The 230686-nt window shown below is 43.7% G+C and carries 147 protein-coding genes and 4 pseudogenes (2 of these 151 running past the window's edge); 75 read left to right on the top strand and 76 right to left on the bottom strand.

The window, feature by feature from the left end:
* The 8 genes and pseudogenes from AAC855_RS04820 to AAC855_RS04785 all read left to right on the top strand — a co-directional run.
* A pseudogene (locus tag AAC855_RS04820) lies at window positions 1-276 on the top strand (IS1 family transposase) (it extends 419 nt beyond the left edge of the window).
* A gap of 570 nt (window positions 277-846) precedes the next feature.
* A complete protein-coding gene (locus AAC855_RS04815; protein ID WP_340608490.1) occupies window positions 847-5295 on the top strand; it encodes a C-type lectin-like domain-containing protein in 4449 nt (1482 codons plus the stop codon).
* A complete protein-coding gene (locus AAC855_RS04810; RefSeq protein WP_340608489.1) occupies window positions 5288-6550 on the top strand; it encodes a hypothetical protein in 1263 nt (420 codons plus the stop codon). Before AAC855_RS04815 ends, AAC855_RS04810 begins: the two co-directional genes overlap by 8 nt.
* A gap of 15 nt (window positions 6551-6565) precedes the next feature.
* Complete coding sequence (locus AAC855_RS04805; RefSeq protein WP_340608488.1) at window positions 6566-7222, top strand: hypothetical protein; 657 nt, start codon at window positions 6566-6568, stop codon at window positions 7220-7222.
* Window positions 7223-7226: 4 nt separating this feature from the next.
* Window positions 7227-9701: a pentapeptide repeat-containing protein gene (locus AAC855_RS04800; RefSeq protein ID WP_340608487.1), complete on the top strand. Its 2475-nt coding sequence runs from the start codon at window positions 7227-7229 to the stop codon at window positions 9699-9701.
* A 64-nt stretch (window positions 9702-9765) separates the two neighbouring features.
* Window positions 9766-14892 carry an SDR family NAD(P)-dependent oxidoreductase gene (locus tag AAC855_RS04795; protein ID WP_340608486.1) on the top strand — a complete coding sequence of 1709 codons (5127 nt, stop codon included), beginning with the start codon at window positions 9766-9768 and terminating at the stop codon, window positions 14890-14892.
* 146 nt (window positions 14893-15038) lie between these two features.
* Window positions 15039-15249: pseudogene (locus AAC855_RS04790) on the top strand (IS1 family transposase); the annotation flags it as partial.
* 328 nt (window positions 15250-15577) lie between these two features.
* Window positions 15578-16495: a tyrosine-type recombinase/integrase gene (locus AAC855_RS04785; RefSeq protein ID WP_340608540.1), complete on the top strand. Its 918-nt coding sequence runs from the start codon at window positions 15578-15580 to the stop codon at window positions 16493-16495.
* Between the two features lie 65 nt (window positions 16496-16560).
* Here the strand turns inward: AAC855_RS04785 and uspE are convergent, their stop codons facing one another.
* Window positions 16561-17505, bottom strand: coding sequence for a universal stress protein UspE (gene uspE / locus AAC855_RS04780; RefSeq protein ID WP_340608485.1), 945 nt, complete (start codon window positions 17503-17505; stop codon window positions 16561-16563).
* Between the two features lie 126 nt (window positions 17506-17631).
* On the bottom strand, window positions 17632-18387 hold the full coding sequence (locus AAC855_RS04775; protein ID WP_099111633.1) for an FNR family transcription factor: 756 nt from the start codon (window positions 18385-18387) through the stop codon (window positions 17632-17634).
* Between the two features lie 365 nt (window positions 18388-18752).
* On the opposite strand from AAC855_RS04775, the gene AAC855_RS04770 reads away from it, so the two are divergent.
* From AAC855_RS04770 to AAC855_RS04755, 4 genes are all read left to right on the top strand, one after another.
* Complete coding sequence (locus AAC855_RS04770; protein ID WP_340608484.1) at window positions 18753-19649, top strand: dimethyl sulfoxide reductase anchor subunit family protein; 897 nt, start codon at window positions 18753-18755, stop codon at window positions 19647-19649.
* 294 nt (window positions 19650-19943) lie between these two features.
* Window positions 19944-21908: a pyridoxal phosphate-dependent decarboxylase family protein gene (locus AAC855_RS04765; protein ID WP_340608483.1), complete on the top strand. Its 1965-nt coding sequence runs from the start codon at window positions 19944-19946 to the stop codon at window positions 21906-21908.
* 999 nt (window positions 21909-22907) lie between these two features.
* The gene (locus tag AAC855_RS04760; protein ID WP_340608482.1) at window positions 22908-23765 is read left to right on the top strand and encodes a TauD/TfdA dioxygenase family protein; all 858 of its coding nucleotides are present in this window, start codon (window positions 22908-22910) and stop codon (window positions 23763-23765) included.
* Complete coding sequence (locus AAC855_RS04755; RefSeq protein WP_340608481.1) at window positions 23755-24753, top strand: hypothetical protein; 999 nt, start codon at window positions 23755-23757, stop codon at window positions 24751-24753. Before AAC855_RS04760 ends, AAC855_RS04755 begins: the two co-directional genes overlap by 11 nt.
* Window positions 24754-24855: 102 nt before the next feature.
* Here AAC855_RS04755 and AAC855_RS04750 read toward each other — a convergent pair whose 3' ends face one another.
* The 7 genes from AAC855_RS04750 to AAC855_RS04720 form a co-directional block, all read right to left on the bottom strand.
* Window positions 24856-25635 carry a class I SAM-dependent methyltransferase gene (locus AAC855_RS04750; RefSeq protein ID WP_340608480.1) on the bottom strand — a complete coding sequence of 260 codons (780 nt, stop codon included), beginning with the start codon at window positions 25633-25635 and terminating at the stop codon, window positions 24856-24858.
* Window positions 25636-25685: 50 nt separating this feature from the next.
* Window positions 25686-26891, bottom strand: a complete 1206-nt coding sequence (locus AAC855_RS04745) for an MFS transporter (RefSeq protein ID WP_340608479.1) — start codon at window positions 26889-26891, stop codon at window positions 25686-25688.
* Window positions 26892-27084: 193 nt separating this feature from the next.
* Window positions 27085-28566: a trypsin-like serine peptidase gene (locus AAC855_RS04740; protein ID WP_340608478.1), complete on the bottom strand. Its 1482-nt coding sequence runs from the start codon at window positions 28564-28566 to the stop codon at window positions 27085-27087.
* 193 nt (window positions 28567-28759) lie between these two features.
* On the bottom strand, window positions 28760-31768 hold the full coding sequence (locus tag AAC855_RS04735; RefSeq protein WP_340608477.1) for an autotransporter domain-containing protein: 3009 nt from the start codon (window positions 31766-31768) through the stop codon (window positions 28760-28762).
* A 703-nt stretch (window positions 31769-32471) separates the two neighbouring features.
* Window positions 32472-35552 (bottom strand): autotransporter domain-containing protein, encoded by a 3081-nt coding sequence (locus AAC855_RS04730; protein WP_340608476.1) that lies wholly within the window; start codon window positions 35550-35552, stop codon window positions 32472-32474.
* A gap of 86 nt (window positions 35553-35638) precedes the next feature.
* Window positions 35639-38710 (bottom strand): autotransporter domain-containing protein, encoded by a 3072-nt coding sequence (locus tag AAC855_RS04725; protein WP_340608472.1) that lies wholly within the window; start codon window positions 38708-38710, stop codon window positions 35639-35641.
* A gap of 86 nt (window positions 38711-38796) precedes the next feature.
* Window positions 38797-41880 (bottom strand): autotransporter domain-containing protein, encoded by a 3084-nt coding sequence (locus AAC855_RS04720; protein WP_340608471.1) that lies wholly within the window; start codon window positions 41878-41880, stop codon window positions 38797-38799.
* Window positions 41881-42759: 879 nt separating this feature from the next.
* Between AAC855_RS04720 and AAC855_RS04715 the strand changes: the two genes are divergently transcribed.
* Both AAC855_RS04715 and AAC855_RS04710 read left to right on the top strand, forming a co-directional pair.
* Window positions 42760-43185 carry an N-acetyltransferase gene (locus AAC855_RS04715; RefSeq protein ID WP_340608470.1) on the top strand — a complete coding sequence of 142 codons (426 nt, stop codon included), beginning with the start codon at window positions 42760-42762 and terminating at the stop codon, window positions 43183-43185.
* 58 nt (window positions 43186-43243) lie between these two features.
* Window positions 43244-43858: a pyridoxamine 5'-phosphate oxidase family protein gene (locus AAC855_RS04710; protein WP_255712116.1), complete on the top strand. Its 615-nt coding sequence runs from the start codon at window positions 43244-43246 to the stop codon at window positions 43856-43858.
* 54 nt (window positions 43859-43912) lie between these two features.
* On the opposite strand, the gene AAC855_RS04705 is transcribed toward AAC855_RS04710, so the two are convergent.
* Both AAC855_RS04705 and AAC855_RS04700 read right to left on the bottom strand, forming a co-directional pair.
* Window positions 43913-44350 carry a DUF3574 domain-containing protein gene (locus AAC855_RS04705; protein WP_340608469.1) on the bottom strand — a complete coding sequence of 146 codons (438 nt, stop codon included), beginning with the start codon at window positions 44348-44350 and terminating at the stop codon, window positions 43913-43915.
* A gap of 98 nt (window positions 44351-44448) precedes the next feature.
* Complete coding sequence (locus AAC855_RS04700; protein WP_340608468.1) at window positions 44449-45243, bottom strand: helix-turn-helix transcriptional regulator; 795 nt, start codon at window positions 45241-45243, stop codon at window positions 44449-44451.
* A 107-nt stretch (window positions 45244-45350) separates the two neighbouring features.
* Here AAC855_RS04700 and AAC855_RS04695 point away from each other — a divergent pair, with 107 nt between their 5' ends.
* Window positions 45351-46748 carry an MFS transporter gene (locus AAC855_RS04695; RefSeq protein WP_340608467.1) on the top strand — a complete coding sequence of 466 codons (1398 nt, stop codon included), beginning with the start codon at window positions 45351-45353 and terminating at the stop codon, window positions 46746-46748.
* Window positions 46749-46867: 119 nt separating this feature from the next.
* Here the strand turns inward: AAC855_RS04695 and AAC855_RS04690 are convergent, their stop codons facing one another.
* The 4 genes from AAC855_RS04690 to AAC855_RS04675 form a co-directional block, all read right to left on the bottom strand.
* Window positions 46868-48520 carry a bifunctional aspartate transaminase/aspartate 4-decarboxylase gene (locus AAC855_RS04690; RefSeq protein WP_340608466.1) on the bottom strand — a complete coding sequence of 551 codons (1653 nt, stop codon included), beginning with the start codon at window positions 48518-48520 and terminating at the stop codon, window positions 46868-46870.
* Between the two features lie 33 nt (window positions 48521-48553).
* Window positions 48554-50245, bottom strand: a complete 1692-nt coding sequence (gene aspT / locus AAC855_RS04685; protein WP_340608465.1) for an aspartate-alanine antiporter — start codon at window positions 50243-50245, stop codon at window positions 48554-48556.
* Window positions 50246-50540: 295 nt separating this feature from the next.
* Complete coding sequence (locus tag AAC855_RS04680; protein ID WP_340608464.1) at window positions 50541-51137, bottom strand: NADPH-dependent FMN reductase; 597 nt, start codon at window positions 51135-51137, stop codon at window positions 50541-50543.
* Between the two features lie 21 nt (window positions 51138-51158).
* Entirely contained in the window at window positions 51159-52052 is an 894-nt protein-coding gene (locus tag AAC855_RS04675) for an EamA family transporter (RefSeq protein WP_340608463.1), read from the bottom strand.
* Between the two features lie 222 nt (window positions 52053-52274).
* Here AAC855_RS04675 and AAC855_RS04670 point away from each other — a divergent pair, with 222 nt between their 5' ends.
* Window positions 52275-52766, top strand: a complete 492-nt coding sequence (locus AAC855_RS04670) for a MarR family winged helix-turn-helix transcriptional regulator (protein ID WP_340608461.1) — start codon at window positions 52275-52277, stop codon at window positions 52764-52766.
* 156 nt (window positions 52767-52922) lie between these two features.
* Here AAC855_RS04670 and AAC855_RS04665 read toward each other — a convergent pair whose 3' ends face one another.
* From AAC855_RS04665 to AAC855_RS04650, 4 genes are all read right to left on the bottom strand, one after another.
* Entirely contained in the window at window positions 52923-55079 is a 2157-nt protein-coding gene (locus AAC855_RS04665; protein WP_340608459.1) for a TonB-dependent receptor domain-containing protein, read from the bottom strand.
* Between the two features lie 125 nt (window positions 55080-55204).
* Window positions 55205-55618 carry a DUF2946 domain-containing protein gene (locus AAC855_RS04660; protein ID WP_340608458.1) on the bottom strand — a complete coding sequence of 138 codons (414 nt, stop codon included), beginning with the start codon at window positions 55616-55618 and terminating at the stop codon, window positions 55205-55207.
* Between the two features lie 82 nt (window positions 55619-55700).
* The gene (locus AAC855_RS04655) at window positions 55701-56357 is read right to left on the bottom strand and encodes an ankyrin repeat domain-containing protein (protein WP_340608457.1); all 657 of its coding nucleotides are present in this window, start codon (window positions 56355-56357) and stop codon (window positions 55701-55703) included.
* A 209-nt stretch (window positions 56358-56566) separates the two neighbouring features.
* Window positions 56567-57469 (bottom strand): LysR family transcriptional regulator, encoded by a 903-nt coding sequence (locus tag AAC855_RS04650; protein ID WP_340608456.1) that lies wholly within the window; start codon window positions 57467-57469, stop codon window positions 56567-56569.
* A gap of 117 nt (window positions 57470-57586) precedes the next feature.
* On the opposite strand from AAC855_RS04650, the gene aptA reads away from it, so the two are divergent.
* The 10 genes from aptA to AAC855_RS04600 all read left to right on the top strand — a co-directional run bounded on the left by aptA (window position 57587) and on the right by AAC855_RS04600 (window position 67887).
* A complete protein-coding gene (aptA, locus tag AAC855_RS04645) occupies window positions 57587-58948 on the top strand; it encodes an omega-aminotransferase AptA (protein ID WP_422824350.1) in 1362 nt (453 codons plus the stop codon).
* Window positions 58949-59052: 104 nt separating this feature from the next.
* Entirely contained in the window at window positions 59053-59415 is a 363-nt protein-coding gene (locus AAC855_RS04640) for a nuclear transport factor 2 family protein (protein ID WP_340608455.1), read from the top strand.
* Between the two features lie 413 nt (window positions 59416-59828).
* Window positions 59829-61262 (top strand): carotenoid oxygenase family protein, encoded by a 1434-nt coding sequence (locus tag AAC855_RS04635; protein ID WP_340608454.1) that lies wholly within the window; start codon window positions 59829-59831, stop codon window positions 61260-61262.
* Between the two features lie 44 nt (window positions 61263-61306).
* On the top strand, window positions 61307-62191 hold the full coding sequence (locus AAC855_RS04630; protein ID WP_340608453.1) for a polyprenyl synthetase family protein: 885 nt from the start codon (window positions 61307-61309) through the stop codon (window positions 62189-62191).
* 35 nt (window positions 62192-62226) lie between these two features.
* On the top strand, window positions 62227-63402 hold the full coding sequence (gene crtY / locus AAC855_RS04625) for a lycopene beta-cyclase CrtY (RefSeq protein WP_340608452.1): 1176 nt from the start codon (window positions 62227-62229) through the stop codon (window positions 63400-63402).
* Window positions 63395-64873: a phytoene desaturase gene (locus AAC855_RS04620; RefSeq protein ID WP_340608451.1), complete on the top strand. Its 1479-nt coding sequence runs from the start codon at window positions 63395-63397 to the stop codon at window positions 64871-64873. The genes crtY and AAC855_RS04620 overlap by 8 nt, the downstream gene beginning before the upstream one ends.
* Complete coding sequence (locus AAC855_RS04615; RefSeq protein ID WP_340608450.1) at window positions 64873-65805, top strand: phytoene/squalene synthase family protein; 933 nt, start codon at window positions 64873-64875, stop codon at window positions 65803-65805. Before AAC855_RS04620 ends, AAC855_RS04615 begins: the two co-directional genes overlap by 1 nt.
* Before the next feature lie 19 nt (window positions 65806-65824).
* Complete coding sequence (locus AAC855_RS04610) at window positions 65825-66010, top strand: hypothetical protein (RefSeq protein ID WP_340608449.1); 186 nt, start codon at window positions 65825-65827, stop codon at window positions 66008-66010.
* Between the two features lie 464 nt (window positions 66011-66474).
* On the top strand, window positions 66475-66882 hold the full coding sequence (locus tag AAC855_RS04605; protein WP_340608448.1) for an ASCH domain-containing protein: 408 nt from the start codon (window positions 66475-66477) through the stop codon (window positions 66880-66882).
* A gap of 198 nt (window positions 66883-67080) precedes the next feature.
* Window positions 67081-67887 (top strand): hypothetical protein, encoded by an 807-nt coding sequence (locus AAC855_RS04600; RefSeq protein ID WP_340608447.1) that lies wholly within the window; start codon window positions 67081-67083, stop codon window positions 67885-67887.
* Window positions 67888-67972: 85 nt separating this feature from the next.
* Here the strand turns inward: AAC855_RS04600 and AAC855_RS04595 are convergent, their stop codons facing one another.
* The 4 genes from AAC855_RS04595 to AAC855_RS04580 form a co-directional block, all read right to left on the bottom strand.
* Complete coding sequence (locus AAC855_RS04595; protein WP_340608446.1) at window positions 67973-69673, bottom strand: cyclic peptide export ABC transporter; 1701 nt, start codon at window positions 69671-69673, stop codon at window positions 67973-67975.
* Window positions 69622-103752, bottom strand: a complete 34131-nt coding sequence (locus AAC855_RS04590) for a non-ribosomal peptide synthase/polyketide synthase (RefSeq protein WP_340608445.1) — start codon at window positions 103750-103752, stop codon at window positions 69622-69624. Before AAC855_RS04590 ends, AAC855_RS04595 begins: the two co-directional genes overlap by 52 nt.
* Window positions 103749-116789, bottom strand: a complete 13041-nt coding sequence (locus tag AAC855_RS04585) for an amino acid adenylation domain-containing protein (protein ID WP_340608444.1) — start codon at window positions 116787-116789, stop codon at window positions 103749-103751. Before AAC855_RS04585 ends, AAC855_RS04590 begins: the two co-directional genes overlap by 4 nt.
* A gap of 531 nt (window positions 116790-117320) precedes the next feature.
* Window positions 117321-118202 (bottom strand): DMT family transporter, encoded by an 882-nt coding sequence (locus AAC855_RS04580; protein WP_340608443.1) that lies wholly within the window; start codon window positions 118200-118202, stop codon window positions 117321-117323.
* A 306-nt stretch (window positions 118203-118508) separates the two neighbouring features.
* Here AAC855_RS04580 and AAC855_RS04575 point away from each other — a divergent pair, with 306 nt between their 5' ends.
* From AAC855_RS04575 to AAC855_RS04555, 5 genes are all read left to right on the top strand, one after another.
* Window positions 118509-119846 (top strand): aminotransferase-like domain-containing protein, encoded by a 1338-nt coding sequence (locus AAC855_RS04575; protein ID WP_340608442.1) that lies wholly within the window; start codon window positions 118509-118511, stop codon window positions 119844-119846.
* A 192-nt stretch (window positions 119847-120038) separates the two neighbouring features.
* Window positions 120039-120788 carry an SDR family NAD(P)-dependent oxidoreductase gene (locus AAC855_RS04570; RefSeq protein WP_340608441.1) on the top strand — a complete coding sequence of 250 codons (750 nt, stop codon included), beginning with the start codon at window positions 120039-120041 and terminating at the stop codon, window positions 120786-120788.
* A gap of 92 nt (window positions 120789-120880) precedes the next feature.
* Complete coding sequence (locus AAC855_RS04565; RefSeq protein ID WP_340608440.1) at window positions 120881-121351, top strand: MarR family winged helix-turn-helix transcriptional regulator; 471 nt, start codon at window positions 120881-120883, stop codon at window positions 121349-121351.
* Window positions 121352-121617: 266 nt separating this feature from the next.
* Complete coding sequence (locus AAC855_RS04560) at window positions 121618-122202, top strand: TetR/AcrR family transcriptional regulator (protein ID WP_340608438.1); 585 nt, start codon at window positions 121618-121620, stop codon at window positions 122200-122202.
* Between the two features lie 57 nt (window positions 122203-122259).
* A complete protein-coding gene (locus tag AAC855_RS04555) occupies window positions 122260-123375 on the top strand; it encodes an alkene reductase (protein WP_340608437.1) in 1116 nt (371 codons plus the stop codon).
* 71 nt (window positions 123376-123446) lie between these two features.
* Here the strand turns inward: AAC855_RS04555 and AAC855_RS04550 are convergent, their stop codons facing one another.
* Entirely contained in the window at window positions 123447-124868 is a 1422-nt protein-coding gene (locus AAC855_RS04550) for a Na+/H+ antiporter NhaC family protein (RefSeq protein ID WP_340608436.1), read from the bottom strand.
* 235 nt (window positions 124869-125103) lie between these two features.
* Between AAC855_RS04550 and AAC855_RS04545 the strand changes: the two genes are divergently transcribed.
* The 4 genes from AAC855_RS04545 to AAC855_RS04530 all read left to right on the top strand — a co-directional run bounded on the left by AAC855_RS04545 (window position 125104) and on the right by AAC855_RS04530 (window position 129204).
* Window positions 125104-125976, top strand: a complete 873-nt coding sequence (locus tag AAC855_RS04545; protein ID WP_340608435.1) for a hypothetical protein — start codon at window positions 125104-125106, stop codon at window positions 125974-125976.
* A gap of 200 nt (window positions 125977-126176) precedes the next feature.
* Window positions 126177-127358, top strand: a complete 1182-nt coding sequence (locus AAC855_RS04540; protein WP_340608434.1) for a DmpA family aminopeptidase — start codon at window positions 126177-126179, stop codon at window positions 127356-127358.
* A 58-nt stretch (window positions 127359-127416) separates the two neighbouring features.
* Window positions 127417-128268: an SMP-30/gluconolactonase/LRE family protein gene (locus AAC855_RS04535; protein WP_340608433.1), complete on the top strand. Its 852-nt coding sequence runs from the start codon at window positions 127417-127419 to the stop codon at window positions 128266-128268.
* A gap of 57 nt (window positions 128269-128325) precedes the next feature.
* Entirely contained in the window at window positions 128326-129204 is an 879-nt protein-coding gene (locus AAC855_RS04530; protein WP_340608432.1) for an alpha/beta fold hydrolase, read from the top strand.
* Window positions 129205-129249: 45 nt separating this feature from the next.
* On the opposite strand, the gene AAC855_RS04525 is transcribed toward AAC855_RS04530, so the two are convergent.
* Entirely contained in the window at window positions 129250-130191 is a 942-nt protein-coding gene (locus tag AAC855_RS04525) for an alpha/beta hydrolase family protein (protein WP_340608431.1), read from the bottom strand.
* A 77-nt stretch (window positions 130192-130268) separates the two neighbouring features.
* Here AAC855_RS04525 and AAC855_RS04520 point away from each other — a divergent pair, with 77 nt between their 5' ends.
* The 3 genes from AAC855_RS04520 (at window position 130269) to AAC855_RS04510 (ending at window position 131665) form a co-directional block, all read left to right on the top strand.
* Entirely contained in the window at window positions 130269-130673 is a 405-nt protein-coding gene (locus tag AAC855_RS04520; protein ID WP_340608430.1) for a DUF1801 domain-containing protein, read from the top strand.
* A gap of 17 nt (window positions 130674-130690) precedes the next feature.
* Entirely contained in the window at window positions 130691-131056 is a 366-nt protein-coding gene (locus AAC855_RS04515) for a DUF7079 family protein (RefSeq protein WP_340608429.1), read from the top strand.
* 72 nt (window positions 131057-131128) lie between these two features.
* Window positions 131129-131665 (top strand): metallophosphoesterase, encoded by a 537-nt coding sequence (locus AAC855_RS04510; RefSeq protein WP_340608428.1) that lies wholly within the window; start codon window positions 131129-131131, stop codon window positions 131663-131665.
* Window positions 131666-131762: 97 nt separating this feature from the next.
* On the opposite strand, the gene AAC855_RS04505 is transcribed toward AAC855_RS04510, so the two are convergent.
* Entirely contained in the window at window positions 131763-132662 is a 900-nt protein-coding gene (locus tag AAC855_RS04505; protein WP_340608427.1) for a LysR substrate-binding domain-containing protein, read from the bottom strand.
* A gap of 130 nt (window positions 132663-132792) precedes the next feature.
* On the opposite strand from AAC855_RS04505, the gene AAC855_RS04500 reads away from it, so the two are divergent.
* Entirely contained in the window at window positions 132793-133971 is a 1179-nt protein-coding gene (locus tag AAC855_RS04500; protein WP_340608426.1) for an MFS transporter, read from the top strand.
* Window positions 133972-134052: 81 nt separating this feature from the next.
* On the opposite strand, the gene AAC855_RS04495 is transcribed toward AAC855_RS04500, so the two are convergent.
* Window positions 134053-134505: a carboxymuconolactone decarboxylase family protein gene (locus AAC855_RS04495; protein ID WP_340608425.1), complete on the bottom strand. Its 453-nt coding sequence runs from the start codon at window positions 134503-134505 to the stop codon at window positions 134053-134055.
* Between the two features lie 130 nt (window positions 134506-134635).
* Window positions 134636-135469 carry a PhzF family phenazine biosynthesis protein gene (locus AAC855_RS04490; RefSeq protein ID WP_340608423.1) on the bottom strand — a complete coding sequence of 278 codons (834 nt, stop codon included), beginning with the start codon at window positions 135467-135469 and terminating at the stop codon, window positions 134636-134638.
* Between the two features lie 194 nt (window positions 135470-135663).
* On the opposite strand from AAC855_RS04490, the gene AAC855_RS04485 reads away from it, so the two are divergent.
* The 6 genes and pseudogenes from AAC855_RS04485 (at window position 135664) to AAC855_RS04465 (ending at window position 139869) form a co-directional block, all read left to right on the top strand.
* On the top strand, window positions 135664-136632 hold the full coding sequence (locus tag AAC855_RS04485) for a methyltransferase (protein WP_340608422.1): 969 nt from the start codon (window positions 135664-135666) through the stop codon (window positions 136630-136632).
* Between the two features lie 59 nt (window positions 136633-136691).
* A pseudogene (locus AAC855_RS21580) lies at window positions 136692-136751 on the top strand (YSIRK-type signal peptide-containing protein); the annotation flags it as partial.
* A gap of 116 nt (window positions 136752-136867) precedes the next feature.
* Window positions 136868-137509 (top strand): type A chloramphenicol O-acetyltransferase, encoded by a 642-nt coding sequence (gene catA / locus AAC855_RS04480; RefSeq protein ID WP_340608421.1) that lies wholly within the window; start codon window positions 136868-136870, stop codon window positions 137507-137509.
* A 230-nt stretch (window positions 137510-137739) separates the two neighbouring features.
* Window positions 137740-138177 (top strand): GNAT family N-acetyltransferase, encoded by a 438-nt coding sequence (locus AAC855_RS04475; RefSeq protein WP_340608419.1) that lies wholly within the window; start codon window positions 137740-137742, stop codon window positions 138175-138177.
* 56 nt (window positions 138178-138233) lie between these two features.
* Complete coding sequence (locus tag AAC855_RS04470) at window positions 138234-138491, top strand: hypothetical protein (protein ID WP_340608418.1); 258 nt, start codon at window positions 138234-138236, stop codon at window positions 138489-138491.
* 427 nt (window positions 138492-138918) lie between these two features.
* Window positions 138919-139869 (top strand): helix-turn-helix transcriptional regulator, encoded by a 951-nt coding sequence (locus AAC855_RS04465; protein ID WP_340608417.1) that lies wholly within the window; start codon window positions 138919-138921, stop codon window positions 139867-139869.
* A 79-nt stretch (window positions 139870-139948) separates the two neighbouring features.
* Here the strand turns inward: AAC855_RS04465 and AAC855_RS04460 are convergent, their stop codons facing one another.
* The 4 genes from AAC855_RS04460 to AAC855_RS04445 form a co-directional block, all read right to left on the bottom strand.
* Entirely contained in the window at window positions 139949-140245 is a 297-nt protein-coding gene (locus AAC855_RS04460; RefSeq protein ID WP_340608416.1) for an LCI family antimicrobial peptide, read from the bottom strand.
* Between the two features lie 292 nt (window positions 140246-140537).
* Window positions 140538-140825 carry an LCI family antimicrobial peptide gene (locus AAC855_RS04455; RefSeq protein WP_340608415.1) on the bottom strand — a complete coding sequence of 96 codons (288 nt, stop codon included), beginning with the start codon at window positions 140823-140825 and terminating at the stop codon, window positions 140538-140540.
* A gap of 250 nt (window positions 140826-141075) precedes the next feature.
* Window positions 141076-141369, bottom strand: a complete 294-nt coding sequence (locus AAC855_RS04450) for a hypothetical protein (RefSeq protein WP_340608414.1) — start codon at window positions 141367-141369, stop codon at window positions 141076-141078.
* A 283-nt stretch (window positions 141370-141652) separates the two neighbouring features.
* A complete protein-coding gene (locus AAC855_RS04445) occupies window positions 141653-141922 on the bottom strand; it encodes an LCI fold-containing protein (RefSeq protein ID WP_340608413.1) in 270 nt (89 codons plus the stop codon).
* A gap of 411 nt (window positions 141923-142333) precedes the next feature.
* On the opposite strand from AAC855_RS04445, the gene AAC855_RS04440 reads away from it, so the two are divergent.
* Genes AAC855_RS04440 through AAC855_RS04425 form a run of 4 tightly spaced genes read left to right on the top strand, consistent with a single transcriptional unit; the run spans window position 142334 to window position 146917 of the window.
* On the top strand, window positions 142334-143017 hold the full coding sequence (locus tag AAC855_RS04440; protein ID WP_340608412.1) for an ABC transporter ATP-binding protein: 684 nt from the start codon (window positions 142334-142336) through the stop codon (window positions 143015-143017).
* Window positions 143010-144218 carry an ABC transporter permease gene (locus tag AAC855_RS04435; RefSeq protein WP_340608411.1) on the top strand — a complete coding sequence of 403 codons (1209 nt, stop codon included), beginning with the start codon at window positions 143010-143012 and terminating at the stop codon, window positions 144216-144218. Before AAC855_RS04440 ends, AAC855_RS04435 begins: the two co-directional genes overlap by 8 nt.
* A complete protein-coding gene (locus tag AAC855_RS04430) occupies window positions 144211-145644 on the top strand; it encodes a TolC family protein (RefSeq protein WP_340608410.1) in 1434 nt (477 codons plus the stop codon). The genes AAC855_RS04435 and AAC855_RS04430 overlap by 8 nt, the downstream gene beginning before the upstream one ends.
* Window positions 145637-146917 (top strand): HlyD family secretion protein, encoded by a 1281-nt coding sequence (locus tag AAC855_RS04425; RefSeq protein ID WP_340608409.1) that lies wholly within the window; start codon window positions 145637-145639, stop codon window positions 146915-146917. The genes AAC855_RS04430 and AAC855_RS04425 overlap by 8 nt, the downstream gene beginning before the upstream one ends.
* A 76-nt stretch (window positions 146918-146993) precedes the next feature.
* Here the strand turns inward: AAC855_RS04425 and dkgB are convergent, their stop codons facing one another.
* The gene (gene dkgB, locus AAC855_RS04420) at window positions 146994-147800 is read right to left on the bottom strand and encodes a 2,5-didehydrogluconate reductase DkgB (RefSeq protein ID WP_340608408.1); all 807 of its coding nucleotides are present in this window, start codon (window positions 147798-147800) and stop codon (window positions 146994-146996) included.
* A gap of 280 nt (window positions 147801-148080) precedes the next feature.
* On the opposite strand from dkgB, the gene AAC855_RS04415 reads away from it, so the two are divergent.
* Window positions 148081-151086 carry a non-ribosomal peptide synthetase gene (locus AAC855_RS04415; protein ID WP_340608407.1) on the top strand — a complete coding sequence of 1002 codons (3006 nt, stop codon included), beginning with the start codon at window positions 148081-148083 and terminating at the stop codon, window positions 151084-151086.
* A 123-nt stretch (window positions 151087-151209) separates the two neighbouring features.
* Here AAC855_RS04415 and AAC855_RS04410 read toward each other — a convergent pair whose 3' ends face one another.
* Complete coding sequence (locus AAC855_RS04410) at window positions 151210-152997, bottom strand: ABC transporter ATP-binding protein (RefSeq protein WP_340608406.1); 1788 nt, start codon at window positions 152995-152997, stop codon at window positions 151210-151212.
* 146 nt (window positions 152998-153143) lie between these two features.
* Window positions 153144-154346, bottom strand: a complete 1203-nt coding sequence (locus AAC855_RS04405) for an MFS transporter (protein ID WP_340608405.1) — start codon at window positions 154344-154346, stop codon at window positions 153144-153146.
* A gap of 122 nt (window positions 154347-154468) precedes the next feature.
* Between AAC855_RS04405 and AAC855_RS04400 the strand changes: the two genes are divergently transcribed.
* Entirely contained in the window at window positions 154469-155389 is a 921-nt protein-coding gene (locus AAC855_RS04400; RefSeq protein WP_340608404.1) for a LysR family transcriptional regulator, read from the top strand.
* A gap of 74 nt (window positions 155390-155463) precedes the next feature.
* On the opposite strand, the gene AAC855_RS04395 is transcribed toward AAC855_RS04400, so the two are convergent.
* Entirely contained in the window at window positions 155464-156573 is a 1110-nt protein-coding gene (locus tag AAC855_RS04395) for an NAD(P)/FAD-dependent oxidoreductase (protein ID WP_340608403.1), read from the bottom strand.
* 34 nt (window positions 156574-156607) lie between these two features.
* Window positions 156608-157804 carry an efflux MFS transporter YdeE gene (gene ydeE / locus AAC855_RS04390; RefSeq protein WP_340608402.1) on the bottom strand — a complete coding sequence of 399 codons (1197 nt, stop codon included), beginning with the start codon at window positions 157802-157804 and terminating at the stop codon, window positions 156608-156610.
* 493 nt (window positions 157805-158297) lie between these two features.
* On the opposite strand from ydeE, the gene AAC855_RS04385 reads away from it, so the two are divergent.
* Window positions 158298-158654, top strand: a complete 357-nt coding sequence (locus AAC855_RS04385; protein WP_340608401.1) for a cupin domain-containing protein — start codon at window positions 158298-158300, stop codon at window positions 158652-158654.
* Between the two features lie 82 nt (window positions 158655-158736).
* Here the strand turns inward: AAC855_RS04385 and AAC855_RS04380 are convergent, their stop codons facing one another.
* Entirely contained in the window at window positions 158737-160365 is a 1629-nt protein-coding gene (locus AAC855_RS04380; RefSeq protein ID WP_340608400.1) for an FGGY-family carbohydrate kinase, read from the bottom strand.
* 19 nt (window positions 160366-160384) lie between these two features.
* Window positions 160385-161113: an SDR family oxidoreductase gene (locus AAC855_RS04375; protein ID WP_340608399.1), complete on the bottom strand. Its 729-nt coding sequence runs from the start codon at window positions 161111-161113 to the stop codon at window positions 160385-160387.
* Window positions 161114-161560: 447 nt separating this feature from the next.
* Here AAC855_RS04375 and AAC855_RS04370 point away from each other — a divergent pair, with 447 nt between their 5' ends.
* From AAC855_RS04370 to AAC855_RS04360, 3 genes are all read left to right on the top strand, one after another.
* The gene (locus tag AAC855_RS04370) at window positions 161561-162304 is read left to right on the top strand and encodes a DUF4184 family protein (RefSeq protein ID WP_340608398.1); all 744 of its coding nucleotides are present in this window, start codon (window positions 161561-161563) and stop codon (window positions 162302-162304) included.
* Between the two features lie 371 nt (window positions 162305-162675).
* A complete protein-coding gene (locus AAC855_RS04365; RefSeq protein ID WP_340608397.1) occupies window positions 162676-163182 on the top strand; it encodes a YaiI/YqxD family protein in 507 nt (168 codons plus the stop codon).
* A gap of 389 nt (window positions 163183-163571) precedes the next feature.
* Window positions 163572-165290 (top strand): thiamine pyrophosphate-dependent enzyme, encoded by a 1719-nt coding sequence (locus AAC855_RS04360; RefSeq protein ID WP_340608396.1) that lies wholly within the window; start codon window positions 163572-163574, stop codon window positions 165288-165290.
* A gap of 72 nt (window positions 165291-165362) precedes the next feature.
* Here AAC855_RS04360 and AAC855_RS04355 read toward each other — a convergent pair whose 3' ends face one another.
* Window positions 165363-166286: an arginase family protein gene (locus AAC855_RS04355; protein WP_340608395.1), complete on the bottom strand. Its 924-nt coding sequence runs from the start codon at window positions 166284-166286 to the stop codon at window positions 165363-165365.
* A 309-nt stretch (window positions 166287-166595) separates the two neighbouring features.
* Between AAC855_RS04355 and AAC855_RS21575 the strand changes: the two genes are divergently transcribed.
* Window positions 166596-167165, top strand: coding sequence for a DUF7000 family protein (locus tag AAC855_RS21575; RefSeq protein WP_422824349.1), 570 nt, complete (start codon window positions 166596-166598; stop codon window positions 167163-167165).
* A gap of 103 nt (window positions 167166-167268) precedes the next feature.
* Here the strand turns inward: AAC855_RS21575 and AAC855_RS04345 are convergent, their stop codons facing one another.
* Window positions 167269-167811, bottom strand: a complete 543-nt coding sequence (locus tag AAC855_RS04345; RefSeq protein ID WP_340608392.1) for a TetR/AcrR family transcriptional regulator — start codon at window positions 167809-167811, stop codon at window positions 167269-167271.
* Between the two features lie 358 nt (window positions 167812-168169).
* Between AAC855_RS04345 and AAC855_RS04340 the strand changes: the two genes are divergently transcribed.
* The 3 genes from AAC855_RS04340 to AAC855_RS04330 all read left to right on the top strand — a co-directional run bounded on the left by AAC855_RS04340 (window position 168170) and on the right by AAC855_RS04330 (window position 174039).
* Complete coding sequence (locus tag AAC855_RS04340) at window positions 168170-169780, top strand: ABC-F family ATP-binding cassette domain-containing protein (RefSeq protein ID WP_340608391.1); 1611 nt, start codon at window positions 168170-168172, stop codon at window positions 169778-169780.
* Between the two features lie 373 nt (window positions 169781-170153).
* Complete coding sequence (locus AAC855_RS04335) at window positions 170154-171554, top strand: ISNCY family transposase (RefSeq protein ID WP_340608389.1); 1401 nt, start codon at window positions 170154-170156, stop codon at window positions 171552-171554.
* A gap of 346 nt (window positions 171555-171900) precedes the next feature.
* Window positions 171901-174039, top strand: a complete 2139-nt coding sequence (locus AAC855_RS04330; protein ID WP_340608388.1) for a hypothetical protein — start codon at window positions 171901-171903, stop codon at window positions 174037-174039.
* A gap of 622 nt (window positions 174040-174661) precedes the next feature.
* On the opposite strand, the gene AAC855_RS04325 is transcribed toward AAC855_RS04330, so the two are convergent.
* Together AAC855_RS04325 and AAC855_RS04320 are read right to left on the bottom strand one after the other, a co-directional pair.
* Entirely contained in the window at window positions 174662-175519 is an 858-nt protein-coding gene (locus AAC855_RS04325; RefSeq protein WP_340608387.1) for an HNH endonuclease, read from the bottom strand.
* A gap of 2 nt (window positions 175520-175521) precedes the next feature.
* Window positions 175522-177051 (bottom strand): AAA family ATPase, encoded by a 1530-nt coding sequence (locus AAC855_RS04320; protein WP_340608386.1) that lies wholly within the window; start codon window positions 177049-177051, stop codon window positions 175522-175524.
* Between the two features lie 478 nt (window positions 177052-177529).
* Here AAC855_RS04320 and AAC855_RS04315 point away from each other — a divergent pair.
* Window positions 177530-178607 (top strand): annotated as a pseudogene (locus tag AAC855_RS04315) (ISNCY family transposase).
* Here AAC855_RS04315 and AAC855_RS04310 read toward each other — a convergent pair.
* The 3 genes from AAC855_RS04310 to AAC855_RS04300 form a co-directional block, all read right to left on the bottom strand.
* Window positions 178604-180583 (bottom strand): UvrD-helicase domain-containing protein, encoded by a 1980-nt coding sequence (locus tag AAC855_RS04310; RefSeq protein ID WP_340608385.1) that lies wholly within the window; start codon window positions 180581-180583, stop codon window positions 178604-178606. The pseudogene AAC855_RS04315 and the gene AAC855_RS04310 sit on opposite strands and share 4 nt — an antisense overlap.
* Window positions 180584-180586: 3 nt before the next feature.
* Window positions 180587-182779 (bottom strand): ATP-dependent nuclease, encoded by a 2193-nt coding sequence (locus tag AAC855_RS04305; RefSeq protein WP_340608384.1) that lies wholly within the window; start codon window positions 182777-182779, stop codon window positions 180587-180589.
* Between the two features lie 564 nt (window positions 182780-183343).
* On the bottom strand, window positions 183344-183811 hold the full coding sequence (locus AAC855_RS04300) for an NUDIX hydrolase (RefSeq protein ID WP_340608383.1): 468 nt from the start codon (window positions 183809-183811) through the stop codon (window positions 183344-183346).
* A 540-nt stretch (window positions 183812-184351) separates the two neighbouring features.
* Here AAC855_RS04300 and AAC855_RS04295 point away from each other — a divergent pair.
* Complete coding sequence (locus tag AAC855_RS04295; protein WP_099110242.1) at window positions 184352-184522, top strand: YhfL family protein; 171 nt, start codon at window positions 184352-184354, stop codon at window positions 184520-184522.
* Between the two features lie 387 nt (window positions 184523-184909).
* Window positions 184910-185140 carry a hypothetical protein gene (locus AAC855_RS04290; protein ID WP_340608382.1) on the top strand — a complete coding sequence of 77 codons (231 nt, stop codon included), beginning with the start codon at window positions 184910-184912 and terminating at the stop codon, window positions 185138-185140.
* Between the two features lie 137 nt (window positions 185141-185277).
* Here the strand turns inward: AAC855_RS04290 and AAC855_RS04285 are convergent, their stop codons facing one another.
* Both AAC855_RS04285 and AAC855_RS04280 read right to left on the bottom strand, forming a co-directional pair.
* On the bottom strand, window positions 185278-186183 hold the full coding sequence (locus AAC855_RS04285) for a Kdo hydroxylase KdoO (protein ID WP_422824352.1): 906 nt from the start codon (window positions 186181-186183) through the stop codon (window positions 185278-185280).
* Window positions 186184-186310: 127 nt separating this feature from the next.
* Window positions 186311-186703 (bottom strand): amino acid-binding protein, encoded by a 393-nt coding sequence (locus AAC855_RS04280; RefSeq protein WP_340608380.1) that lies wholly within the window; start codon window positions 186701-186703, stop codon window positions 186311-186313.
* A 320-nt stretch (window positions 186704-187023) separates the two neighbouring features.
* On the opposite strand from AAC855_RS04280, the gene AAC855_RS04275 reads away from it, so the two are divergent.
* The gene (locus AAC855_RS04275; protein ID WP_340608379.1) at window positions 187024-187425 is read left to right on the top strand and encodes a pyrimidine dimer DNA glycosylase/endonuclease V; all 402 of its coding nucleotides are present in this window, start codon (window positions 187024-187026) and stop codon (window positions 187423-187425) included.
* A gap of 209 nt (window positions 187426-187634) precedes the next feature.
* Here the strand turns inward: AAC855_RS04275 and AAC855_RS04270 are convergent, their stop codons facing one another.
* Both AAC855_RS04270 and AAC855_RS04265 read right to left on the bottom strand, forming a co-directional pair.
* Window positions 187635-187961, bottom strand: coding sequence for a 2-phosphosulfolactate phosphatase (locus tag AAC855_RS04270; RefSeq protein ID WP_340608378.1), 327 nt, complete (start codon window positions 187959-187961; stop codon window positions 187635-187637).
* Window positions 187903-188841 (bottom strand): LysR family transcriptional regulator, encoded by a 939-nt coding sequence (locus AAC855_RS04265; protein ID WP_340608377.1) that lies wholly within the window; start codon window positions 188839-188841, stop codon window positions 187903-187905. The genes AAC855_RS04270 and AAC855_RS04265 overlap by 59 nt, the downstream gene beginning before the upstream one ends.
* 117 nt (window positions 188842-188958) lie before the next feature.
* On the opposite strand from AAC855_RS04265, the gene AAC855_RS04260 reads away from it, so the two are divergent.
* Window positions 188959-189639 carry a nitroreductase gene (locus AAC855_RS04260; RefSeq protein WP_340608376.1) on the top strand — a complete coding sequence of 227 codons (681 nt, stop codon included), beginning with the start codon at window positions 188959-188961 and terminating at the stop codon, window positions 189637-189639.
* A 74-nt stretch (window positions 189640-189713) separates the two neighbouring features.
* Here the strand turns inward: AAC855_RS04260 and AAC855_RS04255 are convergent, their stop codons facing one another.
* On the bottom strand, window positions 189714-190214 hold the full coding sequence (locus tag AAC855_RS04255) for a cupin domain-containing protein (RefSeq protein WP_340608375.1): 501 nt from the start codon (window positions 190212-190214) through the stop codon (window positions 189714-189716).
* Window positions 190215-190473: 259 nt separating this feature from the next.
* On the opposite strand from AAC855_RS04255, the gene AAC855_RS04250 reads away from it, so the two are divergent.
* The 3 genes from AAC855_RS04250 (at window position 190474) to AAC855_RS04240 (ending at window position 193677) form a co-directional block, all read left to right on the top strand.
* Window positions 190474-191604: an alpha/beta fold hydrolase gene (locus AAC855_RS04250; protein WP_340608374.1), complete on the top strand. Its 1131-nt coding sequence runs from the start codon at window positions 190474-190476 to the stop codon at window positions 191602-191604.
* A gap of 34 nt (window positions 191605-191638) precedes the next feature.
* Window positions 191639-192277: a Vat family streptogramin A O-acetyltransferase gene (locus AAC855_RS04245; RefSeq protein ID WP_340608373.1), complete on the top strand. Its 639-nt coding sequence runs from the start codon at window positions 191639-191641 to the stop codon at window positions 192275-192277.
* A 179-nt stretch (window positions 192278-192456) separates the two neighbouring features.
* Window positions 192457-193677, top strand: a complete 1221-nt coding sequence (locus AAC855_RS04240; protein WP_340608372.1) for a lipase family protein — start codon at window positions 192457-192459, stop codon at window positions 193675-193677.
* A 143-nt stretch (window positions 193678-193820) separates the two neighbouring features.
* Here AAC855_RS04240 and AAC855_RS04235 read toward each other — a convergent pair whose 3' ends face one another.
* Complete coding sequence (locus AAC855_RS04235; protein WP_340608371.1) at window positions 193821-195020, bottom strand: MFS transporter; 1200 nt, start codon at window positions 195018-195020, stop codon at window positions 193821-193823.
* A 118-nt stretch (window positions 195021-195138) separates the two neighbouring features.
* Here AAC855_RS04235 and AAC855_RS04230 point away from each other — a divergent pair, with 118 nt between their 5' ends.
* Window positions 195139-195750: a TetR/AcrR family transcriptional regulator gene (locus AAC855_RS04230; RefSeq protein ID WP_340608370.1), complete on the top strand. Its 612-nt coding sequence runs from the start codon at window positions 195139-195141 to the stop codon at window positions 195748-195750.
* A gap of 91 nt (window positions 195751-195841) precedes the next feature.
* Here the strand turns inward: AAC855_RS04230 and AAC855_RS04225 are convergent, their stop codons facing one another.
* Together AAC855_RS04225 and AAC855_RS04220 are read right to left on the bottom strand one after the other, a co-directional pair.
* Window positions 195842-197020, bottom strand: coding sequence for an FAD-dependent monooxygenase (locus AAC855_RS04225; RefSeq protein WP_340608369.1), 1179 nt, complete (start codon window positions 197018-197020; stop codon window positions 195842-195844).
* A complete protein-coding gene (locus tag AAC855_RS04220; RefSeq protein WP_340608368.1) occupies window positions 197005-204231 on the bottom strand; it encodes an amino acid adenylation domain-containing protein in 7227 nt (2408 codons plus the stop codon). The genes AAC855_RS04225 and AAC855_RS04220 overlap by 16 nt, the downstream gene beginning before the upstream one ends.
* Window positions 204232-204544: 313 nt before the next feature.
* Between AAC855_RS04220 and AAC855_RS04215 the strand changes: the two genes are divergently transcribed.
* The 3 genes from AAC855_RS04215 (at window position 204545) to AAC855_RS04205 (ending at window position 207051) form a co-directional block, all read left to right on the top strand.
* Window positions 204545-205519 carry a methyltransferase gene (locus AAC855_RS04215; RefSeq protein ID WP_340608367.1) on the top strand — a complete coding sequence of 325 codons (975 nt, stop codon included), beginning with the start codon at window positions 204545-204547 and terminating at the stop codon, window positions 205517-205519.
* A gap of 90 nt (window positions 205520-205609) precedes the next feature.
* Window positions 205610-206080, top strand: coding sequence for a cyanase (gene cynS / locus AAC855_RS04210; protein WP_340608366.1), 471 nt, complete (start codon window positions 205610-205612; stop codon window positions 206078-206080).
* Between the two features lie 191 nt (window positions 206081-206271).
* On the top strand, window positions 206272-207051 hold the full coding sequence (locus tag AAC855_RS04205; RefSeq protein ID WP_340608365.1) for a class I SAM-dependent methyltransferase: 780 nt from the start codon (window positions 206272-206274) through the stop codon (window positions 207049-207051).
* A gap of 51 nt (window positions 207052-207102) precedes the next feature.
* On the opposite strand, the gene AAC855_RS04200 is transcribed toward AAC855_RS04205, so the two are convergent.
* The 16 genes from AAC855_RS04200 to AAC855_RS04125 are packed head-to-tail and all read right to left on the bottom strand — an operon-like array spanning window position 207103 to window position 219980.
* Window positions 207103-207912, bottom strand: coding sequence for an ATP-binding cassette domain-containing protein (locus AAC855_RS04200; RefSeq protein ID WP_340608364.1), 810 nt, complete (start codon window positions 207910-207912; stop codon window positions 207103-207105).
* A gap of 20 nt (window positions 207913-207932) precedes the next feature.
* Entirely contained in the window at window positions 207933-208610 is a 678-nt protein-coding gene (locus AAC855_RS04195; RefSeq protein ID WP_340608363.1) for an energy-coupling factor ABC transporter transmembrane protein, read from the bottom strand.
* Window positions 208594-208878, bottom strand: coding sequence for an energy-coupling factor ABC transporter substrate-binding protein (locus AAC855_RS04190; protein ID WP_340608362.1), 285 nt, complete (start codon window positions 208876-208878; stop codon window positions 208594-208596). Before AAC855_RS04190 ends, AAC855_RS04195 begins: the two co-directional genes overlap by 17 nt.
* Window positions 208879-208890: 12 nt before the next feature.
* Entirely contained in the window at window positions 208891-209622 is a 732-nt protein-coding gene (locus tag AAC855_RS04185; protein WP_340608361.1) for an energy-coupling factor ABC transporter permease, read from the bottom strand.
* 3 nt (window positions 209623-209625) lie between these two features.
* The gene (locus AAC855_RS04180) at window positions 209626-210411 is read right to left on the bottom strand and encodes a cobalt-factor II C(20)-methyltransferase (RefSeq protein ID WP_340608360.1); all 786 of its coding nucleotides are present in this window, start codon (window positions 210409-210411) and stop codon (window positions 209626-209628) included.
* On the bottom strand, window positions 210411-211199 hold the full coding sequence (gene cbiK, locus AAC855_RS04175) for a sirohydrochlorin cobaltochelatase (protein ID WP_340608359.1): 789 nt from the start codon (window positions 211197-211199) through the stop codon (window positions 210411-210413). The genes AAC855_RS04180 and cbiK overlap by 1 nt, the downstream gene beginning before the upstream one ends.
* A 24-nt stretch (window positions 211200-211223) precedes the next feature.
* A complete protein-coding gene (locus AAC855_RS04170) occupies window positions 211224-212000 on the bottom strand; it encodes a cobalt-precorrin-6A reductase (protein ID WP_340608358.1) in 777 nt (258 codons plus the stop codon).
* Entirely contained in the window at window positions 211997-212722 is a 726-nt protein-coding gene (locus tag AAC855_RS04165; RefSeq protein ID WP_340608357.1) for a precorrin-3B C(17)-methyltransferase, read from the bottom strand. Before AAC855_RS04165 ends, AAC855_RS04170 begins: the two co-directional genes overlap by 4 nt.
* Window positions 212716-213828 carry a cobalt-precorrin 5A hydrolase gene (cbiG, locus tag AAC855_RS04160; RefSeq protein WP_340608356.1) on the bottom strand — a complete coding sequence of 371 codons (1113 nt, stop codon included), beginning with the start codon at window positions 213826-213828 and terminating at the stop codon, window positions 212716-212718. The genes AAC855_RS04165 and cbiG overlap by 7 nt, the downstream gene beginning before the upstream one ends.
* Window positions 213809-214585 (bottom strand): cobalt-precorrin-4 methyltransferase, encoded by a 777-nt coding sequence (locus AAC855_RS04155; protein WP_340608355.1) that lies wholly within the window; start codon window positions 214583-214585, stop codon window positions 213809-213811. The genes cbiG and AAC855_RS04155 overlap by 20 nt, the downstream gene beginning before the upstream one ends.
* Window positions 214578-215159 (bottom strand): decarboxylating cobalt-precorrin-6B (C(15))-methyltransferase, encoded by a 582-nt coding sequence (locus AAC855_RS04150; RefSeq protein WP_340608354.1) that lies wholly within the window; start codon window positions 215157-215159, stop codon window positions 214578-214580. Before AAC855_RS04150 ends, AAC855_RS04155 begins: the two co-directional genes overlap by 8 nt.
* Window positions 215149-215823, bottom strand: coding sequence for a precorrin-6y C5,15-methyltransferase (decarboxylating) subunit CbiE (gene cbiE / locus AAC855_RS04145; RefSeq protein WP_340608353.1), 675 nt, complete (start codon window positions 215821-215823; stop codon window positions 215149-215151). Before cbiE ends, AAC855_RS04150 begins: the two co-directional genes overlap by 11 nt.
* Entirely contained in the window at window positions 215820-216968 is a 1149-nt protein-coding gene (gene cbiD / locus AAC855_RS04140) for a cobalt-precorrin-5B (C(1))-methyltransferase CbiD (protein ID WP_340608352.1), read from the bottom strand. Before cbiD ends, cbiE begins: the two co-directional genes overlap by 4 nt.
* A complete protein-coding gene (locus tag AAC855_RS04135) occupies window positions 216961-217602 on the bottom strand; it encodes a cobalt-precorrin-8 methylmutase (protein WP_340608351.1) in 642 nt (213 codons plus the stop codon). The genes cbiD and AAC855_RS04135 overlap by 8 nt, the downstream gene beginning before the upstream one ends.
* A 12-nt stretch (window positions 217603-217614) precedes the next feature.
* On the bottom strand, window positions 217615-218589 hold the full coding sequence (gene cbiB, locus AAC855_RS04130; RefSeq protein WP_340608350.1) for an adenosylcobinamide-phosphate synthase CbiB: 975 nt from the start codon (window positions 218587-218589) through the stop codon (window positions 217615-217617).
* Window positions 218586-219980 carry a cobyrinic acid a,c-diamide synthase CobB gene (locus AAC855_RS04125; protein WP_340608349.1) on the bottom strand — a complete coding sequence of 465 codons (1395 nt, stop codon included), beginning with the start codon at window positions 219978-219980 and terminating at the stop codon, window positions 218586-218588. Before AAC855_RS04125 ends, cbiB begins: the two co-directional genes overlap by 4 nt.
* Before the next feature lie 544 nt (window positions 219981-220524).
* Between AAC855_RS04125 and cobA the strand changes: the two genes are divergently transcribed.
* Both cobA and cobD read left to right on the top strand, forming a co-directional pair.
* A complete protein-coding gene (gene cobA, locus AAC855_RS04120; RefSeq protein ID WP_340608348.1) occupies window positions 220525-221310 on the top strand; it encodes a uroporphyrinogen-III C-methyltransferase in 786 nt (261 codons plus the stop codon).
* 4 nt (window positions 221311-221314) lie between these two features.
* Complete coding sequence (gene cobD / locus AAC855_RS04115; RefSeq protein WP_340608347.1) at window positions 221315-222388, top strand: threonine-phosphate decarboxylase CobD; 1074 nt, start codon at window positions 221315-221317, stop codon at window positions 222386-222388.
* Here the strand turns inward: cobD and AAC855_RS04110 are convergent.
* Window positions 222385-222894, bottom strand: coding sequence for a GrpB family protein (locus AAC855_RS04110; RefSeq protein WP_340608346.1), 510 nt, complete (start codon window positions 222892-222894; stop codon window positions 222385-222387). The two genes, cobD and AAC855_RS04110, sit on opposite strands and share 4 nt — an antisense overlap.
* Window positions 222895-222940: 46 nt before the next feature.
* A complete protein-coding gene (locus tag AAC855_RS04105) occupies window positions 222941-223300 on the bottom strand; it encodes a VOC family protein (RefSeq protein ID WP_340608345.1) in 360 nt (119 codons plus the stop codon).
* 174 nt (window positions 223301-223474) lie between these two features.
* Between AAC855_RS04105 and AAC855_RS04100 the strand changes: the two genes are divergently transcribed.
* Both AAC855_RS04100 and AAC855_RS04095 read left to right on the top strand, forming a co-directional pair.
* On the top strand, window positions 223475-224044 hold the full coding sequence (locus tag AAC855_RS04100) for a hypothetical protein (RefSeq protein ID WP_340608344.1): 570 nt from the start codon (window positions 223475-223477) through the stop codon (window positions 224042-224044).
* A 653-nt stretch (window positions 224045-224697) separates the two neighbouring features.
* Complete coding sequence (locus AAC855_RS04095; protein WP_340608343.1) at window positions 224698-225504, top strand: phage tail protein; 807 nt, start codon at window positions 224698-224700, stop codon at window positions 225502-225504.
* 47 nt (window positions 225505-225551) lie between these two features.
* On the opposite strand, the gene AAC855_RS04090 is transcribed toward AAC855_RS04095, so the two are convergent.
* The 4 genes in view from AAC855_RS04090 to AAC855_RS04075 are tightly spaced (at most 34 nt apart) and all read right to left on the bottom strand, a layout consistent with a single transcriptional unit that may run on beyond the window.
* Window positions 225552-226814 (bottom strand): phage tail fiber protein, encoded by a 1263-nt coding sequence (locus AAC855_RS04090; RefSeq protein ID WP_340608342.1) that lies wholly within the window; start codon window positions 226812-226814, stop codon window positions 225552-225554.
* 34 nt (window positions 226815-226848) lie between these two features.
* The gene (locus AAC855_RS04085; RefSeq protein WP_340608341.1) at window positions 226849-227469 is read right to left on the bottom strand and encodes a hypothetical protein; all 621 of its coding nucleotides are present in this window, start codon (window positions 227467-227469) and stop codon (window positions 226849-226851) included.
* A gap of 1 nt (window position 227470) precedes the next feature.
* Entirely contained in the window at window positions 227471-227836 is a 366-nt protein-coding gene (locus tag AAC855_RS04080) for a hypothetical protein (protein ID WP_241537903.1), read from the bottom strand.
* A protein-coding gene (locus tag AAC855_RS04075; protein ID WP_340608340.1) for a TipJ family phage tail tip protein crosses the window boundary here: on the bottom strand, window positions 227836-230686 show its 3' portion. The gene runs 419 nt beyond the window's last position; the window shows 2851 of its 3270 coding nt (coding positions 420-3270); its start codon lies off the right edge, out of view — the gene reads right to left on this strand; it ends in the stop codon at window positions 227836-227838. Before AAC855_RS04075 ends, AAC855_RS04080 begins: the two co-directional genes overlap by 1 nt.

Genomic DNA, 230686 nt, shown 5'->3' with positions numbered 1-230686 from the left:
GGAGCGAGAAGCAAAAAAACACTCAAGAAACTGCTCAACAAGCTCGCATCGTTCAATGTTATTTTCTGATGTACAGATAATTTCAAGGTTTACAATCTATTACTAAAAAGCCAGCATCTTGTTGGAAAAACTTTCACTCAACGTATTGAGCGGGAGAATTTGACATTGCGCAACTGACTTAAGCGGCTCAATCGTAAAACGGTGGGTTATTCTAAGTCGCCGGAAATACATGATAAAATCATCGGCACTTTCATTAAAAGTGAATACTATATTTAATACAAATCAACAGATTAAATATATGATCTTTGAAGGGCGTTTGGATAATGTGAGAACGTTGTAACCGCTAAATTAACGTGACACAGAATTCTGAACGCCCTCTTAATTTATGAGATTAATTTATTTAAACACACTCTTAATTTATGAAATTAGTTTATTTAAACGTTTGTTTTATTATTGAACATAGGTTTTATAATTTTAGATGATTATTTTTTTCTTAATTTAACTCATACTAATAACATCCTAAGGTAAATATTTAAAATTGGATCCATTAATTAGTTAAGATTGAAAGCTAGATATGCGTCACATAAATATATTCTTTAATTATTTAAATCTCATTAATGTTATTAATTGCGTGATTTAAATGTCACATGCAATTAATTTCTGTAAAGTGAATTAATATTTTTATATTTATTTTCAGTTGCTTATATTTCAATAAATAAGTTTATAGGAGGGTGCATTCATTCTCATGGGGGGTTGTTTTTCTGGGATTTTCCGTCGGGTTATTTATACGGTTACTGAGTGTTTATTATGATAACGAAAATAGTCATTTAGAGAGATGAAATCCAAATGAAAACACATATTCTACATTTTGATTTAGCTCAAAGCCATTTACGTACCCAATCCAGTCAATTAAATCTTTGGGTTGGTGAATATAATATACCGTTGCAAGAACATGATGAATCAAGTTTAGCCAGAGCAGCTGGAGAAAATCCTGCAATAGATATGGTTCTGCGTTACGGTTCACACAATATCAGCCATTTCGCGGAGGTACCTGAACACTATTTTTTACCTCATCACGTTACGCTGATTAAAGTGGTTGGTGATAAATCCGGGCCTTATCGTTCTTCATTACCGGTTCTTTATCATCTTTCTTATCATATTCCCAATGCTCATTTACATCATTATGCCAAACGTAACAGAGAAAAACTGGCAGTAAATAATATAGAGATGGCTTTGCCGGGTAAACTTAGTGCTCTCGGTGTTAATAGCCAACATTTAGCGCGAAATTCTATTCATTACGCTGATTTGTGGGTTGCGACTAATGAAATCAAAACACCGTGGGATATTGCTTGCTCTATTGTGTTTTCCCATCCGGAATTGTCTAACAGTCAGGCTTATGCAGCATCAATTGTCATTCATTCACATATTGCCCCACCACAGGCAATAGACCCACTGCAATATAACCGAGTTTATGAACTGGCTATATCAATATCGAGTCAGGGACCCGCGACAGAGACAGGCGGTTTTGCCACTTATGGCCAATTGGTTGCCCCTGATGGCAGCGCAATGTTTTACGAATTTGACTGGGTAGGTCAAGACGGACAGGTGATTTTCGCCGAAGGTGATCCGGTGATGCAATATAACCTATCGGATGATACGGAGAATTATTCTGGCTCGCCAGCATCTAATGCGCTGAAAACTTCGCATAATGATGGTCGTCTGCAAAATCATAACTGGAGTGTCAGCCAAAGTGCGTCTCTGGACGTTGCCGAATTCAAAGATCAGGCAGCAGCATTGACTATTAAGCGGGGCACCAACCAAATTTGGACTGCCACCAACCGTACTCCTAATCACGGTATGGATGTGTATGCCGACAGCATCCGTTACGATAGCAGCCAAAGTCATTTTTCCATTGATTTTAAGAACAAATACTTACGTCAGCTAGGTGTCTATATTCAGTTCTTTAAAGACACTAAGATGGAACAGCCGATCGATAATCCAAAGGTTGACGGTGTTTGGCCGTTTTATTTCCCTCAAGAGCTGGCTGAGTTATTCGAAACGCCATCACAAAAGGCCCTTGGTGTGTTGGCTAATGTCAATACGATCATGGGGATTCCGATGCCCACTGATCCCACTAACTTTGGCTTGCCCTGGCCAGCTGAAGCTCAGGCGGCTAAATTCTTGTTTGGTGGTTTGGGAACCTCCCGCTGGGAAGACCCGATTATCTGGCCGGGTGTGATTTTAACTGGCATGTTCCAGTACGGTATTCCGGCCCTGATGATGCTGGCTGGTGCCGCAGTGACTAACACTCAGTGGTATAAAGATTTTATTTCCGATAAGGATAGTGTTGCTGCATTAGCCGCTGTTGCCTTCCCGTTGATTGGTGGTGGGGCAGCTGTCGGAGCAGCGTTATTCAATACCAAGAAAGTGCTCACCAGTTTAGCCAGCATTGCCATTGGTATTTTGGCCAAAAAAGGGATGGAAGCATTAGCCACTTATGTTACCGCCCAGATAGCAGCCAGTGCAGCCGCTCAGGCGGTTCCGGTGGTGGGTTGGGCGTTTCGGCTCGCTTCAATTGCGCTAGATTTTGCGCAGATTGCAGTGACGACGGGGGAGTTGCTTTCCACACCAGCTACTCTGGAAGTGGACATCAAGCGCCAGATGACTTTGGCTTTTACTCTGCATCCTGATCCTGCTCATGGTGAAGCGGGCCGACCGGAAACCGCAATCTGGCCGCCGGTGGCAGTGCAGTGCCAGGTGACCGTTGAATATACCAACGGCACCTACTATACCCAGACTATTCCATTACCCGCGACAGGTTCCAATTCACCACTATCTTTTAATTTCAATTCGGTTGGCTGGGGTGGAACACTCAAAATCAAGGCTAATGTCTATTCAGCCACTGGCTGGTTAGCGGGGAGCTATACCAGTGATCTGTTGAATGCGCAGCCAGACGATCCTAATGAAGGCATCATGCGCGTCAGCGGTAATATAAAAGAGATGTTGGTGCCACTGACTCAGGTGACTCAATACGAATATTGGGAACAGTTGTCTTACGATAGCGGTAAAAAAGAGTACCAGTGGATTGAAGGCAGTGTGCCGTTGGAAACCCAGTCTTCAACCAATTGTAGCAATGTAGGCAATAACATCTGCAAGCTGGTCAATATGACAATCCTGAATTCAGATTATCAGGTTGGTTATTGCTATCAGGCTTCTGGGCAGGATATTCCACTGGAAGATCCATTAAGTCCCCCCAATAGCGGCCAGATGTACGTGTTGCAAAACATTTCCACTTTGAGCAACGACTCGTTGAATGAGCGTCTGAAATTATCTGCGGTAGGTTTCAAAGTACAACCACTGATCAGTTATAACAGTTTTGGCGAAGGACCGGACGAAAAAACCATCACGCCTTATAACTTTATTATTGATTCACGGTTTGGTGAATATCACTTACGTCGGGTGGACCTGCGTGATGGCAGCCATAATTTTGGTTTGACGGATAATCCGCTTTCGTGGGGGACTTTCACCATTCCGCATCTTGATGCGATGGTGGTTCACCCGAGCGGCTATGTCATTGCTGTCAGTTGGCAATATAGCAAGATGCAGATCCTGGCGTTGGGTGATCAGGGCTATCCGGATGATCAGGCTCCAGCGGCACAGATTGTCTCTGGAGAAGGGATTCGACAAGGGCTAACTCATGGGCCAATTGCCCTGACCGTAACGCCAGATGGCCGCATACTATTATTGGAGACAATCAATACCCGTATTCAGGCGTTTGATACTAAAGGGAACCCATTCCCGAGTTTTGCGGGTGTAACACTGTTTCAACTTGCTACCGCTGATTATCAGGCAACACTGGATGCTCAGGAGTTTTCTCCGGCATTACAACAAGCATTTCGTGAGCAGGGGTTGACATTCTTGTTCAGTAACAGTGATCCAAACTTTATACGTTTGCTGAATGCTGGAGTACTGGACGAGCAGATTATTAAAACCTTTGCACATGATGGGATTTATCTAAGTTATAACCAGACCGCAGACGGTCATATTGATCCCGTTGGCAGCACAACGGTTGACGTGATACAGCAAGGGCAGAGCTGGTTGGTATATGACCCGCAGAAACCCGCGACTTACACGCTGACTGCTCAGGGACAAACGGTATCTGTATATAACGATTTGAGTAATGTACGGGTTATCGCTATCGGTCAAGGTGTCAAATGGCAAATTGATGATCTTAGCAGCGCTCGATCCTGGCTGTTAACCCTTAATGCAACGAATCCTGCTCAGATTACGGTAGCGGATTATCTGTCCTATATGCCACTAAATAAGCCAGCCGGGATTAAGTATCTGGATGTTGCGGTTGAGGCGAAGGGATATATTTATGTCTTGTCATACCGTAACGAAGGGCGTGATCCAACGGATTATATCCTTGATATTTATAATCCTGACGGTACTTTTCTGGTAACTGTCCCTGATTCGACCTTAGTGCCTGATCCCGCTAAACGCCAGCATATTGTTGCCGGACATCTGGCGATAGATTCGTTCCGTACTCTGGTGGCGATGAATTACGGCAAATTCTTGGGTGAAAATCAACGTACCCAACCACAGATCAGCCAGTGGAAGCCAACTACACCAATATTCGATCTGGGTATCGAACAATTACCGATATTCCAGCAACACGATATGGATAAAATCCGCGCAGTTTTTGCTAACAACAAACACCCTCTTAGTAACAAAGCAACGATCGAAACTATCAATGAAAATGGTTATTTCATCATTACTGATGTTAGTACCCGTTACCCAGTTATTTGCACCGTGGATGGCGATAATCAGCAGATTATTTCTGTTTACAGTTTCTCGGAGAGAACTATGCCATTAAAAAATTATAATTCAGGATTTAAAGAGGCTTTGCAATTATTAGATATCCCAGAGAGCGATGTAACGGAGAAAGTCGTTGTTGCATCTTCGTCGCAAGGCTCTTTACGGCCTGACGACCCACAGTCACTGGCTCCTTCTTATACGGCAGAAGTGTCATCAGCATCGGAGCTATTGACCCTTTCTGGTATCCCCCCTGTTGAAGCGCCGATATCCTTTCCGGCAACCGTTGATGTTTTTGCGATTGCTGAACTGGAGATTGCTGATGACGGGGTTCTGAACATTAGCAATCCGACTTCAAGACCGATAGTGGTGGTGGTTGACACTTTGACGCTTAAGCAAGGTGGGCAACTGATATGTGACGCCTCTGTGGTTCTAAACGTACAAACTTATACCCAAACTCAGGAGAACTCCCATGAATAAAATGAAAACGGTTAACGAAACTTTGGCTGAATTGCGTGAGCATTATCATTTGACCGATACCGAGCGGCAGCCAAAGCAATTGAACACTTCGGACTTTGACGGGCCGGTGATATTTTCTAACGACCCGAAAATTGCCACTGTGCCACCCGCGTTTTTTACCGTACAAACTATACAAGAATTGAAGGAACTTGGGGGGGTACCTGACAGTGAGTATGGACCAGGCGGAATGGAACCCCATCATCCGCTACCTGAACCCTATTCTGCTGAACGGTTGGCAAATGTCACCGGTAATCATGCTGATATATGTACAGCTTTCCGCGCTTATATCTATGGTTATTCTCCTTTGGTCAAAGATTATGAAGATATTCTGAACGCTAAACGTTTCCCGATGAAAGTCGCGTTATACAGCGGTGAAGATATCGTTGTTACTGCCAGTAATCCATTGATTGTTGGAAGTAAAGAGAGTCACGGAGAACCTGTTAACTTAAGTTTTAATAAGATAACGATTCAACCTGGCGGTAAAGTTATTTATCTCACCAATGGCACGGTTCAGGCGAACGAAGTGATCATAATTAGTACCTTAGGAGGTACAGATAATGATGGCCCGAGCATTGAAAATATTGGAGGGAACGGAGGCAATGGCGGGAGCGGAAACAGTGGCTCCAATGGGAAAGACGGCAGTAATGGTAACCCCGGTAAAGATAATAAAAACTCCTGTGCAACGCAGGCTACGTCAGGTACTGCGGGTGGCAATGGTACTGATGGCGCCAGAGGAAGTGACGGCGAGAAAGGAGGGGATGCAGTGGATGTCAATTTTAAAACCGGTACCATCACAGGCTTTGTGAATATGCTGACACAAGGCGGTAATGGTGGTAATGGCGGTAATGGTGGTAACGGTGGTAATGGCGGGAGAGGAGGGAATGGCGGTGGCTCTACCAGCGAATGTAGGGCCGGAAACGGCGGTAAAGGCGGTAGTGGTGGCAATGGTGGTGCCAGCGGTAATGGTGGTAACGCGGGTAACGGCGGTAACATCTATTTTACTTATGACGAAGGGGGGAGCGCATCCTTTAAGGCCAGGGCAATTGCCGGCAATGGTGGTTCTGGTGGCAATGGTGGTTCTGGTGGTGTCGGCGGCAGCGGCGGTACTGGTTATTCCAGTGGTAGCTCAGGTGAAAATGGTATATCTGGGAACTCAGGAATTGCCGGAAAAGCAGGTACCGTAGGCTCAGTTTATGTCAACGGCAAAAAACAATAACGGCAAGGAGGAGTCATGGTCGCAGATATTCAAATTTTGGGTACTAATGGCGTGAAAGGTGCCGATGGAGCCAATGGCGCTGATGGTCTACGGGGGGTTGATGGTCAGAATGCTGCTCGTCGTAAGCCAGCCACTGCCGGTAGCAATGGTGGAAATGGTGGAAATGGTCAGAGTGGTCAGGATGGTCAATCAGGTTCTGGCTGGTGGTTTGCCCTGCGTTGTACCCGTTTTGACGTACAGGGTGTAGTGCGTATTAGCAATAATGGCGGTAACGGTGGTGATGGTGGCATAGCGGGTTACGGTGGTAATGGGGGGGATGGCGGCAATGGTGGCCGTGGCAATTCATCATCGTCAGGGAAACTCGGTGGTGTGGGTGGTAACGGTGGCAATGGAGGTAATGGCGGCAATGGGGGAAATGGCGGCAATGGAGGTAATGTTTGGGTCAGATATATCCAGACTAGCTTACCAAAACCGGTAGCTGCCACCTCTGATGGCGGGAGTGGAGGGTTCGGGCAACCCGGAGGTGCTGGGGGGATTGCTGGGCGCGGTGGGGTAAATGGTGACGGTTCACATGCAGCCGATGGAAAATATGGTATTGGAGGGATTAGCGCCAGCGGTGGTCAGGCTGGGAGAGCTGGGAAGGTTTCTGTAAATCACTTGCTGCAAGGATAATGACATGAGCGAATCTAGATCTTTTGCTGGCAAATGGCAATTTGCTGCGGCTTCTGGCCAACTGATTACTGTTCAGGACGATGGTACGCTTCGCCTGTCAGCCAAGCAATCAGGGGCGATAAATCAAATGATTAATGCTTATGGCATGACTAGCTTTTGGTTACAGGCTGGCAATGGTCAATACCTGGCCGCGAGCGGCAATACTCCTCAAGCTAATCAACCGCGCACTGGTACGGTTGCTGAGATCCGGTTGGAAGAGGTTGGAGGATCTGGATTTCGCCTGCGTCGTATCAGTAGCAGTGGTGACAGTTATTTGGTGGCACAACAATCTGGGCTGATTTGGCAGGCAGTCACTGGCAGTCCGCCTCTGTCAGCCCAATTTACTCGTACTATCGTGACAAAGGACCTGGAATTCCTCAAAGAATGGGGGGCAATGGGAGCCGATCTGCGTTTTGCTTATCTCGCTAAAGAGAATTTGAATGAAATGGTGATGATGACCGTCGATTTGTCCAGTGCTGACCTGCATGGTTCGACATTGCTTGACGCTGATTTAACTAATATCAAAGTTGATGATTGTAATTTTAGTGGTTGTGACTTAAGTAAGACGGATCTAACGCATATTCATGGTAAAAATGCGCTTTTTGAAAAGTGTATCGTCGGTAGTGATACCAATATGCCTGACGCTGAGCTACCGAACGCCATTTTCCGTGGCTGTAAGAGCAGTGGTGGTCAGCCGATATTGAATCGTCTAAAAGCGCCCGGTGCGGATTTCTCTGGAGCGTTGTTACCTTCTGTAATAATGGAGAATGCTGATTTATCTCAGGCGAATCTGGTTAATGTTGATCTCAGCGGAGCCAGTCTGGCTTCCTGCAATTTTACCGCGGCGATCATGACGTTGGTGAATTTGCAGAATACCACTTTGCAGACCTCGAATTTTAGTCAAGCCACGTTAGTGGGGACGGATTTTACCGGGGCGAATATCAATCATGTTAATTTCAGTGGCGCAAATCTGACCAACGCACGGTTATCGTTAACCACCGGTTATAGCCAGCTTAACCTCAGCGACAGTACCTTATTAGCGACGGTGCTGACAAAGATGAACTTGGTTGATGCCACGATTACCGCTAAAACAGATTTTACTCAGGCGCAGATGGATGGCGTTAATCTGAGCCGCCAGAAGCTGGATCAAGTCATATTCCTGATGGCGTCGATGAAAAAGGCAAATCTGGATTTTACGTCACTGAATGGCGCAGTTCTGGTCGGTGCTAATCTGGCCGGTGCCACTGTTCTGGGGAATGTCTCTTTAGTTGGCGCGAATTTATCTAATGCGAGTCTGGAGAATGTTAATTTAACTGGTGCTCAATTTGGTGCTTTATCCACAGTGACACATTTGGATAAAGCTGATGCTCAGACACTGGATAATCAGCAACTGCCTGAACGGTTACGTCAAATGTTGTATCAGGGAAAGATATTGGTTAATGGTCAGGCAGAGGTGTTAGTTCGTCAGCCGGGCCAGAACTGGTTGGTGGAACATGATGGTAAACCGTTATTTATTCACTATCAGGATGGGCAATTAAACGTTGCGCAAGATAATGGCGGTAATGCGGCAATTCTTGCCAACACATTTATGCCTAATGCTATCCTGACTGGCGCTAATCTGTACGCGGTTGATATGTCTGGCGCTCATTGGTACGGCAGTAACGCCAGAGCCGATAACGCCAATTTGGAACAGGTCAATTTGTCGAATGCTAACTTAGCGACAATGAATTTCACTCAGGCTCGATTGTTTGGTGCGAATTTGTCCTATGCTAGTCTGGTGAATACTGATTTCAGCAAAGCAATGTTAGAACCCACCGAAGGTCTTAAACCTGCATCTCTGGCCTTTGCTTCAATTCAAGGCACTATCTTTACGGAAGCTAAATTGACCGGCGCTAATCTGACCAATGGCGCGGTGGCTTTACCGTTTGAGGAAACAGGCAATAAGTTAACAGGTGTACCTTTATTCAGTGCGGCGCTTGAGCTGATGAGTTCATTAAATAGTGGCACAGTCTCAAAAGAGTTGCGTCAGGTATTCACTGATAACGGCTACAGTCTGTTATCTAATGCCAAAATCATTGAAAAGCAAAATAATCAATATTGGATTATCTCCAACCAGCCGCCAGACACCGATCTGAATTATCGGGGATATTGCAACTTCATGGTAATTCGGGTGAGTGAGGTCGGTAATAACCATCTGCAAGTTTGTGGTGGATCGCCATTACGTATCATCCGTACTGCGGCTGACAATACATTGCAACCGGTTAATGTCGCTTTTGGGGTGACAATTGATATCACTCAGGCAATGGATGGAGCCACCACCTGCCCAAGTGGTTTGCGTTATCAGTTACTCAATACGGGTATCAGCTATCAGTCATTAATGACGCCGGGATTACCACCTCATCCGCCAAAATGTATTCCCAGTCCGACGACTTGGTGTTGATAAGCAAGCCCGATGATCTGGCAAACAACTAATCGGAGTAAAGAATACCACTATGGATATTAATATGATGAGAAGTGATAATATGCCGATTGCCATTATCGGTATGAGTTGCCGTTTCCCGGGAGGTGTCAGCTCTCCAGAGGAATTCTGGCAGCTGTTGTGTAGTTCAAGTGACGCAATTACTCCAGTCCCCCCTGAACGCTGGTCAACTCAGGCTTATAGTTCCCGAGATCGCAATTTGCCAGGGAAAATGGTGGCGCGAGAAGGCGGATTTATCACTGATGTTACCGGTTTCGATGCGGCGGTGTTTGATATCAGTAATACAGAAGCGCCTTTTATCGATCCACAGCATCGTTTGATGTTGCAGGTGACATGGGAAACGCTGGAACGGGCGAGAATAGCGCCAAAATCGTTGGCGGGTCAGGCGGTTGGTGTCTATATCGGTGCTTTCACTCATGATTATATGCACCTGCAATTTACTGATTTGCGTCAGGCTACCGGTTATACCTCAACCGGTGCAATGGGAACCATGTTGTCAAACCGGATATCCCATGCGTTTGATTTTCAAGGACCATCCTTGACTATTGATAGCGCCTGTTCATCGTCCCTGTTAGCGGTCCATTTGGCTTGTGAAAGTTTGCGTCGTGGAGAATCACAACTGGCGCTAGCGGGTGGTAGCCAGTTAATGTTGATGCCTGATTTTTCGATAGTAGAAAGTCGTACTGGTTTTCTATCATTAACCAACCGCTGTCATAGCTTTTCAGCTAACGCTGATGGTTATGTGCGTAGTGAAGGAGTCGGTGCTGTTTTGCTGAAACCGTTGAATGCGGCTTTACAGGATGGCGATCCCGTTTTGGCGGTGATCCACGGTTCAGCTGCCAATCAAGATGGCCGCACTCCCACAATTACTCAGCCAAGTAGCACCGCACAACAACGAGTGATTCGGATGGCCTGTGCTCAGGCGGGGATTTCCCCGGAAGAGATTGATTATATTGAGGCCCATGGTACTGGAACTGGGGTAGGTGATCCGATAGAAGCAGAAGCACTGGGGCTGGTCTGTCGGCCCGAACCGACAGACCGCCCATTGTTGATTGGTGCGTGTAAATCCGTAATTGGTCATACGGAAGCTGCGGCGGGCATTGCTGGATTAATTAAAGCGGTATTGTGTTTACAACGAGGACAGGTACCGGGCAATTTACATGCCGAGCCGCCTAACCGCTACATTCGTTTTACTGAGTTGGGATTGCAAGTTCCACAGCAATTAACTCCATTGTCTGAAGGAAAAGTAATAGCAGGGGTGAATTCCTTTGGGTTTGGCGGAACGAATGTCCATGTGGTGTTAAGTAATAATGCCGAATCTTCCGTACAACTTCGGACGACGCAAGGGCAAGCTTTCATGCTGCCATTGTCTGCGCAGTCTGAGTTTTCTCTGAAGCAACAAGCGCAGAGCATTGCTGATTTACTGCAACAGGAGCCAGACATTGCCCTTGATGATTTGTGCTATAGCTTGGCAACGACTCGTCACCGCTTTCCGTTACGTAAGGGGATTGCATTCAGTAACCGGGAACAGTTGCGACAACGGTTGACTAATCTGAATGTATCGTCGGAGCATAACAATAAAAAAGTTGATCGTCTGGCTTGGATATTTGCGGGTATTGGCAGTGAAGATTGGCAAGACTCTATCGCTTGGTTTCAGCAATTTCCCGAATTTACAGAACAATTCGAGCGTTGTGAGGCAATTTGGACGGGATTTTCTGCACCTTCTTTATATGCGGCATTGATCTCTGCCGATGAACTGATAGAGCCGCCAATGCAGTTTGCGGTACAAATCTCAATGGCTGCGCAGTTGCAGAAGTGGGGGTTCAAACCAGCGGCGTTACTTGGTCATAGTTCCGGTGAAATGGCGGCTTGTTATCTGGCGGGAATTTATGATCTGACGCAGGCACTGACACTGTTACATCAGCGTTATCATCATCTGGGACGTGTGTTGAATAAAGGCGGCGGATTATTAATCGTGGCGGCGACAGTTGAGCAGATATTGCCTCATTTGTCTGCCCCCGGTGCCGAGCCTGCCGTGGTGATAGCAGGGCGTAATAGTATCAATCGTTGCTTACTGTCTGGGCCTATAAGTGAATTAACCGCTGTTGCTGAGCGCTTAAAGCAGCAGCGTATCGCCAGTAGTTGGCTTAATTATAGAATTGCTTCTCATTCCCATTATATAGAGTCAATCAGGGCTGGGTTGACTGCGGATGCGGCAACCGTTCCCGCGGCAGAACCTTCGTTGCCAGTGTTTTCATCAGTCACCGGGGAGTTGATTAATGGAAAGTTGAATCCCGAGCATTGGGCTGACAATGTCGTCTCGTCACTCCGTTTTGACGATGCGGTAGAAAACATGCTCAAAGCGGGTTTCCACCATTTTCTGGAAGTTTCACCTAAATCCCTACTGAGTGCAGGATTAAAGGATTGGAGCCAGCCTTATCGAGGACAGGTGTTTGCTTGTCGCTCAGGGCAGAACTGGCCACAACTGTTAGGACAGCTGTTTGAAGCTGGGGTTGAACCGGACTGGCGGACTCTGATGCCTACCGCTTGCCCAATTGATCTACCCACTTACTCCTGGCATCAGCAATCCTATTGGCACGAACCAGAGATTAGCCGTCGCCGCCGATTACGTATATTGAGCGGTGTATTATTGGGCGAAGCTCAGCCGGGCAGCGAGAGTTGGCAAGCTGAGTTGACTATAGAACAAGTGCCTTGGTTACTCGATCATGTTGTCATGGGAAATGCAATGTTTCCGGCTGCGGGCTATATTGAAATCATGTTGGCGGCGGCTCGTATCTGTTTTCCTGACGTTGGATTAGCGCTTGATAATATTGTGTTGCAATCGGCTTTACTGCTAGAGCCAGGCATAGAATTCAGGTTAAAGACACAGCTAGATCGCCAGCGAATGGGAGTGCAAGTACACATTACCCGTAATCTGGATGAGAGTGTACATTACCAACTTGCAGCCAGTGCACAGGTGAACATCGTTGTACCGGGTGCTACTCCTTGTGCTATTCCTCCATTAGCGGTAAATGATCGCTATCCCTGCATGCGGAACCAAGAGATGTTGTATCAGGCATTTCAACATCTACATTTCAATTATAGTGGTGTTTTTTGTACTCTGCGCCATGCGTTTGTTGGTAAAGAAGAAACAATCTGTGAGATTGAATTACCACCTGCACCGGAGGGAATGAATTTTCACCCAGCGGCTTTGGATGGCATCTTCCAATCATTGTTGGCGATTCAGTCTGCTGATGTTCACGCGCCAATTCCTGTCAACGAGTTCCGTATCCCGGTCAGTATTCAGCATTTGCGTATCAATGGTAAATTGTCAGGTCGGGTTCATGCCCATGCCCGAAAGACTAAGCAGACGCAACAACAATGGATTGGTGATATTGACGTCTATACTGATAGCGGTATGTTGCTTTGTCAGATCAGCGGGTTTTGCGTTCAGCTTGTTGGTAATAGAAAAAACAGCTTGTCTGCCAAACTGCACAATCTGGTTGTCGGCCAACCACAGTGGCGTAAACTGCCCGTTCAGCCATCAACAGAGTCTGTGACGCAATGGGCTATCCTTGGGGGTGAAAACGCTCTGGCAGAAGAGTTAGTTGATGAGTTGCAACGCCGTGGTGGGTGTGCCTCGTTGTATTCTGGTCTACCTGACAGTTATCAGAAAATTCAAGAATTAGTTGATACTCTTCCTGTTGAAACCGAAAGGATCCTGATCCTCTGGCCGTTGCAGGCTCCGCAGATGGCTTATCATTCGTTGATACATTTGTGTGCGGTGCTGGCCGAACGGTCGATAAAACCACGTTTGTGGATAGTGACTCAATGTGCTCATCAAATCACTGAGCAGGATCAGCCCGAACCATTTGCCGCCGCATTATGGGGAATGATGCGCGTTATTGGTCAACAAGAAGCAACTGCATTATGGGGTGGATTACTGGATATTGACAGTATCACGGCTCCAGCCAAATGGTGGGACGCGCTATTGACAGGTGATGGCGAGGATCAATTAGCTTTGCGCCATGATCAGCGTTATGTGCTACGCCTTGTACCATTACCTGAAATACCCGCTCTGCCACCAGTGCGTTTTCGTCCGGATGGCTGTTATCTGCTGACTGGTGCTTTTGGTGATATTGGCCGTCAATTGATCCCTTGGATGGTACAACATGGTGCTCGACATTTGTTATTGATTGGGCGTCGTCTTATCCTTGATGCGGCTGATCAAAAGTTATTAGAAATGCTACATCAACAAGGGGTCGAGGCTAATTATCTGCCGGTTGATCTCGGTAATGTGGAAAGAACCCACATTTGTTTGGCTGAGTATCGACAACAAGCCAGCCAGCCGCTGCGTGGTGTAATTCATTGCGCTGCACATGTTGAAGATCAGGGATATCGTGAACTCAGCCCCGAGGCATTTGATAGAGTATTTGCCACTAAAGCATTAGCTGCCTGGACATTGCATCAAGCGTTGGCTGATGCACCTTTAGAGCATTTTGTGATGTTTTCCTCGTTGGGGGCATTATTGGCTTTACCGGGTATGGCATCTTACGCAGCGGCTAACGCTATGTTGGATAGTCTGGCCTGTTTACGGCGTCAGCAAGGTTTACCTGCGTTAAGCCTTAATTGGGGGCCATGGGAAGCGGGGATCGCTTTGCGGGATAGTCGAACGCTGCCAATATTGGAAAATAGTGGCTTACAGCCATTTGGTTCAGAGGAGGGATTAGCTGTTTTAGAGCGCTTGTTTGCTCGGATTGAGCCGCAACTGGTGCCATTCTTGACGAATTGGTCAAATTTGCTGTCCAGCCAGATGCGTCACTTACCGCTATTGCGTGATATTCAGCAAGAAAATGTGGTTCAGACTTTACCCATAGAAGCGGCGCTTGCAGTGAGTGATCTGGACGATGTCGTTAGCTTGCTACAGACCTTTTGTGGTGAGATAGTTGGGACTTCAACAGAAGTATTCCATCCCGATCTACCTTTGACTAACAACGGTATTGATTCATTGAACGGTTTAATGTTGGTACAAAAAATCAACAAACAATTACGTTTGGATATTCCGCTGGAATTGTTGTTAAGTGATAAGCCGCTGGCTGAACTTGCATCATTGATTACATATCGATTGCAAGTTAAGGCAATTACGAAGTAGGAGCAAACTTCGAATTGTTTAAGAATAGCTAATTCAGAGACACGTAGTTGCAATTTGGTTTCAATAGGAAACTTATCGGACTACGTGCCTCTAATGTTCTACTTGGGCTCATGACCCCCTGTCTCATTTTACTATCCGGTTTGTTTTACTGTACAGATGATTATGCCGTTTACGATTGCCTGCCTAAAAAAACACCTTACGGGAAAGAAAGTTACCCAACGTATCGAGAGAACGAATCTTACACTTCGTATCCGGATAAAGAGACCGAATAGAAAGACAATAGGTTATTCCAAATCCGAAGAGATGCACGACAAAGTGGTAGGGACGTTCATTGAGCGTGAATACCATATTTCATAACAGAGCTAACTATTGGGAGCATGACCTGTATATAAGCAGGTAAAGTTGCGCAGTGACACATGAAAAATTTTTATTGTTATTTATCAACATATTACATCATCATCGATTTCTTAATTGCTTCTACTTATTAAAATATACATTTGAAAAAGTAAGGTTTAAGCAATAAAATGGTGTGGGTCATTAGCCTCATTTTTTACGTAGAGCAATCAATAAATATTGGGTTCAGGGAGCAGTTATGCACGATGAAGATGAAAAAAATACAGGGAAACAATCATTGATTGTGCTTTCCAGTGAGCAAAAAAATCACCTTGATCACCACACGCAGGGAATGGTCATGTCAATATCTGGTAATCAGGTATATGACAATCCGGCTATTGCCTATCTTGTCAGTTTGGGATCAAAACGAAGCCGACAGACAATGAAATCATTCCTTAATATTGTGGCAAAAATGTTGGGATATCAGAATGTGCGGGATTGTTCATGGAGTGATTTGCGGCGACATCATATACAGGCTGTAATGGAAATGCTCTCTGATTCCGGAAAAGCTCCAGCAACAATTAATACTTATCTTTCAGCTCTGAAAGGTGTTGCTTTAGAAGCATGGACGATGAAACAACTTGATACCGATAGTTTTCAGCATATCAAACAAGTACGGTCTGTCAGGGGAAATCGTTTACCGAAAGGGCGGGCACTGGAGCGACATGAAATTAAAAATTTATTTTATGCTTGTGAAGATGATATCAGTACAAAAGGTTTACGTGATGCAGCCATTATTGGCATTTTGGTGGGGTGCGGTCTGCGCCGATCCGAAATTGTTTCATTAGATATGAAAAGTATTATTTATCGCGAGCAGGCATTAAGGGTAATGGGAAAAGGTAATAAAGAACGCTTATCTTATATGCCGGAAGGCACATGGAGACGGTTAAATCGTTGGATAGATGAAGTTCGCGGTGATCATGCCGGCCCATTATTTACTCGTATCCGGCGTCATGATGATGTGACAGATAGTCGTCTTTCAGATCAGGCTATTTATCATATATTAGAAAATCGCAGAGTTGAAAGCGGGATAGAAAAATTTGCTCCGCATGATCTACGCAGAACTTTTGCTTCAGCCATGCTGGATAATGGCGAAGATATTGTCACGGTCAAAGATGCGATGGGGCACTCAAGTATCACAACAACTCAAAAATATGATCGACGTGGAGATGAACGTTTGAGAAATGCAGCCAGAAATTTGAATTTCTGACGGGTGATAAAAAATACTAAACAAGGCCACCGGGATTAATTTCCCGCCGCAAGCGGCGGGGTTATCTATTCTTCATCCACATTAATCGGGCAAACAAAACCATCAGGTTTAATGGCCAACAAATCACATTTCAATCGGTCAATCACATGTTCGGCAGTATTACCAAGAAATGCGGCAGATAAACCGGTACGGCCAAGAATACCTAAAACGACTACACCTGCATTGAGTTCATCACAAATTTCGGGAATAACGTTTTCCGGTAAACCTTCCTGAACGTGAGTCTGTTCTTCACGAATACAAAATTTTTGTCTGAGTTCCTTCATTGCAACCAAATGCTGACCACGTAATGCTCGATTATATACATTGGGATCAAAGTCGGGGAGTTCTGTTGCAATGTTTAAAGGAGCCGCAGGGTAGGCGCTGACCAGATGAATCAAAGGTTCTTTCACAATTTTGTTGGCAAGATCCTGTGTTTCATGAACTAATTTCAGATTGAGCTCATTATGATAGGATTCTTCATTTGATAAGTTGACAGCCACAACAGCAGAACCTTTCTCTGGCCATATCTGATCTTTTACCATCCAGACAGGGCAAGGGCATTTACGCAACAAATGCCAGTCAAGTGGCGTAAATATTATTGATTCTAGCAGAGAATGTTGATGTGCCATCTTCAATAATAAATCATGCTTCCCGGAGATAACTTCCTGAATAATCGCTTCATAGAAACGATTATGCCAGACTACCTTGATTTCAATGTCAATCCCTGATTCAAGATAGTAGTGTGCCTGCTGTTTTATCCAAGCAATCCGTTGACCAATAACACCTTTACGCATGGCGTTTCTTTCTTCAGGAGAAAGTAACGTGGTCATATCGTATGAAAGATCATAAATGGGTAAGAAAGCTTTAATCCGGCCACCATTACGTTGCACGATATATACCGCGCGTCTTAACGCTGGCTGATCATCCTGATTCGGATCAATTGCAACTAAGAGGTTTTGATAGTTTGCCATATTAATCCCTCGCAGAGGCTGGATGTGATTTTTGTTCAGAAGATAAATTACATAGACAACTATAACAGGGGATAGGGGAGCCAGATCAGTAAAATATAGTGATCTGGCTTAAATTTTGACACAACACTACGTTACATTTGTATGGGCTTTGCCTGCCAGTTCAGTCAATTTTTCCATATTTTCGACAGCGATATATTTACCTTTAACGCTTAAAATTCCATTTTTCTGGAATCGTCCAAGCAGACGGCTGATTGTTTCAACAGTCAAACCGAGATAATTACCGATATCACCGCGGGTCATAGTGAGACGGAATTCACGGGGAGAAAAGCCACGTTGGGCAAAACGGCGGGACAAATTATAAACAAATGCGGCCAGTCTTTCTTCTGCGTTCTTTTTGGATAGCAACAGGATCATTTCCTGATCACCTTTAATTTCACCACTCATCAATCGCATCATTTGTTGGCGAAGATTCGGCATTTTCCCGGAAAGATCATCCAATGTCTCAAACGGGATTTCACAAACCATTGACGTTTCCAGAGCCTGCGCAAAGCTGGGGTGCTCTGTATTTATAATGGCGTCGAACCCGACTAAATCACCAGCAAGATGAAAGCCTGTGATCTGCTCATCACCTTCTTCGGTGATAGTGTAGCTTTTAATAGTCCCAGAACGGATAGCGTAAAGCGATTTTAGTGCATCACCAGCTTTAAAAAGCGTTTGCCCTTTTTGAATTGGTTTTTTACGCTCAATAATATTATCAAGCTGATCGAGTTCATGTTCGTTTAAAGTGAAAGGAATGCATAGTTGGTTAATGCTGCAATCCTGACAGTGGATTGCACAACCACCTGATTGAATTCGCCTGATAATACGTTTTTCCGGGACCATAGGAAGCGCTCGTTAGAAATTATTGATGCCTGTCAATTTAACATATTTCAGCTGCTCTGATAAGAGCTTGCTTTTTTTGTTAATCACCTTTGGTTATTATCGAAGACGAAAAAAATGAATTTTTGCTGCGATTCATGCATAACTTGCGTAAAATCTTGCATACTCGATATAACATTTCAATTAAACTTAAATTACATTAATAATATATACCCTTAGTCTTTCAAGTTGCCTTTTTGTTGGCTGAGCTTAGTCACATTGCTGACCATGCTCTCGGAATACTCTTTTTAGCCGCGATGCATCTTGAAATCTGTTGGGTATAATACGTTGTAATAGCGGTGGTTTTACAAATAAATGGATGGATTAGCATGAGTGAATGGCTGTTGATTGCATTTACAATGATAGTGCAAAGTTCTATTGGTCTGGTATTTATGAGTGCACTTTATACTCATTTTTTTAATTGGAAAGCAGGATCAGGTCAGAAAACAGAGGCTACATCTGTTCGCAGAATTTTAGTCATCAGTAGCATTCTGGCCGGCATTGGATTGCTTTCTTCTTTGGATATCATAGGGTACCCATTCAGTGTATATCGGTTATTACAATTACATAACACGATGCGGGAATGGATAAATACAGAAACAGCGCTGGCGGCTATCTATTTTATTACTCTGAGTTTATATACACTCTTTGTCCTGTTAACTAAGCAGAGCCACGCATATATTATGACGGGAATTAGCGCTATTGGATTAGTTGACATTCACTATATGGTCAATATTTACTCGAATAGTGACATAATTACTTGGACAAATATTAATACTTATTTTCTGTTTTATGGTGCAGTTTTTACTCTGGGGCCAGCACTGGCATTATCACTTATTGGTCAGCCTGATAGGCAGTTCATGCGGGAAAAAATTCCGACTAAATTGCTCATGGCAGCACTGATCATTGTCTTTATCAGTGTGACGACGCGCTTAATTGAACAGCCGGCATACATGGGGTGGTTAGTGGAAGCAGTAACAGAGGGTGAAACAGAGAATATCATTTTTCCCCACCAACCCGAAATTAATCTGAAAAGCGCATTTGGTTTCAGAATGATAACTTGGTGTTTATATATTCTTGCTATGACGATATGGGCCTATACATTATGGAAAGGCAGAAATAAAACACGCATTCGAACAGGTTATCCCATCTTATCAGGAACAATAATCATGTTGGTGGCTGAAATAATTAATCAGTATATCTTCTTTGTTATGAGTGATGTCTAATTATCACTCAATTCATGAGTGCATATCCTCCATTTATTCCGTTCTGCACAATAAAAAATGTAACTCCAACACTTATTTTTATGTGCAGAAAAACACCTTCATATAAGTAGATAATATCTGTCACTGATCTCTTTTTTCATTCATTTCTTTGTTCCCGCGCACAAATTCAAAGTATTTGTTAATTTCTTATTAAAGTTTCTGGTCATATGTTTTATATCTGTACCCATAGCTTGATTCATATAATGAATGGTTAATAAATAACAAAAAATAATAATCAGTGAGGATATTGTAATTATGCCTAAGCGATTTACCCCTAACTTAAATATTGATGCTCTGTTTTTAGGTCCAAAGTCAGAGAATGCTGTGTTCTTCAAAGAAATGGTAGATTATGCAGTCAGTGAGCACATGCACTGGCGTTCGGGGTTTCATCCTGAAGATGCGGCATTAGTGACATCTGTTGATCGCTATGAACATAACTACAGAGAAACACTGTACCGGACTGAAGGGATACTCAATCAGTTATCAGCAAAACTAAAAAACTCCTCCATTCCTCTCTTTTCTCCCCGTTATCTTGGTCATATCAACTCTGATACTTTGATGGTTTCTAACCTCGCTTATGTCATGGCGATGATGTACAACCCGAATAATTGTTCTTATGAAGTATCACCAACAACGACAGAACTTGAGATTGAATCAGGTTTAGATCTCTGTCGTATGTTTGGCTACGATCCACAACGAGCCTGGGGGCACATTACTTCAGGTGGTACAGTAGCAAACTACGAAGGCCTTTGGGTTGCCAGAAATTTGAAAACACTGCCTTTTGCCATTTCCCAACACCCTGCAACTAAAAACTTGCTCAGTCACAAATCGCAAAAACAGTTAATCAATATGCCCACGACAGAAGTGATTGATTTAATCAGTGAATTAAAAGAGCAGGGGATATTTGATGAAATCCGTGATCTGACGTGTCGTGGTTCAGGTGTTAAACCAGAAGTCCTAGGTAAACTACTTGTTCCACAATCTAAACATTATTCTTGGGTCAAAGCTGCAGATATCTTCGGTATTGGTCAGGAGAATATCATTCCTCTACCTGTGAATGCAGAGTATCAGACTGATGTTGCCAAAATGCGCGAAATCACACTTTCCCTGATTGAGAAAGGAGAAGCCATTTTAGCTATGATTGCAGTGGTAGGAACAACAGAAGTCGGAGCTATTGATTGTATTGATGAAGTCATTGCGTTAAGGAAAGAGTGCGAAGAACATTATGGCGCATCATTTTATATTCACGTTGATGCTGCCTATGCTGGGTATGCCTGCTCTTTGCTGTTGGATGAGCAGGGGAACTTCATGGAATATGATGAGTTGGTTAAGAAACATCAGGAACTTGGTTTGACTCCTGAAAATATTATTTGGCCTAAACCGGCAGTCTACCGGAGTTTCAAGGCATTGAAACATGTTGATTCGATTACAGTTGATCCTCATAAAATGGGTTTCATTCAATACTCTGCCGGTGCTATCTGCATGAAGGATAAGCGAATTCTTGATTTGATTTCTTCTCGTGCAGCTTATGTTTTTCAGGATAGTTCCCCTCAAGGTGACTCACCAATCAATAAATTATCAAACAGTAATAGGAATATATTAGGTTCTTCTATTATGGAAGGCTCGAAATCAGGGGCGACGGCCGCCGCATTATGGGCAGCTCATAGGCTATTGCCTCTGAATATTAGTGGGTATGGCAAAGTAATAGCCGCAGGGATCGTCACAGCAAATTGGTTATTAAATAACATAAAAAATATTCAGCCTATAAAGGTCGGAAAATACCAATTTGAAATGCACATCATGCCATCTCCTGATTTTCACATGATAAACTTTTCTTTCAAGGAAATCGGAAATAACAGCCTGCTCAATCATAATGCTCTCAATAAACGGCTCTATGAACTCTGCTCATATTCTACCGAACGTGCTTATACCAACGATTTCATCACATCATCGACAATGTTAGGTTATAAAGAGTACGGAAATACTCCTCAGTATTATGCTGAACAATGTGGTTTTAGCCAGAGTGAATGGGACAAAGTACATCATATATATGTATTACGGGCAGCGGTAATGACACATTGTTTACGTGATGAAGAATACTTCGAAGAATATTGGGAGCAATTAAAATCTATATTTTTGAAAAAATTAACTCAGCTTGTTGATGAGCAAGAAAAATCATTACATCAAAAATTAGATCTCAATATTTCATTTCTTAATTGATACAGAAGGAGAATATACCCAATAAAAATTCAGGCTGTATCGCAGAAGTGTGAGTACGGCAAACCCAGTTGACCCGACCAAAATCGGGTCTTCAATGACTGGACGTGTGAGCAGAACCAACAACGAGGCAACCTGAGTGCGAAGAGCACATATCCTTTGTCAATTAGGGATAGGTCGATAGATTTTTTATGTCGCTGAAATATGCGGTTATCTCACCATTAATGCCTTACTTTATCATAATTTAATGCATTGATTTTTAATGGTTATAATAAAAAAAACACCAATATTGGGTCTTTAGATCAATACAAGGCCTGATTCTGGTGTTTTTTCATTGCACTCAATTATTGTGATCCAGATAGATATTCTGGTTAAATAGTTTTTAACACGATATCGGTAGGGGAATAGTGATTATTACTTTATGGTCGTAATGTTTTATATATTTATAATATAAATATATAAAGTTATGAATCAATCAATTATAACTAATTGATGTATATTAATTAAATTTAATCACTTAATTTTACTATGATTTATTTTGGAAATTAATTTTTACTTTATTTAACAAAGCATTAACACGGTGGTTTGTATTTTTAAGAAAAAAACAAAATTGAGCAAAATAATAATAATAATTTAAAATCAATAAGTTAACATTGTAAATTAAAACATAAAGATTAAAAAACCCTAAAACTTATCGCGTTGAGTAAAGTTCCATAAAAAAATTAATATTTAATATTTTCATTCGATTATGTAATCATTTGTTTTCATTGAAAATTATTTTTCCATTTTTGTGATGAGGATCATAAAAATAAATTGTTTTTATTGAACGTTAAATTTGAAGGTTTAAATTAAAAGCACGTCATCTTAATTATTATAATGGGGGTTATTGCCATAAAGTATGGTTAAAGTAGATTAAAGTGGGTTATAGTTATTTAATCTGGATTGTTTTTAATTAATGTGGTTATCTGACTTCAGTTCACTAATACAGTATGAGACTATTATATGACTTTAGAATTAAAGCTTATTAAAAAGCATTATGGTGCGTATATTAATTGTGATGACATCTCTAAATTATCTCCCGAAGATTATATAAAAATAAAAGAATACCTTTCTGTTTTTGGTTTGCTGATTTTTAATAATCAAAGAATGAATGATGAGTCACTTGTTAATTTGGCTCACCAAATAGGAAATGGGAAATTAGAAGAGCCAGCCAGAAAAGTTTCCTTATCTGATCATAGGAAGCATGTTGCTTATTTAACAAACCTGAATGATCACAGTGGAAGTCCATTAGGTTTTTCGGGAAGCGATACTGATTACTGGCATTCTGATCAAGAGTTCCGGGTTAATCCTGCTTCTGTCAGTATTCTTTATGGTGTTGTAACACAATGTAATGGCGGCAATACTTCTTTTGCGTCAACTTCTATTGATTATCTGGATTTTTCTACTGATGAAACGTCTGTATTAAAGAAACTCTGGTCAACCAGACAACCGGCAGCTTCTCATGATAACGCTCCTCATATTACAGTAGCGCATCCCGTAATTATTAAAAATGAAAACACGGAAAAGGAATATATATATGTAAGTGAAAATACCATTGAATTTATTGAGAAAAGTGTTCCATTACCTCAATCAGAAAAAATAAAACAAACCGTTCTGGATAGAGTATTATCAACAGAAAATATTTATTCACATACCTGGTCAGATGGAGACCTTATTTTATATGACAATAGCCAGCTATTACATCGACGTGAATGTTTTAATGGTGACAGGTTTATTAAAGCATTAAAAATTTATCCCGATGATTGCTATCAGCCCAAAATACCTGGTAGAGAAATCGAGGAATATAGTTATGTATATTAAGAAAGAAAATGAAAGCTTCATTAAGCAGTTAGTTAAAGACAGCAACAGAGGGTACACTCAAAATGCTGTGCTTAAGCCTGCAAAAGCAATGATGATTAGGGCTGGTATTACAGGAGGTTTGCCGTTCGATAGTTTAACTTCTGATGTTGTAACGGGTTGTTTACCAGAAAGTATGGCTTGCTATGGAATGTGTTTTGCGGCTATCTCCAGTTGGAGAGATGGTATTGATTTTGGCAAGAGGGTAGATAATTATTTAGACGAAGATATTTTTAATTCTGATTTGCGTTCGCTTCCTGACTCACAGAAATATATCCGCTGTGGATGGAATAGCGATCCTTCGTGGAACTGGTTACTCTCAACCCGCATTGCTGAACTGGCCAGAAATGCTAATTTACTGATGATTTTTATTACTAAGGCTTTCAGGAATATTCAGGATAATATTATGAAGCGCTTAGTTGCTGTCAGAGCAGAAATGAGAGTTTCAGTGAGTGCACTGGATACAAATGAGCAATTAAAGAAACGGCTTGAGTTTATTGAGCAGTATCGTAATGCTGGAGGTATTACAATTCCTATTGTGCTGACTGGTTTTTTTAAAGATATTACTTTAATGGAACGTCAGGAAAATATTGTTAACTGGATGGTGAAAAATGATTACCCAGCGGCCGAAAATAGCCTGAGATTTCCATATGATGCAAAGATTTCCGAGTTAATAGATCAGAGAATGACGAGGCCTTTAGAAAAAGGCGATGAATTTTGGAGTGGTCGTTTATACCCTGAAAGACTTATTTTTCCCACAACAACAACAATCCCACAAAATTACCAAGGGATTAATGACAGCTACCTATCTAATTTAGAACTGGATGATATTAATAAATTATTTATCGATCCGGTTAAAACCAATCAAGAAGTCATTTCTTCATCCTCACCTTTAGCCAGTCCCAAAATGTGTGGTGTATCTGATACACGCCGCTGTGCCAACAATACTTAATTAACAAAACTCATCTCAGTCTCGCTTTGTCATTTTGATTAGTGACGCAATCGTTTAACTGACAAGGACGGGACTGAGTTTTTAGTAACATATGTATATTATTTATTTAATGCCTGTCCAAATAGTCCAATAATCATTTTCAACAATATTGGTTAAAGAGGGAAGGGAGCTCTCTATATGATCAACAAGGTAAGCTATTTCTTTATCACTTAGTTCATGCAAAATAGAACGTCCTTTTCGCAATCGAAAATCATTCGCTAATTGTGAAAAATCGTTATACGTGGTGCGTTTTTCTAAAAGAGAAAATGTTTGTACATGCTTAAATCCGGCCTCCTTAAACCCATTAATCACATTATGAGTATCAGGTCTTCGCTGGCTTTCAAAGTCACGTAAATGCGGGTAGACGTCAAAAATATAACCACGAATATGTTCAGGTGAGCCGGGCAGATTAATATCCTGAACTGTCCGATCCTGTAAAATATATATCCCCCCTGATCGCAATAAACGATGAGCCTCACCAAAACAGAGTACTCTATCTTCTTCGTTGATATGATGAATAAGTGCCCGTTCGAATATAATATCCTGACTGTTTGCGGGAAGCCCCGTATTGAGGGCATTTCCTTTTTTGAGGATAATATTTTTCAACTCCTGAGTATTCTCAGCCGCATCAGCCAGCATTTGATCTGAGAAATCAACGCAAGTGACGCTCTTTGCTCCCAGATTAGCCCATGCCCGAGAGTAAATCCCACCTCCACAGCCAATATCTGCGATATCTTTACCTTTAGCATCAGTCAAACTATGGATAATATCGTACCATTCCTGTTGTGCATCGCGTCCAAGATAAGTATGCCTGTTCTCTTTTGCATTAAAATCAATTGCCATTTGAGTTTCCTTCATTATTGGGTTGACTAAATGAATTTCAAATATCGGCCTCAATTAAGTGACGGTGTCACCAAAAAATCTTTCAATGTCAGTCCAATTCCCGCAATCAGACAGCTTCCTAAAGTGAACACCGTAGCGATAATACTATGTTGAGTTAACTGCGCAGTCGCAATAGGGAGTAAGAATAAAATTGTCAGATTATTGAAACTTTCTGATACTGCTAATATCTGGCCCTTATTTTGTTTAGCCCGATTCGCCAGAATAGAGGTGCTGACAGGGGCTGCAATTCCTTGTGCATAACCCCATAACATTAGGCAACTCAGGCTGAAAAACAGGGAAAATGGCATTAGCATAAATACCATGCAAGCCACGAAAATTAAGGTTATTGCAAACAGTAGTATGTATTCATCCCGAATACCTCTACGCTTCACAAAAGTTATGGATAAATTGCCAATGCCAAGCCCGATACCAAATACGGATACAGATATACCAATAGTGTCCGTTGCTAAATCATAATAACGCCGCAATACTTCCCCAGATAAGATAAAAGCAGATACTGCCGTGCCATTCCAAAGTCCTTTTGCAATAAGAGGGCGGATTAAATAGCCCTGAGATATCCATTGAAACGTTACCGACTGGAGTTTTATTTTTTCTTTTTCTGAAGTTTGAGGAGCATTGTACTTTAGGTGTAATACGTGTTTTTGGCTTAAAATGCAGAGCAAAAAACACCCTGCTGCACTGATCAAGAATGGCATCTGCCAATTAAATATCTCAGTTAAAACACCTGCAAAGACAGGGCCAGTAACAATTCCTATCGTCATGCCGAGCATAACAATCCCCATTGCTGAAGCCTGTCTGTGAAGGGGAAAAGTCTCTGCAATCAAAGCAAAAACTGTTGGAATCAATGCAGCCGCTGCGATACCTCCAAAGATACGCAGTCCAATAGCAACGCCTAAATTGGGCGCTATAGTTAATAGCAGCCCATCCAGTGAAAGAAATAATAAAGATGCCAGCAACAATTTAGGCCGGTTTATCCTATCTGATAACCAACCAAAAACGGGTGCCATAAGCGAATAAGAGAAAGCATAACCCGATACCAACCAGGCTGTTTTATCTGTTGTTGTGTCAAACGCCTCAGCCAATGGCAGGAGTATAGGAGCTAACATAAATTCTGTCGTACCGATGAAAAATACAGCACATGAAAATACCAGCAAAATAAATGGTGAAACGACAGGCGATACCATACGTGGTGACATATTAAAGTCTCCTTAGTAAAAAATAGATTGTGTAGGGAAAGGTGAACGAGTGATGAATTTTTAAGCTAATGTGTTTCGTATGGAAAAATAGATACGGATGGATAGGGGGAGAGTTTGGGTAACGCAGATATTCAGATGAGTTAATTCGGATTCACTGCCAGCGATTGCCGGCAGTGAGGTTGGTTATTATTACTTATTTAGCAGAGGCTGCTTCAAGATCAAGTACGCTAATCGGACTTTCATTTTTTGCTACATCGTGACTGAATGCACAAACACGCCAAGGGGCTTCAGATTTAGCCAGATTGACTGGTCTCCATAAAGGACCATAACCTGATTTATCTTCACAATCCGTTGTTGCTTTAGGGCCGTATTTCACTTGTGCCATCCCTGAAAGTTCATATGGCTGAGCTTCAATCGTTACAAACCAATTATCAGTTCCGTGGTCGTCATAACGAATAGTGGGTTTAGTGGATGGTGGGGTATTATCAATTTCCCGCAACATCACAGATGCATCTTTTGCGTTCTGCCACTTACCAGCGCTATTCTGATGAATAGCACAGAGTTTATAGATACCTTCGCCTTCAGGTACCAGCAGGTTTTCCAGTGGTTTCTGGCTGGCAGAAATTGGAGCGCCATATCCGGTTGCATCTTTACAGTCAGTTTCACTGATTAATCCGACTTTATAGCGGATATTTTTGACATCAGCACCTTCTTTAATAACCACATCCCATTTCGCTTTCTCACCATCAACAACACTTTGAGTAATCCAAGGTGACCAAAACTGGCTTCTTTCTAAGAAGTTACCGCTATTATTTTCAAGTTTAGACAGATCCAGTTTATTATCTTTGGTGATTGCATTAGCAATAGAATCGACAGGAATAAAATAGCTTGCGCCTTCTGCCGAAACACCTTTATTGTCTTCAATCGTACAAGGTCTGCCACTTCCACAACCATTCATGCCTGGTTCGGTAGTCGTGTTTAGAATACCGATAACATCTGTTTTCCCTTTTTCAAAAACAGGGGAGCCAGACGTTCCGCCAACGACACCCGCACAGTTAACAGAGAAAACGGGAGACCACAGCCATGGAATTGAGCTTTCATAGAGTACAGGTGCTTTTCCGGTAATATCACATTCTGATTTCCTGATATAAGCGGAATCATAGTCAACATTATTAACAGGGATGTGAGTTAATACGATAGGCTGATGTTCCATTGCAAGATTTTTCTTCAACTTCATTGGATGATAGCCTTTTTGAGCCAAATCACCATAAGTTGTTTTCAATTGTAAGACAGCGATATCTTCATATTTCATGGTGGAATATAAAATACGGTCAACCTTTATTGGTGAGAGACTGTCTTTTTTATCAATGAAATAATCTGGTGTAAATTCCCAGTATTCAGATGCAGGTTGATCAACAATGACATCATTTGTATTGTCGCTATTTTCAACACAGTGACCTGCTGTTACGATTAGCGCTGGTGTATCTTTATCCGGTGTATTTTCGCCGGCAATCAGAGTGGCGGTACAATGCGAACCTCCCATAAATTTACCGACGGTTTTGAATTTATCAGCACCGGGATCAGTGGATTTCATTAATGGTGCCTCATTAGCCAAAGCATTTGAGCACGCTGCAATAGAAATTAAACTAGCTAATAGAGCTTTACGATAAGTCATAATTTTCCTCCTTTAGGTTATGTCGATGACTCGGAGGCTATTATCAGGATTAACATTAATAAGTTCTATTTAAGTGTTTTGTGCCCTTGTGTATACAAATCCGGTAAGTGAGAAATGAATAAGAAATAAAAGAAAAACTCACCGCCAGCTGGCGCTAACAGTGAGTTTGTTGATTTTTAATGATTTTTAATGACTAGAATTTCCAGTTGGCATTTAAGAACATACCATTGTCCTTATGACTACTTGATAAGACGCCGTTATACCCAAGAGATAATTGAGTATTTTCATTAATGCTCAGGGAAGTGCCGGCTTTAATGACTGCTGCATCACGCGCAGCGGAGACGCTGTTAACGGTAAACGACACATCGCTGTTGCTGAAACTCAGTTTACTGTCGCGTGCGACATTACCGAACTGATGTTGCCAGCCTAATTCACCATACATGCCGACAGTCAGTTGATCCTGCGTCTGCCAGTTCTGGTTTACACGTAAACCTAATGTCGAGAGTGTGGCATTTTTCGATTGTTTTTTACCGGTCAGGGCAGCGGCACCCCCTTTTTCATTGATGCCATCATTGCGGAAATTAACATGGGACAGGTTGGCGAAAGGTTCCAGATTCAGCCAATCTGAATTAACCCCGTAAGCGGCTTCCGCAAATAACTGACCGGTTTGCGCACCGTATTTGGCTTTCAGGTTGTCCGATTGATGACTAAAGGTCACTGAGCGCTCGGTATCAAACCGATGCCAGCTATAGGCTACACCGGTACGTAAGGCTAAAGCATCCAGTTGTTTGCTGCCATAAAAGGCCAGATGGACGTTATCACTGCCTGCGGAAGTGTTATCACCGCCACGCAGGGAAGAGCGGGTGAAACCGGTGGCCATACCGAGACGCAGATCATTGGTTAATTCCCGGTCTGCGCCCAGAAATACGCCGTAGTTAGACATACGATAACCATTGGCTTCACCGCTGTTATCAGCACGTTGCCAGTTACTGGTGATCTGTGCCCAGACTCCGTTTTGGTCAGCCTTGATATCCTGACTTGTTAATCCGCTGTCAGCCTGACGTAAACGGGTATTCAGAGTATCACGAAGATAACGACTGCCATTGATTTGTGCAGATGCGATATCGGCATGGATCTGACCGGAAGACAGTTGTTGAAATGCTTTGCCCGCTTGTTCCGAAGTATCCGACATCAGGATACTTTCATAAACCGGATGACCCAGATGCAATTTATCCGCTGCGTTGGCGATGGCGCGCTCATTGGCGGTTTTTGTCACACTGGCGAATGGGGTAGCGTTACGGTTGATATTCAGCATAACGCGATTAGGCTGGTAGCTCAGTTTCAGTTGTTTATCAATAAACAAATAATTTGGAGCCATTGTTACAGTTGCGAATTTACCAGTGATTTCACCGCTTGTTTGTAGGATGTTATGTGGATTAAGTAGACTACTAACTTCTTTCTCTGCGAGTAGGTTACTATTATTTTCTAGCCAGACGTGTACCGAACCGCCTCTTAATTCCGCTGATCCGTGGCTTGAAATTCGATCAATTAACACTTGAGTATTTCTGGCAATATTAACCAGATAGTGTGAATTTTCCTCGAACGTCAGTGAACCAGTAGTACCGTTTCCGCTTAGTGAGGCCCCATTCTGTACTGTCACATCAGAAGTGATACCACCACTGATCTTTAACTGGCCTTGCTCTACTATTGTCGGGCCTTTATAGGTGCTGTTTTTACCCGTCAGTTCCAGTGTACCTTTTCCGGTTTTGGTTAACCCGCCGTGACCAGAAATATCATTACTCCAGTAGTCATAGGCACATTCGATACTGTCACATGTGCGTTCTACCGTTGTACCTTTTTCTACTACGCCGCCAATACCGACAATATTTGCGACAAACTGTGTATCTTCATAGGAATCACGAATATAAAACTCAGCAGGAATATCGTCCTTCGTGATAAACATTTTCGGGCCATTAATGGCATCTTTCAGGTTCAATAATCCCCAGCCATAGCGTGCGTCGATCCCTTTTTCACCCAAATCTGTCGCTGTGGTTTTTAGAACATCAGAAATTTGTCCCGCGGTCATATAAGGGAAGCGTTGCATCAGGACGGCAGCGGCTCCGGCGACATGCGGTGCTGCCATTGATGTACCATCATAGCTATCATAGGAAGGGGCGATTTCAACTTTAAGCTCGCCTTTATTTAGAGCATCTTTATGTATTTCATCAACGAACTTACCTGTGCTACTGTAAATGCCTGTGCCCGGTGCGGATAAACAATAACTGGCAGTATATCCACAAATAGTTGATGATAGCCTCAGAACATTTTCCTGAGTCAGATTGGTGACATTAAGATAATTTTTTAATACGTCAGGGAAGAAGTATGGCATACCCGCATCTAACCAAGTGACGTTATAGTTATTGGTATTTCCCGCAGCAAAAACAACTAATTTTCCATGACGTGCAGCACGTAATAAACCTGCTGTAGCGGGTATATTAGCAGTTATATCGTCGAATGTTTCTGGGCGTGTTTCTGGGATTGGTGAACGGCTTGACTGTTCCAATTTCTCTCTAATGAAGTCTCCGTATTCCCTGACTCCGTCCAGCGTAACTTGAACATAATCCCACGTACCATCTGGGCGTATTATCGGTTTACCGTCAGCATCCAGATTAATCCAAATAGGAGCACTCCAGCTATTATTGATAATCCGAGCATTACTTTGGATCATCGCTTCTGTACGGTTATATTGACTATCTAAAAATTTTGCAGTAATCAAGCCAGCATCAAATGCGACCCCATGCATATGTTTACCGTCTCGGTTTGCCGCAATAATACCTGAGACATGATTTCCATGAGCGCCGAAAGTGATATTGCCAGAATTTTTGTCTACATCATAGTTCAAGGTATCTTCAGGGCTTAATATTTCAACTTTGTCTGCAAATTCTGGATGAGGAGTTACAGCTTCATCCAGAACGCCCACATTAATCCCTTTACCCGTATAACCACGAGCATAAGCATAATGCGCCCCAATAGCCGTTAATCCCCACTGGTGTTTAAACTCATTCGATAACCAACTATCTGGTGCATTTAGCTGACCCTGTTCCTGATATCTGTTATCAGCCATTGATGCGGTAGTAGGTAAAAGTCCACATAAAAATGATATCCACAAAACAATAGGTTTTACGGAATTGTTTTTTTTCATAGCAATAAGCCTGTTTCTCATATAGTGAATTATTTTGAATGACAGATTAATAAATCACCAATCAAAAATATTTATAATAAAATCTGATTTAAAACTATATGTTGCTGGCAGCATCAGTTTGTCATCGGAATGAACAATCATTTCGGGAGTAGTTCTGATAATGGTGATTAATACTTTGGGGAATAATATTAATTTCCTGCCAGTGGTCTATTATAAAATAATAAGTAGAGACTAAAAGCAAGGAGTAATTTAACTTAAAGCTTATGATTTTAATGGTTTTTCCATTTTGAGTGCGTATGATTAGCTTAATTTAATCAATGTGTTATATCGTTATTTGAGATTCTTCCTTGAAATAAAAAAATACTTCAAACTGATTTGATTTCTATTTTTTTTGTTTATACAGTTAATGTTTCCATAAGTTATCAAATGAAAATAAGTTTCACAAATAAAGATGGATAAAACTTTATCTGATATTTTATCCATCCTATTTATATTAGACATGAAATTGATAAGGACGGTTTATTTTTCAGGGATTGAGAATATTCTTATGCCAACGAAATTCTCAAACATAGTAAAAATTTATCGTGTGATTTTTTCTTAACTGCATGTACTGCTGTGAAAGAAGATAATGAAAGAGAAAATAACAAACTCACTGCCAGCCATCACCAGCAGTGAGTTTGTTGATTTAAATAATTTTTATTGGCTAGAATTTCCAGTTGGCATTTAAGAAAACGCCGTTATCTTTGTGACCACGTGATAAGACACCGTTGTAGCCCACTGATAACTGGGTATTTTCATTAATACTCAGGGAAGTGCCGGCTTTGATGACCGCCGCATCACGCGCAGCGGAGACGCTGTTAACGGTAAATGACACATCGCTGTTGCTGAAACTCAATTTACTATCGCGTGCGACATTACCGAACTGATGTTGCCAGCCTAATTCACCATACATGCCGACCGTCAGTTGATCCTGCGTCTGCCAGTTCTGGTTTACACGTAAACCTAATGTCGAGAGGGTGGCATTCTGCGACTGTTTTTTACCGGTCAGGGCAGCAGCACCACCGTGTTCATTGATACCATCATTGCGGAAATTAACATGGGACAGGTTGGCGAAAGGCTCCAGATTCAGCCAGTCCGGATTGATACCGTAAGCCGCTTCCGCAAATAACTGCCCGGTTTGCGCACCGTATTTGGCTTTCAGGTTGTCCGATTGACGACCGAAAGCCACTGAGCGCTCGGTATCAAACCGGTGCCAGCTATAAGCAACGCCGGTACGCAAGGCCAGTGCATCCAACTGTTTGCTGCCATAAAAAGCCAGATGGAAATTGTCACTGCCCGCGGAAGTATTATCACCGCCACGCAGGGAAGAGCGGGTGAAACCGGTGGCCATACCGAGACGCAGGTCATTAGCTACTTCCCGATCGGCGCCCAGAAATACGCCGTAGTTAGACATGCGATAACCGTTGGCGTCACTGTTGTTGTTAGTCCGTTGCCAGTTACTGGTGATCTGCGCCCAGACCCCGTTTTGGTCAGCCTTGATATCCTGACTGGCTAATCCGCTGTCTGCCTGACGCAGACGGGTATTCAAAGTATCACGCAGGTAACGGCTGCCATTGATTTGTGCAGACGCGATATCGGCATGGATCTGGCCGGAAGATAATTGCTGGAAGGCTTTGCCCGCCTGTGCCGCCGTATCTGACATCAGGATACTTTCATAAACCGAGTGACCCAGATGCAATTTCTCCGCCGCATTGGCGATGGCGCGCTCATTGGCGGTTTTTGTCACACTGGCAAATGGGGTGGCATTACGGTTGATATCCAGCAGAACGCGATTAGGCTGGTAGTTCAGTTGAGTGCCAATGAACAGGTAATCAGGTGAAGCGGCAGTAAACTGACCATTAATACCTTTGTTTGCCTGTAGGATAGTGTATTGCTGACCCAGCAAGCTGCGGACTTCGGGTTTAGAGAGCAGGTTGCTGCTGTTTTCTAACCTAACGTCAACCTTGCCACCGTTTAATGTGGCTAAACCGTCAGCATAAATACGGTCACTCGACCCAGCGGTATTTCTGGCGACTTCCACAAGGTAATTTGAACCTGCGTCAAAAGTCACATCGTTGTTAACTTTCAGTGTCCCAATTAAATCAGTATTCATGGGGCCCACATTACCGGGGGCAATGTAAGAGCCGGTTTTAGCGATAAGTGAACCGACAGCCCCGTTTCCGCTGAAGGTAGCACCCTTATGTACCGTTACCTCAGAAACGATGCCGCCACTGACCTGTAACTGGCCCTGTTCAACTAGGGTAGGACCTTGATAGGTGCTATTTTTACCGGTCAGTTCCAGCATGCCTTTACCGGTTTTGGTTAACCCACCGTGACCGGAAATATCATTACGCCAGTAGTCATAGGTACATTCGATGCTGTTGCAGACTCGTTCTACCGTTGTGCCTGCTTCTACTTTTTCCCCCATGCCGACGATATTGGCGACAAATTGCGTATCGGTATAGGAATCCTCAATATAAAATTCAGCGGGAATATCGTCCTTCGTGATAAACATTTTCGGGCCATCAATGGCATCTTTCAGGTTAAGCATGCCCCAGCCGGAAAATTCATGGATCCTTTTGCCTTCTTTATTAATGATGGTTGCGGTAGTTTTAAGAACATCAGAAATTTGTCCCGCCGTCATATAAGGGAAGCGTTGCATCAGGACAGCCGCAGCTCCGACGACATGAGGCGCAGCCATAGATGTTCCCGTCTTGAGACCATAGGAAGAGTCAATTTCAAGCTCCCCTCTATTCAGCGCACCTTCGTTTATTGCACCACCTGATTTTGGAACGAATTCACCGGTGCTACTGTAAACTAGGGTGCCCGGTGCAGATAAGCAATAGCTGGCGGTATATCCACAACGGGTTGATGACAGAGCCAGCTCCTTGTCCTGTGTTATGTTGGCGACACTGAGATAGTTTTTCAAAACGTCAGGGAAGAAGAATGGTATGCCTGCATCTATCCAGGTAACGTTATAGTTGTTGGCATTTCCGGCAGAACGAACAACTAATTTATGATGGCGTGCTGCACGTAATAAACCCGCTGTACCGGAGAGCTCGTCGTATATCTCAGGGATTGGTGAATGGCTTAAATGATCCAATATTCCTTTAATCGGTTCCATTTCGTTAATAACATGAGCTAATGTCACCTGCTTATATTTTACTGTCCCATTCGGCCAGCGTCTGGGGTTACCCCGTTCATCTACTTCATAACCAGGCCTAACGCCCCAACTATTATTGATGACCCGAACATTACTTTGGATCATCGCTTCTGTGCGATTATGATAATTACCCAAAAATTTTGCAGTAACCAAGTCGGCATCAAATGCGACTCCATGCATCTCCTTGCCGTCCCGGTTTGCGACAATAGTGCCGGCGACATGGTTACCATGATTGCCGAAAGAGATATTGCCAGATTTATCGTCATCATATTTATAACTCACAATATCTGCCGGGCTTAATATTTTAAGCTTGTTTGCGAACTCAGCATGAGGTGTTACGGCCTGATCAAGCACCCCGACAGTGATCCCTTTCCCGGTATAACCGCGGGCATAGGCGTAATGCGCACCAATAGCTGTTAATCCCCACTGGCGTTTAAATTCTTCTGATAACCAGCTATCCGGCGAATTTAACTGCCCCTGTTCTTGATACCCGCTATCAGCGATGGCGACGGTAGCAGGTGAAAGCCCACACAATAATGTTATCCACAAAACAAGAGGTTTTACTGAGTTGTTTTTTTTCATAGTGATAAGCCTGTTTTTCATATAATCGATTTATACACAAAGAAAAACTCACTGCCTGCCAGCAGTGAGTGGGATTTTTTTACTGACTAGAATTTCCAGTTGGCATTTAAGAAAACGCCGTTATCTTTGTGACCACGTGATAAGACACCGTTGTAGCCCACTGATAATTTGGTATTTTCATTAATACTCAGGGAAGTTCCGGCTTTGATGATTGCTGCATCACGCGCAGCGGAGACGCTGTTAACGGTAAATGACACATCGCTGTTGCTGAAACTCAGTTTACTGTCGCGTGCGACATTACCGAACTGATGTTGCCAGCCTAATTCACCATACATGCCGACCGTCAGTTGATCCTGCGTCTGCCAGTTCTGGTTCACACGCAAACCTAATGTCGAGAGGGTGGCATTCTGCGATTGTTTTTTCCCGGTCAGGGCAGCGGCACCACCGTGTTCATTGATGCCATCATTGCGGAAATTAACCTGGGACAGGTTGGCGAAAGGCTCCAGATTCAGCCAGTCCGGATTGATACCGTAAGCCGCTTCCGCAAATAACTGACCAGTTTGCGCACCGTATTTGGCTTTCAGGTTGTCCGATTGACGACCGAAGGCCACTGAGCGCTCGGTATCAAACCGGTGCCAGCTATAAGCAATGCCGGTACGCAAGGCCAGCGCATCCAGCTGTTTGCTGCCATAAAAGGCCAGATGGAAGTTGTCACTGCCTGCGGAAGTATTATCACCACCACGCAGGGAAGAGCGGGTGAAACCGGTGGCCATACCGAGACGCAGGTCATTGGCTACTTCCCGATCTGCGCCCAGAAATACGCCGTAGTTAGACATGCGATAACCGTTGGCTTCACTATTGTTGTTGGTGCGTTGCCAGTTACTGCTGATCTGTGCCCAGACCCCGTTTTGGTCAGCCTTGATATCCTGACTGGCTAATCCGCTGCCTGCCTGACGCAGACGGGTATTCAAAGTATCACGAAGGTAACGGCTGCCATTAATTTGTGCTGACGCGATATCGGCATGGATCTGGCCGGAAGATAATTGCTGGAAGGCTTTGCCCGCCTGTGCCGCCGTATCTGACATCAGGATACTTTCATAAACCGAGTGACCCAGATGCAATTTCTCCGCCGCATTGGCAATGGCGCGCTCATTGGCGGTTTTGGTCACACTGGCAAATAGAGTGGCATTACGATTGATATCTAACATGACGCGATCAGGCTGGTAGCGCAGTTGAGTGCCAATGAACAGGTAATCAGGTGAAACGGCAGTAAACTGACCATTAATGCCTTTGTTTGCCTGTAGGATAGTGTATTGCTGACCCAGCAGGCTGCGGACTTCGGGTTTAGAGAGCAGGTTGCTGCTGTTTTCTAACCTAACGTCAACCTTACCACCGTTTAACTTGGCTAAACCGTCAGCATAAATGCGGTCACTCAACCCTGTGGTATTTCTGGCGACTTCAACAAGGTAATTTGAGCCTGCGTCAAAAGTCACACCGTTGTTAACTTTCAGTGTGCCGATTAAATCAGTATTCATGGGGCCCACATTACCGGGAGCAATGTAAGAGCTGGTTTTAGCGATGAGTGAACCAATCGTACCATTTCCGCTCAGTGTGGCACCTTCATGTACCGTCACCTCAGAAGTGATGCCGCCACTGACCTGCAACTGGCCCTGTTCAACGAGTGTCGGGCCTTGATAGGTGCTGTGTTTACCAGTCAGTTCCAGCATGCCTTTACCGGTTTTGGTTAACCCGCCATGACCGGAAATATCATTACGCCAGTAGTCATAGGTACATTCGATGCTGTCGCAGATGCGTTCTACCGTTGTGCCTGCTTCTACTTTTTCCCCCATGCCGACGATATTGGCGACAAATTGCGTATCGGTATAGGAATCCTCAATATAAAATTCAGTGGGAATATCGTCCCTTGTGATAAACATTTTTGGGCCATCAATAGCATCTTTCAGGTTGAGCATGCCCCAGCCATAGAGCTTGTCGATGCCTTTTTCACCCAAGTCTGTTGCCGTAGTTTTGAGAACATCAGAAATTTGTCCCGCCGTCATATAAGGGAAGCGTTGCATCAGGACAGCCGCAGCTCCGGCAACGTGCGGTGCTGCCATAGATGTACCCGTCTTGAAACCATAGGAAGAGTCAATCTCAAAATTCCCTTCATTCAGGTCATTTTTATTTATGTGAGTGCCTGTTTTTGAAATAAACTTACCGGTACTACTGTAAATATCTGTACCGGGAGCAGATAAGCAATAGCTGGCGGTATATCCACAACTGGTTGATGACAGAGCCAGCCCCTTTTCCTGAGTCAGGTTGGCGACACTGAGATAGTTTTTCAGGACCTCAGGAAAGAAGTACGGCATACCCGCATCAATCCAGGTAATGTTATAGTTATTGGAATTTCCGGCCGCAAAAACCACGAGTTTTCCATGGCGCGCTGCACGTAATAAACCTGCTGTCGCGGAGTTATCGTCGAATGCTTCAGGAATTGGTGAACGGCTTAACTGATCCAATTCATTTCGAATTGACTCTCCATGTTTCCTGATCTGTTCCATAGTAAATTGAACATAATCCCACGTACCATCGGGTCGCCTTATTGGCTTACCGTTCGAATCTTGTTTACGTTCAGGGGGAACTCCCCAACTGTTGTTAATAATCCGGGCGTTACTCTGGATCATCGCTTCTGTGCGATTCTGATAACTACCCAAAAATTTTGCAGTAACCAAATCGGCATCAAATGCGACTCCATGCATCTCTTTGCCGTCCCGGTTTGCCGCAATAGTGCCGGCGACATGGTTACCATGATTGCCGAACAGAATTAAATACCCATAAAAAGGATCGTCAAAATTGACCTGATCTTCCGGGCTTAATCTTCTCAGTTTGTTTGCGAATTCAGCATGAGGCGTTACGGCTTGATCAAGTATCCCGACAGTGATCCCTTTTCCGGTATAACCACGGGCATAGGCATAATGCGCACCAATGGCCGATAATCCCCATTGGCGTTTAAACTCTTCTGATAACCAGCTATTCGGCGAATTTAACTGCCCCTGTTCTTGATACCCGTTATCAGCGATGGCAGCAGTAGCAGGTAAAAGTCCACACAATAATGTCACCCACAAAACAAGAGGTTTTACGGAATTGTTTTTTTTCATAGCGGTAAGTCCGTTTTTCATATAATGGATTTATACATAAAGAAAAACTCACTGCCTGCCAGCAGTGAGTTGGGATTGTTTACTGACTAAAATTTCCAGTTGGCATTTAAGAAAACGCCGTTATCTTTGTGACCACGTGATAAGACACCGTTGTAGCCCACTGATAATTGGGTGTTTTCATTAATACTCAGAGAAGTCCCGGCTTTGATGACCGCCGCATCACGCGCAGCGGAGACGCTGTTGACGGTAAATGACACATCGCTGTTGCTGAAACTCAATTGACTGTCACGTGCTATATTACCGAACTGATGTTGCCAGCCTAATTCGCCATACATGCCGACAGTCAGTTGATCCTGCGGCTGCCAGTTCTGGTTCACACGCAAACCTAATGTCGAGAGGGTGGCATTTTTCGATTGTTTTTTACCGGTCAGGGCAGCAGCACCACCGTGTTCATTGATGCCATCATTGCGGAAATTAACATGGGACAGGTTGGCGAAAGGCTCCAGATTCAGCCAGTCCGGATTGATACCGTAAGCCGCTTCCGCAAATAACTGACCAGTTTGCGCACCGTATTTGGCTTTCAGGTTGTCCGATTGACGACCGAAGGCCACTGAACGCTCGGTATCAAACCGGTGCCAGCTATAAGCAACGCCGGTACGTAAGGCTAAAGCATCCAGTTGCTTGCTGCCATAAAAGGCCAGATGGAAGTTGTCACTGCCCGCGGAAGTATTATCACCACCACGCAGGGAAGAGCGGGTGAAACCGGTGGCCATACCGAGACGCAGGTCATTGGCTACTTCCCGATCGGCGCCCAGAAATACGCCGTAGTTAGACATGCGATAACCGTTGGCTTCACTGTTGTTGTTGGTGCGTTGCCAGTTACTGCTGATCTGCGCCCAAACCCCGTTTTGGTCAGCCTTGATATCCTGACTGGCTAATCCGCTGTCTGCCTGACGCAGACGGGTATTCAAAGTATCACGAAGGTAACGGCTGCCATTGATTTGGGCAGACGCGATATCGGCATGGATCTGGCCGGAAGATAATTGCTGGAAGGCTTTGCCCGCCTGTGCCGCCGTATCTGACATCAGGATACTTTCATAAACCGAGTGACCCAGATGCAATTTCTCCGCCGCATTGGCAATGGCGCGCTCATTGGCGGTTTTGGTCACACTGGCAAATGGGGTGGCATTACGGTTGATATCCAGCAGAACGCGATTAGGCTGGTAGTTCAGTTGAGTGCCAATGAACAGGTAATCAGGTGAAGCGGCAGTAAACTGACCATTAATACCTTTGTTTGCCTGTAGGATAGTGTATTGCTGACCCAGCAGGCTGCGGACTTCGGGTTTAGAGAGCAGGTTGCTGCTGTTTTCTAACCTAACGTCAACCTTGCCACCGTTTAATGTGGCTAAACCGTCAGCATAAATACGGTCACTCGACCCAGCGGTATTTCTGGCGACTTCAACAAGGTAATTTGAGCCTGCGTCAAAAGTCACACCGTTGTTAACTTTCAGTGTGCCGATTAAATCAGTATTCATGGGGCCCACATTACCGGGAGCAATGTAAGAGCCGGTTTTAGCGATGAGTGAACCAATCGTACCATTTCCGCTCAGTGTGGCACCTTCATGTACCGTCACCTCAGAAGTGATGCCGCCACTGACCTGCAACTGGCCCTGTTCAACGAGTGTCGGGCCTTGATAGGTGCTGTGTTTACCCGTCAGTTCCAGCATGCCTTTACCGGTTTTGGTTAACCCGCCATGACCGGAAATATCATTACGCCAGTAGTCATAGGTACATTCGATGCTGTCGCAGATGCGTTCTACCGTTGTGCCTGCTTCTACTTTTTCCCCCATGCCGACGATATTGGCGACAAATTGCGTATCGGTATAGGAATCCTCAATATAAAATTCAGCGGGAATATCGTCCCTTGTGATAAACATTTTCGGGCCATCAATGGCATCTTTCAGGTTGAGCATGCCCCAGCCGGAAAGTTCATGGATCCTTTTGCCTTCTTTATTAATAATGGTCGCTGTAGTTTTGAGGACATCAGAAATTTGTCCCGCGGTCATATAAGGGAAGCGTTGCATCAGGACAGCCGCAGCTCCAACGACATGTGGTGCCGCCATGGATGTGCCAGTGTAGGTATCATAGGAAGAGTCAATCTCAAGCTCTCCTCGATTCAGGGCACCTTCGTCTATTTTCTCTCCTGTTTTTGAAACAAACTTACCGGTACTACTGTAAATTCGGGTGCCCGGTGCAGATAAGCAATAGCTGGCGGTATATCCACAACTGGTTGATGACAGAGCCAGCTCCTTATCCTGCGTTATGTTGGCGACACTGAGGTAGTTTTTCAGGACGTCAGGAAAGAAATACGGCATACCCGCATGCAACCAGGTAGAGTTATAGTTGTTGGCATTTCCTGCCGCAAAAACAACTAATTTGTCATGTCGCGCAGCACGTAATAAGCCCGCTGTTCTGGTTGTATAATCATCTAATTCAGGAATTTCTGCTCGGCTTAAACGATCCAATTTCTCTCTAAGATTATTATCCCTAACATATTTACGGACATCCTCCAGAGTGATTTTAACATAATCCCAAGTACCATCTGGACGCCTTATCGGATTGCCGTATGCATCTCGCCTAATCTGAGGGCGAACCCCCCAACTGTTATTGATAACCCGGGCATTACTTTGGATCATCGCTTCAGTTCGGTTGTAGTCATTCTGTAAATATTTACCGGTAATCAAGCCAGCATCAAATGCAACTCCATGCATCCCTGTACCGTCCCGGTTTGCCGCAATAGTGCCGGCGACATGGTTACCATGAGCGCCGAACTCAATGATATCTGTCCAAATATCTTCGTCAAAGTTGACCGGATCTTCTGGGCTTAATCTTCTCAGTTTATTTGCAAATTCAGCATGAGGGGTTACTGCTTCATCCAGCACTCCGACATTGATCCCTTTCCCGGTATATCCACGGGCATAGGCATAATGTGCGCCAATAGTCGTCAGCCCCCACTGGCGTTTAAACTCTTCTGATAACCAGCTATCCGGTGAATTTAACTGCCCCTTTTCTTGATACCCGCTATCAGCGATGGCAGCAGTAGCAGGTAAAAGTCCACACAATAATGTCACCCACAAAACAATAGGTTTTACGGAATTGTTTTTTTTCATAGAAATAGGCCTATTTTCCATATAGTGGGGCGTTCCGATTTATTTTTAATAAATAATCAGAAGCCTCTTATAATAAAAAGTTGTTTTTTTACTTATATAACTGGCAACAAAACCCCATCCCACAATAAATGATTATTGTAGAAATAATTCTGATATTAGAAATTAATATACAAGGATTTAATATCAGCAGAATGCCAGCGAGTTTCTATGAAATAATATTTTCATCGCAAAGGCAAGGCTTAAATTAATCTAAATTAAACATTTTATTTACATATTATTAATTTTATTTTTCATTTAAAATCAACGATATGATTTTAATTTTCTTTATTTTACATTTATATACAAATAAATTTTATTACCTTTATAATAAAAAAAATACTTCAAGCTGATTTAATTTGTTTGTTTTTTATTTGTCTGGTTTATTTTTTAAATCCCATTGTTAATTTAATTTTATTATCTGTAATTATAATGAGATTTTATTTTTATAACTAAACTCATTTTCATTAATACACAGAAAAGTGGCTATTTAAAAACGTGATGATAGTTAATTAATCTGGATTCAGGTTTAACTCATAGTTTTATAAAACTAACAAGATGTTGATATGTGAAAAAATAGGCTGAAAAAGAGTTATCTGATTTTTCTTCACAATACGGTTTCAATATTGAAATAAAATATGGCTTCACAACTATCTGTCACTTTTTTAAATAACATAATTCTATAAAAATTTGAGGGGATCTGGGGTTTACTTCTGAAAGGAATGTCGTACGCAGTAGGGGGGATTTTTTACTCTACTAAAAAATAACTCCTTATACTCCAAATTTCATTAAACCTTCATTTATCATATCTGTATTCAAAAAAGAGGAAACATTGGAATAATAATGATCAGAAAATTTTTAAGCGAAGATATGGACACGGTTCTGATAATCTGGCTGGAGGCATCCATTAAAGCGCATCATTTCGTTGCGGCTGATTTTTGGCAATCCCAGATAGAAAACATGAGGAATATCTATATTCCGGCATCTGAAGTATATGTTTATACTCAAAACCAAAAGGTCATCGGTTTTTATGCGTTACATAATGATATATTAGCTGCAATTTTTGTATCACCTGATAGTCAGGGGCAGGGTGTGGGTAAGGAATTGATCATGGATGCTAAAAATCGCAGAACTGAACTTACCCTGTCCGTCTATCAGGAAAATAAAAGCAGTTATAATTTTTACCTGTCACAAGGTTTTTACGTAGCGGAAGAGGGTAAAGATGAGGCAACAGGGCATTCTGAATATGTGATGCATTTTCGCAATTAAATACGCCTACCCTATAAAACAGAGCCGATTACGGGTTGATATGAGGATAGATTCCATAATGGATAAAATAGTCACTGATATTACTGAACTTGAGCAAATTTACGGAAAACCAGTAGGAGCTTCTGTATTTAAAGAAACTGACCATATTCATCCGGCTTATCGGCCATTTATTGAAGCAGCACCATTTGCCATGTTGGCGACTGCGGGTGAAGACGGGCTGGATGCTTCACCACGGGGAGATCAGCCGGGATTTATTCATATCGAGGATAAAAAGACGCTGATTTTGCCTGATCGAAGGGGAAATAATCGTATTGATAGCCTGCGTAATATTCTGCATGATAATCGGGTTGCATTGTTACTGTTAATTCCGGGTATTGGCGAAACACTGCGTATTAATGGTCGGGCAGAAATTCTGGTTACGCCGTCAATATTAGAACGTTTTGCCCATCGTAATATTTTACCGCAATCTGTATTGCGGATTACGGTTGATGCAGTTTTCTTCCAATGCAGCCGCGCCATTATGCGTTCAGGTTTATGGGATGCGTCAACTCAGATTGATCGTAGTGCCTTACCCAGCCCGGGCTATGTTCTCAAGGCATTGAGCAAAAGTGAGTTTGATGATGTTGAATACGATACTCACTTAGATCAGCGACTGAAAGACAATTTGTACTAATTTATTCAGGCTTCGCTAAGAATCCTTTATCCCGGTCCATAGCCGGGATATTTCTCAGAACGCTACACATACCGGCGCATCTACCCGCATTACTGAATCTTGCGCAAATTGCTGTTTATAGCTGCTGCGTAGCGCCTCGATATTTGTTTCGCTTTCCTTGCCTGAGGAATGGATTAACAATAACGCTTTGCTGTTTTCACGTGCCAGTTTGCCGTCGTGACCTAACCACTGTCCGTTAGCGTCAAACACTGACAATCCATCTTTAAAACGCGGGGTGACCTGTTGGTCAATAAATGTTTGCCACTCGGTGGCGGTAATTACCGGCCCTGACGGACGGTTCAGGCCAAAGTAGAGCGTCGTCTGGATCATGGCTTCGCCAGTACGACAAATCGGCGAGGGCGTTGGTGAAATAGTATTACGATTTGATGCTGCACAGCTGCTTAACAACATGGCGGTGACTACGGTGGCAACCAGTATTGGAATCTTTTTCATGTACTGTTTTTGTTCCTCAAATATTGAATTTATTAAATGCTGGGTCGTACGCAAAAACGTCATACGCAAAAACAATGTCAGTGACATTAATGATGACGCTACGGGGAGGGTATTTGTTTCGCATAAACAATTAAACGTAGATATTTTTCTAAATCAATGGTCATTGAGGTGTATTCAAAAGGAATAACTTGCTGATTAATACTTAATGACCGCACTCCATTACAGGGTTCATAGATTTCATGACGATGCCACATTTCATAAAAATCAGGGGAAATTTTAAGTAATTTACTGACCAGATCCTGAACATAACTATCTTTTGAGGCTATTGCATAATCGCGTCTGAAACTGGCTAACATCTTATAAGCATCCTGCTGCCAATTCGGTAATAATTCACGGTAATGATTATTGGTAAATAACAACCATAATAAATTACGCTGCTCATCTTTTATCTGGCTGAAATGAAAATACTCATCGGCTTGCTGGTTAAATTCCAGTACATCCCAATATAGATTCAATACATACGTTAAATGAGGAGATAAATCCTCCATCAATCGTTTGATCAGGGGAGAAATAAAGCTTCGAGTCTGGCTGGTGGTAATAGGTTCACGCATATGAGCCAGTAAATACAGATGTCGCCGCTCTGCGGAATTGAGTTTAAAAACGCTGGCAATATTATCCAAAAAAGTTGCCGATACGCCAATTTCCCGACCTTGCTCTAACCATGTGTACCATGTCAGGCCGACTCCAGCCAAAGCCGCGACTTCTTCACGTCTTAATCCCGATGTTCTCCGCCGGCCAATGTGCGGTAGCCCGACAGATTCAGGGCTGATACTTTCTCTTTTAGTACGCAAAAAATTGGCTAATTCAGTACGAGTTCTTTTTAACTTTGACATTTCGCTCAATCCCATTACTTTTAGTAATAGTATAATTGGTTAAATTGTAACAGGATAATATGAGAACTAAAATCCTCTTAATTTCAAATAGCGAGAGGGTTTTGATTATGACTAAAAGGGATTATTTAGCCCTGTCCGTATTATTACTGGCTGGATTTGTGACTATTTTTGATTTGTTTGTTGTCAATATTGCCGTTACCAATATCCAGACTCACTTACAGGCAAGTATATTTCAGGTTACGCTGGTCATTGTGACCTATGAAATTGGATTCGGTTTATTACTGATTACCGGTGGTCGTTTAGGCGATTTGTTTGGCAGACGGCGGTTATTTCAGTTTGGTATTCTTACCTTTACATTAACATCATTACTCTGTGGCTTAGCACCAACTGCAAATACTTTAATTATCGCTCGTTTTTTACAGGGCCTTGCCGCGGCACTCGTATTTCCACAGGTATACGCCTGTATTCGTGTTAATTTCGAGGGGGACAACGCACGCAAGGCTTTTGGATTATTGGGGATGACTTTAGGGTTTGCTGCCATCGCAGGACAAACCTTAGGTGGATGGATGATATCGGCCAATCTCTGGGATTTACAGTGGCGATCTATTTTCCTCGTTAACATCCCTGTCGGGATACTGGCTCTGATTTTTTCTGGTTATATTCCTGAAAGCAAGGCGAAGGAAAAAACAGAGTTGGACTGGGGAGGCGTCGCGCTTTCCGGTATGGGTATTTTTGCTTTATTGTCGCCACTTTTAGTCGGCCCTGTATTGGGATGGCCAGCATCGTGTTGGCTACTACTCTTGCTATCGCTGGTGACGCTGTCACAATTTGTAAAGCATGAAAGGCGTTATGTCTATCATGGAAAAACGCCATTATTCAATTTCGATTTACTGAAAAACAAACAGTTCCGTTTAGGTTGCTTATTAGTTTTGTGTATCTATTCCACATCCAGTTCATTCTTTCTTATTTTTGCCTTATTTTTACAAAGTGGTCTGGGTCTTGCTGCCATTGATGCCGGATTAATTTTTGCACCCGCCAGTATAGGATTTGTTTTATCTTCACTCACCGCGCCTTACTGGGTTAAACGATTCGGGAATCGGGCTATTGTGGCGGGAGCGCTGCTATATTTTGCCTCATTTATTGTTTTGACTATTGCTATCGCTCAATTACAGGTTAATTCTAACTTACTGTTAATCATTCCTATTGTTACCATTTTGGGGTACGGGCAGGGTTTTGTGATGACACCATTACTTAACATTGTGCTGGCTTTTGTTCAGACCAAATTTGCCGGAATGGCTTCGGGTGTTGTTTCTACGCTACAGCAAGTTGGTGCTGCTTTTGGAGTCGCTATTGTCAGTATTCTGGTTCAATGGAAATTAGATATTGCAGGTGTTTCTGCTTTTATGGGGTATAAAAATGCATTAGTCAGCGGTATGTTTTATAACATCGCCGCCGCTTTTGTGGCATTTTGTCTGTTGAGAGCGTTGAATCGAACTGCTCCATGATGACCAAGTTCATTGAACGATAGAGTGCAAAATTCTGCACTCTATCGTTGTTAGCTGGCGAGTGGCGTACCAACAGTCGTCTTGTGATAGTCATTGAACTTAATAGCTACCTATTAAATTTAATAACTATCTATCTTAGAACGATCTTTTTTATTCACTTTACTCGAAGAGGTATTTGATTTGTGTTTTCCCTCTTTTGTGAAAACAACAAAATATTCCTCAAGCAATTTTTTTAACGCCTTACCGATAGTGGCATATTCATACTCATTGAGGTTGGCAAGCGATATTCTGCCGGCAGGTTTCAGGGTACCGAAACCAGATCCTGGCAACATCACAATGCCGGTGTCTTCAGCGATTTTAAACAGGAACTGAGTTGAATCAACCGTACTCTTCACCCATGTTGCGAACGCGTGACCATAAATGCGGCGAGATATCTCCTCCAGATCAAGCAATGTATAGTAATCAACAGATTCTTCATTGTCGGGCTGTACAATCCCAAGTTCGCGATATAGCACCGCCTGACGCCGACGGATAATCTGGGTAACGGAGGATTTATAGCCATTATCGCTATCCATCAGGGAAAACAGAGCAAACAGCACCATCTGAATCTGCTGTGGGGTGGATAATCCGGCAGTATGATTCAGTGCTACGCTGCGGCTGTCTGCAACAACACGGTCTAAAAAGCGCAGGGCACTGACATCAGGGGTGAGGGATTCATAACGCTTATTCAGCCGTTTTTTCTCACTGGCAGGTAAGGCAGCCAGTTTCTGCTCGAGAATGTTATTACGGTGTAACGCAATTACACCAAGACGCCAACCGGTTGCGCCAAAATATTTGGAGAATGAGTAAACCAGAATTGTGTTCCGTGGGCAGGTCGCGAAAAGAGATTTAAAATCATTAGCGAAGGTGCCATAAACATCATCGGTAAGAATAATCAAATCAGGGCGTTGCCGGATAATATCTGCCAGTTTTTCCAAACCATGCTCATCTATTTTCACTGAAGCCGGGTTACTGGGGTTAACGCAGAAAAAGATTTTTACCGAAGGATCTAACAACTTCTCCAGTTCGCTGTCGGGATACTGCCAGCGGTTTTTGGGTGATGCCTGCACCATCACTGTTTTAAGCTGAAAATCTTCAAGCTGAGGGATCTCAATATAAGGCGTAAAGATGGGGGAGCCTATTGCCACTTTATCGCCGACTTTTACCAGACCATTATTGCGTAAGCTATTGAACAGATAAGTCATTGCTGCGGTGCCGCCTTCAACAGCAAAAAGTTCCACATCTTGTGCTGAAACCAGACCGCCTACCATTTCTTTGACAATGTACTCCCGGGTAATCTGCTCACTAATCCGCTGCATACGCGGAGGTTCCGGATAGTTGGCGCCAAGAATTCCCTCAACCATTTCATGCAGAAACTGAGAAGCTGATAAACCCAGTTGATCTCGGACGTAGCTGACGGCTCTGGCGAGAAAAGAAATACCGGGTTGGTCATGGTTGGCTGACAGAAACTCATCAAAGCGCGCTTCAATACCTTCAATCCGGGGTAATCCACCGATATCATGGGGCAAATAAGAATAGGAAAGCTCGGCTTCTGAAGTGGCAAATAGGCCTAAACGCCAAAACGCCCGGCGCGGTAAGGTTGCCAGAAAGTTCGGGTTTCCCCGGCCCGCATTGAGCATCGTGCGCCCAGATTTGCTTGACGCCAGCTGGATCAATGCATCTTTAAGTTCAAAAGGGCTGAGAGCAGCATACTTATCCTGTTGTTTAGACATGTAGTTTACTCCACTGGTAAAAGTTACATTGCCTTACGCAATAGCAATGATGAGTGGGCCTAATAACGTCAGGAACACGTTGGCTAAACCATACGTCACAGCAAAAGGGGCTGTTGGTATGGCATTGCCGGCTTTATTGAGAACTTCACCAAAAGCGGGATTGGCGCTTCGGGTTCCCGACAAGGCTCCGGCAAAAATGGCGGCGTTGTCGTAGCGTAGGAGATAACGCCCGATCAGCAGCGTAATCATCAACGGCACAACGGTGACCACCACACCAATAAGAAAAATCGAGATACCACTTGAGCGAATGGTTTCAACCGCTTGCAGGCCTGATTGCAGCCCTACTACAGCCACAAAACCGGCCAGCCCCAAATCACGAAGAATTGAAGAGGCACCGCTGGGTATATTACCGCTCAGCGGCTTACGCGACTGATACCAGCCAAAAAGCAGACCGGATAGAAGTGCACCACCGCCACTTCCCAGCGTAAGAGGTACTGAGCCAATACGTACTATCAGCAGGCCAATCAATAGACCAACAGCAATCCCGAGACAGTGAAAAAGCAAATCTGTTTTGATGCTTTTCACCAGAGAAGCGCCGACCAGTGATATCGCACGCTGAATATCCTGTTCGCTGCCGTACAGCGTTATCACGTCGTTGTGCTTGATGACCGTATCATCAGAAAGGGTCAGCATATTTTCGCCACGTTTTATACTGATGACATAGATACCATGACGTACATCGGAGGCTACCTGAGTACGGAGTTCTTCAAGCCGCTTATTAATAAAAGCCGGGTTTACCACCAACGCCTGACTGGTTGTCATGACCATCGATGGCCCGTGCTCGGTCAGCACTTCCTTACCCAGATGCTTAGCCAGAGCGACAATACCTTGTCGGCGTCCGACCAGAAGTAAAACATCATTCTCCATAAGATGAAGATCCGGCGTAACATGAATTTCTTCTCCTCCGCGCTTGAGTCTTTCCAGCGTAACGGGGAACTGTGGAGAAGCTAACGCTTCCAGTTCTGAGACACGCATATTTTTTGCCGGCCCGGCCTCATAGAGACGGCCCACAATACCCGGTAGAGCGGGCGTCTGGTCTGCGGCTAATAAAGGTGCTCCTTTGAGTAAATCCAGTTCGGCTTTCATCGCATCTTCCCGAATGGATCGCCTCATTATTTTGGGCAGGATATTAACGCAGATAATGATGGTACCCAGAGAACCGAAGATGTAAGTCACTGCGTAACCGACGGCAACGTTGCCTTGCAACTGCTGTATCTGTGCCGGAGCCAGATCAAGTTTAGCAATGGCTGCACCAGCGGTGCCGATGATCGCGGATTGTGTTAATGCACCTGCGGCGATGCCCGCAGCGGTACCTTGATCAAGGGAGAAAAGTTTTGCCATGACGACGAGTGTCAACAATCCGCTTACTGCCAGTACCAAAGAAAGTGCAACTTCACGTAACGTTTGACGACCCAGTGAGGAAAAGAATTTAGGGCCGCTATCAAAACCGACAGCATAAATAAATAGGGCAAATAGGACATTTTTAATTCCGTCGCCAATCGTGACACCAACCTGACTAATTAACACGGCTACAACGAGTGCGCCGGCTACACCACCCAGTTGGAATGCCCCTAGTTTGAACCTCCCCAACCATGTGCCACCAGCCAAAGCGAGAAAAAGTGCAATTTCAGGAGAAAGGCTAAAAAGTTCATGTAACCAGGCCATTAAATTAGCTCCTTTGTTTTCTTAAATAGAAATTAGCAATGGATGACAGAATGACTGGCTTTTAATGTGATAAGCGAAATAATCTAAGCCGCTCCATTAAATTTAGCACATTTGATTCAGTATGAATTTGAATCGCCCGATACGACAAATTCGGGAATAAAATAAGAAGTGGAGAGCTGGAACTTCATTCCTGATAATGTAGATATATAAAAAAGTACTTGGTGTGAATAATTGCAGCCAATAAGGCTGCAACCTGAAGGACAAAAAGTCTATGTTAAAAACGTGGAATATATTCTTACATACCGTACGGATATTGTTTCATGTCATCACCAACAGCATCGCGTACATGCTTCAACGCTTCGGCATAAGATTTAAGTAGCTTCAATGTATAATGAACCCGATTTTCAAATGCTGTATCACAGCAAACCAATTCAGGAGAAATTAAATTACCAGCCTGACGGAAAATTAAATGATCAGGCAGGAAACAGACATGGTTATTTTTAAAACCAGATATACGTAATTCGGATAGAGGATAAACCCCATTTGGGCCGCTAGAAACACTGGTTAATAGTGCAGGCTTATGTCCTAATTCGGTCACAGAGCAATATAACAATAAGTTTTTCAGTGCTGGTGGCACCATCCCATGCCATTCAGGAGAGACAAAAATAAAGGCATCACTGTCTCTTAAATAATGAGCAATGGCCTGCCACGGGTGGGATTCCGCTGAGATATCGGTTGTATAGCCATCATGAAGAGGGAGTTCGACATTACATAATTCAAGGAATGTGGTATCGGTAAATCCATATTCACTACTTAACTTCTGTAAATAACGGGCTATACGCTGGCTGTTCGAATCCTGACGCTGGCTACCAGAGATTAAGGTTAACTTCATACGGTAATATTCCTTTTATTTTTAATTTGCATTTTTAAAGTTGTAGGGTTGTGGAACTGTTTGGATCCTATTTCTGGGTCTGGGTATAGAAAGCCAAACCGCGATGATAATGATGCAGGCTCCTATAAATTGGAAGAAAGAAAACGTTTGTTTTAAAAAAACAAAGCCAAGTATGCACGCTGATAATGCACTCATAAAACCTAAAAAAGAGATTGTAACAACCGGTAGCTTTTCGATCCCCCTAAACCAAATAATGTAAGAGAAGACAGCGCCAATAAGGCATAAGTAGCCATAACCGAAGATATTAACTAAGGTAATCTGATGCGGTATTCCCTCAGTCAAAATAGCCACGGGTAATAACATCAACCCACCTAACATTAATTGCCAACCGGTGAAACTCAGTAACGATAAATTAGCAGGGCGGTTCCAATATTTGGTTAAAACAACACCCAATGCCATACAACCACAACCCGCAAAGCCAGCAATAATTCCCTGCCAGTTTAAACGTGTACTTGCATTTGTGACGAGGAGTGCAATACCTATAATCCCAAGAATTGCTGAAGCGATATGCATTTTAGTCAGCGGGGTTTTGAGTAGAAAGGTACTTAGCAGGATAACAAAAATAGGCTGGCATGACATAATCAAAGCGGCTGTTCCGCCGGGAAGGTACCATGCCGCCATAAAAAGGAAATAAAAAAAGGCGCCGATGTTTAATAACCCGAGAATAGCCAGACGGAACCACCATATTCCCTTTGGAAATGTGCGGCAAATTAACAGTAATAAAATTCCGGCAGGGAGTGCTCTGAGAGTTGCGGCAAGTAAGGGCGTGTTCGGTGGTAACATTTCAGTCGTAATAACATAAGTGCTTCCCCATACAATGGGAGCTAATGCAGTAAGCATAAGATTACGGAGCATTGTAGTTTCCTGTGTTATTTTTCCTTTGTTTACAGTCTCATCTATCGTTTTTCAGGCTGTAGCTTTGTTAGCTTCACCTTGAAATCCATTGTGTATAGATGCTAAAAATCAACCGTAAACTGCATTTTAAAAAGTATCTTTATATAAAGATAAATTAAAATAATAGCCTATACAAATTTTATCAAGTATCTTTTCACAAAAATAAATGGATAGGGAAAAAATATGAAGTACGATCACGTTGACCGTGTACTCATACAGTGGGAGCAACAACGTCCAGATCTTGACCCATCACCGATGGGTGTTATCGGGCGTTTATGCCGGGCGAATAAAATTATTGAACAGCGATTACAGGCTACATTCAAAACCTTTGACCTGAGCGCTATTGAGTTTGATATTCTTGCGACACTACGCCGTCATAATTCTCCAATCACACCAACCGAGATGTATCAGTCAGTGATGTTAACCTCAGGCGCAATGAGTACCCGTATTGAACATATGGTGCAGCGTGGGTTGGTTGAACGTGCGGCTAATGACAAAGATCGACGCAGTTGCAAAGTCTCTTTAACTTCAGAGGGAAGGGCGCTGATCGATAAAGCGGTTGAAAGTCATTTAGAAAACTCAAGAGAGATTCTTGGTGCATTATCGAATGAACAACAAGAGCAATTGGCTATGCTTTTGCGCCATTGGTTGCTAACGAATGAATCAGATATTTAGGATTAGTCCGATAATTTGATTTTTTTGAGAGAATCTTTTTTGAAAGATATTTCTTAATGTGATGTAAAAATAACTTTAGTAAAAAAGTTCATTAAGAAATGAAAAAAACTTTGCCCCGATTTAACTCAGGGCAAAGTCCGGGAGGTCAATCAGAGATTAGAATTTCACGTTAAATCTGGCCCAATAAGTGCGGCCCGCTTCGTTAACAGGCGTATTGGCTGAATAACCAAAGCCATCATTTCCTGCACGATTAAGATGTTCGCTATAGGTTTTATTAAAAATATTGTCAATGCCAACACTTATCTGCATGTTTTTATTCACCTTATAGGCCGTATTAGCAGAAAGAACGGCAAAGCCGGCGCTGCGTTCAAAATCTCTTCCAGCCACACCACCTTCATTCATCGCAATCTGATTTTGTTTGCTGACTAAACGCAATAAACCGTTGCTCGTCCAGTCGCCATACTCCCAGCTCAGGCCAAAGCGGGCTTCCAATGGCGGAGTTTGTGGTAATGGACGATGGTCGGAATCATTTCTCGCCCAGGAATAAGCAAGACTTGCATTTGTTTTCCAATTTTCATTCAGATGATAGCCAACGCCCATTTCTCCACCCAGTATGGTGGCATCAACGTTACGAACGTTATCGGCTTTTTGACCGGCATAATGGAACAGAATAAAGTCATCGATTTTACCTGCATAAGCTGAAACCCAGCCTTGCAAATGATGATCGTTATAATGTGCCCCGATATCTAACTGCGTTGTTTTCTCTGTTTTCAGGTGATTGAAAACACGGCCTTGTAACGCGAACAATTCCCAAAAATCAGGGAAGCGCTCAGTATAACCAACACCGGCATACAACATCACCGGAGCTTCTGTCAGATTATGTTCATATCGGACAAAACCGGCGGGTAAAGTATCGGTTCGCTCTGTTCGCTTTTCCTCGACTTTTTTAGGGTATTTATCGACCAGAACACGATCTAAACGAGCACCGCCGATTACCTTACTTTTTTCGTCAGCATCCCAGCTCAGCTCGCCAAAAACACCATAATCACGGAAACGGGCATTTTTTTGTGATGGGTTACGATGCGTATTTGTCTGCATATCCACACCACTTTGTAATGTGAAATCTTCCCAAACCCATGTGCCCATCATGCGTCCGCCCAGAGTTCTGCGCTCTACCTGATGAGCCATTTTCATGCCATTACCATGCCCACCGTGACTGCCATGACCGCCTTGTTCTCCATGACTACCATGACCCATGTGATGTTCACCCTGTTTCATCTGGCTACTTTTCATATGACCATTTCCGTGCCCCATATGGCTGTCACCATGCCCCATTTTCATTGCTGTAAGGGAAGGGCGGGATAAATTATCCATGACATGAGTAGTGGCGTTGTAATAAAAATTAGTCTCGAACTTATCAAGTACATCACCGATATTGGATTTTTCAAAACGCATCCCCAAACTTTCGCGTTTGAATTTCGAACCATCCATTGCTCTGCCAGCATAGCGGGCCTTTCCATCTCCCTGTCCGGCATTTAACTCAAGCAGGGTATTATCATCCGGTGTCCAACCCAATGCCACATCGGTATTCCATTTGTTCCACTGGGAAGGAACGCGATATCCATCACCGTCTTTGTAGTCATTAGAGCGGGATTTATTACCAATAAGGCGCATATAACCATACTGATTGCCGAAGCTCAGGTCTGCATTACCGTCCCAGCGTCCATTAGAGCCAGCGACTGTGCTGATATTACCTTTAGCACCCGGTTCTGAAAATTGTGGGCGGGAGCGTTCAAAACGAATAGTTCCCGCTGAATTACCCGGCCCCCAAAGAACAGTTTGCGGCCCTTTAACCAAACTTAATACATCATAACTTTCTGGTGAGATATAAGAACTTGGTGCATCCATCCGGGAAGGGCAGGCTCCCATAACTTCGCCATCATCAATCATCATACGCAAGCGCGAGCCAAACATCCCACGAAATACCGGATCGCCATTAGTTCCGCCACTACGAACCTGAGAAAATCCCGGGATAGTCTTCAGATAATCTGAACCATCACTGGCGGGGATAGGCTGACGGGGCGTTTTAAGCGAGGAAAAAACATTCAGGGGTGAAACAGCCGGAGCGGTTACGGTAATTACTGATTCGTTTTCATAGGCGGCATTTTCACGAAGGGTATTTTTACGACCTGAATGTAAATCTTTTGTTTCTTCAGCATGTTCTGCCGTGGCAGCCAGACCATTCGGAATAAAGAGTGCAATAGCTAAAGCGGTAGCCAAAGGCGATGCGCGAAACAATTGTGTAGCAGACATGAAAAATATTCCTTAATTAATCACAAATCCTGTTTTTTTGAATTTGTTTAAAACAATACCGACTTGCCCTGTAAAAATGATTTCAGGCAAGGAAAATAGATGATTTTTTTATTCAGATAAGCAAATTAATTAAGGGGTGGTGCGCGTGGTTGTGACTCACCATAAAACAACCGGATAGCCGGGCCAGAAAAGCGGGGTGCTGGTGGCGCGCGGGAAATCGTCAGCGTCAACAAGATGAAAGGAATAAATGAACCTGACAATAACGGCAGGTTAATCAATAGCTGGCAATAACCACAGGCAATATCATCCAACAACCCCGTATGAACATGATCAACGCCATGATGATTCATGCTGTCTGATTGATGGTGACTATTTTGCATATCAGGCATTGGCATACCATGACATGCTTCATTTTTCATACCACCGCGATGATGTTCCAGTGTTTTTGATACCACCGGAGCAATGAACAGCATCAGAATTGCCAATAAAGCAATCCAGGCAGGTGTTCGGCGCTGTGATAGATGAAAAAGTGATAACAAACTATTGATCCGGATCAATACTAACGATTGGGCGCCAATCTTACTGTATTTTTACTGATTTTGTTAAAGAATTTTTCTCTGATTATTTGGCGTTAGCACTTTCCAATAGTTTAATGATGTCTTTATATCCACGTTGACGAGCATGAGTAAGCGCAGTAACCCCGTTTTTATCCGGTATGTTAACATCAGCCCGGCTCTTGATGAGCCGATCAATAATGTCGACATAAACCGAAGAACCATTACCTAATAGGACAGCTTCCATTAACGCCGTCCATCCTAATTTGTTAATGTGATTAGGATTGACACCTGCATCCAGCAGGATCTGTACAGTTTCAGGATGCCCTTTTTCGGCGGCGGGGATAAGCGCAGTTCCTCCATAGCGGTTGGTATCTTTCAGATTCGCGCCATGACGTAAAGTTGCAATGAGTATTTTATTGTAACCCCGTGCTCCGGCAAGCAAATAAGGCGTATCGAGCTGTCTATCTTTAGCATTAACATCTGCACCGCTTTGGATAAGGAAAATAGCAATCGCAGCATAATTATGCTGTGTAGCCAGCATGAGAGGAGTGCGTTGTTGCCCGTCACGCTCATCAAGTAAAGTTTGATCATCATTCAATAGGGATTTGACTTTTTCTATATCGTTCTCATTGACAGCATCATGCAAAGGGGTTGCATACACGTTGACATTTAACAAACAAAAAAGAAAAGTGAAATAAATTGGAATATAACTAAATTTCATTTCGATATACCTAATTAATGTGAATATGTAGGATTCAGAATTCGAAAATTATCATTTATACACAATGGATTTCAAAATGCGTCGTGACGGCAAGGGAATAAATTCCCTGAAGCATAGATAAGATATTTTACATCAACATAACGCTATCATATTTACATGATATTTTTGATATGCATTTTTAGACCAGCAATATCAATTTTATTAAGTACCTAATATCCTAATTCCTCCAAAAACAGCCCAAGAATTGCATTAGTTCGTTTGCCTTTGCGTGTCACGATTGAGATTTCAGAATCATAATAAATTTGCTCAGGTAACAGCGCCTTCATAAGACCTTTTTCTACCCAGATACGAGCATAGTGATCCGGAAGAAATCCAACGAATTTACCGGTAAGAATTAAAAATGCGATACCTTCGCGATCAGATGCTGTTGCCGCACTGTTCAGCAATTTATGGTGATTCATTGCTTCAGTGCTTATACGGTAACTGGGAATAACCGCATCCAATTGATTTAATTGCTCAGTATCAAAATTGTCTGCAAGCCGGAATGTTTCATGTTTATCACTACAATAAAGATATGACCGTTCATTGTAGAGTGGTGAGTAATTTAATCCTGATAACGGAGTGATCAAAGGTAGGGCGCCCACTTGTAATCTTCCATCCAATATACCTCGCTCAATTTCTGTCGGAGTGCTCATACTAATATTGATCAGAATGTTGTCACTTGCTGAACGCAGGCGCGCCAGTGCGTGAGTAATCCGCATCATTGGTTGTGTTACAAGGTTATTAATAATGCCAATATTAAATTCTCCCCGTAACTGCTTATGTATTTGATTGACATGCTGGCGGAATTCTTCAATTGACGCCATCATGGTTTCACTGGCCCGCAGAATTTCCCGCCCCTCATCCGTCAGAGAAAAACCAGCGCGCCCACGTTGGCATAAGCGCATGCCCAAACGCTTTTCCAAATCCCCCATATGAAGGCTGATTGCTGAACGAGTGATACCGAGCAGGCTTTCGGCAGCTGAAAAACTGCCACATTCTGCAACGACCTTAAATATACGTAATAATTTCAAATCAAAATCAGTTACTTGCCTAAAATTTGCCGATTTCATTTACGTGAGTAAACTCATAACTAATGATTCAATAAATAAGATTTAACTTGAATATCGTTTTATTGCAAACTCACTGTGATGACTTTTTGTTACATTTTCGTGCGAGGAGTTAAAAAAATGTCAGATAGCAATATCGCTCAAACCCGTTCCTTCCATGTTAATCCATCTCAAGGCCTGAATTTAAAATCACACTGGATGCCGTTTAGTGCCAACCGTCATTTTCAGCAAGACCCACGCATCATTGTCTCTGCGGATGGTCACTGGCTGACGGATGATAAAGGTCGTCGCATTTACGACAGTTTGTCTGGTTTATGGACTTGCGGCGCAGGGCACTCACGCTCAGAAATTCGTCAGGCCGTTTCCGAACAATTAGGTACATTAGATTATTCACCCGGTTTTCAACATGCTCATCCACTGTCATTTCGGTTAGCAGATAAAATCGCTAGCCTGATGCCCGGCGATTTGAACCATGTATTTTTTACCAATTCAGGTTCGGAATCTGTTGATACAGCGGTAAAAATAGCCCGTGCATACTGGCGGATAAAAGGGCAGCCGACTAAAACCAGAATGATTGGCAGAATGCGCGCTTATCACGGTGTGAATATCGGAGGAACAAGTCTTGGTGGTATTGGCGGAAATCGCAAGATGTTCGGTCAGTTGATGGAAGTTGACCATCTGTCACACACCTTACAAAGCAATATGGCATTTACGAAAGGCGTTCCGGCAACTGGCGGCGTTGAATTGGCTGATGAGCTACTGAAGCTGATAGAACTTCATGATGCCAGCAATATCGCCGCTGTTATCGTCGAACCTATTGCCGGATCTGCCGGGGCGATTGTTCCGCCACAGGGTTATCTGCAACGTTTAAGGGAAATCTGTACCCAACATAATATCCTGCTGATTTTTGACGAAGTCATTACCGGATTAGGCCGTTTAGGGCGCTGGACAGGAGCTGAATATTTTGGTGTCACGCCGGATATTCTTACTTTTGCGAAGCAGGTCACAAATGGTGCAATTCCTCTGGGGGGGGCTGTCGTTTCCAGTGAGATCTATAACACATTCATGTCACAACCTCTTCCTGAGCATATGATTGAATTCAGTCATGGTTATACTTATTCTGCTCATCCTGTTGCCTGTGCTGCCGGTCTGGCGACGTTAAGATTGCTTGAAACGGAAAATCTGATCCAACAATCTGCTGAATTAGCGCCTCATTTTGAAAAACATCTGCACGAACTCAGGCATTGCCCTAATGTTGTTGATATTCGTAACTGTGGGTTGATTGGTACCATCCAAATTGCACCACGAAATGGCGATGGCGTGATCCGTCCTTTTGAAGCCGGTATTGCATTGTGGAAAGCCGGTTTTTATGTTCGTTTTGGTGGCGATGGGTTGCAATTCGGTCCGATGTTTAATGCTAAACCCGAAGACCTTGACCGGATGTTCAATGCCGTTGGTGATGCTTTGCATCAGGTTAAATAAAGGGAAAGGGTCCGATCCGACTTTATCTATAGAGTTTGTAGATTTATTTCAATATACAACTATCAAAAAATTAGCAGGCGAAGGACAACGGAGAGATAAAATACATGAGTGATAACGCAAAGCGTAGTAAATGGGTATACGAATTTTTTGAATTCATTGATAACAGAGAGTTTAATAAAATTTTAAACCTTGTCACCAAAGATGTTGTATATGAACGACCCGGCTATTCTACAATTCAAGGTAAGGAGTCTTTATTTAATTTTTATTCGAAAGAAAGAGTTGTGCTAGAGGGTAAACATACAATAACAAATATAATCACCGAAGGAAGTTCCTCTGTATTTATCGGTGTTTTCTCTGGCACATTAAAAAATAAGGAGCATATTGAACTTTCGTTTTGTGATTTTTGTCAGTTTGACAATCATTTGTTAAATAAAAGGAAAACCTTTTTCTACTCTCCTCTGATTTAGTTTTTCGGAAATGTCCCACCAATACCCACTTTATAGAACAAGGTTTTATAACTTGGTGAGGTGGCTTCCATCTCGTTTCTGACTAATATAAATTTGATGCTAAGCAAAGACCCTGTAACCTATTTGGGCTTTGTTTGGCTTTGTCTCCGGATTCTAGTGAACTAAATCACGCTCTTCTATTGCCTTACCAAGGTATCCGAATTTATTAAAGTGCAATACTTTTTGTTTTTGAATGTTTTTATATATCAATGTAGATTTCCCTTAACCAGTTAGAACTATCTAATTTATCCACTTATCTAAACGACAAGTATTCCTGTAGGTGAGGGCATACTGCGCTCCTATGCCGATAGTGTTGGCTGAGGTTCTTTCTACTCTGCAATATGGTTTTTTTGGGTGAGGAAAAGGAGTTAGTGTTGAGAGATTTTATTTTATCAAAAGATGTAAAAAACTCATTCTGGTCACAATTAGATGAAGTGGATAGTTATTTGTTCCCAGTAGAAGGATGTGTCCCAAAAGGTCTTGTTGGTACTTTTTACCGGATAGGTCCAGGACGTTTAAATCGTGGTGAGCAATGGTATAACCATCCGTTTGATGGTGATGGAATGATTTGCAAAGTTACATTCAGCAAGAATGGCGTGCATTATCTAAATAGACATATTTTGACAGAACAATATTTAGCAGAAGAGAAAAAAGGGAAATTTTTGTACCGTTCTATTGGTACGGTTCCTGATGGGATAACTTTTAAAAATAGGTTTTTTAGCATCAAGAATCCGGCGAATACTAATGTCGTATATCATGGCGGTCATCTTCTGGCTCTATGGGAAGGAGGTTTTCCTCATAAAATCAATCCTAAAACACTTGAGACAATATCTAAATTTGATTTTTCTTATTCGATAAAATGGTGGGAACGCGCACACCTTAGGTTAAATATAAAAGAGCTTCCTTTTTCCGCACACCCTAAAAAACTATGTGGCGATGATAATTTATATAGTTTTGGCGTTAACTATGGAATTCAGACGGCACTGTTAATATATATGGTTGATAGCGAGTTAAATTTAACCATAAAAAATAAAATAAAACTCAAGCGTAGGTATTTAGTTCATGATTTTTTTGTCACAAAAAATTACTATGCTTTCTTTTTAAGCTCTGTACATGTTAAATTGAATTTAAGGAATATATTTGGAAAAACAAGTTTGATAAGTGATATATCCTCAAGTAAAGGAGTTGAGAGTGAAGTACTTCTGGTTGCCCGAGATGGATCGTCAGCATCATTCTATGATGCGCCACCAGGATTAATATTCCATTTTGCAAATGGATTTGAAGACTCTGATGGGATGATTATTTTTGATGCACCGATTTGGGATAAGTTTCCAACATTTAACGAGGATATGTTTTCGGATAATATAGCATATCTGTTTAGATTTATATTAAACCCTTCTTCAAAGTGTGTAATGAAAGAGCCATTATTTAATGGTTCAGTAGACTATCCAATAGTTAATCCTGATTATTATGGCGAAAAAAACAGGTATATTTGGTTTGTATGTTTTGGCGAAGGAAAAAATGCATTCTCAAAAAAATCCATTGTGAAATTAGATTTATATGAGATGAAAACGATATATTATGATTTTAAAGACTCTGTGCCTGAAGAGCCTGTTTTTGTTTCTAAAAAAAATTCAGTTAACGAAGATGATGGTTGGCTAATATTGAAGGTATACAGGGCTGATATTCATAAAACAGAAATAGTGATATTAGATGCTGAGACGCTCATGCTTGTTTGTAAGTTAAGGCTGCCACACCATATACCAATGGGGCTTCATCACTATTGGATTGACGAAGTAATGCTGTGATGTATTTTGAAATATAAAAAAATGTATTTAGTTAGAGGGTTAATATGGAACTAGACTTCGACAATACTCACTCTGAGTTAACGAAAAAATTACAGGCGCATTTGGAGTCAGTCATCCCATATGATGAAAGTTCTGGTGAAATTAGTAAGGCAATGCGTGATGCATTAATATATTCCGGGAAACGGTTTCGCCCTATATTATTTCTCTTTCTCGTGAAAGATAGTGGCAGAGATTATCTAAATATAAATTATTTACAGTTAGCCTCCGCCATTGAAACTATACATGCGGCGTCACTCATTTTAGATGATCTTCCATGTATGGATAATGCAAAAATCAGACGTAATCGACCAACTACTCATCGACAATATGGAGAAAGTGTAGCCATATTATCGGCAGTTGGCCTATTAAGTCTTGCTTTTAAATTAATTACTGAAACAGTATTTCCTGATGATATAAAATCTAATGCAGTCTCAATATTAGCTAAGGCTACAGGTTTGGGAGGGTTAGTTCAAGGGCAGTATTATGATCTAAACCAAAATAAGTTAGCATTATATGAATATGAGAAAATATCAGAAATAAATCAGTTGAAGACAGGTACATTGTTTGAGGTTGTTTTTTCTTTGTCATCACTAACAGATTATAATCAGAATAATAACTATGATCAGCTTATGCTTACCTCTAAGGAATTGGGGCAATCATTTCAAATTATAGATGATTTAAGGGATGGGTTTAAGGACTCAGGAAAGGATATAAATCAAGATTCAAATAAATATACATTAACTTCTCTGTTAGGCAGTGAGGGAGTAATGAATAAATTACACAGCCATATAGATATGGTTGATAATCAATTAAGTCAGCTTTATGGTGAAAAATGTTTATCGAGACAGTTTATTATAAAATGGTTTAATAGTTCTTTGAAGTCGGATTAGATTTTCATTGTTTATTTTTATAGGTGGTCGCAGGAATGGATATTTCGTGGGATCTGATACTTGTTGGAGGAGGGTTAGCTAATGGCCTCATTGCTATGCGCCTTAAACAATGTCAGCCAAATTTGCGTGTTCTGTTAATTGAAGAATCCAGTGATATTGGCGGAAATCATACTTGGTCATTTCATCAAGACGATTTAACAAAAGCTGAGCTTGAATGGATATCATCATTAATAGCACATCGCTGGTCAGGATATGATGTGGTATTTCCTTCATATAAACGCACATTATTACATCCATATTTTAGTATTACGTCAGAAAAGTTCTCATATACATTGAGCTCATTACTTAAAGGTTGTATCAGAACTAATGAACATGTAAAAAATATAACTCCAAATAACGTCACGCTAAATAATGGTATAATATTGACCGCAAATGCAGTGATTGACGGGCGTGGATGGAGTGACAATTTAAATATTGTCTATGGAAAGCAAGCTTTTCTTGGGCAAGAATGGGAGTTGGATTCTCCTCATGGGTTAATTCAGCCAATTCTAATGGATGCAACAGTTAAACAAAATGGAGGATATCATTTTGTTTATGTTTTGCCATTTTCTCCTACCCGTTTATTAATAGAAAATACGTATTACGTTGATGATAAGTTACGTGATAAATCGATGTTAACGTCGGAAATTGCTGAATATGCAAATCAGCAGGGTTGGAGATTACTTTCTTTAGTTCGAGAGGAATGTGGATGTTTACCTATTACATTGATGGGGGATAATCTGAAATTCTGGCAAAGTTTGGAAGGTCAGCCTGTAAGTGGTATGAGAGCTATATTATCACATCCGACTACAGGCTATACATTACAGCATGCTGTCAAATTAGCGGATAGAATTGCTAATTTACCGGAATTTGATCATATAAATTTGTTTTTAGCTTTAAAAGAATATTCAAATGCTCAATGGAATAAACAACGTTTTTTTCGTATGCTAAATCGGATGTTTTTCTTAGCTGGCGAACAAAATAATCGATGGGTAATAATGCAGCGATTTTATAAATTATCGCCAGAATTAATTAGCCGATTTTACTCAGGGAAAACAACGCTTATTGACAAAATACGTATCTTGTTAGGAAAACCACCTATTCCGTTGGTAAATGCTATTAGCGCCATTATTAAACGACATCCAAAACTTAAAAATTATCATCATGAATAGAATTCCGGTTATTGGTTCAGGATTTGGCGGTATCGCCTTAGCGATAAGATTACAAGCAGCTAATATACCCACATTGCTTCTAGATAAAAGGGATAAGCCTGGCGGGAGGGCATACGTTTATCAGGATAAAGGGTTTACATTTGATGCGGGACCAACAGTAATTACTGATCCTTCTGCTATTGAAGAATTATTTTTACTCGCTGGCAAGAAAATGTCTGACTATATAGAATTATTACCAATTAGTCCTTTTTATCGCTTGCAGTGGCAGTCGGGAGAGATATTTGATTATGGTGGCGATCAAGATAAATTAGAGAAACAAATAGCTCGGTTTAATCCAGGTGATGTGCAGGGATATCGTGAATTTATTCGTTATTCTAAGGCTGTTTTTAAAACGGGTTATTTAAAATATGGCACGTCTCCTTTCTTGTCTTTCAGGAGTATGGTTTGTGCAATGCCTTCGTTGGTACGGTTATCTGCATGGAAGAGTGTTTATGGTATTGTTTCGAAACATATAAAAAACGAGCATCTGCGGCAAGCTTTTTCATTTCATTCTCTTCTTATTGGTGGGAATCCTTTTACAACATCATCTATCTACACGCTGATTCATACTTTGGAAAGAGAAGGCGGTGTTTGGTTTCCTCGTGGTGGAACAGGAGCATTAGTTAACGCATTAATTAAATTATTCATTGATATAGGCGGGGTATGTAAATTGAATACCCAAGTCGATAGTTTTATCACAAATGATAATAGGATAACTGCTATAAAATTAAATGATCAGCGTGAAATATATTGTAAAGCAGCGGCTTCAAATGCGGATGTTATCCATACTTATGAAAAGTTATTAGGCAAACATCGTGTAGGTAAGAAACGTTCCGACTTATTGAAAGAAAAAAAGATGAGTAATTCTTTATTCGTTATTTATTTTGGTTTGAATAAGTTACACAGCCAATTAGCTCATCACACCATTTGCTTTGGTAATAGATATAAAGAATTACTGGATGATATTTTTAAAGGGAATAGCATTCCTGGTGATTTTTCTCTTTATCTCCATTCACCTTCTGTCACAGACCCGACTTTAGCACCACCTGGGTGTGCAAGTTATTATGTTCTGGCTCCTGTTCCTCATCTGGGAAATGCTCAAATTAATTGGCTTGAAGAAGCTCCTCGTTTACGTGATCGTATATTCTCTTATCTGGAAAAATATTATATTCCGGGGTTACGTGACCAATTAGTTACTCATAAGATTTTTACTCCATTTGATTTTCAGGACGAGCTTAATGCTTATCATGGTTCTGCTTTCTCCATAGCGCCATTATTACTACAAAGTGCTTGGTTTCGCCCTCATAATCGCGATAGTGATATTGAAAATTTATATCTTGTTGGTGCAGGAACTCACCCCGGAGCAGGTATTCCGGGAGTTCTTGCCTCTGCTAAAATCACTGCGAATTTAATGATAGAGGATTTATCTTAATGAATTTTGAGCTATTTTCTCATGCTGAACATTGTATGTCATCTGGCTCAAAGAGTTTTGATGCTGCTTCTCGTCTATTTAATAAGGATACGCGTAGAAGTACGTTAATGTTATATACCTGGTGCAGGTATTGTGATGATGTTATTGATAGTCAGGATCTTGGGGGGAAATGTTTAATTAATCCACTGGAAAATAAAATTAATAAACTTAATTTTTTAAAGAAAATGACTAATGACGTTTATCTGGGTATTCCGATAGAAGTACCTGCATTTTCTGCACTCCAAGAAGTTGTCATTAAACACCAAATTCCGTTATCTCAGGCTCTTGAACATCTAGAGGGGTTTGCTATGGATGTTCGGGGAGTAAAGTATAAAAATCTTAATGATACTTTAGATTATTGCTACCATGTGGCAGGTGTTGTTGGATTGATGATGGCCAGAATTATGGGAGTTAAAGAGTCTTTAGTATTAGATAGAGCCTGTGATCTCGGAATTGCGTTCCAATTAACAAATATAGCTCGTGATGTAATCGACGATGCGAAAATAGGTCGTTGTTATCTTCCCCTTGATTGGCTTGAACAAGAAGATTTAGAACCGACAATAGCTTCACTGACAGCAAGGGAAAACCGTATAGCGTTATCCCATGTTGCAAATCGAATTCTTACTGTGGCGGAATCATATTATGCTTCCGCATTAATGGGACTACGTTATTTACCAATTCGCTCTGCGTGGGCAATAGCCAGCGCATATAAGTGTTACCATAAAATTGGAGTAAAAGTGCAGCGGGCAGGAGAAGAGGCGTGGGATCATCGCCAACATACTTCTCATTTAGAAAAGCTGTCTTTACTTTTTTCTGGGGGCATTTTGGCTTTAAGTTTACGTAACACAAATATAATTCCTAGATCTTCTTCCTTATGGCAAAGACCTAAGTGAAAAATGGGAGGATTACCGTGTGAGCGACAATAATATGGCCTTTGAAATTGGTCGTACACTGTCTGGCGGTCTATTGGGAATGAAAGGTGTGATCCGCTCGGCTAATTTAGTATACGATGTGTCTCTCGGTACACCTTTTTTCAAACTGAACGGATTTAAAACTGACCCAACATATGTGGCATTTAGCCTGAACTGGCAGTACTGAGAAAGCGATGTTGAGACCGTTCTCTGCAAAAGGAGGGCGGGAATGTTACCGCCCTCCTTCATTTTATTCGAGTGGGCAAATTAGAACCCCCATGGGCAAACTATCTGCAACGTACTGGGATCAAAATGGCAAAGACCGCCAGCTGTGTCGGCATAAGTTTGCATTGATGCAAAAAAAACAGTACTTGCCAACAGACAAAGAAGAAGACATTTTTTCATTTTTAACTCCACAATTAACTAACTATATTACGACTACAAAGACAGGTGAACCTGTCTTCATCTCATAATAAGCGAACAATACACAACAATTAATTAACAGATAAAACTACATCCAATACTTTTTTACCTATTATGACGAAGGATATAGTTCCTGGATTTTCTTTCTTATGGTAAAGAGTCAGGTAAAATATTCAGCGAATAGTATTGATCACATAAGTAGTTGTAACGATGGAATATCATAAAATAATGAATATGGTCAAAAACAAATATCCGGCAGCAGAGCATTGGAAGTTTGGTGATTCTACTGAACTACAGGATGCTCTTGCTGAGTTAGTCTCCCAAAAAATGAAAACGGCTACCAGCTGCTCTTTTTCCTCTTATAAACAGAGTGGAAGCAGTATTTTAATAGGTAATGAATACATTGTTCTGAACAGTAAAGATACGCCAACCTGTGTTGTTAGGGTAATGGCTTTGCATCTCATAAAGTTCTCAGAAATGACGGTCGAACTCGCGTGGAAGGAAGGCGAGGGTGATCGTTCAGTGAGGCACTGGCAACAGGAACATCAACATTTTTTTGAACGTGAAGGCTCTTTTTCACCTGACATGGAAGTTGTGGTCATTGAGTTTCAAGTGATAGATACACTAGAAGAATAAAAACCAAGATAAAAATGATCATTAAAAGACGGAAGGATTTCTTTCCATTCCGTCATTGAGATCACATCCAAAAACGAAATAGCTGTGTATTTTATTAGGTAATAAGAAGAAAGAAGGTATTCATCACTAAAAATTAATGATTCATTTTATGAAAATTTAATAAGTTAATCTTATTAAAGATCGTTAGGAGTAATAATTATGTTTAAACGGAGATACTCTTTAAATCTCAACATGCCTAAAAAAGACGATATTTTACAATCTAATAATCTAACCCGTTTAAGCTCATTCAGAACAAGAACATCTCCTTCAGAAGAATCACTAAGTCCAGAAACTGTCTATAATAATCCAAAACTAATTAATGGTTATATTCCTATTGTCAGAGAAGTGAGTAAAGATGAAGCAATAATCGCACTCCAAAAAATGCAGACTTCTTTGAAAACAGAAGGATGGCTCTGCCAATCTCCAAAAAAAGAACGCTGGAAAAGTGCAGAACAGAAGAAAGCTTGGCATGAAGATCTAATAGCTCAGGCATCATGGAAAAAACGCTCACGCAGAGCATTAGCAATGGTGTCTTCAATCAAAGAAACCTTAAAAAAATCTCCTTATATTATAAAAAAATCAGAAGATTACGCTTTTTTTATCCTTTATATTGGAATAGTACCCATTGGTGCTATGGTGTTAGTCTATCATTATTATGATGATGAAGAATCATTTGAATACAATACTCCAGTTTATCCTGAAGTCTCTTTATTAGTATCTCATCCGGGGATCAGAAATTGTGCTTATTTATTAATAGAGAAAGCCGTTAATAAATCTTATCAAGTAGGGTGTTTAGGTAATTTAAAACTTAGCGTGAAAGATGGAAATGAAATACTGTCGCAAAATGTTTATAGCAAAATGGGTTTTATCAAATTAACCGGAGCTGATATGTCTTTAAATCCTTCTACAAGTTCTTTATGGCAGTTATCAGCTAGTGAAGGGTATCGGTTCATTGGGCTATGCTGAAAATTATTATCAATAAAACAAAAGGATTTAAATAAGCATTGCCGACCTGATAATAGGTTCGGCAATAGCATCAGCAAGAAAAATTTTAGGGGTTATTGATAAGCTGACCATTTTCCAGCTTGATGCAATGGTCAGCTAAATGGAAAAAGCGATCATCGTGAGTAATAGCCAGTACTGCTTTACCCCGTGCTGCCAATTCCGGCAATAGTTCCTGATAGAATACTCTCTTAAATAGAGGGTCCTGATCAGCGGCCCATTCATCGAACAGATAGAATGGCCGATCTTCCAGATAAGCCACCACTAAGGCGAGGCGTTTCCGTTGCCCTTGTGACAGCTCACAAGTTGAAAAACAACCATCCTGAATTTTAACTTTATGCTCCAAATGTAATTTAGCGAGCAGGGCGTTAGCGCGTTCATCCAATACTGAATCAGTATCAGTCAAGCCTATCAGTGTTTCGAAGAGATGAAAGTCCGAGAAAATGGCGGAGAACAGCTGACGATAATTAGCTCTGTTACTATCAGTAATCAAATTTCCGTCAACAGTCATTGTGCCACTTTCTGGTGTATACAGCCCGCTTAACAGTTTTGCCAGTGTCGTTTTTCCACTGCCGTTACCGCCAATCAGAAAAGTAATTTCTCCGCGTTTAAGCGTCATATCGATTGGACCAAGCTGAAACATATCGTCTTCTTTCTCACGATAATAACTGTGTGTAATGCCCGACAGTTGCAGTAAATTAGCTTCACCAAATTCACGGGCAGAAACTTGTTCGTCCAAGTGATCCTGTTCCGTCAGTTCAGAGAGCACATAACCGATGCGGTTCAGCGATACGCGGGCCGCATTCAGTGATGGAATACTGTTCAGCAGACTATCCAGTGGCATCAATATAAACAGGAAGACAATCACGTAACCTGCAATTGCTGTGATTTTCAATCCCGGTATTACCGCCGGAGCGAAGATAACCAATCCGAGAAATATATAAAACAGAAGGTACATCCAGCCGGCACCAAAGGCATAAACACTGAAAGCACGGATACGATGCTGTCTGACTGCACCAATTTCGCGGCCAAGTAAATGGGAGAAGAAAGCCTGAGCGCGTGAAAAATGTAACTTCAACTCTTTCGCTCCGGTAAATAAGGCATTGAAGTGATTGAACAGGCGATCTTGTGACTTACCGGCTGCTTTTAGTGATGCGAGCGCGCTGGTTCCACCGATAGCATAGCCGAGTGAGCCAATCACTATCACCGTTAACACCAGAAAAAATACTGACCATGACAGATATGCCAGATAGCTCAGACAGCCCAGCACAATGGAACTCTGCGTCACGATATTAGGTAGGGTGAAAAACAGCAGTGAAACATTGGTTGTATCATCGGTGATGACGGACTGGGCACGGGAAGAGCCGAGTATTTCTATCTGGCGAAAAGTCGCCCGGGTAATACGCTCAGAGATAAACTCACGCATCCTTGCGATGGTATTCTGGCTGAGTCTGGCGAAAATCAACCCGCTCATTATATGACAGACAATTGCCAACACCGCCAGAATACAGAAATATCCGGCGAGTAAGTGATAACTATGACCAGACGTGGTGACTATTCTGTTAACCAATGTGATAAGAAAAACGTTGGAAATGCCATTAACGATACTGGCTAAAATGGCAATGAGCAGGATCCAACGTGAACGATTTAAAAGTGTGAACAAAATCCGGTAAGCCGATTGTTGAATGGTTGGCGTCATCATTTCTGCTCCGGTATCTCGGCCATTAATTTTTCCCGCAGAATTTTCCACAGCAAAGTCGCCAGCTGTCTAACCTGAGGATTGGATAGCATAGTCATGTGATTACCGGGCACGATCTCAGTATTTAACTGAGTCACATACTGACGCCAGATATTTTCTCGAGTAGCTATTTCATCAATATTCTCCCCCTGAGCATGAATCAAATAAACGGGGCCGTTATAGCAGTTTTGGGGTGTATAGTTTGCGTTCAGGTTGGCCTGCATAACCTGAACGATACCCTGTAACAGCGATTTTTCTGTATTTTCAGGGAATAGCCCTACATTGACTAAAGCCTGAAGCAAAAGAGGGATCTGTTCGCCTTCAGTCAGATTCTCAAAATCCTGCCTTGTTAGCGTTAATGGCTGAGTCAGCATCATGTTGTAGATATCAATCAGACTCATTAACGTTTCAATCCGGTCGATAACCTTAGGAGGGCTGTTTTTTGAAGTGCTCTCCTGTGGTTCAGGCCCATCGGAATCAATCAGAGTAAGAGCCGCAATCTCTTCCCCTTGCTTTTGTAATTGTAATGCGATTTCAAAAGCCAGCCAGCCGCCGTAAGAGTGCCCGAGCAGATAATAGGGTCCATGAGGCTGTGCCTGACGAATTGCCTTAATGTAAGCGCGGGCTGTACCTTCCACACTCATATAAGGCGGAAGGTCTGTATTTATCAGGCCACGAGCCTGCAAAGCGTGGACAGGCAACTGTGGGGGAAGGGCTAATGCCAGCTCAATAAAGCTGGAAACACTGGCACCTGCGCCGGGAATACAGAAAAGTGGTGAAACAGAATCATCCCCATGTTGAATAATAATATGTGGTGAGTAGGCAACCGGTAATAAATGCTCAGTCATTGAATCGATCAGTTGGCCTATCCAGGGCGGCTGCATGATAGTGTAATGTTCTCCGCCAATAGGATGGCGTTCAGAACGTTCACCAACAATGTCGTGCCAGCCATGCCAACTGTCGAATCCGGCCGCTAAATCATCGCAGGTATAGAGATGTATGGGTAACGAGGAAGCAGAAGTAATATATTTTTTACTCAGTTGCAGGATCAGTTTCTGTGTATTCAAACGGAAGAGAATATCCTCTTTTTTAACGTCCACAGGCAACCATTTCAGCGCTCCACAATCGCGTAAATCATAAAGATTATCCGAATCGTCTCTATCAGATTGCTCTCTATAATTATTCAAAGATTGGATAAACTGATTGATATTTTTCTGCTTGTCTGTTTCGTGACCACTGAAATTGTAAGAATCGATCATGCCAAGGTAATCGACTTTTTCGCCATTGCTAACCAATTGCAGAGCTATCTCGTAAGCGATGGTTCCTCCGATGGACCAACCTGCCAAACGATAAGGGCCATGCGGCTGAACCCGGCGAATAGCATCAATATGGTAAGTGGCAAGCTCCTCTATGGAAGCTGGTGGATTCTCTACTGTGTGCAGACCCATCGCCTGCAATGTATAAACGGGCAGTTCGGCTGGCAGTAAAGTTGCCAGTCGCGAATACACCAGCGGATCACCCGTGGTTTCGTGTATCAGGAATAATGGCGGTAAATGACCTTCAGGCCTTAAAGGCACCGGATTGGCATCAAGGGGGGAGCTTGGTTTAGCTGACTGACTATTAATCGCCTGAGCCAGATTAGATAATATCGGGTAAGAGAATAATGTTGCCAGTGATACCGCCATACCTTGCTTGCTCATACAGTTCAGTAACCGCACCGCGATAAGCGAATGTCCTCCCAACTCAAAGAAATGGTCGTGACGGCCGACCCGTTCCAGCCCCAGTAATTCCTGCCAGATTTGTGCCAGCGCAATTTCTACATCACCTATCGGCGCTTCATAATCCCGGGTGATCACCGCTGACGCATCCGGCGCAGGCAGCGCTTTGCGATCGAGCTTACCGTTGGGCGTCAGCGGGAAGGTATCCAGTACCACAAAGGCGTTGGGGATCATGTATTCCGTCAAACGATGAGTTAATTGCTGGCGCAATTCAGCTGGCACCAGTTCAATACCGGAATGTGGACGGAGATAAGCCACCAACAAGTCTTCACGCACTATTACCACAGCTTCATTTACACCGGAACACTGGACAAGTTGAGCTTCGATCTCACCCGGTTCAATCCGGAAACCGCGCAGTTTGATCTGAAAATCGTTACGCCCCAGATAGTCGATATTGCCATCTGATAGCCAGCGTCCTAAATCACCGGTTTTATACATTCTGGCATCAGGCTGCGGGCTGAAAGGATCGGTCACAAACCGCTCTGCTGTCAGTTCAGGCCGGTTCAGGTATCCCCGGGCGACACCCGCCCCTCCGATATAAATCTCGCCAGTGACGCCAAGGGGCACAGGCTGCCCATAATCATCGAGAAGATAAATTCGGGTATTGGTTATCGGATGACCGATGCTGGGAGACGGCAGGGAATGATCTATCACACAAAAAGTCGTATCAACGGTACATTCTGTTGGGCCGTAGACATTGATAAAACGGGACGTTTTTATTTGTTGCAAGCGCGACCATAAAACAGGAGAAATAGCCTCTCCGCCGATTAGAACCCGTTGAGGCTGATAATCTGTATCGGTTCCCAGCCCCGCATTCAGCAACCATTGCAGCTGCACGGGGGTGCAGTCAAACATATCTACCGCGTGATGCGCCAGATAATGCCAGAGCTGCGTCCCACTAGCCCGGATAGCCTCCGGAATGATGACCAGTGTATGACCTGCCAGCAATTGCAGCCAACTCTGTACCGAAGCGTCAAACACAATGCTGGCATTCAGGGCGGTGCGACACGGTGGTGCGATATCGATCATCGATTGCAGCCCGGTATACAGATTGATGACATTGCGGTGAGTCACCATAATTCCTTTGGGCTTTCCGGTGGAGCCGGAGGTATAAATGACATAGGCCAGACGGCATGAATTCAGCCCCAACGATGTTGCATCCGGGTTATGGTCAGGCTGGATATCCAAAAACGATGTTTGGCTATCAAACAGCACCATGGGGATCAGATGGCTGAATAAGCCCGCCAGCTTTGTCTGAGTCAGCAAGGCCACGGGCGCCGCATCTTCCAGCATATAGGCCAGCCGTTCAGCAGGATAAGCCGGATCAAGAGGCATATACGCGCCACCGGCCTTCAGGATAGCCAATATCCCCACGATCATATCTAAACTGCGTTCGACACAAATCGCCACCCGAACATCGGGTTTTACCCCCAACTCAATCAGATAATGGGCCAGTTGGTTGGCCCGGCGATTCAGTGCCTCATAGCTCAGCGTGTGTTCTTCGAAGAGTACGGCAATCGCCTCTGGCGTCAGCGCGACCTGTTGCTCAAACAGTTCGTGGATCAAGGCCGCTTGTGGGAAATCAGTCTGAGTAGCATTGAAATCCACCAGTAACTGCTGGCGTTCTGCTGCCGGCAGGATGGATAAACTGAGCACCGATTGCTGAGCGTCAGTGGTCAGCGCATCTGCCAGTTCACTGAGGGCTGTACGCAGATAATGCACTATTCTATCAGGATCAATTCCATTCACGGTCTGAGCAGCCAGCGTGAAACCGTCTCCGTGATCATCCACCGAGAGAGTAATGGGATAGTTCGTCCGTTCCTCAGAGGCCAACACGTGCATGCCCTCCCAACCAGAATTATCATCCGTTTCTGACGGGCTGTGCCGGTAATTGAACAGGACACTGAACAACGGCAGCGGCGACATAACGCTACTGCACCGCTGCGCCAGCGCTAGTGGGGCCTGTTCATGTTCCAGCAAGGCAGCCAAATCCCGCGACGTGGTCAGCACGGTTTCCCGTACATTCTGAGTGCTCAGGGATATCCGGATCGGCAGGGTATTGATAAACATCCCCATGACCTGATCGGCCCCCGTTGTGCCTTGCAGCCGTCCCGACAACACCGTGCCGAATACCACATCATCACGGCCACTGGTGTGGGCCAACACCTGTGCCCAAGCGACATGGAACAGCACACTCGGGCTTATCCCCAGTTGGCGGGCCAGTGCACGGAGGGTTTGCGCCAACGTGATATCCAGACACAATCGGGCGTCCGTCACCTCTGCACCATCCCCCTGTACATTAAGTAAACCGAAAGGGGCTGTGGGTTCATCGATATCCATCAGCCGCTGACGAAAATAATCTTCATGCACTGAAGCCGGTACACTCAGCGTCTGGGCAATAAAATTGCGGTACGGCAATGGCACAGGCAGGGCACCCTCTCGTCCCTGTAATACGTGTTGGACTTCATCCATAATTAATTCCAGTGTGACATGGTCGCTGACCAGATGGTGGAAATTCAACGTTAACAGCCATTCGTTAGTGTCTGGATCATGGACAGTACTGGCAGCGAACAAGGGTGCCTGACTGATATCCAGCCGAGAGGGAATGTTTGCCTGTAGTTGTGTCAGAATACGTTGTGCCGGGATATCCTCTGTTGATGTGGGAATGAATGGCATTACAAGTAACTTCGCCTGTCGCCAGACTACCTGAACAGCTTGGCTCAAACCTTGCCAGTAAAAAGCCGTCCGCAGAATATCATGACGATCGATGACCTGTTGCAGAGCCGCAAGAAAAGCATCCAAACGCGAGCGGGTATCAAAAGCCAGTACGCTGTACGACAGGTAAGCATCTCGATTTTCTTGTAACTGGTGATGGAACAGAATGCCTTCCTGTAAAGGGGATAAAGGATAGATATCCTGTACGTTGGCGGCTCCATCGGGCACAGTTGCGACAATAATGTCAATTTCTTTTTGTGACAGTGTCACTAGCGGTAATAGATCAGGAGTAATAACGGTACAATCGGCAGGAATGCGGTTAGGTGGAACTACAGAATCAGGTATGTTTTGCCGGATCGGTATAGTCTGCGCCATATCTGTAAGTCGTGGTGCTGAAAAGACGCTACGGACATCCAGCGCGTATCCCCGACGGCGTAGCTGTTCAATCAGGCTCACGGCAATCAGGGAATGCCCGCCCAGTTCAAAGAAATGGTCGTGACGGCCAACCCGTTCCAGCCCCAGTAATTCCTGCCAGATTTCTGCCAGCACTGTTTCTACATCACCCACTGGTGCTTCATAATATCGGGTGATGACCGCTGACTGTTCGTAAGCGGGGAGAGCCTGCCGATCAAGTTTGCCGTTCGGCGTCAATGGGAAAGCATCTAAGATAACAAAGGCTCTGGGGATCATAAATTCCGCCAGATGCTGCATCAATTGCCGCCGCAATTCAGCTGGGATCAGTTCAACATTGGGCTGAGGTAAGATATAGGCTATCAGCCGCTTCTGTGCGCCGGCATTTTCTCCTTCTTCTTTTCCTTCACGTGCCAGTACTACTGCTTCGCGTACACCGGGACATTGCAATAACTGGCTCTCGATTTCTCCCAGTTCAATACGGAATCCTCTTAGTTTGACCTGAAAATCATTACGGCCTAAGTATTCAATATTACCATTCGGTAACCAGCTACCCAGATCGCCTGTTTTGTACAGGCGGGCTTCTGGCTCAATGGAGAATGGATCAGGCAGAAAACGTTCGGCAGTCAGTTCAGGACGGTTCAGATACCCTCGGGCTACACCGATGCCTCCAATATAAATTTCACCGACCACGCCAATAGGGACAGGTTGACCAGAGGGATCGAGAATATAAATTCGGGTATTGGCTATCGGGCTGCCGATAGGCGGTGCTATATCGTCCTGACTATTACACTGATAAGTCGTTGCACAAACGGTAATTTCAGTCGGTCCATAGCCATTGATCATGTTCCGTCCATCAGACCAACGTCTGACTTGCGAAAGCGAGCAGGCTTCGCCAGCTGTGATCAGCGTTTTTAATGTGGTAGGGAGAGTATCCATGGCCGCTAATGCCGTTGGTGACAGCGTCACATGCGTAATGGCATCAGTTTCTAAAGTTCTTAACAGAGCAGCACCGGGCAGGATATCTTCGCGCTCAGCAAGATAGAGACTGGCACCACTCAGCAAAGCCATAAAACATTCTGAAATACAGGCATCAAAGCTGTGTGAAGCAAATTGCAGGATACGGTCGGTTGGTTCTACTACCAAGAGATCCAGATGATACAAGGCTAAATTGCAAAGACTGCGATGTTCAATCATAACGCCCTTCGGTTGACCGGTTGAACCGGAGGTGTAAATCACATAGGCCAGATGGCGTGAGTTAAGCCCACATGCCCGCCGTTCAGGGTTTGTATCTGGCATATCATCAAGGGCATATAAAACAGGTTCATCAAGCAGGATAGTGGGGAATTGACTCTCCAGTTTTTCCGTCAGGGCGGATTGAGTAAGAAGCACAACAGGAGCAGCATCATTAAGCATATAACTCAGGCGCTCCTGCGGATAGGCCGGATCGAGGGGAACGTAGGCACCACCTGCCTTCAGAATAGCCAATAATCCTACAACCATGTCCGGACTACGCTCAACACAAACGGCAACGCGATCATCCGGTTTTACGCCCAGTTTAATTAAATAATGGGCGAGTTGGTTGGCCCGGCGATTGAGTACGTCATAGCTCAGGTTCTGCTCTTTGAATACGATAGCGGTGGCTATTGGAGTTTGTATCACCTGCTGCTCAAACAGTTCATGGATCAGAGTGGCTTGTGGGAAATCGGTCTGCGTGTCATTGAATCCGACCAATAACTGCTGACGCTCAGGCTCCGGTAAAACAGGTAGTTCCTGCACGAACTGACTAGGGTCAGTAACCAGCGCGTTAATTAACTCGTTGATCGCAGTCTGCAAGTAATTGACTACTCTCTCAGCATCTATCCCGGTTACAGACTGGGCGACCAAATCGAAATCCTCCCCTGAATCGTCCACCGCAAGGGCTAGTGGATAATTTGTCCTCTCCTCTGATACCAGCAGACGTACGTCTCCCCAAACAGAATTTTCGATAGCATCTGAGGCGTTGTGACGATAGTTAAACAAAACATTAAACAGAGGTATCGGCGGGATGACGTTACTGCAACGCTGGGCCAAAGCTAATGGAGCCTGTTCATGAGTTAACAAAATCGCCAGATCTCTTGCAGTCGCCTGTACTACATCCTGCACACTGCAATTTTTCAGGGATATCCTGACCGGCAGGGTATTGATAAACATCCCCATCACCTGAGCAACGTCAGTTGTGCCTTGCATCCTCCCCAGTAGTACGGTGCCGAACACCACGTCATCACGGCCACTGGTATGAGCCAGCACCTGTGCACAGGCCACATGGAACAGCACGCTCGGACTGACACCTAAACGACGTGCCTGCATCCTCAGGGTATGAGCCAGTGTCTTATCCAGCGATAAACGGGCTTCTGTCACGTCAGCACCATTTCCCTGAACATTGAGCAGGCCAAACGGAGCCGTGGGTTCATCAATCCCGGCCAGCCGTTCCCGGAAGTAATCTTCATGCACCGAAGTGGGTACGCTCAGGGTCTGAGCAATAAAGTTGCGGTACGGCAATGGTGGGGGCAGTGCGTCCGTCTGTTTCTGTACCATTTGTTTCTGTAATAGCTGTTGAATTTCCGCCACTATCAGCGCCAGCGTCATATGGTCGCTGACCAGATGGTGGTAACTCAGAGCCAGCAACCATTCACCACTATCAGCATCATAAGCCGTACTGACAGCGAACAACGGGGCCTGACTGATATCCATCCAGGGAGCGATATTGGCCCGCAGTTGCGTCGGAAGTGGTTGTGTCGGAATAGGTTGTGTCGAAATAGGTTGCGCGGAAATATTGTCTGCCAAAGTAGGAATAAAAGGCGTCACAGACAGCTTCGCCTGCCGCCAGACCACTTGTACCGGCTGACTCAGTCCCTGCCAGTAAAACGCCGTGCGCAGAATATCATGGCGGTCGATGACTTGTTGCAGGGCATCAAGGAAAGCCACCTGACTTTCGCGGGTTTTAAAAGCCAGCACACTGTTTAGCAGGTAGGCATCTTCGTGTTCCTGTAACTGATGATGGAACAGGATACCCGCCTGTAACGGGGCCAGCGGGTAGAGATCCTGCACATTGGCATGACCACCGGTCACGGAAGCCGCAATGGTGTCAATGTCAGTCTGTGTGAGCGTCACCAGTGGCAGCATGTCGGGGGTGATACGTGTACAGTTATCGGGGATACGGTTCGGTGGAACAACCATATCCGGCGTCTCTTGCCGGGTCTGTATCGCCTGCGCCATCTCCATGAGCAACGGAGTGGCAAAAATACTACGTACCTCCAATGAGTATCCCCGCTGGCGCAGTTGTTCAATCAGATTGAACGCAATCAGCGAATGCCCGCCCAGTTCAAAGAAATGGTCGTAACGACCGACTCGCTCCACTCCTAACAGAGATTGCCAGATTGCCGCCAATGCAATTTCTATATCACCTGTCGGTTCAGCATATTCTCGGGTGATCACGGCGGATAAATCCGGCACGGGCAGCGCCTTGCTATCTAGCTTACCGTTGGGAGTCAGCGGGAAGGATTCCATTACCACAAAGGCACTGGGGAGCATATATTCCGCCAGACGGGTACGTAGCTGCTCACGCAGACTGGCTGCGTCCAGCGTGATATCCGGTTGTGGCACTAAGTAAGCGACCAGCCGTTTTTCGCCGTTATTCTCCTCACGGGCTATCACGACGGCCTCCTGTACGCCCGGGCACTGCATCAGGCCTGCTTCTATTTCCCCTAATTCAATGCGGAAACCGCGCAGTTTCACCTGAAAATCATTCCGACCGAGGTATTCGAGATTGCCATCCGGCAGCCACCGGCCCAGATCGCCGGTTTTGTACATGCGCATCCCGGGTTTATCGGAGAACACGTCAGGCAGAAAACGCGCTGAGGTCAGTTCCGGTCGGTTCAGATAACCCCGGGCCACGCCTGCACCGGCAACATAGAGTTCGCCCGCTACGCCCAGAGGGGCAGGCTGACCATAGGCATCAAGGATATAAATACGTAAATCGTCAAGGGGCTGACCAATCAAACTGCCTCGCTCTGAATAAATATCCGCTTCGGTTAGTTCCCGATAAGTGGCATGTACGGTAATTTCCGTGATGCCATACATATTCACCAGACGCGTCTGCGTGGTGGGATTGCGCTCAACCCACGGTGCCAGAGTGTGCAGCTCTAACGCTTCACCACCAAAGATAATGCAACGCAGGGTGTGTGGCGCATCCGGCATTGTATTCTGCGCGACAATCAGTTGACGGAAGGCGCTGGGCGTCTGGTTCAGAATCGTCACTTGTTCACGGCACAGCAGTGCATAGAACTGATGTGGCGAGCGGGCACATTCAGCCGGAATAACGACCAGCCGCCCCCCGTAAGCCAACGCGCCCCATAATTCCCAGACGGAGAAATCGAAGGCAAAAGAGTGGAACAGCGTCCAGATATCGTTGTGATCAAACCGGAACCGCGCCTGTGTTGCTGCCAGCAGGCGGGTGATATTGCTATGTTCGACCATCACGCCTTTTGGTTGCCCCGTGGAGCCGGAGGTATAAATCACATACGCCAGATGGCGTGAAGTGAGTCCCTGCACTGTGGCAACAGGATTGGTTTCCGGCAGATTCGCCAGCGTAGAGAAGGGCAGATCATCAAGTCTGACAGTGGGTAATGCTGAGTTGCCAGTGATTTCGCCCAGTGCGGTTTGCGTCAGCAACACCACCGGTGCCGCATCTTCCAGCATATAAACCAGCCGTTCAGGCGGATAAGCCGGATCAAGGGGCACATACGCCCCACCGGCCTTCAGGATAGCCAATATTCCCACGATCATATCTAAGCTGCGTTCAACACAGATAGCCACCCGATCATCCGGTTTTACGCCCAATTTAATCAGATAATGGGCCAGTTGGTTAGCCAGACGATTCAGTTCGCCATAACTGAGCGTTTTGGCCTCCCACACCACGGCAATCGCTTCTGGTGTTCGGGCAACCTGTTGTTCAAACAGTTCATGGATAAGAGCATGCTGCGGAAAATCGACCTGTGGAGTGTTGAAATCCACCAGTAACTGCCGGCGTTCTGCTGCCGGCAAAATAGATAAGCTGAGCACCGGTTGCTGAGTGTCCGTGGTCAGCGCATCCGCCAGCTCACTGAGGGTGGTGTACAGATAATGCGCTACTCTATCCGGATCAATCCCGTTCACAGTCTGAGCGATCAGCGTGAAATCCTCACCGTGATCATCCACAGTGAGGGTGATGGGGTAGTTCGTTCGCTCCTCAGACAGCAATACCCGCATACCTGCCCAAGCGGGATTGTCACCCGCGTCTGACGGGCTGTGCCGGTAATTGAACAGAGCACTGAACAATGGTAGAGGCGGGAGCACTCCGCTGCACCGCTGGGCCAGTGCCAGTGGGGCCTGTTCATGCTCCAATAAGGCCGCCAGATCCCGCGCCGTCACCTGCACGGTTTCCCGTACACTGCGATTTTTCAGCGATATTCTGACCGGCAGGGTATTGATGAACATCCCCATCACCTGATCGGCGCCTGTAGTGCCTTGCAGCCGTCCCGACAACACCGTGCCGAACACCACGTCATCACGGCCGCTGGTGTGGGCCAGTACCTGCGCACAGGCCACATGGAACAGCACACCGGGACTGATACCCAGCTGGCGGGCCTGCGCACGCAGGGTATCAGCCAGTGCGCTGTCCAGTGGCAAGCGGGCTTCGGTAATCGTCTGCCCGTCGCCCTGCACATTCAGTAGGCCGAACGGGGCGGTGGGTTCATCAATATCGGCCAGTTGCAGACGAAAATAATCTTCATGCACCGAAGTCGGTACACTCAGGGTCTGAGCAATAAAGTTGCGGTACGGCAGTGGCACAGGCAGGGCTCCCTCTCGTCCCTGTAATAGCTGCTGGATTTCATCCATGATTAATTCCAGTGTGACATGGTCGCAGACCAGATGATGGAAGTTCAGTGTTAACAGCCATTCCCCGCTATCGGCATCATAAGCCGTACCGGCGGCAAACAACGGGGCCTGACTGATATCCAGCCGGTGGGCGAGATGTGCCTGTAATTGCGCGGGGATATTTTCCGGCGAGGCAGGAATAAATTGATTCACGATCAGGGAAGCCTGCCGCCAGACCACCTGTACCGGCTGGCTTAATCCCTGCCAGCAGACCGCCGTGCGCAGAATATCGTGGCGGTCGATGACTTGTTGCAGGGCATCAAGAAAAGCCTCCCGAAGTTCTTGGGTATCAAACGCCAGCAGGCTGTTTAACAGGTAGGCATCCCGATCCGCCTGTAACTGGTAATGGAACAGAATTCCGGCCTGTAACGGCGACAGCGGGTAGATATCCCGCACATTGGCATGACCGTTGGTTACGGAAGCCGCAATGGTGTCAATGTCAGTCTGTGACAGTGTCACCAGTGACAGCATCTCCGGCGTGATGTGTGTGCAACCATCCGGAATGCCGTTGGGCGGCACTACATCATCCGGCATCTCTTGCTGGGCTTCTATCGTCTGTGCCATCTCCGCCAGTATTGGCATTGCGAAAATACTACGTACTTCCAGTACGTATCCCCGACGGCGCAGTTGTTCAATCAGATTAACGGCAATCAGGGAATGCCCCCCCAGTTCAAAGAAATGATCGTAACGACCAACCTGTTCCAGCCCCAGTAATGTCTGCCAGATATCCGCTAATGCGGTTTCCACGTCGCCGATCGGCGCTGCATAGCCGTGTGTTATCACAGCCGACTGATCGGGTTCAGGCAGGGCCTTGCGATCAAGTTTGCCATTCGGGGTCAACGGGAAAACGTCTAACATGACAAAGGCAGTGGGGATCATAAATGCCGCCAGACGGGTACGTAACTGCTCACGCAGACTGGCAGCGTCCAGCGTGATATCCGGTTGTGGCACTAAGTAAGCGATCAGCCGTTTTTCTCCGTTACTCTCCTCACGAGCGATCACCACAGCATCCCTGACTCCGTCACAGACCAGCAGTTGCGCTTCAATTTCTCCCGGTTCAATGCGGAACCCTCTAATTTTGACCTGAAAATCCGCGCGGCCCCGATATTCGAGGTTGCCCTCCGGCAACCAGCGGCCTAAATCACCGGTTTTATACAAGCGGGCATCCGGTTGCGCACTGAACGGGTCGGCAACAAAGCGCTCTGCCGTCAGGTCAGAACGATTCAGGTAACCCCGGGCAACGCCCGCGCCGCCGATGTAAATTTCACCGGTGACACCCAGTGGGACCGGTTGCCCGGCGGGATCAAGCAGATAGATTTGAGTATTAGCAATCGGGCGGCCGATATGGGGAACAAAACCGTTGGCTCTGTCCATCCGTGTCCAACTGGAATAGGTGGTGGTTTCTGAAGGGCCGTATAAATTACACACCGACCGGACAGCCGATTGAGCAAACAACTGTTCCACCAGAGACGCTTTCAGGGCTTCTCCGGCGACATTCAAGGTGTGTAGGGACGGAGGTAAAGCATCCGAATTCATCAACGGCGTGAGGGCGGACGGGACAGTATTGATCAGACTTATCGTCGTATCTGACGGGGCATGGATCAGTGACAGGATATCGGTCACAAGATGTACCGTGCCGCCGGAAATCAGCGGCGCAAAACATTCATACACCGCCAAATCAAAATTCAGCGACGTAGCAAACAGGGTATGTGCCAACTCTTCGGCGCTGAACGTCTGTTTTGCCCAACTGAGGAAGTTCACGGTATTCCGGTGCGTAATGGCGACCCCTTTGGGTTGGCCGGTGGAGCCGGAAGTGTAAATCACATACGCCAGATGTTGTGAGGTCAGCCCCAGCCTGTTCCTCTCCGGATTATGATCCGGCAGCGCAGCAAACAGGGCGGTCTGAGCGTCAAGCCGCACGGTGGGGATTGAGTTGGCCCATGCCTCTGCCAATCCGGTTTGCGTCAGCAACGCAACAGGCGCTGCATCTTCCAGCATATAGGCCAACCGTTCGGCGGGATAAGCTGGATCGAGGGGCACATACGCGCCACCGGCTTTCAGGATAGCCAATATGCCCACGATCATATCGGGGTTACGCTCTGTGCAAATCGCCACCCGATCATCGGGTTTGACCCCCAATTCAATCAGGTAATGGGCCAGTTGGTTGGCCCGATGATTCAGTGCGTTATAGCTCAGCGAGTGTGCTTCACCCACCACGGCAAGGGCTTCTGGTGTCAGCGCGACCTGTTGCTCAACCAATTCGTGAATAAGAGCATGCTGCGGAAAATCAGCCTGCGTGGCGTTGAAATCCACCAGTAACTGCTGACGTTCTGCTGCCGGCAGAATAGATAGGCTGAGCACCGGTTGCTGAGCGTCGGTTATCAGGGCATGAATTAATCGGTCAAGGGCCGTGTACAGGTAATGCACTATTCTGTCAGGATCAATACCCGTCACGCTCTGGACTCCCAGAATGAAGCCATCTCCGGAATCATCCACGGAGAGTGTGATGGGGTAGTTCGTCCTCTCCTCCGATGTCAACACGCGCATTCCCTTCCAGCCAGCATTTTCCGCTGAGACTGACAGATTGTGACGATAGTTAAACAGCACACTGAATAGCGGTAGAGGTGGGAGTACTCCACTGCACCGCTGAGCCAGTGCCAGTGGGGTCTGTTCATGCTCCAGTAAGGCAGCCAGATCCCGTGCCGTCGCCTGCACGGCTTCCCGTACACTGAGATTTTTCAGCAATATTCTGACCGGCAGGGTATTGATAAACATGCCCATTACCTGACTCACGTCGGTCGTGCCTTGCATTCTTCCCAGCAGTACGGTGCCGAACACCACGTCATCACGGCCGCTGGTGTGAGCCAGTACCTGCGCACAGGCCACATGGAACAGCACACTCGCACTGATGCCCAATTGTCGGGCCTGCGTACGCAGGGTATGAGCCAGTGCGCTGTCCAGAGGCAAGCGGACTTCAGTAATCTCCTGCTCATCGCCCTGTACATGCAATAAGCCAAACGGGGCGGTAGGTTCATCAATGTCGGCCAACTGTTGGTGGAAATAATCCTCATGTACCGAAACCGGTACGCTCAGGGTCTGGGCAATAAAGTTGCGGTACGGCAAGGGGGAAGGCAGCGTTTCGGCTTGACCCTGTAATAACTGCTGAATTTCCGCCACTATCAGCGCCAGTGTCATATTGTCACTGACCAGATGGTGGAAGCTCAGAGCCAGCAGCCATTCACCGTTATCGGCATCATAAGCCGTATTGACGACGAACAACGGGGCCTGACTGATATCCAGCCGGTGGGCGAGATGTGCCTGTAATTGCGCGGCGATATTTTCCGGCGAGGCGGGAATAAATTCGCTCACGGTCAGGGAGGCCTGCCGCCAGACCACCTGTACCGGCTGGCCCAGTCCCTGCCAGTAAAATGCCGTGCGCAGGATATCATGACGGTCGATGACCTGTTGCAGGGCGTGCAGAAAGTCATCCAAATAAACACGGGAGTCGAAGGCCAGTACACTATTTAACAGGTAGGCATCTCGATCCGCCTGCAACTGGTAATGGAACAGAATACCGGTCTGTAAAGGCGACAGCGGGTAGATATCCTGCACATTGGCATGACCGCCGGTTACGGAGGCCGCAATGGTGTCAATGTCAGTCTGTGACAGCGTCATCAATGGCAGCATCTCCGGCGTGATGTGTGTACAACCGTCCGGAATGCGGTTGGGTGGCACCCCATCACTCGGTGTACCCTGTCGGATTATCGTCTGGGCCATCTCCATAAGCCGTGGCGCGGAGAAAACGCTGCGCACTGCCAGCGAATAACCCCGGTGACGCAGTTGTTCAATCAGACTGACGGCAATCAGGGAATGGCCCCCCAGTTCAAAGAAATGATCGCGACGGCCGACTTGCTCTACGCCCAACAGCGATTGCCAGATTTCTGCCAGTTCGGTTTCCACCTCACCGATCGGTGCTGCGTAGCCGTGTGTTATCACCGCCGACTGATCGGGTTCAGGCAGGGCCTTGCGATCAAGTTTGCCATTCGGGGTCAGCGGAAAAGCGTCTAACATGACAAAGGCAGTGGGGATCATAAATTCCGCCAGACGGGTACGTAACTGCTCACGCAGACGGCCCGCGTCCAGTGTGATATCCGGTTGTGGTACCACGTAGGCCACCAACCGTTTTTCGCCGTTACTCTCCTCACGGGCGAGCACCACGGCATCCCTGACCCCGTCACAGGCCAGCAGTTGCGCTTCAATTTCCCCCGGTTCAATGCGGAATCCCCGGATCTTGACCTGAAAATCCGCGCGGCCCCGATATTCAAGGTTACCCTCCGGCAACCAGCGGCCTAAATCACCGGTTTTATACAGGCGGGCATCCGGTTGAGTACTGAATGGGTCGGCAACAAAGCGCTCTGCCGTCAGGTCAGAACGATTCAGGTAACCCCGTGCGACACCCGCACCGCCGATGTAAATTTCACCGGTAACACCCAGCGGGACCGGTTGCCCGGCGGGATCAAGCAGATAGATTTGGGTATTGGCAATCGGGCGGCCAATATGGGGGGCAAAGCCATCAGCTCTGTCCATCCGTGTCCAACTGGAATAGGTGGTGGTTTCTGAGGGGCCGTATAAATTACACACCGACCGGACAGTGGATTGAGTAAATAACCGTTCCACCAGAGACGCTTTAAGGGCTTCTCCGGCGACATTCACGGTGTGTAGGGACGGAGGTAAAGCATCCGAATTCATCAACGGCGTGAGGGCGGACGGGACGGTATTGATCAGACTTATCGCTGGATTGGAAGTGTCTGACGGGGTATGAATCAATGACAAGATATCGTCCACAAGATGCACCGTGCCGCCGGAAATCAGCGGGGCAAAGCATTCATACACCGCCAAATCAAAATTCAGCGACGTGGCAAACAGGGTATGTGCCAACTCTTCGGCGCTGAACGTCTGTTTCGCCCAACTGAGGAAGTTCACGGCATTCCGGTGCGTAATGGCAACCCCTTTGGGTTGGCCGGTGGAGCCGGAAGTGTAAATCACATACGCCAGATGCTGTGAAGTCAGCCCCAGCCTGTTCCTCTCTGGATTATGATCCGGTAGGACAGCAAACAGGGTGGTCTGAGCGTCAAGCCGCACGGTGGGGATTGAGTTGGCCCATGCCTCTGCCAATCCGGTTTGCGTCAGCAACGCAACAGGCGCTGCATCTTCCAGCATATAGGCCAACCGTTCGGCGGGATAAGCTGGATCGAGGGGCACATACGCGCCACCAGCCTTCAGGATAGCCAATATTCCCACGATCATATCGGGGTTACGCTCAGCACAAATCGCCACCCGATCATCGGGTTTTACGCCTAATTCAATCAGATAATGGGCCAGTTGGTTGGCCTGACGATTGAGAGCTTCATAACTCAGCGCTTGCTCTTCAAAGAGTACGGCAATCGCCTCTGGTGTCAGCGCAACCTGTTGTTCAAACAGCCCATGGATAAGCGCATATTGCGGAAAATCAACCTGTGTTGCGTTGAAATCCACCAGTAACTGTTGGCGTTCTGTTGCCGGCAAAATAGATAAGCTGAGCACCGGTTGCTGAGCATCCGTGGTCAGCGCATCCGCCAGCTCACTGAGGGTGGTGTACAGATAATGTGCTACTCTGTCAGGATCAATCCCGTCCACGGTCTGAGCAGCCAGCGTGAAACCGTCCCCGTGATCATCCACCGAGAGGGTAATGGGATAATTCGTCCGCTCCTCAGACAGTAATACACGCATACCTGCCCAAGCGGGATTGTCACCCGCGTCTGACGGGCTGTGCCGGTAATTGAACAGGGCACTGAACAGCGGCAGGGGCGGAAGCACTCCGCTGCACCGCTGGGCCAGTGCCAGTGGGGCCTGTTCATGCTCCAGTAAGGCCGCCAGATCCCGCGCCGTCGCCTGCACGGCTTCCCGTACACTGCGATTTTTCAGCGATATTCTGACCGGCAGGGTATTGATAAACATCCCCATGACCTGATCGGCGCCTGTGGTGCCTTGCAGCCGTCCCGACAACACCGTGCCGAACACCACCTCATCACGGCCGCTGGTGTGAGCCAGTACCTGCGCACAGGCCACATGGAACAGCACGCCGGGACTGATACCCAGCTGGCGAGCCTGTGCACGCAGGGTATCCGCCAGCGCGCTGTCCAGTGGTAAGCGGGCTTCGGTAACGGACTGTCCATCGCCCTGTACGTTCAGTAAACCAAACGGGGCGGTGGGTTCATCAATATCGGCCAGTTGCTGACGAAAATAATCTTCATGTACCGAAGCCGGTACACTCAGCGTCTGGGCAATAAAGTTACGGTACGGCAGTGGCACAGGCAGGGATCCCTCTCGTCCCTGTAATAGCTGCTGGATTTCATCCATGATTAATTCCAGTGTGACATGGTCGCAGACCAGATGATGGAAGTTCAGTGTTAACAGCCATTCCCCGCTATCGGCATCATAAGCCGTACCGGCGGCGAACAACGGGGCCTGACTGATATCCAGCCGGTGGGCGAGATGTGCCTGTAATTGCGCGGCGATATTTTCCGGGGAAACGGGAATAAATTTATTCACGGTCAGGGAAGCCTGCCGCCAGACCACCTGTACCGGCTGGCTCAGTCCCTGCCAGCAGACCGCCGTGCGCAGAATATCATGGCGGTCTATCACTTGTTGCAGGGCATCAAGAAAAGCCTCCCGATGTGCTTGGGTATCAAACGCCAACAGGCTGTTTAACAGGTAGGCATCCCGATCCGTCTGTAACTGGTAATGGAACAGAATACCGGCCTGTAAAGGCGACAGCGGGTAGATATCCTGCACATTGGCATGACCGTTGGTTACGGAGGCCGCAATGGTGTCAATGTCCGTCTGTGACAGCACCACCAATGGCAGCATCTCCGGCGTGATGTGTGTGCAACCGTCAGGAATAAGGTTGGGCGGCACCCCATCATCCGGCGTCTCTTGCTGGGCTTCTATCGTCTGTGCCATCTCCGCCAGTATTGGCATTGAGAAAACGCTACGTACTTCCAGTACGTATCCCCGACGGCGCAGTTGTTCAATCAGATTAACGGCAATCAGGGAGTGTCCCCCCAGTTCAAAGAAATTATCGTAACGGCCAACCTGTTCCAGTCCCAGTAATGTCTGCCAAATGTCCGCTAATGCGGTTTCCACGTTACCGATCGGCGCTGCATAGCCGTGTGTTATCACGGCTGACTGATCCGGTGTGGGCAGGGCCTGACGGTCAAGCTTACCGTTGGGCGTCAGCGGTAATGTTTCAAGGATAATAAAAGCACCGGGCAGCATATAGTCAGCAAGGTGCTGAGCCAGTTGCTGACGTAGTTCAGCCGGAACCAGTTCAGTACCTTCTTCCGGTTTCAGGTAGGCAACCAGCCGTTTCTGATCTGGTTCGTCTTCCCGAATCAGAGCCACGGCTTCGCGTACACCATGACACTGTACCAGTCTGGCTTCAATTTCCCCCAGTTCGATACGAAAACCGCGTAGTTTGACCTGAAAATCATTGCGGCCAAGGTATTCGATATTGCCGTCAACACGCCAGCGACCCAAATCCCCGGTTTTGTACATACGTGCATTTGGCTCTAAAGAGAATGGATCGATCAGGAAACGCTCGGCTGTCAGCTCAGGTCGGTTCAGATAACCACGGGCAACACCGGCACCAGCGATATAAATCTCTCCGGTGATCCCCACAGGAACAGGCTGAGCATTGGCATCAAGAATATAAACCTGTGTATTGGCAATGGGGCGACCAATAGGCAGCAGTGTGCTTGCCTGACTATCACACGGATAAAGTGTTGCACAGACGGTAATCTCTGTCGGCCCGTAGGCATTGAGCATCTGCCGTCCCGCTGACCAGCGTTTGACTAAACCCGGTGTGCAGGCTTCACCGCCGACCAGTAATGTCTGGAGGGTATCGGGCAGGGAATCCATTGCTGCCAGCGCGGTAGGCGACAGGAGCACATGGCTGATGGCATGGGTTTCCAGATAGTTGGATAGAATCACACCGGGCAGAAGATCGGCTCGTTTTGCCAGATAGAGGCGGGCTCCCGTCAGCAACGCCATAGCGCATTCCCAGACAGAGGCATCGAAACTGCCGGAAGCAAATTGGAGAACCCGGCTCTCAGGCGTGAGGGCGAGTGTATTTCGTTGGGTGATTATCAGATTACACAGGCTATGATGCTCAATCATCACGCCTTTCGGCTGACCCGTTGAACCGGAGGTATAAATAACGTAAGCCAGATGACGGGATGTCAGCCCTAATACCTGAGCATCCGGATTATCGATTCGTTGTGAAGTCAGAAGCGGTTCAGGGTCATCGAGTAAAATAGTCGGTAATGTGCAGGCGAGCTGGTCTGCCAATTCAGTGGTGGTTAACAAAACAACCGGAGAGGCATCTTCCAGCATAAAGTTAAGCCGCTCCGCCGGATAAGCCGGATCAAGGGGCACATACGCGCCACCGGCCTTCAGGATAGCCAATATGCCCACAATCATATCGGGGTCACGCTCTGCGCAAATCGCCACCCGATCATCGGGTTTAACACCCAATCCAATCAGATAATGGGCCAGTTGGTTGGCTTGACGATTGAGAACTTCATAACTCAGCGTGTGTGCTTCTCCCACCACGGCAATGGCCTCTGGCGTCAGCACAACCTGTTGTTCAAACAGTTCGTGAATAAGAGCATGCTGCGGAAAATCAGTTTGTGTGGCGTTGAAATCCACCAGTAACTGCTGACGTTCTGCTGCCGGCAGAATAGATAAGCTGAGCACCGGTTGCTGAGCGTCGGTCATCAGGGCATGAATTAATCGGTCAAGGGCGGTGTACAGGTAATGCACTATTCTGTCAGGATCAATCCCGTCCACGGTCTGAGCGACCAGCGTGAAGTTATTCCCGTGATCGTCCACGGAGAGGGTGATGGGGTAGTTTGTCCTCTCCTCTGATGCCAGCACGCGCATCCCCTTCCAGCCAGTATTTTCCGCTGAGTCTGACAGGTTATGACGATAGTTAAGCAGCACACTGAATAGCGGTAGAGGTGGGAGTACTCCACTGCACCGCTGAGCCAGTGCCAACGGAGCCTGTTCATGCTCCAGTAAAGAAGCCAGATCCTGCGCCGTCACCTGCACGGTGTCCCGTACACTGCGATTTTTCAGCGATATTCTGACCGGCAGGGTATTGATAAACATCCCCATCACCTGATCAGCACCTGTGGTGCCTTGCAGCCGTCCCGACAACACCGTGCCGAACACCACGTCATCACGGCCGCTGGTGTGGGCCAGTACCTGCGCACAGGCCACATGGAACAGCACACCGGGGCTGATACCCAACTGGCGGGCCTGTGCACGCAGGGTATGTGCCAGTGCGTTGTTCAGCAGCAAGCGAGCTTCAGTAATCGCCTGTCCGTCACCCTGCACATTCAGTAAACCAAACGGTGCGGTAGGCTCATCGATACCGGCCAGTCGTTCCCGGAAGTAATCTTCATGTACCGAAGCCGGTACACTCAGGGTCTGCGCAATAAAATTGCGGTATGGCAAGGGGGGAGGCAGCGTTTCGGCTTGCCCCTGTAATAGCTGTTGAATTTCCGCCACTATCAGCGCCAGTGTCATATTGTCACTGACCAGATGGTGGAAGCTCAGGGTCAGCAGCCATTCATTATTATCGGCATCATAAACCGTACTGACAGCGAATAACGGGGCCTGACTGATATCCAGCCGGTGGGCGAGGTGTGCCTGTAATTGCGCGGCGATATTTTCCGGCGAGGCGGGAATAAATTCGCTCACGATCAGGGAGGCCTGCCGCCAGACCACCTGTACAGGCTGGCTTAGTCCCTGCCAGCAAAACGCCGTGCGCAGAATATCATGGCGGTCTATCACTTGTTGCAGGGCATCAAGAAAAGCCTCCAGAAGTTCTCGGGTATCAAACGCCAGCAGACTGTTTAACAGGTAGGCATCCCGTTTTTCCTGCAACTGGTAGTGGAACAGGATACCGGCCTGTAACGGCGACAGCGGGTAGATATCCTGCACATTGGCATGACCGCCGGTTACGGAGGCCGCAATGGTGTCAATGTCAGTCTGTGACAACGTCACCAGTGGCAGCATCTCTGACGTGATGTGTGTGCAACCATCCGGAATAAGGTTGGGCGGCACCACACAATCCGGCGTATCCTGTCGGACCTGTATCGCCTGTGCCATCTCCGCAAGCTGTGGGGCGGAAAAAACGCTGCGCACCGCCAGTGAATACCCACGGCTGCGCAGTTGTTCAATCAGGCTGACCGCAATCAGGGAATGCCCCCCCAGTTCAAAGAAATTATCGTAACGGCCAACCTGTTCCAGTCCCAGTAATGTCTGCCAGATGTCCCTTAGTTCGGTTTCCACCTCACCGATCGGCGCTGCGTAGCCGTGTGTTATCACAGCCGACTGATCGGGTTCAGGTAAGGCCTTGCGATCAAGTTTGCCATTCGGGGTCAACGGGAAAGCGTCTAACATGACAAAGGCGCTGGGAACCATAAATTCCGCCAGACGGGTACGTAGTTGCTCACGCAGACTGGCAGCATCCAGCACGACATCCGGTTGTGGCACTAAGTAAGCGATCAGCCGTTTCTCTCCGTTACTCTCCTCACGGGCGAGCACCACGGCATCTCTGACCCCGTCACAGGCCAGCAGTTGCGCTTCAACTTCCCCCGGTTCAATGCGGAACCCTCTAATTTTGACCTGAAAATCTGCGCGGCCCCGATATTCGAGGTTGCCCTCCGGCAACCAGCGGCCTAAATCACCGGTTTTATACAGACGAGCATCCGGTTGCGCACTGAACGGGTCGGCAACAAAGCGCTCTGCCGTCAGGTCAGAACGATTCAGGTAACCCCGGGCGACACCCGCACCCCCGATGTAGATTTCACCGGTAACCCCCAGCGGGACCGGCTGTCCGGCGGGGTCAAGCAGATAGATTTGGGTATTGGCAATCGGGCGGCCGATATGGGGAACAAAACCGTCGGCTCTGTCCATCCGTGTCCAACTGGAATAGGTGGTGGTTTCTGAAGGGCCGTATAAATTACACACCGACCGGACAGCGGATTGAGCAAATAACCGTGCCACCAGAGACGCTTTAAGGGCTTCTCCGGCGACATTCACGGTGTGTAGGGACGGAGGTAAAGCATCCGAATTCATCAACGGCGTGAGGGCGGACGGGACGGTATTGATCAGACTTATCGCTGGATTGGAAGTGTCTGACGGGGTATGAATCAATGACAGGATATCGGTCACAAGATGCACCGTGCCGCCGGAAATCAGCGGGGCAAAGCATTCATACACCGCCAAATCAAAATTCAGCGACGTGGCAAACAGGGTATGTGCCAACTCTTCGGCGCTGAACGTCTGTTTTGCCCAACTGAGGAAGTTCACGGTATTCCGGTGCGTAATGGCAACCCCTTTGGGTTGGCCGGTGGAGCCGGAGGTATAAATCACATACGCCAGATGCTGTGAAGTCAGCCCCAGCCTGTTCCTCTCCGGATTATGATCCGGCAAAGCGTCAAACAAGGTAGACTGAGGTTCAATCAACACAGTGGGAACAGCACAGGCCCATTTTTCTGCCAGTCCGGTTTGCGTCAGCAACGCCACCGGTGCCGCATCTTCCAGCATATAGGCCAACCGTTCGGCGGGATAAGCCGGATCAAGGGGCACATACGCACCACCGGCCTTCAGGATAGCCAATATGCCCACGATCATATCCGGGTTACGCTCTGCGCAAATCGCCACCCGATCATCGGGTTTGACCCCCAATTCAATCAGGTAATGGGCCAGTTGGTTGGCTTGACGATTCAGTTTGCTATAGCTGAGCGTTTTCGCTTCCCATACCACGGCAATCGCTTCTGGTGTCAGTGCAACCTGCTGTTCAAACAGTTCATGGATCAGGGCATGTTGCGGAAAATCAGCTTGTGTGGCGTTGAAATCCACCAATAACTGTTGCCGTTCTGCTGCCGGCAGAATGGGCAAATCCAGAATCGGTTGTAAAGGTTCTGTTTGCAGCGCTTCTGTCAGGCTCTGAAGTGCCGTATACAGGTAATGCATCATGCGATCAGGATCAATACCCGCCACGCTTTGGACTCCCAGAATGAAGCTATCTCCGGAATCATCCACGGAGAAGGTGATGGGATAGTTGGTCTGCTCTTCCGATACCAACACGCGCATTCCGTTCCAGCGGGCATTTTCTGCTGAGTCTGACAGATTATGGCGATAGTTAAGCAGCACACTGAACAGCGGCAGCGGCGGCATAACCCCGCTGCACCGCTGAGCCAATGCCAACGGAGCCTGCTCATGCTCCAGTAAGGCCGCCAGACCCCGCGCTGTCGCCTGCACGGTTTCCCGTACATTCTGCGTGCTCAGGACTATCCGGATCGGCAGGGTATTGATAAACATCCCCATCACCTGATCGGCGCCTGTGGTGCCTTGCAACCGTCCTGACAACACCGTGCCGAACACCACATCATCGCGGCTACTGGTGTGAGCCAGTACCTGCGCACAGGCCACATGGAACAGTACACCGGGACTGATACCCAACTGACGCGCCTGCGCACGCAGGGTATGTGCCAGCGCGCTGTCCAGTGGTAAGCGGACTTCTGTCACATCTGCGCCACTTCCCTGTACATTGAGCTGACCAAACGGGGCGGTGGGTTCATCAATGTCGGCCAACTGTTGGCGGAAATAATCTTCATGTACCGAAGCGGGTACGCTCAGGGTTTGGGCAATAAAATTGCGGTACGGCAAGGGGGGAGGCAGCGTTTCGGCTTGCCCCTGTAATAGCTGTTGAATTTCCGCCACTATCAGCGCCAGTGTCATATTGTCACTGACCAGATGGTGGAAGCTCAGGGCCAGCAGCCATTCACCGTTATCGGCATCATAAACCGTACTGACAGCGAATAACGGGGCCTGACTGATATCCAGTCGGGAGGCGAGATGTGCCTGTAATTGTGCGGCGATATTTTCCGGTGCGACGGGAATAAATTCGCTCACGGGCAGGGAGGCCTGTCGCCAGACCACCTGTACCGGCTGGCTCAGTCCCTGCCAGCAAAACGCCGTGCGCAAAATATCATGGCGGTTTATCACCTGTTGCAGGGCGTTCAGAAAGTCATCCCGATAAGTGAGGGAGTCGAAAGCCAATACACTGTTTAGCAGGTAGGCGTCCCGATCCGCCTGTAGCTGGTGATGGAACAGAATACCGGTCTGCAAAGGCGACAGCGGGTAGATATCCTGCACATTGGCATGACCGCCGGTCACGGAAGCCGCAATGGTGTCAATGTCCGTCTGTGACAGCATCACCAGTGGCAGCATGTCGGGGGTGATACGTGTACAGTTATCGGGAATACGGTTGGGTGGCACCACACAATCCGGTGTATTCTGTCGGGTTATCGCCTGTGCCATCTCCATAAGCCGTGGTGTGGTAAAAACGCTGCGTACTTCCAGTACATATCCCCGACGGCGCAGTTGTTCAATCAGACTGATCGCAATCAGGGAATGGCCCCCCAGTTCAAAGAAATGATCGTGACGACCGACCCGTTCTAAGCCCAACAGAGACTGCCAAATTTCTACCAGCACAATTTCTACATCATCTGTCGGTGCTTCATAATCCTGACTGATCACAGCGGATAAGTCCGGCGCAGGCAGGGCTTTGCGGTCGAGCTTGCCGTTGGGTGTCAGCGGGAAGGCATCCAATATGACAAAGGCATTGGGGATCATATATTCCGCCAGACGCTGTGCCAGTTGCTGGCGTAGGTCAGCCGGCTCTGGCTTCATACCCGATTCCGGACAGAGATAAGCCACCAACAGATCTTCACGCGCTATCACCACTGCCTCATCCACACCGGAACAGCACACAAGCTGAGCTTCGATCTCACCCGGTTCAATCCGGAAACCGCGCAGTTTGATCTGAAAATCATTCCGGCCGAGGTATTCGATATTGCCATCCGGTCGCCAGCGGCCTAAATCACCGGTTTTGTACATGCTGGCATCAGGCTGTGGACTGAAAGGATCAACCACAAACCGTTCTTTCGTCAATTCAGGCCGGTTCAGGTATCCCCGGGCAACCCCTGCGCCTCCGATATAAATCTCGCCCGGGACGCCGAGGGGAACAGGCTGGCCCCCATCATCAAGCAGATAGATGCGGGCATTGGCTATCGGATGACCGATGCTGGGAGACGGCAGGGAATGATCTATCACACAAAAAGTCGAATCAACGGTACATTCTGTGGGACCGTAGACATTGATAAAACAGGTCGTTTTTATTTGTTGCAAGCGCGACCATAAGACAGAGGAAATGGCCTCGCCGCCGATTAACGTCAGTTTGGGCTGATAATCCGTATCGGTACCCAGCCCCGCATTCAGCAGCCATTGCAGCTGTACGGGGGTACAGTCAAACAGATCCACCGCATGATGTGCCAGATAACGCCAGAGTTGCGCCCCATTAGCACGAATAGCCTCCGGGATGATGACCAGTGTATGACCCGCCAGCAATTGCAGCCAACTCTGTACCGAGGCGTCAAACACGATACTGGCATTCAGGGCAGTGCGACACGGTGCCGTGAAGTTAATCACTGATTGCAGGCCGGTATACAGATTGATGACATTGTGGTGAGTCACCCCGATCCCCTTGGGCTGTCCGGTCGAACCGGAGGTATAAATCACATAGGCCAGATGGTGTGAACTCAGCCCCAATGAGATTGTATCGGGGTTATGGTCAGGCTGAATATCAAAAAGCGATGTTTGGTTATCGGATGTTTGGCTGTCAAGTTGCACCGTGAGGATCGGATAAACCAATTGACCCGCCAACCCGGTTTGCGTCAGCAACGCCACCGGTGCCGCATCTTCCAGCATATAGGCCAACCGTTCGGCGGGATAAGCCGGATCAAGGGGCACATACGCGCCACCAGCCTTCAGGATAGCCAATAATCCCACGATCATATCCGGGCTACGTTCAGCGCAAATCGCCACTCGATCATCCGGCTGTATACCCAATCCAATCAGATAATGGGCCAGTTGGTTGGCCCGGCGATTCAGTGCATCATAACTCAGCGAGTGTGCTTCACCTACCACGGCAAGGGCCTCTGGCGTCAGCACAACCTGTTGTTCAAACAGTTCGTGAATAAGAGCATGCTGCGGAAAATCAGCTTGTGTGGCGTTGAAATCCACCAGTAACTGCTGACGTTCAGACTCAGGCAGGATGGGCAAATCCAGAATCGGCTGTAAAGGTTCCTTATGCAGAGCTTCTGTCAGGTTCTGAAGTGCCGTGTACAGGTAATGAACCATTCGGTCAGGATCGATACCCGTCACGCTCTGGACTCCCAGAATGAAACTATCCCCAAAATCATCCACGGAGAGAGTCAGCGGATAATTTGTTTGTTCTTTGGCATCCAACAGACGCATTCCTTCCAGTATGGGATGCTTTTCGGGAGATGATGAATTGTGACGATAGTTAAGCAGCACACTAAACAGAGGTAAGGGCGGGATCACTCCGCTGCACCGCTGGGCCAGCGCCAGTGGGGCCTGTTCATTCTCCAGTAAGGTGGCTAAATTCCGGGCCGTATTCTCCACGGTTTCCCGCACACTGAGATGACCAAGAGAAATTCGGATCGGCAGGGTATTGATAAACATCCCCATAATCTGATCAGCTGCGATGCTGCCTTGCAATCTCCCCAGTAATACCGTACCGAAGACGACATCATCACGGCCACTGGTATGAGCCAGCACCTGAGCACAGGCCACATGGAACAATACGCTCGGACTGATACCTAAACAACGGGCCTGCTCGCGCAAGGTATCCGCCAGCGCGCTGTCCAGTGGCAAATGAGCTTCTGCTATATCAGTGCCATCTTCCTGTACATTGAGCAAGCCAAAGGGTGCAGTAGGCTCATCAATATCAGCCAGTTGTTCACGGAAATACGCCTCATGCACTGAGGCGGGTATATTTAAAGTCCGGGCAATAAAGTTGCGGTACGGCAAAGGAGTAGGCAGCGCGTCTGCCTGTCCCTGCAATAATTGTTGAATTTCCCCCAATATCAGTTCAAGCGTCATATGGTCGCTGACCAGATGATGGAAATTTAGTATTAACAGCCATTCATCACTGACGGGATCGTAAGTGGTACTGGCGGTGAACAAGGGAGCCTGACTGATATCCAGCCGGGTGGCGATATGCGCTTGTAATTGCGCAGGGATATTGTCTGTCGAAGTGGGAATAAAGGGCGTCACAGGTAGTTTCGCCTGCCGCCAAACCACTTGTACTGGCTGACTCAGCCCCTGCCAATAAAATGCTGTCCGCAGGGTGTCGTGGCGATCGATGACCTGTTGCAGAGCATCAAGAAAAGCGTCCCGACGTGCTCGGGTATCAAAGGCGAGCAGACTGTTTAACAGGTAAGTATCCCCTGTCTCCTGTAGCTGGTGATGGAAGAGGATACCGGTCTGTAAAGGCGACAGCGGGTAGATATCCTGCACATTGGCATGACTACCGGTTACGGAGGCCGCAATGGTGTCAATGTCAGTCTGTGACAGCGTCACCAGTGGCAACATGTCGGGGGTAATTGCTGTGCAACCATTAGGAATGCGGTTGGGCGGTACCCCATCATCCGGCGTCTCTTGCCGGGTTATCGCCTGTGCCATATCCGCCAGTATTGGCGTTGTGAAAACACTACGCACCGCCAGTGAGTATCCCCGACGGCGCAGTTGTTCAATCAAGCTGACCGTAATCAGGGAATGGCCGCCCAGCTCAAAGAAATGGTCGTGACGCCCGACCCGTTCCAATCCGAGTAAATCCTGCCAGATTTGTGTCAGTGCAATTTCCACATCACCGATCGGCGCTTCATAATCCCGTGTGATCACTGCCGACAAGTCAGGCGTTGGCAGGGCCTTGCGGTCGAGCTTGCCGTTGGGGGTCAGCGGCAAGGTATCTAACATGACAAAGGCATTGGGCAACATATAATCCGCCAGACAACTTTTCAGCTGCTCGCGCAGATCGGCGGCTTCCAGCTTAACGTCAGGTTGCGGCACAAAATAAGCCACCAGACGTTGTTCACCCTTATCAGTTTTATGGGCGATAACCACCGCTTCCCTGACCCCTTCACAGGCCACTAATTGCGCCGCAATTTCCCCCGGCTCGATGCGGAAACCGCGGATCTTGACCTGAAAGTCATTACGACCAAGGTATTCGATATTTCCATCCGGTAGCCAGCGCCCCAGATCGCCGGTTTTATACATCCTGGCATTCGGTTGGGAACTGAAAGGATCAGCAACAAAGCGTTCAGCAGTCAGGTCAGAATGATTCAGGTAACCCCGTGCTACGCCCGCACCACCGATATAGATTTCACCCGTTACGCCCAGAGGAACAGGTTGTTGTGCTTTATCAAGTATATAAATCCGACAATTGGCTATCGGGCGGCCAATGGATAACGTTTCAGCAGCATTTAGTAAAGCACCACCATTGAGTGACAGAGAAGTGACAATGACAGTCGCTTCTGTTGGGCCGTAGGTGTCTGTCCAACGACAGTGTTGTGTTTCAGGCAGGGATTGCCAGTCGGCAAGCGAGTGAAGGTGAGTTTTTTCCCCGCCGACAGTGATTGAACGCAGGGTTGAGCAGAACCCACTGCGACCGGCTTTTATTTCCTGTCCCCACTGATGCCAGAAAGCGGTCGGTAGATCGACAACGCTAATAGCTTGTTCTTGCAGGAAGTGACTGAAGGCGGCATCCGGTATCTGAAGGTGAGAGGGCCGTAGAATTAAAGTGGCCCCTGTTGCCAGAGTCGGGAAAATCTCTGCCACGGAAGCATCAAAGGCTATCGTGGCAAATTGCAGAACGCGATCTGCCGCATTAAGCGCCGTTATCTGACATTGGGCATGAATAAAGTTCACTGCATTACAGTGCTCAATCATCACACCTTTAGGTTGCCCCGTCGAACCCGAGGTATAGATCACATAAGCCAGATGATGGCTCTGTAATCCCAGTGGTTCCGGTTCAGGATTAGCGATAGAGTATTGGGCTACCCGTTCCAGATAATCAGCCTCATCTAAGAACCAGACAGGGATATCATGGTTCAGAGCCTGTGACTGTAAATGCTGTTGGGTGAGCAGTAATTTAGGCGCGCTGTCAGACAGTATGTAAGCCCGTCGCTTATCTGGGTGGCTCGGATCTAGCGGTACATACGCCGCTCCGGCTTTTAAGATACCCAGTATGGCAATAATCATATCCGGGCAGCGTTCAACACATAGAGCAATCCGATCATCCGGCTGGATACCCGTTTCAATCAGAACATTAGCTAGCTGGTTAGCTCGCCGGTTCAGCTCATCATAACTCAGCGAGCCATACTCAGTTATAATGGCGATGGCATCCGGAGCCTGCTGTGTCCGTTGCTCAAACAGCGTATGAATAAGTGCCTCTGACGGGAGGAAGTCAGTTTGTGTGGCATTGAAAACCTCCAGTAATTGTTGGCGTTCTGTTACCGGCAGAATGGACAGCGCCAACACAGACTGACTGGGATGGTTTTGCAGTGCGTCAGCCAGCCCACAAAGAGCGGTATACAGATAATTCACCACCCGATTGGGATCAATGCTGTTCACTGCCTGAGCGACCATTGCAAAACCGTCTCCAAAATCATCCACCGACAGATCAAGCGGATAGTTTGACCACTCTTCAGAAGGCAACGAACGAACACCTTTCCAGCCGGGTTTATCCGTGGAATTTGATGGGGAATGGCGATAGTTAAACAGGGCACTGAACAAAGGTTGGGGAGATATAACACTGCTGAAACGCTGGGCGAGAACGAGTGGGAATTGCTCATGTTTCAGTAGGTCAGCCAGATCTTTTGCCGTTGCCCGAACCACTTCAAGTACAGTGTGATTTTTCAGGGATATTCTGACCGGCAGGGTGTTGATAAACATTCCCATCACCTGATCGGCCCCTGTGGTGCCTTGCAGCCGTCCCGACAGTACCGTGCCGAATACCACGTCATCACGTCCGCTGGTGTGGGCAAGCACCTGTGCCCAAGCAACATGGAATAGCACACTCGGACTGATCCCCAGTTGACGAGCCAGTGCGCGGAGGGTTTGTGCCAACGTTATATCCAGACACAATCGGGCTTCCGTCATCTCTGTCCCATCCCCCTGTACATTAAGTAAACCGAAAGGTGCTGTGGGTTCATCAATATCCCCAAGTCGCTGACGAAAATAGTCCTCATGCTCCGAAGCCGGTACACTCAACATTTGGGCAATAAAGTTTCGGTACGGCAGTGGCACAGGTAGAGACTCAATTTCTCCTTGTAATAATTGCTGAATCTCACCCATGATCAACTCTAGTGTGACATGGTCACTCACCAGATGATGAAAACTCAGTCCCAGTAACCATTCGTGACTGTCTGGATCGTAGACGGTACTGGCAGCGAACAAGGGCGCCTGACTGATATTTATGGGGACGACAATATGCGCCTGTAATTGCGCAGAGATATTCTCTGGTGATGTCGGGATAAAAGGGGTCACAGGTAAGGTCGTTTGACGCCAGACCACTTGTACTGGCTGACTCAGCCCCTGCCAACAAAAGGCGGTACGCAGGATATCATGGCGGTCGATGACCTGTTGCAGAGCCGCAAGGAAAGCCTCCAGACGCGCTTGGGTATCAAAAGCCAGCAGGGCATTTAATAAGTAAGCATCGCTATTTTCCTGTAACTGGTTGTGGAATAAAATACCTTCCTGCAAGGGTGATAGCGGATAGATATCCTGTACATTAGCAGCCCCGCCGGTTACCGTCGCAATGATGGTGTCAATTTCAGTTTGTGACAGCGTCACCAGTGGCAGCATCTCAGGCGTAATAGCTGTGCATCCATCGGGAATGCGGTTGGGTGGGATCAGAATAGGTGAAGTATCCATCCCTGTCTGTATCGCCTGCGCCATCTCTGCCAGTAGCGGTGTGGCAAAAACGCTACGCACTTCCAGTAAATATCCACGGCTGCGTAATTGTTCAATCAGGCTGACGGCAATCAGCGAATGCCCGCCCAGTTCAAAGAAATGGTCATGACGACCAACACGTTCCAGCCCCAGTAAATTCTGCCAGATTTCCGATAATGTGATTTCAATATCGCCCACGGGTTCAGCATAATCACGTGTTATCACCGCAGACAGATCCGGCGCAGGTAGTGCATTGCGGTCAAGTTTACCGTTGGGCGTCAGCGGGAAAGTATCTAAAATGACAAATGCACTGGGCAGCATATAGTCTGCCAGATACTGAGTGAGATACTGCCGAAGTTGGGTTGGTATCAGGTCAACATTCGGCTGGGTTTGCACGTAAGCGACCAAACGCTTTTCCCCGGGAATATCTTCGCGCATGATAACAATGGATTCATTGATTTCCGGATATTGATTCAGACGCGCCTCGATTTCATCCAATTCAATGCGGAAACCGCGTAATTTAACCTGAAAATCAGAGCGGCCCAGATATTCGATATTGCCATCCGGCAACCAGCGACCGAGGTCGCCGGTTTTATACAGCCGGGCATCCGATTCGGCAGAGAATCGATCCGGCAGGAAACGCTCCCGCGTAAGTTCAGGCCGGTTCAGATAACCCCGGGCCACACCGGCACCACCAATATAGATTTCTCCCATCACCCCAAGCGGGGCGGGTTGGCCAGAAGGATCAAGAATATAGATTTGTGTGTTGGCAATAGGGCGTCCGATTGGAATGGTATATGCAGCATTAGCAGCCAGTGTTATCGCATAAGTGGTGGCTATTGTGGTGGATTCTGTCGGACCATAAGCATTAATCAGATGGGTTGGCCGGGATTCAGAGAATTGTACCTGTTGTATTTTTCTCGGGTTGAGAGCTTCACCTCCGACAAGCAGATAGCGCAATTGCCTGAACAGGGGAGAGAGTATTTCCAGATAAGCATTGAACAGTCCTACCGTTAACAACATTGCTGTGACTTCGCCGTTAATTAATTCCTCACGGAAACGTTCAGGGTTAAGTAATACGGCTTGTGGGATCACATGCAGGCGTCCGCCATTTAACAGGGCTGACCAGATTTCCCATGTTGAGGCATCAAACGCAATATTGGAACAATGGGCTACGCAGTCATTCGGCCCGATATCCGCATAACTCCCATTGATAGCCAACCGATTAACATTGCGGTGCTCAACCATCACGCCTTTAGGTTGCCCCGTTGAACCGGAGGTGTATATCACATAAGCCAGATGGCGCGATGTCAGTCCCAATGCTTGTATATCGGGGTTATGGCTCGGTTGTGTGACTAATGACAGAGCTTCTGATGATCGGGTTTCTAATGAGGTGTCCTGAGCATCAAGTACGCGCACGGGTACGATATCCGGTAACTTATCGCGCTGGGCGACCTGAGTCAGTAAGATCACCGGGGCGGCATTTTTCAGCATATAGGTCAACCGTTCAGCGGGGTAGGTTGGATCGAGGGGAACATAAGCACCCCCCGCTTTCAGGATACCCAGCAGGCAGACGATCAACGTCGGACTGCGCTCGACACAAATAGCTATCCGGTCGTCCGGTTGTACCCCCAATCCAATCAGATAATGGGCCAGTTGGTTGGCCTGACGGTTAAGTTGTTCATAACTCAATGTTTGCCCTTCACACACGACAGCAATTGCTTCCGGCGTTTGAGCCACTTGCTGTTCAAACAGCTCATGGATAAGGGCATCCTGCGGAAAGTCGGCTTGTGTGGCATTAAAATCCACTAATAATTGGTGTTGTTCCATTGCAGATAACATAGGCAGCGATGAAATCGTCTGAGTCACATCAGTGATCATTGCGGTTATCACGTTTTGAAAATAACCCGCAATACGAACCACGGTGTCCCGATCGAACAAATCAGTTGCGTATATTAGTGTTCCGGTTAAGCCTGAATTTCCGGCTGTTTCAGTTAACGACAGCGTTAAATCACATTGAGCACTGTATTGCGGTTGTTCAATAATAGAAAGTTCAAGGTCGGGCAGTTTCAATTCCTGAGCCGGAGTATTGTCCAATGCCAACATCACCTGAAAGATGGGGCTGTGACTCAGGCTACGTTCGGGCTGTAACACTTCCACTACCTGCTCAAAAGGCAGATCCTGATGAGCATAAGCCGCCAGTGTCTGTTTACGAACATGGGCCAGCAATTCCGCTATGGTATGACATTGGCCTGATTCAATACGTAAGGCGAGCGTGTTGACGAAAAAACCAATCAGATTATCCAGTTCGGTGCGGGTACGATTGGCGATGGGAAGGCCGATCACAATATCGTTTTGACCGCTCAGACGGGAGAGAACGATCGCCCACGCCGTGAGGAGAGTCATAAATAATGTGGCTCCCTGATTTTGTCCGAATGTTTTCAGGGCAGTGAGTAATTCCCCATCGAGGTGTACAGGTATCTGACTGCCACTATAGCTCTGCACAGAGGGACGAGGGCGATCCGTAGGCAGTTCCAGCAGTGATGGCGCGCCATTAAGCTGGTGATACCAAAAATCTCGCTGTGTGGTCAGTTCATCGCTATGTAATGTACTGCGTTGCCAGGCTGCATAGTCGGCGTACTGGATAGGCAGAGGAGGCAAATCAGCATCGCGTCCGGTCAGGGCAGCCTGATAAAATGCCGCCAGTTCGCGGATTAAAATACCACTGGACCAGCCATCAGAAATGATGTGGTGCTGAGTTAATAACAGGACATGTTCTTCATTATCCAACTGCAATAGCTGCCCCCGGATTAACGGGCCCTGAGTAAGATCAAAAGGCGTCCGGGCTTCAGATTCAGCCAGTTCGTCAACACGGGCCGAACGTTCGTCTTCACTGAGAGAGCGTAAATCCAGATAACTCATTGAAAAACCAGTATCCGGAGGGGCTATTTTCTGACAAGGTTGATCATCCACCAATGTAAAGTGGGTGCGCAAACTTTCCTGACGGGCCACAAGGTTATCAAGAGCGGAGATGAGTGCCTGATGTTCAAGTTTCCCCGTAAGACGCAATGCGACAGGGATATGATAGGCCCGGCTCGCGGCTGAATCGAATTGTCCGATAAACCATAATCGTTGTTGAGCAAAGGATAATACTAAAGGCGCATGGCGATCTGTCTTCGTTATTGGCATGTGCAATGAACGCGTATCATTAGCGCATTGTTTCATTTTTTCTTTAATTTTTTTCTCTAAAACAGATCGTTTTAACAGGTCGATATTGATATTAGCTTTGCTCATTCTTCAGTATCTCCATCTAAAATTGCGAGTAATTCTTCTGCGGACATTGAATCGAGGTTTTTTTTGATTAACTCGGTGTCATCTCCCCATGCTGAATTCATTTGAGCAGAGAGAATCAGTTCAGACAGTTCTGATAATCGGGATGATTGGAAAATTGAAACGATAGGTATCTGGACTAAAAATTCAGTTTGTATACGGGCTATCAATCTTGTGGCTAAAAGTGAGTGTCCGCCGATTTCAAAAAAGCTGTCATGCCGCCCGACCCGTTCCAGACTCAGTAATTCCTGCCAGATTTGTGCCAGTCTGTTTTCTACGTCACCCACAGGTTTGACATAGTCACAGGTTATTACCGCCGACAAATCAGGAGCGGGTAGCGCTTTACGGTCGAGCTTACCGTTGGGAGTCAACGGGAAGGTATCCAGCATTACAAAAGCGCTGGGTAGCATATAACTGGGCAAACAGAGTTTCAGTTCTTCGCGGAGGTTGGTAGTTTCCAACGTAACGTCTGGTTGTGCCACCAAGTAAGCTATCAGGCGTTTCTCGCCGATATCTGTCTCATGGGCAATAACCATCGCTTCTTTAACGTCATCACAGGCCAGCAGTTGTGCCTCAATTTCTCCTAGTTCAATCCGAAATCCACGGATCTTGACCTGAAAATCATTACGGCCCAGATATTCGATATTGCCACCCGGTAGCCAGCGCCCCAAATCACCGGTTTTGTACATTCTGGCTTCTGGTTCGGGGCTGAATGGATCGACAACAAAGCGCTCGGCGGTGAGATCAGGGCGATTGAGATACCCCCGCGCGACACCGACACCACCGATATAGATTTCACCGCTGACACCAAGGGGAACGGGTTGCTTTTGTTTATCAAGAATATAAATACGGGCATTAGCTATCGGGCGCCCGATCGACAGTTTTTCAGTGGCATCCGGCCAGATACTTCCGTTAAGCCTCATGGATGTGGCAATCACCGTCGTTTCCGTCGGTCCATACGTGTCTATCAAGCGGCAGTGTTCAGTTTCGGGCAGGGATAGCCAGTCGCTCAGATAGTGACGGTCTGCTTTTTCTCCTCCGATAGTGATTGAACGCAGAGTTGGGCTGAATTCACTATGTCCGGCCTTTATCTCTTGCCCCCACTGATGCCAGAAAGCGGTTGGCAGGTCAGCTATGCTGACGGCTTGTTCTTGCAGGAAGTGGCTGAAAGCGGCATCGGGTATCTGAAGATGAGGAGGACGCAGGATCAAGGTTGCGCCTGTCGCGAGTGTCGGGAAAATTTCGCCCACGGAGGCATCAAAGGCTATCGTAGAAAATTGCAGGACACGATCTGCCGCGTTGAGGCCACTTATCTGACACTGGGCGTGGATAAAGTTCACCACATTACGATGCTCAACCATCACGCCTTTGGGTAGCCCTGTCGAACCAGAGGTATAGACAACATAGGCCAGATGGTGGCTCTGTAATCCCAGTTGCTCTGGTTCAGGGTTAATTACAGGATACTGGGCTACCCGTTCCAGATACTCAGCCTCATCTAATAACCAGACAGGGATATCGCTATTGGATACGTACTCCTGTAAATGTTGCCGGGTAAGCAGTAATCTGGGGGCACAGTCAGATAATACATAAGCCCGTCGCTTATCAGGATGGCTTGGATCAAGTGGCACATATCCCGCCCCGGCTTTCAAGATACCCAGTATGCCAATAATCATATCCGGGCTGCGTTCTACGCACAGGGCGATTCTATCATCCGGCCGGATACCCACTGCAATCAGGGCATAGGCCAGTTGATTGGCCCGCTGGTTCAGCTCACCATAACTGAGTGAACTATTTTCGGTGATCACAGCAATAGCATTTGGTTTATATTGTGCCTGTTGTTCAAATAACGTATGGATAAAGGCTGTTGATGGAAAATCTGTTTGTGTGGTATTGAAGTCTTCCAGAAGCTGCCGGCGTTCAGCGTCCGACAGAATGGGTAATTCCCGTACAAGCCTCTGAGAGTTGGTTTGCAGTGCTTCCGTCAGGCCAAGGAGTGCGGTGTGCAGGTAATTGACTATCCGCTCTGGATCAACCGTGTTCGCTGTCTGAGCGATCAGTGTGAAGCCATCTCCTGAATCATCTACAGACAGATCCAGAGGGTAGTTTGTCCGTTCCTCAGCAGCCAACAAGCGAACACCTCCCCAGCCTGACTTTTCTTCGGGAACTGACGAGCTATAACGATAGTTAAACAGGGCACTGAACAACGGTAAGGGAGGGATAACACGACTGCAACGTTGGGCCAGAGCCAACGGAGCCTGCTCATGCTCAAGTAGTTCGGCCAGATTTGCGGCTGTCGCCTGCACGATCTCGCACACATTGAGATTGTTCAGGGATATCCTGATCGGCAAGGTATTGATAAACATCCCCATAACCCGATCTGCCCCGGCTGAACCGTGCAGCCGTCCCAGCAGTACGGTACCGAACACGACTTCTTCACGATCACTGATATGAGCCAACATCTGGGCAAAAGCGATATGAAACAACACACTAGGGCTGACTCCCAGACGGCGCGACTGTGCGCGAAGAGTCTGAGCCAGCGTATCATTTAGAAGCAAACGGGCTTCCACCAAGTTTGCACCACTTCCCTGAATATTCAGCAGGCCAAAAGGTGCTGTGGGTTCATCAATATCGGCAAACCGCTCACGGAAGTAACTTTCATGTACTGAATTCGGTATTTTCAGAATCTGGGCGATAAAGTTACGATAAGGCAGTGGTGCAGGTAGAGATTCTTCCTGACCGTCTAATAACAGAAAAATCTCCTTCATAATAAATTCCAGTGTCATATGATCACTGACCAGATGGTGAAAATTCAGCGTCAGAAGCCATTCGTTACTGTCCGAGTCGAGGGAAATACTGGCGGCAAACAACGGAGCCTGAGTCATATCCAGTCGGGAGATACTCTGCGGCGGCTGTTGTTGCGCTAGAACAAACGATGTCACAGGCAATTTTGCTTGCCGCCAAACCACCTGTACCGGCTGGCTCAGTCCATGCCAACAAAACGCCGTGCGCAGAATATCATGGCGGTCTATTACTTGTTGCAGAGCGTTCAGAAAGGTATCCAGACGGGAGCGGGTATCAAAAGCTAACAGCGTGTTTAATAAGTAAGTATCGACGTCTTCCTGCAACTGGTGATGGAATAAAATACCTTCCTGTAAAGGCGCCAGCGGATAGATATCCTGTACATTAGCCACGCCACCCGCCACAGTTGCAACAATCGAATCAATCTCAGTGTGTGACAGCGTTACCAGCGGCAACATATCGGGGGTAATGCGTGTACAACCGTCAGGAATACGGTTGGGTGGGACAAGCATATCCGGCGCATCTTGCCGGGCCTGTATCGCCTGCGCCATCTCCGAAAGCAACGGTGTGGCAAAAATGCTACGCACCTCCAGTAAATATCCCCGGCTGCGTAACTGTTCTATCAGGCTGACGGCAATCAGGGAATGCCCGCCCAGTTCAAAGAAATGATCGTGACGTCCGACCCGTTCTAATCCCAATAAATCCTGCCAGATTTCCGACAACGCAATTTCCACGTCACCGATCGGCGCTTCATAATCCCGGGTGATCACGGCGTATAAATCCGGCGCAGGCAGGGCTTTGCGGTCTAGCTTGCCGTTAGGTGTCAGCGGGAAAGTATCGAGCATGACAAAGGCGCTGGGGATCATATACTCTGCCAGATGTTGTGCCAGTTGTCGGCGCAGATCAACCGGCATCAGTTCCGTACCCGCTTCAGCACAGAGATAGGCCACCAGACGGGTATTCCCTTCAGCGTCTTCACGGGCTATCACGACGGCCTCCTGTACGCCCGGGCACTGCATCAGGCCTGCTTCAATTTCTCCTAATTCAATGCGGAAACCACGTAGTTTCACCTGAAAATCATTCCGGCCGAGGTATTCGAGATTGCCATCCGGTAACCAGCGTCCTACATCACCGGTTTTGTACATTCTGCCATCAGGCTGCGGGCTGAAAGGATCGGGCACAAACCGCTCTGCTGTGAGTTCAGGCTGGTTCAGGTATCCCCGGGCGACCCCCGCCCCTCCGATATAAATCTCGCCAGTGACGCCAAGGGGCACTGACTGACCATAATCATCGAGAAGATAAATTCGGGCATTGGTTATCGGATGACCGATACTGGGAGACGGCAGTGAATGATCTATCACACAAAAAGTCGTATCAACGGTACATTCTGTGGGGCCGTAAACATTGATAAAACGCGACGTTTTTATTTGTTGTAAGCGTGCCCATAAGACCGGAGAAATGGCCTCTCCGCCGATTAGAACCTGTTGAGGCTGATAACCTGTATCGGTACCTAACCCCGCACTCAGTAACCATTGCAGTTGTACCGGAGTGCAATCAAACAGATCCACCGCGTAGTGCGCCAGATAATGCCAAAGTTGCATCCCATTGGCACGAATAGTCTCCGGAATGATGACCAGTGTATGACCTGCCAGCAATTGCAGCCAACTCTGTACCGAGGCGTCAAACACGATGCTGGCATTCAGGGCGGTACGACACGGTGGGGGGAAATCGACCACCGATTGCAGCCCGGTATACAGATTGATGACATTGCGATGGGTCACCATAATTCCCTTGGGCTGTCCGGTCGAACCAGAGGTATAAATCACATACGCCAGATGGCGTGGAGTGAGTCTCTGCACTGCGGCAACCGGATTGGTTTCGGGCTGGTTCGCCAGCGTGGATGAGGGCAGATCATCAAGTCTGACAATCGGTAATGCAAGCTCCCCAAAGATTTCGCTCAGTGTTGTTTGGAGCAGTAGCACCACGGGGTCGGCATCAGCCATCATATAAGTTAATCGGTCAGCAGGATAGGCCGGATCAAGGGGTACATAAGCGCCGCCAGCCTTGAGGATAGCCAATATCCCCACGATCATGTCTAAGCTGCGTTCGACACAGATAGCCACCCGATCATCCGGTTTTACGCCCAATTCAATCAGATAATGGGCCAGTTGGTTAGCCTGACGATTAAGTTCGCTATAGCTGAGCGTTTTCGCTTCCCACACCACGGCAATCGCTTCTGGCGTTCGGGCAACCTGTTGTTCAAACAGTTCGTGGATCAAGGTAGCCTGTGGAAAATCAGCCTGTGTGGCATTGAAATTTTCCAACAATAGCTGGCGTTCAGCCGCAGGCAGAATAGATAAATCAAGCGCAGGCCGCTGGGGTTCGGTCATCAGCGTGTTAACTAATTCACTCAGGGCTGTGTGCAGGTAATTCACCAATCGGCAGGGTGCGGCGCCAGCTACGCTTTGAGCCACCAACGTGAAACTGTCCTCTGCATCATTCACTGAAAGGGTGATGGGATAGTTTGTCCTCTCTGCTGATGCCAGCAGGCGTATTCCTTCCCAGACACTCTTTCCTGCCTCTGAGGGAATGGATGAGCCGTGACGATAGTTGAACAATACGCTGAACAGCGGCATCGGCGGGATAACACCACTGCAATTCTGCGCCAATGCCAGCGGAGCTTGTTCATGTTCCAGTAAGTTTGCCAGATTTTTGGCTGTCGCCTGCACAACTTCCAATACACTAAAATGACTCAAGGAGACTCGGATTGGCAGGGTATTAATCAGCATCCCCATCATTTGATCGGCATCGGCTGAGCCGTGTAATCGTCCCAATAGCACTGTGCCGAATACGACTTTTTCTTGTCCGCAGATTTTAGCCAGCACTTGTGCCCAAGCGACATGGAACAGTACACTCGCACTAATGCCTAAACGCCGAGCTTGCGCGCGCAGAGTATGAGCCAGTGTTTTATCCAGTGATAAACGGGATTCCGTCACATCAGTGCCATTGCCCTGTATATTAAGCAAACCGAAAGGCGCGGTGGGTTCATCAATGTCCGCAAGCTGCTGACGAAAATAGTCTTCATGTACTGAATCCGGTACGTTCAGAGTCTGGGCAATAAAATTGCGGTACAGCAGTGGCGGAGTTAGCTCAATCGCCTGCCCCTGTACCGTCTGTTTCTGTAATAGCTGTTGAATTTCATCCATGATCAACGTCAGTGTCATATTATCGCAGACCAAATGATGGAAACTCAGTGCCAACAACCATTCCTCAGAGGCGGGATCATAGACAGTACTGGCAGTAAATAACGGAGCCTGAGTGATATCCAACCGGTTGGTGATATGTGCCTGCAATTGTGAAGGAATATTTTCTGCCGATATAGGAACAAACGACATCACCGGCAATTTTGCTTCTCGCCAGACTACCTGCATGGGTTTGTACAGTCCCTGCCAGCAGAAAGCTGTCCGCAGAATATCATGACGGTCTATCACTTGTTGCAGAGCGTTCAGAAAGGTATTCAGGCGGGAACAGGTATCAAAAGCCAGCAAGCTATTTGACAGATAGGCATCCCCATCTTCTTGTAACTGGTGGTGGAATAAAAGACCTTCCTGCAAGGGCGACAGCGGGTAGATATCCTGTATATTAGCCACACCCCCTGCCACAGTTGCAATAATCGTGTTAATTTCAGCTTGTGACAGTGTCACCAACGGTAGCATATCCGGGGTAATATGTGTGCAACCATCGGGAATACGATTGGCGGGCACAAAAATATCGGAAGTATCCTGTTGTGCGTGTATTGCTTGCGCCATTTCCGAAAGCAATGGGGTTGCAAAAATGCTGCGTACCTCCAGTGAATATCCCCGACGGCGTAACTGTTCAATTAGGCTGACCGCGATCAACGAATGCCCGCCCAGTTCAAAGAAATGGTCGTGACGGCCGATCCGTTCCAGTTTCAATAAATCCTGCCAGATTTCTGCCAGTATGGTTTCGACTTCACCCACCGGAGCCGCATAATCCCGGGTGATCACGGCGGATAAGTCCGGTGCGGGCAGGGCCTCGCGGTCGAGTTTGCCGTTGGGGGTCAGCGGGAAACAGTCCAGTATGACAAAAGCGCTGGGCAGCATATACTCCGCCAAACGAGTACGCAGTTGGTTACGTAAACCAGCAGGATTCAGTGTGATGTCCGGCTGCGGAATAAGATAGGCCACCAGACGTTGCCCACCGTTCTCTGACTCACGGCCGATAACGACGGCGGCTTTGACCCCATCACAGGCCAGCAGTTGTGCCTCAATTTCTTCGGGTTCAATCCGAAACCCGCGGATTTTGATTTGAAAATCAGAGCGGCCCAGATATTCGATATTGCCATCCGGCAACCAGCGCCCCAAATCGCCGGTTTTGTACATTCTGGCTTCCGGCTCTGGGCTGAATGGATCGACAACAAAGCGCTCGGCAGTTAATTCCGGGTGATTCAGATAACCGCGGGCGACACCAACGCCTCCGATATGAATTTCACCGATCACGCCAAGAGGAACGAATTGTCCCACAGAGTTGAGAATATAGATGCGGGTATTAGCGATAGGGCGCCCGATATGCGGCACAAAGCCGTCAGCTCGGTCCATCCGCGCCCAGGTTGAATAAGTGGTCGTTTCAGAAGGCCCGTATAAATTACACACCGTCTGTATCTGTGCGTGGGAAAACAAATGCTCAACAATACGGGGTTTGAGTGCTTCTCCGGCTAAATTCACCGTTTGCACAGTTATTGGCAGGGCGTCTGCATCAATCAACGGCGTGATAGCAGAAGGCACCGTATTCATCAGGCTGACAGGATTTTCCCCCGTCTCAGCGTGGAGGAGAGACAAAATATTGGCGACAAGATGAACCGTTCCCCCTGAAATCAGCGGCGCAAAGCATTCATACACGGCCAAATCAAAATTCAGCGAGGTAGCAAACAACGTGTGCGCCAGCTCTTTGTCACTGAAAGTTCGTTGTGCCCAAGTCAGAAAATTCACGGTATTTCTGTGGGCAATAGCCACGCCTTTCGGGGTGCCGGTGGAGCCGGACGTGTAAATCACATACGCCAAATGCTGTGAAGTCAGCCCTGAACAGTGCCTATCCGGGTTATGGTCAGGCAGGGTATCAAACAGCGATGTCTGAGTATCAAGCAGCACGGTAGGGGCAGGATGGGACGGTAAATCCTCCCGTCCTGACTGCGTCAGCAGGACGACAGGCTCTGCATCAGTCAGCATATAAGCCAGCCGCTCCGCTGGATAAGCTGGATCAAGAGGCACATAAGCCCCGCCGGCCTTGAGAATAGCCAGTATCCCCACGATCATTGCCGGACTACGTTCAACACAAATCGCCACCCGATCATCAGGTTTGACGCCCAACTCAATCAGATAATGGGCTAATTGATTGGCCTGACGATTCAGTTCGCTATAGCTGAGCGTTTTCGCTTCCCACACCACGGCAATTGCTTCTGGTGTTCGGGTAACTTGTTGTTCAAACAATTCGTGGATCAAGGCTTCCCGTGGGAAATCAATTTGGGTGGCATTGAAATGTTCCAGCAGTAGCTGACGTTCAGCCGCAGGCAGAATCGGTAACGCCAGTACAGACCGTTGGGGGTCAGTCTTCAGTGTGTTAATCAATTCACTCAGGGCAGTATGTAGGTAATGTATGACCCGGTTAGGGTCGACGCGGTTCTCCGTCAGTGCCACCAACGTGAAACTCTCGCCGAGATCATCCACCGAGAGGGTGATGGGATAATTCGTCCGTTCAACTGAGGCCAGCAGATGCACGCCATCCCAAATGGCTTCCGCTGTAAAGTCTGACTGGCTGTGCCGATAATTGAACAGCACACTGAACAAAGGCGTAGGCGGGATAACGCCGCTGCAACGCTGAGCCAGTGCCAGTGAAGCCTGTTCATGGGACAGCAGGTCAACCAAATTTCTGGCAGTAGACTTCACAACCTCCAGCACACTGTGATTTTTCAGCGATACCCGAACTGGCAGGGTATTGATAAACATCCCCATGTTCTGTGTCCCGCCAGTCATGCCTTGTAATCGCCCTAACAAGACAGTACCGAAAACGACATCATCACGCCCGCTGGTGTGGGCCAGCATCTGGGCACAGGCAACATGGAAAAACACACTCGGGCTGACTCCCAGTTGACGAGCCAGTGCGCGAATAGTGCGTGACAAAACGATATCCAGTTCCAACCGGGTTTCTGTCACGTCTGTACCATTACCTTGCACATTCAGCAGGCCAAAAGGCGCCGTGGGTTCATCGATGTCGGCAAATTGCTGACGGAAATAATTTTCATGCACTGACTCCGGTACACTCAGGGTCTGGGCAATAAAATTGCGGTATGGCAATGGCGGGGGCAGAGCGTCCGCCTGTCCCCTCTGTTTCTGTAATAGCTGTTGAATTTCATTCACTATCAGCGTCAGTGTCATATGATCGCAGACCAGATGATGAAAACTCAGCGCCAGCAGCCACTCATTACTGTCCGGATCGGTGGCGATACTGGCGGCAAATAAGGGGGCCTGACTGATATTCATTCGTTGAGCGGTGTGCGCTTGTAATTGAGACGGAATATCCTGCACGGATGTGGGGATAAATGGTGTCACGAGTAACGGTGCTTGTCGCCAGACCACCTGAACGGGCTGGCTCAGACCCTGCCAACAAACGGCAGTTCGCAGAATATCATGACGGTCTATCACTTGTTGCAGGGCGTTCAGAAAAGTAGCCAAATCAGCGTGATTATCAAAAGCCAGCAGGCTGCTTAACAGGTAAGCATCCTCGTTTTCCTGTAACTGGTGATGGAACAGAATACCTGCCTGTAACGGGGAGAGCGGATAGATATCCTGCACATTAGTTACACCACCCGCCACAGTTGCGATAACCGTGTCAATTTCGGTTTGTGACAGCGTTACCAGCGGCAACATATCGGGAGTAATAACTGTGCAACCATCAGGAATAAGGTTCGGTGGGACAAGCATATCCTGCGTATCTTGCCGGTCCTGTATCGCCTGTGCCATCTCTGCCAACAGCGGTGTAGCAAAAACAGTGGGTACTTCTAGTAAATATCCCCGATCACGCAATTGTTCAATCAGGCTGACAGCAATCAAAGAGTGTCCGCCCAGTTCAAAAAAGTGGTCATGGCGACCGACACGCTCCACCTCCAGCAAATCCTGCCAGATTTCTACTAACGCGGTTTCTACATCTCCGATTGGTGCCGCATAATCACGGGTGAGCACGGCGGATAAGTCCGGGATGGGCAGCGCTTTTCGGTCGAGCTTACCGTTAGGCGTCAGAGGGAAAGTATCTAAAATGACAAACGCACAGGGGAGCATACAGTCTGCCAGATGCTGAGCTAATTGTCGGCGCAGATCAACCGGCACCAGTTCCGTGCCCACTTCAGCACAGAGATAGGCCGCTAGGCGGGTATTGCCCTCAGTATCTTCACGGACCATCACGACTGCGTCCTGTACCCCCGGGCACTGCATCAACCTTGCTTCAATTTCTCCTAATTCAATGCGAAAACCGCGCAGTTTCACCTGAAAATCGTTACGTCCGAGGTATTCGAGACTGCCATCCGGCAACCAGCGCCCCAAATCGCCGGTTTTGTACAGGCGGGCATCAGGCTGTGGACTGAAAGGATCAGCAATAAAGCGCTCTGCTGTCAACGCCGGTCGGTTCAGGTAACCGCGAGCAACACCCACACCACCGATATGGATTTCACCACTGACACCAAGAGGCACGGGTTGCCCGTTTTTATCCAGAACATACATCTGCGTATTAGCAATCGGGTAACCAATTGGCACAAAATGGCGTTTATCATCACGCTGACACTTCCAGTAAGTGACATCGATAGCGGCTTCAGTCGGGCCATACAGGTTGTGTAATTCGGCATTAAAACGTGAGAAAAAGCGCTGTTGTAATTCTGCGGGCAGGGCTTCACCGCTGCACATGACACGCCGTAGGGAAGGCAGGGTGTGCGGGGATTTCATTCCCTGCACAAATAGCTGCAACATGGACGGCACAAAATGCAGGGTGGTGATGTCGGCTTTCTCGATTAATTGGGCCAGATAATCGACATCTTTATGGCCTTCCGGCCGGGCCATCACCAGACGGGCACCATACAGCAGGGGCCAGAAAAATTCCCAGACAGACACATCGAAACTGAATGGGGTTTTCTGTAACACCCGATCTTCGGGAGTCAATTGATAGGTGTTTTGCATCCACACCAGCCGGTTGCACAGGGCACGGTGGCTGTTCATTACCCCTTTCGGCTGTCCGGTCGAGCCGGAAGTATAAATGACATAAGCCAGATGCTGTGAATTCAGCCCCTGCATGGCGGCCACCGGATTGCTTTCCGGCAGGTTTACCAGCGTCGAGAAGGGCAGTTCATCAAGTTTGATAACCGGTAATGAGGGCACTCCAACGATTTCGCTCAGTGTTGTCTGAATCAATAACACTACGGGGGCTGAATCAGCCAGCATATAGGCCAACCGCTCAGGTGGATACGCTGGATCAAGAGGCACATAAGCCCCGCCGGCTTTGAGGATAGCCAGTAATCCCACGACCATATCCAGGCTACGTTCGACACAAATCGCCACCCGATCATCGGGTTTAACGCCCAATCCAATCAGGTAATGCGCCAGTTGGTTGGCCCGACAGTTAAGTTCGTTATAACTGAGGGACTGTTCTTCAAATACCACTGCGGTAGCTTCTGGGGTCAGTGTTACTTGTTGTTCAAACAACTCGTGGATGAGCGCATCTTGCGGAAATTCAGCTTCGGTATTATTGAACGAGAACAACAGGTTATTCCGCTCTATCTCAGGTAAGAGAGGAGCCTGTTTAACCTTTGTATCCAGTGATATCACTGCGGCTTCGGTTAACAGTGCCAGCCGGGATTGAAGGGTGATAACGTCTTCATAACTCAGGTAATTACTGTCGTAGCTGAATGCAATGGTGAAAGGTTTATTTTCCTTTTCAATCCGGGAGGTTGTGGAGATTAAATATTGGTGAATTGCAATTGAAAGCGGAAACATCACGCCACGATAGGAGCCCTTTAACGCCATAGCTATATTTTCTATACTGGTACAGACATCGAATGGCTCAAATGACAGGGCGATATCAAAAAGTTGGCTACGCCCGGTCTTTTGTTTGATTTGTGTATGCTGATTGATCTCAGTAATAGGGAATCGTTGATGTTTATAGCAATGATGCAGCTCAGTCGCCACTTTATGCATAATATCAAGAACAGAATCATCCGCGTGGATGGTCACTCTGATAGGGATGATTGATGAAAACATACCGAGTGTCGATTTTTGTTTTTTATTTTTTCGGTTGTGAACGGGGATGCCTATAACAATCTCTTCTGTGCCGTTAATACGAGCAAAGTAGCAAGCTAACATGGCATACATAAAATGAAGGACAGATAATCCATGAGCGGTTGCGATGTTTTCTATCTGCTGAGACAGTGTTTTATCCAGTTGCCAAAAGACGGGTTCAGCTAATTCACTCGTGGCCGGCTTCCTTGAATGCGGCAGTGGAAGCAGGGCTGATGGCAACGTTTCATAGCGCTTCTGCCAGAACTGTAAGTCTCGCATGTATAATTTAGAATTGAGATAGGCTTGATCTTCAGTAATAAAATCAAGATAAGAAGGGGCTATATCAGGCAAATTTTCACCGGTCGCTAAATGCCTGTAGTGTTCTAAAAGCGCCTTGATAATCAGTTTTAACCCCATGCCATCTAAGATCAGATGATGACAGCAGAATTGCCAGTACCAACGGTTCTCACCAACCCTAAATAATCCGGTATGCCACAATTCTCCATATAAACAAAACGGGCGTATAAAATTAGCGTGTATCTGCTGTTCAGCGCGAGATTCAGCATCCGTTTCCTGTGAAAAATCATATATCGTTAAGGGGAGCGGGAGCGTGTCAACAAACGTTTGCCGAGGCATCACATCAGTTTCAATGAGTCTTAAACGCAAAGCATCGTGATGAGAAATGACGGCTTCCAACGCCTGAATAAATAATGATTCATCCAACCAACCCTCAATACAAACTAATATGCTGAGGTTGTAATCGGAGGAAGCAGGGCGAGTCATTTGGTCGAACCAAATAACTTGTTGAGTAGAGCTGAGTGAGAATTCACCACCGGATGATGGATTGTGGTTACGCTGTGTATTCATTTTATAGTTCCAGAATCTCAGGGATTAATCTGTCAACTAAAAACCTGATACAATTCATTTCATTATGAAAGTGGGCATGTAATAACAGGCACAGATATAGCGCTGCATTCTGTATGCAAATGCTTCATTCAGAACAAAATTTGTATCTAGGTTATTTTTTAAAGCGCGAGGATAGTGCTTAACTTGCATATCAGGATGCCAACGGAGGTGGCATTAATAATACGTTATCAAAACTAAACCAATGAACTTAAACAGAAACAAAATAATGAAAAAATTATTATGTTTTTTTGTTTTACCCATGTATTACGTAAGTCCAAAAAGATAAAAGAATTAAGCTTGATCGGCAGTTTAATGTAGCAGGAGTAACGAGTGGTTATAATAATATTACTTAATGTTTACAGGGAACATTAACGTATTATCAAATTAGGGTGGGGGAACTAAACGACTGAAGTGTGAACCGACAGAAGGAACATCAACACGATGAATACCACCTTCTCAATAGATAAGAAGATGGTTTCACCTGATCGGAGGCTATCTTGCAAATCGTCGGGAGCCAAAGACACAGAAAACGACACCAATCGTGACAATAATCATAAGAAAGCTTACAGGTTCACCCAGCAAACTCGCCGCTAAAGCCAGCCCTAAAAAGGGTTGAAGTAATTGAAGCTGGCCGACAGCAGCAATTCCTCCTTGTACTAAACCGCGATACCAGAAAATAAACCCAATCAGCATACTGAAGAGTGAAACATACCCAAGGCTTATCCAAGCAGGCATACTGACGTTTTTAAATGTATCCGGCATATATATCAATGTCAGAATCAGCATGATGGGTAATGAAATGAGTAAAGCCCAGCATATCACCTGCCAGCCACCCAGTTCCCGGGAAACCTTTGCGCCTTCCGCATAACCAAGCCCGCAGACAATGACAGATGCCAGCATTAATAGATCTCCGGTCAGTGAAGCGCTTGAATCCTGAGTAAATGCGAACCCCACAACCAGTGCACTGCCGATGACAGAAAACACCCAGAAAGCAGGGCGGGGACGCTCTCCTCCACGCCATACACCAAAGATGGCGGTTGCCAGAGGCAGTAAACCCAAAAATACAATGGAGTGAGCTGAAGTTATATATTGTAGGGCCAGTGCGGTAAGAAGAGGGAAACCAACGATCACACCGATAGAAACGATAACCAGAGAAGCGATTTGTTCTAACTTAGGACGCTTTTCTTTTAACGCTAATAAAATGACCAGAGCCAATAAACCTGCAATAGACGCCCGGGCAACCGTCAGAAACACAGGGTCAAAATCCATTACCGCCACTTTTGTTGCGGGTAAAGAGCCACTGAAAATCAATACACCAAGAAAGCCATTAAACCACCCGTTCGTTCTATCCTGTTTCATGGTTAAACTTTTCATGTTTGTTCTGAAACCTCATGTAATTAGATTCTATACCCATTTAACTTCAAGATACGTGTTATATCTCCCTGCGCCGCGGGGGAGGTATAAGGACTCACCTCATATTACCCGTTGTAACTTGAAGCTTATCGAGTATCTAACTGAAGCCTATAAATAAAAATATTGCCCAACCGGTGATAACGAGAAATCATGATATTGCTCACATTCATGACAATCAAATTATTGTCATGAATACATTTTCGTAAAAATCGCATATAAATCAGGCATTATCATGAGGAAATGCGCTGAAACCGGAGGCTTTTTTTAATGGCACACTCTCGATATAAATTTATAGTTGATAAATTTGCGGCTGATATACGAACGGGTCGTTTGCCTCCCGGAACACGCCTGCCGACTCACCGGCAGCTGGCTATCGATGAAAAAATGTCTTTAGTCACCGCAACCCGGGTTTACACTGAACTTGAAGCGATGGGACTGGTGAGTGGCGAAACAGGGAGAGGGACATTTGTCCGGGAAATATCATTACCTGCGGATTTAGGTATAGAACACCATGTTGCTTCAGATATGGTTGATCTGAGTTTTAACTATCCTTCTTTTCCATCTCAGACAGAATTGTTACGAAATTCTCTCCGCCAACTGGCGACTTCCGGCGATCTTGAGGCGTTACTTCGTTACCAGCCACATGGCGGGCGCTTGCATGAACGAGCGGTGATAGCGCAATACCTGAAAACAAGGGGGTTAAAGAGCATCACGACAGATAATACCCTTATCGTGAGTGGTGCTCAGCATGGTTTAGCCACAACCGTGATGGCTATGTTGAAACCCGGTGATGTAGTCGCAGTAGATACGCTGACTTACCCAGGTTTTAAAGCGCTGGCAAAAACTTATCATCTGGAACTTGTCGCAGTTCCTGCGGATAATGAGGGGACTGATCTGGATGCGTTGGAAAAGCTATGTCAGTGTCGGCATGTCCGGGCGTTCTATACCATGCCGACATTACACAATCCATTAGGATGGGTGATGAGCCGGCAACACCGGCTCCGGCTGGTGGAGCTGGCCCGACAATATAACCTGCTGCTTATTGAAGATGGTTCTTACGCTTTTCTGGCTCAGAATGCACCGCCGCCCTTAGCGGAACTGGCTCCTGAATCCACAATCTATGTTTCTGGTTTTTCGAAAAGTATTGCAACCGGATTACGCGTTGGTTTTATCGCTGCTTCGGTAGAAAAGATCCCGGCACTTGAACGGATCATCAGAGTAACAACATGGAATACACCGGCTTTAATTACTGCCATTACCTGTGAATGGATAACTGACGGCATGATAACTCAACTGGAAGAAGATAAGCGTCATGATGCACAGGCACGTCAACTCATTGTTAAACGGGTCTTTAAAGGGATGAGATATATCAGCCATCCATCATCTTATTTTGTCTGGCTTCCGTTGGATGAAGGGGTAAGGGCAGATCAGGTTGCGATGGCCTTAATGAAGGAACATATATCAGTCTCCACTGCCGAGCCATTTGCTACATCTTCATATGTGCCACATGCTATCCGTCTGGCTATTGGTTCGATAGAACAAAAATCCCTGAAAACGGTGCTGGAAAAAGTAAAAAGCATTGTCAATCTATATTCGTGCTTATAACGTTTTGCATTTTTAGTTTCTATTTGGAAACTAATATTCTGAAAATGCGGATATAATCCCCGTGAATTTTTTAACAATCCTAAAGTATATTTTCCAAATGGAAATTATATTACTGACAAAAATTGTCACTATCGGCTGTTAAAGTCAGATAAATCCATGTGTCTCAATAGCAAAAATGATACGGAGGGGTTTATGAATTTTAACGGTCAGGTGGCTATTATTACTGGTAGCACTGATGGGATCGGAGAAAAAGTCGCTGACATTTTACATACAAAAGGTGCCCGTGTTGTTATCGCATCCAGATCTAAACTTTCAGTTGAAAATAAAGCTAAGTCCTTATCCCCAGATGGTAGCCGTGCTCTGGGTATTCAGTGCGATGTTTCTGATCCGAGCCAAGTTCGCCATTTAATTGATAGCACAGTGAGTTATTTTGGAAGGCTCGATTTTGCCGTCAATAGTGCCGGAATAACCGGTGAACATAATAAAACTATACCAGAGCAAACACTGGAAAATTGGGAGCGGGTTATTTCCACTACATTAAGCAGTGTTTTCTATTGCATGAAATATCAAATACCCGCCATGCTGAAATCAGGTGGAGGGGCGATAGTTAATTTGTCAGCCGTTAATGGGTTAGTTGGTATTGCTGGTTTATCGCCTTACACCGTAGCAAAACATGGCGTGATTGGTTTAACGAAAACAGCCGCACTGGAATTTGCGTGTAAAAATATCAGAATAAATGCAGTTGCACCCGGTTATGTTAGTACTCCAAAGGTAAATGAACTGCCAGAAGAAGTGTTACACCGATTTTCAGACTGCCACCCAATGAGAAGAATGGCTAAAATGGAAGAAGTTGCTGAATTTGTTTTATTTCTTTTATCAGAAAAATCCAGCTTTTGTACAGGAGGTATTTATCCTGTTGATGGCGGATATTTATCACAATAGTGAGGCAACTTGAGTTAAAAAATTTAGACAGTGGTGGGATGATTTTTTCCTGCCATTTACCGTTAGTTGAATCACAGAAAGAAAAGCGTTATATGAAAACGGATAATCAGAACACTCATAATATTACGATAACACCTTTTGAAAATGCATTGAGCAGGCTCCAGTGCGTTCTTGTTGCAAGAAGAACAAAAGTAAACCCCGAAGGCGTGTCCTGGGCTCAGTATGATGTCTTACATTTACTCCGGCAGTATCAATCCATGAACCCCGGTATTATTGCCGAAAAGCTCGGTTTTACCCGCTCAAAAACATCAAAAATTTTGCGCTCACTGAAAGATAAAGATCTGGTTAAACAAGAATCGGGTGAGAATGATAAGCGCGAACTGCTTACTAAATTAAGCCCGAAGGGATTGGTATTTTTGCAGCGAACCGAAGCAAGTAGACACAATATGGCTGATATTGTCACATCGCATATGTCTCAGGGCGAAATTGCGCTATTTACAGAACTATGTCATCGGGCAGCAGATCTTTTATCCACGAATACACCCGTTCGTGATGAAGATTAAATCTTATGAAGCAAAAATCACGTTTGATTCGGGATTGATGTACAAAGATTCAAGCCGAAGTTCTCGGTAATCTTTAACGTCACTTTTCCCTAATACTCTGATAAGTGGTAACGATTCCATACCTGACACCTCAAATGGGAAAGGAAGATATGTTATAAACAAAATTGACCAGTCACGCATCAGAAACAGACTTCATAATCAGTTGTGACATTTATAAGATAAATACCTAGACGACCAGTCAGTTTTGTGATTATGATAAAAGCATTATGAAAAAATCCGCATCAGACACACGGCAACATATTCTGGATGTTGCCAAATCAATTATTGCTCACAAAGGTTACACTGCCGTTGGATTGGCCGAACTGGTCACAGCGGCTGGTGTCCCCAAAGGTTCATTTTATTACTATTTCAAATCAAAAGAAGAGTTTGGACAGATTCTGTTGAAGGAATATTTCAATGAATATTTGTCCAGAGCCAAGACGATTTTATCCTCTCCTGAAGGCACCGCTCATGATCGTTTGCTCAATTATTTCCGCGTCAGCTCTGAAATACAGACAACAGGCAAGCCTGAAGACAAATGTCTGACAGTTAAATTAGGGGCAGAGGTCTGCGACCTTTCCGAAGGAATGAGATCAATTCTCTGCCAAGGTACTGTCGATATCATCGACCAATTGACACAATGTATTGAATCAGGGCAGAGCGATAATTCTATCTCAGCGGATATATCACCTCGCGTATTAGCCGAATCATTATATCAATTATGGCTGGGGGCATCTCTTATTGCTAAAGTAGCTAAAGATACCGACCCATTTGACTCCGCCATAGAGATGACCCAGCGACTACTATCGTAGTCGCATTTTTTTTATCTTTTTTATAGACGACTGGTCAATTATTAAAAAGGAAATGTTATGACTGACAATAGTATTCGTACCGACCTTTTTTCACCGGTTAAATTAGGAGAGCTAGAGCTTGCTAACCGTATCGTTATGGCCCCATTAACACGCGGTCGTGTTAATGACGAAGGTGTGCCGAACGAAATGATGGTGACCTATTATACCCAGCGCGCCAGCGCCGGTTTGATCATTTCAGAAGCAACCAATATTTCAGCTCAGGGACGGGGATATGCCATGACCCCCGGCATCTGGACTGAAGAACAAGTGACTGAGTGGAAAAAAGTCACTGATGCCGTTCACGCAGTGGGTGGAAAAATAGTGATGCAACTATGGCATGTCGGTCGTTGTTCCCATGTTGATCTGCAACCTAATGGTGAGCCGCCTGTTGCCCCTTCAGCAATACAAGCAGGGGGAAACGTTTATGTCGTAAAAGATGTCGAAACAGGGTTGAAGGCACCTTCTATGCCACGCGCACTGAATACGGACGAAATCCCCGGCATTATTGAGCAATACAGACACGCTGCTGAATACGCCAAACGAGCAGGATTCGACGGTGTAGAAATTCATTCAGCCAACAATTATCTCTTGGAACAGTTCATACGCGATTCAACCAACCACCGAACCGATCAATACGGGGGTTCTATTGAAAACCGGGTACGTCTGGTTCTGGAAGTGGTTGAAGCTGTCACCGGCGTCTGGGGTGACGGTCGGGTTGGCATCCGGTTATCGCCAGTTACAACCGAAGTCGGTGAAACGCCACTTGATAGCAATGTTATGGCGACTTATAGCTACCTGATCCAACAGCTAAACCCATTCAAACTGGCTTACCTGCATTTTGTGGAAGGAACAACAGGAAAAGATCGTCTGATTCCTGAAGGTGTTGATTTGGATGTTTTGCGCTCTCTGTTTGAAGGAACTTATATCGGTAATAATAACTATGACTTCGAAATGGCCATTTCCCGCCGTTCAGAAGGCAAAGTTGATGCCGTTGCATTTGGACGCCCGTTTATTTCTAACCCTGATCTGGTCAATCGTCTGCGTTATGATATTGAACTGACCGGTCTGGATCGTCATACCCAATACGGTTCTGGAGCAGAAGGCTATATTGACTGGCCGACAGCAAGTTATTAATTCGTTATCTGGCGGCTGGCTTATAAAGCGAAGCCGCCAGATCTTTACCCGGAAAAGAGTACTAAGCGTATTCAGTAAGTAAACCCTAAATAGAGATAGATACTCAGTACAATACTGGCTGTCACAAGAGCGTAGGGCATCTGTGTACGGATATGTTCGATATGATCACAATCTGTTGCCATTGACGCCACTATCGCATCACCAGAAATGGGTGAAGTCATATCGCCGAAAATAGAACCGGAAATAGCCGCTCCAATCATATATTCCACCGGCATCCCAACTGAAAGACCAAGTTGTACGCCAATCGGGATCATAATCGCAAACGTTCCCCATGATGTACCGGTTGCCAGTGACATAATCGCGCTGATGACAAAGATAAAACCTACAGAAAATCCGACAGGGAGTACACCGTGGGTGATCTGTGCAATATAAGCCCCTGTATTCAAATCAGCCGAAACTGTCCCCATTAAAAATGCCAGAATCATAATAGAACTGATTTTCAGCATACTGGCATAACCAATATAAAGTTCTTCGAAAAAGGTATTAATGGATAAAATCCGGCGGCCTAAGAACCAAAAGAAAGAAATAACCGTACCAAACATCACTCCCCAATAAACGGATGTTGAACCGCTGCCTTTGCTGAAATCACCTTCACCAGTGATATAGAGTGCGACAGGAACCATCAACACTGTTGACAGAATGGGGATAAAAAAATTCAGGACACTATTACTGTTAGGGTGCTTAATAACTTCATCAGGTTCAGTTTCTTTGCTGTCTAGGGCTGGCGTATTGTGTTGATGCAAAGCATTCTGCTCTGCTTTTTTCATCGGGCCCCATGAAACATTGGTAAAAATATAAAATACTATGCTGGCAAGTGAGAGCCACGCCATTAAATTATATCCAAGAGAATGTATAACAATATCAAAAGGCTCACCTGAAATTAGCCCATTGGAAATTTGCACTCCGACGATTCCCATCATGACTGCGCCCCAGCCATTAATCATTGCCAGCGAGCAGACAGAAACACCGGCTGTCTGAATCAGATAGGACATTTTTTCAGGAGGAACGGCATATTTTCTGGCAAGGTTTTTGGTTGATGCACCGGCCACTAATTGGTTGATGGAACTTTCGATAAAAATAAGAGCGGAAATAATAATCGCCAGAAATTGTACGTTTTTCTTACTTTTAATAATTTTAGTCCGGTCAGTTAATAACTGAACCAAAGCCTGTACACCACCCGTGACAGTAACCAGCCGCATAATCCCACCAATCATGATCATAAAAATAACCGTTTTAGTATTTCCCGATGATGTAAAAGTATTAATCACTCCCTCAAGAGTACTTTTTATTCCCAATATAATATTGTGATCATGTATTACCGTGAACCCAACCAGAATCCCCAGCATCAATGACAACATCACTTGTCGGGTTAGAATGGCTAATATGATGGTGACGACAGGAGTAACAATCGTCCAGATTCCATAGTCATGCATTTGTATTCTCTGATGTTTTTTGTTGGTTAATGGGGGGGAAGTAAAGCATTAATGTATATGGCGCTCTAATATGAAGCCTAGCAATACAGAACAAGAATACCAGCTAATTGATATTTTTTGCTGTTAATTCAATATGATTGTGTAATTTTTTCTAATAACCTATATTAACCCCGAAGAACAATGATAAGATAAATTTATGTTTTTATCTAACGAATAGGATAGGAGAAAAGAAAAAATGATATCGCAGAAAATATCGGATTTTCGGAATATAAATAGCACTCTGGGTCTGTGTATAGCAGCACTATTTTTCACGATAATCTCAGCTAAAACTGCAAAAGCAGATATCACCGCTCCCATTGTTTACCTTGATCGCCAAACACCTACCATATCACTTAATATCAATGGCAAAGAAATTGATAAAATTGAAATTGATACGGGTGCATCCACTGCTCTCCATTTACCCCAATCCGTCGTTGATGCAATTCTCACGTCGAGTGACAACCATATTGAAACATCTCGTTCTGTTGATGTTTTCGGCAATGAAAACCTGAATAAAGTAATAGCAAAAGCAGTTGATATTACTGTAAATGGCAAAAAACTTTCAGGTGTTGACGTTGAAGTATTCAAACCGTGGGGTAACGGTATGTTAGATGATAACGGACAACTGCGTATTAATGGCGTATTGGGTCTGGGTATTGTCAAAAACAATACGCTGATTATCGATTACCCTTCAAAGATGCTCACAATTACTGACAATGCTAAAAATCTTTCTGACGGTTATCACTGGAAAAATATTCCATTCACTCGTAAAAATTACGGAATAGAGGTTAGTGTATCGTCCGGTAATAAAAAATTAAATCAGATGGTTATTGATACTGGTGCCAGCCATACTGTCATTTTTACCCGTTCAAAGGAGGGCTGTGTTGATTTTTCATTATTATGTCCAAAGCAAACAATTGTGACACCTGATGGTGTTGAATTATCAGCATTCCTTTTTCAGATACATGATGAACGTATAAATTTTGATGGGTTATTGGGTGATGATTATCTTTCAAATAAGGCTCTTGTTATATCTGATGATCAATTTCTGATTGGTTTACCGAAGTAATAAAAACTCACCTCGATTTTCTTATTGATTTCAAATTACCGTGTAATTAGTGGCACTTTGAAATCAATTTTTTATCAAATAGTATCAGCTGTGTGATTTTTTATAGCACTGTGTATCGATACAAATCATGATTTAATTAAATACTTCCATAGATTAATAATAAAAGAGTGATAACCGATTAATCACAATAAGGAGTATTTATGATAAAAATCATAAAAATGGCAATATTATTTATCTCAATAATAACAACTTCAAATTCCTTCGCTAATAGTGAAATAAGAGCCAGAGATTTCGGTATTCCTTTTTCTGGAACCACCGGGAAATATAATGCAATTACCGATGTTAGCGGTGTAACCGTTGGCTATTCAACCATGATCAAAGGCAATGGAAAACTGGACGTGGGGAAAGGGCCGATAAGAACCGGAGTAACCGCGATATTACCAAGAGGAAAAAAATTCAGCCCGGTATTCTCCGGCATATTCTCTTTAAACGGGAATGGGGAAATGACAGGTAGCCAATGGGTTGAGGAAAGTGGTTTTCTGGAAACACCGATATTAATCACGAATACGCACAGTGTCGGCGTTGTCAGAGATTCAGCCATCAGTTGGTTAATTGACAACCATTTAGTATCCCCACTGAAGGATGATTTATTCTGGTTACTCCCTGTAGTTACAGAAACATGGGATGGAATATTAAATGATATAAATGGGATGCATGTAAAAAAAGAACATGTCTATCACGCATTGAATAGTGCTAAATCAGGAATGATAAAAGAAGGTAATGTCGGTGGTGGAACAGGCATGAACCTCTTTGATTTCAAGGGAGGCACAGGGACTTCATCAAGAGTTTTAGATAAAAAAGACGGCGGATATACTGTCGGGGTACTGGTTCAGGGGAATTTCGGATTCAGGGATGACTTAATTATTGCCGGGATTCCGGTTGGTAAAGAGATAAAGGATTTTATGCCGATATATCATGGAGATAAGAAAAAAATAAAGGATGCGGGTTCTATAATTGCAGTCGTTGCTACAGATGCCCCATTAGCCCCTCACCAGTTAGAAAAAATCGCTAAAAGAGTCTCTCTCGGTCTTGCCAGAGTAGGTGGAGTCGCCAGAAATACCAGCGGGGAAATATTTATTGCATTCTCCACCGCGAATAACGATGCATTTTCCAGAGAAGATATAAAAACAATGACAATATTACCCAATGACAAACTTGATCCTTTATATGAGGCAATAGTCAGTGCCACTGAAGAAGCCATTATTAATGCCATGTTTGCAGCTGAAACTATGGTGGGTAGAAATGGAAATACATCTTATTCCATCCCTAAAGACAGGGTTATAAAAATATTAAAACGTCATAACTTACTTGATCGAAACTGAATCATTCAGATTTAACTTCTGTATTTTTAAAAACTGTGAATATAAAGGAGTAATAATAATGCAACCATACTTAGAATTACTCTGTTCCCCGGCTATTTGGGCAGAAGGCCCGGTTTGGCTACCAACAGAAGATGCGGTTATTTTCAGTGACGTAAAAGGAAATAAAATGTTTCGCTGGTCAGAATATGACGGCGTTCATTTATGGCGAAAATATTCGCATTTTGCCAACGGCAATGCGCTGGATAGAGAAGGGAGGCTCATCAGTTGCGAACATGGCAGAAGAGGTATTTCCCGCACAGAAAAAAACGGCAGTGTTAACCTATTGGTTGAAAAAATTGATGGTAAACGATTCAATTCACCCAATGATGTTGTTGTACGTTCTGACGGGACAATTTGGTTTACTGATCCACCTTACGGCATTATTAACGATAATGAAGGATATAAATCAGAAAGCCAGATTATCGGGTGCTACGTCTATTGTTACGATCCTGCTGATAACAGTATTTCTATCGCTGCCAGTGATACTCAACGACCAAACGGTTTAGCATTTTCTCCTGATGAGAAATATCTGTACATTGCCGATATGTCTATCGTCGATTTCCCGAAACACGGCAGACATGAATTACGTATCTATCCGGTACGGGATAAAGTATTGGGGATTGGTAAACATTTCGCTACCATTTCTCCGGGTTTTCCGGATGGTTTTTGTATTGATAAATCAGGTAATATTTATTGTAGTTGTGAAAACGGCGTTATCATTTTTGATAAATTTGGTACGAGAATAGATAAAATTGAAGTGCCAGAACATGTATCAAACTGCACTTTGGGTGGCATTAAGGGTGACCAGTTATATATTACAGCGACGACGTCATTATATCGGATATCTGTAACTCAGTTCATTAGAGGATGATGGAAGGGAAGAGTTAAGTTAATCCGAAATTGCAATTGGTAATTTTTTGAGGGAAAAATGACGACATATAATGTAAACCCCGCAACAAGAACCGGTAACTTATCTCTCCCTGATGCTCGTACGCTTCATTGGTACGAGTGGGGGCCAATCACCGGTAAACCGCTTATTTTCTGCACCGGTGCTGGAATGAGTGGCTCACTGGGTTTCGGGGAACAAGAGCTGGAAAGATTGAATATCAGATTAATCGTGCCGGATCGCCCCGGGCTGGGGCGTTCATCTCAACATTCCCATAAGACTTTAGTGAGTTTTGCCCAAGATGTTGCTGAGATACTGAAGCACTGCGGGTTACAAAAGTGCATGGTTTTGGGTTTCTCTCAGGGAGCAGTATTCGCACTGACACTGGCAAAAATTTGTAAAGCAACAGGACTGGCAATTGTAGCCGGGCAGGATCAGTTTAGTTATCCCGCCACGCAAAAACTGTTAAATCAGGATGTTGTTAATATGGTGAAGCAAAGAAATGCCGAACCAGAAATGTTAAAACAGAGGGTTTCTGAGAATATCACTGCTGACTGGTTGATGAATTTTATTATGGCTCACAGTTCAGCAGTGGATTTGTCTTTGTACTCCCAACCCAATTTTTTACAGGCTTATCGTCAGTGTTTAAATGAAGGTTTTTCCCAAGGAGTAGAAGGGTATGCTCAGGATCTACTGCTTACTTTCGGGCAATGGCCTTTTGATCCTGAAGATATTACCTGCCCGGTATATTTATGGTATGGGAAGCAGGATGCCAGCACCGTTCATTCACCAGACTTTGGTGAAATTTTGTCAACACGGTTTCCTCATGCAGAACGCACTGTTTTCGATAATGAAGGAAGCGCTTTACTCTGGCGGAAATCAAAAGACATTCTTGAAAAATTGGTCTTAACATACGGATAAAATTGAGGTAAGCAGCGCGAAAAGCGCTGCTTATGGCATTCAGGACTATGAAGAATGGCGGTTATTTTGTAACTGATACCAGTTTTGAATATCGTTAATAATCATGGCAGCATGGTAGTTCCCATCTTTATCAATGAAATAATGATCCAAACCATCATAGGTATTGAAAGAAACCTTTGGGTTATTAATCTCAGCTATCATTTTTCTCGCTCCAGATGCATCCACATTATTATCACCCATAGTCTGGATAACCAATAACGGCACTTTACTGGATTGGATCGAGTTCTGATTATCAATTGATAATGACTCATACCACCAATTGGCCCCATGACCACTGACATTCATACCTACCGGCATGTTCTGTTTTTTTGCTTCTTTTGCAAATGTTTTAAAACTATCAACTTCTTTATCAGACATTTCTGCCGGAGTTTGATGCCTGATGCTATGAATAACATCATCAATAAAAAAACGCCCACCGCCATTCATCGCAATTGCCGCAGTAATAAAATCTGTATTCTTCTCTGCAACTATCAAATTAGTAACAATAGCACCTTCACTCCCACCCAACAGAATAATATGACGATACTTGCTTTTTAATTTGTTTAATACAGCAATATAATCTTTAACGCGTTTTAAGGGGGAGTCGTTCTGAATATAGGCTGGCGGGCATTCTGAATCACTAACTTCAGCACCATTTTTTCCGAAACTACTATCAAGCCCTGTTTTTTCTACCAGAAGGATATCGTTGGCAGGAAAAACCGCCCCAAAATTTTCTATCATTTTTTTATTATTGATAACACTACGACAATCAGAACCTTGAATCAGGACAAGAAGATCTTGAGAGTTTATGTTATTTTTCTGTATCAGATAGTAAGTAATCTCTTTACCATCATTCCCTTGTAAACGATAGCTGTTCTCTTCAGCCACCGACTGCATAGATATTGAGGTTAAAACAAGTACGATACAAATAAATATTCTTTTCATCATGTTCCGACCATTTCAATTTAAATAGGGTTGTATGAGGCAGGCCCAATATACGAATTAACAGATAAGGTAGCAATCTTATGACAGCATTTCAGAATCACGAAGTCCGTTCGGTATTTGAATATTATCCTCAGGAGTATCAGCAACCATTACTGAAAATAAGAGAATTAATATTTGATGTCGCGCTGAAAACAGAAGGGGTTGGCGTGATCACTGAAACTTTGAAATGGGGTCAGCCCAGTTACCTTACTCTTGAGACAAAGGCTGGAACTACAATCCGGCTGGACCGTTTCGGGGATACACATGTGGCTATCTTTTTTCACTGCCAGACAACATTAATTGATACATTCAGAACACTCTTTCCTGAGTTAACTTATTCAAAAAACCGGGCAATAATTTTAGATCCTTACGCCGATTTACCAGTAACTGAGTTGAGTCTATGTATTGAGATGTCACTCACATATAAATTGAAGAAAAAGAGGTAAACATCAGGAGATACCCGTTGGATAATCAATTCACGGATATAGACTTGTGCGAAGCGCTATCAACAATCTTCGTAGATAATGAAGTTGATTATGAAGAAATTGCTTCTATCGTAAAATATTTTTCTATTGAACATGTAGAAATTGTCTTTTTCGAATGGGTAGCTCCTGTATGTTACATCAATGACTTTACTCCCGTACCTTATATATGGACCTTTTTTGAGCGGGAACAGCTTTGGGAAGACATCCAGTCTTTTCGTAAACAACGTGTTATGGCGGGGGGAGTGGGTAAAATAAAAACAAATATAAAATTATTTTTATTACGTAAATATTTTCAAGATGATTGGAAAAAATTAAAAAGATCACTGACGGTTTTAAGCCGTTAACTTATAAAATAATGGGTAAATTAATATATTTTGTTAGACTATAACGCTTACTATAGTTACAAGAAGATTTTTATGATTTATTTTACTTCCGATACCCATTTTTGCCACTCCAGCATCATAAACTTATGTGGTCGACCATTTGAAAGCGCACACCATATGAATAATGCCCTGATACACAACTGGAACGCATGTGTTACTGACCGGGATGAAATTTATATTTTAGGTGATTTTCTTTATCGCGGAACTGGAGCAGATGCTAATAAAATACTCCATCGACTTAATGGTAAAAAATATTTGATCCGCGGTAATCACGATAAATTTTTGAACGACCCGGATTTTGATAGTTCAATGTTTGAATGGGTAAGAGACTACTACGAAATGGATTATCAAAAACAAAAAATCGTGATGTTCCACTATCCCATTCTCGAATGGCAGGGTTATTTTCGTAATGCTATCCATCTCTATGGTCACGTCCACAATGCAGGTAAAGATCCTGACCAATACAAACGATTAAGCGTACTCGGACCCAGAGCTATTAACGTTGGTGTTGATGTAAATAACTTTTTCCCTATCAGTATTAACCAAGTACTGAAAAAAGCTCAAGAATAAGTATTGTATACTTTCAAGTTGTCTCTTTGTTGGCTACGCTCGTTCACCCCGGTATAAACATACGATTATCTATGTTCCTAGGGGTTCACGACGAATATCACAGCCGGTTAAGGCATAAGCTATTATTTTTAATAAAATCAATAAAGCAGCGTAACCGGGGTGAAAGCGTCTGGTTACGGTAATAAACTGCATTAATCGGCTGTTTTTGCTCAAAAGTAAGATGAGAAAGTACCTGTTTAAACTCTCCTGATTCTCTCATCTCATGAGTCATAAAATCAGACATACATACAATACCGACGCCTTTTCGGGTCAGGTTACATAATACTTCACCACTGCTTGCAGCAATTGTTGGGGTAATTTTGATTCCCTTTTTATCACCATGAAAGAGTGGCCATTCGTTGAGATTTTCTGGTGCAGTAAACCCGAGCAGACAATGTTGTTGTAATTCTTCAACAGTTTTCGGTTCGCCAAAACGTTCTAAATAGAGAGGGCTTGCCAGAACCCGCAGCTTACTGTGACCTAATAATGTCGCATGTAGAGAAGAATCAGTCAGAGTCCCAATACGAAAGGCGATATCAGTCTGCTTTTCCAACAAATCCGTTACACCTTCATAATTAGTCAATTCCAACGTTATCTGTGGGTATACTTCGTGAAATTGAGCAATCAGTGGTGTAATGACGTGCAGTAGAAAAGGGGTCGCTGCATCTACTCGTAACGTTCCGGAGGGAATATCTTTATGACTCAGCAATACTTCCTCTGCTTCTTGCGCAAGTTTCACCACTTCCCGTGCTTTTTGTAGAAATACAGTGCCTTCTTCGCTTAGTTTTATACGCCGGGTAGTACGGTACAACAAAGTACTGTCCACTTTTTCTTCAAGCCGCAACAAGGCCCGGCTGGTGGCAGAAATAGTGAATCCCAGCCATTCAGCCGCTGCGGTTATTGAACCGCTATCCACGACAGCAATAAATACCCGCATCTCTTCCAGAGTAATTTTCATTTTCGCATTTCAGTTAAAAGTTTTTCTCATATTAGTTACTGTTTCTGCAAATATCAAATCGACATAATCACCCTCACTTACAGTGATGTCGTATCAGCAATAACGCTGAGTTTAAAGATATGAGGAAATTATGCGAACGAGCACCGCTCTGTTATCACTTTCTATTGGGGCATTTGCTATCGGGGCTACCGAGTTTTCACCAATGGGTATGTTACCGGAGATAGCTTCAGATCTGGCAATTTCTATCCCCACCGCCGGCATTCTGGTTATGGTCTATGCACTTGGTGTGATGTTGGGTGCGCCGGTAATGACCTTGTTACTGATTAAACGCTCCCCGAAAGTCGCTCTGATTTTTTTAATGAGTATTTTTACCGTAGGAAATATCTTATCGGCGTTATCACCTGATTTTTCCCTATTACTTATTGCCCGTTTTGTGACCAGTCTGAATCATGGCGCATTTTTCGGTATAGGTGCCTTGGTAGCGACCCGAGTAGTCGAGAAGGGAAAGGAAGCCAGCGCAATTGCCAGCATGTTTATGGGATTGACTATCGCTAATCTCGGCGGTGTTCCGGCAATTACGCGTTTATCGCAGGTATTGGGCTGGCGGGAGGCTTTTTTCCTGATCAGTGTATTAGGATTCATTACCATGATTGCTCTGTTATTAGCGCTCCCACGAGGAATGCAGGGGCAGCCGCTCGATTTACGCCGTGAACTACAGGTTTTATTGAAACCTGCCGTATTGACGACGCTGTTTTGTACGGTGCTTGGGGCCAGCGCTATGTTCACCTTCTATACGTATATTGTGCCCGTATTAATGACGCTCTCTCATGTCGCAGAAACACAGGTCAGTATAATGCTGGTGCTGGTTGGTGTGGGGTTTACCATCGGGAATTATATCGGTGGTATTCTGGCGAATCGTTCCGTATCCAAAACACTTTATGGATTATTTACATCACTGTTTCTGATTATGATGTTATTTCCACAAATCGCGAAAGACACGATGACTGGCGGTATCATATTAGTGCTTTGGGGAGCGGCTAGTTTTGGTATTGTCCCGCCATTACAGCTAAAAGTAATGCAGGTTGCATCTGAAGCTCAGTCACTAGCTTCTTCTGTCAACATTGGCGCATTTAATCTGGGTAATGCTATTGGTGCTGCATTGGGCGCAACTGTTTTATCACTGGGATTAGGGTATGAAATGGTTAGTTATTCGGGTGGTTTTGTTGCGCTCGTTGGGTTGCTATTATTGCTGATGACAGACCAAAAAGCACAATCACTGACATTATCGATTAACAAAAGAAAAGGGTAGTTTACTGTCTGTATACCCGCCTGGATCAGGCGGGTAGTACTTTGCCCGTAGTAGCATTTTTCCCGTAGTTGTACGGAAAATCTACGGAGCAACATAATATCTTCCGGCTATTCCTAACCTATTCATGGCGTTCATCATAATAGCCAACCACTCAATTGCAGCCACCTGTTTATCACTCCACGCTGTTGCTGCTTTTTGGTAAACATCATCGGGGATATGATCATTTTGTATTTCTGTTATTGCCTCCACTAATAACAGCGCCGCTCGTTCCTTTTCTGTGAAATATTCTGTTTCCTGCCAGGCTGGCAGCACGGCAATTTTATCGATAGATTCGTTCTGTTGTAAGGCATCTCGGGTATGTAACCTGACACAATATGCACATCCATTAATCTGGGATATACGTAATTTTAGTAGATGACAAAACCCTTCACTAATACCGGCAGATAAAGCTGATTTATCGATTTCAGCATTCACTATTTTCAGTTGTTGATAAATATTGGGGAAACTTTGTACTAAAGAAACTCGTGTCATCATGCTTTCCTTTTAAACTCCAATTAGATGGAAATAATCCTAAGAGATATAGGTTTCACTTTTTGACACTTTTAAATATTTTTGCTGAAAAAAATTGGCATCGCCTTAGTTATCAACATGACCAAGTTGTTACTTAATCGAATTCAACCATACCACTGATACACTCAACTACATCACCCGAAACCCAGATGCCATCTTCGTCCGAAGTAATATAAATCCAGCCATCCCGTTCAACACATCGTCCTTGTCTGGCGGTATAATTTGCTGGCAATTTCCCGTGTGGTATCAGCCACTGCGCAAAAGCCGCATTCAGACTGCCGGTCACCGGATCCTCCGCATAAATTGAACCGCATAAGCCTCTGACTTCCAGACTTACTTGATTTCCTTCAGGATAAATTGCACACAAACCAATCTCATAGTTTTTCAATGGTGCATAATCAGGTTGTATTTCCAAAAGTTTATCGACAGATTTCAGTAAGATGCCAAGCCAGCCGGGACCATTATCTATCCACTGACACAATTCGACATCATCAGCAGTAATACCAAGTCCTTTCAAAATAGTAGCCATTATGTCATCAGCTACATCGCCTGTTCTTGCCAGTGGAGGGGCCATAAATGCCAACCGTCCGTTGAGCTGTTTGATAGTAATTAAACCTGCTTCACATTCCTGAATGATTGTTGCTTTATCTTTCTGGCTATTAGTTTTCTGCCATACATAACAAGAACCTAGTGTTGGATGTCCAGCAAAAGGGAGTTCGCCCGCAGGAGTAAAAATTCTGACTCTGTAATCTGCATCAGGATGAAGTGGTTCAAGTAAGAAAGTAGTTTCACTCAGGTTAGTCCACTTAGCAAACTGAGCCATTTGCTGTTCAGTCAGATTATCTGCACCAACAACTACACCCAGTGGATTACCCTGTAATTTTTTATCAGAAAAAACATTAACCTGTTCAAATAAGAATTTCATCATTCATCCTGTTTTACGCGTTAAACCATCAATTCTCTATTTTGTATAGCGCGATGGCATTACTTCAATAAGGCAACACATTGTGCTGCGTCTTTTTATGACATTCAAAAATAAGATAAAAAACACTTGATCTCAAGTTAACCTGAGGTTTTAGAGTGTGGCAAATCAATTAATGGAGATAAATAAGGAGAATAATAATGCCATTGGAAATAATTACTGCCTATCGTAAATCAAATGCATTATTTGCCTTTGTAGACAGTAAAGCACCATTATATTTAAGTACTGAGAAGGGGAAAACCGTGGAACAACTTGCTAGACTATGCAATGTCTATCAGGATAGATTTCACAGCCTATTGAATTACATGGTAAAACTTAATATTTTAATAAAAAAAGAGGATAAGTTTTATCTTACTGAACAATGGGCATCACTCAGTGATCAGAATAGCTTTGAAACTCTATATATAAAGTTCGAATTAGATCCCGTATTCTGGAATACTTGGTCACAATACAGTTCGTCTTTAAAAAAACCGAATAAAAAATCCGCATTTGAACTTACCCATAACGAGCCATTTTTTGATTACCTTAATCATGAGAAAAATAAAGATGTTAAAATGATTTTTGATAAATTAATGGGAGAAATGACGAATAAAACCAACAAGCACATTATTGATTGCATCCCTTTAGATGGCATTCAGACATTTATTGATATTGGAGGAGGGGGCGGTAATTTCGTAAAAAACATAAAATTGCACTATCCACATATTCAGTGTCATGTTATGGATCAATATAAATTCACCAGAAAAGAATCAGAAGAAATTACTTTTATTAATGGTAATTTCTTTTCTGAGATTCCATCCGGCTATGATGCTTATAGCATAAAAAATGTTTTGGATGACTGGTCAGATAATCAAGCCATCGATATTCTGAAGAATTGCCATACAGCAATGAGGGATGATTCAGTTTTATATCTTATCGATATAATTAAAGAACCCGATGAAGCAACCTCATTTGATTTATACATAGATACCCTTTTGTTAGGGAGAAGGCGGTATCAGTCCGACTTTGAATTTATGGTAAAACAAGCTGGGTTATCTATTAAAAATATCTATAATTTGAATTTTTCCACAGAGAATGGAAATTACTATCTTTTTGAAATTAAAAAATAAATTTACTTTGAATACTGCGCTCCAGCCAGGGAGATAGCAATCCGGAGGGATAGTAATAAAGACAGTGTTACTATTCCCTCCGGCGATTAACGATTGGTATTTTTTCGCTTAAATGGTAATGTGATTGCCGTTCAATACACACAATAAAGGAGTCATTAGGTGTCATCAATTCAGACAGAGATAACTCCCTTCTAATTAATTTTGTTATTAACATACTTGATTAGAAGGGAAAAAGATGAATTACACAAAAATAGATCTTAACACGTGGGATCGTGGAGAACATTTTTCGTATTATCGCCATAATGTTAAGTGTGGCTTTAGTCTGACGACGAAAATTGATATTACAGCTCTGCGCTTATCCTTAGCAAAAACACATTATAAATTTTATCCCGCTATGATTTACCTGCTCACCAAGGTCGTTAATCAGTATCCTGAATTCAGGTTAGCGATAAAAGATGAGGAGTTAATCGTTTGGGATAGTGTGGATCCGATTTATACTATTTTTCATAAAGCAACCGAAACATTTTCTATATTGTGTACGAAATTCTCACCCGATTTGCCGCAGTTTATGGTGAATTATCGTGCTGATATTGAACGGTATGGCAGTAATACAAGTCTTTACCCACAAACAGAGAAACCGAAAAATAATATCAATATTTCCTCAATTCCGTGGATAGGATTTGATAGTTTCAACCTGAATATATCTGATATCACTGATTATTTCGCTCCGATTTTTACAATGGGGAAATATCAGCAAGAGGGCAGAAAAGTATTGTTACCATTATCGGTACAAATACATCACGCAGCCTGTGACGGTTATCATGTCGCTTTGTTTATTAAAAAATTGCAGGCATTGTGTAATGATGATTTGATGTAAAGAAAAAATATCAGGCCACTATTCAGTGGCCTACTTAAAAATGGGTCTGAGGATAATTGATTTCCCCTTAATAGTTGTTGACTTTTTATCAAAATTAAATCAATTTTCTATTGCCATTACCCCAGTTACTGTGAATTCGTGTTTAAGCTGAATACTTAAAAAAACAACATTAAATTAATATCACCCAATTTTTAACATCTCTGAATTATGAACCTATATTGGAGCAGCATATGCTGATTACCTTAACTGACGTCACTAAGGATAATTATGAAGCAGTTTGCGATTTATCAGTAACTGACGAACAACTCTCTTATGTTGCGGAAAACGTATATTCTATTGTCCAATCAAAATTTAACCCTTCATACCAAACACGTGCTATTTGTTTGAATGGGGAACCTGTTGGTTTTTTTATGTGGGTACCCGATGCTGACCAAAGGATAACAATTTGGCGGTTTATGATAGATCAAAACTATCAAAAGAAAAATATTGGACGCAAAGCACTAGTGTTAGCAATTGATGAAATCGGTCGTACAGATCAGTTAGAGGAAATAGCAATCTCTTATAATCCTAAGAATATCATTGCAAAAAATCTTTATGCCAGTGTTGGTTTCGTCGAAGTTGGTATGGATGAAGAAGTTGGTGAGATGCTGGCGGTTATCAGGATTTAAGTGCGAATATTAATATTTCAACTAAGATTGGTTCAATCTACACAGAAGGGTTCGGTATGAGCAGATTAATTATCACTTTTATTTATTTAATGCTAACTATTTCTGTGCCATCAGTATATGCAAATACAACTCACGGCGCCAATGGCGGTAATGGACAGAAAGGGGGAAATAGTGACGGTACAGCAGGGATGCCGGGATGTGATGGTGGAACAAATCCATCATCCGATGGAAAATTTTATCTTCCCGGTACACATCAAGAATGTAACCCTAGTGATGAAGATGCCAAAAAGAGTAAGAAGCCAGTAAAAGCATAATGCAAGAATCAATGAGATTGGGGGCTGAAAAATGAAAAAATCCACAAGAAGAGCTATTGCCAATATAGTTAGCTTATCCCTTACAATGTTTTTCATCAATAAATCATCATTATCATTGATATACAATGGTGATAGTAATCACTATTATAATGTAGTATTAATAGTTATGTCATTTTTTGGATTTGTATATATATGCGATAAGTTCATTCAGCTCCTTGAATTTTTTGAAAGAAATTAATTTATATGTAATTCAGAAAATAACCAATTTGTTAAATGTGGCTGCATATAATGAACTGATTTACAACCTTAAGCAGAGGGTTTATAAGCCCTCTGCTCCTAACCCCCACCAATGTTTATTTTTTATCTGGACTAACTCAGTTTCTACGTTATATAAATTGCACTTTCTGATACCTTTTAAGGATCTTCAATGAAGAAAACATTGTTATTGCAACAAATGCAGCTCTTCTTACAGGGAAGGCAGAAAGTGACCTTAAAAGAACTGATGCAAGAGTTTCAGTTATCCCGTAGCAGTGCGTTACGTTACATTTCAGCTTTAGAAGAATTGGGTGTTCCTTTATATTCTGAACGGGGAAGAAATGGCGGATACATTGTTGCTCCAACATATCGATTAGCACCGGTCAGATTTAGTGCGGATGAAATTCATGCCATGTTATTTGCGATTTCAGGTATGCATGTTCTGCAATCCACTCCGTTTAATCTGCAATTTCGTAGTATTTCTGAAAAATTAAAGCAAGTATTGCCTCAAGATGAAAAAATAAAAGATGAAAAATTACGCAAGTGTTTGGGGGTGAGAACGGCCAGACAGATCAATCCAATTAAACAACTTGATATGTTACTCCATCATATTTTTCAACAGGAAAATCTGGAAGTCATATACGGTGATAAAAAAGTTTTTATTTACCCGATTGCGATGTGGTTTGAGTCAGGGCGGTGGTTTTTAGCCGTATTTGATTATGAAGCACAAGATTTACGCGTATTACGCTGCCATACAATCCAGTCATTTCGCCCGATGACAAGGTCGTTAGTTGCTCCCGAAAACATTCGTTTAACAGATTTCAACCTATCTAATTTTGAACAATTAAGGCAGAAACAACAGCAACATTATTTTGAAATAACGATAAAAAGTTCAGGTGTTGAGCATTATCATAGCAAATCATTTTCACATATTTCCCTACAATTAACAGATGGTGGCGCACTAATTTCGGGTTATTATCATCAGGAAGAATTGGGTTATCTGCTTGACTATATAAATGGATTTTCCCGACATCTGATTGAGATCAAACCAACAACGTTAAAAAAAATGTATGTTGATGAAATCAAAATGCGGTTGAATCAGTTGGAGTTAGAAGCCATTTAGTTAACCGGAATATGACATGATCTCTGAATATAAACAATGTAAACGAAAAAGCCTCTAATAAGAGGCTCTCTGAGAAGTATTATATTTTCTTACCTTCATAGTAACCCACATAGCCTTTACCGCAATGTGATGCTACTGGCTTTATACCTTGCAAATGATATTGAATCTTTCCATCTGTGAATTCACTTTCAAATATGTGATTCTTACGCACTTCATACACAACATATACTGTCCCATTTGTACCAGTATAAGTTCTGCCTGAGCTATAACAATCGTTATAGGTAAAATCTTTGTTTGCTGCTGATGCAGTTGCAATTCCGCCAGTTAATGCAAGACCAGCTACCAATGCTCCGCCTACTAATAATTTTTTAAACATAACAAAGCCTCTAATTTAACATTATAATAACTTTCTATTTAAATTTATCACTTACCAAATATTCTTTGATAAGATGCGCTAAATATAAATCATCATAATAGGAGTTTACTATTTCAAAAATTGGAAACAGTGTATGTTTTTATATTAAATTTAAGATTGGAATGATTAAAAAATACCAAATAAGATTGAGCAATAAAATAACCAATTATAATTATCCGTAACAAAATCAAAAAACCCCGTTATATTAACGAGGTTTATTAACATTCTGAATTGATGTAGTAATAGGGCTTACCTATGATTTTACACCTTCATATTTACCAACATAAACGTTTAATCCACAAACGTATAATTTTTTAAATCCTTTCAAATGCCATTTAAATCCATCTTCATTGCGCACATCAAGGAAAACAATGCCGTCTTTTACTAGGTATTTAGTATACACGCCATTTTTATACTCTATCGGAGAAGAATGGCAGTTATTCCATGAGATATCTATGTCATTTGCCGATGCAGTTGCAATTCCGCCAGTTAATGACATAACGGCGGCGAGTGCTCCACCCACGAAGAATTTCTTCAACATAAAACCTTCCTTTAATCTTTTTTCAGCTTATGATCTAGGTTTATTACTTATCAAGTCATATTTATGATGCGCGGTAAATGTAGATTACTCTCAGCGGTTTTTACCATTTCAAAATTTATAAACGGTGTATGTTTTTATTTTAGATTCGAATTTTTGATTTTTTCTGAAGGTTCATTTAAATAAATCAGTAATGGAAATAAGAATATTTTTTACAACCCCCTTTGGGGAAAAGGGGGTTTTTGGTAGGGTTTTAATTTCTTACATTAGCGCCAATATACACAGCAGCCCAAGCTGGCTTCCCTGCTTTATCTACACAGCTAAATTGAGGTCCCTGATAAAACCATTGTATGGTTCCATACATCGTATTTTGCTGTATAAATTCTTGAGGAAAATTACGGTTCGGTTTAACAACTACTCGGGTATAGTTCGGCTTTGTCGAAATATATACAGATTCATTTGGACACAGGTTTTCAGCCGCTGCCGTTGCAACTCCACCGAACGATGCTGCCGCTAATGACCCAACTATTAATAATTTTTTGAACATCTAAAATATTCCTTTAATAGTTTTTCAATTGATGATCTAAGTTTATAATTCATAAAATCACATTTTATAATGAGCGCTAAATGTAAACTATGATCATCGATTTTTACCATTGCAAAATTTAGATACAGTGTATGTTTTTATATTTTCAATCATTTAACTGTAAAGTTAATAAATATATTAGACAATAATTACAAATAGTTATAATTGATAATAGATCTAAAAAACCCGCTTTTAAAAACGGGTTTTTTAGATCTATTGTTCCTTATTACTTTGGGAGGTTCATCTACTTTCTTCCTTGATAATAAGCTTGATAGGCAGGTCTTCCTGTATGATATTCACACTTCCCAATTTTACCTTTAAAATACCATTTAATTCCAAATCTCTCAAAGGTATTTGCAAAATTATCTGTAGGGTTAACGACAAACATCTGATAAAGATTTCCTTCAATATGCTTTGGTACATTATCAACCTGGCATTTATTTAATGCCATTGCATTACCACTTAATAAAAAACCTGTTATCAGTGTCGCTGTTGCTAACAATTTTTTGATCATAAAATCACTCCTATAATAATATTAAACTTAAGGTGCTGATTAAATTTCAATTGATAATGCAAAGTAAATCTAAATCATAATTAGACAGAATGGCAACTTTAAAATTTATATATTGTCTATGCCTTTCTTGCTTAATTATAAACCTAATTCTTATTATCATAATTTATGATGTATAATAATAACACCATTATTAACGGTGGGTAATTAAACCATCTATAGTCTCAATCAGGCAAACTGCATAATATTTATTCAATTCTTTTTGTGTTGTTATTTAATCATGACTTCATTAACATATTTATGGCTGACCTAAGAAGTATTAATTTAGATATTAAGATTTGAAGGATATTATAAAAAATGGGTGCCGTAATAAAATTTATTAATCCCCCAGAACCGATATCACCTGTTATTAATATGCAAAAATTAACTCGTGTTTATCAACACGGGGAAGAAGGGCAGGTTTCTATTCTGAAAAATATTACTGCACAGATTTATGCAGGTCAGAGTTGCGCTATTGTAGGGGCATCGGGTTCTGGTAAAAGCACGTTGCTTAATATTCTGGGTTTACTGGATAAACCCACTTCTGGAGAATATTTTCTTTGTGGTGTTGATATGTCATCAGCAGAAGCTGATCTGCGGGCCAGAATGCGCAACAAAGAAATCGGCTTTGTATTTCAGAGTTTTCATTTATTAGCCGGAATGACAGCGACAGAAAATGTCGCGTTACCACTGCTTTATCGGGGCATTTCAGCTTCGCAGGCTCATAAAATTGCCAGAGAAAAATTGGGTTTGGTCGGGCTTTCACACAGAGAAAGTCATTATCCGGCAGACTTGTCTGGCGGGCAACGGCAGCGTGTTGCACTTGCCAGAGCATTGGTCGGAGAGCCTTCATTGCTGCTGGCTGATGAACCTACCGGTAATTTGGACCCGCAAACAGCAGAAGAAATTTTATCGTTACTTTCCACTCTTCACACCGATAATGCGATGACTCTGGTTGTAATAACCCATGATGCGATGGTAGCGAACCATATGCAGCGCGAATTACGTATGAGTGATGGTCAGTTGCATGAGATCAGAGGAACGACAATGCATGCATGATAAAAGTCAGCCTAGTCATTATGGCATGTCAGTATTTATGATGTGGCGGGAAGCCTGGCGTAATTTAATGGCTACGGGGAAAAGCTCTCTGCTTGCTTTGTCTGGAATTGCGATTGGTTGTGCATCTGTCGTGGCCTTTCTAAATACAGGGCATAACGCGACCCTTGCAGCGCTGAAGATGTTCAGCGGGTTGGATATTAATGTGATCACAACCAATTTCTATTCTTACAATCATGGCATTGATAGTGAAGACATTAAAATAGACGCGCTGAAAACGGCTATTCCGAGTTTATCTTCCGCAGCACCCTGGATCTATTACTCCTCACCGGTGCGTTATAACGGGAAAACAGAACACTTCACCCTGATAGGTTCCACGGCGGCACTTGAGGAAGTTATGTTATTACAACTGCGGCATGGGCGATTTATCTCCGATTATGATCGTCATTCTCCTTATCTGGTAATGGGCAATGATGTCGCCGTTTCTCTCGTGGGAGAAGATACATCCCAAATACTTGGCAAGCAGATTCAGCTTGGTAATTATCTGTATACCGTGATTGGTATTTTTGAAACAAAAGGGCAAAACCCTATTTTTCCTTTTTCTCTGGATTCCGTTGTCGTGGTTCCGCTCGAAACCATGCGTAAAATATCACAACAAGCTCAGCTGAATGGTTTGATTACCCGTTCAGCCACGACTTCGACAACAGAAACAGATGCACAAAGTTTGTTTGCATTTTTTAAGAATAAGTTTCCAGAGACTGAAATTGACGTCCGCGTTGCTCAACAATTGCTACAAGGGCAGACGGAGCAGGGCAAAACCTTTACTTTTATGTTGATCGGGCTGGCTGGTATTTCACTGTTGACTGGCGGAATTGCGATTTCTAATGTGATGTTGATGAATGTGTCCTCCCGGCGCAAAGAAATAGGGTTGCGCATGGCTCTGGGGGCAAGAGTACAGGATATCCGACGCCTGTTTTTGTATGAAGCGGCTGTATTGACTTTTACCGGTGCAATACTTGGTACTTTAGTGGGAATTATCGTTGCCTTCCTTTTTGTCCTTTATTCCGGTTGGTCATTTTCTCTGGCTCCGCTATCCATCCCTTTAGGAATAGGAAGTGCCGTTATAGCAGGGCTTATTTCCGGCTTTTATCCCGCTCATAAAGCCTCACAAATGGAACCCGTACAGGCATTACGTGATGATTAAAAAGTATTTCATTTATGGCGTTCTGACTCTGTTTTTTTGTTTTTCTCAGGCAGGATTTTCTGAATCTGATTACAGTCTGGATCGTAAAAATCCGCAAGAAATCATCGGCCTGTCGCTGAGTGATGCGATATCGCTCGGTTTACGGAATAACTATGCTATTCGTAGTGTTTATCTGGATCGTATCGCTCAGAAGTTTGATTTACGGGTCGCAGAAGATCGATTTACGCCGAAATTGCAACTGAGCGGGCGCTATATCACGGGCAAAAATCAGGCAGAAAATTTCAGCAAAACCAGCTTGTCTCCTAACGCCACATTACTCACCCCTCTGGGAACACGTTTCACGCTGTCATGGGCGCGTGAGCACAATAAGTCAGGAATAAACAGCATTCATAATGATGGCGCAAGTATGACCATGATACAGCCTCTTTTACGGGGAGCCGGAACAGATGTGAATAATGCACCGGTTATACTGGCAAAACTCCGGGAACAAACCAACCGTCTGAATTTAAAATCGACAATTTCCGCTTCCATCACACAAATTATTCTGGCCTATCACACGTTACTCCGTGCTCAGGAGCAACAAGCTTTGTCTGCGGCTTCTCTTAAACGTATGCAGAAATTGGTGGAGACGAATAAGGAGTTGATTGATGCGGGCAGAATGGCTCAGACGGATATCATACAGACACAGGCTGATCTGGCCATGCAGGAACTTTCAGCAAAAGAGGCTGAAAATAATGTAAATGCAGCAAAACTGACACTCCTGAAGTTACTCGCTCTGAGCCTAAAAACGCCTATCCATGCAACAGATACTCTGAAAGGGACTTATGTCAGGCTGGATGTTGAACAATCGATTAAAAAGGCACAAGCTCAACAGCCCGATTATCTTACTCAGCTACTTTCTGCAAAAGCCGCCGATCTTCAGTTATTGCAGGCCAGAGATAATCAACTCTGGGACTTATCACTGGTTGGCGGAACCTCCCAGTATCGTTCCTCTTCTGCTGACACCCGAAACTGGGAAAATTATATCGGTATCCAACTGGATATCCCAATCGGAGATATGACAAGACAACAAACGGAAGTTCAGGCCAGAGTTGATGTTCAGAAGCAGGCATTACATCTGGAAGAGGCCAGAATCAATCTGGAGCAGAGAGTAACGAATGCCATCCGTGATACTGAATCACGCTGGCAGGAATATCAGTTAGCCATCAAGGCCAGTTCACTTTCGCAACAGAAACTTGAAATCGAAAAGGAAAAATTACAGGCAGGGCGATCCAGTAACTTTCAGGTACTGAGTTTTGAAACTGACCTGAGAAATGCGGAAAATGCCCGCCTGAATACGCTTATCCAGTACCTCAATGCTCAGGCTGAACTGGATCAAATTCTGGGTACGACACTGGAAAGCTGGGAGATAACGATTAATGAATAAATACTCAGTTTTTAACCATGCCATGATTAAGCGTTATCGATGGATCATAACGAGTGTGCTGGCAACCATAATCTTTTTTTGGGTTTTATTCTCTTCAGGGTATTTGTCCTCAGAAGAATCACCGAATCAAAACGCTGTACAGTGGATTGCTGTAAACCCCTCTCCGATAGAAAAACGATTGGATTTGGTAGGGAAACTGCAATCCGGACGCCTTGAAACTATCCCTGCGCCATTTGAGGGGATTATCCAACAGGTTCTGGTTAAAGAAGGGCAGCAAGTTTCCCCGGATCAGACGTTAGCCACACTTGATACCCGGAAAATTGAGATAGAAATTCGACAGGCACAAGTGGAAATGATTAAAGCCTCATCTGCTGTTGAAGAATTACGGGACTGGGAAAATAGTCAGGAAGTTATTCGAGCCAGAAGGAACGTTGAAAACGCGAACCACATGGTGATGGAGCTTAAAAATAATCTGGCAAAAACACAGGCACTTTTTTCACGGGGGATTGTGCCGAGAATGGAAGTGGAAACCCTTGAACAACAGCTTCGTAGGCAACTGACGGAACTTGCTTCAGCGAAGGATGATCTGACATCTACCCGACAAAAAGGCAGTGCAAGTCATGTACAAGTCGCAGAAATGGAGCTTAAAAATGCCACAAGCCGTTATCAGGCGTTACAGGAACAATACGTACATAAGGAAATAAAAGCGCCATTTTCTGGTGTTGTCCTCAAGGCACAGCAGGGAGAAAAGGGTAAATCATTCGCAATTCAGACTGGTGTACGGGTCACAGAAGGAATGCCTTTGCTGGAAATTATGGATACAACCCAGTTTCAGGTATTGGCGCAGGTTGAAGAAGCGGATCTCGTCAAACTAAAAGAAGGGCTACCAGTCAAAATCAGCGGTGAAGGGTTTTCTGGCTATTTTATGGATGGAAAAATTGAAACCATTGCTATGCAAAGCGTAGGTAACGACCACCCCGGAACAGCCGTTCATTATGATGTTGTGATCAAAGTAACATCCCCCATGAACACGAATTATCTCATCAGGCCCGGTATGAGTGCTAAAGTCAGTATTGTTATTTATCACAATGAGCAGGGGGTTGTGATACCCGAAAAAGCCCTGTCACGCGACAATAATGGGAATTTGAGTGTAAGCTGGCGCCCGGATTTAAAAACTCCGGCAACTTCACGCCAGATAACGGTCGGTGAGGCCATGCCGGAAGGGTTAGAAATTCATGGGTTGGAAAAAGGGTTTATTGCATTGTCTCTTTGAAAAATTGAATTCATCTGTATAAACAGCCCGTTATTGGGCTGTAATAGACTTAATATATAGACAAATAGGGGGGTAATTAGTTATCCCATTGAGGCGCTAAGCCTTCCGGGTCAGCGATACGTTCATTACGCTCAAGGGTAGCGATAGCAGCCATATCTTCTGCATCAAGCTTTAGCGCCGTCGCTTTCAGGTTATTTTGTAAATTTTCGCGTTTAGTTGAAGATGGGATTACGCTATAACCTAATTCCATTGCCCATGCCAAACTCACCTGAACGGGGCTCGCCTGATGTTTTGCTGCAATACGACCGATAACCTCATCCTGAAGCACTTTGCCATACGCAAGGGTCATATAAGAAGTGATATGGATCCCGTGCTCTTTCGCCCAGTCTGTTACATAACGGTTTTGCAAATAGGGGGAAACTTCAATTTGGTTAGTCGCGATATTTTCAGAACCCACCGCATCAATAGCCTGTTGCATCAGAGCAACTGTAAAGTTTGAAACGCCGATTTCGCGTGTCAGCCCCATTTTTTTCGCTTCCAGTAATGCATTCATTGTTTCTTCAACGCTAACGGCATTATTTGGCGACGGCCAATGAATTAATGTCAGGTCAACATAATCCGTGCCCAATTTAGTGAGACTTTCTCTGAGGCTAGGTATCACTTTCTCTCTGTCCATATTATCAGTCCAGATTTTAGTCGTGATATAGATATCCTCACGGGCTACACCACTCTCTTTTATAGCCTGACCCACTGCTGCTTCATTTTCGTAAATCTGTGCAGTATCAATCGCCCGATACCCCAATTCAAGTGCATTTTTTACTGATGCAATAACAACATCATCTTTCAGACGATAAGTACCTAACCCAAATGCAGGAACAGACATAATCAACCTCGTATAGTATTTGATATTTGTGATTACGGGTTAAATTATCCCTTAAAAAGGGAGTTATTCATAAATTTTTCTCAATTAATTTTTTAATTAGAAAAAAGTGGATTTTTTTGAAATACGTCGCAAAAAAAGGATGAAAAGCATAAAGCTTATTAGAGGTACTTGTATTTGAAAGAGACAACGTTCATCATTCAAATAATCACTTAAGGTGATAGTTTTTTATTGTTACCGAAATTGATTAGTAAAATTATCCCATCGCCTTGTAGGGGGTTGCATGTTGTCTCATTTCCTAAAACAGGTCCAGAATTATCCGGAAAAAATCGCAATTTTCACGCCCGAAACAGAACTCAGTTATCAAACTCTGAAATTGCATTCAGCGACCATCGCAGGCTCGCTGCGATCTCTCGGAATAACACATGAAGTGCCTGTTGCCATCTTATTGCCTCCGGGCATAGCGCAAATTACGAGCCAGATTGCTATTCTGATGGCTGGTGGAAGCTGTGTACCTCTTGATCCAAATGTTCCCCCAGCTCGTTTAAACGATATGCTGGAAGATCTGGCGGTGAAGTGGACAATTACCGATTCTCCAGACAAATTTCCCCAATTAAAAACGACATTCGTTTCATTTTCTGATTTGCTTGCAGCAGGAGAGGAGCTAGCTGATACCGATATTGCTTGTCTGGCCCCGACTCATCGAACTCATGTACTTTTTACTTCGGGTACAACCGGTAAGCCCAAAGGGGTACAGGTTGAGAGTAAAGGTATTATGCGGGTGATTGTCGATGCGGGATATATCAATATCACTCCGGAAGACCGCATTGCCTGTACCTGTAACTCAACATTCGACATATCATTGTTTGAAGTCTGGGGAACACTGCTCAACGGTGCAACAGCTTTCATTCCTCCCAAAAAAGATGTGCTGGACATAGAATATTTTCAGTCTGAACTGACGAGCCAAGAAATTTCGATTGTTTTCATTGCGGCAACACTTTTCAATCTGATAGCAAAAACATACCCGCAGGCATTCCGTGAAATTCGCTATCTTGTGATAGGGGCAGAAGCGCTCAATGCTCATACAGTAAAACTGGTTCTGGAAGGCGGCTCGCCACCCCAACATATTCTTAATGGATATGGTCCAACGGAAAGTACCATATTTGCGCTTTCACACGATATCAGGCTGGAAGATCTGGTGGATGGTAGTGTTCCTATCGGGCGCCCCATAAACCATACCTGTGCATTTGTTTTAGACGATAATATGAAACTTCTGGCACCCGGAAATTTGGGGCAACTTTATCTCGGTGGTGAGGGGCTTTCACGAGGTTACTGGAACCGCGAGGAGCTGAATGCTGATCGCTTTGTGCATGTTTCTATTCCCGGGCATTCCGAACCAATACGGCTTTATAAAACGGGCGATCTGAGCTGGCAGCGTGACGATGGTGTCTTTATGTACTCTGGTCGTATGGACAGTCAGGTGAAATTACGTGGTCATCGTATCGAACTGGAAGAAATAGAAGTTCGTCTTCTGGAAAGTAAAGAAGTTCGTCTGACCAAGGTCTGTGCTGTGAAACACGAAGATCACGAAGGTGAAGACGATTTTCTGGCTGCTTTTGTTGTACCACACTCGCCAGAAACGTTTAATCAAGAACGGCTTATACACGAATTGGAGGAGTATCTTCCTGCATATATGCTGCCTCGTATTTTCGTCATTGAAGATATTCCGACAACACCGCACGGAAAAGCAGACCATCGTAAATTAATGGCTTTGCTGGAAAAACCAGCACCATCAGAGGAGCGTCCGGCAGGTTTTAATGATACCGAATATGCAGTATTTCTTATCTGGAGCAAGATCCTGAATCATAGCGAAATCTCCCTTGATGATAATTTCTTTCAGATAGGGGGAAGTTCCCTGCAAGCTGCGCGCCTTGTGATTGAATTAGCTCGCCAATTCAACCAACATTTTCTGGTACAAACCCTTTACGAAGTACCGAACCTTCGACAACTTGCCAAAATCATTTCACAAGGAAACACGCTTCCTATATTGGATGATGAAGTTAAAGAATGGCTACACGATGGACAACTTCCAACCGATATCAAACCATTATCTGAAGCACCTCAGAATTGGGCAGAACTTGCCAGTCCTTCCATTTTTTTGACGGGTGTGACCGGTTTTCTTGGGGCATTTTTCTTACGTGAATTGCTCACTTTCAAGAAGATAAAAGGGAATATAAAAAATGTAATTTGTCTCGTTCGGGCAAAAGACGACAATACGGCATACCAACGTATTGAAAATACGCTCTCCAAGTACGGATTATGGGAACCTTCGTTTGCAGGACGTATTAAAGCTATCGCGGGTGATCTGTCTCAATCAAACTTAGGGTTAAGTGACGAGCTTCACCATGAATTGGCTAGTACGTGTGATGTTATTTTTCATCTGGCAGCGAATGTTAACTATATTCATCCTTACCGAATCCAACGTTCTTCTAACATTGATAGCACACTGAATATTCTTCGTTTCGCCACACAAGGTAAAGCAAAAGCGGTGCATTACGCTTCAACGATTGCCGTATTTGGCCCGGTGGGATTATTGAACGCGAAACCCCGAGTCTACGAGAATGATAGCCTTATACCTTATATTGAAGGTCTTAAATACGATATCGGCTACGCACAAAGCAAGTGGGTTGTTGAACAACTGATGTTGCAGGCACGGGAACTAGGTATCCCAGTATCCGTCTATCGGCCCGGTTTTATCATGGGGGATAGTGTTCGTGGTGTCGGTAACCCTAATGATTTCGTGGCACGCCTGATAATGGGATGTATTGCTATCGGCGCCTGTCCGAAATTACCACTACAGTGGAAAGAATTTGTTCCTGTCGACTATGTCAGTGCTGCACTCTTAACTATCGCCGCGGATACAAAGAACTTAGGACAGGTGTACCACCTCGTTCCTCCGGAAAGAGAACAATCCGTTAGTGTTGATAAGTTCTTTCATCTTCTGGAAGAGTGTCATGGTGCTCCGCTGCAATCACTCCCTTATAGTGAATGGGTTTCCAAACTGACTTCTGACCCTCACTTACACGACAACGCGTTGTTTCCCCTGTTACCTATGCTTTCTGAACGCGTCTACCAACAATTAACACGCTGGGAAGTCAGCGAGAATATGCCAATTTACGACTCCAGAAATACCAGTCTGGCATTAGCTAATGCAGGGCATTCGGTACATTTCACCCCGATGGGAAAAGAGCTACTCTCAAAATATCTTACCTACTATCTTCCCAACTGACGTCTTCCCAACTAACATTTTGCTGACGGAGCAGGTAATTATAAACGGGGCTATATAACAGAGCCCCGTTAAATCTTTTCACTATCTTTGTGTTAACTGCCTTTCACAGACTATAGCTGAATTTTAGGTTGGTTCAGCTGTACGTAACAGTTCGGCATAGATGCCATCTTTTTCGACCAACTGTTGATGGGTTCCCCATTCTTTTAACTGACCCTCCTTGAGCACCAATATTTGATCCGCATGACGAATAGTTGAGAGACGGTGCGCAATAGAAATGACGGTGCGTTCAGATGCCATTTGCGCCAAAGCAAGGGAAATTGCCTGCTCTGTTGTGTTGTCAAGCGCACTGGTTGCTTCATCGAGCAGTAGAATTGGCGGGTTACGCAGGATCGTTCTAGCCAGTGCGAGCCGTTGTTTTTCTCCGCCTGAAAAGCGATAGCCACGTTCACCCACTTTGGTTTGATAGCCTTCAGGTAGCGAGACGATTAAATCATGGATTTGTGCAGTACGCGCAGCCGCAACAAGATCCTCATCACTCGCCTCGGGGCAGGCAAAGCGTAAGTTTTCTGCGATACTGGTATTCATGAGAAATGGTTCTTGCGTGACTACGCCGAGTACGCTGGCAAGTTGTTCAAAGCTCATCTCTCGAAGGTCAATGCCATCAATGGTAATCCGACCTTGACTCGGATCAACCAGTCGGGCCAGAAGATAACCGAAGGTACTTTTACCTGCACCTGTTGGGCCGACTATAGCCACATGACTCCCTGCCGGGATATCTATTGATACATTGCGTAAGCTTGACATCTCAGTGCTATCGTAGCTAAAACTGACATTTTCAAATCGTACATGACCACGAAGACCTTCTTTACTGAGGTTTCGAACCTGAACAGGCTCCACAATATCGGGAGGGGTATCTAAATATTTAAAAATACGTGTAAATAGTGCCCGTGTAGTCCGCAGTTTTACCGCATTTTCCAATAAATTTTCTAAGGGCCACAACAATTGCTCCTGTAATGCGATCAGAGCCACGAGCGTACCGATGGTCACTGGCACGCCTTGTCCAATCAGCAAGCCGCCCAATAGTAATGTCAACGCGGGCATCGCACCGAGTAATAGTTCAATCACCGACCATGACCATTCACCGGCAGTATGTGCACGCACTTCTAAATGCAATGTTCTGGATGAGGCTTTTTCAAAACGCTGGATCAGAAAAAAACTGCGTGCCAAAGTACGCGACAGGATAATACCTGGCGCTGATAGCGTTTCTTGTACGATCGCAGACATATTTGCATGACCATCTTGTTGTTTATGGGTCAGGCGTTCACGTATGAGTCCGACTCTATGGCTGATCCAAAGTGATGGCGGCAAGACGGCAAAGGAAAACAGGGCGAGTCTCCAGTCCAGCAACAGCATCGCGATGGCGGTGGTTACGGTAATGGTGGCACTGCGAATAATTTCGGTCACCGTATTACTGACGACAGATTGAAGTCCGCCAATGTCACTGGCGATACTTGATTGAATTTCACCTGTCCGAGTTCGTGTGAAAAAGGCAAGAGAAAGCGTTTGCAGGTGCCCATAGAGCCGTACCCGCAGCTCATGCATAATGGCTTGACCTATCTTGGTGGATAATATCATTTGTGCCGCGTTAATCGCTGCGTTCAGAGCGGTAATCACGATCAAACCTAATGCTAACCAGCCAAGGAGCCGTATATCTTGTTGGGGCAGTGCAGCATCAATAATTTCGCGTAATAAAAAGGGCGCGAGAACGCCAATACCAGCCCCAATAACGATGAGTAAGCCAATAAAAATAATGCGTCCCCGCCAAGGTTTAAATAGGGTCAGAATGCGTTGCAAAGAGACGTGGCGTGCAGAAAGTTTTTCGTAATCGTCAAAATTGTCCATATGCTTCATTATCCAAGTTTCCACTCAATTAATAATGTTTTTTCCAAAATACCTGAGGCTTTCTGAGGAGTAGAGTAGCCTACTCCTTAGAAAATCCAAGGTAAACATAAGATAAAGCAGGCTAGAAAGCCCACTTTACCTTTAGTTATTTTCAGTCACCGGAAATATTGATCAGAGAAATTACGTGATCGATTAATCCAATACGATTTGGTTGCGTTCAATCTTATTTGGATAATTAAAATAATAACAGATGTGAATGTTATTACTGCACCTACACATGAGAGGCTTGTTAAACCTAAATAACTAATGGTTAATCCCCCAAATAGAGAACCACATACTACTCCTGTGTTAAATGCAGCAATATTCATTCCAGATGCTGTATCAACTGAGTCTGGAGTATGTATTTTAGCTATATCAATTATTCTTGATTGCAATGGTGAAATGGCGCCGAAAGTCGTTAATCCAAGTAAAGTGATTAATATTGAAATTATAATAATATTTGTTGAAAATAGTCCGATGAGTAAGAGTACCATTACACATCCCAATAACATAGCTAAAGACGCCTTATTATTTCCTAGCTTATCTGTTAATACCCCACCTATGTAGTTACCGATAGCCGCACCAATACCAAATGTAAAAAGAAGTAGGCTGGCCATTGTCACATCTAGATTTGTAATACTACGAAGAACAGGAGAGATAAAAGTATATAATGTAAAGATACCAGTATATGAAATCATTGGGATTAATGCAGCCCCTAGTAACCGTGGGTTGATGATTGCAGATAGACTGTTAGTTACATTAACGGATTTTTGTTTCTCAGGTGGCATTAGTTTTATCAGTCCCATTGTGCCAATTAGCCCAAAAAAACTCAGCATTAAAAAAATGATCTGCCAATGAAAAATATTTCCCAACCAAGTTCCAAGAGGAACTCCAAACGCCATTGCTACAGTAGCTCCTCCAAATACAAGTGAAATAGCTGCTCCAGACCTATTTTCCGGAACTAATCTAGTGGCTACACCAGCCGCGACAGCAATAAAAACGCCATGAGCAAACCCTGATAATAAACGACCAGTTAATAATAATGGTAAATTATATGATATTCCTGCAATAAAATTTGCAATGACAAAAGTACACATTGCCGTTATTAGTAATTTTTTCCTACTCCACTTATTAGTCAATGCAGTAAGAATTGGGGCACCAATTACAACACCAAGTGCATAAGCAGTTACTGTAAGTCCTACAGATGTTATTTTAATATGAAGATCGTCTGAGATTGCTGAAACCAATCCGATAGTAACAAATTCAGTAAATCCTATAGAAAAAGAACAAAGGGTGAACATGTAAATAATTACGGGCATGAGAACCATTCCTTAATAACACCGGTTAAGGCGGTATATTGAAAATTAACCACCATCATAGGTACACTACTTATTCCAATAAAGAATCAAATCGTTAAAATACTTATGGCGATATGGAATATATGAAGATACGAAACCTTGATGATCTGGTTGTTTTACTGAAAGTGGTGGATTGCAATGGATTCTCGGCTGCGGCTCGAGCATTGGATTTAGCACCAGCGACTGTGAGTAAACAGATAGCAAGACTAGAACGAGCACTCAGTACTCGTTTATTTGATCGTACCACGCGCCAATTACGTATCACTGATGAAGGACGCGCTATAGTGAAACGCGTACGTTTTGCATTAGAACAACTTGATAATGTAGTGGAAATTGCTCAACAAGGAACGGAAACATTATCTGGAATGCTTCGTATCACCGCTCCCGTATCACTTGGTTCTCGTTATATTGCTCCGCTGATTACCATCTTTCGAGAACTCCACCCTGAGTTAAAATTCGATTTACGCTTGAGCGATCAAATCGTTGATATTTATTCAAATGATATAGACTTAGCTGTACGCATTGGTCATTTGAACGATTCCCAACTCGTTATTCGTCGATTGACTGATAGTCGCCGTATTTTGGTAGCTTCACCAAGCTACCTAAAACAACATGGTTCACCTGCACACCCTGAAGAATTGTGCCAGCATCAGTGCTTATTGTTTACTTACCCTGGATTACGCCAAAACTACTGGGTACTAAGACACTGTGGACAAGACGTAAAAATTGAGAATGTAAAAGTCAATGGAAACTTGCGCAGTGATAATGGTAGTGCCCTGCGCGCTTGGTGTAGAGCAGGGATGGGCATTTCATTACGCGAAATATGGGATGTTGCTGAAGAATTACGTAGCGGGGTACTAGTACATGTCCTGCCTGAATGGTTTGAACCAGAAAAACCTATACATGTGGTACGTACATTACGCTCGCCAGTGCCTCGTCGCGTAAGTGATTTTGTCGATTTTTTAGTTGAACAATGGCAGCCCGCCCCTTGGGATAGAACGTAGTTTACTTTTATGTTTGTAACTGAATTTTGATATTCCGTGTAGTCGTCTTCTGAAAATGATATTCAGATTAAGGCTTAGTGGTTTCCAGAAACAAAACGGGAAATCCGAAATGGTTTTAATTCCGCTTGTTCAGTGCCATTTATGATCTCTTCTTGTGCCAGCCGACATATCAATGGTGCAAGTGTAATTGCCGTATGCATACTGACTATATATAACCCTTGATAATCAGACACTTTTCCAACAATGGGCATTCCATCATCTGGCATAGGGCGTATGCCAATGGAAGCCTGTTCTAAACGTAAGTTATCACTGCCTATAAAGGCTTTCTTGATGACAGGCAGGGCTTTCTGAGCAATACATATAGCACTATGTTCAGGTTGATCACTGATGTAATCTTCTGCGGCAAGCAGCCTTGTTCCTGATATTGGGCGGATTTCTAAATCAGGAGTTGAAATAATATGGTGGGCAAAAGGGAATTCAGCCTGATGCTGATATTGCACGATGATAGAAGGGGAGGCAGACAGGTAAGCCGATTCGCCTAGTGTCTCCATTAAAGAAATGGTACCGACACCTGCTGTGAGCACTACCTGTTCAGCATGGATAGTTTTCTGTGACGTTGTCACGCCAGTGATATATTTTCCATTATGATTAATGGAGGTGACTTCTGTTTCCGGCAGATAAATCACCCCATTGTTTATGGCTTCCTGCAAAAGAACTTGTGTTACATGAATAGGATCGACCGCACCTTCTTCCGTTGCAAAAGCCGCAATATCGGGATAGGCAGAAAGCTGTGGTTCTAATATTTGAAGTTCATCTTTTGTCAGAGCTGTAATCTTAAAGCCCGATTTATTATGCTCATCAATAAATTGGCGGGTCGCATATTCAGTTTCTTGCCAACTGATAGCACCCGACCAATTCACATTTAACTTTCCGTTTGTCTGTTTATCCAGATCATGCCACTCATTCAGTGCTTGTTGCCTGAGTTTACGGGCAGCATCGGACTTGCCATAAGAAACATTTAACCATGCAAAGGACTGTTTAGTTACACCGTCACCCAACAGCCCCTTATCGATAAGGATAATTTTTCCTTTTTCACCATTAGATAAATAGTGATTAGATAAATACCACGCCAGTGTTGTACCCACAAAACCTGCACCAACAATAACAATTTTATTCTCTTTCATTATTACGGCTCACCGATATATAACATAAGAATGATTATAATTGACGTGACTTAACAGAACTCAACGGCTTGATACTCATCCCTTTAAGCATACTTAACCATGCAAGAACGACAAGCCCCATCTGGGTGATAAATAGCAAATGAGGTGGAAATTCGGTGAGTACAATACCGCTTAACATCGGGCTAAACGCACCACCGAGAAAACCCAGAGTCTGAGCTGCAAAATAACTCGATTTCATGCCTTCCGGGGCAATATTATCAATCAGCATATACTCACCCGGCGCATAAATTAGCTCGCCAAGTGTGAAAATAAGGGCTGCAATCCCCCAAAGGTAAAGGTTTTTGTCCGCGGTCATGAATACCGCTATGCCTATAAAGAAAAAGATACTACCTAATGTCATCAGGTTTTTCAGATTTTCCGGACGAATACGCCTACCTACCGCATACTGTAAAGTCACCACCACCACGGCATTGATGGGTAATACTACACCGATAACGGCTTCAGCTAAGGTACTATCGGCAACTGTCAGGACATATTGCGAGATCCAGATGGTAAAAGAGCCGAATACCAGTGAGCCAAGAAAAGTTGAAAGAATAAACCATGCCAGTGCGCGATCTCGTAACATCATTGCGGGATCCCACTTAGTGGCTGAATTTTGGTTATTTTCGGTAGTTCTGATTCGTTGAACATAGCGTTGGATAAAGACGATAGGGAAAGCAGCGAAAAATGCAGCTAACCAAAACGGAAAATCGGCACTGTACATCAAAAGCCATGTACCGATTGGTGGTCCGATAGTCCAGCCTATATTAACAAAGGTATAGTTCAGCGAAAAAACTTTTGCTTTCGTTGACGCCGACAGGGTATCGGCAAAATAGCCTTTCAGTACTGTCGAAAATACTGCATAGGCACAATTTATTAGAGACAGAAAAACGACAACTAAACCGGCATGATTAACCAAGGGGATCGCAATAAAACCACAGATAAATGCGATAATGGCTAGCATCATGTAGCGTTTTTTATCAAATTTATCGGCCAGAATTCCAAACCCCAGACTAAAAAGTATACCTACCGTCAAAGCAACACTTATCGCAAACCCGACTTGATTTACAGGCATCTGATACTGACGGGACAGATAGATAGCCATAAACGGAATTGTTGCTCCACGTCCTATAGTCAAAAACAAAGAAGAAATCAGTAACACAGTGGTTGATATATTTGATTTGGAGAACATGACTCGCCCTGAAAACATTTTTTGTTATTCGATTGTTAATAAATAGCTAAGCTACAGTGTTTTTTAACTATAGGAAATACTTCAGGTGGAACAAAAGAGCGAAAAGGGTAAAAACGGCATTTTGCATCATATTTGGATTGATTATTAAGTGATAAATAAGGAATAACGTGTGCCGATAATTCAGAATAGATAATTATGCTGGTGGTTTTTACAGTGGTTTTTGATTGAACATTAAACCACTATTCCAATGTTGTTTGGTTTTGTTTTCGGGCTTGAAAGTGTTATAACCATAGTGTTTTCTTTCACATCTAACATATTCAAACCTGACAAACTCACTCTTTCAATTAATCCATTGTGGAAAAGACTTTCTAATCAAATGATTTTTCTTCGTTATAGGTATGTCTCTAATTAGTCTTCTTTGCAGTAAAATCAAGCGGTAATATCAATTTTACATTTTTTACATCATTTTCGCCGTATAATCCGGGAGAACACAATGAGAACATTGATTTACGCCATTTCCATTTTTTGCATGTCCTCAACTTTAGCATTAGCATGTTCAACGCATTCAACTTTTTATTTTGAAAACAAAAATGCCAAAGTGAAGGCATCACACATTTGCCCGAAGGGAGAACTCCCGTTCCATTCCCATCAACATCCACGAGTCATCGTTTCTGACCGAGATGGCGAGCTTGATGTGGTTTATAAAAGCGGTAGAACTGACAAAATTATTTTGAAAAAAGGTATTCCTGTTTATCTGGATACACAACAAGGTCTAGAACCTCATAAAGACATTAATCCGGGGACGCATCTCCTGAATATTACGGTTGTCGAACTGATGAGCGCACAATAAAGTCAATATTTTTCGACCGCCCCAAAAGAAAAAACGGGGCGGTTGTAAATCAGTCAGTACGGGTTATTCCGTGATTTCGCCACTAGCCCTTAAGTTCTCTGGCGCATTGCTGGAGACGCTGAAATGATGTAAAGCGAATATTATGAGATTCACGATAGGATTCGCTCGGCTCGTATGTACAATCCATGCTAGAGAAACGCAACATCGCCTCGCTGACACTTTCACATACACCTCCGGCAACAGCCCCCAGAATAGCGGAGCCAAGTAAAACCGGTTCACTTGCCTGCGTTGCAATGACTGTCACACCACAAGTGTCTGCAATTAGCTGGCGGACTAAAAGATGCTGGCCGGCACCTCCGCTGACAACAATATTGTCAATTGTAGCGCCTGATTTCGCTTGTGCTTCAATTATTTGCCTTAGCCCGTAACCAATCCCACATATGCCGGCAATATAAAGCGAAAGCAGATTATCGAGGCTATTTTCCATCCCTAACCCAGCGATAACTGCGCGGGCATGAGGATCAGCAAAAGGTGCTCTGTTTCCCAGAAATTCAGGGACAACATGTATGCCTTCTGCCAGTGCTACAGCGTGAGAGGCTGATTGTATTTTTTCCAGAACCCTATCGGCTAAAAAAACCGGCAAAGATTTGCTTTTTTCTTTTGCCATCTTTTTGGCCTCTATTGCGGCAGGGTGTAAAGACAATAGTTGATCGATGGCAGCTCCGGCTGCACTTTGCCCGCCTTCACTGAGCCACATTCCGGGTACCATTGCAGAAAAATATGGCCCCCAGACACCGGGTATAAATACCGGCTCCAGCGTTGTCGTCATCGTACAGGAAGAGGTGCCGAATACATAAGCCATGTTACGTGTTGCATCACCAGTGATACCAACTGTTCCGATGCCTCCAGCATGTGCATCAATCATCCCAGCTGCAACGGGTGTACCTGCCAGTAGCCCCATCTGCTGCGCAGCAATGTCTGTTAGTCCCTGACCACAAGGGGTACCCGGTTCAACAATGTCCTGTCCAATACGGTAAAAATTTTCATCTGCCAGTTCAGACAGGCCAATCTGCCTGAAATAATCTGCATCCCAGCGCTTTTCATGTGCAAGGTAAGTCCATTTGCAGGTTACAGTACAAGTAGAGCGGGAAAGAGAGCTGGTGGATTGCCAAGTCAGAAAATCGGCCAGATCAAAAAATTGCCATGCGCTATCAAATGATTCACGGTGATTTTCTTTCAACCAGAGGATTTTTGGCGTTTCCATCTCCGGAGAAATTTTACCGCCGACATAGTTGAGAACAGAATGACCTAACTCATTGATATACTCTGCTTGTGCTGTTGCCCGATGATCCATCCAAACAATAATATTGCGATTCGGGTCCTTACTCTGACTGACGGAAATTGGCTCCTTATCTTTTCCCAGAACAACCAGTGAGCAGGTCGCATCAAAACCAATCCCCACAACTTGTTGTGGGGCACAACCAGAGTACGACATGACTTGCCTGATGCAATAGCAGACGGCATCCCAGATTTCACGGCTGGACTGTTCGACAAAATGGGGATTATCACGATAAAGCGTTATATCTCGTTTCGCTGATGACAACATTTTACCGTTCATATCAAAAATACCGGCACGAGCACTGCCTGTGCCGACATCAACACCAATGACGACTTTGCCTCTATCCGATCTATTGTCTAAATTAATGTTCATGATTATCCTTGCTACGTGGCTAGAGATCTACGCTGCTCGGCAGAATAACCAAATCACGGATGGTAATATTTCTCGGGCGAGTTAGCATAAATAACACTGCTTCTGCCACTTCAATAGGCTGCATCAGGCTACCATTTGCCAGAGCCTCTTCCATTTTCGCTTTAGGCCAGTCATCCAGTAAGGCAGTGACTACAGGACCCGGAAGTACGGCACCAACACGCACGCCATATTCAGCCACCTGACGACGGGTAGAGTGAACAAATGCCTGAACTGCAAATTTAGAAGCCGTGTAAATAGGTTCCCAAACAACCGGAACCACACCGGAGATAGAGCTAGTAAATAAAACATCGCCTGATTTCTGCTCAATAAAATGGGGCAACACAGCACGAACACTACGAAATGCAGCGTTAATATTCAGGTTGAGTACATTATCCCAAACATCGGGATCACCTTCAGCAACAGGACCACCGATATAGGCACCTGCGTTAGCGTGGAAAATATCAAGACGCCCGGCTTTTTTCAGTATCTCATCAAGTATGCCGTCAACCTGTTCCGGCTTCATCAGATCAATAACTAACGGAATAGCATTTTCACCAAGTTCAGAAACGAGTTTCATCAGACGTTCTTCAGCACGATCAATAAGAACTACTTTAACACCAGCCTTAATAAAAGTTCGCGCACACTCAAGACCGATACCTGATGCTGCGCCAGTGATAGCAGCGACTTTATTTTCCAGCGAGATAGCCATAAAAGAAAACTCCAGCAATTTTTTTATAGGGATAAGAGGGTGTTGCTCAATCAATATAACAGTATTGCGGCTTTCCGGCTTTAGTGTCAATTTGGGGATTTGAGATTCAAAGGCGCACATCCGAAATGTGTAGTTCTGATTTTCTATTTTTTATAAGGGAACAATAAATTAATTTCTTTTAAAAATTAATAAAACACAACAGATTTCCCTCTTAGGTGATAGTTCCATGTTTACTATTCATTGGGATATTCTGTATTGGGGATATATTTCCTGTGATATTAATTCATCGTCTCCTTTATGCTGATAATTGAAACACTCATGAAATAAACTGAGCTGACTTATACCTTTAATTATTAACAATTGTTAATTGCCAAAGGTAATGGTAATATTCACTAGATAATATTTTATTACCATAAACTGTAATGTTTTTTCAGGGGCTCCTATAATATGCCATGGACATTTTCTCATCCCGCAGCTGTTTTCCCTCTGAAGCATCTTCCGGGAGGAAGATCATTACATTTACCCGCGCTCATTACTGGTAGTTTGTCTCCTGATCTTTTTTACTCTGTTGGTTTATATGGCATTGCAACAACTGCGCACAATTCAACCGGATGGTTTTATACTGCTTTCCCTTTATGTTTATTGATATTTTTAATTGTGCATCTATTATCATCCTCTCTATCTGGCCTTTTCCCAATATCCTTTTCTCCGAATAAAAAATCAGGTTATAAGGATTGGATTATTTTTGTTCTTTCGTTATTTTTAGGTGCCCTAACTCATATCATCTGGGATTCATTCACACATGAGACAGGTTTTTTTGTCGAAAAAAATCCGTTATTACAATTTCGCCTCTTTCAATCCATTACCAACGGGCAGGGGGTTGGCGTCTATAAGATATTGCAACATCTCAGCTCATTCTTAGGGTTGCTGTATATTGTCATCATATATTGGCGCTATCATAAAAGACGGAGTCTCACTGAACAAAAAGAAAACATAAGAAAACTTTCTCGTCTTATCATGATTGGTTTTATTTCAGGTATTTTTGCATGCCCGATAGCATTGTTATTATCCTGGGATATATCAGGAATCAATATAAGCAAATTTATTTTTAAGGAACTCACTTTATCTGTTCCTGTTTTTGCGTTTATTGTGGTGGTAATGGCATCATGGATAAAATATCAGGAACAATAATCACGATGTGAATCCAGTGAACGGGCGAAGCCAACAAAAAAACGACTTGAAAGGTGCATGTATAGCGTATTTTATCGTCATATAGTAAACAGACTTTAAGCCTTCTGTGATCCGAGAAAGCAATCATTAAGTGCTTTTTTGTCCACATTATCTGTGGATAAGGCAGTAGATAAAAATGTGGATATACAGGCTACTCAGTGTGGGATGGAGCAAAAGGAGAAGTTTATCATCTGTACAAAATTACACCAAAGAAAGCAATGAGAGACGGAAACGCTGTTTAAGGTTAAAATAAACTCACTAAACGGTTTGATTATTTTAAAATAGTCGGAATATTTTGAATTTAAAAAAGATGAAATTGAGAGGAATTTGTTATGCCTATATGGGTAGATGCCGATGCATGTCCTAAGGTGATAAAGGAAGTATTATATCGTGCGGCAGAACGTGAAAAAATACAGGTTACATTTGTCGCAAATCAACGATTAAGCGTTCCTGCATCTGCCTTTTTACGTACTTTACAAGTTCCTGCTGGGTTTGATGTCGCTGACAATGAGATTGTCCGTCGCTCAGAAAGTGGTGATCTGGTGATTACGGCGGATATTCCTCTTGCCGCTGAGGTGATGGAAAAGGGGGCTATCGCACTCAATCCCCGTGGTGAGCGCTATAGCGATGCGACAATACGTGAGCGTCTGGCTATGCGTGATTTTATGGATACGATGCGAGCGAGTGGGATCCAGACAGGGGGGCCAGCTACGCTAAACCAACGTGATCGTCAACGATTCGCCAATGAGCTGGATAAATGGTTATTGCAGCAAAAAAAAATCCTGAAAAGAAACGTAGCGGCTTCCAGAGCAAAAGAAAAAGACACAGATTTTTACTAAAAGCATTATCGCTTCGACTTTTTATATTTGTGGAAATTACAACCTAATACCCATCTACTGAAGTAGGTGGGGCCTTTTATATAGAAGAAAAATATCCGGTAAGTTTTATTTCCACAATATTATGTGAATTAAAAATATATCATCATTAATTTTTGTTACATTTTAATAAGATTAAAAAAATATAAAAAGAATGTAGGGATATTTCTTTTAGAAGAAAAATAAAAACATAAAGCAAATCAATCCATAGTAATTCCTTGTTAATATCATCGGTAATGGCTACATTATCTTTGGCTAAGTTTTATTTTCATGGTTTTTATTTTATTAACAACTAATATAAAAGGGTGGTTAACATTTTTATCTACTATTCATATGATTGCTAGGTTACTTTTATGAAAAAAAATATTGCTAGTGTTATCGTTGATATCCTTCAAAATTCCGGCGTGAAACATTGTTATGGTATTGTTGGTGATACCCTTAATTATGTAACAGATGCTATTCATGCCAGTGATATGGAGTGGGTGCATGTTCGTCACGAGGAAGTTGGTGGCTTTGCAGCAGGCGCTGAATCATTCATTTCTGGACAGATTAGTGCATGTGCGGGCTCTTGTGGCCCGGGAAGCTTGCATTTCATCAACGGATTGTATGAATCTCATCGGAACGGAGCACCAGTAGTGCTAATTGCAAGCCAGTTAGCAACAGATATGACTGATAGTTCTTTCCCTCAGTATGTCGATTTTAAAAAAGTGTATAGTGAGTGCTCTGTTTTTTGTGAAGAAATTAGCGACCCAGAAAAAGCGATTGAAATTACAAAGAATGCAATTAGTGCTGCGCTGAGTCAAAAAGGGGTGGCTGTTATTATACTACCTGTCAATATTAGTAAATCAGAGATTGAATATACATCAAAAATTGCGGTTAATTATCATCCACCTCAAGTAATCCCTGCCTTAGAAGATATTAAATCACTGGCTGATTTATTAAATAAAGGCACCAAAATAGGAATTTATGCGGGAATAGGTAGTAAGGATGCAAGAGATGAACTAATTCAGTTAGCTGAAAAATTACAAGCCCCAATCGCCCATACTTCTCGCGTAAAAGATTTTATTGAATATGATAACCCTTATAATGTGGGAATGACGGGCATGCTTGGTATAGAATCTGGTTTTACTATGCTAAAAAATTGCAATGTTTTACTCTTATTGGGCACTGATTTTGCTTGGCCTCAATTTTTTCCCAAAAAGGCGACTATCATACAAGTTGATATCAATTTAGCTAACATAGGGAAACGCCATTCTGTTCATTTAGGAATTAATGGTGGCGTTAAAGAAACGCTGTCAGAGCTGCTTCCTCTTATTGAAAAGAAAACCGATGATGGTTTCTTGCACAAATCTGTCGAATTACATAAAAAGACCTTGGAAAAAATAAATTGGTTGGATAAGGGGGCAAAATCAAAAATTATTCATCCTCAATATTTAGTTCAGTTGTTGGATAAACATGCTGATGAAGATGCTATTTTTACGGCAGATGGTGGTTCTGCGATGGTGTGGTTATTACGTTATATCAATACCAATGGCCAAAGAAGAACACTGACCAGCTTAAAACATGGCACAATGGCTAATGCAATGCCTCAGGCACTAGGGCTAAAGAAAGCGTTCCCTGAACGTCAAATTATCTCTATTTCTGGCGATGGTGGTTTAGCGATGTTATTGGGTGATTTACTGACAATGACACAAGAAAAACTCGCTGTGAAAGTAGTGGTAATTAATAATAAATCACTTAACTTCGTAGAGCTGGAACAGAAAGTAGAAGGGCTTCTTAATAATTATACTGATTTAGATAACCCTGATTTTAGCAAGCTTGCGACATCATTGGGGATCTTTGGCGAATCGATTGAATCACCGGAGGATTTAGAAGAAGCCGTTATTCGTTTTCTAAATCATGATGGCCCAGCGGTGCTAGATGTACATACTTCGCCAAATGAATTAGTGATGCCACCAAATGTAGAATTAAATAGCGTGGTTGGAATGGGGTTATATACTGCAAAAGCTATTTTGCATGGGCGTAGCGAAGAAGCAATTGGGCTGATCATCGATAATTTTATTCGTAAGTAAGGTTATATGCTACTTATAGGATATCAATCAGACTTGATATCCTATAAGAAAGTACCTCTTGAAATACAATTTTCAGAGGGAAGGGGATCTACAGCGCAGGAACATTTCTTCGAGCATTTCAATAATCAGCTCTGCATAACAACCATCGGGATCTAAATCAGGATCGAAAACTGAAACAGTCATACCACAACATAATGGGTTATTGATTAATTGAGCGCCGATATTTTTTAACCAACTCAGTTCAATACCCGGACTACCCGGTGAATCAACTGCCGGCATGATGCTTTGATCAAGAACATCAATATCTAAATGTACCAAAAAGCGCCATGTCGGTTGAGCACCTAACATGAGCTCAATTTTATTGAGGATCCCTTTTTCACCTATTGAATTTGCTGTAAATACATCAATCTGTGAAATAGCCGTTTGGTTAATATCAGGCCAGGCGAAATCAGCATCTCGGTTCTCGCGCTCACCTAGCTGGAGTACCTGCTGCTCTGGCACTAACGGGCTTTCTATCTCAGGCCAATCTGTTAATAACGCCTCACCACGACCTGTTGCCAAAGCCAAATCCATACCCGCGACTGCGCCTAACACTTGATCTGTATCGTAGTTATCCGGATGGCGATAATCACTGTTTCCATCAATGTGAATAAGTGAAATAGGCCCTGTACGACGAGATCCCGCCAATGCGCCTAATAGAATTGAGCAGTCACCACCAATAATTAGTGGGAAGTTGCCACTTTTTTGTACCTTAGCCACTTCCTCCGCCAACTGTAAATTAAAGTCACGAATACCATAACCATTGCGTATTCGCGTCCCAATTTGAGGTTCAGGTGAATATACTGGCGACAATAATTTGCTGATCACATCAGTTTGCAGTTTTTTCGCTAATCCATGTTCCATCAGTACTTGTGGAGCCCGCCATGTTCCGGGTATGTGTCCTTCCCATAGGGGGCTTAACCCAAGATTGGTTGGTGCAAGAATGATATGAATCATGAAAACTCCATTGATAAATAACCATATTCGAATGAATTAATGTTGAATCATAGATAGAACAATCAGAAGAGTAAATACATTAGCTAAACAAACTATTTTCAATTAATTTCAACATCATGTATGCAAGTAAAAAATGCAGAGTAGAGCAGTAAAACAACGAGATGACTTGTTTCTTCCTAGCGCTTGACAGCGTTAGACATCTGGATAAGTTTATCTAAACTAATGCAATGACTACTCCGGCCATTTGCTATCTTAATGGTTCAAGTAACTGCCTGTTATGCGCCAAGATAAAACCTATGAGATAAAATCATGACTGACGATAATAAGCCCGAAATACCCTACACATTTTCTGCGATTGACATAAGCAGTGATATACAAAGTATCGATAAACGCATCGCCGTATACAAAACCCAGCTTGAACAAGGGGATATCCAAAAGACATATCATTATTTATTACGGTACGTGATGCATCTAAAGGCGTATTTTACAAGCAATCTTACCAATAAGTTTTCTTTCGGAAATATCTCGCCCGGATATATGGATTTTACGTATTTCCCATTCTTTAACGACTATCTTCGGGAGCGAAAATTGCGCTTTGGCATTGTTCTGAACCATAAAGCTTTACGCTTCGAGTTATGGTTGATGGGAAAAAACGCAACAGTCCAGAAAGCATACTGGAACACACTGAAAAATAGTTCGTGGAATGCAAAACGCACCGAAATGCCTCAGTACAGTGTGTTAGAGACCGTGCTTGTCGAGTCACCGGATTTCACCAATGTGACTCTACTTACTGTACAGATCAAAGAAGAAGCGTTACGTATCTCTGAGGCTGTACTCGACAACCTCAGAGCTTTTGAGGCGGGTGACAAACCATGTTAATTGGCTATCTGCGTCTCGATTTTTATATTTGAGTTATTGGAGCAATGCTGCTTATTATGAAAATAATCAAAAATATTCCATTTTCAGCTTCTAGCAAAAAGCACTAAACTTTTGCACCGTTGAGAAAGGCTTTTTCTGTCAGGGCTATTAAACCAGCTCGCCCCACGCGACCTCTGCGTTCGGCATAAACCAGCCCACGAATGATAGACGTGAAAATCTCGGTATGCTCAGCTGAGCTGATGTCGAGACGATATATTCCTTCTTTTTGTCCGCGTAAGAAAAAGTTGTCGAGATTACTACTCCATTCATCCTCCACCTCCCGTTCGATCTGAAGGTTTTCCCAATAAAATATCATGAATGATAATATTTCACGGTGTTCATAGTAGTTTTCAATCAGTTTTCTCAAAGCTATATCTACAGGTAGGTCTTGCAGTTGTGCACCGTAGATGGCTTTGTTCATAATTTTCACGCTATGGGTTGTCAAATTTTGAATAAGCAATTCACGGGTTTTACAAAAACGGTACAGAGTAGCCTTACTGATGCCAATTGCTTCTGCCAGTTCCTTGAGTGTCGCCCTCGGGTGATCAACAAGCGCTATTGCTAGCGACGCCATAAATTTTTCATCTTTTGTATGCATATTAACCATGCTAGGCCCCCCCCAGTGCCTACTCAATCCATGTATCAAATGAACATATTGTAAGCATATTATTTCTGAATTAAAAAGACTCTTATATAAATTATTTAAATCAAAATTGACTCAAATGCATTACTTTCGTCTATTTCATTGATGAGAATGAAAATAATTTCTTGAAGATCAAAGCTTGTTTTTCTGATGTTCTGACTAGGATAGTTGAAATGTATTGATATAAACTCAAATGAATCAATATTGATTCATTTGAGTTTATGGTGCATTATTTGCCGTAGCAGAGTTAACACATTGCACTGTTTGATATGGGATCAGCAGGCGACTGGCAAAAATCTGAAACGTTAAGAGTATTAACCAAATGATTAATTTAAAAAATGTTGTATTACAACACGGCAGCAAAGTTCTTCTGAATAAAGCAAACCTGAAAATACACCAAGGTGAGAAGGTTGGTTTAGTCGGAAGAAACGGTGTGGGTAAATCTACTTTATTTGCTTTGATCTCCGGCAGAATGAATGAAGAAAACGGTGATGTTGATCTACCAAAATATTGTCGAATAACTCAGGTTGATCAAAACATGCCTGAATCTACTGAAGGTGCTACCGATTTTGTTATTGCCGGAGACACAGAGCTGATGGCAGCCCGAGCTCGCCTCATACAAGCGACAGAACAGGATGATGGCATGGCTATGGCTCAGGCATATTGTGATTTATCCGATGCTGGTGACTATGATGCTGCACCACGGGCACAGTCGCTCCTGATGGGATTAGGCTTCAGACCCGAAGAAATGAATACGCCGGTAAATCAGTTTTCAGGGGGATGGCGTATGCGCCTGCAACTAGCCCGTACTCTGATGTGTCCTTCTGATCTGATGCTTCTGGATGAACCGACAAACCACTTAGATCTTGATGCTTTATCATGGCTTGAATCATGGTTAAGTATTCACACAGGCACAATCATAATTATCAGTCATGACCGTGAGTTTCTGGACAACATAACGAATGTTACCGTTCATCTGGAGCACAATCAGCTGATCCGCTATAACGGAAATTATAGTTTATTCGAAACGCTAAGAGCACAGCAGCTAGAATTGCAGCAGGCTGCCTACACCAAACAACAGGAGCAGCTCAGTCATCTGCAGAAATATATAAATCGGTTTCGCTATAAAGCGACTAAAGCCAGACAGGCCCAAAGCAGAATCAAAGCACTCGAACGAATGGAAAAGGTGTCTGCTGTAATCGCGGACAGTGAATTTACTTTACTGTTCAGTGAGCCAGCTAGTCTTCCTAACCCGATGCTGGCATTACGTGATCTTGACTTTGGCTATAGTCCACACGCTGGATCTGATGATCAGAAGCCGGTGCTGATCCTAAGTGGAATAAACCGTACAATCCTTGCAGGACAAAGGGTAGGTATTTTGGGTGCGAACGGGCAGGGTAAATCGACGTTTATAAAAACGATAGCAGGGGCAATACCGCCACTATCCGGATCCCTAACCGAAGGGAAAGGGCTGAACATTGGATATTTCGCACAACATGAGCTTGATGTCTTACAGCCTGAAGATTCTCCTTTGCAGCATATGGTTCGGCTTTCCATGACGTATATTGCTTCAAGCCGAGAGCAGGAGTTACGAAATTATCTGGGTACATTTAATTTCAGCGGAAACATGATTACACAGCCCGTGGGTACAATGAGTGGTGGAGAAAAAGCACGTCTTGTTCTTGCAATGATCGTCTGGAAAAAACCGAATTTCCTGCTCCTTGACGAACCGACTAACCATCTTGACTTAACAACACGAGAGGCTCTGGCGTTAGCGCTTAATCAGTATGACGGAACAGTGCTACTTGTGAGTCATGACAGAGCACTTTTACGTTCAGTATGTGATGAATTCTGGCTAATCAATAATGGGGAGGTAAAGGACTTTGATGGCGATCTTGAAGATTATAAGCACTATTTACTTAATGAATCATGACATTGGATGTTTCTAATTCTCTGTTGCAAAGCTTTAGCCACTGATATGTTTTGGGGGTTATTAACTGTTGCTCTGGAACACTCGTATAAATGTGTTCATAAATCACCATTTATAATGGTGTCTAACTTTTTGAGAAGAGTAGGGAAGGAACCCTAATACAAACCAATAAGCAATACAGAGGTAGAGTGAGTCTATGATGTTATATGATCTTAATTTAACATAATATTCATTATGCGAACCCTTAATTGTAGAGGCTCAATGCTAATGTCTATTCCTGGCTCAATCTAAATGTCTGCACTATATTTATCTATGGGGTTAACCTTTCTTTTTTCAACGTGGGGAAAGAAAAAGGATATTTCCTGGAGAAATGGTCATGAGTGCAGAAAGCTCAGGACGATTCACGTTGAAAGAATTAAACCGCATTAAAGTTCTACAAGATGTTATTGATCGCAACCTGACGCCAGGTCGTGCTGCCGTGGTACTCGGCATTACACCACGCCATTGTAGTCGACTGATAAAACGCTACCGTGAGCATGGCCCTTTAGGTATGAATAACATTGCTCGAGGCAATCCGAGTAACCGTTTATTGCCAAAATCATTCACTGACCAAATTGTAGATATCGTTAAGAAAAATTATCCTGACTTTGGACCTACGCTAGCACGCGAAAAACTAGAAGAAATACATGGGCTGACTATTGGTAAAGAAACACTTCGTCGGCTGATGATCCGTGCAGATTTATGGATCCCGAGAAAAATGCGAGCCCCAAAAATTCACCAACCCCGGTATCGACGCCCTTGTACCGGTGAATTGATCCAAATTGATGGCTGTGACCATGATTGGTTTGAAGGACGTGGTCCAAAATGTACAGCATTAGTCTATGTTGATGATGCGACAAGTAAAATCATGGAGCTCCTTTTTGTCCAGGCTGAATCCACATTTACATACTTTAATGCCACTCGGCGTTATATTGAGAGACATGGAAAACCATTGGCACTTTACAGCGATAAGGCTGGCATATTTAGAATTAATAACAAAAATGCTATTGGTGGCGACGGTCATACTCAGTTTGGTCGAGCCATGCATGAGTTAAATATTCAAACCATTTGTGCAGAAACTAGCCAAGCAAAAGGACGTGTTGAACGTGCGCATAGCACACTTCAGGATCGCTTGGTTAAAGAGTTTCGCCTCAGGAACATCAGTTCAATCGAGGCTGCTAATGCATTCACTGATGAGTTTATCGATGATTATAATCATCGATTTGGTAAGCTTCCGCGCCATGAATATGATGTACATCGACCTCTAGAACAAGATGAGGATTTGGATACTATTCTTACAATCAGAGAATACAGAAAAGTCTCTAAAAACTTAACTATTCAATATGATAAGATCGTTTATCTGATTGAGGATAGTGAATATAGCCGGCGAGCTATTGGTAAATGCATCGATGTTTATCACTATCCAGACGAACGTAAAGAACTACGGTTGAATGGCATCCCCCTTCCCTTTATCACGTATGACCGACTGTCTGATGTTGACCAAGGTGCTATTGTGGACAACAAACGGCTTGGTCGAACTCTCGAACTCATTAAAACAGTTGTCGATGATAAGAGAGATAACCGCCGCTCACAATCTGTGCCTGCTGGAAATGGGCCGTCACGACGCAAAGAAAAAGCGCCAGGCAAGAAATCCCAGCGCTCTATCGATCAAAATGACATGCTAGAAGCCCTCGTTAAACTTCAGGGGCGTTCAAAGGAGATTTTTGGTAAGAATTAAGTTATTTTTACTACGATTATACCAGTTCTCAATACAGGTGTGAATTTCCGCTAGATTATTCATTAACTAGTGTATATACACATAATTTATAATGTTACAATTAAAATGAAATGGTGTAACATCTAATGTGTTTTTATTGAACTCAGCCGTTTTTTCACTAAGTAGAGTTTAAAGTTAATGTACTTCACTATTTCCAAGAAAGGGGATCGTATTTTTCTATGGAAGTTCTGGTTACGACAATATTTCTATTTTAATGGTGGCATTCACTGAGCTATTTTTGTAAAATATGAGCAAATAAATGGAAGTACAATCTGAAATTTAATGTATTTACTTAAGGTGGCTAGCAGTGATTAACAATTTCTTGGAAGAAATAAGTAACTTATCGATACAGCACATTAGCAAAAATAAATTTAATACAATTATAGAAAATTTAAATGCAAAACTGAAAGGCATTAAATCCAAGGAAAAGGTTAAATTGCTAGATGAAAGTATTATTCTACTGATGGATAGTATTAAAGAAGAAAAAAAACGAAGTGCTATAGGCTTTTTACGATTTATACTTTATGGGGGATTTAAAAACCCAATTAATGAAATCAAAAAAAAAGGTGCATTTCGTTCATCAAAATACAATTATAAAACAAAAACGTTAAGCTTTCTAATTTCCGATATATTTTTTATCAACTTGATAGATGGTAATGACTTAGAATATATAAATAACATTTTAAATGTTATTGAGCTATCCGCTGAGATGAGGATTTTACGCAGTAAAATTATAGAATTCATAAAATCTAATCCATACTTTGTTAAAACAGCATTAGCCATTGCTGACATGGTATATAGTGATACAAATAAATATGATATGTCGAATGAGATGTCAATGACTGATTCTCTTTTCTTTAGAAACAAAGAAACAATATTATCATCTATATCATTTACTCTGACTTTATATAAGGATGCATGTGTTAATGCTATAAGAAAAAATTTATTACTTACTGATGAAGAATATAGCGATGATGTGTATATGGAATGCTTCCACAATGCATATTTAATACAAATTTTCAATGATATTGAAATTAAAATAGATTTTTTTAACTATAAAGCAAGTAAGTTATATAACAATATAGTCATTGAAAACTATGAGTTTGAAACAGCCCTACGTCGAAGTTATACTAAATCGGATCTAAGATGGTTTTCTATTGCAAATAGAGCAATTAAAGATAAAAAAATAAAAGAACAAAACAAAACGTTTTCTGAGTTTCTTTCGGAATTTTTTTCTGCTAATGACAAGAGTGATGAAAATATAGTTTACGAAATAAAAGACTATCCAATAAAAAGAATTGTGCTTAAAACACCCATATTTGAATACGGACATGAATGTAATATATACAGCCATGACAGAATATTTTTTGATGAAGCTGTCATGATTGAAACATTATCTTTAGAAAACTATAATGTCGAATTTTTAAACTTGAAATTATATAAAAGCTTCACTGCTTTCGATATAATAAAAATTCAGAGATATTTCGGTTATATTAGCTATGCATATAACTATGCGTATAAAGATTTACTTTCAAAAAATACAATTGACGTGAACTTACTTAGACGGCGGTCAATATTACCCGTTTGTAGTATTGAAGAACTTGCCTTTATATTGAATAAAATTTGTAATCATCCTGTAAATGAATGTAGAGAGTTCATTGAAATGATTAGCTTTGATTTATCACACCATAATCACTACCTTGATATACAATACAATCCGATTTTAAATGTTGATGGGCAAATAATAATTACACCGACAATACTTCATGGTTCCAATCTAATTAGGTCAATCGCATTTATGAATAAAATAAACCTATCTACCTTTAATAATAAAGATCATATGATAGAGTCAATTAAACAAGCTCTAATTGGAAAAGGATTTCATGTTAACATTGATTTTAAATATGGTAATGATGAAATTGATGTAATTGCTTATCTCGATGGGAATTTATTTATTTTTGAATGCAAAAACCCCTATCACCCAGTAAGTGATTTTGAGTTGAGAAATACTTATAGTCATCTAGAAAAAGGATTTTCACAAATAGAAAAATTTAAAAAAATACTTGAGAATACCTATTCATTCAGACAATTACTTATAAATGCAGATATAATTCCTTCTGATGTTAATCACATCCACTATGGTGTTGTAAATGCCAATCGTGTATTGAGCGGGATAAGCAATAATAATATAAAAACATTTCATGCTAATGAGCTGATAAACTTCATAGAAAGTGGTGATATAATATCGAAAGGAAATAAAACAAATGTTTGGAAAAATAGAGAGTTTAATGTCAGTGACTTAGTTGAATATATCAATGGAAATAATGAATTTTATAATGACTTGGATAAAATAAAGAAAAATGTATTTCATGAATATAAATTCAAATCAAAAAAACTGATTCTTTTAACTTGTTTTTTTGACATAAGTGAATCGAAAGTTAGCTAATTATCGAAGCTGTAATTTAAATTTTATAGTTACCTGTTTTTGATATGTTCATTTCAATAACGGAAACAGGTAAATTATGACCGAAAAAACTCAAAACCCTCACGGCTGAATAAGTTCAAAGATCAGAAAATAAGGATGAACTCAATTATCTTTCTATAATTATCAAGAAGCTGATAGTGAAACCGCCACTGAATGCAGGGCATTAAGCGGTTATTTCTAATTAGCCAGCGAATAGACATCCCTATCGAGCCTTGAGAAATGTGAAAGATAACGAAACTCAGCATTCTGATTGGGTGAAATCCCGTTAATTATTCTCTGGTTTAACATTGAAAAATCGGCTCTACTATAATGACTTCAGGTCTCTCAATCAGAAAATCCTCATCTGCCGATTCTTCATCAGCAATATAATCACACCAGTTTTTGACTGGCGCCAATCAAATACCACTTCTTCAGACCGTCATCATGATGACGGACAATTTAATAATCAGGTTCTGCGCACCGGCCTTCAGCCTCATAAATAGCTCGGAACCACGGGACTTCAAAAAAGAGATTTTTGGTAAGATTTAAATTTAATGAGATTAATAAATTGCTTTACTATTAATTTACTATGAGAATAATATCATCACCTGATATAACCTTCAGAGCAGAACCATTCACTTTGAGCTATAGCTTCCATTAAAGCCCTCGAGATGGAATTAGACGGCTGATTCAAAGCTTTATTTCTGAAGTTAACCTGAATTTGTTCTGTATTGAGATTTTGTTCATGCTTTAATTCTCGTACCTGTTCAATGAACATAGTGAAAAATTGTGAAGCCTGAACTTTATATCTACTGGCTAAATTAAAACCATCGAAATGGTTGATTGCTCTTTGTTGCGAATCACTATCCCAGGTTGTTGGCAAATGAGGATAAAACTGTGCGGTAACAGGTGTTGTCTCGATAATTTCAGCCGCTATCCAATGTTCATTGATAAAACGTAGCGATATAAAATAAGGATGGAATAATTCATCAAGATTAGTACGTAAAACAGGGCTTCCTTTGCCTGTATTGCAGTCCTTACATGCAGGAACAAGGTTATGTGGATGTACTGAATAAAGAGGATATCGCGCCTTTGGTAAGTAATGGTCAAGTGTAGAAACGTGACCTATTCCACAGAGGGGGCACACCCCATCAGAGGATGATCTTATTGCATCATATATTACTCTTCCGTTAGTTCCTGCTTTCGATAAGCAGTCGTCGTATAACCCAACAAAATCAGCTTTTGTTATATTGCTGATAACCTCATCTTCTGAATGACCACGTCTGGATGGAGTCGTTAGATGTAATGTTACAGACTCAGCTCCTTGTTGATAAGATGACACGAATTCAGGTAATCGTTGACTAATCGCCCTCATTGCAGTGAGATTATTAGAATTACAATCTGAAATGCAGGTATTGTAAACATCTAAAAAATGATAATTAGGTAATGGAAGCTTTTTCATTTTTACTCCTGGCCATTATCCCTATTTGAAATCATACTCTGGAGTAAAAATTGCCCTTCAACACCTAATTTTTTGCCATACTCGTTGAATATATCTTGATAATTCCCTCCTTCATCAACAGATGACTGTAAAAGAGCATGAAACCCAGACTTCGTTACCTCTAAGCCAAAAACCTCTCGTGTCAGAATACCAACATTTTCAGCAAATGTTTCTATTTTGGGGCGCGAGATATTCATACTTTTCCCATATCGAATTATTTTAGATACACAACTTTGAGGAATTTCTTGTAATACTACAGGTGAATGAGTAGCAATTATTGCCACGCCATTCCTGTTTGAAAGTAAATCACTCAATGCCCGAGTGAATGCAGAAAGTAGAGGTGGGTGTAAATGACTTTCAGGTTCATCAATGAGGAGAAGCGTTTTTTCTTCTACTTTTTCAACTAGTTTTGTAAGAGTAAGAATAACAATAGCATGACCTGAGCTCATCCTTGAGATTAAGTGTAACGCAGCTTTTTTTAAATACTCCTCACTTTTAACATCCGCAAGAATTTTAAGATCCATATCAGCAAAATTGCTATCGGATTCTAGAGTTTCAACAGCATTTAGCCACCTATTTTTTTTAACACTATCAATAAAACAATTCCTTAAACTGTTATGAAATTCATGATGTAGTTCAGATAAGCTTTTGAGTGCTTCTTTAGATTTTTGCTTCAAACCAATATAGTAATAACAAGTACCTCTTGAAGGGTCTGCTCTTTCTGATGGAGGGTCAAAAGGGTCAAATACACTGAAAGAGACAGAAACAATACTACTAAAAAAATCATTACTAATAGTTTTCCCGTTTCCAAACAAAGTATTTTCCTGAAAACACCCTTTTGAAAGGTCTTGATTAATAACACTAGCAATCATTCCATTGAGCAAGGTAGTTTTACCTACACCATTACGACCAATAATTGCATGTATGTTTGTTTTAGGTTTCGAATAGGGTTCTACAACAAATTGTAGTCTTATCTCTGCTAGATCATCAGCTGGTTGACGTATGAAACTAAAATCATAGGGAGTCAGTTCAACGCCGCCACTCAAAATTCTTATGAATTGTCCTTTAACAACCGATAAGCTTACAAAACGAAGCAAAGATGTACCGAAAACACTTTCATTTACTATTTCATCTATAATTTGAGGCTTGAAAACAATGTCATTCAAAGCACTTAATAGACTTTCTTTGGATTGTTGAGACAAATCATTAGCAATCGTCTTGTAGTATCCGACACTTTCACCGAGTGAGAAATAATTATCAGAAAGGTTGGTAAATGTGTGCTCTAACTGACTGTGCGTTGTTTGTTCGACCTTTTGTCCCTTAAAGCCGATCTTTACGTTCCCAAGATCGTGTTTCGCACCATTTTCGTCAAATACAGTTAGGTAAAACATTGTTACGAAAGAATAATCATTCCAGTTATCTATTTTTAGATACGCTGTATTTATACCTGATGAAGGGATGGATTGATTGCTAGGAATTAAAATAAAATTCATATAGTAAGTTTTATTCGCATGTCTAAATATTTATATACAATCATACCATTTAGCGCATTTAAATTCACTAAACAAGGGTTCTCATCAATACATTGTCAGGCATTTGATAAGCTAACCTATGTCGAGCGGGGGGTAGACTCTCGATACAAAACGACTAATCGCCCTGCTGCAAGGTTCTCAGGAGTGCGTCTAGGAACAGTTCTTTCTGACAGACCCGATCTTGCTTGCGGCAAGTTAAAAGAGTCTAAGTGCCTTAGTTCATACCTCAAATTCATTAGTATCAGTTAATGAGCTGTTATTTTCTGATATCATAGCTTTATGCAATGTCAAAAATAGTGTTATTTTTGAAACCAATGGTCATTTCTAATGAGCCAGCGACTAGACATTCCTATCGAGCCTTGACATTTATTGTGGCACCAATATAGTAATGTCACTTTTTGAGGCATAAAGGAGAAAACCTTTTAGCTGCAATCAGGACATTAAGGTTCTACAAGATGTCATTGATCACAAAATGACACCAGGTCGTGCGGACGTGATACTCGACATTACACCACGTCATTGTAGCCGATTGATAAAACGCTACCGTGAGCATGACCCTTTAAGTATGAATGATATTGCTCGAGGTAATTCTAGTAATCGTTTATTACCAATAATCATTCACTGACCAAATTGGATCATCAACCGACGAAGCGTCTCTTTACCAATGGTCATCCCATGTATTTCTTCCAATTTTTCACGCGCTAGCAGACGCCCCTGCACTGGTGAATTGATCCAAATTGATGGCTGTGACCATGATTGGTTTGAAGGCCGAGTTTCCAAATGTACAGCATTAGTCTATGTTGATGATGCGACAAGCAAAATCATGGAACCTCCTTTTTGTTCAAGCAGAACCCACATTTACATACTTTAATGCCACTCGGCGTTATATTGAGAGACATGGTAAACCATTAGCATTTTACAGTGATAAAGCGGGTATATTTAGAATTAATAATAAAAATGCTATATAGTGGTGATGGTCATACATAGTTTAGTCGAGCCATGCATGAGCTAAACATTCAAACTATTTGTGCAGAAACCAGCCAAGAAAAAGGTCGTGTTGTACGTACTCATGGGCACACTTCATGATCACTTAGTTAAAGAGTTTAGCCTTAAGAATATCTGTTCAATAGAGGCTGCGAACACATTTACTGAAGAGTTTATGGCTGATTATAATCATCGATTTGGTAAGCTTCCCCGCCATGAATATGATGTACATCGACCGTTAGAACAAGATGAGAATTTAGATACTATTCTGACCATTATAGAATACAGAAAAGTCTATAAAAACATTACTATTCAATATGATAAGATTGTTTATCTGATTAAGGATAGCGAAAATTGTCGATGATAAGAGAGATAACCGACGCTCACAGTCTATGCCTGCTGAAAATGGGCCGTCACGTCGCAAAGAAAAAGAGCCAGGTAAAAAATCCCAACTCTCTATCGATCAAGATGATATGTTAGAAGCCCTAGTTAAGCTTCAAGGGCGTTCAAAGGAGATTTTTGACAAAAGCTAGAATTTAACAATATTCGTTTCTGTAATTTGCGGTTCAATTATTTCATCCGGTCGAGCAAATTTCTTGTCAATAAGTTTATTTCTTAACGCCTGAACATCCGATGTATATATGACATGGGCAAGACTGAGCTTTGCTCTTGTAGAGGTTACGTAGAATAGCCTACCGGTGCGTTCTAACTCTTTTAATTTTTGCTTTTCAGCATTTTGTCTCTTTGAGCTAGCGACGGATGGCTCTTTGACCCCAAAATATTGTTCATAAGAAAACATAAACCCACCTGCTTCATTATCATCCATAATAACCATAACACGATCAAATTCATTTCCCTTTACTCCTTGATGGGTTCGGTATTTTGATTCATCGGAAATATACTTTTTGTAATCCCTGATTTGAAAAAAACGTGTTTTGAGCGCATCAGTCCATGCATCTTGAAAAAAACGTGTTTTGAGCGCATCAGTCCATGCATCAAATTCATCAGCATCGACTGATGAATTGTCCTTTTCTGATGTCATGCTGATGCTTTTATATTTATTCGATGTCAAAAATGATTGCAGTTTAGATGGAATTTTCATCAGATTGTGGCTAGCTAGAATGTCTAGTACATCCTGAAAACTGACATCATTATTTGTAATGGTTGACTTGAATTTATGTTCAGCTGCGCGAGCGGAAACTAATGGATCGTCCTTATTGGCCTCTAAGATATCTGGCTCTAAAAGAGGTGAATTATATTTCCTAAGTATCGACATCAATTCTGCACGCTTATCATTAAGACTTGCTTCAGCAAGTGGTAGAATGATATTTGCGAAAAAACTCAATTCAGTATTACTGCCAGCACTCATACTCTCTTTTAGACTTTTTGCTTTTTCTAGCTTTTCCCATAACTGATGAAACCCGAGGCGCCTAGCTGCCATTTTGTGTTCTAGAAGTAAGATAGCAGTCTCTTTTTCCTCTATATCATTCCAACCCTGATCTCTTGTCAGATTTGCCATTTCTCTACGAATATTTATTTCTGTTTCGGCTTTATTTTCTATATTTTGAGGCAGTAAGTAATACCGAATATATCCTTCTGGTGCCCCTTCTCTTGCATATTGTTTTCGATTATCAATATTACTTCGGATTTGATTACCCAACCCAACAATCCGCCGTGCAGAACGATGGTTCATTTCTTTATTAATTACTTCCCAACCAGGTGCTGGTGGTGATGTCAGGCCTAACCCCTCATCTCCAACACCGAAGATACGCTGCATAGTATCTCCCAAAAGACCTATAACTATTTGGTCCTGTTTGCTTTGTTGTAAATTAAAAAATGCATTAATAACAGTCTTGTCTGTGTCCTGGCTTTCATCAATAAATATAAAAGGATACTTGCTTGCAAGTAATTCTTTCATCATAGATTTACTTGTAAGAAAATCAGAAAATATGTTCAGGACATCTGTATGTGATAAGGCATTTTTAGAGGAGTTGATACCATTAGGGTCATACACAAACTTTTGAGGTTCACTCAACCATTCTAATTTAGCATTCAAGCGGATAAGTGTTTTTTTTCTGGTATCGGAAGCTTTACCGGAGCGCCCTTTTCGCTCTAATTCTTCAATTTTTGCAATTTCTTTAGGTATGGTATTTAAATACCAATGCCGAATGTCTTCATTAAATCCTTTAATCGAAGTCCAACAAAAACTGTGAATTGTTGAAATGGTAAATATGGGGTGTTTATCAATTCTATTAGATATTTCATCAGCAGCATTATTCGTATAGGTAATAATGGCAATTTGTTTTCCTTTGCGAGAAAAATCAATTAAATGTTCATCTTTGAGGTAACTCAATGCTTGTTTTAAAGAAAAGGTTTTACCTGAACCTGCCCCAGCAAAAGTAATGAAACTACGTTTTGACTCGGAATGTATACATTCTTGAATGATATCATCGACACTATCATCATGATCCACCGAACGTGTCTCCGCAAGAAAAAAGTCAGTTGACATATACTATTTCCTTTTCTTTGGTGTCAATTTTTTATTTAGCCAATCAAGTCCATCTTTTATGTATTCTGGAGGAGTGAAACTCACTCTTTCTTTATCAAGTGGTTCTTCATGATCAGCAATTTCAGAAAGATAAAATAGGCATTCAAAAGCGAACTCCCCTTTTTTTAACTCCTGTATGTAATTGAAAAGTGACTCACATAATGCATCAACATCTTGATTTAGTGTGAATTCTTCTCTGGCCTTTGTGATTTTTTCTATTTTATTGAAAAATCCATTTTTAATGTTAGCTAGAATCAAAGCATCTTCGAATGTTCTTGACAATATTTTTTTACCTTCAATATTCGTTGCTTTTTGATATGCAATATAAACATTTGAATTTTTGGTGGTTATGATATGATTCTTGCTTGATATATTTATAAGTTCATCTAAATTCTCTTTTTTAGGATGCCATTTTATAAGCGTTGTATTATTTGTTTTTTGTGATGATTTTATTTTTGGATAACATTTTTTGTTATCTTTATTGACCGAGTCAATGTCCGTAATAACTAAGGCTGTCATTCCAAGATTTTCGATTAGATCTTTATATTTATGTGTATGTGCACCACTAACTTCAATAATTGAGATATATCGGCTCGTTAATTTAGGAAAATATTCAGCAATGAATTGAGGAATTAAAAGACGTTCAGCCTGCCCTTCAACAAAAATAACACCATCAGCAAAAAAGATATCACAGTGAGTTAATTTCAGGTGTTTTCTGACAAATTTTAGCTCTTCTTTTGGGGATGCAAATAACTCAGACATATTAGCAATTGTCGTATGATTCATAGGTGTCAACAAGTTTGCACTAATCCGTTTAAAATATCGTAACTCTTTAAAATCAACGTCATTAATAATATGACTGGAATGAGTGCTAATGACTAATTGTGTATAGTATTCCGAATTGTCCTTCCCATCTTTATTTCTTAGTTCAGGATGATTCCGTAACACATTATATGCATTTGAAACAAAAACCCGTTGAACTTGAGCATGTAAATTAACTTCCGGCTCTTCAACCAACACTAAGTGGATTGGCTCAATTTGTGCTAATTCTGACTTTGTTTCTGATGTATTTCGGGAAATTGCTGATTTTCCTATACGCATCCATTTATCGCGAAATTCAAGAAGTCTAAAAGTCAGATAGATTAAGTTCTGATATCCCAGTCCTAAATAATGTTCTGGGATATACTCAGCATCTTTTTCATCAAAGTGATAATGTATAGATGATGCTCTTTGTAACGCATCCATTCCGCTAATTTTTGCAGCTATTTTAACTGTAGGGTTACCACCAATACCAGTATAACCCATAACTTCTAACTCACTCATTGGCTTTTCAAATTGGGAATTCAATCTCTTTGAAAAATTTTCTTCCAGCTTTTGATGTTGTCCCAGAACGGTGATATCTTTAGGATCAGGAAATATATCGGGATTTAAAATGTTATCATAATAATCACGTAGTAATTTATTGAGGCTATGTTTTTCTGTGTATGGTCCTTTTCTTATTTCATTATCATCCTGACCCAGCCCACGCTGTTCAGAAATAACATCTATTCGGATTAATGTTTCTAAAACTGTTGAAGATAGCGGCTGTAAAAAATCATCGCTCAGGATATAGTATTTTTTCTCAAGATAACGTTCAAAATTATTACCTTTCTCCAGAAAGTCACAGAGATCCTTAGGCCAAAGTGAGGTTTTACTGTGTTCTGAAACCAATTTTCTTGCTTTGCTGAATTCTTGGCACAATTCCGTGATGTTCTTAGGTTCATATTTTATACGGATAAAAAGAGAACCACCTTTCCATTCCAGATCCGGTAGAATATCTCTAACCTTATAGGCTTCTTTTGCATCGGCATTAATCTCAATATCCAGTAAAGGTAGAAATTGTGTTAAATTTGTTAAAAACACATTTTCTTCATCATCATTGGATGGAATATCTTCCTCAATTAACTGACCTAATCTTCTGATTTCTTTCCAATTACATTTAGGTACGTCTTTGATGTGCATACTGCCACGTCGACTCAAAAAAGTGTATAACGCCTTAATACAAGATGTTTTTCCACTATTGTTTGCACCGACTAGAATTGTTGTTTTGTCATCAAGTGTTAGTGTAATATCCGATAAACGGCGATAATTTTTTAATTTAAAAGAAGAAATTTTCATATAGCGCCTTGTATTAATAGCGTTGTACATCAATTTAGATAAAAACAGTTCAATTTCTATCAATAAATGTTTATCTATTCTTATGCTTTAGTTATGAAAACTCAATAAATATTATTGAGTTATGTGAGCTGGTTTCACCACATGTACCAATTCAACTTCAAGATGCGTGTTATATCTCCCCGCGTCGCGGGGAGATATAAGGACTCGTCTCATACTACCCATTGCAACTTGAAGTTTATCGAGTATATATTAGCTTTTTATGTGATGAGTTAATTTCGCTACTAAATACAGTCTTATTGAGCTATAAATGAACAATTGTTTTAAAGCAGAAATATGATGTTTGTGTGTTCACAGGACATTTCTAATGAGCTAACAACTAGACATTCCTATCGAGCCTTGACCATTAACGCTGAACGGGAAACCCAGCGGTTTGAATTCTAACTGTATAGATTACATTGATTACGCAACTAATCACTTAATTCAATTCCGATTTGTAAAATCGGAATCTACATTTAGCTACTTTGAAACAATATAGGATATTTGGAATAAAGATTCAGTAGCCTGTTATAGCCGCTGAGGGATATTATTTTTTACCGCAGTAAAAAGTATTTCTGTTATATCATTGGGATAAATAGTTTCCACTGCATTGGCAAGCTGGTCGATTTCCCACCAATAATGCTGTTTAATCGCTGACTTTTCATTTTCAGTCCATTCAGTAATATTGATATCTTCTTTATCAATCTTTACGATATAAAAATGTTCTTTTGCTAAAACAGCCTCTCCACTAGGGAGAGTCATTTCAAATGTTCTTTGAGCAACACATTGTCCAACATTATCTTTTCGGATACCTGTTTCTTCACGCAGTTCTCTAATAGCGGCTTGCTCAAAAGACTCTCCTTTTTTAACGCCTCCTCCGGGCGTGGCCCAATATGACTGACCAGCTAATGCACCTTCATTATGTACAAAATTAAACATTAACACTCGATTAGATCGGCTAATGATCAGTAAACGCGCTGAACAACGAATACGCATATATTATTTCCTTTTAGCTATGACAGGCCAGCCACTAACCGGTAACGCACCTTACACGCGCACAGGATTCGCTGGATATTTACCTTAAGATAGGGTCGTTATTCAATTAATTTATCTTAGTTTGTAATTTTGTACAATTCTAGATAAATATGTTGAATGTCAATTTTATTATCGAATCATAGGATATTCATGTTGAAGTTTTATAATAGGTAATTACTTGCGATTCTCAAAAAAACTCAGATGTCGAGGGAAATAATTAAGAGATATAGTCAGATTGACCGTATATTGAAAAATCGGTGTCCTATTCCATCCAAACACTCTTAACTAAATAGTGTTAATTTTATGTGCTCAGTTTTCTTATTGTCCACCCTATTTCATGCTGCATGAAATTAAATTCATATTTTTAAATTCCAAATCACCCATCATTGATTACAATAATACTTGAAATTATTATGGGCTTAATATAATCTAATTAAGCTAATGATTTAATTTAGCTTAATTTTCATAGGAACTAAAAGAGACAAGGTGTTATTAAAAATTATGGAAAAATTAATTAAAATTGTATTAGTAGGGACTGTTTTGGCAACATTGACTGCATGTACTGGTCGTGTGGAAAATAAAAAAAATAATTGTAGCTATGACTACTTGCTTCATCCGGCAGTATCTATCTCCAAGATCATTGGCGGTTGCGGCCCAGCAGCAGATCAATAAGATTACGAGTCGTAATAATAAGGCCGGATTTTCCGGCCTTATTTTATGCTATTTCACTGACAAAAAGTGGCGTATTTGAACCAAGTTTTCTTCGATCAGGCCCATAGCCTCTACACTCATTATGAGACACGCCCTCCTCTGCAGACAACTTCAAAATCCCCTTCATTTAATTACGTTTTTCCAATCCCTAGTTTTTTACCTAACCAACACAGTTGCAAAGTTATCAGAAAATACATTAATGTCTGACACTGATTTTATGGAATAAATACTCCACTTAACAAAGAAAAATATCATGTTCGGATGGCAAAAACTTACAGCTATTTCATTCGATTTTATTACGGACTTGAACAAATTACGGTCTATAATACGGGGAGGTTTAAAAACGCAATGACAAGTTCAGATAAAAAAGACTACTACTATAACCCTAAAGAATTCCGAGACCGAAACAAATGGCATGGCAACCCACACAAGCAAAAAAGAGAATACAAGTATAAGATAATGTGGTTTTCAGTGGGTGTTCTGGCAGGAATTATCATTGCAATCCTATTGGCTATTAAAGAACCAGATATGACTAATGTGATACTTGAACAAGTTCATCGCTGGTTATGGCTCGAATAATGGTGTCATTCTCTTGTAAATTGGTGGCATTTTATTTCAGTTCACTACTTTAATATAATGGCTTATTTCATTTGAGTATTAATTATGAAATGGTCGGACTTTAATAAAACGCTAAATATTTAGTCCGACCAAACTATTTACAACAGCGCTTTATTGAGTTTATATTCCAACACTTTTAGTGGTGAATTTTCTGGCGAAGCCATTTTAGATATTGGCAATAGATAAGTTTGCTCCAGCATAAATTGTCCTGACATCGCAGCATGAGGTGTCTGATCTGAGTAACAAATCCAGGTACTACCCGCAGGGAATTTAACCTCTAACTGAGCACCCTGCTGCTGATATTGCTGGTTGGCTTTCATCGCATCATGCAGCCCGAGCATCAGATGATCATAATGGGTACGGCGGCTTTTGGTTATCCCTAATTTGTGCTGTAACCAACTATTAATACGGGAATAGCTACGAGTCGCAGGAAGGAATTGCTCGGCAATCTGAGGGAATTTATCACCTACTCGCCATACCCTAGGTTCGCCCGCCGGGTTAATGTTAGTGAATATGCGAAGAATACGCTGCCCCTGAATCGGTCTGGAAGGAAAGGCATCTACATGTAACCGGCTGTCGTCTTTACGCCAAGAATTACCGGTTTTCCATGTGGTGACGGGATGAACCCGTAGCGAATTGACGGGTGTATGCAGTACTTCCGTATATATTGGCAACAGATGCTCAATCAATTGCTGACAATGTTGATAATAACGTTGCATTAGCTCATGCGCTAGTTTTTCATCAGACTGCAACGCCACGCCAGCTATTTTATGTTCATCCGGACGGTAGCTGATATTCTTACGCCCTGCTTTGACCGCATCTTCTCTGAGCAACTGTTGTTCTTCTGGCATTAAAGAGAAACTCAGTTCTGGCAGGTAGAGAACCTTACCCAGTTCCAGAGAAACAAGCGCATTCTGTTGTACTGAATGAGGTACGCTTTCCGACCAACTGTGCAATGGCAATGTTTCAATCACTTCATCAAATTCAAGCTGCTGTCCAGCCATCATATACTCCACTTCGTAAAATTTTTCGGAATGATAAAGCCTTTTTATTCAACCAAATCCACGATGAATTGAATGTTTTACAGTTTAGTCGGTTTATTCGGTTATATGGCTTAATGGCTTTTATTTTTTATTCCGAGGATGTATCCCATTTAATGGTGGCATTTGTAGCAAGTTCGTTATTATCAGTAAGAAGAATTAAGTGATTATGGTGGTCACTGTATTGGGTAATTATATTAATGCCAGCTCGTGCGATAGCATCAGCTATTTCTCCCAGTTCACCTGACCGTTCCTGATTCAGTTTTCTGATTAATGGCTTAACGACATCACGTACATCTAAACCGGCAGCCATTAGAACCAGACGAGCCTGCTCTCCATCTTCAACTAAAAAATGGGCATGGCTTTCATTGCCAACCGTAAAAACCCCACCACCTTCCAAGCTAATGTCATTTTTACCCAGTAAAGAACCTAGCACAGCAAGAGCACCCGGAGTATTACTGAGAACAACATGAATATCATACATGCGAGTATTTTCCTTTTTCAGATTAATAGCCACAAAAGGCATGGGAAATATATAGGGGAAGTTATTGTGATGCTTCGGTGGCAAGCGAAATGTCAATATTTACGCGTCGGTTTCCGGTCTCTACCCCCTTCTATGCCTTATGAGTTATTTTTGAGATCTGCTTCAAAAATCCACATTTCTGCATCATGCCCAAGTCTTTTAAAGATGCTCTCTCGGTGACATAGTAAGGCGTTTAAGGCCGACGACTACAGAAAGCTTTTGTCCCCAAACTCTATCTAATTGAAAATAAATTATATTTAGCGATATTGTGATTAAAAATTATGACCAGAATAAATCTTATACTGCCAAGTGAATTGTGTGATCAACACTTACTTGCTGAACATAGAGAATTAACCAGAATTCCCAATGAGATAGTTAGGAGGAAAGGTAATGTGACCTTGAGTACATCGGAAAAATATCTACTAGGAAAAGGACACGTGATTTTTTTCAGAGATAAGTTGTTATTTTTGAAGAAAAGATATGAAGCTATACATCAGGAATGTTTGAATCGGGGTTTTTCCGTCGTAAATAGGTGGCCAGATGATGTCAGTGTTTATCACCATTTATGGAACGATTATCAGGTAACTGAGGAAGATATTAGCGTTAATATGGCAAGAATTAAGGAGCGAATGCCCATAAAGGCTCGATTCTCTCCCTGTTTTGATAGAAAAATCAATGAATAAAAACCAAATACACCTTCCGTTATGGAATTAAATTATGGCCTTTTCTATTACTTATTTTGTGATACTCGTATTTTGGAGTATCACTCTGAAAATTCTCCATAAAAAGTGGAAGTGGATTGAACCCCTATATGCACTTATTACTACATTTGTCACATATAATTTACTAAACCATTTCTTTGATATTTAATGTTATTCAGTATAGGGATTACTCATACAGCCCTATAAAAATTACCATAAAGACGATTAGCATTTACACTCACATCAATCTCAAGGCATAGATTAACATCAGCTTCAAAGCCTCTTTCCTTCAGCTCAAGTGCAGATGAACAGTTATAAAGTGATGATAAATCACACTGCTGTTGTTGTTTATAAACAGCAACAGCAGTGTATGCTTCAGGGGATAATTTACGATCGCCAAGAGACGCAATAATTCCACCAGCAGCAACATAGTCTTCAATAGAAAAACGGATACTCCCATCAGGCAGGCGTATATTTCCAATATGGCGGTGTCCCAAATTTATCGAGAAAGAAATCAATAACTGCTCTTGTATTCAAAGAGGGATATTTCCCTCCCGGATACAGCATATATATGGATTGCTCGGAAGCCCCCGTTGAAACATCAAAGTCCATTTTGACCTCCACCAGCTTTTTTTGTTTCATTAACTCCCCTATCTGCCAGTCAGGAAATAGAATAATCCCTGCACCATCTTCAGCCGCTCGTGTTAATAGTTCAGCGTTGTCTGAAACTATCCGGGTTTCAGGTGTCATTTGCACCCTTTCCTCTCCACGTGCGAATAACCAGCGCTGCGTACCCATAACACCTTTGTAGGCCAAAAGACGATGTTTACTCAAATCCTCAAGTGTTGCCGGTGCTCCATATCTTTCGATATATTCCGGGCTGGCAACCAGATAGTAAGTTTGATCAGAAATAAATCTTCCATGAAACCCCGAATCTTTCATAAAAGATATTCTAAATAACAAATCTGTAGAGTCAGCGAGCGGATCAATAAAAGTATCTGTCAGATTTAATTCAATATTCAGTGCCGGATAACGTTGACTAAGTTCACTAATCCATGGAGAAAGATGACGTAGCCCAAAGGATATCGGGGCATTAAGCCGGATATGTCCTCCCGGATCCTGCCGTCTTTCACCGATTAGCGTTTTAGTGTCATCTAACTGCCGGAGAATATTTCTGAAGGCATCCGCATAAAGTCGCCCCTCTTCCGTCGCAATAACAGCGCGTGTATTGCGGTAAAAGAGCTGAATCCCAAGGGAATGCTCCAATAACTGTATCGTTCTAGAGACTGAAGAAGGCGAAAGACCTTCTTGTCTGGCTACCTCTGAAAAACATCCCTCACTAATGACAGCAAGGAATATTTGCATCGTACGGGCATTTATTTGAGTCAGATCTTTCATCTATGCAAAATTCGCAACAGTGTTTTCGGGATTATAGGTTTTTTTTGAATGGTTAACATGTTTAAGATGCGTTTTTCAAAACTTGAAATGCACTGACTGTTCTAAAAGAAGGATTAGATGAATACAACGACACTCGCATTTGATGAAACTGTTCGCAATCGTTTTTCTCCCCGCTCATTTTTACCAACTCCGCTAACAGAAAAACAAATACATCAAGTTCTGTCGGATGCCCAGCATTCGCCATCCAACTGTAATACACAGCCATGGCATGTCCATATTGCATCAGGTAAAACCAAAGATACTCTGGAACAGGCTATGATCCAAAAAGACATGGAAGGCCTTGTCACACCAGATTTCACTTTTGATTATGCTGATTTCTATGGAGACTATTTTACCCGGAGTCAGGAACAAGCCAGAGTTTATTATGAGGCTCTGGGGGTGGCACGTGAAGATAGCGTTAAACGGCACGAAGTATATTTACGTAACTTCAGGTTTTTTGGGGCACCTCATGCCGCTTTTCTCTTTATGCCTTCATTTGGTGATAATGTTCGTGTTGCATCAGACATAGGTATGTACGCTCAGACATTCCTTTTATCGCTTGCAGCCAGAGGTTATGCCGGAATTCCGCAAACGTTACTTGGTTTCCATGCTGATACTGTCAGAGAAATACTTGGAGTATCAGAACAATACCAACTCTTATTCGGGATCTCATTTGGTTATGCTGACCCAAACGCTCTTACTCACTCTGTTCGTATGGAACGTATTCCCGTGAAGGAAAGCGTAACCTTTCACGGTTGATAAATAGGGTGTACATGTGCGCCATGGGGGCTCTATTCTCCATGGCGATAATTCACCCTGCTACGACAGATTTTTTATGGCTCACTCTCCCAATAATCAACACTCTCCCCCATAAAATTCACAGCACAAAATTTTTTCATCCCACTTACATCGGATTTGGCTAAATATTTATTTGAATCGGGGTATTCGCATATTTCAGGACTTTCCATGGTGCTGATGGAAACATAACGCAGCATTTCATTGGATGTATTAATGATTTGGTGTGGATACTTATCTCCCGGAGGGATACAGATAACGTCGCCTTCTTTTATCGGTATCATGTCACCCGCAATACGAAGTGTTCCAGAACCTTTGATAACAATGAACATTTCTTCTTGTGAATAATGGAAGTGATAGGGTACTGCACGTTTTCCGGGAGGAACGCAGTCAACGGAAGCACCTAGTTTAGAAGCCTGAGTCCCCTCTGTTAAAGAGCCTCCATGAGATGCATAAAATGGAGAGCGTTCAAAATTATCCAGCTCAATTTCATTGATATTTCTGATGATAAAATCTTTCTTTGGATTATTATCTGCCACTCGTTTTTCTCCGAAATCTATTCAGCCATATCTAGTGAATCCATTTTTTTAATGGTATTGATTAAAAACACTATACTTTGGCATCTCCGAATACTCGGAGTTCCATTTAGTCTCTTTTATCAATATCAACATTACTGAGATAGACCAAAAAAGTAGAAATCTGTGCTGAACACTACCTTTTTGTTCTTTGGTTGATTTTTAAGTTTCACAGAATAAAAAGCGGGATATAATATTGGTTAGATGACAATAGGAGGAAGATATGACTGAGTCATTGCAAAAAACCAAGTTAAATAAGACTGAACATGATGTACTGGAAATATGTCGTGAAGTGCTACTTGTTGAATCAATGGATATTTATGACGATTTTTTCAGTCTTGGCGCAGATTCTATTTCTTTAGTTGAAATACAAATCTTTATTGAGGATAAATTAGGTAAGAAAATAGACTGGAGTGATGTTCTAAGATTCAGAAATGTTCAATCACTCTCTGCTTTTATTGATTCCAGTTTTCGTATTCCGCCTCATGACAGAAGTGAAATTACCTGGAATGGCGTAAAATATGCTTTTCGGGTTATTGGCGATATCAGTGACCCTCTAGTCGTCCCAAAACTGATTATCGTTGGTGGTTTTCAGGATATGTACTCCTTACCTCACCTAGAATATCTCCTCAAAGAAGACAGCCCTCTCATCTTTGTTGACTTGCCTGGGACGGGGTCTGCTGATGATATCCCGCCAAATCAAAATTTCGAGTTTCTAGCGGAATGTACACGACATCTTCTAGATACCTTATCTTTACAAACAATAAATCTCATCGGTATTTCATACGGTGGAGCTACAGCGCTTGAGTTTACGTACAAATGGCCTGAGCGAGTGAATAAAACTGCATTTATTGGTACTGCACTCACCCAGCCACTTCATATTCAAGATAAGTTGAGTACTGCATTAAAGGCACTGACTGAAGGGAATTATGAAGCGTTTACAGAAAATACCATTGAAAGTATTCTTTGCCTTGACCCGAGTGTCGAGATCCTAGGCAGAGAAACAACACACAAACTTGTTAAGAAAACACTGTTGGAATCAACACGTCATCATGCAGAAAGATATAAGTATCTTCAAAATCGCCTTTTAAACCAAAGGAAATATGAAAAAGCAAACGATTTTAACAAAGCTACTTTATTCATAACGGGTGAATACGATACCATCACTCCGCCAGAAATTATTAAACATTGCGCCTCCATTTTCCCTAACTCTATATTTACGACAATAAAAAAATCAGACCATCTTGTCATGATAGAACGGCCTGATGTGCTGACTGATATTCTTATTCAATTTTTTAATGGGAAATCACCAATCCAAAATAGTCACTTAAACGATATTGAAGTTATCAGTTAATACTCTAACAATATAAGAGAAAAAAGGAGTTCATGTGAATGGCCCTACCCCCTGTGACAAGCACCCAATGAAGGGTTTTCCTCAAGTTTGCTATATTAAAAATACGGTGAAAAATCCGAACATTATTATTGGAGATTACACGTATTACGATGACCCAGAAGACGCTGAAAATTTTGAACGTAATGTCCTGTACCATTACCCGTTTATTGGAGACAAACTGGTAATTGGTAAATTTTGCGCTATTGCAAGAAAAGTGCAATTTATCATGAATGGTGCGAACCATAAGCTATCTGGTATTTCAACTTACCCTTTTCAGATCTTTGGTCATGGGTGGGAAAAGGTCACGCCTTCCCTTGAAGAACTTCCCATCAAGGGAGATACCGTGATCGGAAACGATGTTTGGATAGGTTATGACGCATTAATTATGCCCGGTGTAAAAATCGGCAATGGTGCGATTATTTCATCCCGTGCTGTGGTTACTACTGATGTACCTGCATATACCATAGTTGGTGGTAACCCGGCCAGAATCATAAAAACCCGTTTTCCCCCTGATGTGATAGTCAAACTGGAAAAATTAGCATGGTGGGACTGGCCGGTAGAGACAATAACTCGCCACCTGTCTCTGATTGTTTCAGGTGATGTTGACGCATTACTCCAACTCCATGATATCTAAAACCCCCCTTAGTACACCTGAAATACCTTACATATAAAGTGCAAGGTATTTCAGGTTAATGACAAAAACGCCTGCGTTGCCATTTACAGATACGTGATTTAAACAGATAAGCATTTCATCTACAGATAAGTGGAGTTTGCTAAGGTAAGTGATATTTGAAGAAGTCAGGGGATAAAATCATGGCAGCGATATTTTCATGGAATAACAGATTGATTAATATGTTATTTTTTGCATTAACAATCAATCCTGTGCTTGCTTCTGCCCAAGCTCCAATTAGCATAGTAGATCATAATCTACCCAAATTTTATAAGTGGTCTGGGAAAACACCAGAACAAGCTGGTCAACTACTTCGTGCCGAACCATTAAAATCCGCACAAAACTTATCAAATGCCGATCAAAACATTCGCATCCTCTATAGTTCGACTGATGGTGTCGATGGTCATTCTCCAATTACGGTTTCTGGTGCGCTATTTTTACCGAAAGGAACGCCACCAAAAGGTGGATGGCCATTATTAGCCTGGGCACATGGTACCGTTGGTATCGCGAATATTTGTGCTCCATCGTTTGCAGGCCGAAGTGAACGTGATATTGGATACCTCAATTACTGGCTCAAACAAGGATATGCCATTGTTGCTACAGATTACCAAGGATTGGGAACCCCCGGATTGCACCCATATTCTGACTATCGGGCAACAGCTTATAGTCTGCTTGATAGTATCCGCGCAGTTCAGCAAGGCAATTTTCATCTATCAAAGAAAACAGTTCTCATAGGGCAGTCGCAAGGCGGAGGAGCAACGTTTGCCGCTACCTTATACGCAAAAAGCTACTCACCTGACCTCGATATTGTCGGCGCTGTAACAACGGGCACCAGTGTTCCTGACACTATGAAAAAAATGGTAAAACGAGACGACTCTGTCAAACATACGCTTGCTTACTTTCTGTTAGCAATAAATACCGCGTCAATGGTTAAACCCTCATTATTGCCAGAGGATTATCTGAGTGATAAGGCAATCCCTTCTTTTCGCCTTTCACAAACTCACTGTCTGCGTGATATAGAAAAACAAATATTTTCAGATAAATTAACCGCCGCAAATAGCTTTAAGAAAGATCCATCACCGCTTATACAAGCTATCATGAGTGTCAGATATTATCCCGCCATAAAAACAGACATTCCTATTTTCTGGGGAACTGGTGGGCAGGATGTAGACTCACCGAAAGCCGGACAGATTAAACTTGTTACTAATGCGTGCAAAAAAGGCAGTCATATTGAGTGGCATCTCTATCCCGACTTGGGCCATTCGGCCACAATGAAAGGCTCTTTGCCTGATTCTACCATTTTTGTTAAACGCGTTTTTTCGGGTGAACATATTGATGGGAATTGCTCCACGAGCACCAAGTAATCGTCACAACATATTCCTATATTCATAGACAAGAAGATCTGCATTTAAAGTAGAAAAGCAGATCTTAACGAGTATTGTTCAGGTGCCTTCTTTAAAGTGAAGAAGGTACCAAAAACACTATATTTTCTGCCAATATTCTCAAATTATTGGAATTTACGACTGCTGGGAAAACCATATTTTTTAGCCTTCCAAGCTAAAGTTAATCCAGCTAATAGCAACAGGCAGATTACCCAAGGGAATGAAGATACTCCACGGGTTTCCAGCAGAATCCCTCCTATAATACCGCCACCAGCGATGGCAATATTCCATACAGTAACAACCATAGATTGCGCTATATCGGTACCATCCCCTGCGGCGTCAGCAGAAGCCGTTTGCAGTAATGTTGCTGCACCACCAAAGGTTAATCCCCATACAGCAACTCCCAGATAAATGACTGCAGGGATATTCCCCCCAAAACCAAGCATAACAGCAGTTAAGGTGAATATGCTGAGACTAAGTAACACCAGTATTCGCAGATAGTTATCAACCAATAGCCCGATAATCCAAATACCCAATAAAGCTGCTACCCCAAATATCAGGAGAATGAAATCAACACGCTCCGATAACCCTGCCGGGACAAGGAAAGGTGATATATAGATATAAAGAATGTTATGTGCCAACATCCAGAAAAAAATGACAAGCAACACCGGACGTACACCCGCTGTGGTAAAAACCTTGTAAACAGGGACACGCCGCTCTGCACTTTGCCCGGGAAAATCAGGCACCTTAAGTATGACCCATATCACCAGTATTACTGTCAGGCCAGACATCATCGCAAAGGTTCCTTTCCAGCCAATCAGATTACCCGCCCAAGTCCCGAGAGGAACTCCCAGAGATAATGCAATTGGTGTTCCCACCATTGCCACTGCCATTGCCCGGCCCTGTAATGAAACGGGCACCATCAGACGTGCATAACCGGCTAAAAACCCCCATGCAAGACCCGCCGTCACTCCAGCCAGAAAACGTACAGTTAACGTCAGAAAATAATTCGAAGACAGGGCTGTAATCGTATTAAAAATCAAAAAACCAATAATAGCGAAGAGTAAAACCGGTCGTCTCCGATAACCACGTACTGCGGCAACAAGAGGAATTGCTGCTAATAAAGACCCGAGAGCATAAAGTGTGACTAACTGACCCGCTAACGCTTCTGAAACGCCAAGATCCAAGCTAATTTGTGGTAGTAATCCTGCGGGTAACGTCTCCGTCAAAATAGCAATAAAGCCCGTCATTGCCAGACCCAAGAGTCCAGAAATAGGAAGACGTTCAGTTGTCGTTCCTGATAGTACAGAGGTGTTTTCGTGCATTTAAATGATCCCTTTAATATATATATCGATCGATATAAAAGTAGAGGCAACAGGATAATCTTGTCAAGGACTTTTATATCGATTAGTATTTAAGTCGGATTTCAATGAGGAAATAGTGATGGCTAAGATGGGGCGTCCACGTCGTTTTGATCGTGATGTCGCGGTCAATCAGGCTATGTTTTTGTTTTGGGAATATGGCTATGAATCAACGTCTCTGAGCCAGCTAAAAGCTGGAATGGGTGGCATTTCTGCTCCCAGTTTCTATGCTGCCTTTGGCTCCAAAGAGACACTATTTAAGGAAGTAGTAAACCGTTATCTGAATACGTATGGTCAGGTAACCGCAAGTCTTTGGGATCAGAGCATGTCACCCAAAGAAGCGATTGAAATGGCGCTACGCCACTCAGCGAGGATGCAAACAGAATACGATCATCCCCCGGGTTGTTTGCTCGTATTATCAGCCAGTGTTTGTTCACCAGAGCATGAACATATCCAAAAACTGCTGGCAGATATCAGAGAAGAAACGCAGAAAGGGTTTGCTTCGTGTATACAGCGCGCCATAGATAACGGTGATTTGACGAGTGAAAGTGATCCCATATCAATGGCGGCGATGTTCAATGGCCTTCTGTTAGGGTTTTCAACTTTAGCCAGAGATGGGGTTTCGCTGGAGGTTCTTGAATCATCCATTACGCAGATAATGAAAGTCTGGGACATCAGAGCCAATCGTTGTTGAGTAACCACGGGCTGTGTTTAAAGTAAAAACACAGCCCGTGGCAGATTTTTCACGACAAAAATGTTTTAACTAAAAGGGCGTGAATCACCTTTTATCGGGTCTGGAGAGTAAGATCTTCCGCTGGAAAATGTAAGAATCTTTCAAAGTCTTGCCTGAGCGCTGTCTCTGGCAAAGACTGTAAAGATAACTCCCTCTGCTGACAATCAAAAATACCCTCTTCCTGTCCAAGATCACTTTGTATCTTTGATTCATTAACAAACAATTCAGCTCTTGGGATACGGACTTTCTCGTATTGGCGCAGAGCGGCAACGGGATCTGGCTGCTGCTTCAACATATGCCCCAATACAGCAGCATCTTCAATCGCCATCCCGGCACCTTGTCCCAGTGTTGTAAGCATAGGATGAGCGGCATCACCTAAAAGCGTAATTCTTCCTTTTCCCCAAAGCGGAGAAAAAGGCCGGTCCTGCGCAGATACGGAGATAATATCTTCCGATGGCGTTTGTGAAATAATATCGGAGACAATTTCTGGCCAACCTTCATAATAGGCAAGCACATCCTGATTACTTCCTTGCCAATGACAGGCCTGCTCGTTACTCATATTGGCAGTTCCCCACCAATAGATTTCACCTCCGCCTATATCAATCAGACCGATTCGTTTGCCCTGCCCCCAATAATGGACAACGTAGCCGGGTGTAATTTGAGGGTGCTGATAGCGGGTAATTGCCAGCCAGCAGATATAATCAGAAGCGCGGAGTGGCTGATTCCCCTGTAGATATTCCCGGACAACAGAGTGGATACCATCGGCACCGATCAGCAGGTCACCCTGTGTTTCTCTGCCGTCAGCAAAACGGACAGTAACCGCATCATCACTTTCGATAATTTTATCTACTTTCGCATCGACATGAATAATGCGCTGATCTAACTGCTGTAACAAGGCTTCCTGCAATGCCTTACGTGATAGACAAACACTATCAAATCCATTGGAAGACGAAATTTCAGGTACAGGCATTCTGCGTATAAGTTGATCCTCAGTGTTCCTGATTTCGAAATTCTTAACTGAAGCACCAAAGTTTTCCAGTTTCAGATTAACCCCAATAGAGGATAACGCCGCTACAGCATTGGTTATCACAGACAGACCTGAACCGGCCGTTCGTAAAGTCGTTGCTTGTTCGTAAACTTCAACCTCATAACCAAGCCGCTGTAAAACAACCGCCGTCGTTAATCCACCAATACCTGCACCAGCTATAATAACTTTCAATGGACGGGACATATTTTCTCCGAAACCGATTTGACTTGTTTTGTAGACGATTTTTTCATTTCCTGAAGAATGACCTTTGCCACTTCCTGTACGTAAGGTTCTTCCATGATTTCCAGATGATCTCCGGGCACATCAATGACATTGATATAACCGCTTGTCTTGCTCTCCCAGCCATTTTTCGGATCACGATACTCACTTCGTACCGCATCGTGCATAGAGCGCAGAATGACAGGTAACGGTCGTGTTGCATGTAATAAAGTCATATTGATATCGGCTTTATAAGCAGCATGATCTGTAGCTGCTTTCCAGTTGGCTTTATACACATCAAATAACCGTTGTATGACCGCGCGGGAACTCCCCTGAGGAATTGCACCTGTTGCGATAGCATGCTCGGTGATATATTCGAATTGTTCCTGCAAAGAAGTCATTTGTTCCGGTAAGGTCTGCTCCGGGAGTGTGGCGCCTTCGTTCAGCCACAATAATTCCCAGAAGAACCATCGCAGCAAAGCGCCTTCATTTATTGTTGCCTGAGACGATGCGTTAACAGCAACCGTGTCTAAAATAAAAAGGTCTGTCACATCTTCACCCTGTTCTTTCAATTGGCGGGCCATCTCGAATGCGACAAATCCACCATAAGACCAGCCTCCGATTGAATATGGGCCATGTGGCTGTATTTCGCGTATAGCTTCCAGATAATTTTCTGCCTGTTCTTGTATGCTGTTCAGCGGCGTAGAGCCTGCATCTACGCCATGCGCCTGTAATGCATAGAAAGGTTGATCATCAGGGAAATACTTCACTAACCGCAGATAGGACAGCACATTCCCCCCCATAGGATGGACAAAAAACAGGGGCCGTTTATGCCCTGTCGTTCGCATGGGGACAAGCGGACTGAATTTGGGATATCCTCCCTCTTCTCTGATATGGGCAGCTAACTGGGCAACTGTTGGATAACTGATAAACAGGGACAAAGGAACATGGGTACTGAAATGCTTTTCAATCAAAACGACCATTCTCATGGCGGTTAATGAAGTCGCACCAATATCAAACAAATTCTGATGAACAGATAAAGCAGGAATTTTCAGCAAATCGGCAGCTAAATCACACAGCACCTGTTCATAATTGTCTCGTGGTGCAATATCTTCTGCGTTGTTATGGCATTGCATCATCTTCATACTACGTAATGCTGCATCATCACGCTTGCCACTTAGCGTTTTAGGCAGAGTATTCAGCCACTCTATTCGGGAAGGCAGCATGTATTTAGGTAATATGTCAGTCAAATGTTGCTGTATACGCCCAGTTAATACTTCATTCTTTTCTCCGATCAAGAATGCCACCAGCAGGCTATCATTTTCATCGTGTTGCTGAACGACAACAGCAACGTCTTGCAGAGCCTTATCAGCACCGGGCGTACTCGATATCGCTAATTCTATTTCTGCCAGTTCTACACGATACCCACGGACTTTAACCTGAGTATCTTTGCGCCCTAAGCTGAGGATATTGCCATCCCTGAGTTTTACGCCTAAATCACCGGTTCGATACAACGTCTCACTGCTGCCTTTGGGGGTCATAAAGCGTTCTGCGGTTAATTCCGGCTGGCGGTAATAACCTTGTGCGACAGGTAAACCACGGGCATAAATTTCCCCTTGTTCACCGGTGGCAACCTCTTCTAACCGGCTATTAAGCAAGATGATATCTGCGTTATTGATACTTTTACCAATGGGAGGAAGTGCAGGAAAAGATGCCGGATCTCCCTGCATGGTAAATGCCGTGATAACATGGGTTTCGGTCGGGCCGTACTGGTTCTCAAGGATACCGTTCTTGAGCTGACCAATCAGCAAACGAATATCATCAGTCACTCTGAGTTGTTCACCTGATGAAATGACAACTTTCAGGTTTTTCGGGTAGGTTTCCAGTGCAACGGCTGTTTCAGCTAATTGCTGAAGCGCAACATAAGGCAGGTAAATTCTTTCTGTCCGGTAATTATCGATAATACGCAGTAATTGCAAAGGATCGCGTCGTTCATCTTCACTGATAAGATGTAGCTCACCACCAGCAGCCAAAGTAGAGAAAACTTCCTGAAATGAAACGTCAAAACTCAGTGGCGCATATTGTAAGGTAGAACAAATATTTTTACCGGAAGGGGTTTCATTCTGCCAAATCACCATATTTGACAGGCTACGATGCGGCATTGCCACGCCTTTGGGTTTCCCCGTTGAGCCAGAGGTAAACAGTAAATAAGCCAATTGTTCAGGCACTATTTTTGTCTCTGGTTTCTCTGTATCTGATAAAGGCCCATCACTGTGTATCAGCGTGTCAGCTCTCACGGTTGGAATTGCCGCCACGTTAAATAACTGACTGGATTTCTCATCAATAATGGCAAATGCTGGCTGAGCCTGTTCCATCATGGTTTCAATACGCTGAACCGGATAACTCAAATCCAACGGAAGACAAACTCCGCCTGCTCTCATAACGCCAATCAATGATGCAACCAGTATCGGAGAACGTTCAAGCGCAATCGCAACCGGCGTATTTTTCACTACGCCACCAGCAATCAACACAGACGCAATTTTCCCGGATTCCGACCAGAGTTTTCTATAACTCCATTGCAGATCATGATAACGGATTGCGATTGCATCCGGCTGTTCCCGTACATTTTTGGCCATCATCGCCAGCACAGAGATAAATTCCTGAGACGATATTTCTTTGTTGCTTTGTGTAAGCGGTTGGCTCAGCGTTGCAGGTTGATCACGATCACTGACCATTCTGTTCAATATGGACAGATAAATATCCATATATGTATCAGCCTGAACCGGTGAGAACACCCTGCCATCAAAATCACATCGCAGGTAATGTTGCCCGGTACTGAAATCAGTCATGACATTGAGCAATAATTCAAAGTTAGTCTCTTCCCAAGGATCAAATGCAATGAGAGACAAGTCAGGAGTATCAAAAACGTCCTTTAATATGTGAAAGTGAATGTAATTAAACGCGGAACTTATTTCCGCCCCTTCTCCTGCCACTTGCCGGATAGCATTAAGCGGATATTTACGATATGGAGCATGACGCTGTTCAGCGCTAAATACAGCATGGATACACTCTTTCCATGTTTTGTTCTGCGCAGAAAAACGGACAGGTAATGTATTGAGAAACAAACCCAGTGTTTGCTCTGAATTCTGTGCATCCGGCCTGCCATGAGTGACTAACCCGGTTGCAATTTCATCCTGAGCCACGATTTTAGCCACAGTTAAACAATGAGCTGCAAAGAATGCTGATTTAACTGAAACACGTTCACGTTGGACTAAAATCGCCAGTTTTTCTTCAATCTCTTTGGGAATGATTGCTTTTTTAGTGAAGATCCGATCTTTTGGCTCACTGTCGTACAATCGGTAAGCCGGTAATTGCGTTCTGGGCAGCCCGCTGAACATATTTTTCCAGAACAATTGGTGTTCCTGACACTGTAATGCGTGGATCTCATCCTGAATATATAGCGCGGGTGATGGCAATACATCGGTCTCAGCAGAGTAGATCCCCTTATTCTGGTAACGAGAAAAGAGTTCACGTATCAAATTTGCCACACTACCACCATCCAGAATGGCATGATGAAAACTGAGTACCATATCGATAGTCTCTGCCGTTCTGAATAGGCTGATTCGATACAATGGTGCACAGTCAAATTGATAGTTATGGTAACGCCCCTTTTCCATACACGCTTTGATCATTGTTTCGGAATCATCCTGTGTCAGGGAGCTGATATCATGAATTTCTACAACATCATCCAGCATGATATTGTGGTTGATAATTTGTAATGGTTCACTGAAATCCGCCAAATTAAAGTGGGAACGCAGGACAGGATGCCGCTGGATTACCGCAGAGATACTTCGGCGAAAAGTTTCAGGCTCCCACTTTCCTTTCAGCGTATAACGGAAAACATCTTTATAAGTAGCTGAATGTTGACTCTGCTGACTGTGATATATCAAACCAAGCTGGAGTTGAGTGGCAGGAAACGCATCTTCATAGTGTGAAAGTACTGCCCGTTCTTTCTCGTTGATCAAGGCAAACGGAGATAGCTCAGCCTGTTTTTGAATTTTCCGGTCAGCGTCAATTTGCTGGCTCAACTCGGCTATGGTCAAATATTGTGATAACTCAGAAAGCGTGACATTCATTCCTGCTTTTTCAGCCTCAGAACGCACTTTCAACATCAGGATTGAATCACCGCCTAATGTGTAAAAATTATCCTGCACGCTGAGCTTCTCAATCTTTAATACCCGTTGCCATATTTCAGCCAATTGATGTTCAGTTTCAGTCTGAGCATCATCATAGCTAGCCGAAACCTCCGTTTGTACCAATGCGCGACTGACTAACGTAATAAGTGCCTGACGATCAACTTTACCGTTTGGAGACAGAGGAATATAAGAAACGGGGATAAATTGCTGCGGGATCATGAAATCAGGTAAGCATTCCAGTAACAATTCACGCAGTTTTTCAGAGGTAAAATGTGGGTTATTGATGACATTCGGGTTAATAACATAATATGCACACAGGTAAGTATCACCATTACTGTTTGCCTGTGGTAAAACCTCCGCACGGCTGATCCCCTGAATACGCTCAAGGGTATTTTGTATTTCCCCCAGCTCAATACGGTTACCTCTGATTTTCACCTGATTATCAATTCGTCCCAGATATTCAATGCTGCCATCAGGTAACCATTTCGCTAAATCCCCTGTGCGATACCAACGTTCACTTCCATCCAGAATGAATTTCTCATCAGTTAATTCGGATTTATTGTGATAGCCACGGGCTAAGCCAATACCACTAATCTGCAATTCGCCCGCAATACCGATTGGTTGCCGGGTGCCGTGCTGGGACACAATTCTCAGTGTAATATTGTTGATCGGGAATCCAATGGGAACCCGATTGATAACACTGTTATTTTCGGGAAGAAACTCAAAATATGACACATCTACGGTTGCTTCTGTCGGGCCATAGAGATTGATCAAAGCCGGGGCATTTAAACCCAAAGCGGAAAAAATCTGACGGAATTGATTAACCCGTGTCGGAGGCAAGGCTTCACCGCTGGTGAATACGCGGCGTAAGCTAGTTAGTTGATTCACTAACTCTGGCTCAGCGTCCAGAATATCAAGGAAAGGCTGAAGCATAGAAGGAACAAAGTGCAATGTTGTTACGTTGTGTGCACTTATCGCTTTTATTATCTCCAGCGGATCTTTATGAGCACCGGGAGGTAATAAGTGAACAGATGCTCCGGCGATCGACCACCAGAATAATTCCCAGACAGATACATCAAACGAAATGGGTGTCTTTTGTAATATCACATCCGTGTGATTCAACGGATAACGTTCCTGCATCCACTCAATCCGGTTTACCGCTGAATTATGGTTGATCATTACACCCTTAGGCTGTCCGGTAGAACCTGAGGTATAAATCATATAGGCCAGCGAATCTGCGATAGATAAATTGGGCTGTTTTATATGCTCATGAGTTGAAATGCGACTTGGGTCGATAACAATATAAGATTGCTCACTCAAAGATGGATTAAGCTGGTCGGAAATGATGACCGTGACACCACTGTCCTTCAGCATATAATTAACCCGCTCTTGCGGATAATTGGGGTCTACAGGCAAATAAGCTGCACCGGCTTTCAATACCGCGAAAATTGCAGTGAGCATATCTGTACTACGATCCATCAAAATGGCAACCATATCCCCTTTTTTCACGCCCGCGTTCAGTAAAACGGCCACCATATTATCTATGCGGCTTTGGAACTGGAGATAAGTCAGAGCGGGTTTTCCATCAGAATTTGCGATAGCAATTGCTTCACCGTCTAATGCAACCTGAGAGTCAAATAGCGTTGATAAGGTTTCTTGTTTTGAGAATTCAGTAACCGGCCCTTGTTCAAAAAGAGCAAGTCGTGCCATTTCTTCTATTGAAGAGAGATTCACCTGAGCAACAGTCTGTTCCGGTGATGCAACCATCTGTTCAATGATATGTGCTAAAGACGAAGTAAAGGCTTCAAATGAGTAATCTTCATCGAAAATATCCTCCGCCCCGGTAATATCAATGGCAACTTCCCTGTGATTCCCACAGCTATGAACATGAACTGCAATAGCATCATCTTCATGGGCTGTTGTTGCGGCATAAATCTCTTCGTCTTTATAGATATCACGGGAAGCGGCAGTTATGGGTGAATAGTTATAAGATACAGTGACATCAAAACATTGACGTTTCCCGGCGCCTATCGATTTAAGTAAACGCCCAAGAGGAATATGTTCAAACGTTTTTAGATCTGAAATATCGGCTTTAATGCGTGCCGCCAGTTCAATAAGCGTATCCTTTTCGTTAACCATAACAGCCAATGGCAATGTATTAGCCCACTGCCCCGCAATATCAAGCTGATTCATACGACGGTTAAGTAATGGGACGCCAATGGTTAATCGAGAGTTATTGTGTACTCGTGATAACAAGATAGCCACTGATGCCATAACAACCTGATAAGGATTGACTCCTTGAGACAGCATTTTCTCTACTTTAGCGGGCGCTAATAGGTGCCTATGTTGTATAAAATGAGACTGATGCGTTTTCTTTTTCCGATTAAAAAAAACCGGTTCATGACGTTGTGTAAGATCAGCCAGTTTTGTTATTTGCTGTTCGGTTTCTGGCTGTGACAGTATTTTTTCTTGTTCAAGGGTCGATGAAATATATTTTTCAGTGTTGAGGGATAATGACTCTGGATTATTTTCAATATCACGATAATATTTGGCGATTTTTTTTGTTAACTGATTTATTCCCCAGCCATCACAAACAATATGATGGGCGCGAATAAAAATAGCCGACTGGTTATTTTTTAAATTGCGCAATAAAGCAACTTCAAGTAAGGAATTGTCATTCAGCGTAAAAAGATGTTTTGACCATGCTTTGAAGAGCACAGAAATATCTTCACCTTCAGCATCAATAATTTTTACTTGATTAATGTCGCTATTTTTTATCTGCTGATTCAGCATTCCATCCTGTTCAAGGATGCGCAATTGGGATGTTACATCACTATTTATAACGCTGTTAACTGCATGAAAATATTTTTCAAAATTAATGTATTCTTTTAATTTCCGTGCTATGGCTATAGTAAATTGATTACTTTCTGGATTACGTTGAGTTTCATAATAAATTTCTTTTTGGTACTGGGTAAGAGGTACTACTTGTGAAGTTTTCATAGCGGTTTACTACTTACATCGTAATTCGGGTTTTTTATTTTATGAACCACGCTCCATTCAACACAAGGGGTATTATTTTACATTGCATTACATTTTTTATTAAATGCATAATAAAATCAGATTACATGACGATTAATTGATATTTATCAAAGAAAAATAATTTAATTATCAGTTTATCATAAAGTCTGATTGATAATATTTAACCTGTTTTTTCATGGTGATAATTATTGCTCTTATGGCATAATTTGATAATGCAAGATTTATTAAAAGAATATATTTTAATTCTAATTAATTATATAAGCGGGAGAAAATAATGTTATCCGAAATGACTGTGTCTTATCGTAAGTCCGCTGCACTGTTTGCCTTTGTGGAAAGTAAGGCGCCATTATATTTAACTACCCAAGAGGGTAAAACAGCGAAACACCTTGCTCAATTATGCCATGTTTCTGAGGATAGGTTTCATAGGCTGTTGAATTACATGCAAACACTCAATGTGTTAACAAAAAAAGAAGATAAATTTTATCTCACTGAACCATGTTCAATGCTCAGTGACCCAAACAGCCTTGAGACACTACACATAAAACTCGAATTAAACCCAGCTATTTGGAATGCATGGTCACAATACAGCACATCTCTGAATGAAATGAACGACAAACCGGCGTTTGAAATTCAGAATCATCAATCATTTTTTGCTTATGCGGGTCATGAAAGTAATAAAAACTTCAAAGTGACTTTTGATGATTTTATGTCAAAAGCAACTGAGTCAAAGAGTGATCCCATTATTGAGAATATGCCTCTGGATGGCATTAATTCATTTATTGATATAGGCGGAGGTCTTGGCACTTTAGCAAAAGATATAAAAATGCACTATCCCCATATCCAGTGTCACGTCATGGATTTGTATGATTTTGACAAAAAAGAATCTGAAGGTGTGACTTTAATCAACGGTGATTTTTTTGCTGATATTCCTTCAGGATACGATGCTTATTGTATAAAAAATGTATTGCATAACTGGCCAGATCAAAAAGCCGTTGACATTCTCAGGAATTGCCATAAAGCAATGAGAAAAGATTCTGTTTTATATATCATCGAGATGATTAAAGAGAAAAATAATGCGACTTCAGAATCTTTTGATTTATATATGGACATCACAGTATCGGGTAAATCACGATATCGCTCAGACTTCGAATCAATAGCAGGACAAGCGGGTCTTACTATAACAAATGCATACAATCTTAATTTCTCCCTGACAGGAAGTAATCACTATATTATTGAAATGAAAAAATAAGCAGTCAATAACCCGGATCACTATCCATAATTCGGGTTATTTTCCTTATTTACCCCTTTTCTACCTCTCATGACTATTCAGGAAAATAACATGCAACAGACATTAACCACTCAAACCTCTCGCCTCGAACTGACTGAACGTATTATCGCTGCCAAACTGGCTAAAAACCTCTCATGGGAAGACATTGCACATGGTACAGGGCTGAGTGTGACTTTTGTTACAGCAGCCTTACTTGGTCAACATCCATTACCGATGGAAGCAGCTAAAAAGGTTGTCGAACAACTGGGGCTGAAGGATGATGCGGTAAAACTTTTACAGGCAATCCCTATGCGGGGTTCAATCCCAACCGGAATACCCACTGATCCAACGATTTATCGTTTCTATGAAATATTGCAAGTCTACGGAACAACTTTAAAAGCGTTAATTCATGAGCAATTTGGCGATGGTATTATTAGTGCAATTGACTTTAAATTAGATATCAAAAAAATCGAAGATCCCGCAGGCGGAAGCCGGGCTGTAATCACTCTGGACGGTAAATATTTACCGACAAAACCGTTTTAATCATGTGAAATCAGTGTGCTGGTGGATGTTTTTCCTGTGAGCGAAGAAGTGTTCAGGGGGAGAATGTGAGGGAATAATGAGAAAACGTATATAATAAGAGACGCTGGTCAGAAAGAGTCTTAAATCAGTACGTTTACACTATGTACTATGGATTTTGAGTTGCATCACTCCCCTACCAATGAGTACTTTTTATGACGGATTTTTTAACTGCGAACCAAATAGCCTGGGATAGACAAACCGAAGAGCAGCATCCGTGGTCTGTTCCTGTTAGTTCCGATATGGTTTCACAAGCTAAAAAAGGTGAGTGGCAAGTTCACCTCACTCCGAAAGCACTTCCTAAAGAGTGGCTTGGTGATATTAGCCATAAGCGCATCCTGTGTCTGGCCTCTGCCGGGGGGCAGCAAGCGCCAATACTGGCGGCAGCCGGCGCTGAAGTCACTGTTCTTGATCTTTCCATAAAACAACTTGAGCAAGACAGAATGGTTGCAGAAAGAGACGAACTCCGGATTGAGACTGTACAGGGAGATATGCGGGATCTCAGTATATTCGCCAATGAAACATTTGATTTCATTTTTCACCCTATCTCTAATTTGTATATTCCTGATGTCAATCCTGTATGGCAAGAGTGTTACCGGGTTTTAAAAGCAAAAGGAAAATTATTAGCGAGCTTTTTTAACCCTGTCGTTTTTGTCGGGGAGCGCAATCAAGAACATATACAGCAAGGGATTATTAAGCCACTGTATAAAATGCCATTTTCTGAAATGGATGTTCTTACGCCAGAACAAATATTGGATAAAAATCAGAAACAGGAAGTGTTTGTTTTCGGGCATTCCTTAACTGATTTAATTGGCGGGCAACTGCGTGTTGGATTCCGGTTAATTGATTTTTATGAAGATTGGCAACCCCATCCCCGTTTTGTCATAGAACAGTATTTACCTACTTTTATAGCAACCCGATCGATTAAAGATTAGCTGATTGCTACTTTACTGAGGCTACGTTGACGCCATTTTTACCCAAGGCGTTTAATAATGAGGTGTATTTTTGCGAAACATGGAAAAAAGCTGTTGCTCTGTCTTACACAGAGACGAACCACCTTCAGTGTGCATTTTCACCAGCCACGGCTGTACCAATCCAGCTCGTTCAAGCTGAGTTTTTTGCAGGAACACGGTTTCAGTGCTGCCGGAACTGATCATTTCGCCATTTGCCAGCACATATAAGCCATCGCAAATTTGATAGATTAAATCTATATCGTGACTGGAAATAATGATCCTTTTTCCTTCAGCAACGATAGTATTAATGATATCCAGCATTTGTTGGCGGCCTGCCGGGTCAAGCCCTGCGGTTGGTTCATCCAGCAATAAATAGTCAGCATCCATCACCAGCGCACCCGCAATAGCGACTCGTTTCTTCTGACCAAAGCTCAGGTATTGAATCGGCTTATTGCGAAAAGCGTGTGCATCAACCTGTGTCAGTGCATATTCGATCCGACGCTGTATTTCAGTTTCATCAATACCCAGATTGCGTAAACTAAAAGCGAGATCGCTGTTGATATCGGTATAGAAAATTTGTTGGTCGGGGTCCTGAAAAACAGTGACAACGCGCTGGCGCAAAGCCATCAGATTTTTTTTACTGTAATCCAACGGTGTATTATTCCACCAGACTGCCCCTTTTTGTGGGCGCAGAATACCGGAAAGGTTCATAAATAAGGTTGATTTACCACTGCCATTTGCACCAATAATGCCTGTGACCTGAAAGCGACTGAAATCAAGTGTGAGATCTTTTAAAACCGGATCATCCTGATAGCTGAAAGACAGTACCCGAGTTTCTAACATCGTGTTTCTCCTTAACTTGCTTATAAGTGGAAATTCCCTTGATATAGCTTGAGTTCCAACGCCACACTCATTTGCTGATAACGGTTCATTACCCGCACAAACAACATACTGACTAGCATTGCCAGTGATCGGTAACTCGTTCGTAAAGTGCGGTAACCGAACCGTAATGACTGCGCATGATGAATGGCAGCAGCTTCCTCTAAAAAGATAAAAATAAAACGCCATGTCAGCAGAAGTTGTTCGATTAACAGATGAGGAACACGGCAAAATTTCAGTAACCTGATTATCTGTTCAAAAGGCATGTTCATCATGAACCAGAATGTTGCAGATAGCGCAGCAAGGCTGCGCCAGAGAGTTTGGTTAGCTATCTGTATTCCCTGCATATCAATGCCAAGCCAATATTGCCCGATGCGAAATCCCCACAGCAGTTTTTCCGGCTGTATACCAATAGACAACACAATAGCAATCAAGCCGAATACCAAAAAACTGCAAGGAATTAACAGCCATTTCAAATAACGCAGCAGGCTGATCCGCAACAGATAGCAGCTAAACATCACAAGCCCGGCCAACAACACAGCCTGCCATAGTGGTGAAAGCACCATTGCCAGAGTCATGAACAGGAGATACAGGGCAAATTTCGTCCTGGGATCTTTATCACGCCAACGGCTCTGGTAACTGAGTTTATCTATTCCGATCATGATTTTTCCGATTACGGTGATAATAACCTAAAATATAGAAAATCACGGCAGTACCCAGACTTCCCTGTAATGTAAACAGCAGGCTTTCGATCTCACCACTGGCCGGTTCATAGAGGGATTCAAACCACGGCGTATAATCCGGCGCTATTTCCATAATCTGAGCTTCAGCCTGCCCATCTGCTCCACCAAATTCCCCGCCATGCTCAATGAAAAACGGGATAATACACAGTGCGGCAACGAGGGACAGTAATATCAAGGTCTTTTTCATTTGTTGTTCTCCTCAGAAACTGCGGGCCTGAATTAATTGTCTTTTTACTAGCTGGTCGTAAATCAGTACGGTTAGTAACCCTTCAGCCACAGCAATAGGAAGCTGAGTTATGCAGAAAATACCCATGAATTTAAGGATCGCTGCTCCCATGCCGAGTTGTGGATCAGGAAAAGCAACACCCAACTGAATGGAGGTAATGGCGTAAGTGACGATATCAGCGACAAAAGCACACAAAAAGACGCTAATATCTTTGCGCATTCCCATCTTGCTGGAGAAACGCCAGATCAAATACCCTGCCAGTGGGCCAATAACTGCCATCGACATTCCGTTAGCACCCAGCGTTGTGATACCGCCATGTGCCAGCAATAACGCCTGAAATAACAAGACAATTGCCCCCAGTATCGCCACAACGGAGGGGCCGAATAGAATCACCGCCAACGCCACGCCGGTAGGATGTGAACAACTTCCGGTAACCGAAGGAATTTTCAGGGCGGAAAGGACAAAAATAAATGCGCCACACAGTGCCAGCAGGACTTTCTGATTCCCCTCATCCTGCACAATCTGGCGTAACTTTACCAAGCCGACCGCCAGACAAGGTAAAAAAGCCAGCCACCAGCCAATAGCCCACATGGGGGGCAAAAAACCCTCCATAACATGCATAGCAAAAACTTCCTGCGGTGCCATCACCAACAACAGTGCGATAATTGCACTCAATAACGTAGAGTTCGTCAGTTTCTGTTGCATAATTCACCTCGATAATTGCCAGTTTTTATTAATTAAAATCGTTGAAAAATAAGATAACGCCTGTCTGCAATCTTTTTCACTGAACGGCATTGTGGTGAGGTCGCGCCAGCATTGTTCACCCGGCAATGTGGCATCAGCCATCATCAATGCATGCTCCAGAAGATTGTGACGTTGTAACAAGTTACGGATCAGAGGGAAACGCGAATAGACTTTCATCAGGACAAGGCAATCGTAATTAAGCAATGCCTGCTCTAAAGTAGCTTCGGCAGCAGTACAGGAAATAACAGCCAATGTTTGATTTTCCATTGCCAATGGCATCGTACTGGCGGCGGCGATGGCAGAAAATGACGTTATTCCCGGTACAATTTCCAGCCACGACGGAATAGCTATTTGCGTCGATGCCAGCCGCTGCAAAAGGAATACCCATGTGCTGAACAGCATAGGATCACCCAAAGTGATAAAACCGACTTTTCTGCCATTGAACACGTCTTCTTGCAATGAGTGAGCGACTTCATCCCATACTGCGTTTTTCGCGTCTATATCGGCTTTCATCAAAAAGTGGTAAGTGCAGACTTTGGTTTCCGGCAAAAGATATTCTTCAATGATTGAGTGAGCGAGGCTTTTGGTTCCCTTTTTTCCCGTTGGGGCATAGATCACATCAAGCTCTGCAAGAATACGGGCTGCCCGTACCGTAATCAGGTCACTGGCTCCCGGTCCCACGCCAATAACATACAGTTTTCCCGTTTGCCCTTTTTTATCTCCTGCTTTTTCGTCTATTTTTTCGTCCATCAGGCTTTCTCCTGACAGTTCAGCGCGCAAGTGAGGTGGTCGACAAACATTTGCCGAATTTTCGGGTTTTCGCCCAATCCTTGTAACCAAGGGATTGCGGCTATTCCGGCTTTTTCTAACTGTGATTTCCACGAGCCGTCTTCACTTGAAGCCATATCATTGATGGCATGATCTCCGGCCACCAGCATCAATGGCATCAGGTGCACTTTGCGGATCTGTTGTTCTTTTAATCCTTTTATAATCAGGGGAAGTTCGGGATAACTTTCAACCGCACCTACCCGTGCCGGAAAGTGATAATGATTCATCAGATGGTCAAGACAGGCGTAAGCAGAAAAAGCATGGTGTTCTGTGCCATGTCCCATAAAGACGACACATTCATTTTCAGTCAGTACAGGAAGCTGGTGGTGTAATGCCCGCATCAGTTGCAGATAATCATCAAAATGACTGAGTAACGGAGCACCCAGCACTAATCGTTTAAAGCGAGGTCGAAATTTTTCAACTTCATGCAACACCTTTTCATATTCATCGCCCTTGATAATATGCAGGCATTGAACGGCAACATCGTTATAACCGGCGTGGTGTAATCTGGTTAACGCATCATGGGGGTTATCAATGTGAATATCATCGCGCTGGCGCAATTTGCGAATGATCATCCCGGAAGTAAATGCCCTAAAAAGTTCTCTGTCCGGAAATACGGATGCCAGTTGTTGTTCACAGGCTTCAATATTATTTTTCAGCGTTTCGTGATAACTGGTTCCGAAACTGATCACCAACAGTGCTTTTTTCATTTCGTTTTTCCTTATGGGTTTGTTTTAATTTGCCAACAAGCTCGCCATTTCTTCTAACCCATGAACCTGAGTGATCCCCTCACTTTCAAATTGTTGTTCTGGGCGGCAAAGCACAATGCAGGGCAGCCCAAGAGAAAGACACGGTTCCACTTTTTCCCGGAAACCACCCTGTTCACCAGACTCTTTGGTAATCACAACATCCGCCCGACAAAATTGGTAAAAAGTCCGATTAAAATCAGCACTGAACGGGCCTTTCAGGGCAAAAATCTGATCAATAGATAAACCACAGGATTCACATATTTTCAGTACTTCTGCGGTCGGTAATACGCGGGCCAGTACCGTTTTTCCTTTCAGGTACTTCATATAATCGGCCAGCTGTTTACTGCCGGTTGTCAGTAAAATCCGTGTACCCAGCCTGACTGCTGTTTCACATGCCTGTTTGATGGTTGTGACTTTATGAATAAGCGGGTTTTCGACAACATCAATATCGCTGGGTCGGATATAACGAATAAGAGGAATACCTAACGTCTGGCAGGCCGTGACAATATTCTGGCTCAGCCGTTCAGCATAGGGATGAGAGGCATCAATCACCCTTTTCATTTCTCGTGTTTTCAGATAATAAGCCATCTCTTCCGCTTCCATTCTGCCGGTAATTATTTCGCCACAAATTCCCATCGCCTGTTGTACGCCTGCGGAAGTCGCCACTGACAGGCAGTAATCGATACCGACAATATCCATCATCTGGCAAATCTGGCGGGCATCGCTGGTTCCGCCAAAAATGAGAGTCGCTGGCCGTTTCATAACCGGTATCCCCTTGGTGTAATCATCAGCCCGTCACGTATATATGTTGACTGATTACCCACTATCACCAGACTACGCATATCAACACGGGAAAAATCCATTGCTCCAAACGTGGTCAGCCACTTATCTTCATGTTTACGTCCTGCTGATTTCACGACTCCCACAGGCGTACCTGCCGATTTCCACGGTTCCATCAGGGCAAATGCCCGGGCCAGATGTTCTTCTCGTCCACGACTGCGTGGATTATAGAAACAGATGACAAAATCAGCTTCTGCCGCCGCTTTCACCCGTTTTTCGATCAATGCCCACGGGGTCAGCAGATCACTCAGACTGATATGACAAAAATCATGCATTAACGGCGCTCCCAGCAAAGCAGCACAGGCGGTACTTGCCGTTACTCCCGCCACCAGCCTGACTTCTACCTTACGTTTCTGCTGGCTGACCAGTTCCAGTATCAGACCGGCCATACCATAAATACCCGCATCACCGCTGCAAACCACCGCCACATTTTTACCCTGTTCTGCCAGTTCAATCGCTGTCTGACAACGTTCTATCTCCTTACACATGCCAGTTTTAATAATTTCCTTGTCACCAACTAACGGCTTCACTAAATGGGTGTAGGTTTTATAACCCACCACAATATCAGCGGCTTTCAGGGCTGTTATCGCTTCCTGCGTCATTATGGCTTCGCTACCGGGACCAATTCCAATGACAGTTAACATGGATTCAATACTCCTAATGTGATGGTGACACCTTGCTCTCGCAGGGTATGGCCAACTAAGTGCCCTTTGCTCATTAACCAGGCCACAGGCTGGGAGACACTGCCGATGCCTACCGTTTTCCGGACAAATTCAGACGTGGGGAAGACTTGCTCATAGTGGGAAAGTTGATTCACAGAAAAAGTCTGGAATGGAATTTGATACTGCTGGCTCAATTGGATTAACGCTGGCTCGTCTTTTTTCAATTCAATACTGCCGATGGCTTTCATTGCCAGTGGTTCAAGGTTATGTTCCAACAGATGCCGCTCTAAGAGTTCAGCGCACCGCTCAGGTTTTACCCCCCGCCGACAACCTATCCCCACCACAATACGGCGAGGAATTAATTTAAATACAGGGATTGCCAGCACTAGATTAGTTCGTTCATAACTGACGTATACCAAAGCATCCAGTGCAGGTCGCGCTTCCAGAGAGTCAACGGGAATGAATCCGCGTGTATCGTAACGATTTTTTTCATCACTCAAATCAGGGTGAAACCAAATTCCAACCCGTTTACCGTTGACCAGCATTTGATTAACACTTTTAACGCTATCCCGGAAATTCTCCATTTTTCCATCTAATTGTTGAGCTAATAGATCCAGCGCTGCGACCTGATTAACATCCGTTGCTGTCGTAATGACGGCCTGACCATCAAGAATATCGGCAATCTTCTGTGCCAGTTTATTCGCGCCTCCCATATGCCCTGACAATAAACTGATAGCAAACTGCCCTTTTTCATCCAGCACGATAACCGCCGGATCCGTCATTTTATCCCGGAGTAAAGGAGCAATAACCCGAATGGCGATCCCCGTTGCACCAATCATGATCAATGCGTTATACCGTGTGAATACTTTGCGTACCGTATTGGAAAAACTACCGTCAAATGTGAAAAACCCTTTTTCCACCAGCTCAGGGGAAGTAAAGCAATCTATCGCTAAGTAGGACTGCAAACGACGAGCCAGCGCGATGCCTCCTGCTGTCAGGCAAAACAAGGCATATTTGTTATCAGGCGTGACTGAATTAAGTGACAATGTCACTTCGTCTGTTGTTATGTCAGGCGTTGCGGTATTCATGGCTGAACCTCGCATCGTACAGTTTTGAATAGTGGTACTCTTGCCCAAGAAAAGCCCCCACCAGAATCAGTGCTGTTTTACGAATACCAGCACTGCGAACCTGTTCAGTAATGGTTTCCAGTGTCCCCCGCACAATCTGTGAATCAGGCCATGTCGCTTTATAAACCACAGCAACCGGTGTTGCCTGTTCATAGCCTCCCTGAATTAACCGTGCCACAACCTCTTTAATGTTCTGTACCGAAAGGAAAATCGCCATTGAGGTTTGATGAGCGGCAAAGGCTTCCAGTGTCTCCTGCGGGGGCATTGGTGTTCGCCCTTCCATACGGGTAATAATTAAACTCTGGGCGATCTCGGGGACGGTGTATTCCACCCCCAGCTGCGCGGCTGCGCCAAGAAATGAACTCACGCCGGGAACAGAGACAAAACTAATTCCATAGTTTTTCAGTTCTTCCGCCTGTTCACGAATGGAACCAAACAGCGATAAATCTCCCGTTTGCAGGCGAACCACTAATTTTCTCTCTTTCACGCCATTCACCATTAATTCGGTGATCTCTGATAGCGTTAATCCGGCACTGTCATGGCATTCAGCATCGGGTCGGCAATAATCCAACAGCTCGTGATTAACCAGTGATCCGGCATAAATCACTATCTGAGCCTGACGTAACAATTGATATCCCTTCAGGGTAATCAGTCGCTTATCTCCCGGCCCGGCACCAACAAACCAGACTTTTTCAGTGTCAAAGCTGACGTTATCCATTCTGTACCTCCTGATCAGAACTCTTCAGGCAGGACAATAGATAAGTCGGATTGTTAGGCTTAAAATAATGTCCCTTTCCTAATGCTGTCAGTTCTCCCACCTGAATTTCACGCCCGTCCAGCTCTGCCACCGGACACGCTCCCAAATAGGACAATGCCTGTATGAAGTTTTCTAACAGAATGAAAGTCATGACCAAACGCCCGCCTGAATTCAGGTTGAGCAACGCCCAGTCAATAATGTCGGTCAGATGCCCCCCCGTTCCGCCAATGAAAATAGCATCTGCACTGATTTCCAGTGGTACAGGGGCTATCCCCGATTTAATACGAACCTGATGGCAGGAAAAATGCTGAATATTTTCAGCCAGTAGCAGTAAGGCATCTTCTTTACGTTCAATGGCGATAATATCCAGTGTGGGATAACGCAGTGCCGCTTCAATACTGACGCTGCCAGTACCTGCGCCAACATCAATAAAATGGCGGGCGTTTTCCAGTTGCAAACGTTCCAACGCCAGTGCTCTAACCACTTCTTTGGTCATGGGAATGCGATGACCACGCAAAAACAGTTCATCTTTCATTAAAATCACCATTCAGGATAATCACGACATTCAGGTCATAATGAATATCGCCACGTTGCACGATCTGCTCTGCGCTCAGGCGGCGAATGTGTTCATGCTTGTGGGATAAGTTTTCACCAATCACCATGCAACGCTGCTGACCTCGCGCCAGAATTTCCTGTGCAATCTGGTAAGGGCCAATAACGTTATCCGTCACCATGGCGATTTTTTCGTGTTGGAGTAACCAGGCAAAATCCGGCTTGCGACCGTGACTGCTGGTGAGGTAAATGTCATTCATATCCAGCAACATTTGTGCGCACAAATACTGGACTGAACTGATACCGGGGATAATGCGGATATTTTTTCTACCGTTATGCTGTTCATCCGCATGTGATTCTTTTGTAGAAGACAACGTTGAAAAATGCTGGTTAATCCGTTTACCGATGCCATAGAAAAGAGGATCACCTGAAGCCAGCACAACTACTTTTCGATGCTGATTCCGTTCAAGCCACTGCATTAACGTATCCACATCAGCATTTATAGGATGGGTTTCACCATCGAAGTAAGGAAATTCGGCAAGATGGCGTTTTCCGCCAACCAGTACATCGGCCTGACTGATAACATCCAGTGCTGATAATGTCTGATTTTCTAAAGCACCCGGGCCAACGCCCACAACTGTGATCATCGGCCGCCCTCCATAAAATCCCGCACTATCTGGTCTACAGGCCGGTTACAACCTAATATCTGGTTATCAAAGGAGAACAAAATGGCGTCACACTGCGGCTTTCCCTTAGCGAAACGCAGCATTTGGTCGATACGCCAGCATATTTTCTGCGCTATTTGCTGATACACTCCCTGCCAGCCCTGTTCAGCAATCAATTCAATGGCGGCTTCAGTGGTATCACATCGATCTACGGCCTGAATCAATTCGAAAGGAGCGCCCATTAAAGCCAGACTGGCGATCAGCGTCTCCATGCGTCCATCGGCAATATGGCTGTGAGTATGAAAAATACCCGCAGCAATTTTCACCAGCTTGCCTACATGCCCGACCAACACGATATGGCGGAATTCCAAACGTACTGCTTCCTGTAACATGTAACCAACAAAATTACTCATAGTGACGACATAGCTGGCATCAATACCCAACTGCTGGCTGACAAAACGCTCCCCATGATTGCCCGGCACAAAAATAATGCGATCCAGCCCACTGGCACGTTTCGTTTCTAATTCCAACGCCAGTGAACGTTTCCAACTCTCTTCTGACATTGGGGTCACAATGCCTGTTGTACCGATAATCGAAATTCCGCCCTTAATGCCCAGTCGGTCGTTATAAGTTTGCTTTGCTCGCTCCTCACCTTCAGGGGCAAAAATGAGGATATCGGCCCCACGATTCGGGCCGATGACCTCCCGTACTGTCTCCTCGATGGTCTGGCGCGGAGTTTTATTAATTGCCGCCCAGCCTATAGGTAACCCGACTCCCACCCGCGTTACCCTGCCAATACCATCACCGCCATCCAGTGTGATAACCCCCGTATTATTCAGGGATACCCGGGCAAAAATCAGCATCCCGTGAGTTGCGTCCACATCATCACCACCATCTTTACGGATAGCAGCAACAGCTTGATCGCCTTCAATCAAGGGTTGTTCAATATTCAAAGCCAGTGTGATGCCGGAAGGTGTAACAATTGAAATCTGATGGATAATCTGCTGACGCAGTACCATTAACGCTGCAACCTTTGCAGCGGCGGTCGCACAAGAACCGGTAGTATAACCTTTACGATACTGCTTTCCTCTGTGCCAGACTGTACCTATCCCAATGAGATCATTCATGGCTCACCTCTGGCATCCGGTACAAAATCGCGTTGACAATCGCAGCCGCAATATTACTGCCTCCTTTACGGCCTTTTGCTGCAATACAGCTTATCCCGCTATGGATCAGGGCATTTTTTGATTCTTCTGCCCCAACAAACCCAACCGGCACACCGATGACAGCCATGGGGGAAACTTGATGTTCCATCAAACGAAACAAAGCTGTCGGAGCATTACCAAAAATAAAGATTTTCTCTCCCGATTCTTGCAGAGCCAGATCGACAGCCGCCATCGAACGCGTCATTTGTTGCGCTTTTGCCATGTGAATAGTACGGCAATCACTGACATAACAACGGCATTTGCTTCCATACTGAGCCAGACGGGTTTTGTTGATACCAGACAGCGCCATAGTTGTATCGGTGTATAGCGTACAGCCACGCAATATGCCGTTACGAATAAGCTGAAAAACATCAGGAGAAAAATAGAGAAGATTAAGCCAGTCAAAATCAGCTGTGGTATGAATAACCCGTTTGATGACCGCTTCCTGATCCTCATCAACAAAATGAAAATCAGGATATGATTCGAAAATAATCCGACTGATGATATCGAAACTATTTTTTTCAATCTGTTGGGGCTGTCGGATGTAATCACTCATGTTGTTCCCTCCTTATATCATCACGCTGAACAGGCTATAAAGCAGGGCAAAAAGCAAAAGCGCTATAACTGATGCTACTTGCATTATCTGAACAGACTGAGGTATATCGTCCGGTGTGGCTTCGCGCTTTGCATCGCCAATCCACGGCTTTTCCACCCGCTGGTTAAAGTAAACATTCGGCCCACCTAAGCGGATACCCAACGCTCCTGCCATAGTTGCCTCTGACCAGCCGCTATTCGGGCTACTGTGCTGGTAGCGATCACGCCAGCCAATATGCAATGCCTGCCGAAAATCCCGGCCCTGCCATTTCGCGGCCATTGCCAACAGAAGCCATCCGAGACGCGCAGGGAACCAATTCGCGATATCATCCATACGGGCTGAAAACATTCCTATTGCCTGATAACGGGGAGTTTTATATCCCACCATTGAATCAAGGGTATTGATTGCCTTATAAGCCATAGCCAGTGGAGCACCGCCAAGCATCAAGAAAAATAAAGGAGCAATCACGCCGTCAACGCTATTTTCAGCTACGGTTTCAATCACAGCGCAGCTGATTTGTGGCGGTTGTAATTGAGAAGTGTCACGACCGACAATTTTGGCAAGTTCCTGACGGCTGATATGCAAGCTATTGTGATCTGTCGCTTCCTTACACAATGCCTGATAGACAGCATTTGCCGCATCGCTCAGGCTGCGTCCTGCCAATATGGTATAAATCAGCCAGATTTCCGCTGCACATCCCAACCAGAACATCAGCCCATAGGCCAGTTGCAAAAACCAATAACTCACCAACCAAGTACTTCCTACAACAACAAGCCATAGCAGCCCCCCCCCCCATTTCAGACTGGCTTCGGTCTGGCAAACCCGACGAATAAACTGCTCAGACCGGCTGATAAGCTGCCCTATCCAGCGTACGGGATGAGGCCAATGCAGAGGATCACCTAACTTCATATCCAGAATAAAAGCGGCGAACCACAATAGGACGGTCATAATTGCCTCCGTGCCAGCATTAACCAGCGATGGAGTAAATGAGGCCGTTGGAAAAAATGGATATGCAGATAACCCGCCAGCGTATTGCCATTCAGGTAACTACCCTGCCAGCTTTTCTGGATTTTCTCTGAAGCTTCTTTAGTATTTGTTTTCTTAATACATTGAAAAACGGCGGGCTGGGTCGTAATAAAATCTGAGTAATGGAATTCATGCCCGCGCAGTGTTTCTCCCTTTGCAATTAAAGGGGTATCGCACATTGCCGTGGCTTCGCAGTAACCAAAACGTTTCAGGTGATCACCCATCCGGCTTTCACCAGAAATCAATCCCACCATGCTATGCCGCACACCGTCCGCATCAATCAGGCTATCACCGAGATACATCAACCCCCCGCATTCTGCATAAATAGGAATCCCTTTCTGGTGTGCCTGACGTAATGCTGTATGCATGGCGTAGTTGGCAGCTAAAGTGCGGGCATAAATTTCAGGATATCCTCCCCCCAGATAAACCATCTGGCATTCAGGAAGTTGGTGATCATGCAGGGGGCTGAAACGCTTGAGCGATACTCCGGCCTTTTCCAATAACAACAAGTTATCCGGGTAATAAAAATGAAATGCCTCGTCTTCTGCCAGTGCCAGCGTTAAACCCTGCCCTAGAGTGGGATCAACCAAAGAACTTATATCGCCTTTTGGCAGCGAAGTTAGCCGGGTTAGGCCCAGCAACTTATCCAGATCTATCGATTCTGCAACCTGCTGAGCAAGACGCGACCAGCGTTCAGTATGCTGCTCTCGCTGTTCTTGTGCGGAGAGCAACCCTAAATGGCGGGAAGGCAGTGCCACTTCAGGCATAACGGGAAGCCGCCCTAAAACAGGAATACCGCAGTAATTTTCAATTGCCTGTTTTAACAGTTGAAAATGACTATCCCGGCTAACGCGATTAATCAGCACTCCCGCAATATTCACTGTCGGATCGAATAACTGAAACCCCATCACTGTTGCAGCAATCGAGGTGGAAACCCCCTTACCATCCACCACCAAAATCACCGGACAACCCAGTTGCTTTGCCATCGCTGCACTGCTGCAATAGTCAGGATCTGTGCCATAACCATCATATAGCCCCATCACACCTTCAATGACGGCCACATCGTAATCAGCTATCGCTTCGTTAAATAAACCATTCAGGATAGATTCCGGGAGCATGAAAGCATCAAGATTCCGTGAAGGAACCCCCGTTACTGCATAATGCCATCCACCATCCAGATAATCAGGCCCGATTTTGAACGGTTGTACCCGCAGTTCACGGTTTACCAAGGCTCGCATAATGCCCAACGTTACCGTTGTCTTACCACATCCGCTGCCTGTACCTGCGATGACAAAAGCATATTTCTGTTGCATGTACTTACCCCAAAATATATGAATTCTGGTTTGATATTAAAATCAGATTTGGTTTTTAAAATTTTCTTAGTCTGAATCTTGTATTAATCATAGGATCTTAAATTCATGCATTCCTATTCATTGATATATATCAAGCAAAATGCCTTTTAATTAAATCGCCATATAACAATTAATATTCCACTGATAATATTAATGACAACCTCTAATAATTATTTATAGTGAGATAAAATAAAAAATGACACATAACAACAATGAGAACGCAATAAAACCAGTAGCGGATTGATATTTTTGAGTTTTAAAATAAAACCACTTATCTTTAATTAAATTAACTTCACATAAAACACTTTAATTTAAAACGATAACATCTAATCTGAAAAACATTCATCATCAAAAAATATAAAAATTGATTTGAATCAATTTCAGTTGTTCAGCGTTGCAGTAATAATTATCAATACATTCATATTGGGGTTTTAATTTATAGTAAAAACCTTGAAATAAAGAAAAATATAATTCTATTATATTTTACATCCATAGAGGGCATATCATGAATAAAGGATGTGTATGGTTAGTTGGTGCAGGTCCCGGCGATGTGGGTTTAATTACAGTCAAGGGATTACATTGCATTCAATCTGCGGATGTTATCGTTCATGATCGTCTCGTCAACCCTGAACTTATTGCTCAGATACCTGATCACTGTGAAATTATTAATGTCGGTAAAGAACATGATTATCACCCTATTCCACAAGAGACGATTAACGAAATTCTGGTACAACATGCCCTAGCAGGAAAACGAGTCGTGCGCCTGAAAGGAGGCGATCCTTATGTTTTCGGTCGTGGAGGAGAAGAAGCAGAAATTCTGGCACAGCATGGTATTAAATTTGAAATTGTTCCGGGAATTAGCTCCTCAATTGGCGGATTAGCCTATGCAGGAATTCCGGTCACTCACCGCAATTATGCATCGGGTTTTCATATTGTGACTGGGCACACTTCTCAGGAAAACAAACAACAGAACTGGAAAATACTCGCTCAACTGGAAGGTACTCTGATTATTTTGATGGGAATGACCCGCCTGACAGATATCTGTCAGCAATTAGTTCAGCATGGTAAACCCGCGACAACGCCAGCGGCAGTGGTTATGTATGCCAGCCATCCGAAACAGGAAAGCATTATCGGCACATTGGAAACACTGGCGGCAAAGACAGCAGAAAAAAAACTGCATGCCCCTGCTCTGATTGTGATCGGCGATGTGGTTAATTTAAGTGAAATGCTGGCTTTCACTCCCTCTTATCTGAATCTTTCTTCGCTTTGCCCTGCGCTGGAAGAGGAGTAATACCATGAGTGAACATGGCGGCAATATTATCGGTATTTCTCAACAATATGGTCTTTCAGCCGATGCAGTCATTGATTTCAGTGCCAATATTAATCCGCTAGGCCCACCGGAACGCGTTAAAACGTTGATAAAGAATAGTCTGGCTGATATTGAAAAGTATCCCGATGTGGAATATCGCTATTTACATCAGGCAATTGCAAAAGCGCATCAATGCGATGAGACAAAGGTCATCGCAGGTAACGGTGCAACAGAGTTGATTTATGCCATTGTCCGTTATCTTAATCCCAAACTTGCTCTGCTTCTTACTCCGGGATTTGCCGAATATCGACGCGCTTTGCAGCAAATCGGAACAAAAATCATCGACTATTCATTAACAGAAGAAACCGGATTTCAGCCGGATTTACGTCTACTGGATATGCTTACTGTGATTAAACCCGATTGTTTGTTTATTGCTACGCCCAATAATCCCACGGGGTTAATGCCGGATAATCAAGTTATACAGGCGCTGGTGGAATATTGTGAGAAAAACGAAATTTCGCTGATTGTCGATGAATCCTTTATTGATTTTCTACCTGATAACCGAGGGCTTATTCCCCAAATTACTGCCACCAAACATCTCTATATATTGCGTTCAATGACAAAATTCTTTGCTATCCCTGGGCTACGCTTAGGTTATTTAATCAGCGGAAATATAACCGCTATTGCAGAGATGAAAAACAGACGTGAGCCGTGGTCAATTAACGCCTTTGCAGCAAAAGTTGGTGAAATTTTATTTGATGAACATGACTATATTGCTGCGACATACCAATGGCTGAAATCACAGCAACATTATTTGTGGAGCCAGCTTTCAGGCTTTCCTGAATTGACAGTTTGGTCACCATCAGCCAATTTTTTATTTTTTCGTTGCGAGCCGCCCAAAATGGATTTGTGGCATGCCTTACTGAAACATCAGTTACTGATTCGTCATTGTAAAAATTATGCCGGATTAGATAACCGCTACTATCGAATAGCCGTACGCAGTGAGTGGGAAAATCAGCGTTTAATTGCAGCCATGCAGCAAGTCTTTGCCTATAGCTAAACACGGAGAGCTTTAATAAGATGATGAGTGATAAAGGCCGCTTTGCTATGGCAATATTTATTACTGTCATTATTACAATTTTTAACTATTTGCTTTTTAAGCTCTCCATATTTTTTCGCAATATTAGAGTGTTTCTTTAAATAATCACGAAAAACTAAATGCTCTACAATACGTGGATTCTTGACTTCAAAAGCATGTATGTGGTGCGTCCTATTATCACCGCCTTTCTGGAAGTATCGCCTTCCCGCGATACCGTTTTCCCCTTTAGCTTTATAACCATGAAACAACATAATATCTGAACAACTGTCCAGTAAGTTAAGATCATTCACTTCAACCAAAATATCGATAATTGGTTTTGCAGCAAGATGTTCAACACTAGTACTACCTATGTGATGAATATTAGCTATATTTTTGTTCAGTATACTAAGTAACAACTCAGCTTCTTTTTGGTACAGAGCAGGCCACTGAGGATTGTAATCAACGACTTCAAGTATTCTTTTGCTCATATGTATCCCATCAGCATAAAGGTATTATTGAGTAATAGGGAAACATTTATAGTAAGAATTTACCACGTAATCCTATCAGATTTCCGAACGGATCTTCTAATTGGCACATACCTAAATTATTTTCAATTCTCATTGGCCCCCTATATAGTTTCGCACCTATTTTTTCAAAGCTGTGAATAGCTGATTTAAGACAAGGAACTGACCAATACAGAACAGTACCATTTTTTCCAGCATAAACTTTTTCATCAGCCTGAACTATTTCTAGAATAAAATCTCCTATTTTTAATATAGTGAAGTTAAATTCATCAAAATAAACACTTTCTGCTTCTGTGAATGCATTTTTATACCATTCCAATCCCTGATTAACATCAGGAACAGGGATTAAAAGTGTAGCGGGTTTTATCATGATTATCCCCTCATTGATAAAATCATCAGATAATTAAAACCGTACTCAACGCAACATCATACTCAGTTAAAGATTCTGATCACTTTATTTTTCTGTTTCTGAAAAACAAAACATTTGCAAAAATCTTATGGTGTATGAATAATTTGAACACTTTTTTGTTATGGACGATAAACAATGAAAACATTTTTAAAAGTTGGTGTATTAAGTAGTGCAGTATTACTCCTTGCAGCCTGTGATGCCTTAGATCCTGACAACAATAAAAACAAATTCTATTACAGCAACCCGACAAACAGCCCTATCACATTTAAAATTGATGATAAGGATTACACTATCGAACCGGGGATCAGCGGAAGTGTCAAATTATCACCAGGGGTACATTACCTTGATGATAATAAAGGTAATAAATCTACCTTTATGGTACTGGAGCACAATAATGGCGGCATCCTCAATCCGAACAATTATATGTATTACACCTTATCAGAAGTATATGCGTTAAAGGGGCAAGCAGACCGTTTCATGCCTGCAGAATATGAGGTGACTATTAACGGGCATGAGCTTGAAATGCCATTAAGAAGTAGTAACGCAGCTGTTATTGATGGCAATATCTTTAACTGCCAATTTCCTTTAGGCAAACCATTCCCAGAAGAAATTAATCTTTATGATAAAAAATCGCAGGGGAAAATAACCTCAAAATGTTTTGATAAACCAGAGTTATTGCAATACTTTTTAACAGAATACATTTAATTTAAATAAAATTTAATAAAAACAATAAATTAAATAAAAAACAAATCACCAATAACCTATTAGTGCACACATCTATGTACAAACAAAAAACGCACATAACGTGGTACATAGAAAATCGGCGACTCCTCAATATCAAAAATTCCCTATAGTTAATTACACCACGCTGATCGGTATTTGATCTCTCCATTTGAAATGGTAGGATTGAGCCAAAGTGAGGACTACGTAATAATCAATGGGTTACAAAGGTGAGATTTCTCACCTTTATGCAACTTGTTGATTTTGCTTATTTCCGACTCAGGAACGGAATTCAATTAAATCAATGAGTTAAAAGGGGAGAATTATCCCATTTAGATAAGTGATTGATTTTGCTTATTTCCTGCATGGTGACAGAAACCAAATAAATCAATGGGTTATAACATCGGGAAATTTCTCTTTTCGTATATTAAGCCTTATCAGACACCTGACAAATTCTATTAATTCCCCGCCTGTCATTTTATGTCATCCTGCCAACAAAACATTACCTATCAATTTTTAGTCAAGCCCTATTCTCCAGTATTGATGAACCAATTTATTGATGTTCACCGGCGGAGAAGTCTCCCACCGCCTTCATGTTATTTAGCAATCTGTATTGTTGATTAGATGAGGGAATGAATATGCAAGATAAGAAGCCTGATGTATCTGTCTCAGACGAGAGTAATCTCGTGATCGTTGCAACACCGGAATATGTCAAAGAAGCTATTGCAGAGCATGCTGCTAGTCGTAATCACCCAAATGCCACGCTGCAAGATAAAGGTTTTGTTGTCCTGAGTAATGATGTGAGTGATAGCGAGACTATGGCTGCAACACCAAAAGCGGTGAAAACAGCGTATGATTTGGCAAATACAGCCAATCAAGTTGCTAGCAGTGCAAGCAATCTTGCTAGTACAGCAAATAACCTTGCTAATATTGCAAATGAAAATGCCAATTTAGCTTTACCTGTTGGGGTTCCCGTTCCTTGGCCGACAGAAAACCCACCTGAAGGCTGGCTTATCTGCAACGGTGATTCATTCGATAAAATAAGATACCCGAAACTTGCTCTTGCTTATCCATCTGGTGTGCTCCCCGATTTACGTGGTGAGTTCATTCGTGGGTTAGATAATGGGCGTGGTATTGACCCTAAGCGTACATTACTGTCTGAACAAAAAGCAACAATGCTGCCATCAGTCTTTACTTATAAAAATCACCCGAATCCCAAGAAGCCTTTAGCGACCGGAGCATTAGTCTCACCACCAATAAGTGCGTACAAAACAGAGGGGGCTGATATTACGGATTTCATGGCCAAAGACTTTGATGACGCTGTATATGCTCCATCTGGCTCGTATCTAACCTCTGAGTTGGTAGAAGGTGGAGTATCATCATTTGTATCGTTTCGTGTCCGTCCCCGCAACGTAGCCTTCAATTACATCGTCAGAGCTGCTTAATTCTGAGTACAACTTAACCCGCAATTTTTTGCGGGTTAACCATTCCCTTACTCCACCAATTCAGCCGGAACACTATCAATAGCAACCTCTGCCGCCTTCTGCTTCACATTCCACACCGAATTCGCCGGCATCTGAACACGGACATCCAAGCGACAACCTTCGGGAATATCGCACGGTTCACCGTCCTGATAGTACACCTTTTCCCCGTTCACAATGGCTTTTATCCGCTTATTCTGAAAGCGTGCCGGTAAATGAGAATGCTGACGGTGAAACGTCTCAATCGTGATACTGCCGTCCTTGTTCACCTTGTCATCAATGTAGATGAGTTCCAGCCCGTTGTTATTTTTCGGCGAAGAGATACCCCCGTGCACACCCCATGCGCCATCCGCGTTATAGCCCAGCACACCGGTGACCTGATAATGACCGAGACCGGGTTTAGAGACGATAGCACCTTCGGATTCGTCGTTCGTGGTGAATTTGCCCGATGGGAAGATTTCAATGATGGGGGAGGCTTCTCTGATAATACCGCCATTGTCTACATGGGTATTTTTATCAGTCCAGACAGAATAGTAAACTGCTGCTGTATTATGCCCAGCAAAAAACTTAACACCTGCACCTTCATAGTGAGCCGTAAATCCACTAAATGTATCACCGGCCTTACAAATAATTCCTGAAGCCCATCTATATGTGAAATCCGAACCTAAATTATTTCTAAAAATTTGACTCGGATTTAACCGAATGAAATCCAGAATACTAGCCTCATCATAGGCAACAATGTTCCCAATACCTCCAAATCCATAATCGCCGATTTTCAACACATTATTCAGCCCAATATTCTGTACAAATTCAGATTTATCCAGAATATCCGCCCCGTTCTGGGATTTATCCAGCTTCCCGGCAAGGGTTTCATTCATCGCCTTTATCGATTGCAGTGAAACCGTCTGTCCATTCGGTAGCGTCACCGCCACCGCCCCGTTCTGCGTCATCCACTGATCCATATTCTGGAGAAACTGGACGATATAGGCATTGATGGCCACCATATGCCGGGCAGCATCAGAGATAGTGTCATGGACAGTCGTCTGAATTTGGTATGTCACGTTATTCAGCGTTACATTGACATTATCCGCCAATACCAGCTCCGTATCCGAGTTCACCGCCTGTATCATATGCAGCAAATTACGGCTGCCGGACTGGATAATCATCATCTGCCCCGGCGCAATACCGTTCAGGTTATCTTTAAATTTGGTGCCCGTGCCCCGGACAATCGCGGAACCGGACACGGTGGAAAGGGTGCCTTGGGTGTACATCATGGTTGAATTCCTGACATGAATAAAACGGAGAGGGTTAACCTTCTATCATGGTTAAATCGACGATAAAGCCAGCCATTAAGGGAGGCGGGCCACGCCATGTGCCGGGGTCACTCTGGCTGCCCTCATGACGCAGATACTCATAGGTATACGCAAGTTCAATCCGGCCATTGCCATAGCGGGGCTTGAATGACTCGACATACACATCATAATCCCATTCATCACTGTAAAAAGGCGGGTTATCCGCCCCCGGCGAGAACCGGATATTTTTATAATGCTGGCGAGACTGGGACTTTATCAGCATATATCCGTAACGCCGCCCGGCCTCCCCCACATGCACAAACGGCCTGTTTTGGTTATTGGGCACATCGACAGAAAAATACCGCACAAACGACAATAACTTCATGGCCGACGAGAACATCAGTTCCCCGCGTTCGCTGTAGACCTCCAGCCCACTGTTACCCCAGACAGACAGTTGTGAGATAGGCGCAAAGAAGTACTTCCCACCCGCCCCGTACACTTCGGCATAGTTGTAGTAACGTTCATCCCAGCCGACATTGCTTTCATCCGCCCCGGCCTTTCTGAGAAAGCCCAGTGACGGTGTTTTATCGGACAGTTGCACCAGCCCGTTATCGGTATAAAACTCTAATCCCAGCATTTTAAATCGCCCAAATCGTGACAAAGTTTTGCATTTCCGCCCACGGGCTGGATTGTCCGCCCCCGCGCCCCATGTTTTCCCAGCGATAGGTGTCATAGTCAACGTGATAGCTGAAGGTGCTGCCAGAGACGCTGAACGTGGTGAACTCATTGCTGAGCTGGGCAATCTGAATCCCGGACCCCCCAGAACTGCGCATACGCAGAAAGAACCGGGCGGTGACATTGCCGCCCTCACTCAGACCCGGCAAATACAAACTGCCAGTTTTGTTCAGCGGGATCATGTGCGTCCCCAGAAAGCGCGGAATAATGTTATTCGTGGTGATAATCACCCGCCCCTGCTCGTCATAAATCTCTAATCCCATCCCCATTACCAAAACCCCATTCGGATACGTAATCGTCCGCGACTGTCAAACAATTGCTTCAGGTTGTTGGTTTCGACCCAGTAACCGCCTGAACCCTGACCGTAACTGGTCATTTCTCCCGTGCGCATATCCAGCCTGAAGCCGGTTCTGTTCCGGGGATCGAAGTTAGCGGATTTAATTTCATCCCCGACAACCAGCTTGCGAATATTCGCCACATCAATAAAGGCATCCCGCACAAACAACTGCCCATTTTTTGCCACCATAAGCGGCTCCATTTTCCCGTTAGCGGGGTTATAAAACGCAAAGTTATTCGCAGAAAACCCAATATAGGATTCCAGTTGACCGTTTTTAATCTCGCCACTAATCACCATCCCCCCGGCGTTATACTTCACCCCATTGTGCTTAAGAGTGATATTCACGCTATGAATAGCGTAACCATTGCCGGGCTGATTAAACTCGGCTTGCATTTTGGTGCTGATGATCGCCTGCTGATCTTTTAGTTGCGCCTGAACACGCTGTTCGCTCTCTGCAAATGACAAGTCTAATTTATTGATGGATTTCTGGTTTTCCTGAATGGAAGAGCGATTCTCTCCGACGCCGGATTTCACTTCTTTAATGGATTGCGCCCAGGCAACTTCACGGTCAGCAAATACCCTGTCAAGGCGTTTAATTTCGGCCTTGTTCTCCCCATCCCTTGCCATCAGCTCAAAACTATTCTGTTGTATAGCGATCCCATTAATCAGGTCCGCTTCGGCCTGATAATCCAGTTGAGTCTGCAAGCGCTTTCCGGCCTCCGCCGTCATAAACTGGTCACCGGCGGCATCAATAATCCAGCTCGCATCTGTGGAGGATTCACCGCGCAGAAAGTCGGTCCACGGGGATTGATTGCCGGATTTATCCACCAGTCGGGCACGGAAATAGAACGCGACACCGGCCGCCAGTCCCTGCATCACATAGGTCTTTTGCGGGTAAGGAATATCCGACAGTAACATTAACCCTTCACCGTCACTCGTCGGGCTGTACTGGATTTCCGTTTTTAGCGTATCGTCCGTATGAGGTGCAAAACCCCAGTCGAACTGGATACCGAACACAATCGGCGTGGCTTTAAAGCCCAGCGGCGCAGGCGGCTCACCGGCTTTTCCCTTCAGGTGCGTTTCCGGCGCATTCGCCCACAGGCTGGAGATTTCAGCGGCATTAATGGCTCTTACCCGCGCCTGATAACGTCCGGCGTAGATGTTCGGCACCTCAAAACCCTGCGTTGAGGTTCTCGGTGCGGCTATCCAGTTACCATTGTCCCGACGCCATTCGGCTTCATAGGCAATGGCACTTTCTGCCGCGTCCCACGTTACCCGCAGGGTGGTAATGGCAATGCCCTGATGGACCACCGAATCACTACTGATAACGACATTTTTCGGCGGCGACTGTACACCGGGCTGAATAATCGAAATGGGACGTTCGTCAATGCGAATGCCAGTATCAATGTGGGCGTATTTATCCGGGTTATGCTCAATGGCGGTAATCTCAAACGAGACACCGTCGTCCCCTTCTTTTATTCCCGTGACCCGGAACAGTTGAATGGCTAAATCGGTGGCATCAATCGCCCAGACCGACTCGGCAATCGGCGTTTCAGAATAGGCGGTCGTAACCGTGATCACCTTTCCGTTAACCGCCTGAATAGTGCGTCCTTCTGCCTTGCCCGAAGGGAGGTTCAGAATCAGCCGTTCCCCCACTTTCGCCGACGATACTCTATCTAAAGTGATATTACGTCCGTCTGCATTGTGAAGACGGCCACCCAACACCCGACCTGCCAGCATTTCATCCGCCACCCCGATAACATAACCGGGTAACGGAATTTTACCGTCCAGCCCCACGGTAAAACTGACCATCCGGTCATACTCGTTGGTGTGTAATATCCACTTACCCCGTCGAATGGCCTCACTCTGGCGGGTACAACCAATCGCGGTCACATCGGCCTGCCTGACCTGAAAACGGCGAATTAGCCGGTGGTCAAACACCGGCTCTACGGCATCCTGATAACCGTTCTGCGGATCTGACCAGCTCACCATCGCAGTAGAATAATGGGTCTTCTCACTGGCACTGCTGTAGACAAACTTACCGTCACGCACGTTGGCGCGGGTGTAGAGATAATCCACATCCCGGGGCATATCCGCCAGTACGTTCATGTTATTGTTGGCCCAGTAGGTCATCCCCCGGAAGATACCGGCGATATCCCGTAACACTGTCCATGCCTCTTCCTGTGACTGGATATACACATTGCAGGTGTGACGGGGTTCTGTACCCCCTTTGCCGTCCGGCACGGACTGGTCACAATACTGCGCAATCCGGTATAAGTCCCATTTCGCCAGACTTAAGTTTTCGGTCTTCACCCGTGAGCCAATACTGAACCGGTCGTTAATCATCAGGTCATACAGCACCCATGCCGGGTTATCCGTCCATGCCCATTTGAATTGTCCTGACCACACGCCGGAGTAACTACGGGCTTCAGGGTTATAGTTATCCGGCACACGGATCACCCGCATCTTCGGCTCACAGGAAATCTGCGGGATGTTACGAAACTGTCTGGCATCAAACTGAACAAACAATAGCGCGGTTTCGGGGTAACTCAGCTTGGCGTCAATCACCTCCGTAATAGCTTCGACCATCATGGCATCGGCAATCCGGTTACTGTTCTGCTTGGGCGTTAACCGACGCACACGCACCTGCCAGCCAGAGTGCGCTTTCGGTAAATCGATGCGGTGTGAACGTTCATATTTGGTGGTCGTCTTGCCATCGGCGGCTGTGCTCAGCACTTCCTGATAAGCACCGCCGTCTGTCGCAACTTCAATCACATAATCA

This window comes from Xenorhabdus bharatensis, assembly GCF_037996705.1.
In the GTDB taxonomy this organism is placed as follows: domain Bacteria; phylum Pseudomonadota; class Gammaproteobacteria; order Enterobacterales; family Enterobacteriaceae; genus Xenorhabdus; species Xenorhabdus bharatensis.
This window is presented reverse-complemented; position numbering and strand designations above follow the sequence as displayed.

Bases quoted from the DNA above. Each gene is read 5' to 3' on its own strand.
- AAC855_RS04785 (WP_340608540.1), top strand. From the start codon at position 15,578: ATGGTCATGTCAATATCTGGTAATCAGGTATATGACAATCCGGCTATT.
- AAC855_RS04170 (WP_340608358.1), bottom strand. From the start codon at position 212,000: ATGAAACGGCCAGCGACTCTCATTTTTGGCGGAACCAGCGATGCCCGC.
- AAC855_RS04565 (WP_340608440.1), top strand. From the start codon at position 120,881: ATGAAAACGGATAATCAGAACACTCATAATATTACGATAACACCTTTT.
- AAC855_RS04375 (WP_340608399.1), bottom strand. From the start codon at position 161,113: ATGGCTATCTCGCTGGAAAATAAAGTCGCTGCTATCACTGGCGCAGCA.
- AAC855_RS04085 (WP_340608341.1), bottom strand. From the start codon at position 227,469: ATGCTGGGATTAGAGTTTTATACCGATAACGGGCTGGTGCAACTGTCC.
- AAC855_RS04550 (WP_340608436.1), bottom strand. From the start codon at position 124,868: ATGCATGACTATGGAATCTGGACGATTGTTACTCCTGTCGTCACCATC.
- AAC855_RS04095 (WP_340608343.1), top strand. From the start codon at position 224,698: ATGCAAGATAAGAAGCCTGATGTATCTGTCTCAGACGAGAGTAATCTC.
- AAC855_RS04280 (WP_340608380.1), bottom strand. From the start codon at position 186,703: ATGTATGATATTCATGTTGTTCTCAGTAATACTCCGGGTGCTCTTGCT.
- AAC855_RS04395 (WP_340608403.1), bottom strand. From the start codon at position 156,573: ATGAAAGAGAATAAAATTGTTATTGTTGGTGCAGGTTTTGTGGGTACA.
- AAC855_RS04530 (WP_340608432.1), top strand. From the start codon at position 128,326: ATGACGACATATAATGTAAACCCCGCAACAAGAACCGGTAACTTATCT.
- AAC855_RS04215 (WP_340608367.1), top strand. From the start codon at position 204,545: ATGTTATCCGAAATGACTGTGTCTTATCGTAAGTCCGCTGCACTGTTT.
- AAC855_RS04655 (WP_340608457.1), bottom strand. From the start codon at position 56,357: ATGAAATTTAGTTATATTCCAATTTATTTCACTTTTCTTTTTTGTTTG.
- AAC855_RS04475 (WP_340608419.1), top strand. From the start codon at position 137,740: ATGCTGATTACCTTAACTGACGTCACTAAGGATAATTATGAAGCAGTT.
- AAC855_RS04580 (WP_340608443.1), bottom strand. From the start codon at position 118,202: ATGAAAAGTTTAACCATGAAACAGGATAGAACGAACGGGTGGTTTAAT.
- AAC855_RS04205 (WP_340608365.1), top strand. From the start codon at position 206,272: ATGACGGATTTTTTAACTGCGAACCAAATAGCCTGGGATAGACAAACC.
- AAC855_RS04105 (WP_340608345.1), bottom strand. From the start codon at position 223,300: ATGATAAAACCCGCTACACTTTTAATCCCTGTTCCTGATGTTAATCAG.
- AAC855_RS04745 (WP_340608479.1), bottom strand. From the start codon at position 26,891: ATGTCACCACGTATGGTATCGCCTGTCGTTTCACCATTTATTTTGCTG.
- dkgB (WP_340608408.1), bottom strand. From the start codon at position 147,800: ATGTCTGTTCCTGCATTTGGGTTAGGTACTTATCGTCTGAAAGATGAT.
- AAC855_RS04355 (WP_340608395.1), bottom strand. From the start codon at position 166,286: ATGATTCATATCATTCTTGCACCAACCAATCTTGGGTTAAGCCCCCTA.
- AAC855_RS04100 (WP_340608344.1), top strand. From the start codon at position 223,475: ATGAAAACATTTTTAAAAGTTGGTGTATTAAGTAGTGCAGTATTACTC.
- AAC855_RS04425 (WP_340608409.1), top strand. From the start codon at position 145,637: ATGAATAAATACTCAGTTTTTAACCATGCCATGATTAAGCGTTATCGA.
- AAC855_RS04600 (WP_340608447.1), top strand. From the start codon at position 67,081: ATGTTTAAACGGAGATACTCTTTAAATCTCAACATGCCTAAAAAAGAC.
- AAC855_RS04715 (WP_340608470.1), top strand. From the start codon at position 42,760: ATGATCAGAAAATTTTTAAGCGAAGATATGGACACGGTTCTGATAATC.
- AAC855_RS04640 (WP_340608455.1), top strand. From the start codon at position 59,053: ATGAGTGATAACGCAAAGCGTAGTAAATGGGTATACGAATTTTTTGAA.
- AAC855_RS04510 (WP_340608428.1), top strand. From the start codon at position 131,129: ATGATTTATTTTACTTCCGATACCCATTTTTGCCACTCCAGCATCATA.
- AAC855_RS04520 (WP_340608430.1), top strand. From the start codon at position 130,269: ATGACAGCATTTCAGAATCACGAAGTCCGTTCGGTATTTGAATATTAT.
- AAC855_RS04285 (WP_422824352.1), bottom strand. From the start codon at position 186,183: ATGGCTGGACAGCAGCTTGAATTTGATGAAGTGATTGAAACATTGCCA.
- AAC855_RS04240 (WP_340608372.1), top strand. From the start codon at position 192,457: ATGGCAGCGATATTTTCATGGAATAACAGATTGATTAATATGTTATTT.
- AAC855_RS04465 (WP_340608417.1), top strand. From the start codon at position 138,919: ATGAAGAAAACATTGTTATTGCAACAAATGCAGCTCTTCTTACAGGGA.
- cbiG (WP_340608356.1), bottom strand. From the start codon at position 213,828: ATGAATACCGCAACGCCTGACATAACAACAGACGAAGTGACATTGTCA.
- AAC855_RS04750 (WP_340608480.1), bottom strand. From the start codon at position 25,635: ATGGCAATTGATTTTAATGCAAAAGAGAACAGGCATACTTATCTTGGA.
- AAC855_RS04720 (WP_340608471.1), bottom strand. From the start codon at position 41,880: ATGAAAAAAAACAATTCCGTAAAACCTATTGTTTTGTGGGTGACATTA.
- AAC855_RS04680 (WP_340608464.1), bottom strand. From the start codon at position 51,137: ATGAAGTTAACCTTAATCTCTGGTAGCCAGCGTCAGGATTCGAACAGC.
- aptA (WP_422824350.1), top strand. From the start codon at position 57,587: ATGTCAGATAGCAATATCGCTCAAACCCGTTCCTTCCATGTTAATCCA.
- AAC855_RS04470 (WP_340608418.1), top strand. From the start codon at position 138,234: ATGAGCAGATTAATTATCACTTTTATTTATTTAATGCTAACTATTTCT.
- AAC855_RS04525 (WP_340608431.1), bottom strand. From the start codon at position 130,191: ATGATGAAAAGAATATTTATTTGTATCGTACTTGTTTTAACCTCAATA.
- AAC855_RS04570 (WP_340608441.1), top strand. From the start codon at position 120,039: ATGAATTTTAACGGTCAGGTGGCTATTATTACTGGTAGCACTGATGGG.
- AAC855_RS04265 (WP_340608377.1), bottom strand. From the start codon at position 188,841: ATGAAAGATCTGACTCAAATAAATGCCCGTACGATGCAAATATTCCTT.
- AAC855_RS04725 (WP_340608472.1), bottom strand. From the start codon at position 38,710: ATGAAAAAAAACAATTCCGTAAAACCTCTTGTTTTGTGGGTGACATTA.
- AAC855_RS04430 (WP_340608410.1), top strand. From the start codon at position 144,211: ATGATTAAAAAGTATTTCATTTATGGCGTTCTGACTCTGTTTTTTTGT.
- cbiB (WP_340608350.1), bottom strand. From the start codon at position 218,589: ATGACCGTCCTATTGTGGTTCGCCGCTTTTATTCTGGATATGAAGTTA.
- AAC855_RS04440 (WP_340608412.1), top strand. From the start codon at position 142,334: ATGCAAAAATTAACTCGTGTTTATCAACACGGGGAAGAAGGGCAGGTT.
- AAC855_RS04585 (WP_340608444.1), bottom strand. From the start codon at position 116,789: ATGAATACACAGCGTAACCACAATCCATCATCCGGTGGTGAATTCTCA.
- AAC855_RS04110 (WP_340608346.1), bottom strand. From the start codon at position 222,894: ATGAGCAAAAGAATACTTGAAGTCGTTGATTACAATCCTCAGTGGCCT.
- AAC855_RS04400 (WP_340608404.1), top strand. From the start codon at position 154,469: ATGAAGATACGAAACCTTGATGATCTGGTTGTTTTACTGAAAGTGGTG.
- cobD (WP_340608347.1), top strand. From the start codon at position 221,315: ATGAGTGAACATGGCGGCAATATTATCGGTATTTCTCAACAATATGGT.
- AAC855_RS04620 (WP_340608451.1), top strand. From the start codon at position 63,395: ATGAATAGAATTCCGGTTATTGGTTCAGGATTTGGCGGTATCGCCTTA.
- AAC855_RS04710 (WP_255712116.1), top strand. From the start codon at position 43,244: ATGGATAAAATAGTCACTGATATTACTGAACTTGAGCAAATTTACGGA.
- uspE (WP_340608485.1), bottom strand. From the start codon at position 17,505: ATGGCAAACTATCAAAACCTCTTAGTTGCAATTGATCCGAATCAGGAT.
- cobA (WP_340608348.1), top strand. From the start codon at position 220,525: ATGAATAAAGGATGTGTATGGTTAGTTGGTGCAGGTCCCGGCGATGTG.
- AAC855_RS04490 (WP_340608423.1), bottom strand. From the start codon at position 135,469: ATGATGAAATTCTTATTTGAACAGGTTAATGTTTTTTCTGATAAAAAA.
- AAC855_RS04435 (WP_340608411.1), top strand. From the start codon at position 143,010: ATGCATGATAAAAGTCAGCCTAGTCATTATGGCATGTCAGTATTTATG.
- AAC855_RS04320 (WP_340608386.1), bottom strand. From the start codon at position 177,051: ATGAATTTTATTTTAATTCCTAGCAATCAATCCATCCCTTCATCAGGT.
- AAC855_RS04560 (WP_340608438.1), top strand. From the start codon at position 121,618: ATGAAAAAATCCGCATCAGACACACGGCAACATATTCTGGATGTTGCC.
- AAC855_RS04650 (WP_340608456.1), bottom strand. From the start codon at position 57,469: ATGAAATCGGCAAATTTTAGGCAAGTAACTGATTTTGATTTGAAATTA.
- AAC855_RS04370 (WP_340608398.1), top strand. From the start codon at position 161,561: ATGCCATGGACATTTTCTCATCCCGCAGCTGTTTTCCCTCTGAAGCAT.
- AAC855_RS04800 (WP_340608487.1), top strand. From the start codon at position 7,227: ATGAGCGAATCTAGATCTTTTGCTGGCAAATGGCAATTTGCTGCGGCT.
- AAC855_RS04340 (WP_340608391.1), top strand. From the start codon at position 168,170: ATGATTAATTTAAAAAATGTTGTATTACAACACGGCAGCAAAGTTCTT.
- AAC855_RS04415 (WP_340608407.1), top strand. From the start codon at position 148,081: ATGTTGTCTCATTTCCTAAAACAGGTCCAGAATTATCCGGAAAAAATC.
- AAC855_RS04335 (WP_340608389.1), top strand. From the start codon at position 170,154: ATGAGTGCAGAAAGCTCAGGACGATTCACGTTGAAAGAATTAAACCGC.
- AAC855_RS04200 (WP_340608364.1), bottom strand. From the start codon at position 207,912: ATGTTAGAAACTCGGGTACTGTCTTTCAGCTATCAGGATGATCCGGTT.
- AAC855_RS04360 (WP_340608396.1), top strand. From the start codon at position 163,572: ATGAAAAAAAATATTGCTAGTGTTATCGTTGATATCCTTCAAAATTCC.
- AAC855_RS04810 (WP_340608489.1), top strand. From the start codon at position 5,288: ATGAATAAAATGAAAACGGTTAACGAAACTTTGGCTGAATTGCGTGAG.
- AAC855_RS04695 (WP_340608467.1), top strand. From the start codon at position 45,351: ATGACTAAAAGGGATTATTTAGCCCTGTCCGTATTATTACTGGCTGGA.
- AAC855_RS04235 (WP_340608371.1), bottom strand. From the start codon at position 195,020: ATGCACGAAAACACCTCTGTACTATCAGGAACGACAACTGAACGTCTT.
- AAC855_RS04630 (WP_340608453.1), top strand. From the start codon at position 61,307: ATGGAACTAGACTTCGACAATACTCACTCTGAGTTAACGAAAAAATTA.
- AAC855_RS04675 (WP_340608463.1), bottom strand. From the start codon at position 52,052: ATGCTCCGTAATCTTATGCTTACTGCATTAGCTCCCATTGTATGGGGA.
- AAC855_RS04755 (WP_340608481.1), top strand. From the start codon at position 23,755: ATGTATATTAAGAAAGAAAATGAAAGCTTCATTAAGCAGTTAGTTAAA.
- ydeE (WP_340608402.1), bottom strand. From the start codon at position 157,804: ATGTTCTCCAAATCAAATATATCAACCACTGTGTTACTGATTTCTTCT.
- AAC855_RS04575 (WP_340608442.1), top strand. From the start codon at position 118,509: ATGGCACACTCTCGATATAAATTTATAGTTGATAAATTTGCGGCTGAT.
- AAC855_RS04195 (WP_340608363.1), bottom strand. From the start codon at position 208,610: ATGATCGGAATAGATAAACTCAGTTACCAGAGCCGTTGGCGTGATAAA.
- AAC855_RS04410 (WP_340608406.1), bottom strand. From the start codon at position 152,997: ATGAAGCATATGGACAATTTTGACGATTACGAAAAACTTTCTGCACGC.
- catA (WP_340608421.1), top strand. From the start codon at position 136,868: ATGAATTACACAAAAATAGATCTTAACACGTGGGATCGTGGAGAACAT.
- AAC855_RS04705 (WP_340608469.1), bottom strand. From the start codon at position 44,350: ATGAAAAAGATTCCAATACTGGTTGCCACCGTAGTCACCGCCATGTTG.
- AAC855_RS04325 (WP_340608387.1), bottom strand. From the start codon at position 175,519: ATGAAAAAGCTTCCATTACCTAATTATCATTTTTTAGATGTTTACAAT.
- AAC855_RS21575 (WP_422824349.1), top strand. From the start codon at position 166,596: ATGACTGACGATAATAAGCCCGAAATACCCTACACATTTTCTGCGATT.
- AAC855_RS04385 (WP_340608401.1), top strand. From the start codon at position 158,298: ATGAGAACATTGATTTACGCCATTTCCATTTTTTGCATGTCCTCAACT.
- AAC855_RS04090 (WP_340608342.1), bottom strand. From the start codon at position 226,814: ATGATGTACACCCAAGGCACCCTTTCCACCGTGTCCGGTTCCGCGATT.
- AAC855_RS04605 (WP_340608448.1), top strand. From the start codon at position 66,475: ATGAATATGGTCAAAAACAAATATCCGGCAGCAGAGCATTGGAAGTTT.
- AAC855_RS04310 (WP_340608385.1), bottom strand. From the start codon at position 180,583: ATGTCAACTGACTTTTTTCTTGCGGAGACACGTTCGGTGGATCATGAT.
- AAC855_RS04155 (WP_340608355.1), bottom strand. From the start codon at position 214,585: ATGGATAACGTCAGCTTTGACACTGAAAAAGTCTGGTTTGTTGGTGCC.
- AAC855_RS04700 (WP_340608468.1), bottom strand. From the start codon at position 45,243: ATGTCAAAGTTAAAAAGAACTCGTACTGAATTAGCCAATTTTTTGCGT.
- AAC855_RS04545 (WP_340608435.1), top strand. From the start codon at position 125,104: ATGATATCGCAGAAAATATCGGATTTTCGGAATATAAATAGCACTCTG.
- AAC855_RS04775 (WP_099111633.1), bottom strand. From the start codon at position 18,387: ATGGTCCCGGAAAAACGTATTATCAGGCGAATTCAATCAGGTGGTTGT.
- AAC855_RS04795 (WP_340608486.1), top strand. From the start codon at position 9,766: ATGATGAGAAGTGATAATATGCCGATTGCCATTATCGGTATGAGTTGC.
- AAC855_RS04450 (WP_340608414.1), bottom strand. From the start codon at position 141,369: ATGTTCAAAAAATTATTAATAGTTGGGTCATTAGCGGCAGCATCGTTC.
- AAC855_RS04380 (WP_340608400.1), bottom strand. From the start codon at position 160,365: ATGAACATTAATTTAGACAATAGATCGGATAGAGGCAAAGTCGTCATT.
- AAC855_RS04165 (WP_340608357.1), bottom strand. From the start codon at position 212,722: ATGTTAACTGTCATTGGAATTGGTCCCGGTAGCGAAGCCATAATGACG.
- AAC855_RS04500 (WP_340608426.1), top strand. From the start codon at position 132,793: ATGCGAACGAGCACCGCTCTGTTATCACTTTCTATTGGGGCATTTGCT.
- cbiE (WP_340608353.1), bottom strand. From the start codon at position 215,823: ATGATCACAGTTGTGGGCGTTGGCCCGGGTGCTTTAGAAAATCAGACA.
- AAC855_RS04590 (WP_340608445.1), bottom strand. From the start codon at position 103,752: ATGAGCAAAGCTAATATCAATATCGACCTGTTAAAACGATCTGTTTTA.
- AAC855_RS04250 (WP_340608374.1), top strand. From the start codon at position 190,474: ATGACTGAGTCATTGCAAAAAACCAAGTTAAATAAGACTGAACATGAT.
- AAC855_RS04305 (WP_340608384.1), bottom strand. From the start codon at position 182,779: ATGAAAATTTCTTCTTTTAAATTAAAAAATTATCGCCGTTTATCGGAT.
- AAC855_RS04665 (WP_340608459.1), bottom strand. From the start codon at position 55,079: ATGTCTGCTACACAATTGTTTCGCGCATCGCCTTTGGCTACCGCTTTA.
- AAC855_RS04535 (WP_340608433.1), top strand. From the start codon at position 127,417: ATGCAACCATACTTAGAATTACTCTGTTCCCCGGCTATTTGGGCAGAA.
- cynS (WP_340608366.1), top strand. From the start codon at position 205,610: ATGCAACAGACATTAACCACTCAAACCTCTCGCCTCGAACTGACTGAA.
- AAC855_RS04135 (WP_340608351.1), bottom strand. From the start codon at position 217,602: ATGAGTGATTACATCCGACAGCCCCAACAGATTGAAAAAAATAGTTTC.
- AAC855_RS04815 (WP_340608490.1), top strand. From the start codon at position 847: ATGAAAACACATATTCTACATTTTGATTTAGCTCAAAGCCATTTACGT.
- AAC855_RS04740 (WP_340608478.1), bottom strand. From the start codon at position 28,566: ATGACTTATCGTAAAGCTCTATTAGCTAGTTTAATTTCTATTGCAGCG.
- AAC855_RS04540 (WP_340608434.1), top strand. From the start codon at position 126,177: ATGATAAAAATCATAAAAATGGCAATATTATTTATCTCAATAATAACA.
- AAC855_RS04485 (WP_340608422.1), top strand. From the start codon at position 135,664: ATGCCATTGGAAATAATTACTGCCTATCGTAAATCAAATGCATTATTT.
- AAC855_RS04080 (WP_241537903.1), bottom strand. From the start codon at position 227,836: ATGGGGATGGGATTAGAGATTTATGACGAGCAGGGGCGGGTGATTATC.
- AAC855_RS04460 (WP_340608416.1), bottom strand. From the start codon at position 140,245: ATGTTTAAAAAATTATTAGTAGGCGGAGCATTGGTAGCTGGTCTTGCA.
- AAC855_RS04495 (WP_340608425.1), bottom strand. From the start codon at position 134,505: ATGATGACACGAGTTTCTTTAGTACAAAGTTTCCCCAATATTTATCAA.
- AAC855_RS04260 (WP_340608376.1), top strand. From the start codon at position 188,959: ATGAATACAACGACACTCGCATTTGATGAAACTGTTCGCAATCGTTTT.
- AAC855_RS04505 (WP_340608427.1), bottom strand. From the start codon at position 132,662: ATGAAAATTACTCTGGAAGAGATGCGGGTATTTATTGCTGTCGTGGAT.
- AAC855_RS04445 (WP_340608413.1), bottom strand. From the start codon at position 141,922: ATGATCAAAAAATTGTTAGCAACAGCGACACTGATAACAGGTTTTTTA.
- AAC855_RS04220 (WP_340608368.1), bottom strand. From the start codon at position 204,231: ATGAAAACTTCACAAGTAGTACCTCTTACCCAGTACCAAAAAGAAATT.
- AAC855_RS04345 (WP_340608392.1), bottom strand. From the start codon at position 167,811: ATGGTTAATATGCATACAAAAGATGAAAAATTTATGGCGTCGCTAGCA.
- AAC855_RS04760 (WP_340608482.1), top strand. From the start codon at position 22,908: ATGACTTTAGAATTAAAGCTTATTAAAAAGCATTATGGTGCGTATATT.
- AAC855_RS04405 (WP_340608405.1), bottom strand. From the start codon at position 154,346: ATGCCCGTAATTATTTACATGTTCACCCTTTGTTCTTTTTCTATAGGA.
- AAC855_RS04230 (WP_340608370.1), top strand. From the start codon at position 195,139: ATGGCTAAGATGGGGCGTCCACGTCGTTTTGATCGTGATGTCGCGGTC.
- AAC855_RS04125 (WP_340608349.1), bottom strand. From the start codon at position 219,980: ATGCAACAGAAATATGCTTTTGTCATCGCAGGTACAGGCAGCGGATGT.
- AAC855_RS04190 (WP_340608362.1), bottom strand. From the start codon at position 208,878: ATGAAAAAGACCTTGATATTACTGTCCCTCGTTGCCGCACTGTGTATT.
- AAC855_RS04615 (WP_340608450.1), top strand. From the start codon at position 64,873: ATGAATTTTGAGCTATTTTCTCATGCTGAACATTGTATGTCATCTGGC.
- crtY (WP_340608452.1), top strand. From the start codon at position 62,227: ATGGATATTTCGTGGGATCTGATACTTGTTGGAGGAGGGTTAGCTAAT.
- cbiK (WP_340608359.1), bottom strand. From the start codon at position 211,199: ATGAAAAAAGCACTGTTGGTGATCAGTTTCGGAACCAGTTATCACGAA.
- AAC855_RS04150 (WP_340608354.1), bottom strand. From the start codon at position 215,159: ATGAAAGATGAACTGTTTTTGCGTGGTCATCGCATTCCCATGACCAAA.
- AAC855_RS04735 (WP_340608477.1), bottom strand. From the start codon at position 31,768: ATGAAAAAAAACAATTCCGTAAAACCTATTGTTTTGTGGATATCATTT.
- AAC855_RS04455 (WP_340608415.1), bottom strand. From the start codon at position 140,825: ATGTTGAAGAAATTCTTCGTGGGTGGAGCACTCGCCGCCGTTATGTCA.
- AAC855_RS04185 (WP_340608361.1), bottom strand. From the start codon at position 209,622: ATGCAACAGAAACTGACGAACTCTACGTTATTGAGTGCAATTATCGCA.
- AAC855_RS04295 (WP_099110242.1), top strand. From the start codon at position 184,352: ATGGAAAAATTAATTAAAATTGTATTAGTAGGGACTGTTTTGGCAACA.
- AAC855_RS04670 (WP_340608461.1), top strand. From the start codon at position 52,275: ATGAAGTACGATCACGTTGACCGTGTACTCATACAGTGGGAGCAACAA.
- AAC855_RS04275 (WP_340608379.1), top strand. From the start codon at position 187,024: ATGACCAGAATAAATCTTATACTGCCAAGTGAATTGTGTGATCAACAC.
- AAC855_RS04365 (WP_340608397.1), top strand. From the start codon at position 162,676: ATGCCTATATGGGTAGATGCCGATGCATGTCCTAAGGTGATAAAGGAA.
- AAC855_RS04770 (WP_340608484.1), top strand. From the start codon at position 18,753: ATGAGTGAATGGCTGTTGATTGCATTTACAATGATAGTGCAAAGTTCT.
- AAC855_RS04225 (WP_340608369.1), bottom strand. From the start codon at position 197,020: ATGTCCCGTCCATTGAAAGTTATTATAGCTGGTGCAGGTATTGGTGGA.
- aspT (WP_340608465.1), bottom strand. From the start codon at position 50,245: ATGGCCTGGTTACATGAACTTTTTAGCCTTTCTCCTGAAATTGCACTT.
- AAC855_RS04765 (WP_340608483.1), top strand. From the start codon at position 19,944: ATGCCTAAGCGATTTACCCCTAACTTAAATATTGATGCTCTGTTTTTA.
- AAC855_RS04300 (WP_340608383.1), bottom strand. From the start codon at position 183,811: ATGCGTATTCGTTGTTCAGCGCGTTTACTGATCATTAGCCGATCTAAT.
- AAC855_RS04730 (WP_340608476.1), bottom strand. From the start codon at position 35,552: ATGAAAAAAAACAACTCAGTAAAACCTCTTGTTTTGTGGATAACATTA.
- AAC855_RS04805 (WP_340608488.1), top strand. From the start codon at position 6,566: ATGGTCGCAGATATTCAAATTTTGGGTACTAATGGCGTGAAAGGTGCC.
- AAC855_RS04180 (WP_340608360.1), bottom strand. From the start codon at position 210,411: ATGGACGAAAAAATAGACGAAAAAGCAGGAGATAAAAAAGGGCAAACG.
- AAC855_RS04690 (WP_340608466.1), bottom strand. From the start codon at position 48,520: ATGTCTAAACAACAGGATAAGTATGCTGCTCTCAGCCCTTTTGAACTT.
- AAC855_RS04555 (WP_340608437.1), top strand. From the start codon at position 122,260: ATGACTGACAATAGTATTCGTACCGACCTTTTTTCACCGGTTAAATTA.
- AAC855_RS04290 (WP_340608382.1), top strand. From the start codon at position 184,910: ATGACAAGTTCAGATAAAAAAGACTACTACTATAACCCTAAAGAATTC.
- cbiD (WP_340608352.1), bottom strand. From the start codon at position 216,968: ATGAATGATCTCATTGGGATAGGTACAGTCTGGCACAGAGGAAAGCAG.